Here is a 230,686-nt window from a genome sequence, read left to right as displayed (position 1 = left end):
ACATTCAATTTCAAGATAATTGGTTTTATAACGCCCATTGGAGGTTTGTTTTTGATCTTGTCTTGGTTTTCTTTACTTGTTAATTTCTTAAAAATCAAAGATTAAAATAAGAAAAATTTTAAAAAATTATATTATTTTTGAATAATACATAATTTAAGCTTCCAATATGACAAATGACAACCAGATTACGAATACGATTTCTTTGGAAAAATATGGAATAAAAAACGCAAAAGTTAACTATCAATTATCACCAGAACGACTTCATGATATTACCATTGAAAAGGGGCAAGGTGTTGAGGCATCTTCAGGAGCTTTAGCCGTTAATACAGGTGAATTTACTGGGCGTTCTCCAAAAGACCGATTTATTGTAGAGGATGCTATTACAAAAGATAAAGTATGGTGGGGAAACATCAACATACCATTTAACGCTGCTAAGTTTGATGCTTTATATGATAAAGTGGCCAATTATTTATCGAATAAGGAGATTTTTGTTAGAGATTGTTACGCTTGCGCAGATGCCGATTACAAGTTGAATATTAGGGTTGTGAATGAATACCCGTGGAGCAATCAATTTGCATACAACATGTTTTTACGCCCAACGGCCGATGAACTAAAGAATTTCGAACCGGAATGGACCGTCATTAATGCGCCTGGGTTTAAGGCAAATCCAGAAGTAGATGGTACGCGCCAGCACAACTTTGCTATTCTGAATTTCACTAAAAAAATAGCCCTTATTGGAGGCACAGGTTATACAGGTGAAATTAAAAAAGGCATATTTTCTGCATTGAATTTTATTCTTCCAGTATATAAAAACACCTTGCCCATGCATTGTAGTGCCAATGTAGGGAAAGAGGGCGATACGGCTATTTTCTTTGGTTTGTCTGGTACAGGGAAAACAACGCTTTCAACCGATCCGAGTAGAAGTTTAATAGGTGATGATGAGCATGGTTGGACCGCTGAAAATACGGTTTTTAACTTTGAAGGAGGGTGTTATGCTAAAGTAATTAATCTTTCAAGAGATAATGAACCTGAAATTTATGATGCGATTAAAAAAGGAGCGATTCTCGAGAATGTTGTTTTGGATGAAAAAGGCCATGTAAAATTTGAAGATACTTCTATTACACAAAATACGCGGGTTAGTTATCCAATTAATCATATTGAAAACATACAAATTCCTTCGATAGGAAAAAAACCTAAAAATATTTTCTTTTTAACGGCCGATGCTTTTGGTGTATTGCCACCCATATCTAAGTTAACGCCAAGTCAAGCGGCCTATCATTTCATATCTGGTTATACCGCTAAAGTTGCTGGAACCGAAGCGGGTGTTTTAGAGCCAACTCCTAATTTTTCGGCTTGTTTTGGCGCACCCTTTATGCCATTACATCCTACTAAATATGCCGAAATGTTGAGTAAAAAAATGAAGGATTCTGGGGTTAATGTGTGGTTGGTTAATACAGGTTGGACGGGTGGTCCTTACGGTGTGGGAACACGTATGAAATTAAAATACACACGAGCCATGATTAATGCCGTGTTAAATGGTGATTTAGGACTGTATAATTACGATGATTATCATATACATTCTGTGTTTGGTGTAGCACAACCTAGGGAATGCCCGGGCGTTCCAACCAGTGTTTTAAGTCCGAGATCGACATGGAACGATGATGAAGCCTATTACACTACAGCGTTTAAACTAACCAATGCTTTTCGCGAGAATTTTAAAAAATTTGAAAGTTATGCCAGTGAGGAAATTAGACGTGGCGGACCGCAACGTTACGCATTTTAATAAAAAATAAAAAGGGATGATTTTTAATAATCATCCCTTTTTCGTTAGGTTATAAAAATGTTATTTTTTATTTATTTTTTCAATATATTTCTCCAAAGCCATAGTCATTGAAGGTGTTTCGGGGGTTGGTGCAGCAATATCAACACGCAATCCTCTTTCTTCAGCAGCTTTAATTGTGGTATTGCCAAATACAGCTATACGGGTGTCATTTTGTTTGAAATCTGGAAAATTATGAAACAATGAGTCTATTCCAGAAGGGCTAAAGAATACTAAAATATCGTAAAAAACATCGGCCAAATCAGTCAAATCACTAATAACCGTTTTGTAAAAAGTAGCTTGTTTCCAATCTATGCCTAAGGCATTTAAAGTGTCTGGCACTTCATCTTTAACCTTGTCTGTATTTGGTAATAAAAATTTCTCGTCTTTGTATTTTTTAATTAGAGGCAATAATTCCGAAAAGCTACGTTTTCCAACATAAATTTTACGTTTTCTGTACACTACATATTTTTGAAGATAAAAAGCAACGGCTTCAGATTGACAAAAATATTTCATAGAATCTGGCACTTTAAAACGCATTTCTTCAGCAACTCTAAAATAATGGTCGATCGCATTTCTACTGGTTAAAATAAGAGCAGTATAATTGTTTAAATCAACTTTTTGTTGTCTAATTTCTTTTGCAGAAACGCCTTCAACGTGAATAAAAGGCCTAAAATCTATTTTTACTTTTTGTTTTTCTATTAAATCGAAATAAGGCGAGTTGTCTATTTTAGGTTCTGGTTGAGATACTAAAATGGTTTTCACTTTCATAGGTGCAGGTAGTTAATTCTTCTAATTTGAAATAATCACTTTGTATAAAATGATACAGGGTGCGATTTCAAGTGCGCAAAGATATAAAATAAAATAGAAGAAGTTATATTTTATTAAACTTTGATATGCTTTAAGTGAAGTAAATAACCCTGTTAAGATTATGATGAACAATAAAATAACAGTTACGTAAAAAAAGGTTAATGTAGGTTTAAAACTAAATAACAATAAAGCATTAATGGGTATAAGCAAAACTCCCAAATAGTTTTTGTAACTTATTTTTTGAAATAGATATTGGTCTATCATGGCATCCATTTCAAAAAGGCTGCCAATAAGGCGTTCAATAATGACCTTTATTAAAATAAACATGCAAATGCCAAATGAAATTTTAAACATGGTATCTGGCGAAAGTGTATTTGTTTTAGTGAAAAATTCAAAACAAATAAAACTGAATAGTGATAATGATATGATAAGGTTTGTGAAGAGCAAGGCATCAAATTTATCAAAAAATTTTTGATCTCGCGAATAGATTTTCAGATACTTCGAATTTCCTAAAACAGTGGTAAAATCATTAAATCGTTTGGGAGATACCATTTTTGCTATAGCAACAATGGCAAGCCCTAGCATGAGCAAAATGGTAAAAAAATCGTTTGATATAATATCCCTAAGCATAGTGCAAAATTATTGTAAATATTTTAGAAGAAGGTTTAATTATTAAGGAATATTTAAAATAAATAAACCGTTAATAATGTACATTTGCTAAAAATTAATTCATTTTCGTTAAAATAAAAGAATGACCGATACCATTGTTATCATTCCTACATACAATGAAATAGAAAATATAGAGGCTATAATTAGGGCTGTGTTTTCTCAATCTGAAGCTATACACGTTCTTGTTGTTGATGATAACTCTCCCGATTTAACGGGTTTAAAAGTAAAGGAACTCCAAAAAGAGTTTCCAGATAGGTTATTTTTAGAGGTTAGAAAGTTAAAATCTGGTTTAGGTACTGCTTATATTCATGGGTTTAAATGGTGTTTAAAAAAACAATACCAATATATTTTTGAAATGGATGCAGATTTTTCGCATAATCCAAATGATTTGGTTAAATTACACGAAGCATGCCATGTTCAGGGAGCCGATTTAACCATTGGTTCGCGTTATGTAAAAGGTGTAAACGTGGTTAACTGGCCCATGAGTCGGGTGCTTATGTCGTATTTTGCATCACGCTATGTACGTATTATTACAGGCATGAGAATTCACGATACCACCGCAGGGTTTGTATGTTACAAACGTAAGGTATTAGAAACCATAAATTTAGATAAAATTAAATTTATAGGTTATGCCTTTCAAATTGAAATGAAATTTAAGGCCTATTTAAAGGGGTTTGAAATAAAAGAAGTGCCTGTAATTTTTACAGATAGAACATTAGGAGAATCAAAATTAAGTTCAGGAATCATATCTGAAGCTATTTTTGGAGTTATTTCCATGAAAATAAAGAGTCTATTCAAAAAGTAGATAACACATGAAACCAAAAAAAATACTTATTAAAAACGCTCATATTGTAAATGAAGGCATTGTTTTTAATGGCGACATATTAATTGAAGGCGAGTATATTAAAGAAGTTGGCGACTCCATAAGCGCAAAATCTTCCGATGTACATGTTATAGATGCAGAAGGGAAGTATTTGTTGCCAGGAGCTATTGATGATCAAGTGCATTTTAGAGAGCCCGGTTTAACACAAAAGGCGACTATAGAAACCGAAAGTAAAGCGGCTATTGCAGGAGGTATAACATCGTTTATTGAAATGCCAAATACCAACCCGCAAACTACAACTATTGAAAAATTAGAAGAGAAATTTGAAATAGCTTCAAAAACATCATCGGCAAACTATTCGTTTATGTTTGGTGGTACTAATGATAATTTAGAGGAAATTTTAAAGGTAGATGCCAATAACGTTGCAGGGTTGAAACTGTTTTTAGGATCTTCAACAGGAAATATGTTGGTTGATGATGCTAAAGTGTTGGAGAAAATTTTCAAAAGCACCAAGTTACTTATTTCTGTGCATTGTGAAGATGAAGCGACCATACAAAAGAATTTTCAAGAACATTTGGATAAGTTTGGAGATGATATTCCTATAAAATACCATCCTATTATACGAAGTGAAGAGGCTTGTTATTTATCATCTTCAAAAGCTATTAAATTAGCCGAAAAAACAGGGGCGAGATTACATGTATTTCATCTTTCAACTGGAAAAGAAACCAGCTTATTCAGTAATAAAATTCCTTTAAAGGATAAAAAGATTACCGCCGAAGTTTGTATCCATCATTTATGGTTCTCTGATGCCGATTATGATAAAAAAGGAACACTAATAAAATGGAATCCAGCGGTTAAAACAGAAAAAGACAGAGAGAAATTGTGGGAGGCTTTGTTGGACGACCGAATTGATGTGATTGCAACAGACCATGCACCTCATACTTTAGAAGAGAAAAATAATATTTATACCAAAGCGCCATCGGGTGGTCCGTTGGTGCAACATGCATTGCCGGCTATGTTAGAAATGCACCATAAAGGTAAAATTTCAATAGAAAAAATAGTAGAAAAAATGTGCCATAACCCCGCTATTTTATTTCAAGTTGAAAAACGTGGGTATATAAAAGAAGGCTTTTTTGCCGATTTGGTTTTGGTAGATTTGAATAACCCATGGACTGTAAAAAAAGAAAATATTTTATATAAGTGTGGCTGGTCTCCGTTTGAAGGTACCACATTTAAATCAAGAATTACCCATACCTTTGTAAATGGAAGTTTGGTATATCAAAATTCTAAATTTAATGATGTGAAAGCGGCAAAACGATTAACTTTTAACAGATGATAAAAAGACTTCTGATATATTTGAGTATTGTTTTTCTTGTGATGGCATGTGGTTTTGGAGGTCCTAAAAAACCTAAAAATTTGATTTCCAAAAAAACGATGGTCAACATTTTGATTGATGCCAGAATAATAGGGTCTGCTACACTTATTAATAAACAAAAAATGCTTAAACATGGTGTTAAGTTAGAGGACTATGTTTTTGAAAAGTATGGTATAGATAGTTTGCAATTTGCTACAAGTAATGCTTATTATGCATACCATATAAATGATTACGAAGAAATTTATAATACCGTTACCGATAGTTTAGAAGGGTTGAAAAAAACCTTAAAGGAACTGAAATTAAAAGAAGAAAAAGAAGAGAAAAAAAGATTGCAAGATTCTATCGATGCTATAAAAGTTAAAGATTCATTGGATATAATCAAGAAAAAAGATTCTCTAATTCCTAAGACCTTGAAAAAGCATAATGAAAAAGACGAAGGAACCTTAATTAATCCTGTTTCAGATAATTAGCGCCAATCTCCAAAATAGTTTCTTCAATAGGTTTAAAATTATAATTTAAAGCCACCTTGAGTTTCTCGCTGCTATAATCTGTTTCAGACATTAATGAAGATGTAAGATGTTTTGTTAATTGTCTTCGTTTTCCCGTTAATTGGTGTCTTAACCAATCTAGCTTCCAAGCTATACTTAATAAAAAAGCACCTGCTAATTTCCTTGGAGGTGTTGCATTAACAGACTGGGCTAAAGTTTGCAAAAAACGCTTATAGGTCCAATTTTTGGCAACTAAAACAAAACGTTCGCTTGTAATAGTGCTTTTCATTAAATTGGTCATAATTGTTACCACATCGCTTACGGCAATAAGTGCAACAGTGCCAGCGGTATAATATTTAAAGCCTTCATGAGCTTTTTTAAATAAACTGCCCGAGCCGAAACGCCAAATACCAGCACCTAAAATAACTCCAGGATTTACAATTACGGCGTCTAAACCTTCCTGTGTACCGCGCCAAACTTCCATTTCTGCACCATACTTGGTAATGGCATACACGTTGTTATCGTCTTCAGGATTCCAGATAGTTTCTTCAGTAATGGACTCATTGTTAAGTGTTTTTCCCAATGTAGCGGTAGAACTTACATGGCACAGTTTTTTAATATTATTCGAAATGCAAAGGTTTACAACATTAGCAGTACCTTCAATATTCGTTTTTCTTAAAAGTTGGTATTTATCGGGTTCAAAAGAAACCAGAGCGGCACAGTGATATACATAAGTTACATTAATAAACGCTTCCGATAATGCAGGAATATCTAAAATATCGGCTTGTACCCATTCGATAGCTTCAAAAAGCGGAATAAAATCACTCGTGTATGTGGCAAAAACATTTTTAACTTGTTCTAGTTTGCCTTCGCTTCTGTAAATAGCACGTACTTTTTCGTTGTTACTTACAAGATTGTAAAGTAAATGCGAACCGACTAAACCTGTGCTTCCTGTTACTAATATCATGCGACTAAAATAATAAAAAAAAATTTTGAGACTCGGTTTTAGTGTCAGTTTTCAAGCTATGAGACATGTGTTTTACGTCTTCTGTCATTTTTTCAACTTTAAACCATAGAATTGTGCATTGATTTTTATCTTTGCCGTAGTTTTGTGAAAATTGAAAAAAATGATAAAGAATTTTGTAGAAGAATTAACATGGAGAGGTATGATACAAGATAGCATGCCTGGAACCGAAGAACACTTAATGGAGGCCATGCGTAAGGCGTACGTGGGTATTGATCCAACGGCCGATTCGTTACATATAGGGCATTTAGTTGGTGTTATGGGACTTAAACATTTTCAATTGGCAGGACACAAACCAGTGGCGCTTGTAGGAGGTGCTACAGGAATGATTGGTGATCCATCAGGAAAATCATCTGAGCGTAATTTACTTGATGAAAAGACATTAAGGCATAACCAAGATGCAATTAAGGAGCAATTGTCTCGTTTTTTAGATTTTGATAGTGATGCTGAAAATGCAGCCATTATTGTGAATAATTACGATTGGATGAAGAACTTTTCCTTCTTGGAATTTATTCGTGATGTAGGTAAGCACATTACCGTAAATTATATGATGGCTAAAGATTCTGTAAAAAAACGTTTATCATCAGAATCTGAAGTAGGAATGAGTTTTACCGAGTTCACCTATCAACTGGTGCAAGGTTACGATTTTTTGCATTTGTATAGAGACAAACAATGCACCTTGCAAATGGGAGGAAGCGACCAGTGGGGGAACATCACTACAGGAACCGAATTAATCCGTCGTGTTGATGCAGGAAAAGGATATGCTTTAACATGGCCATTAATTACAAAGGCAGATGGTACTAAATTTGGAAAAACAGAAGGTGGTAATATTTGGCTGGATACAGAAAGAACATCGCCTTATAAATTTTACCAATATTGGTTAAACACAAGTGATGTAGATGCTGAAAAATATATTAAAATTTTCACTTTTTTAACCCGTGAAGAAATAGAAAGTTTAATTAAAGAACATAATGAAGCAGCACATTTGCGTGTTTTACAAAAGCGTTTAGCTGAAGAAATAACTACGATGGTACATTCTAAAGAAGAATTAGAAAATGCCATAAAAGCAAGTGAGATTCTTTTTGGAAATTCTACAGGTGATGATTTAAAGAAACTTAAAGAACAAACGTTTTTAGATGTTTTTGATGGCGTGCCTTTAACTGAAATTGCCCGTGCAGATATAGAATCTGGACTGGATATTATCGCTGCTTTAGCAGAAAAAGGAGGTTTTTTAAAATCGAATGGCGAAGCGAGACGTGCTTTAAAGGAGAATTCTATTTCAGTAAATAAAGAAAAAGTGAAAGAGGATTACGCTATCACTTCAACCGATTTAATCAATAATAAATTTGTGTTGTTGCAACGTGGTAAAAAGAACTATTTTATTTTAAGAATCGTTTAATAAATAATAAAGCCTGAGCTTACGCTCAGGCTTTAAACTAACCAACCAACTAAAAAAATTAATTATTCTTTTTCATAGTTATAACTTTGGTCGTAGTTTAGTTTTAAAACTTACACCATATAGAGTTATTTTTTTATAATAAGTTGAAAGCTGTTTTGTAGTTTACAGTACCATTAAATTGCAACCACGAATATCCGAACTATCAAAGCGTCCAATAATTTCAAAAGTGCCATTTTCGTAAACTTTACCTAAATCTTGAGTCGCAATAAAGGAACACGAATTAATATTTGCCAAGTCAATTATATTAATACCACCCGCTTTTTCTTTTGGTAGAATACTTAAAGCATCTTCGGTATCTCGGGTTAAAATGCGTATCCAATTTGGCGTGTTAAAAATACCATGGCCTTTGGAGTAGGCTTGACTTAATAATTCGGTCATGCCATACTCACTATGAATGGTGTCAACACCAAAACCTTGTTTTAATTGTTGGTGAAGTTCTTCACGAATTAACTCTTTTCTACGTCCTTTCATGCCACCGGTTTCCATGATGATGGTATGTTTTAAGTTGAATTGGTAAGTTTCAATAAAGTCTAGCAATGCAAATGAAACACCAATAAGTAATACTTTTTTTCCTTGGGAATCTAAGTTAAGTAGAGTGTCTTTTAATTCCGAAAGGTTATTTAAATAGAAGCCGCTTTCAATGTGTTTTGATTGTTTTATAAAATCCTCAACCATATAAATTAATGAAGATCCTTCACGCTCCAAATAAGAAGGTAATAGTGCTAAAACTACATAATCTTCAACGTTACCATAAAATTGACGGAACCCTTTATTGAAGCTGTCTTTGTAAACTTCTAAATTGGTAACCATATGTTTACTGGTCATGCTTCCCGTAGTTCCAGAACTGGTGAAAGTGGTTTGAATGGATTCTTTAGAACTCAAAACATTATGCGTTTTGAAAAATTGAATGGGAAGAAATGGAATGTCTTGTATTGTTTTTATATCACTGGGGTGTTTGTATAACAAATCGCAAAACGATCGGTAAACACGGTTGTTCTCAAACTGAAATTTAAAAGTTTTTAAAGCCAATTCATTAAATTGGTCTTCGGTTTGTATGTTGAAAATAGCATGTGTGTTTACCATATTGCAAAAGTAGATAAAATAAAAAAGCGCTACCAAACGGTAACGCTTTAAAATTTATAATGGGGTGTAATTATTTTATTACTAATTTTCTGGTTTCGCTTATATTGTTCTCTGTAATTTTTAAAACATAAACGCCTTTGCTTAAGTTTGAAATGTTTAACTCTTTTCCTGTTAAAACAGAACTGAAAATTCGCTTTCCTAAAACATCATAAAATTCAATTTTCTTAGTTAAATTTAGTTTAGATGTAATGTAAATGAAGGTTTTTCCGTTGCTAACAGGGTTTGGATAAATAGATAAGTCTTCTATATTTTGTTGAATAGAAGAAGTGTTAGCGTTATTTTGACTAAACCCAGAAAAGGCTGTAAAAAATGCTAAAACAAAAAATAAAATTAAAAAGTAGTGTTTCTTCATAAGTTCTATTAAACGTTGTAAAGATACTATTTATCTACAAAATTGATGCCAAAAAACTGTTAAAGATATACGTGTTTAAACGAAAGTTTAACTTACTGTAACTTGTTTGTTACCTTAATGTTATTAATTCTATTATATCAATTAATTTCAATAAATTCTTGTTATAAGTTTTATCTTTACTTCATAAACGAGATCTATTGTTTAAAAAATGAAAAAAAAGGACATAAAAATACTACTAGTTGATGATGAACCAGACATTTTAGAAATTGTTGGTTATAATTTATCTGCCGAAGGCTATCAAGTAATTACTGCCGAAAATGGTAGTGAAGGCGTTAAAAAAGCTAAAAAAGAACAGCCCAATTTAATTATACTGGATGTAATGATGCCAGAAATGGACGGTATTGAAGCTTGTGAATTAATTAGAAAAAACCCAGATTTACAAAACACATTGATTGTTTTTCTAACGGCTAGGGGTGAAGATTATTCACAAGTTGCCGGGTTTGATGCTGGAGCCGATGATTACATTACTAAACCAATTAAACCTAAAGTATTGGTAAGTAAAGTAAAAGCATTATTACGTCGCTTTAAAGATGAAGAGGTTGTCGATTCCTTTAAAATTGGAAGTTTAGAAATTAACCGAGACGAATACAAAATAACTTCAAAAGGAAAAGAAATTATTTTACCAAGAAAAGAGTTTGAATTATTATCTTTATTGGCATCAAAGCCAGGGAAAGTCTTTAAGCGCGATGAAATACTAGACAGTGTTTGGGGTAACGAAGTTGTAGTTGGTGGTAGAACCATTGACGTGCACATTCGTAAACTACGTGAAAAAATTGGAGATGACAGTTTTAAAACCATTAAAGGCGTTGGTTATAAGTTTGTAGATTAATGCAATCAAAATTTAAAAAATCATATAAGTTTGCGGTAAAAACATCGCTCTATATAACTATGTATGTAACGCTCTTAATGAGTGTTTTTTTATACATTTTTTATTCTTTTAATGTTTTGTACATCTTATTGTTCGGACTGTCTACCTATATTTTCTCCTTTGTTGTTACTCAATATAGGGTAGAGCGGTTTATTTATAAACGTGTTAAAAAAATATATGACGATTTAACACTTTTAGAATCTACAAGTATAACAAACGGAACCATTACTACCGACATGAAAACCTTAACGGAAGAAATAGATAAGTTTGCACGTGATAAAAAAATAGAAATAGAATCACTTAAGGTTAGGGAGCAATACAGAAAAGAGTTTTTGGGCAACGTATCGCACGAGTTGAAAACGCCCTTATTTACCGTACAAGGTTATATTTTAACATTGCTTGATGGCGCTATGGAAGATAAAAACCTTAGGGAAAAATATCTGGAACGTGCAAGCAAAGGCGTAGAACGACTAGGTTATATTGTTAAAGATTTAGACATGATAACCAAATTGGAAGTTGGAGATTTAAGTTTAAATGCCGAAGTTTTTAATATCGTAGAACTGGCTGAAAATGTGTTTGATATGCTTGAAATGAAAGCAGCCAAAAAAAGAATCACACTCACTTTTGATACGGACTATTCTAAACCCATATTAGTAAAAGCCGATAAAGAACGTATACAGCAAGTTTTAGCAAACCTGATAGTAAATTCCATAAAGTATGGTAGGGAAAAAGGTACTACCGAAATAAGCATTGAAAACCTTATAAAAAATAAAGTTATTGTTAGGGTTACCGATAATGGTGAAGGCATTGCAAAAAAAGATTTATCCCGTATTTTTGAACGTTTTTATCGTGTAGATAAAAGTGGTTCTCGAAAAGAAGGTGGCTCTGGTTTAGGGCTTTCTATTGTGAAGCATATTATAGAAGCACACGATGAAAAAATATATGTAGAAAGCGAATTTGGCGTAGGAAGCGAGTTTTCTTTTACTTTAGAAAAGGTTAAATAATACATCAAAATTGGTTTTGTGTACAACCGATTTCAAACCAGTAAAATTATTCAATTCCTTTAGTTTTTCCAGAGAAAAAGCTTGTTGGCTACAACTCGGTGCTAAGTTTAATTCCATAAGTCGCGTTGCTAAATATTCTTGTTCAAATTGTCCAGGTGTTGGTATAAAAAATGCTTTTTTGCTAAGTTTTGCTAAATCCATAACAGTAGTGTATCCAGATCGAGATATAATGGTGGCACTTTCGTTAATAGTTTTTTCTAATAAACTAGAGGTCATAAAATTATAAAGAGTCATATTTCCAATAATTTGAATAGTTTGCTCTTTTTCTATAATACCTTTTACAAAAACTACTTTGCCCGAATAGTTTTTTAATTCACTTAAAAGTTTCTTTTCAAGTAAACTACGCTGAGGTTCTGGACCCGATAACAAAACCATTAAATCGTTAGTAATATTCGTATGTCGCTTTTCAAACCTGCTTAAAGGCCCAATGTAGGTTGTTGGTATCTCAAAAGTGTCTGGATGCCCTAATTTTCCGCTTAAATTAATATTATCTTCAACATCAGGAACCCAACAAACGTTAAATTTTTTCATGAATTTTTCATGAACTTTAGTGCTAAACCAAGTAGTGATGCCGCTTAAAACTTTCAATTGATGCGTGATAAACACTGAAGGCACTTTTTTGCTGAAAACACCTAGTCTGTTATCAGAAATAATTCCCGAAATCGTATTGTTTTCTATTAGGTTTTTGGTTGCTTTTTTTTCAGCTTTTATTGCTTTTAACAATTTGGGCGAATCGGTAAGTAATTTTAATTTTAGGAATTTACCATTTTTGGTATAAGTAATATTGTAAGAAGGTAATTCAACCGAGGAAAGTGTAGGAAACTCCTTTTGTAAAAGGATAAGTGCCTCACCATCGCTAGCAATAATAGGTTCAAAACCATGCGCAATCAATGCGTTTATAATAGGAATACATCTTGCAGCATGCCCCAAACCCCAATTTAATGGTGCTACTAATATGCGTTTTTTCAAAAGTTTATTTTTTTTGGCCTGCCCCGATTTTAATTCGGGGGCAGGCTTTATTCATTATTTTATAATATTGATTTCATGAATGTAAATATTCCGCAAGTCGCTTCCCGATTGAAAAAATCGGGAGAGTTCCAACATTTACTCAATCCCTCACGTAATTTTTTGCCAAATTCAAAGATAGGCATACAAATGCTTAGGTATATTTCCTTAATTTTACCAAATCTTTCAAGGGCCTTATTAAACGTTAATTTAAGGTTGTAAAAACAATATTTTCTATATAAATAGAATTGAAAACTAATAAAAAATAAAATAACAAATAAATAGTGGGAAGTAAAAATAAACTAAGAAGATTTAAAGAAAACGAAACCTTCGAAAATGTGTATCAGCCTACAAGAGATGCGTTGGTTAATAAAAATTTTATTTTAAAAGGAAATTGGAACCAATCTGTATTTAAAAATAACAATCCGTTGGTACTGGAATTGGGTTGCGGTAAAGGTGAATATTCGGTAGCGTTAGCAAAAAAATATCCCAATAAAAATTTTATAGGTATTGATATAAAAGGAGCCCGGTTTTGGCGAGGTGCTAAAACGGCGGTTGAAGAACATATTTCAAATGTTGCTTTTTTACGCACTCAAATTGAACTTATAGACCATGCTTTTGGTAAAAATGAAGTAGACGAGATCTGGATTACTTTCCCCGATCCGCAAATAAAGTATAAGCGAACCAAACACCGTATGACGAATGCCGAGTTTTTAGCACGCTATAAAACCGTTTTAAAAAATGATGGCGTAGTAAACTTAAAAACCGATAGCGAATTTATGCATGGCTACACACTTGGTTTGTTGCATGGCGCAGGACACGAGGTTTTATATGCCAACCATAATGTATATAAACAAGACGGTAGCCCAGAGGAAGTTACCAGCATCCAGACTTTCTATGAATCACAATATTTAGAACAAAACAAACCAATTACGTATATTCGGTTTAAAATTAAATAAGTTTGGACATAACCGTTATCTTTTTTTTAGGCTTAATTGTTGCTTTAATAGGCGTTATTCCTCCAGGGTTGTTGAATATGACGGCGGCTAAAATTAGCTTAAAAGAAGGTGATACTAGGGGTGTTGTGTTTTCAATTGGTGTGTGCGTTGTTGTTATAGCACAAACATATATTGCCGCTATTTTTGCGAGGAAATTAAGTAATCATTTAGAAATAGTTGATGTGCTTCAGCGGGTCGCCTTTGTTATTTTTGTTCTTATAACCATTTACTTTTTATTTGTAGCTAAAAAAAAACCAAAAGAAGTTTCAGAAACTGCTAGGTGGAGCAAAAAGGGTAGGTTTTTTCAAGGGGTGTTTTTATCGGCTATCAATATATTTCCTATTCCATATCAAGCGTATATGACTATTACTTTGGCGTCGTTCAATTGGTTGGATTTTAGTCAAATTAGCATCATATCTTACGTTGCAGGAGCTGCCATGGGTACGTTTGTGATGCTTTATGTGTACATGTTTTTTTTCGACCGAATAAAGGATAGGTCTTTTACATCCCAAAAAAGTATGAACTATCTTATAGGAGCAATAACGGGTATTATTTCAATTATTACTTTAATCAATATTATAAAGGAAATGTAGTGAATGAAACCAGAAACCCTCAATTTTTTTGATAAAGTTTATGAAATTGCAAAACAAATACCTTATGGTCGCGTAACAAGTTATGGCGCTATAGCAACCTATTTAGGTGCTGCAAGAAGCGCGCGTATGGTTGGGTATGCTATGAATGGTTCGGTAGGTAAAGATGTGCCAGCACACCGCGTTGTAAACCGAAAAGGTTTGCTTACAGGCAAGCACCATTTTGATGGAACCAATTTAATGCAACAACTTTTAGAAAGTGAAGGCATTGAGGTTAATGAAAACCAAATCCAAAATTTTGAAAACGTTTTTTGGAGCCCTTCAAAGGAATTGTGATTGTTTTTTTTATTTCTGAAAATCCACATAGTTCTATACAAAAAAATATCATAAAAACTTCTAACTTATGTCATCTGTCTTCCGTCTTTAATGATTATATTTGTATATTAGAATGATTCTTAATTAACATATAAAAATAATAGAATTTTTAAAGGTTTAGTCTTATTGAATGCTCTTTTAAATTTTATTACATCCATTACATATTACATAAAAAATGAAGCTTAATAAACAAGACATACTTAAAGCACTAGAAACTATTACAGTTGGAGGTGAAGGAAAAAATATGGTTGAAAGTGGTGCAGTAACCAACGTTATCACTTTTGGCGATGAGGTTATTGTAGATATTACTATTACAAACCCAAGCTTACAAGCTAAAAAGCGTACTGAAGTCGATATTTTAAAAACCATACACGAGCAGGTTTACGAAAAAGCTAAGATAACAGTTAACGTAAAAGTTGATGCACCTGCAACACCAAAAGCAAACGTTATTAAAGGAAGCCCAATTCCTGGGATTCAAAATATAGTAGCGGTAGCATCTGGAAAAGGTGGTGTAGGTAAATCTACAGTAACATCTAATTTAGCAGTAACTTTATCAAAAATGGGTTTTAAAGTAGGTGTATTAGACGCCGATATTTACGGGCCATCCATCCCAATTATGTTTGATGTAGAAGCTGAAAGACCTTTAGCCGTAAATATTGATGGGAAATCTAAAATGAAACCAGTTGAAAATTATGGAGTAAAAGTGTTGTCCATTGGGTTTTTTACACAACCAGACCAAGCCGTAGTTTGGCGAGGTCCTATGGCAGCAAAAGCTTTAAATCAAATGATTTTTGATGCCCATTGGGGAGAACTTGATTTTTTATTAATTGATTTACCTCCAGGAACTGGCGATATTCATTTAAGTATCATGCAATCATTGCCTATTACAGGAGCAGTTGTAGTTAGTACACCACAAAACGTGGCATTAGCCGATGCTAAAAAAGGTGTTGCTATGTTTCAACAAGAAAGCATTGATGTGCCCGTATTAGGGATTATTGAAAATATGGCATACTTTACTCCAGAAGAATTGCCTGAAAATAAATATTATATTTTTGGGAAAGAAGGTGCCAAAAACCTAGCCGAAGATTTAAATATACCATTTTTAGGAGAACTTCCTTTAGTGCAAAGTATTAGAGAAGCAGGCGATGTTGGTCGTCCAGCAGCGTTACAAACAGGAACTCCACTAGAAGAAGCTTTTGAAAAATTAGCTCAAAATGTAGTGGAAGAGGTTGTAAGACGTAACGACGATTTACCACCTACCGAAGCTATAAAAATTACAACTATGGCTGGATGTTCATCAGTTAAAAAGAAATAAATGACAACAAAAGAAGTTAGAGAGAATGTTGAAAAAGCACTAGATGAAATTCGCCCTTTCCTGCAAAGTGATGGAGGTGATATTAGGTTGTTGTCTATTGAAGAAAATGACACCTTGGTGAAAGTTCAATTGGAAGGTGCATGCGTAGGCTGTAGCGTAAACCAGATGACACTAAAATCGGGTGTTGAAATGACCATAAAAAAGTACGCGCCCCAAATAGAGCGCGTACTTAATATACAATAGAGTTTAAATGGTTATTTTTGAATAACCATTTTTTTTATCCCTTAAATTATTTTTTCTTCTCTTAGAAGGGTGTCTAAGCTATTTGCAACATCATAGCAATTACTAACTTTAGAAACTTCGTTGCAAAATTTGTCATTCATGTTATTGCCTGTACAATTAAATTCTGATAAGTTAACTTTTTCGAATTTTTTATTTATTTTTTTACATTGCTTGTAAAGACTATCAATAGTATTATATTTTGAGGTCTCTATTCCTTTTTTTATAAGATAACCTCTTAAATAATTTTCTATGGCAAATTGAGAATTTTTACATACTAAAAAAGTAACAATATCTTCTTCCGGTTTAAATAACTCCTTATCTGCTTGGTTCAATTTTTGGGCTGCATCCAGTAAATGCTTGTTGGCGTCATTTTCCATAATATTATTTTAGTGTTTATTCTAAAATTAAAAATTCTCCATGCTATAAATTAATAGCACGGAGAACCTTCAAGTTTAGTTTGTTATTACATATCTCTATAAAGTTCCAAACGTTCCCATTTAGAATGAACTTCATCTTGAGCTTGAGTTAATAATTCAGCTCCTAATGTTGCATTTTCTTTAACCACTCTAGTAAAACGTGATTCGTTATACATAAAGTCGCTTAAAGGGATGCTTGGCGCTTTAGAATCTAGACTAAACCTTTTTCCTTTTGGTTTAGAAGGATTAAATCTAAATAATGGCCAATATCCAGAATCTACAGCTTTTTCTTGTTGTTTAATAGCATGTTTCAATTCGTAACCATGCTCGCCACAATGTGAATAAGCGATAATTAATGATGGTCCAGGATACTCTGCTGCTTCTTGAATAGCTTTAAGAGACTGCATGTCTTTGGCTCCCATCGCTATTTGAGCAACATATACGTTTCCGTAAGAAATTGCTTGTAAAGCCATGCTCTTTTTGCTTGTTTTTTTACCGCCAATAGTAAATTTGGCACTAGCTCCAAGAGGTGTAGATTTAGATGCTTGTCCACCCGTGTTCGAATAAACTTCGGTATCCATTACCAAAATATTAATATCCTCTCCGGTTGATAAAACGTGATCAACACCACCGTAACCAATATCATAAGCCCAACCATCGCCACCAAATATCCAAACCGCTTTTTGGCGTAAATATTCAGTTAGTTGATTTAATTTAAGTGCTTCGTCTGTGTTAATAACTTCTAAAGCTTTCTTAAGTGTTGCAATATCGGCATGTTTTTTAGCTTTTTCAACTTCAGTTACTTCAGGATTATTTAAAATGGCTTCAACCAATTCACTACCAACTGAAGATTCTAACGATTTCAATAAATCAACCGCTATTTCTTGTTTTTTAGTAAGTGCGAGTTTCATACCTAAACCAAATTCAGCATTATCTTCAAATAAAGAGTTTGCCCAAGCTGGTCCTCTACCAAATTCATTCTTTTTGTAAGGAGTTGTTGGTAAGTTTCCACCATAAATTGAAGAACATCCTGTTGCGTTGGCTATCATAATACTATCGCCATACAACTGCGTAATCATTTTTATGTAAGGTGTTTCACCACATCCAGAACAAGCTCCAGAGAATTCAAATAATGGTTCTAAGAATTGTGATCCTTTTAAATTAGTAATCTGTAATGCCGTTCTATCATTATAAGGTAGGGTAACAAAGTGATCCCAATTTACATTTTCTACTTCATCAACTTCAATTTTCTTATGCATATTAATAGCTTTGAAGTTTTCGTCCTCTTTAGAAACTGCTGGACAAATTTCCACACAAAGATCACAACCTGTACAATCTTCTGGTGATACTTGTAAAATGTAAGAATCATTTTCTTTAGAGAATGGTCTACCTATTGCTGGCACACTTTTTAAAGAAGTTGGGAAACTAGCTAAATCTTCGTTAGAAACTACTTTAGAACGAATTGCTGCGTGAGGACAAATGGCGACACATTTATTACATTGTGTACACAAATCGGCATCATCCCAAATAGGAATAAAATCTGCAATTCCACTTTTTTCGTATTGGGTAGTTCCAGTAGGGAAGGTTCCATCTACGGTGAAGGCACTTACAGGAAGTTCGTCTCCAAATCCAGCTAATATTTTTTCTAAAACATCTGTAACAAATCCATCAGGCGCATTTCTCATGGCCGATGCTAATTGTTTTTCGCTTGTTAAAGTTTTTGGATAATCTACTTGGAATAAATTTTCTAATGCTTTATCAACCGCATTAAAGTTCATTTTAACCACTTTTTCTCCTTTATGAGAATATGATTTTACAATGGCGCCTTTAATTTTTTCGATAGCCTCTTCTCTTGGTAAAATTCCAGAAATGGCAAAGAAACACGTTTGTAAAACAGTATTTGCACGTTTACCAAGTTTTGCATCATGCGCCACTTGAGTAGCATCAATAACATAAAACTTAATTTCTTTTTCAATAATTCCTTTTTGAATTTGAATAGGTAATACATCCCAAATTTCATCTTTAGTATAAGGAGAATTCAATAAGAAAGTTCCGCCATGTTTTAATTCGGAAATCATATCGAATTTTTCAATAAAATTAAATTTATGGCTGGCGATGAAATCGGCTTTATCTACTAAATAGTTTGAATTAATTGGTTCTGGACCAAAGCGTAAATGCGAAATAGTTTGTGCGCCAGCTTTTTTAGAGTCGTATACAAAGTATCCTTGTACATAGTTATCTGTGGTTTCGCCAATAATTTTAATTGAGTTTTTGTTGGCTCCTACAGTTCCATCAGAACCTAAACCATAAAACATACAATTAATAGTTTTAGTTTTTGTGTCGAATGACGGATCGAAGTATAAACTTGTAAAAGTCACATCATCATTAATACCTATAGTGAAGTGATTTTTAGGTTTTTTATTTAATAATTCATCATAAATTCCTTTAACCATTGCTGGTGTAAATTCTTTTGATGATAATCCATAACGTCCTGCAACAACAATTGGCATGTCTCTGTCACTTTCATTAAGGGCGGTAACAATATCTAGGTAAAGTGGGTCGCCAACGCTTCCTGGTTCTTTAGTTCTATCTAAAACAGCTATTTTAGTAACTGTTTTTGGTAAAGCATCAACAAAAGCTGCTATAGAGAAAGGTTTAAACAAGCGTACAAAGATAACACCTACTTTTTCGCCATCGGCCAACATAACTTCTAAAGCTTCTTTTACAGGGCCTTCTGCAGAACCCATAATTATAATAACGCGTTCTGCTTCAGGGTGTCCTAAATAATCAAACAAATTGTATCTACGTCCTGTGTGTTCAAAGAACTCGTCCATCGTTTCTTGAACGATTCCAGGTACTTTGTCATAAAATAAATTACAAGCTTCTCTAGCTTGGAAAAATACATCAGGATTTTGAGTAGATCCTCTTAAAACGGGATTATCAGGATCTAAAGATCTCTTTCTATGAGCCATTACCTCAGGCTCTGGCATCATCGTTTTAATAACGCTGTCTGGAATACCATCAATTTTAGAAATTTCATGCGAGGTTCTAAAACCATCGAAAATATTTAAAAAAGGCACTCTTGATTTTAAAGTTGCTACTTGAGAAATCAATGCAAAATCATGTGCTTCTTGCACAGAACCACCAAATAACATAGCGAACCCTGTTTGACGGCAAGCCATAACATCGGAGTGGTCTCCAAAAATTGATAAAGCATGTGTTGCTATAGTTCTAGCTGCAACGTGTATAACGCAAGGCAATAATTCACCGGCGATTTTATACATATTAGGAATCATTAACAATAAACCTTGTGAGGCCGTAAAAGTAGTAGTTAACGCTCCTGCTTGTAATGACCCATGAACAGCTCCTGCTGCACCACCCTCACTTTGCATTTCCACAATTCGTGGTGTGTTTTCCCAAATATTTTTTTTCCCTTTCGAACTATAAAGTTCGGCATGTTCTCCCATAGGTGACGACGGTGTAATGGGGTAAATAGCACAAACCTCGTTTGTTTTATGCGCTATAATAGCCACCGCCTCGTTGCCATCACATATTAGTTTTTCGAATTTTTTTTCCATGATAAATATTAAGTTTAAATCGAATTTATATAGTATAAGAAAGGTGAAAATTAGTAACTATATGAATTAAATTATATGATTTATATCAGTTAATGGTTAATAATGAAGCTTTTGCATGTTAATTTAGAATAAATGTACAAGAAGCTTGAAGTTTGTTTTGTTGTATAAAAAGATAAAGGAGCTATTAATTTTTAAATAGCTCCTTGTAAAAATATCTCTTACTTAAATTACTCTTGATGTAACCAAGCTTTTTTCGCTAATAAAACATCTTCGCTTTCAACAACATTTACATCAGGAATACAACAGTCAACAGGACATACTGAAGCACATTGTGGTTCATCATGAAATCCTACACATTCTGTACATTTTCCTGGTACTATGAAATAGAAGTCGTCAGATAATGGTTCGTTCTTTTCGCTAGCATCCATTTCATCCCCATTAGGGAGTTTTATATTGCCGCTTAAAGCAGTTTCATCTGAATAAGCCCATTCTTGAGAAGGTTCGTAAATTGCGTTATTTGGACACTCAACAATACAAGCATCACAATTAATACATTCATCGGTTATAATAATTGCCATAATATAATTTATTTAGATGTGTAAAATTATGTTTCATTTTAGTTTATAAATATGATTTTTGTCACCTTTAAAAATAAAAATGAAAATTATATTTGGAGATTAGGTTCTAAGATTTAGATTTTTTTTCATTCAATTGAATTATCATGGCAGATATTAAAACTACAAAGAAAAAAAAGCTACAACACGAAATATTGGATGCTGTAGTTATAAGATTTGTTGGAGATTCTGGAGATGGTATGCAGTTTACGGGAACCCAATTTTCGGGCACCTCTGCTATGTTTGGTAATGATATTGCCACATTTCCCAATTACCCATCCGAAATTAGAGCACCCCAAGGCAGTCTTTATGGCGTATCTGGGTTTCAAGTGCATATTGGAAGCGTAGAAGTTAGTACCCCAGGTGATAACGTAGATTTATTGGTGGCCATGAATCCTGCGGGTTTGAAAACGAATTTGTTTGCAGTAAAAGCGGGTCATACTATTATTGTAGATACTGATGCTTTTACTAAGAAGAATTTAGATAAAGCAAAATATGAAACCAACCCTCTAGAGGATGGTAGTTTAAATAATTATAGGGTAATTGAAGTTGCGATGACTTCCTTAACCAAAGCCGCTTTAAAAGATGTTTCTGGAATAGATAATAAGATTATTACACGAAGCAAAAATATGTTTGCACTAGGCATGGTATATTGGATGTATCATCGCTCTGTTCAACATACCATCGATTTTTTTAATAAGAAATTCAGCAAAGAACCTACTTTAATTGAATCTAATGTAAAGGTTTTAAATGCTGGTTATTTTTATGCGGAAACTTTAGAACTGATACCAAATGTGTATAGTATTGCACCCGCAAAATTACCTGAAGGCACCTATAGAATTATTATGGGGAACACTGCAACCGCTTGGGGGTTTTTAGCAGCTGCCGAAAAATCGGGGTTGGAATTGTTCTTAGGGTCTTACCCAATTACTCCTGCTACCGATATTTTGCACGAATTGGTGAAACATAAACATTTTGGGGTAAAGGCCTTTCAAGCTGAAGATGAAATAGCGGGTATCGCATCTGCCATTGGTGCCTCATTCGCTGGCGATTTGGCTTTAACTACAACCTCGGGTCCTGGACTTGCTTTAAAAGGTGAAGCTTTAGGTTTGGCTATGATGGTGGAATTACCACTTGTGGTTGTAAATGTACAACGTGGTGGTCCTTCAACGGGATTGCCAACAAAAACCGAACAATCAGATCTATTACAAGCCATGTATGGAAGAAACGGTGAAAGCCCCGTAATTGTAATAGCGGCTAGCACACCTGCAAATTGTTTCGACTTTGCATACCAAGCCTGCAAATTAACTTTAGAACACATGACGCCTGTTATATTGCTAACAGATGGTTATATAGCCAATGGTTCGGCTCCTTGGAAAATCAAAAGTGTTGCCGATATGCCTGAAATAAAAAACAACCTCATAAAAGAAGTTAAGGAAAATTGGCATCCGTATGATAGAGATGAAAATACTTTAGCTAGAAATTGGGCTGTTCCAGGAACTTTTGGGTTAGAACATAGAATAGGCGGTTTAGAAAAAGATAAAGTGACAGGAAATGTGTCGTATGTTCCAGAAAATCATGAATACATGACCAAAATTAGAGCCGAAAAAATTAAGCGTGTCCAAAATTATATCCCAGATGTGAAAACAGAATTTGCTAATGAAGGCGATTTGTTGGTAATAGGTTGGGGTGGTACTTATGGCTCCCTACATTCGGCGGTAAAAGAAATTAATAAAGAAGGCTATAAGTCTATTGGTTTTGCGCATTTCAATTATTTGAATCCGCTTCCTAAAAACACAGAAACGGTATTAAAAGCGTTTAAGAAAATTATTGTTTGCGAATTAAACAGCGGACAATTTGCTAAAGTTTTAAGAATAAACTTTAATGGTTTTGAATTTTTGCAATACAATAAGGTACAGGGTTTGCCTTTTGGGAATGATGAATTAATTCAGAAATTTAAACAATTAGTAAAATAGTCATGGAAACAACAGCTATAGAAAAATATACGTTTAAAGATTTTGCTAGCGATCAGGAAGTGAGATGGTGTCCTGGTTGTGATGATTACGTCATTTTAAGAGCTATGCAAAAAGCCCTTCCGGAAATGGGCGTAAAAAAAGAAGATGTTGTATTTATTTCTGGTATTGGATGTTCTTCACGCTTTCCCTATTATATGGATTGTTACGGTATGCATGGCATCCATGGACGCGCTCCAGCAATTGCTTCTGGTGTTAAGTTGGCCAACCCTAATTTAAGTGTTTGGGTAATTACAGGCGACGGTGATTCTATGGCTATTGGCGGAAACCATTTTATTCATGTGCTAAGAAGAAATATCGATTTAAATATTGTTCTTTTTAACAACGAAATTTATGGTTTAACTAAAGGGCAGTTTTCCCCAACATCGTTGGTCGGTCAAAAAACAAAATCATCACCTTACGGAAATACCCAACCACCTTTTCAACCTGGCGAATTGGCTATTGGTGCCCAAGCACGTTATTTTGCTCGATTAGGAGGAAATACGCCTAAAGAGATGACAGAAGTATTTATTGATGCCGAAAAATTCAACGGAACTTCTTTAATTGAAATATTACAAAATTGCGTTATTTTTAATGATGGATGCTATTCAAAATACACCGACAAAGATGTTCGTGAGGATAAACAGTTGTATGTTGAAGATGGCAAACCAATGATTTTTGGAAAAAACAGAAATAAAGGTTTGGTGTTAAATGGCTTGAAATTAGAAGTTGCAACCATTGGTGAGAATGGCATCACAGAGAACCATATTTTAGTACATAGCGCCAATGAAAAAGACCCAACCTTGCACCAAATGTTGGTACGATTGGAATATCCTTTAGTAACAGGAATTATAAGACGTTTTGAAGATATTACTTTAGAAGAAAGAGAAGATGCTTTGACTAAAGAAGTGAAATCTAGATCAAAATTTAAGAAAACGGATGATCTTTTCTTTTCTGGTGAAACCTATAAAGTGCATCAAGCACCTTTAAAATAAGGTAAACTAAGCCTTACAAAAAAAGCAAATTATACATAATATTATTAAATATTGTGTCACCTTATAGCCAGTCGGAAAGGTTCTTGTAATCGATAAATTCTATGGGTTTCAGCTTGCTTTGTAAAACTAGCACATTTCAGAATATATTTTTAAAAAGTTTATGCTCAATTTGATATTAAGCATAAGTTTTTTGATTCTTAATTTCTGCCTAAATACTTTTAAGCTTCTTTAAACTAAAGCTGTAAAACCTAAAAAAGCTAAAGATAAAAGTCCCGCCACTAACAAATTTATGGGTACACCTTTCATTACTTTTGGAAGGTCGGCAAGTTCTAAATGTTCTCTAATACTAGCAAAAACAATTAATGCCAATGCAAATCCAAGCGAGTTTGATATAGCGTAAAAAACAGCTTTCAATAGGCTGCCGTTGTCCAAACCTAAAGCTAAAATAGCCACACCTAAAACCGCACAATTTGTTGTAATTAAAGGAAGAAAAACACCTAAAGCTTGGTAAAGTGCTGGACTTACTTTTTTAAGGATGATTTCAACCATTTGAACTAAAGCAGCAATAACTAAAATAAAGGATATGGTTCTTAAATAATCCAATCCTGCTGGTATTAAAACATATTGATGCAATAGGTAGGTAACGGTTGTGGCAATCGTCATAACAAATAATACAGCACCAGACATACCAACCGATGTTGAAACTTTATTGGAAACACCTAAAAACGGACAAATGCCTAAAAATTGTGATAATACTATATTGTTTACAAATACGGCAGCTATGAGTATAATTACATAATCCATATCTAAATTGTTTTATTTGTTAATTTATTAAAAAGAACAGTTAAATAAGCTAATGCTATAAATGCTCCAGGAGGTAAAATGAACAAGATGAAGGTGTTCGCGTTATCTGGAACAAATTTCAATCCGAATAAACTACCACTTCCTAAAATTTCCCGAACTGCTCCTAAAACAGTTAAGGCCATTATGAAGCCAATACCCATGCCTAAAGCATCGAGAATAGAGGCCATTATATTATTCTTTGATGCAAATGCTTCTGCGCGTCCTAAAATGATACAGTTTACTACAATTAACGGAATAAAAATCCCTAATTGTTCATATAGAAAAGGCACGAATGCTTCCAAAATCATTTCAACGACTGTAACGAAGGATGCAATAATAATGATGAATGCTGGAATACGAACTTTAGCTGGAATTACGTTTTTTACTAGCGATACTGCTACATTCGACATTAACAATACAAATGCCGTAGCAATGCCCATGCCCAATCCGTTATAAGCTGATGAGGTAACCCCCAATGTAGGACACATCCCCAATAACATAACGAAAATGGGGTTTTCTTTTATAATGCCCTTTAAGAAATTTTGCTTTTGATTTAGTATTTCGGCCATAACTTAATTTTTTAATTCAATTAATGAACCATTGTTTTTTATAAAGGCATCGTAAGCCATTTGGGTAGCATCACAGAATGCTCTGGATGAAATGGTAGCACCGGTTAATGCATCTACATCACCACCATCTTTTTTAACTTTCAGTTTAAAAGTTGAAATATTCACACCTTTAAATTGTTGTAGAAATTTATCTTCAGTCAATTTTGTTCCTAAACCTGGGGTTTCTTTTTGTTCTAAAACTACCACGTTCTCAATCTCGCCAGTAGGTTTAAAACCAATCATGATTTTAATTAAACCACTAAAACCTTTATCGGTAGTTCCAATAACGGCAGCACCAACAAATTCATTTTTTAAATAGGCAGGATATATTTCAACGCTATCGGCAACCGCTTCAGATTTTATAAGTTTCATATCTTCAACAGGGTTGTTATCAAAATCAGGTAATACCAATTTTAAGGCATTTACTTTTTTCTCTAATTTTGCCTTTGCTTTTGGTGCAATGGTTAAATCGTTTACAAACCCCAATGAAAATCCAGATATAACAGTAATTATCAAAAGTGATAATAGCATTCCTAAAAAAGAGGATTCTTTCTTACTCATAATTACACAATTTTAGCTTTTATTTTAGCACCAAACCTTTTTGGTTTAAAATAGGTATTGATTAATGGTACAAAGGCATTCATAATTAAAATAGCAAACGAGATACCTTCAGGATACGCGCCAAAAAGTCGAATAATAACGGTAATGGCTCCAATGCCAATTGCGAAAATTACCATCCCTTTTTTGGTCATTGGGCTAGTAACTAAATCTGTTGCCATATAAAATGCTCCAAGAATAGCGCCTCCAGATAAAATATGAATGACAGGGCTAGCATAGTGTTCAGGGTCTATAAACCAGAAAATGCCCGTCATAACCGCCATAGTTGCCAATACGGTAACAGGAATATGCCATGAAATAACTTTTTTATACAGTAGGTATAAGCCTCCTAATAATAACGCTAATGCCGATATTTCACCTATCGAACCGCCAGTAAAACCTAAAAGCATATTGGTAGTATTGGGTAATTGAGCACCTATTTCCGTCATCGTTTTACCAAAAAGTAAACCTTCCTTAATAACACCCAAAGATGTTGCTCCTGTAACGGCATCTACAATATTGGTGTTGTTTACAATGGCTGTTGGCCACATGGTCATTTGTACAGGAAAGGATACCAATAAGAATACTCGACCTACTAATGCAGGGTTAAAAATATTGAAACCCAAACCTCCAAAAGAAAGTTTTGCAATACCAATAGCTACTAAACTACCCACAATAACCATCCAAATTGGAAGGTTTGAAGGTAAATTGAAAGCCAATAATATTCCCGTTAGTAAAGCGGAGCCATCGGTTATGGTGACGGCCGTTTTAAAAAGATATTTCTGAATGCCGTATTCAAAAAGTAAACAGGAAATAATGGCAACAGACGTTACGATTAAGGCGCTAACACCGAATACATAGACAGAAACCAAAAAAGCAGGTATTAAGGCGATGATAACATCGTACATGAGTTTTTTTGAAGTTCTATCGGAATGGACGTGCGGAGAAGCAGATACAATAATAGGTTGCTCGCTCATAATTAATTTTTAGCGGTATTTAATTTTTTAACAATTTGTTTTCCGAAGCGTATATAATCTAATAAAGGACGATGTGAAGGGCACACATAACTACAAGAACCACATTCAATACAGGTCATTATATCTTCAGCGGAAGCTTTTTCATACATGCCTTTTTCTGAAAGATTCATTAATAAGTGTGGTTCTAATCCCATAGGGCATACAAAAACACATTCCCCACAACGGATACAGTTTTTTGGCTCGCCTCTGCTGGCTTCATCTTCATTAATTACTAAAATTCCTGATGTTCCTTTGGTTACAGGAACATCTGTGTTTTTTATAGCTTTTCCCATCATAGGGCCACCATTCACTATTTTACGAGTACCTTCTGGTAACCCTCCAACTTCATTTACTAAATCGGTAATTGGCGTACCTATTTTTACCCAATAGTTTGCTGGATTTTCTAATTTTTTACCAGTAACGGTAACAACACGTTCCGTAAGCGGTATGTTATGTTGAATGGCTTGATAAATGGCGAAAATAGTACCAACATTATGTACAATAACACCAACATCTAATGGTAATCCGTTTTTAGGAACTTCTCTATTTAAAATAGCTCTTACCAATTGTTTTTCGCCACCTTGCGGATATTTAACTTGTAAGGCGGCTACTTTAATTTTTTCGTTGTTTTGAGTCAATTTCTTAAAGATGTCTATCGCATCTTTTTTATTGTTTTCAATACCAATAACTGCTTTGTTTATATGTAGCGCATGCATTAAAATTTCTATGCCTACTATAATTTCTTCTGCTTTTTCCAGCATTAAACGATGGTCTGCGGTTAAATACGGTTCGCATTCTACACCATTTATTATAAGGTGGTCCAAAACGGTACCTTCCTTAACACTCAATTTTACATGCGAAGGAAATGTTGCGCCACCTAAACCTACAATACCATAATCATTTATTTTTTGAAGGATGGCTTTAGGTTCTAAGGTAATATCTTTAATTAAAGGATAATCAACCTCTTGAAAATTGGCTTCATTTTTTGGGTCGGTCCTAATAATGATACATTGTTTTTTGTAACCAGAAGTATCAATGATAAGGTCCAATTTGGTAACGGTTCCTGCAACGGGAGAATGTACATTTGAAGAAACAAAACCACCAGATTTAGCAATAACCTGACCGATTTCAACCGTGTCTTTTACATTAACAATTATTTCTGCAGGGATACCAATATGTTGTGATATGGGAACATATACAACCTTGGGCACCGTCATTCTTTTAATGCTTTTGGAAGATGTTATCTTGTTTTCTGGAGGATGAACACCACCTTTAGGAAATGTTTTAAGCATCGGTTTTTATTTTTTCAGGTTCAACAATGGCTTCAACCTTTTTTACTTTTTTTGGGGGAAAATTGGTTTCTATAATCGAATGCGTTGGACACACTTCTACACATTTTCTGCATAATGTACAAGTAATAGGATCTATATAAGCCAAATTATTCAGCATGGTTATGGCATCTTTAGGGCAAATATCTTCACATTTAGAGCACCCAATACACGCCACATCGCACGATTTTTTCGCAATTCCTGCTTTGTCTTCGTTCAAGCAACCCACAAATATTTTTAAATCTTTTTTGTGTTTTGGTCGCATTTCAATAATATCCCTTGGGCAAGCTTCTGCACAGGCACCGCATGAGGTACATTTATCGGTGATTACCACTGGTAGCCCTGTAGCTTCATCCATATACATGGCGTCAAACTTACAAACAGCAACACAATCGCCATCGCCTAAACATCCATATTGGCAATCGGTTTCACCACTATAAATCATAGCAGAAATGGCACAATTTCTGGGGCCTTGATATTCAGTGGTTTTGGGTCGTACATCGCAGGCACCTTGACAGCGAATCACGGCTAGCGTAGGCTCTTTTTCGGCCACTTGTTTGCCTAAAACTTCAGCAACCATTTTCATAACGGCATTACCGCCAACGGGGCAAAAAAGATCTGAGATATCTTCTGTTTTAACTAATTTTTCAGCAAATGCCTTACATCCCGGTGAGCCACAACCTCCGCAGTTGGCTGCCGGTAAAATGGCATCAACCTCACCTATTAAAGGATCTTCATAAACATAAAACTTTTTTGAAACCAAGTAGAGTACCACGGCTGCAATTATTCCTAAGGAAGCTAATAAGAAAATACTATATAAAACTGATTCCGACATATTCATTAAGTTTTTATAATAGAAATTTTAAATACACTTTTAAGCGCATTTTTCATTAGATAGAGTGTTAAGTAATAAGGTATTAAAATAATAAGGGATACTATGCCAGCGAGCCATTCTTTTAAAAAGTTGGATGCTAGTATTAAAGTGGCAAACATTAAAATAAATGGAAATACATATGCCCAAAATACAGCCTTTAAACCCAATGTTTTTTTTAGTTCAACGGTAACTGTTTCGTTAATTTTAAAAGTATCGGTAGTGTTAAGAATTTCAATTTCTTTGGTATTAGATTCTGAAATTCCACAACTTGCTTTTGCACGACATGATTCGCAGTGAACATTCTGTTCCAAAGACACCATAACAGAGTCCCCGGCTATTTTTGAAATAGTACCGGAATGGACAAAAGTATTTTCATTTGACAAATGCAAACTCATAACTGCATAACTTTTAAAAATAGTGTGTGAAATTAGTGCTTTCATGTATGTAATTATATGATTTATGTCATGTCCAAAATTGATTATTAATTGTAATTATATTCAGAAATAAAATACAAAAATGCTGTTAAGTACCGTGGTTACTGTGTTTTTGTTTAGTCTATCAATTTAGTAGGATTAATAGTTTTTTTGATTTTTTTTACTTATTTTTGCCAACTAATATTTATAAAATGGCAGATATTACAATTAAAATAACCGATAGAGCAGGTGTTGCACATACGTTGCAGGCTCCAACAGATATGGCGATGAACCTTATGGAGGTTGTTAGATCTTATGAGTTAGCCCCAGAAGGTACCATAGGTGTTTGTGGTGGTATGGCGATGTGTGCTTCTTGCCAATGTTATGTGTTAAGTAATACCGAATTACCTGAAATGACCGATGATGAAGAAGCGATGCTTTCTGAAGCGTTTGATGTTAAAGCAAATAGCCGATTGGGCTGCCAAATACAAATGACGAAGGATATGGAAGGTCTTGAGGTAGAACTAGCACCAGAATGCTAATGAAATTCCTTTAAGGCAGAAACTACTTTTTTTTAAATAACTGAAAATTTCATTTGAGTCTTTAGGGTGTTACTACTCCCAATAGCTATTGAGTGGCTAGACTTGTAGGTTGTAATCTATTGGGTTTGTTGTTTTTGCTTTCGCAAAAACAACAAACCCAATAGATTTATAATGCAAATGCTGAGTAATCACGATTTCAATTTAGAATATTTTGCAAAATGAATTCTTAACTCAATCATCGAACTTGGTTATTTAAAAAGAGCTTTTTACTTATTAATAAGGGCAATTTTCATGTTCACGGTGTCCATAAAGGGGTGTAAATATTCTGGCACATTGTTTTTCATTTGGTCTATTCTCCAGCTACTAACAACACCATTTTTTGAATATTCAATATAAAGACCACCACCATCGGCACAATCGGGACAACCAATTATCTCTTCTTTTTCATCTAATAACTTTGTTGGAAAAGCATCTACTAAATCTTTAACAGCTTCAAATTTAGCGTTATCTAATACTTCAAAATTAAACGGTTTGCTGGCATAATTGTCGTTTGAATCTTCGTATAAATTTTCATTTGTTAGCTTAAATATTTCAACACAGTTTTCACCAATGCAAAACCCGTAAAAATGCCCGAATATTAAATAATCACCATCGTATACCTGAATTTCATCTTTAGAACTGCAACCATAAATAAAAATGGATACTAATATTAGTAAAATTATTTTTTTCATTTGAGTCTATATTTCTTATTAGATATAAAAAATGTCATTTGGTTGCGTTAAACTTTAGGAATTTGTTTTATAATCAATCAATTTTCTTGGACCTTCAAGTACTACCCTTACTATTTGAAGCACGCCATCATCGTTCGTATCTATATACCATTTAATGAGTGATATTTGTCCATTTTCAATCTCAATACCCGTAATGCTTCTGGGATGAACACAGCTACCGTCGTTAAAATAAGCAATATCACCAGGTTCTGGAAAACGAGGGCGGTGGGTATGCCCAACAATAGTTACTAAATTGTTGTTTTCCATAATCCATTTTTTAGTTCTACGCTCAATTCTTATAAGTTCGCTGTAGTTTTTTGCTGGACTTGTGGGGTCGGCAATACCCATAACATTTAAAGGTTTCCAAAGTATTCTAACCATAAAACGACTCCATTTCCAAAACAGAAAATTCCACCAATCTGCTTGATGCCCGTGGGTTAAAAAAACATTTTGGTTCGTTGTTTTATGCCTTAAAATAATACCTTCGTGGTATTCAATTCCTGGGAATAAATCGACATCTATCCCCAATGTCTTATCAAAATAAGTATAAAGATGCTTTTTTACATAATTTGGGTTTCCATAAACCATATCGTGGTTTCCCCATATCATGTGTAGGTTGTTTTCCTTATGGAATTCCCTCATGAGCATATATACATTTTTGTGGGCTTCAAAAATAGGTTCGAAGGAAAGGTTTTCCCAAAGTTCATCACCATCACCAATTTCACAATATTGAAAACCTTCAGCATAATAATGCTTTAGCGCATGAAAATAGATATTTCTGTTGTTGGCAAAATCATCAGCGAAACTATTGTCGCCACGGTGACAATCGCTAAATAAAATAAATTTACTGGAGTCATCAAAGTTGATGATTTTGGCTTTTTTATAGGCATTGTCTAGTCTTGATTTTGATGACATTGATTTTTTTAACTAAAGTACTAAACTTAGTCTAACTTTTCAATAGCTAAAGGAAGTAAACGTTCTACAAATTTGGAATATGCTAGTTGCGAGGGATGTAATCCATCTGAAGCAACTAACTCGGGGTTAGATAGGCCATTTCGAGTAATGTCGGTTATATTAATGAACGTAACATTGTTTTCTTTTGAATACGTTTCAGCGAAATTATTATAAAGATCTAATTGTTGTGAAATGGTTCCAGAGTTTGATGATGATTGCCCAAAAGGTGTGTAGGCATAATCTGGAATGGAAATGACAATAACCTTGCTGGACTTTCCTTTTGCCAGAGCTATGGCTTTACTTAAAAGTTGTGGAAATTCTGCTTCATAAATGCTAAATGCCTTGTTTTGGTATTGATTATTGACACCTATTAGAAGAGTTACCAAATCAAAGTCATTTGAAGGATTATTGCTGTTAATGGCGGTTTGCAGGTTGGTAGTAGTCCAACCTGTTTGAGCGATAACATCCAAGGATATTTCACTATTTGCTATGTTGTTTTCTAATTTGCTTTTTAATTGTTCTGGAAATCTACAGGTTTCGCATACACTTTGCCCAATAGTGTAGCTATCTCCTAAAGCAAGTATTTTGTATTTTTTTTGAGGGTTAGGTGTGTTTTCTACCTCTTCTATGATTTCTTTTGGAGTTTCTGTATCGGTTATTTCTGTTTCTTCCAAAATTGGCTTGTCTGTATTACAGTTTAAATTTAGGATAAAACAACATATTAATAGATGAATTTTCATGGCAATAATGGCTTTTACCGAAATATACGAATTTTTTCATTTGTAGGTTGTATACAAAAAATGCTTCCCAATTTTGAGAAGCATTTTTTAATATCATTATTTTTAATTATTTTCTGAACAATGGGTCTGCACCTATGGTACCGACTAAACTATCTAAATAAGCTTCAGATTTTGCTTCAGTATATAATTTTTTAACAGATTTTAATCGGTCTTTAATTTTCATTTCAGAAACTAAATCAACATTATTAGGGTTGTTGATAAATGCTTCTAAATACGAAATTTGAGAATCGTAGAAACGTACATCTTTTTCTTGTTTTAATTTCAAACGGTCTTTATACCAATCACTGTTAATAATGTAATCGCGTTCAAAATACTGTCTCAATTCTGGGTTGCTAATTTCTTTGCCTTCATAGGTACCATATGCCATAATATGTAACAATATTTTTAAAGGCGGAATGGCAGATTCAATACTACCATCTTCAAAATAACGAAGGGCTACTTTTTGTTGCGCTTCCACTATGTTGGCAATACCATCCACATAATCTTCCATGCCTTGTAACTCTGGTTTTAACATGTGTTCATTAAAAACAGCTGTTGGTTCATCAAATAATTTGTTCAAACATCTCAATGAGAACCTGCTGGTTATTCTGTAACCTAAACGACTTGCCAACACTTTTTGGCCCTTATATTCAAAGTCTTCAATTTTTTCAAGTGAACCATCTTCGATAAGTAATTTAGGATCGCGGTTTTTTTCTTCTAAACGTGCCCAAATTTCAGGAATTAACAAACTGATGTCGTGGTCCACTTTATTTTCAGCCCCCACATACCCTGCAGCGGTACTAAAGGCGTTGGAGTCTGTTAAAATATGGGAAAGTAACGCATTATTTAAATCGGTTGTTGGGGTTAGCATGTTGAAAGGACCTTTGGTTAAAGCGCCTTCTGATCCTGCACCTGTTGTTGATGGCGATTTACCTGTAAGGCTACAAATAAAATCCATAAACAATTCTGGTGCTTCTTGGTAGTGAATTGGATTGTAAACCGCTAACGGACGGATGCCTGCTTTTTTATCAACAGGATTATTTCGTCGTCCTGGTAAAACAGCATTCACCACATGAATTACAGGGTCTTCAGATTTAATTTTTCTATACAAACGAACACCAATTTCACCTAAATAACTGGCCTCTGTTTCATCAATAAAAATATTTTTTTCTAAATATCTTGGGTTTTTGGTTGGTTCGCCATCTACAATTCGAGTGTGTGAAGGCAAACAGAAATAGTCTTCTTCTTTTGGACTATTAACAATACTGATAATGAGGTCTTTAACGGGTTGCGTGTATTTGTCAAAATTAATGGTGTCTTCATAAATTTCAATAGCATCCTTTTTGGTTAAAAGCTCGTAGTTGGTTAAAAAGGTGTTGTCTGTAACAATATCGCGTTCAGCACCTTCATCATAACCTCTTACAATGGCTTCATCTGGACGTTGAAACAAATAGCTTTCGCAGTTTGCCACAACCTTAAAACTTCCGTTTTTTAACTCTGGATTTAAGTTTTTAAATTGATTTCTAGGCAAGGTGATAGAAGCGGAAATATCATCCTCCATTTGTATTTTCTGACTTGCCGAAAAATCGGATCTTAATTTATTTAATAACCAACGGCCTTCTTGATTAAAGCCAATACGCACATAACTACCAACCACTGGGTTGTTAAAATAATTAAGTCCTGTTCCTTTTTGACCATTTATAATGTCTACAGACACGCATTCTTTCCAATTTAAAGTATCGTGATCTTGTCGGTATAATCGTTTTACAAATAATACTAAAGATCGAATATGAACTGGAATGTTTTTTACAAATTTGTTGTATTCATCGCTATATGCATCCAAAGGTTGTAATAATCGAACAGCAGAACCTAAAGTTCTTTTCGGACTTAAAAAAGCTTCAGAAGGAGGTAGAGTAGGGTCGTATTCTTTCCAACGTTTTGAATAATCGTATTCAATAATTTCATCAGCTTTCTTAAAATCTTCATCAATATTTAAAACATTAAATGTGCTATAAGTAATAGCGTTTAGCATTGATTTAGATATTTCAGATTTTCCGCCACCCGAAACCGTACAAGGTTTATGGCAAAATATACCTTCAGGCGATGTATTTACAATACGCCATAAAGAAATAGCTTTGTGTTTCTCTAATTTAAACTTATTCCCTGTAGGGTGTATGTAGGTTTTATTGGGTGATAAAATTAATTTTTGTTCTTTGTTGTTATACGTCCAAGTAATGCTGTTTGTATTGGTGTTGATGTAAGCATTTTCAGGAATGTAAATTAAATTCGGGTATTTTTTATCGATAGCATAGTTTCCTGGTTTAACATCTATTCGTTTGCCTAACAATGTTTTAACATCTTCAAAAGAAAATTTGTTTCCATATCTATGTGAAAACCCATTACCATCTACAATATCGCCCATAACACCTCTTGGATACGCAATGGCACCACCAGAATGTTCTTCTTCCACCAAACCAAATAAATTGGCAGAATAGCTAATTTGAGTTTTTATTTCTTTTTTAGAATAACCAAAATAATTGTCGGCAATAATAGTAACAACCACACCGCGATCATCTCTACAGGTTACCTTAAAGGCGCCACCATCATTGTAAATTTCATCTTCATTTTTCCAGCACATACCGTCATTTTTTTGACGCTCGGTAGCCTGGTCCCAATGTGGTAGGCCCACATCTTTTTTCTTAAGTGTTTTTAAATGTGGTGCTAAAATAATGCAGCCCGTATGGCCTGTCCAATGTTCTGTGTCTAGTGCAGCATCATTATGTACAAGGTTTGGGTCGCCGGCATTACCAAAAATAGATTCAACAAAATCCAAATTGCTCACTAAGCTTCCAGGAGCAAAAAAACGAACTTCCATACTTTTTTTAGGAAGCACACCTTTTACCTCAGGGCATACTGTAGGGCGCAATAATAAAGAGACTATTACTTTTGCCTGCTCTTTTTGGTTTGCAGTAAACGGTAACGTTTTTAAGGCATCCGATGGGTTAAACGCCGCATGTAAAAAGTGAGCAAACGCTATTTTTGGCACTTCTTTTTTATCCAATGGCACTGGCAGGCTGCTTTCAACAATATGGAACGTACCTTTTGTAGTTCTTTTATCGTTTATTGGGTTATTTAGAATACCTTGTTTTATTCTATAGGAAACAATATCGTCACTTTTAAACGAAGTGCCATTAGGAGGTAAACTAATTTCTCTGGCATGACCTTTTTGGTTTAAAATTAAGGTGTCGTTAGGAATATTATACGATTTATTAAATTCAACATCTTTTAAATAATCATTCAAGAAATTTTGAATTCTGGTATCTGCGGGAGACAAATATTTTGATAATAAACGTGATTTTTCTTTAAAACCTTTAGTAAAAGCACTCGTTAATTGTTGAAGCTTCGGATTACAAAATTTTTCATCATCATCGTCCTTATCTTGAAAAAGAGGTTGCCCCAATGAGGCTAATTGCAAATTTATATATTGAACAGTATCTTTTCGGGTTTGTATAATAGTATCGTTCGTCATTTTAATTTTGTTTTCCATCATAAAATCGATTATGTATTCAAATAAAAGGTTAAATAGTATTATTAGTTAGAAATAAACGTCTCAAAACTAATGTCTAAAAATTTTAATAAAGATGACATTTGTCATGCTAATATTTTTACGACATCTAAAATATGAATAAAGAAATTAAAGCATTTGATTTTTTTTGTAAAAATAGCCTTCTTCTTATTTTTTTAATTAAAAGCGCTTAAGCCCGTAATGTCCAGACCTGTAATGAGTAAGTGAATGTCGTGCGTTCCTTCATAAGTGATCACACTTTCAAGGTTCATGGAATGGCGCATGATGGAGTATTCACCGGTTATACCCATGCCGCCAAGTATTTGTCGTGCTTCGCGAGCAATAGTTATAGCCATATCCACATTATTACGTTTTGCCATCGATATTTGCGCCGATGTTGCTTTGTTTTCATTTCGTAAAACACCAAGTCGCCAAGTTAGAAGTTGAGCTTTGGTGATTTCAGTAATCATTTCAGCTAATTTTTTTTGTTGCAGCTGAAACTGTCCAATAGGTTTGCCAAATTGCAAGCGTTCTTTACTATACCTAAGGGCCGTATCGTAACAATCCATGGCAGCACCAATAGCGCCCCAAGCTATGCCATAGCGCGCTGAATCTAAACATCCAAGTGGTGCGCCCAATCCAGATTTATTAGGCAATAAATTTTCTTTAGGCACTTTTACATTATCAAAAATAAGTTCGCCTGTGGCCGATGCACGAAGCGACCATTTATTATGGGTTTCGGGTGTAGAAAACCCTTTCATACCACGTTCAACCAATAAGCCATGTATCCGCCCTGTTTCATCCTTTGCCCAAACAACAGCCACTTGCGCAAAAGGCGCATTGCTTATCCACATTTTAGCACCGTTTAAAAGGTAGTGGTCGCCCATATCTTTAAAGTTGGTTACCATGCCGCCTGGGTTGCTACCGTGGTCGGGTTCTGTTAATCCAAAGCATCCCATCCATTCGCCACTTGCTAATTTATGCAGGTATTTTTGGCGTTGTGCTTCGGTGCCATATTTCCAAATGGGGTACATAACTAAGCTAGATTGTACAGATGCTGTACTTCGAATGCCAGAATCGCCGCGTTCAATTTCCTGCATAATTAAACCATAACTAATTTGGTCTAAACCAGCACCACCATATGCAACAGGAATGTAAGAGCCAAAAGCACCAATTTCTGCCAAACCATGAATAATCTGCGTTGGGAATTCTGCTTTTTGGGCGCAGTCTTCAATAATAGGAGAGATTTCGCGTTTTACCCAAGCTCTAGTAGCATTCCGAACTAATTTATGCTCTTCGGAAAGTAATTCGTCAAGTTGGTAATAATCTGGTGCTTCAAATAAATCTGGCTTCATCAATTTTGAGTTTATGATGTTTATAGCAAGATAATTAAAAAAACCGTTGTTTCTTTATGAATTCATCACTGTTTAATCTCAAATTTAATTAACCCCAGTGGAATCGCTACATTTTTAAATAAAAATCTTTCGTTAGGTTTATGTAGTTTTCAGTATACTCATGGCGTCCCGTTTCAATAATAAGCATTTCCTTTTTTACATCGCTTTCGCGGAACGAAAATTCCATAAGGCTTCGTTTAATTTCAGAAGTTGGGTTTCCTTTCACATGTAAAATGCTGTTAGGAAATAGGTTGAAAACTGAAGCCATTTCAATAAATGTAGTTTCCTCTTTAGAAGGAATAATAACCGAGAAAGTACCATCTTCTGAAAGTAGTTTAGAAACACTTTCAATTAAATGATTAAAAGGTAAAGCATCGTTAAATCGTGCGACATCGCGTTTTTGGTTTTCAGACTTAAAATCTTCAGAATAAAATGGTGGATTTGAAACTATCAAATCGTAGGTGTCATCAATCTCATCAACAAATTCTTCCAAAGCCGCATGGTAACAAAACAATCGGTCGCCCCACGGCGATGCTTCAAAATTATCAACACATTGTTCATAGGCATCATCATCAATTTCAAGAGCATCTATTATTTCGGCGTTACAACGTTGTGCCAACATAAGCGAAATAATGCCGGTACCTGCACCAATATCCAGCACCGAAAAAGGGTTTTGCTTTATGGAAGCCCAAGCACCAAGAAGCACACCGTCTGTTCCAATTTTCATGGCGCATTGTTCTTGATTTACAGTGAATTGCTTAAATTTAAAAGGTTTGCTAGACATTTACTTATATGTTAATAATTTATGAAATGAAATGAAATTCAGTTGTTAAAATATCACAATGTATACTAAATAATGTTAAAAAATAAATTGATGTTTTTTTCGTTACTATATTGTAGTGTAGATGTGAAATCAATACGCATCGTTAAAAAATTTATTGAAAGTGCTAAACTAAAGATTATTTGTATGAAGTCTTCAGAAAAAATTTTAAGTAAGCTCAATAATTTGTTGATTATGAATTATGAGATTGAAAAAGTTTATTTAGAAGCTCTTGATTTGACTACTGATGATAATTTAAAATCTTTTTTTAGAAAAAGAGGGTTTGAGGGAAATGAATTCGGTAGACAGTTGAGAGGAGAAATTGAAAAATTAGATGGTAAACCTAAACAGTTAGAAAAATTAAGCGGGAATTTTGGTAGGATTTTGACAAATTTTAAAAATTATATGTCATTAAATCTACAAAGCGATTTATTGGAAGAAATTTATAGATTAAAACAAGCTAGTATTGAAAAATATAACGCTCTATTAAGAGAAATTAATTTGCCGCTTTCCACCTGTAAAACGTTGATAAAACAGCGAGACAGTATTTTTAGCCATATGAATGCAATGAAACGAAAAGAACAATTTGTTGTGTAATTAATATACAATTTCAAAAGTTTTTAAATAGTACTATGCGCTAATAAATTTGGAATTTACACCTATTTTATTGGCGCATTTTTTTTTGGTTAGTTTTAAGGATATTAAAAAAAAGAAATACTTACCACTCATCGAAATTTCTAATTATTATAGGTCGAGATAGCTTTTTTTTACTAATTTGGCTCAATAAGTAAGATAAAATAACATCTTTTATCGTGTTAATAAACCGTTAGACGTTAAAATTATTTTAATTGCCCCCAAATAAAACCTACTACAGTTATGAAAAAACCGGAACAAAGTATTAGCATTCTAAACGAATTACTGATTTTAAACAGCGAAACCGAAAAATTATTTTTTTACGTCCTTGATCAAGTTGATGATAAGATATTAAAGAATTTTTTTAGTTTAGCTGGCTACGAAAGAACTAAGTTTATAAAGTATTTAGATGCAAGTATTAGAGAAAGTGGTAATATTCCAACATTTCATGATGACTCTTTGCTGTATAATAAAATTAAAGATTCAAACTTGATGAAAGCCATTAAAATTAATGATGAGCAATCATTATTGACTGAAGCAGGAAAAGTCCAATTGTTGGATATTGAAAAATATCAAAAAGCTCTTAATAACTTCGAATTTTCTGAATCTGATGAAGAGTTACTAGAACATCATCAAGATATCCTTGTGAAATCATTATATGGTATTGAAGTTTATAAAGATTTCGTCGCAGAAAGAAATTTGTCTTATTAAAATTTTAAAGATATAAATCAATCAAACCATCTGGTGTATTTACTAAGATGGTTTTTGTTTTTCTATCAACCTTTATAATGAATTCATCGTTCATAGGGATTAATATTTCTTTACCATTATTTTCAACTTCAAACAGTGCTTGAGCAGTTGAATCGTTAATTGAAACGATAGTTCCTACTGTGCCAAAGTTTTTATCTTCCATGGTAAAACCTATAACTTCGTGGAAATAGAATTTGTTGCCTTCAAGTTTAGGTAAGAATTCCAAAGGTAAATACACATCGCTTTTTATCAAAGCATCGGCATCTGCTTCACTTGTTACATCTTCAAATTGCACCCGCAGTAAATCGGACTTATGTAGCTGGGAACTTTCAACGAAAAACGGAAGTAAGGTATTACGAACCTCAATAAACATGCTATCCAGATTTTCATATAACTCAGGTTGGTCGGTATCCAACTTAATTAAAAGCTCACCTTTAAAACTATATTTTGTTACAATTTTACCTAAGTAAAAACAATCTTCTTTTTTCATAGAAAAGCTCTTTTTGTCATTCCCGCCTTTAATCTTCGTTCAAGATAAAACTACGGCAGGAACCTATTTTAAATTCAACTAATAACTAATAAGATTCCCATCATTATGGGGGATTATTTAATCAAACTTATTAATAAGTTTGATTAAATAAAAAACTCCGATAAAATATCGGAGTTTAAAAGTATAAAAAAATATTTTTTTATTCTTCAGTTTTAGCTTCAGGAGCTTCTTCAGTTGTAGTTTCTGCTGTTTCATCAACAACAGCCTCAGCTGTTTCTACTTCTTCGGCAACTTCTTCTACAGCTGGAACAGCAGCAGCGATACGAGCTTCATTAGCGGCTTTTTCAGCTTCTAATGCTTTTGCTTTAGCATCAGCTTGTGCTTTTGCTAAACCATCAGTTTTTGCACCAACTTTACCTGCTTTTTCTTCTAACCAAGCAGTAAATTTAGCTTCAGCTTGTTCTTCTGTTAAAGCACCTTTTCTAACACCACCTGCAAGATGATTTTTTAGTAAAGCACCTTTGTAAGATAAAATAGCTTTAGCTGTGTCGGTTGGTTGTGCACCGTTTTGTAACCACTGTACAGCACCATCAATGTTTAATTCAATAGTTGCTGGATTTGTGTTTGGATTATAAATCCCTAATTTTTCAAGGTATTTACCATCTCTTTTTGATCGTACATCGGCTGCAACAATCCAGTAAAAAGGTTTCCCTTTTTTACCATGTCTTTGTAATCTGATTTTTACTGGCATAATAATTAATTATTTGAGGTTCTCGACCTCGGTTATTAATGAGGGCGCAAAGATAATTAATAATTAATAATTAACAATTAATAATTACACTTTTATTAAAACAGTAAACAAACGGGATTAGGGACTTTATAATCGCGTAAAAATGTAAGTTTTCCAGAGGAAGCATCGATGCTAAAAACAGAAATATTACTACTTCTTCTATTAGCAACTAATAAAAATTTTCCTGTAGGATCTAATGTGAAATTTCGTGGCCAATCACCATGAACGCTTATGTTTTGAATTTTATCTAATGTGCCTGTTTTTTTATTTCGTTTAAAAACAGCAATGGAATTTTCACCACGATTAGAAGCATATAAAAAGCGTTCATTTTTTGATAAATGAATGTCTGCACCTGAATTGTTACCCTTATAATTTTCATCTAAAGTAGAATCGAAATCAATTTGCTCGAATCCATTTTTTGTTTTTTTAACGGAAGTAATCGAATTGCCATATTCATTTATAATGTAAATATAGGTTCCGTTTTTACTGATTGAAAAATGTCGCGGTCCTGGGTTGTTTTCCATTTTTATAATGGCGGGCGATTCTAATGAGTAATTGTTGTTTTTTAATTGGTATTGGTAAACGGCGTTCCTTCCTAAATCGGCTACAAATAAATCTTTTTTGTAAAACTGAGCTGAGTGTGCGTGCGATTTTTCAGTCTCCGAATTATGATCAAAAATTTGCGAAGCTTCATTTAAACTGCCATCTTTATTTGTATCGTAAAGTGAAACGGTGCCACTTCCGTAATTTGAAATAACGACTTTTGTGCCTTTTTTGTTTATTGAAATGTGGCAGGGGCCTTTTCCGTTACTATCCACCATGTTAAGTTCAGAAAGCGAACCGTTATCTTCTACCTTAAAAGCGGTTACGTAATCTGGTTTTGTTTCATCGGTATCCCTGTTTACAGCATACATATATTCTCTGTTTGGCGAATAAGTAATAAAATTAGGGCTAGAGGATTTTGCTGATAATGTTTGGTTTGTTAATTCTCCAGTATCGGTGTTAAATTGATAGTGGTAAATGCCTTCACTATCTTCAGTGGTAAAAGTACCAACATAAAGCGGTGTGTTTTGGGCGTTTGTAAAAACAACTGCAAATAGCGTAATAATAGCGAGTTTTAATTTCATGATGAACGGTGTAATTAAATTCAAAAATAAAATAATTAAAATGAAGTTGCATATAAATGAACTTGCTTTTTTGAAATTTATAATTGTTCAAAACTCTTTATAACTTTAACTTTTAAAAGCGATGTAATTCTGTATTTTTATAAACTGCGTTTTAAATTTCTAAACGACTTAACAACAAACATCTAAATATAAAAATGTACTTAATTTTCGATACTGAAACTACCGGATTGCCTAAACGTTGGGACGCACCTATTACCGATGTTGATAATTGGCCACGATGTATTCAAATTGCATGGCAATTGCACGATGGGTTGGGAAACTGTATTGAGCATCAAGATTATTTGGTGCAGCCTGATGGATTTAATATTCCGTATGATGCTGAAAAAATTCATGGTATTTCTACCGAATTAGCCGAAGAACAGGGCATTCCATTAGCCGAAGTTTTAGAAAAATTTAATGAAGCATTAAGTAAAACCAAGTTTGTTGTTGGGCAAAATGTAAAATTCGATCTAAATATTATGGGAGCCGAATTTGTACGTGCTGATGTTGAAAACCCATTACAGGAACTCCCCGTTTTAGACACCTGTACCGAGCATACTGCAAGTTTATGCCAAATTCCTGGTGGGCGTTATGGGAAGTTTAAATTGCCAACATTAACAGAATTGCATGAATTTTTATTTAATCAACCTTTTGCTGAAGCGCATAATGCGACTGCCGATGTGGAAGCAACCACGCGTTGTTTTTTAGAACTGATTCGTTTAGAAGAATATACCAAAGAGCAATTAGATGTTCAACCTGATTATTTTCAAAATTTCAAGGAGGTTAATCCTGAAGAAATTCAACTAATTGGGTTAAGACACATCAACCTAAAAAAGGAAAGTGATAAAATTCGGGAGCGTCTAAAAAACGTCAAAACTGAATCGATTTCTACCGAAGAAATAAAGCAAAATATTTCAGAATTAAAGGAGGTCGATTTTGTTCATCTTCATAATCATTCGCAGTTTTCAGTATTACAATCAACCATCAGCGTAACCGATTTAGTTGCTGTTGCTGCAGAACACCACATGCCAGCAGTTGCTTTAACCGACCACGCTAATATGATGGGCGCATTTCACTTTGTGAAAGCAGTCAGCAATCATAATAGAGGGGTTAAAGCAAAAATTGAGGCTGCTATAGAGAAAGGCGAAACCCCAAAAGCCAAAGAAATTAAGCCTATTATTGGCTGTGAGTTTTTTGTGTGTGAAGATCATACCGATAAAACTAGAAAAGATAACGGTTACCAAATTGTATTGATAGCTAAAAATAAAAATGGCTATCATAATTTGGCTAAATTATCGTCGCACGCTTTTGTTAACGGGTTTTATTATCTACCTAGAATTGATAAAAAACTTATTGAAGCATATAAAGAAGATTTAATTGTTTTAACGGGAAACTTATACGGTGAAGTTCCTAGTAAAATTTTAAATATTGGCGAAAACCAAGCTGAAGAAGCCTTAATTTGGTGGAAAGAGCAGTTTGGAGATGATTTGTATGTGGAATTAATGCGCCACAATCAGGAAGATGAAAATCGTGTAAATCCTGTTTTAATTGATCTTGCTAAAAAGCATGATGTAAAATTAGTAGCGACAAACAATACGTATTATTGTAAAAAGAAAGACGCCAATGCACACGATATTTTGTTGTGTGTGAAAGACGGTGAAAAGCAGGCAACACCTATTGGTCGTGGTCGTGGATATCGATATGGTTTGCCAAATCAAGAATATTATTTTAAATCTGCTGAAGAAATGAAGCAACTTTTTAAAGATGTTCCTGAAGCCATAAGTAACATACAAGAAGTTGTAGATAAAGTAGAAGCTTACGAATTGGCACGTGAAGTTTTGCTTCCTGCATTTAACATTCCTGAAGAATTTAAGAACGAAGAAGATTTAGTTGATGGTGGTAAACGTGGTGAAAATGCCTATTTGAAGTACTTAACCTTTGAAGGCGCCAAAAAACGATATGGTGAAGAACTTTCAGATGAAGTTACGGAGCGTCTTAATTTCGAACTCGATGTTATTCAAAATACAGGATATCCAGGGTATTTCTTAATTGTTGAAGATTTTATTCGTGAAGCTAGAAAAATGGACGTATCCGTAGGTCCGGGTCGTGGTTCGGCAGCAGGTTCGGTGGTTGCATATTGTTTGTGGATTACCAATATCGATCCGCTTAAGTACGATTTGCTTTTTGAGCGTTTCTTAAATCCAGACCGTGTGAGTATGCCCGATATCGATATCGATTTTGATGATGAAGGTCGAAGTCGTGTGATGGATTATGTTATCAAAAAATACGGAAGCAATCAAGTAGCACAAATTATCACTTATGGTACGATGGCGGCGAAATCGTCTATTCGCGATACGGCTCGTGTGCTCGATTTACCATTATTTGATGCCGATAGAATAGCGAAATTAATTCCAACCATGTCTAAACTGAATAAAATTTTCGGTTTAAGTGAAAAGGAATTGGGCAGTAAATTCAGAGCGGAAGATTTAGAAAAAGTCAATCAGCTTTTAAATATTTCTGAAGGAAGCGATTTAGAAGCTGAAACTGTAAACTTAGCGAGAATCTTAGAAGGTTCGGTTAGAAATACGGGTATTCACGCTTGTGGAGTTATCATCACACCCGATGATATTACCAAATTCGTACCTGTGGCAACGGCAAAAGATTCCGATTTATACGTTACCCAATTTGATAACTCGGTAGTAGAAGAAGCTGGACTATTAAAAATGGACTTTTTAGGGTTGAAAACATTAACCTTAATTAAAGATACCGTTAAAATTGTAAAAGCGAAACACGATATTTTATTAGATCCAGATACCTTTCCATTAGATGACGAATTAACGTATGAATTATTCCAAAAGGGAGAAACTGTTGGTGTGTTCCAATACGAGTCTCCCGGAATGCAAAAACATCTTAAAGAATTAAAACCCACCGTTTTTGAAGATTTAATTGCCATGAATGCCTTGTACCGTCCAGGGCCTATGGAATACATTCCAAGTTTTACGCGCCGTAAACATGGTGACGAACCCATTGAGTATGATTTGGATGCTATGGAAGAATACCTGAAAGAAACCTATGGTATTACGGTGTATCAAGAGCAGGTGATGTTGCTGTCGCAAAAACTGGCAGGATTTACAAAAGGTGAAGCCGACGTTTTAAGAAAAGCGATGGGTAAAAAGCAAATTGCGGTACTCGATAAAATGAAGCCCAAATTTGTAGAACAGGCGAGTGCTAATGGGCACGATGCCAAAGTATTGGAAAAGGTTTGGAAAGATTGGGAAGCTTTCGCAAGTTATGCTTTCAACAAATCGCATTCCACCTGTTATGCATGGATTGCCTATCAAACGGCCTATTTAAAAGCGCATTATCCAGCGGAATATATGGCGGCGGTTCTATCTAACAATATGAACGACATCAAACAAGTTACTTTCTTTATGGAAGAATGTAAACGTATGAAGTTGGACGTTTTAGGACCTGATGTAAATGAATCCTTCTATAAATTTTCAGTAAACAAAGATAATGCGGTGCGTTTTGGAATGGGTGCCATAAAAGGGGTTGGGCATGGCGCAGTCATCACCATTGTTGATAACAGAAAAAAAGACGGTCCGTATAAGTCTATTTTCGATTTAGCAAAGCGTATCGATTTACGAGCGGCCAACAAAAAAGCCTTCGAAAATTTAGCGTTGGCAGGAGGGTTTGATGGTTTTGGCACAACACATCGCGCACAATATTTTCAAGATGAAGGCGATGGAATAACCTTTTTGGAAAAAGCGATTCGTTACGGAAATAAACATCAAGAAAATGAAAATTCGGCGCAAGTCAGTTTGTTTGGCGATGCTAGTGATGTGCAAATTGCAGAACCTCAAGTACCGCCATGCGAAGAGTGGGGCACTATGGAAAAATTAGCACGCGAAAAAGAAGTAGTGGGCATCTATATTTCTGGGCATCCACTAGATGATTTTAGAATAGAAATGAACACGTTTTGTAACGCCAATTTAGCCTTGTTTAGAGATTTAGAGACCTATGTGAATAGAGAACTGGTTTTCGGTGGTGTGGTAACTGATGTACAACACCGTGTAAGTAAACAAGGAAAAGGATGGGCGATGTTTACCGTTGAAGATTACACCGATAGTTTCGAGTTTCGCATTTTTGGTGAAGAGTACTTAAAATTCAGACACTTTTTAATGAATAACAATTTTGTTTTTGTTAAATCGTTTATTCGAGAGGGTTGGGTAAATAAAGATACAGGTAAAAAAAGCGACCCTAGGTTGCAGTTCAATAGTTTCCAGTTGCTGCATGATGTGATGGAAAACTATGCCAAAAAGTTATCTATTCAGCTTAATATTGACGATTTAAAGGAATCTAAAATTTCAAAACTTAAAGAATTATTACAAATGCATCCGGGTAGTCAAATGCTCAATTTTGTGGTTTATGATAATAAAGAACAAATCAAACTACAAATGCCCAGTAGAAAACAAAAGGTGCGCGTATCTCAAGAATTGTTGAATGAGCTGGAGAATGAACAGGTGATGTTTAAGTTAAACTAATTCCTGCGAAAGCAGGAATCTTCTAATTAAGAAAACAATAATATCATACTAACTTTAATTATTAGGGCAATTGCTAAAGCACCGCGCTTTCCACTGTATCTTTTTTGCTTTTAATGGCAAAAAAGGATGCCGTTTCAATCGCTATTGCGAGTGTAGAACAATTAAATTATAGAATTAGTTTTATTAGGACTTACTACTGTTTCTATTAAGCACAGCTTAGTGATAGCGGTGAGATTGTTGTGGTTTTTACATAAAATTATTGGTATTACGGTTGTCGCTTTAATTGCTTTAATCTTGTCCTACTAAGACCCACCAGTTCCTGCTTAGTGGCGACAAGATTGGTAGATAAGAATGGTTAAAAAATAATAAACACACACTAGAATATAGTTACGAATAGAATTTGTAAATTAGTAAATGAAATAAAATTTATATTTGTAATATAATAATTTTAGATTATGAACATAGAAACCACAAAATTAGAGTTAATGCATCTATTACTGCAAACGCAGAAAGAAAGTTTGTTAGCTAAACTTAAAAAAGTTTTTGAAGAAGAACAAGGGGATTGGTGGAGTGATATGTCTAAAGAAGAACAAGAAGAAATCAAAACAGGGATAAACGAAGCAGATAAAGGGGACTACATTACTGATGAAACTTTAATGAAACGTTTTGAGAAATGGCATTAAAAATTGTTTGGACACCACAAGCTGAAAGAGGTTTAAATAAGGTTATAGAATATTTAGAAGAAGAATGGACAGCCCTAGAGATTCTTAATTTAGAACAAAATTTAAGAGACCTTTTAGATCGCATAAGCAAATATCCAAAAATCTGTCCAGGAACAGGAAAATATATAAATGTACATAAAGGTTTAGTGGATAAAAATAACTACATCATTTATAGAATACAAGCAAAAAAAGAACTCATAGAAATTATTAATTTTAGAGGAAGCAAGCAAGAACCTATTTAAAAATCTTAATGCTACCTCCCGCTTAGTGGCGTTAACATATAAGCACCAAAGAATTCAATAATTTCATTTCCCCTCAAACTCCGGACAATCAATTCTAATTTCAGAATTCAATAATTCCTTTTCCAACAAATTGCAATAATCTGAATCCTGAATTTTTTGATGAAATTTACAAGCATAACAGGTACGTTGAACGGTTAAAATACCGTTTTTATTCAGCTGAAAAATAAGGTTACTAATTGTTTTAAAAAGTGAATTTAAATCGGATGCCTCTGTATTATTAAGTTGCGTTTTTATGGGAAGCGCAAAGTTTTCGGTTTCAGAAACCATTTGTTTGCCTTCATCGGTTAGTTGTATGGTGTAACTTCTACTATCTGAAGTCGGAAATATTTTTTCAATAAAACCCTTGTTAATCAACACCCGAACCGCATCGCTTATGGTTGGTTTTGTTACGTTGAATTCTTTAGCTAAATGGGTAACGGTGCAAAACGCCATTTTATGATAAGCAATAAAAATAAGTAATTGAATTTGTATGGGGCTCAATCCTAATGCCTTTGCTTTTTCCCAAAGTAGCACTTTAAAAGCTTCAGAAATACGTTCCAATCCCGCCACTATTTTGTTGCTTAAATCGGTTACTTGATTATTCGGGTTGAATAAAGGACTGTTCATAATAAAAACTGCCAAATTAAGTTTGTTCCACAAAGTTAGTAATCCTAACCTCTAGATGAAATTATTTTTACTTCCAATTTTATGCTTATTGTCACATTGAGCTTGTCGAAATGCATCTAATACGAAGTCTTCGACAATCCTGATATCTATTGGGACAGACTGACTATCGGGGTTAAAATTGAATTTGGAAATTAATTAAAATGTTAGTTCATGTATAGGTAAAACAGATTTTAATTAATTACCTCTATTAGATTATTTCTAAATAAATTAACCGCAATTTCGTATTTCTTTTATATAAAATCCTTTATTTTCAATTTGTTCTTTAATAAGACCGGTAGCCTGTTCTAAATGGCAAAAAACACATCCATTGGATGTTAAAGTTTCTGTTTTAAACGGTTTACTCTTTAAGTAAGTGTTTCCATATAGTAAAATGGTATCTCCGTTTTTTAAATCGCTAGGCACTAAAATATCAAACGACATAGCTTTGCCATCCTCTCTTTTTACATAGGTGTCCCATACAGATACTTCCATAGTTTTTTGTTTTTAAAGTTAGGATTCTAAATAAAATTAGGAATCCTAACTTTAGGAATTAAAAAATTAGCCTTTTACATCTTGTATAGAAGCACCAAAATTAATGTGTAAAACATGTCCTGTCGGGGTAACTAGTGCAGGAACCGATTTAATACCTTTTTTCTCTGCTTCTGCAATTCTAGATTTGTCTTTGCCAAAGTGTACAATTTCCACATTGTTGGCACCTATTAATTCAATAATGTCGTGTTCTGCACTTATGCAAACAGGGCATCCTGCGTGATAAAAAACTGATTTACTCATGGTTTCTAAGTTTAAATTATAGCATTACAAATATAGTTAGGAATCCTAATAAATAAAAATTTTCTGGATAAAATGTTGTATTTGTCTTTTTTTTAGTAAGAATTTTAAAAAAAAAGTTTTAACTTGTGTAGAGGATAAAAGAGGCATTCTTTTTTAAGGTAGGAAAAAAAAGAGATATAAAGAATAGGCGGTTTATGCGCAAAAAAAAGTAATAATAATACAAAACAATATTAGTATAAAGAAAACAAATTGTTACCTTGTAAACTTTAGAGAATTTTTTGACTAATTTTGTGTAATTAATAAAAAGTACGAATTAAAAAATATAAACATTATGGCACTAGAAATAACAGACGCAACGTTTGAGGAAACAGTATTAAAAAGTAGTAAACCAGTTTTGGTTGATTTTTGGGCTGCTTGGTGTGGACCATGTAGAATGGTTGGCCCAATTATTGAAGAAATAAGTAGTGAATACGATGGAAAAGCAGTTGTAGGAAAGGTTGATGTAGATGCAAACCAAGAATTTGCAGCAAAATATGGCGTGCGTAACATACCTACGGTTTTGGTTTTTCAAAATGGTGAAGTTGTTGGGCGTCAAGTGGGTGTAGCTCCCAAAAATGCTTATACTGAGGCGATTGATGCGCTTTTGTAATAGATAAAGAAAAAGAAAGTTAAAAAGGTTTGCCATAATGGTAAACCTTTTTTTATTTTAGATAAAAATTAAATAAAAATGAGTGATAAAATAAAAGTTCAAGATGCTATTGATAGTAAATTAATAGAGCAACGTAAAGTGTTTCTATGGGGGCAAGTTGATGATTCATCAGCTAAACATGTTATTGATAGGTTGCTGTATTTAGACGCTTTAGGTACGGGTGATATTCAATTATACATAAATAGCCCAGGAGGTTATGTAACCTCTGGTTTTGCTATTTACGATTGTATTAAATCTTTAAACAGTGAAGTTTCAACTATTTGTACAGGTTTTGCTGCCTCAATGGGGTCTATTATCCTTTCCGCTGGAGCAAAAGGAAAACGTTTTATACAGCCACATGCCCGTGTAATGATTCATCAACCAAGTGGTGGTGCTAGTGGTCAAGCGAGTGATATTGAAATTACGGCTAAAGAAATTATAATTACCAAAGAATTAAGCGCTCATATATTGGCAGATAATTGTGGGCAAACATTTGATAAAGTAATGAAAGATTTTAATCGCGACCATTGGATGGGCGCTCAGGAATCTGTAGAATACGGTATTGTTGATGGGGTAATTTAGTCCCCCTAACCCCCGAAGGGGAAACTCTTACTGTTATGGCAACGAATTCTAATAATTGCGAATTTTTAAATATTAAATAATAAACTTTTTTACCTCATGAGTGTTCCTCCCCTTTGGGGAGGTTAGGTGGGGCTTTAGGTTAGGAGGGGATGAATATACAAAACGAACTTAATAAAGCTGAAGGCTTTAAAAATATAGAATTACTTGCAAAACAGGTAGTCGAAGGTTTTATTGCAGGTATGCACAAAAGTCCGTTTCATGGGTTTTCGGCAGAATTTGCGGAGCACAAAATATATAATAAAGGAGAAAGCACCCGCCATATCGATTGGAAGCTATTTGCAAAAACAGAAAAACTTTACACCAAACGTTACGATGATGAAACCAATTTACGTTGCCATATCATTTTAGATAATAGTAGTTCGATGCATTACCCAGAAATGCGTTCATTTTCTATTGATAGCCTTAATAAAATTTCATTTTCGGTTTTAGCAGCAGCATCTTTAATGCAAATTTTAAAAAAACAGCGTGATGCTGTAGGTTTAAGTATCTATAGTGACGCTTACGATTATTATGCGCCAGAGAAGGGTAGTGAGCGCCACCACCAAATGTTGTTGAGTCATTTAAGTGAGGCAGTTGTTTCCAAACCAATGCATAAGAAAACAGAGACTTATAAGTATTTACATCTCATTGCAGAGAAAATACATAAGCGTTCTATGATTTTCTTATTTACTGATATGTTTCAAACTTCGGAAGATGAAGCTAAGTTATTTGAAGCGCTTCGGCATTTAAAATATAATAAGCACGAAGTGATATTATTTCATGTATTTGATAAAGAAAAGGAGTTAAATTTTAACTTCGATAATAAGCCAAAACGATTTATTGATGTTGAAACTGGCGATTATATTAATTTATATGCCGATAGTATTAAGGAAAATTATAGTCGTGCTGTAAATGAATATTTTGAAGCTTTAAAGCTAAAATGCTTACAATATCAAATAAAATATGTTGAGGCTGATGTAAATAAAGATTTCAATAACATACTGACAACCTATATGATAGAGCGTAAAAAGTTTATTTGATAAAAATCTTTTTAAAAAAACTTTAAAAAAGATTTGAGATATTAAAAAAGGCATGTATATTTGCAACCGCAATAAAGCAACGGTCTGGTAGTTCAGTTGGTTAGAATGTCGCCCTGTCACGGCGAAGGTCGCGGGTTCGAGTCCCGTCCAGACCGCGAAAATTGCTAAAAAGCTCTAAGAGATTAGGGCTTTTTTTGGCACTTATAAAGAAGTTGTGTTGTTCCCGAAGTAATTCGGGAAAGTAGTTTACCAGAGCAATTTGGTATTCCAATGAGAAGCTTTCCTTTTTTCTGTATAGAAAATCGGGATGCTTTTTTGTTTTAGGGCATTATTTCCTTTGAAAAAAGGTAACAAACTAAGTCTTCTTTAGTTCAAATTGTGTAGTATTGTTAATTAAAGCCCTAATTGGTATTTATAAATGTTATAAATAATAATGTCAATGCATCACTTTATATTAAAATCTTATTTATAAAAAACCATTTTCATTACATTTATTACTTAATTATAATTAAACTACTTTATGGAACATATGTATAGTAAATGGCACCACCCATACACGCCGGAAAATAAATACAGTAAAAAAGTCGCTTACTTTAGCATGGAATTTGGGATTGACCAATCTTTCAATATTTATTCGGGAGGATTGGGTTTTTTGGCAGGTTCCCACATGCGTTCTGGATTTGAATTAAAACAAAATATGATTGGTATTGGCATGCTTTGGAAATATGGCTATTATGATCAAGCTAGAAATGAAGACCAAACATTAAGAACGGATTTTAATGTAAAACATTTTGATTTTCTTGAAGATACAGGTATTGAAGTAGAAATTACGCTTCATGACAATCCTCATGTAAAAGTAAGAGCTTATGTTTTAAAGCCTGAAATTTTTGGAACAGTTCCTATGTATTTTTTAAGTACAGATGTTGAAAATAACGACCATTTATCAAGAACAATTACCAATCATTTATACGATAATAACCCAGTTACACGTGTTTCTCAAAGCATTGTGCTTGGTATAGGAGGCGCAAAGGTAGTGGAGGCATTAGGAGGTGCAGATACTTACCATTTAAATGAAGGTCATGCTTTACCGGCTTTTTACTATTTAAGAGATAGAGGTGTGTCAAAAAATCAAATGGTGTTCACGACCCATACGCCAGAAAAGGCGGGTAATGAAGAGCGAGAAGCACGACAACTCAATAGAAGTGGTTTTTTTGGCAGATTACTATCTGATGAAGAACTTCATAATGAAATGGTTAACGGCGGAATGATCAATTATACCGTTTCGGCATTACGAATGGCTAAAAAAGCAAATGGTGTTTCAAAACTTCATGCAAAAGTGGCTAACGATATGTGGAAAGACTATGATGGGGTTTGCGAAATTATTCCTATTACAAATGCACAAAATCAAAAATTTTGGCAGGATGAAAGCATTAAAAATGCTTGGACTGCTAGAGATGCAGATGCTTATAAGAAAAGAAAAAACGATTTGAAAAGTGAGTTATGTGATGAAGTTTTACACCAAACCGGAAAACAATTTGACCCCAATGTGTTAACTTTTGTTTGGGCACGACGGTTTGCTGGCTATAAAAGAGCCGATTTGCTATTGCATGATTTTGATCGTTTTAAGAGATTAATTTCCAACGAAAAATATCCGGTTCAGATTATTTGGGCAGGAAAACCATATCCGTTTGATTATGGTGCTATCGACCTCTTTAATCATTTAATATATCAATCTAAAAATGAACCAAATCTTGCAGTGTTGATTGGTTATGAAATTGAATTATCAAAAAAACTTAAATGTGGATCTGATATTTGGTTGAACACACCTCGTATTACAAGAGAAGCATCGGGAACCAGTGGTATGACGGCCGCTATGAATGGATCAGTAAACGTTTCGACTAATGATGGTTGGATTCCAGAATTTGAAAAAGATAACCAAAACTGCTTTGTTTTACCTGCGCTGGACTATCACCTACCAACCTGGGATCAGGATAAAATGGATACGAATAACTTATACGATATTTTAGAAAATAAAGTGATTCCAACCTACTATGAAAATCCTGATAAATGGCAGGACATTGTATTTAAGGGAATGGACGGTGTTATTCCTGATTTTACATCACAAAGAATGGCAGATGAATACTATGAGAAGTTATTTTAAAAATTCAAAATAAGTTTTTTTAAAGGATTATTTTTACCTTATTTCTATTCTGATGTTAGAAATTATATGGATGCAATTAAGCTCAATAAGTATATTTGTGCCTGTAAAAGTGGTTTTAAGCACGATTTTGTTGTAAAAAGCGGATAATATTTATTTTTTATTTGCACGCACTTAGAATAAAACTTACATTTATAAAAATTATTACTAATAAAATAAAATTCAATAAATCATGGAAGGATACTGTGTAAAGTGTAAAGAAAAAAAAGAGATAAAAGATGCTGCTGAAGTTACTATGAAAAATGGTAGAAAAGCAATGAAAGGTAAATGCCCAACTTGTGGAACTGGGATGTTTAGAATTTTAGGTAAATAAGTAGTCTCGCATATCTTAAAAAAAATAAAACCAGGTTTAGTTATATTTAATTAAACCTGGTTTTTTCTTTACAAGATTTTTTATGTAAGGTTTAAACTATTAGTTGGTATTGTTAATAAGCTCTTCAAGAATGGTTTCTACACCTTCTTCTGAGTTGCTTTTTGTTTGAAAACGTGCTATCTTTTTAACCTCGCTATGAGCATTTTCCATGGCATAACTAAAATAAGCGAGTTCTAACATTTCTAAATCGTTATTGTAATCGCCAAAAACCATAGTTTCATCTTTGGTAACTCCCAAGCTTTTTTGAAGCCTACTTAGTGCATACCCTTTATTGGCATCAGCATGAGAAATGTCTAACCAATTTTGACCAGAAACAATAATTTGCATGTTGTTTTTTAGAGCATTTAAATGCGGTAACACGTTTTTTTCTGAACTTTCAAAATGGTAAACAGCTATTTTTAGGAAATCGTCATCAATCACTTTATTTAAATCATCAACAATTTGATATTCAGAATAGTATCTTCTAAATCTTGAAATAAATTCTTGATCAGTAGTTTCTATATAAGCCGATTTTCTTCCGCATAAAACAATAAAAACACTATCTATTTTACGTAAAACATCAATAGAGTTTTTGATGTTCTCTAGGCTTAGTTTCAATAAAATATGTTCTTCATTGTTATGCTTCATCATACCGCCATTTTCAGCAATAATAGAAATATCATCTTTTATAACGTCTAATTTATCTAAAATACTTTGATATTGTCTGCCACTAGCAGCAACAAAATGTATATTCCTTTTTTTTAGTTCTTTAAACTGATTAAAAAAACGCGGACTCACTTCGCTTTTTGGATTAAGCAAAGTACCGTCCATATCTGTAACTACAAGTTTTACTTTTGAAAAATTCATAACATATATTATAAGAACAAAAATACCATTCTAAAACTTAATATATGTTAGATAATTGCTAATCTATTGCTCTTATCCATGAAATTTCCATCATTAAAATTGAGACACGGAATAAAAAATGATTATGAGAATGGTTTATTTAACAATAAATAGGCAGATGCAAATAGATGTGATAAATTTTAATATTTTAGATACATGTATTTTTGTAAATTGCAATAAATTTAATTTACACGTTAAAAAATTATGGTTACCTTAAAACAATTGGCAAAAGAGTTAAATGTTTCAATATCTACGGTTTCTAAAGCATTGAATAATAGTGAGGAAATTGGTGAAGAAACGGTAAAGCGTGTAAAAGAGCTTGCGGAATTATATAATTACAAACCCAATAAAGTCGCTTTAAGTTTAAAGCAAAATAAGACTAAAACTATAGGTGTTATTATTCCAGATATATTGAATCATTTTTTAGCAAAAGTTCTTTTTGGTGTTGAAAGAGAGGCCACAAAATATGGTTATAATATTATTACGTGTATTTCCAACGAGTCTTTAGAACAAGAAAAAGAAAGTCTTAGGTTATTGGCAAACGGCAGTGTTGATGGTTTTATTTTATGTCTGGCAGAAGAAACCCAAGTAAAAAATGAAATAGAGCATTTTAAAAAAACAATAAGTCAAGGCTTACCAATTGTTATGTTTGATAGGGTAGCACATGATGTGCTTTGTGATAAGGTTATAGTGGATGATTTTGATGCCACTTATAATGCTACCAAAAGTTTGCTATTGGAAAAGCGAAAAAACATTGTATTTATAAGTACATTGGATGGTATAAGTGTTGGTAAATTAAGAGAACGTGGTTATAGAAAAGCGATATTGGAAACTAATACCTTTGAACCTTTGGTTTTAAAAATTAAAAAGAAAGACGACCAACAAAAAAAAATAATGTCTTTTTTTAAGAAAAATACAACCATAGATGGCGTTATAGCGGCCGATAGCTCTTCAGGAATTATAGCCTTAAACACAGGGGTTAAATTAGGTTTAAAAGTGCCTAAAAACATGTCTGTAATTGCTTATGCAAGCAAGTCAGATTCTTTTCATACCATTCCAAAATTAACGACTATAAGGCAACATGCTAAAGAAATTGGAGCCAATGCTGCTCAATTATTAATTAATAGGTTGCAAAATAAATCAATTGAGATAGACGTTAAAACCAAAATTGTAAAGACGACTTTAATAAAAAGCAAATCCACTTTGTAGGTAACGACCTTAAAAAAATACCGATTAAAACATGTATTTAATCTATTAATCGATAAAATAACACATTTAATCGATTATATTTTTTATAAAGAATCAAATGGTCGTACGTTTGTAGTCTTTAAACGGCATATTAAATATTACTCCCTTAGTTGTTTAAAATAGTTAATCCATTTTTTGACTGAAAAGTCATATTTCCCTCAAAATAATATTAAAGAAATCTGTGTGCTTTTTTGCGCGTTTGATTTTAAGTTAATTATCCATTTTTCCCTCTAGAACTGATTTTGTTTTCAAAATCTAGTCAACTTTTGTTTTAGAATTTTAAAAATAATAATATAACCTTAAAATCAAATATTTATGAAAGCTTTAAAAATTACTTTAATTGTAGCAGTACTTTTCGCATCATTAACTTCTTGTACTAAACAAGATTTAAACGAGGATGATGTACTAAAGTCTCCTCAAACTCAAGAAACAGTTTATACTGGAGGTGATACTGATAACTAAATAAAAATATGATTACTTTTATAAAAGCTCTTTACCTAGGTAAAGAGCTTTTTTTATTAAAAAATTATAAATACTTTTGAAGGAATCCTTAATAATTCATCTTATTGAAATTTAAATTCTTTTTTATAGTTATTTTGTTTTTTTGTAATACATCCTTTTGTCAAAAAAGCTATGATTTAAAGAAAATTGATTCGTTAAAACAACTTTTTTCACAGTTCAATAAAGTCGATTCTACTTCAGTTGCCAATACACATTATAAAATAGCGGAATTTTATAGAAAATCAACACCTTTTACCGATAGTGCTTTTTTTCATTATCATAAAGCTGAAAAACTATTCAAATTATTAAATGCTAAATATGAATTGGCTTTAACGCTATATGGCATTTCAGTAATACAAAAAAACGAAAAAGATTTTATTGGTAGCGAGGTTACATCCATTGAATCGTTATCTCTATTTGATCAATTACAAGAAACACAGCCAGTTATTGTAGGTAAATCATTTGTTTATAATAATTTAGGAATTGTTTTTAAAGAACTTGAACAGTATGAGGAATCTATAGAATATTTTGAAAAGTCTATTGAGTTAAAAAAGAAATTGAAAGGTGATAATCAATATTTAATAGGTACTTCAATAAGCAATCTTGGAAATACATATAAAAAATCTTTGCAATTTAGTACAGCGATAAAGTGCTATATGCAAATTTTAAATAATAAAAAAATAATTAGAGAGCACCCTGATTATTATGCTGTAGTATTGAATAATTATGCACATACTTTATATTTATCACAGAAACATGATCAACTCCCAGGTTTATTTTTCAAAGCATTAAAAATTAGCGACAGTATTAGTTATAGGGGTTATAATTCCATAATTATAAATCAAAACTTAGCAGAATATTATAATGATAAAGGAGATAAAGCATTAGCTAAACATTATGCCTATACGGCAAAGGATATTGCAGAGAAATACCATAATGACGATTTGTTAAAATCACTCTTATTACTTTCAAAAATAGAAGAAGGTGAGATAGCAGCCAATCATTTAAAATCCTATGTAAGCTTAAATGATAGTTTGCAAAAAAATGAACGAAATATAAGAAATAAGTTTGCCAGAATTCGTTTTGAAACCAATCAAATTGAAGAAGAAAATATTCAAATTGCGAAAGAACGTACCTGGTTACTTGTTATTTCGGGAATTTTAGTGATAGCCTCTTTTTTGTTGTATATTGTTATAAATCAGAGAAATAAAAACAAAGAATTAAAATTTATACAGGAACAGCAAGAGACTAATGAAGAGATTTATAACCTCATGCTTTCTCAAAATGAAAAAATTGAAGAAGCAAGAACTTTAGAGAAAAAACGTATTTCAGAAGAGCTACATGATGGTGTTTTGGGACGCTTATTTGGTGCCCGATTGAGTTTGGATAGCCTTAACATGAGTAATTCAATGGAAGCCGTAAAAACCCGAGAACAATATATAGGCGAGCTAAAAACTATTGAAGAAGATATTAGAAAAGTATCGCACGAATTAAATACCGATTTTGTTTCGGGTTCCGGATTTATAGATATTATTAAAACATTAGTAGAAACCCAAACAAAAGTGTATAATCTGTCATGTAAATTAAAACAAGATGATATTATAAATTGGGATGAGGTTTCTAACAAGAAAAAGATTCATATTTATAGAATTATTCAAGAATCTTTACACAATATTTATAAGCATGCTAATGCCACTCAAGTTAATGTTAGTTTTGAATTAAAAAATAACGTAATTTGGCTCACCTTAATTGATGATGGAACTGGATTTGATGTTAATAAAACGAAGTCGGGTATTGGTTTAAAAAACATGAATTCTAGAATTAAGGAAATAAATGGTGTTATAGATATAACATCTCAAAAAAATACAGGTACAACCGTAACTATTAAAGTCCCTATAAGCTAACCAAATTTATGAATCAAAAAATTAGAATTTTAATGATTGATGACCATCCAATGATTATTGAAGGTTATCAAAACACCTTGCTTTTTACGAAAAAAGAAAGTCAGCAATTAGAAATAGATATTGCCAACAATTGTGATGAGGCTATTGCATTTATGGATAAATCGGTTGAAAAGCAAAATCTATATAACGTATTATTTGTTGATATTAGTTTGCCACCATCAAAAGATGGATTAATGACTTCTGGTGAAGACTTAGCTGCTTACGCTCGAAAAGTTTTGCCTCATGCGAAAATTATAATTTTAACCATGTTTAATGAATCGTTTAGAATTCATAATATAATTAAAACCATCGATCCGGAGGGGTTCTTGATTAAAAGTGATTTAACATCTAGCGAACTAGCAAGTGCTTTTCAAGCGGTACTTCACAACCCACCATTTTATAGCGGTACGGTAAATAGTTATATAAGAAAAGCGCTTACAAGTAATATTGTAGTTGATGAAAAAAACCGAAAAATACTTCACTTATTATCGCAAGGTGTCAAAACTAAGAATTTAGCGCCTCATTTAGATCTTTCTTTAAGCGCCGTTGAAAAGCGTAAAAAACAATTAAGGGAGATTTTTGAAGTACATGATGGACAGGATGAAACCCTTGTAAATGCAGCAAAAAAGAAGGGTTTTATATAAATTTTAAAAAAATAACAGTTTTTTTTTACCTCTATTCGCTTGCTATACTTGAAATCTATGTTTAACCCATAACATTGTTACGGGTTTCCCGTAATCCAAAAACATATCTTATTCGTATCTTTGTATAGTCAACACTTCTAAAAATTTGTAATCCCTCAATTTTTTTGTTGATAATAGCAATTTACATAAACCCTATGGATGTGAGAGACCCATAGGGTTTCTTCTTTTAAAGTATTTTCGGTATGAGTTCGATAATAAAAACCAAAAAAATCGTACTTTTCGGCTTTAGTTTTTCAATATGAAGCAAATTTGTATTTTTATAGTCGCCTTCACGCTTACGTCTTGCGAGTATTTCAATGCGAAAAAAACAACGCCTGAAGCTATTTTAAAAGAAGAGTTGCAAACTTTTAATTGGAACGATGTAGATGTGTATCCTAGCTTTTCGGTTTGTGATTCTATAGATTCTAAAAGTGAAAAAACAGCCTGTTTTACAGAGATTTTAACAAATCATATTTTAGACTATCTTCAAAATAAATCTATTGTTGTTACGCATGATGTTTCTGATACTATAAACTTAAAATTTCAGGTGTCTGAAACTGGAGTTTTATCTCTTTTAAACATTGAAACTGATAGTTTAATATTGAAAGAAATACCAAATATTGGGGATTTAATTTATTCAAGTTTAGATTCCTTACCAAAAGTATTTCCAGCTATAAAACGTGGGCAACAAGTAAAAACCGAATTTGAACTACCTGTTGTTATTCAGGCAAATTAGGATTACTTTTTAAACGTACGTCCCTTCCACTTATAGCTTGAAAAAAGCGAAATAAAAGCCACATAACTACAGAAAAAAGGATAATATATAAAACTTACAATAAAGCTTTTTAAAACCCCTTTTTGATTAAAAAATAATGCCGATTTGTAAATTAAAAAGAAATCGATATTAAATTTTATAATCACTAAGTATATAAAAATTTTCAGATTAAAAGTACCGATTATTGTAAGCATGAGTAGTGCAATAACAAGGGCATTCATAAATAAAACCACCAATCCCGTAAACTTGCCAAACCAATTGTTGTAAGCGCTGGTTTTAGCAGCCCAACGCACACGTTGTGATAGTAACGCGTTCCAAGTTGGTTGAGTTTTAGTAAACACTGTGGCAAATTCGCATTTTAAATAATGGAGTTGATTTGGGTGTGTTTTTGCCGCTTTTTCTAGCATAAAAATATCGTCGCCACTGGCTGTTTCGGTATTGCCATCAAAACCATTTAATTCGTTGAACAAAGCTTTGGTATAAGCAAAATTAGCACCATTGCATAAAAAAGGTTTGTTAATACCAAAACCACCTATAGTAGCGCCTTGTAAACTAAGCAGGTCGAGTAACTGAAACCTGTCTAAAAAAGCATTTTTTATAATATAGGTTACGGGTGCAGCAATGCAGTTAGCATCGTTTTTTTGAATGTATTCATCAAAACTATCGAGCCAGTATTTAGGCACTAAACAATCGGCATCGGTGGTAATAATCCATTCGTGGTTTGCTTGTTTTATAGCTGTTGAAATAGCATCTTTTTTTGGTGAATTCGTTTTACGTTCATTTAAAATAACTTGAATGTTTCCTTGAGAGTAGTCGAAGGATCTTTCTTTTATGGAATTTTCAATAATTTCTACAGAATCATCTTCAGACTCATCATCAACAAAAATAACTTCAAATAATTCCTTTGAATAATTTAAAGCATACATAGTTTTCAATAAAGCCGGTAAATTTTCAGCTTCGTTTCTAAAGGGAATAACAACTGAAAATTTTGTTTTAGCGGGGACATCTTCAAGCTTAAAAAGTGTCACTTTATCAAAACCAAAAGCAAAACTTCCTATTAAAAATAAATATAAAACACTTATGATAATGCTAATTAAAACCATGATTATTCTTTAGGAAAATTAAAATTTAAAACAAAATAACTTCCAATAATACTAGGAAGCACAAAATTAAAAAACCACATAATAGTAACGGTGCTTAAAATGGTTAATGTGTTTATTCCAAGAAAGCTAAATAAATACACGGCAACGCTTCCCTTTATAATCACATCAAAAATAAATATAGAAGGAATTATGGAGGTTAATAAATACATAGTCGAAATTACCATCATCGCCTGTAAATAGGAAATGTGTATTCCAAAAAGGGTTAACAAGTAGTAAAATTGAAATGAAAAAAACGCATAGCGGAATAAGGATAACCAAAACCCGTAAACAATCTGTTTTTTTGGGTAATTTAAGATGAATGTTTTTATTTTTTCAAATGAAAAACCTTTGAAACTGAATTTTGTTTTGCTTAATATGAAAAAGGCAATAATTATTAAAAGAATTGTAAGTACAGATAAAAGTAATATTTTATAATAATTAATGGAAACAGCATATTTTGAAATAAAAAAGCTAAAACCCACAAAACCTAAAATGCAAGTAATGCCCATTTGCAAAACATTACTTAATAGATTGATTAGCATGATGCGCTTTCTATATTCTTTTGTGTAAAAAATGGCTTTAGCTCCATATTCACCAATTCGGTTGGGTGTAAATAAAGAGGCGGTTAAAGAGCCTAAACTTTGTTCAAATGCGTTTTTTAAGCTTATTTTTTTTATAGAAGATATTAATTTTTGCCATTTCAAAATTTCAGAAAACCAGTTTAAACCAGTTAAAATCAACAAAAAAAGAATGGTTTTTAATGAAAATAGGTTGTTTCTATTTAAAAAATCAATAAAAACTGAATATTCAAAATCTGTGTTTTTGGTCAGTTTCACATATATAAAATAAAAAGAAGCAACTACAATGCTTATTTTAATAAGCACAAAAAAGAATTGTTTAGTTTTGTAGGATAAAGCATTTAGCATAGTGGCAAATTAAACGATTATTATCTTATGGCTTATTATTTTAAAAGACAAAAAATAAAATTCCTAATGGCTTTAGTAATTTTGTCAACCACATTAAGTTACGCTCAAACTAATTCTGAATTATGGAAATTTCAATTAGCCGTGGGTATAAATAATCCTATAGAATCAGTTGAAAATGTTGGCTACTATTCAAAATATTTAAATTTTCCAACAGTTGCTATTGGAGTACAACATATGTTTTCTAATAGTTTGGGAGCAAAACTGGATGTTGGTTTTAATCGTTCTTCCAATGCAGATACCTCATTAGAATTTAAACTCAATTATACGCGAGTAAATGCTCAAATTGTTTATAACCTAAAACCTGTGCTACGCTTTTTGCCAGATAGAATTGCTTTAGTTGCCCATGCGGGACCAGGAATAAGTTTTACACAACCTTTAGGTGGTTTTAGTGAAAATAAAAACACATTTGGTAATGCTTTGGGAGGTATGGAACTACATTACGGACTCTCAAATTCTTTATCCATTTATTCTGATTTAGGGTATGCATATTCTTTAACAAGTAAAAATAAATACGACGGTAATATAGATGGCTTTTCGTTTAACGGTGATTTAATGTATCTTACCTTCGGGATTTCGGTGTCACTTAATGGATGTCGATACTGTAATTAATGAGTAAAGAAAGAATTATATTAGGCATCGATCCAGGAACTACTATTATGGGGTTCGGACTTATTAAAGTGGTGGGTAAAACCATGACTTTTTTGCAAATGAATGAACTCGATTTAAAAAAATACGACGACCATTACCTAAAATTGAAGCTCATTTTTGAGCGCACCATCGAACTTATAGACACTCATAACCCCGATGAAATAGCTATAGAAGCACCTTTTTTTGGTAAAAACGTACAGAGTATGTTGAAACTTGGGCGTGCACAAGGTGTTGCGATGGCTGCTGGTTTAAGTAGAGAAATTCCAATAACAGAATACCTTCCTAAAAAGATTAAAATGGCTATTACGGGAAATGGAAATGCCAGTAAAGAGCAAGTCGCGAAAATGCTGCAAAGTTTGTTAGGGTTAAAAACATTGCCAAAAAACCTCGATGCTACCGATGGGTTAGCGGCAGCGGTGTGTCATTTTTATAATTCAGGAAAAATTGAAGTTGGTAAAAGTTATTCCAGTTGGGATGCTTTTGTGAAGCAGAATAGCCCCCTAACCCCCAAAGGGGGGATAAAAAACAATCCGATTGTAGATCTTCGGAAGAAAAAAAGCTGATTGTACCTTGTTAAATAAAAATTTAATTATTCCGAGTAAGAGTTCCTCCCTTTTGGGGAGGCTAGGTGGGGCTGGCATTTACATACATATTCCGTTTTGCAAGCAAGCCTGTCATTATTGCGATTTTCATTTTTCTACTTCACTTAAAAAGAAAGATGAATTGGTTAACGCTTTGGTAAAAGAATTAGAATTACGTAAAGATGAGTTAAAAAATCAAAATGTTGAAACCATTTATTTTGGAGGAGGCACACCAAGTTTATTGACGATTGATGAATTACAATTTTTAATTTCAGAAGTTTACAAAAATTACCAAGTTGTAGAACATCCAGAAATTACTTTAGAAGCGAATCCAGATGATTTATCTGAAAATATAATAATTCAACTGTCTAAAAGTCCAATTAACAGACTTTCCATAGGCATCCAATCTTTTTTTGAAGCCGATTTAAAACTCATGAATCGTGCACATAACGCCGAAGAAGCTAAAAAATGCTTGTCTCTAGCAACTCGCTACTTTGAAAATATTTCAGTCGATTTAATCTACGGCATTTCAGGTTTAACTAACGAAAATTGGATTAAAAATATCGATACCGTTTTAGGTTTTAATATCCCGCACATATCAAGTTATGCGCTAACCGTTGAGCCTAAAACAGCTTTAGATTCTTTTATAAAGAAAGGTGTGATTGATAATGTTGATGATGATTTGGCTCAAGAGCAATTTCATATTTTAATAGAAAAACTAGAAGCTTCAGGCTTTGTGCATTATGAATTATCCAACTTTGGAAAACCTGATTATTTCAGTAAAAACAATTCAGCCTATTGGCAAGGGAAACCTTATTTGGGTATTGGCCCGTCGGCACATTCCTTTAACGGAAATGAGCGGGGTTGGAATGTGCGAAACAATTCAAAATATATAAAATCGTTAGAAGTTAATATACTTCCTATTGAAACGGAAGTGCTTTCATTAACCGATAAGTATAATGAATATATCATGACGGGTTTGCGAACGGTTTGGGGTGTTTCATTAGAAAAAGTGGAGCGAAATTTTGGACTTCAGTATAAAAGATATCTTTTGGAACAATCTGAAAAATATATTAACGAACATTTGTTGTATATTGATGGGGATAAATTGTTAGTCACCAAAAAAGGTAAATTTTTAAGTGATGGAATTGCTTCAGACTTGTTTAAAATTAATTTAACATGATTGCAAACATTCAATATAAGTCTAAAAAATATCAGATAGATTTATCTAAACCGTTAGATATTTCTATGACCTTAAGTGCTTCGGAAAATAATGTAAACACTTGGTATTTAGATGATCCGAAAATAGAACCCGTTAAAAAGGAAGACTGGATTGGGAGTGTAAAGGCGGGGGCATCGATTAATTTTAACAACATTCAATTCAATCCGCATGCACATGGAACACATACCGAATGTATGGGGCATATTACAAAGGAATTTCATTCAATAAATAAAAATTTAAAACAGTTTTTCTTTACGGCTGAATTAATTTCGGTTGCCGCAGAAAAATACATGAAAGACACTGTTATTTCAAAAAAACAAATCGAATTACTTTTGAAAGATAGTACGCCAGAAGCGTTGGTAATTAGAACGATGCCAAATACTAAAGACAAGAAAAAAAGGCATTATTCAAATACCAATTGGACTTATTTAACCGAAGAAGCGATGGTGTTTATTCGTGAAAAAGGCATTAAACATTTGCTTATTGATTTACCTAGCGTAGATAGAGAAAAGGATGGTGGCAAACTGTTGGCACACAAAGCGTTTTGGGATTTTGATGGCAACCAAAGGTTAGATTGCACCATTACAGAGCTTATTTATGTTGCCAATAAAATTGAAGATGGAAGCTATATGTTAAACCTTCAAATTGCCCCTTTTAAAAATGATGCGTCGCCAAGCAAACCGATACTTTATAAAATACTATGAAAACAACTTTAAAACTCGAGGAACTGCTTATGTTCGTTTTAGGCATTTTGGCTTTTAATCAATTAAATTTTGCTTGGTGGTGGTTTTTGGTTCTTATTTTAACACCAGACATAGGTATGTTAGGGTATTTGGTAAATTCTAAAGTTGGGGCATTTTTCTATAACATTTTTCATCATAAAGCATTGGCTATTATTATTTACTTAATAGGGATGTTTTATGAAAATGAAAAGATTCAGTTAATTGGAATTATACTTTTTTCCCATGCTTCATTTGATAGAATATTTGGTTATGGTTTAAAATACAACTCATCGTTTCAAGATACACATTTGGGAAAAATTGGAAATAAATGATTGATATTTCAACAGATAAAAGCAAGCTTCAAATTGATATGATTCATCAATTTTTAACCAATTCGTATTGGGGAAAAGGTAGAACTGTTGATGAAGTAAAAAAAACCATTGAAAATTGTTTGTGTTTTGGAGTTTATTTAGATGAAAAGCAAATTGGTTTTGCGCGAATAGTGACCGATTACACCGTTTTTGCGTATTTAATGGATGTGTTTATTTTACCAGAACATAGAGGGAAAGGCTATTCTAAACAACTAATGAAAGCCATTAATGAAGAACCAAAATTACAACCCTGTAAAGTTTGGATGTTAAAAACAGCTGATGCCCATGGCTTATATAAACAGTTTGGGTATTCTGAATTAAAACATCCAGAAAAAGTGATGGAACGCATTTTAACTTAGTTTGGTATTTGCTAGAAGAGTTTTTTGTATGGATGCAAAAATTTCTGTTTAAAATGTTAACATTCCATAAAGTGAAAGGACTAAAGGTAAATTAATCACACATAAAAATAAAAAAAATGACTTTATTCACACTGTTTTTAAGCTCTATTTTAATGCTATCGTGTAGCAACCAAGAGCCATTATCGCAAGAAGAACTAGCATCTGTCCAAACATCAGTTAGTATCGAAACATCTGCCAATACTGCTAAAACATCTGCAGAAGAAGAAAGCGGCTATCTTTATGGCATTGAAGTGTATTATTCAAGTGCAGAGATTGAAGTTGAAAGATTGGGAACACTAAAAACAAAACTCGTAGCCGAATTAGAAAGCGGCAATAAAGGGGTTATGGAACAAATAGAAAATATTCAAAAAGAGATTGAAAAATTAAATAGGTTTAAAGAATCCTTAATCGCCATAAAAAAACCTAAGGGACCTGTTGGTCCAATGCCACCACAACCTTGCTTTGTCGATAACAAAACAAAAAATTGTATCCCTAAACTAACAATTACAGCTAAAACAGCGATTGTTTTAGGATCTGATTTAGTTGTTTCTGATGTCGCAATTAGCGACCAAAAGAATCAAAAAGTTAAAATGGAATTTCTTCCAATTAAAGATTCTTTTGGGCAAGTATCTTTTCAAATAAAATCGGACTTTAAAGGCGAAGGCACTATGTACACTACTTTTAAAACCAAGGTGGTTGGAACAATAACAATACCAACACCTATTATTAGACAGTAAATTACTTAAAATAAGTATATTTAAGCTCTCCACAAAAAGGAGGGCTTTTTTTATGAAGTATCTTGTTATGCTCCTTATTTGCATCGTTTCATGTTTTCCATGTGTAAATGCGCAATCTGCTGAAGTGGAACAAATGTATGGTAAGGCTATTCATTATCATTATACTAATAAAGATAGCGCCTATTATTACTATAAAAATACTATAAGTTTAGCCGATAAAAAGAATGAATTAGAATATGTGCTTAGTGCATATCTATATTTGATGAATGCCAATGGATACTATTATGATTTAAAAAACTATCAGAAAAATTTAAAAAAAGAAGATAGTCTTTTACGGCATGATGCGCGTTTTAAAAGTTTAACAAACATTAATTACTATAAAGATTATTTACTTTTCGATAAAGGTAATTATCATTATAAAATTAAAGATTATACCACTTCTAAAACCCACTTTCAAGAGCTTTTTACCAAGCTAAATAAGATTCCTGAAAACAAACGAACCAGAAATGATTTGTCTACTTTATCTAGCTTATACAGTTTTTTAGGTGTTATTTATAAGCATACGGGTAAATATGAATTGGCAGAATATAATTTAAAAAAGGAAATGGAATTTGTAACCATATCTAAAGATAGTATTGAGGAATGGGAATCTTCCATTATGAATTCCAAAAAATTACTTTCTCAGGTTTATGAGGATAAAAAGGATTTTAAAGCTGCAAACTTATTGTTAACCGAAGCTTTATCGTTTTATAAATCCAAAATTAAAGATCCCAGTTATAAAAACAGAATACTATCAACCTATTTGTTGTTGGCTAAAAACTATATACAGCAAAATGAATTTCAATTGGCTATTGAAACCTTAAACGAAAGTGCTCGTTTTTATTCAGAAGATAATCCGTTCTCAAGAGAAGTAGATTTAATTTATGGCGATGCATATTTAGGGCTTAAAAACTACTCCAAAGCTGTTGATTATTATCGGGATGGACTTTCAAAAATAAAAAAGTATCGTGAGTATCAAAAGCATCAAGATATTGCTATAGGCTATGCAAAATTAGGCAATGTGTTTATAAAACAACAAAAAATATCGGAAGGCTTGGAACACTACCAAATGGCATTAATTCAATTGGAAAAAAAGTTTGATGATTTAAATTATAACTCAAACCCCAATCCTGAAAAAGCACTTTCTAAAAAGGTTTTGGTTACTATTTTAAGAGAAAAACAGAATGCTTTATTTGAAGCTTATACCATAACCAAAAATATTGAATATTTAAAAAAGGCTAATAAAACTTCTAAAGCTATCATAAAAACATTGGATGTTTTACGACCAGAATTTGAAAGCAAATTAGATAAAGAATTTTTGGTGAATGAAACCTATCCTAGCATTCAAACTATGGTTCGTATTTCATATGAATTATATAAAAAAAGTAATGACAGTAGGTATATTGATGATGCTTTTTACTTTATGGAAAAAAGTAAAAGTATCGCTTTATTAGAAGCACATAGAAATGCAGAAGCTACTAAATATGGAAATATACCCAACCAAATAATTAGTGAAGAGCAAATTTACAGAGCCAAAATTGCGCATTTAGATGAAGAGATTTTCAACTCAAATCTAAAAGAGAAATCAGTATTCGTCGATTCACTGTTTGCAACTAAAAAAAAATATTATGAGTATATCGCTAAAATAGAACAAGATTTCCCAAAATATTATGGTTTAAAATATAAATCGAGTGTTATTTCGGCTGCAGAATTAAAAGGAGAATTGAAGGCTAATCAATCTGTTTTTAGTTATTTAGTTACAGAAGATGCCATATATTTAACAGTTTTAGCTAAAAATAAAGATGCTTTTTATAAGTTCAAATTTAATGAAACCCTTAAAAACACCATCTCCGATTTTTACAGGCAACTTTCAAAACCCAATATAGACGATAGAACGGCTTATAGTAAAAACAGCCATCTTATTTATAATGCTATTTTAAAACCTGCTTTACAGAATAGCAAGACTACAGATATTGTAATTCTTGCCGATGATGTATTGAATTATATTCCTTTTGATGTACTACAAACCGATGTTAATAATCAGCAATCGTATTTACTATCAAAATATAGTATTAGTTACGCCAGTTCTGCGACCTTATTGCAAGAACAAAATAAAACAAAGGTAAAAGGACGTAATAAGTTGATGGTTTTTGCACCACATTTTAACGAAACGATTTCAGAAAAAAAAGGAAATGCAGAACGGTTTGATATGAGTCCATTAGTTTATAATGGAGAAGAAGCTAAAAACATTTCGGCATATTTCAAAGGCAGTATTTATGATGGAAAACGGGCGAGTATCGCAAATTTTAAAAACGATTTAAGTGGTTTTAATTTGATTCATTTTGCAACTCATGCATCGGCGAATGATGAATTTCCTGATTATTCCTATTTAGCTTTTGAAGATATTGATGAGTCTTCCAATTTATTGTATGTAAAAGATCTGTATAATTATCAAATAGATGCCGATATGGTGACTTTAAGCGCTTGTCAAACAGGTTTTGGAAAATTGCAAAAAGGAGAAGGTATGTTAAGTTTAGCACGTGGGTTTAATTATGCGGGTGTGCCATCGATAGTGACTACTTTGTGGAAAATAAACGACCGAAGTACTTCTGAAATAATGAAATCTTTTTATAAAAATTTAAGTGATGGATTAAGTAAAAAAGAAGCATTAAGGCAGGCAAAATTAAGTTACCTAAATGCCAATGACGATGCGCTTTTAAGACACCCTTATTACTGGTCTGGTATTGTAATTACTGGTAATACGATGCCTTTAAATAATACTAGTTATGTTTTATGGGTAATTTTAGCGCTTGGTGGATTACTATTTTTATGGTTGGTTTACAAAAAATTATTTAAACTCATTAAGTAGTTTTTTCGCTTCGGAAGACTTATAGGTTCCATCTGTAATTACTTTTTTTAATGCGATTTTTGCGTTAGGTTTATCGTCTATTTTTATGTAAGCTAATGCTAAATACCAAGTTGTTTTTTCGGTTAAGGTGTCTTTAGTTTTAAGGTGCTCTAATAACAAAGGAACGGCTTCATTGGCTTTGTCTATTTTCATTAATGCATTGGCTTTATAGAACAAATAGTAAGGCTCTTTGGTATCGCTAAACAAATCTGTAAATAGTTGTATTGCTTTTTCATACTCACCTTTCTCGTAAGCTAGAAAAGCAAGTGTTTTTTTGTCTTGTTGGTCACTTCCTCTTTCCAGTGGTTGCACCACATTGCGGTAGGGTTCAAAATAGCTGGCAAAAAGCTCATTATTAGAAGCTTTTTGGTTCATAGTAAAAAAGTAGCTTAAACCTAAAAGCACTACAATACTGGCAGCTGCTAGCCATTTAGTGTACGAACGTTTAGGTTGAGGTTTTTCAATTTTGGCTTTCGATTCTAATTCTGAAATTAAATTTCTAAAATTAGCATCATCCTCTTTTTTAATAGCCTTTTTTAAATTGGATTGTAAAGTGAGTTCTTTTTCAAAATCTTTGTCGTTTTGTAAAAGTTCATCCACCATTAGCACTTCTTCGGGAGAAAGTCTGTTTTGTAAATATTTTTCAATTAAATCTTCTTGCTTATTCATAGGTTACGCTTTAATCATGTCTTTCAGGCTTTTTAAGCATCTCGATTTTTGGCTTCTCACAACGCTGCCATCGGTATAATCTGTATGCTCAACAATTTCATCTATACTTAGTCCCCTAGAATAGAATAAGGTTAACATGTCTTGGCATTTTTTTCCTAATTTTTTAAAATAGGTTTGTAATAATATTTGTTCATGGCTAAGTTCTTCTTCGGTTTCAGTAGAAACTAATTCAATGGTATCATGAATGCCAAGTTTAGAAGGGTTGTATTCTGTAGTTTTCTTTTTTTCTTTCAGCAAATCATAAATCATAAACTTTCCAATCCCGAAAAGATAGGTTTTTAAAGAGCTGTTTACGTTACCAAGTTTACCATTTAAGGCATGTTTTCGCAATGCTATAAAAGCCTCTTGGTAAATATCACAAAGGTCATCATAGCTCAGTCCGTATTTCTTTCCAAAATTTAAAAAGGCATCTCTATTAGCATTATAGAGTTTACTCACCTCTTTTTGGTCGCTATTTATTAGATGATTTATATCGTTTTTTTCCATCGGCCTTTAGTAAGCTCAATCTATAGGTGTATTTATTAGAAAGTTTTTTTTTAATAGAAATGTTAACATTCATATTTAAAATTCCACTAAAGATAAATGAAAAATATAAGTACTCATGAAAAAATTAATTATCCACGTCATTTTTCTGTTTGCGATAATAGGAAATGTACATCAAGTAGAGGCCCAATTTCTTAAAAAATTAGGTAAGCGAGCGGAAGATGCCGCTAAGGAAGCTGTTCTTAGAAAATCTGAACAGAAAGTTAATCGCGAAACCGAAAGAGCCATGGATACCATTTTAGATGGTAATAAGGGTAAAAGGAATAAGAAAACTAAATCGTCTAAACAAAACGAAGAAACCAATGAAAATGATGAAATTTCACAGGAAGAAAACTCGGAAAACGATTTTGGAGTCTATAGCAATTTTACGTTTATTCCAGGAAACAAACTTTTGTTTTACGATGATTTTGCAGCAGACGCCTTAGGTGATTTTCCCGCCAACTGGGAAACAGGTGGCTCTGGAGAGGTGGTAAACCTAAAAAACTCTGATAGTAAATGGCTTTCCATTGTGAGGAGGTCCGGGTATTTACCAACCATGAAAAATGCACTTCCAGAAAATTATACCATAGAATTTGATTTGACCAACAATGGCTACTATGAAGGTAAATCGAGCAGTAAACTCATGTTTGTATTCATGACTAAAAAGGCCTATGCTGGTGGTAGTGGCGGCACTTTAGCTGAAGTAGAATTGCAGCTTTCTCACAATGGTTTCAAAGTAAGTAGCGTATCCAATTTTGGTGGTGAACTTGACATAAGAGTTGCAAGTTCTCTAGATCGAAACATGCCCGAGTTTATAAACAATACGGTTCACATTTCTATTGCAGTGAACAAAAAAAGATTAAGAATGTGGGTAAACGAGGAAAAAATGGTGGATTCCCCTAACTTAATTCAGGCGAATATTGGCAGGTATTTTATTATTCAAGCGATGGATGTTTTACCTGAACAAGGACACTTTGTCGGCATCAGTAACTTTAAAATTGCTGAATCTACCGAAGATTTACGCTCACTACTTCTTAAAAACGGAAAATTCAGTACTACGGGAATCTATTTTGATACGGCAGCAGCAACTGTAAAAAAGGAATCATATGGTATATTATTAGACATCGCCAATATGCTTCGCGATAATGATGATATCAACTTACAAATTATTGGGCATACCGATAATAAAGGAGCAGAAGATTATAACCAAACACTTTCTGAAAAAAGAGCGGCCGCTGTTAAGGAAATTCTTGTTGAAGAATTTGGTATTAGGGAAGACCGATTACAGTTCAAGGGTAAAGGAGAAACTGAGGCTGTAGACGACAATGCCACCGAAAAAGGCAGAGCCAATAACAGAAGAGTAGAATTTATTAAGATTTAAAACTAAGAAAAAATGGAAACGACAGAAAATAAAACCGTAGTAGTTAACGAAGGTAAAAACATAGCCATTATAGCCTATATCACCTTTATAGGATTAATCATCGCCTTTGTGATGAACAATGAAAAAAAAGAGCCTTTTGCATCCTGTCACATTAAACAATCTCTGGGTTTAGCGCTTACAGGTTTAGCGTTAGGGGCCATTGGTATGATTCCCATTTTAGGATGGATTATTAATCTAGTTGGCATTTTTGTGCTCTTATATATGTGGATTATGGGTTTGATGAATGCTATTAATGGAAAAGAAAGTACAGTGCCTTTTTTAGGAGAGAAATATAAAGAATGGTTTAAAAGTATTTAAAAATAGACACAAATGAAAACACAAATAAAATTACTCGCACTGTTACTAATCTGCTTCAGTTATTCATGCAGTAAAGATGATGATGCCTCTGATAAAGAAGAATCGGTAACCGATGTATATGCAGTTGGGTATGAATCTGACGGCACAAAAAATATAGCTAAAACATGGAAAAATGGAGTGGCAACCTCTTTAACTAATGGTGCCAACGATGCCAATGCAGCATCAGTTCATGTTGTTGGCGAAGATGTTTATGTAGCTGGTAATGAAAATAATGTGGCTGTAATATGGAAAAATGGAATTAAAACACCACTCACAGATGGCTCCAGACCAGTATTTGTTTTTTCAGTATTCGTATCAGGAAGCGATGTTTATGCTGCTGGTATGGAGGTTTTTCCTCTTAGCAATGGCGAAAGATATACGGCAAGATTATGGAAAAATGGCGTTGGGATAACTTTAAATGAAAATAAAGAACATGCTTGGGCGACTTCGGTTTATGTGCACGGTAATGATGTTTACGTTGCGGGCTACGAAGCAGACCCAACAACTAAAAAATTTGTTGCTAAAATATGGAAAAATGGCATGGCAACAGCCTTGACCAATAATCTTTCAGGTTCAACGGCTAGTGCTGTTTTTGTTTCTGGAACCGATGTGTATGTGGCTGGCTCAGATTTTATAAAAGGTAAAAGCGTAGCCTTTATCTGGAAGAACGGCGTTGCAACACAACTATCAAACGGAACCACCGACGCTACAGCTACTTCGGTGTTTGTATCTAATAACAATGTGTATGTAGCAGGTTCCGTCAATGATCCCAATCAAAACAGAATCCCTACACTATGGAAAAATAATTTTCCAACAAAGTCTTTCACTAAGGGAATCGACCCGAATGCAAATTCGGTTTTTGTAATGGACAACGATGTTTATATAGGTGGTAGTGAAACGAAAGTGGCAACTATCTGGAAAAACGAACAAGCCATTAAATTAACGGATGGTACCTATAAGGCACAAGTTAATAGTGTTTTTGTAACCAAAAAATAAAATAAATTCTTATGAAAAATTCAATTAAAATTTTAGCGGCAATAGGCATTGTTTTCCTACTATCATTTTCAGCACAAGCACAAACAGATGATTGGACTGGAGAATGGAACACTAAGTTTGGAAAAGTAACCATAACAAAAAATGGAGGTGAATATTCCGGTTTCCTTCCAAAGGGAAAATTAACACAAATTAGGGTGCAGGATGGCTCGCTTATAGGTTTTTACTCGCGTTTGGCTCCAAAATTTGACAAAAGCAGTCTTGGAAAAAAAGGAACATTCAAGTTTACACTTTCTGCCGATAAGAAAAAATTTGATGGGTATCATAAATCGGATACTGATGAAAGATGGAGTTCGGTAAATTGGAATGGGGTAAAAGTTTGGGGAATGGTTATGCCTGTCATTGTATCTAACAACTTGCCTACAATAGTTACACCCTCTTGGACAGGAACTTGGAAATCTACAAATGGGGATATCTTTAAAATATTGGATACCGGTAATGCGAAAAATAATATGACATACGTATATGCAAAAATTTCTGTCAAAGTAGATGGTGTTATAAAAAGCTATGATGTAAAAGGATTGTTCGAAAACGATACACCCGAGGTGTTCGAAGGCACAATATATCGTGATAATGGCTGGGATGTGGGTTATATGACAATTGAATATGGTGCCTTCAAAATTGATGATTGTACAGGGTATATGTGGTTTGGAGGAGATACAAAACATCCAATCTCTGCACATAGGACTTCCTCGGCAAAACCAACTGTAAAAATCTTCTAAACTAAAATAAGATGCGTAACCTATTCCTCTTTGTAGTTTCACTCTTTTTGTTTTCGTGCAACGAAAGCAAAAAAGAAAAAGATGGCTTTATTGATGGTATTTTAGAAGATTTCTCAAAAATGCCAGATTCAGTAATCCAAAAAGGCTTTGCTATTTTAGATACCATACAACTAAAACCAGTTGAAGATTTGGTAAAAGAATTGCAGCAAATTCCAGACCTTCAAGAAATTGGCGTAGGAGACGAATTGTTAAGTTTTAGGCTTAAAAATGGGCCAACCATGTTAATAAAACTTAAAGAATTTTCATCTATTACAAAAGGTGGCACAGGTAGTTCTGCAATACCTCCAATGATGATATTAAATAATACAGTTGCAGCTCAAAACAATGCCAATGTGGTTGGCGCACAACGCGGAGAAAATAGGCAAAACAAAAAAGCATTGGTATTAGCGCCTTACGAATGGCAATTTGGAGCATCTAGCGATGCATTAGTACCATTGGAAAAATTAAAATCAAATAAAAATTATAGGGGCGGAATTACTTCAAAATCCAATCCGAGTAAAACGAATCAACTAATTACTATTGAAGATTATTTGTCTTTTAATGATTATGACCTAGTTCATTTAGGGACTCATGGGTCCCAAACATGCAATGTAGAGGGAGAAATAATCACAATGACCAGTAACTGTCATACTTATATAGCGAGCGGAATAACCTTTAAAACAAAAGAAAGAAGCAGGGAACTACGAGAGCAATTTAAGAATGTTTCTGGCTTAGCATTCACACCAACTGAAATTTTTTTAACACCAGCATTTTTCGCTGCAGCTTATCCTAATGTAAATAATAAGCTCTTTGTTTACAGTGCTTGCCAGTTAGGTCAGCGTGGCGATATAGAAAATGTTTTTGAAAGCATATTGCAAAACGGACAACTTTTTTATTGGCAAAACAATGTAATAGCTGCAGATGCCAAAAAAGCATTTGGAAGTTTGTACGATAGAATGCTGCAATATGGAGAAACTGCTCCCACGGCATTTGAAAATGTTCCTGATGTGTTAAAAAAGAATTTACGCACATTCGAGAGCGAAGAAAAGAGAGGTGATTCTATTGAGGTTTACACCTATTTAAAAATGGCAACCAAAGGCAATGCTATGCATATTATAGAACCTATTAGTTTTATAGATGAAAAAACAAAAAAAGAATTACAAGAAGGTACAGTATATCCTTTTGAAGGTGTTTTTGAAGACGACCGACCTGAAGAAGCCAGTTTTACTCTAGAATTTTTGGGCTACACTGCACAAGAAATGGAAGAAAAAAACATGAGCTTTTCCTTAAAGGTAGATGGCACAACAGTGCTAGATCGTGTTCCTTTTTTACCTGATAACGACCCGTATGATGCCATAGATGTTACAACGGGTAAAAACGAAAAAACAACCCTTGTTACTTTTAAAAGAACGAAGTTAAAAAAAGATCTGAAAAAAAATAGTTCTGTAAAACTAGAAGGCTTTTTTCATTTTAGCGAAGAAAATTATGGCTATCAAAGCATAAATGTGAGCACGGGAAGTTCCGATATGCGTATTGTTATGAAGTCATCAGACGCATCCATAACTATGTTTTTTGATGCAGATAACTATGCACTTAAAACAACCTATCCAGAACAAAACCAAACTTTATATTCAGACGAAGAAGGCTACATCTATATGAACGCTCCAGGAAAAGGTTGGATGAAAACCAAGCTAATTCAAATGTTTGGTGCCGTAGCGCAACTTGCACCCATAAATATGGACTTTGCGAGCCTGAAGATGAATAAAGGATCGGTAATGCATAAAATTCCCGCCTTTGCAGCTGAGGTTACTATTTCTATGCTGGAAAAAGAACCGAAGGCGAAAAAGATTAGTGGCGGTATTGGTTCCAAAAAAACAGTTTTTATTTATGAAGGAAGGCTTACCATCACTTTTGATAGTCAAAAAAGACTAGAATCGCTAGTTGAAACTGGAACAGGAATATATTATTACTACGAAGAACAGCAGATTACTTTGCCTAAAGCTCAAGTTTTCTCTATTCCCTCATTTAGTAACTAAAAAAACATAAAAATGAAACACCAACTATATGTACTGAGCCTTACGTTGCTTATAATTTCCTGTAAAGAAAATATCAGCGATAAACTCAAACCGCTTGAAAATAACACCATGTCTTCTACCATAGAAAATGAAGATGAGGAGATTGTTAGCAATCCATATCAAGACAGCGATAGCCAAAAGGCTCTTTACAAAGCTTTAAAAAAGAAAACGCCTTTAACTGGTGATCAATTATTAGCCATACTTCCCGAGCATATTAATGGTAATAAGAAATATGGGGAACATGGATTTCAAGTTGGTAATCAGTTTGCAAATGGTATGTATGGATCTGCTAATAGTCCTTATAATTTTTGGATCGAAGATGGTTCAGGTTCAAGGGCTATTGTCCGAAACTTTTTGATGCATTAAAGTTTAAAAATAGAGGTTCAGTAGAAACAGAATATGTTTATGCAGAGCACGATGGCTATAAAACCATTGCTTTTTTACAACCTAATATTAAAAGAAACAACATTCGTTTTATTTATAATAATAGATTCAGAATTTCTATAGAAGGCCCTGATAGTGCTGATGTATTATGGTCCTATATCGATTTTGAAAACCTTAAAAAACTTGATCAATTCAATTAAAATAATTCATTATAAAAGCTTTAAAAAATTGTATCCTAACAACGGCTTTGTTTTTTTTAATCAGTCTGAGTTTTTATGCACAAAACGCTATTTCAGAAAGCATTGCAAATTGCACAAATGGCGAAGTTCCATTACTATTCTCCGATTATATTTCGCATGAAAAAAATTATAATGGGAATTATAGCATCAACGGACATATTACAATTCCGCTTGACGATAATTTTTTTCCAACTTCAAAATAGTAGCCGAAAAAGCGAAGGAAAACGCACCTAAGGCTGGAAAATGAAATTCAATACTGTAGAGTCAACCTTTAGATTCTGCACAAAAAAAAGATGAGTCCTATTCAGATACGATAGCTAAAAAGGGACTTCTATTGGTGTTTTTATAGTTCCTTAATATTAAAATGGTTATCGGTTTTTAAAGCATTAACATAATGGCGTTGATTGAAATTTTAATAATTTTTTTATACAGATGTTAACATTATGTTTTTTTCTGAGACTAAAGATAAATCATTATAAATCAAATCCATATGAAAAATCAATTGAAAATCACTCTTACAGCGTTCTTCTTTATCTGTTTTTTAATACCTCTATTAGGGTTAGTTAGTTGTAGTAAGTCTGATGACAAAGACGAAATTACAAATTGCACCAATTGGTCAGAACAATGGTTAGCTCAAGCTACTGCATATTCTGAAGCATCTGCTACTTATACCAACAATCCCACAACAGCTAATTGCGGAAAGCTTAAAGCAGCAGGCTTAAAATATATTGATGCCAGAAAGCGTTATCGATTGCGTCCCTACAGCGAGCGTACAAGATTATACGGCGAGTTTAAATGAATACAGAGCAGAGGTTAACAGTATGGATTGTAATTAAGACCAGAATATCTTGATGTTTTTATAAGTCTATTCTAAAAACAAGAAGATAAGGCATCGAGATTTTTATTAACTAACTATTAAAACTTTAATCATGAAAACAAAATTATTTTTATTAATTGCTATATTAAGTTTTAGTATAGCCTCGGCCCAAACATTTAATGTAAATGGGATTAATTATAATATTATTCCAAATACAACCAACGTAGAAGTAGGTCGTAATCAATATGCAACAGGAGCGGTAACCATACCATCAACTGTGGCATATAGTACGGTTACTTATGCGGTTACTTCTATTGGAGTTTCTTCTTTTTATAACAATAAAAGTTTAACTTCAATAACAATCCCTAATTCGGTTACTTCTATTGAAAAGAATGCTTTTAATGAATGTTCTAATTTAGTTTCTGTAACCATTGGTAATTCGGTTACTTCGTTTGGAGAGAGCGCTTTTTATAATTGTAAAGGTTTAACTTCCATAACCATTCCAAATTCTGTTACCTCAATTGGAAAAAGTGTTTTTTATGGTTGTGCTAATTTAACTTCAATAATAATTCCTAATTCAGTAACTTTTATTGGAACTTATGCTTTTTCCAAATGTATAGGTATCACTACTATAACGATTCCTGATTCGGTAACTTCTTCTATTGCAAATCAAACTTTTTCTGGTTGTACTGGATTAACTTCTGTAACCATTGGTAATTCCGTTACTTCAATTGAAGAATATGCTTTTGCTTCTTGCTCTAGTTTGACTTCTGTAATAATTGGTAGCTCAGTTAATTCTATTGGATATACAGCTTTTTATGATTGTAGTGCATTAACTTCATTAATTATTCCTAATTCAGTTACTTTAATTGGAGAGAGCGCTTTTTATAATTGTACTAGTTTAACTTCTTTAGTAATTCCTGATTCTGTTATTTCCATTGAAGGTGGTGCTTTTAATAATTGTACAGGACTAATTTCTTTGGCTATTGGTAATTCAGTTACTTCAATTGGAGGTGCTGCTTTTTATAATTGTACTGGACTAACTTCTGTAATAATCCCTAATTCAGTTACTTCAATTGGAGATTCTGCTTTTAAAAATTGTACTGGATTAACTTCTGTAACCATTCCTAGTTCAGTTACTTCAATTGGACGTAGTGCTTTTTATGATTGTACTAGTTTGGCTACTGTAAATTGTGCTATTGTTACTCCAATACCTATTTATACTAATAATTATGTTTTTGGGAATGTAAACCAATCCATGTGTGCTTTAAATGTTCCTGCTGCTAGTGTAAACGCATATAAAGCAGCATTTATTTGGAAAGATTTTAATCCAATCAACGGGGCATTAAGCAATGAAAGTTTTGAAAACAAGAATACAATTAAGCTTTATCCAAATCCTGTTACTAATAATCTAACGATTGAAAACCCTTTTTTTGGCAATCTTCAACTGCAAGTAATTAATCAATTAGGACAACTAGTTTTAAAACAAACTAAAAACGCTTCATCAATTTCAATAGATGTTTCAACCTTATCAAAAGGGCTTTATTTTTTAAATATTCATTCTGAAACTGGTGAATCACAAACCATCAAATTCATTAAAAACTAAATGTTGTTAATTTCTAAATAATAAAATCATGAAAAAATCACTACTATTTATTTTGTTTTTAAACATTACGGTTACTGTGTTTTCACAAACTACATATACTGTGAATAGTACAGACGATTTACCAGATATCAATATTAATGATGCTGTTTGTGTAGATGCAAAAGGTAACTGTACATTGCGCGCAGCCATTCAAAATGCAAATAAAACAAGCAATAAAGACACTATAAAATTTAATATTTCTGGTAACACACCATTCGTTATTACGGTTACAGATGTTATGCAACCTATTCAACAACCTGTTATTATAGATGGTAGAACACAATTAAATTACATAAACTCACCAATAATAGAAATAGATGGCAGTAATTTACCTGAAGGTAAAAATGGCATTCAACTAATTGGTAATTCTACTGGAAGCGATATTTATGGCTTAAGTATAGGAGGCTTTAAACGATTGGAGGTTTCACCATTTAGTTTTGGTTATGGGGTTTACTCAACTACTGGAAACCATATTTTTCAATCCAATTTTATAGGTATAAAACCAGATGGGGCCACCATAAATTCTAATACGGGTGGTGGTTTGTATTTTAATAACACTGGCGGAAACCAAATAGGCGGTTCACTGCCTAATCAAGGCAATGTAATTTCAGGAAATGGAGTAGGTGGACTTACTTTTCAAGGAACCACAGCAAATTCATCCGCTACAAATAATAACATCCAAGGGAATTTAATAGGTACTGATGTTACAGGAAAATTAAGCAAAGGAAATCGATTTAATGTTCAATTTATAAATGCGCCCAACAATATTTTAGGAGGAAATTCTGCTTCTGCTAGAAATATTATTTCTGGAGCCAATGCGCCTGACGATAATACAGTAGGAACAGGAGTGGCCATTTCAGGCTCAGAGTCTTATGGTAATAAAATTATTGGAAATTATATTGGAACTGATATTACAGGAAGCCAGTCTATCTCTAATGTGAGAGGAGGAGTTTTAATCCTTACTGGAGCAAATAATAATGCTATAGGAACTGAGAACCCTGGAGAAGGAAACCTCATTTCAGGCAATGGGGCTTACGGAATTTATATTGAAGGCGGTGTAGGGACAGATCCTGTTTCTTTTAATAGTTTTAAAGGTAATTATATAGGTTTAGATGCTACGGGAAATGCTGCATTACCAAATTATAGAGGTATAATGATGCTTGCTGGAGTAAACAACAATAATATAATTGGTGGTACGACAACGAACTCAAAAAATGTGATTTCAGGAAATACAAGTGCTGGCATTGCAATCTTCAGTGGTGAGAACAATCAAATTCTAGGAAATTACATTGGCACGAATGCTTCAGGTACAGCTACAATTGGTAATAATACTGGAATTGATTTAAGAAGTGCTAACAATAGTGTTGGAGGATCAGCAAATGGCTCGAGAAATATTGTTTCTGGAAATTATATAGGAATAGAGATTTCAGGAATTACTTCTAGCGGATGTTCCATAAAAGGCAATTACATTGGGTTGAATGCCGCAGGGAATTCAGCCTTGGCAAATACAACAGGAATATCTTTAATAGCTTCGGTAAACAATACTGTTATTGGTGGACCTAATCTTTCAGATAGGAATATTATTTCGGGTAATGCTATTAGAGGATTATGGATATCAGGTACTTCACACACCATCCAAAACAATTATATAGGTATAAATCCAGCTGGGAATGGAATTATTAAAAATGGAAACGAAGGCATCAGGTTCAATGGTACTTCAACAGGTACTCAAGTTTCGGAAAACACCATTTCGGGTAATGGAACGGTTTCAACAACAGCCTTAAATGTCTATTTTAATGCCGCAAATAATGTGCATTTTTTTAGTAATAAAGTAGGAACCTTGCCAGATGGTATTACGGGAGTCGTAAATATTGGAAACGGAATGTTTTTCAATAGTTCTAGTAATAATATTATAGGAGGCGCATCAGAAATTGAGGGTAATATCATAGGGAATCATAATTTAAATGGTGTAGCTATGTCTGGTTTAAGTAGTAATAATACAGTTATTTACAACAAAATAGGTGTTGGTTTAGATGGGGTTTCAGTAATTGGAAATGCCATTATAGGGATAGCGATTTCTGGAACCAATACAGGTAATACAATCAGTCAAAATACGATAGCAAACAATGATAGAGGGGTTGTGTTACAAGCTAGTGGCGGTACTCCTAGTGAAGTGACCATTTCAGAAAACAGTATATATAATAATTCAGTTTTAGGAATTGATTTAGTAGGTACATCAGCAAATGATGTGGACGATGCAGATGCTGGAGTTAATAATCTTCAAAACACACCAGAAATAAGTGCCATTAATTATTTAGGAGGAGGCGCTATCGAAATTACGTATGCGGTTCCAAGTGCTATAACGAATTCTACATATCCTTTATTAATTGATTTTTTTGGCGCCGTAAGTGGACAAGGCAAATTTTTTATAAGTTCAGACTCGTACACAACCCCGGGAAGTAAAACCATTACTTTAAATCTTCCAAGTGGTTATAACGCTAATGATTACAACAACATCGTCGCAACCGCTACTGATGCTAACGGAAATACTTCAGAATTTGGAATCAATGTTAATTACACATTATCTGTGGCACAGGTTAAAAACCAAAGTATAAAGTTGTATCCAAACCCAGTGTCTGAAAGGTTGTTTGTCCAATTTCCATCTTCAGACACCTATAATTTAAAAGTGGTTAATGTATTAGGGAAAACTGTTTTAACTGAAAATAATGCTACATCTTCAACATCATTAGATGTTTCAACCATATCAAAAGGGCTTTATTTTTTAAATATTTATTCTGAAATTGGCGAAACACAAACCATCAAATTCATTAAAAACTAAAACCATGAAAAACCTTCTATTCTTAGCAATTTGTATAGTGCTATTTTCTTGTAAGGGCAATGGACAGCCAACCGACCCTGCACCAAAAAATGACGACCCCAGTCCTGAAGCCTTGGTTCCAAATCCAAAAACCGATTTTGTGTTTAGCGGAGATTACGAGGATTTATTAACATTGGAGTTAGCATCAAGAATAACAGGTTTTGAACCTTCAAAAGCAAATAAAATGAATCCTTTAAAAGGAATGACAGGAGAAATACTGCGCTATTATTGGGAAAACGGCAGGGAAAGAGAAAAGGAAAGTACTACCCCAAACAGAAAGAACACCAAAATTGGATGTATGGATCTTGTTCAGATTAAATGGGTAGATGGTGAAGCAGATATGGATTCTTTTTTAGATTTTATTGACCTTGAAAAATATCCAGATTTAACTAAAGTAGAAAACGTTGGAGAAAGTGCCTATTGGAATCCGAACAAAAATCATTTAGAAGTGTATTATAACGGGGTTTCTTTTACGCTTCAAGTAGATATTTCAAATAATGATATACTCGATAAGGAAAAAACCATTGCTCTAGCAAAATTAATTATAGAAGAACGAATAAAGTAAAAATCTTAAAATCTAATAAAATGAAAAATCTATTCAAATTAGTACTAGTTATATTGCTATTAGTTTCCTGTAAAGATGCACAAAAATCATCCGATTCTAAAGAGTCCCAAATTACAGAAGGCTTATTAAACGAAGTAATGGGTAACAATGTCGATATTGACAAAAAATATGCGTTGTTAATGGAAGAATTGAAAACGAAAACGCTACTAACCGATCAGGAATTACTAGAAGCTTATCCAAAAAAATTAGGCAACTTAAAATTAGACTCAAATGAAGCTAGAATTACTGGTGATAAAACAGTTGTGGGAAGTTTTGGTGATAATACGGTACGAATGGAAATTCTAGACGCTGGCGGTGAAAATGTTATGGGAGCAATTATACCCCTAAAAATGTTGGAACTAAACAAGATTACCTCAGAGTATAACAACACCATTAGGTATTCAAAAAAAGAGCGTAATGGAATACTAACCTTTGGTACGGATCGAGATGAAGATACGAAGGCCGATTATCAATCTGAAATTAGGTTTCTCTACGATAATCGCTTTTATGTAACACTAGAAGGTAAAAACATGGATTCCAATAAACTTTGGGGTGTTTTGGGAGTTGAAAACTTGCAACGGTTTAAGGATTTTAATTAATAAAACATAAAAAAATGGAGTATTTTTCATCAATAAGCGAATATGATATAGTTAGTATTATAGCACAATTAATATCGCTGTCTTCGCTTATTCTATCACTAAAGTATTGGAGATATGCAAATCAATCACATTTTTGGCCTACGGTTAAGGGCGTTGTGTCTAGGGGCATGGAATTTGGAATGTCGAGCGACACATTTTTATATGAATATGAAGTAAAAGGGAAGGAGTATCAAAGAAAAAAACCTTTCTTTTCTACCTCAAGCAAATTCATAGTTAGTAATAAGGATAGAATAGAAAAATATTCTCAAGGGAACGTAGTTGTAGTTTATTATAATCCCATAAACCCTAAGATATCCACCTTGGTTCCAGGTAAAAAACAAGGTATTGTAAATGTTTTTATTCTAATGCTTTTAATTTTTCTTGTAACGTTTTTGTCTTTTTTCTTTCCTGATTTTTTTAATGACACCGTATCAATATTTTTTTCATTTTTAAACTAACACATAAAACAATAATATCATGAAAAAGTCACTCTTATTTTTGATGCTCTTATCTCTTCATTTGGGCATAGCTCAAAACAACCCTAAAGTAGATAACTATCCATTAAAAGCTATGGATTTGGTTGTATTTACTTTTGGTATGGATTATCCGTTAACAATTGGAACAGTTTCCAATTCTGGTGAACTTAATTTTAAGCTGCCAACTAATATAAGTTCGATACCCGAAGAAGTAAAAACAAATTTCATATCAGATGCAGCTTTTGTGTTATTTTCTAAATGTGATAACAGTTATGACATTCTTTCGGAAGATGAAAATATTAGAGCCGCAGGTGGAGGATATATTTCATTAAGCTCAAAAGAGAATCCATATGCTGGATTATTCTTTATGACTACCGACGAAAATTTGGTGCCTTGGTTAGAAGAATCGTACTCTAATAATGCGGTTATAGCATCTTATTTTGAATTAGTTTATGTGGAAAATGATTTTAATTATCAAGGCGAATGCACCTCCACAGTCAGTAATACAGAAAATGATACCATTGAAACCATTTACAACTATAATTTGCAATTAAATGCAGGATTTAATTTTATTGAATATAAAATTGAAAGTGTTGATGAACATGAGATACCAAGTATGTACGAAGAAAATGTATTTGTTAAAATAGCGAAACCTAGTAAAATAACCGTCACCTCATCACAATCTACACCGCCAAATACTAAATTTATTGGTAAATATTTTTAAAAACGGACTACCATGAAAATGCTACATAAAATTATTTTTAGTATTCTGTTTGTTGTCTCAGGCTTGGGTTTTTCTCAAACTCCAGAGCAGCAAAAAATGATAGATAAAGCAATAAAAATGCGTGATAGCATTATGCAATGTATAGGCCTTGAAGAAATGTTGCAGCAAGCCAATGCTCAGGAAAAGAAGCTTGAATCAGATAAAAAATCGAATAAAAGAGAGCCAAGTCGAATTCCAAAAACTACAAAAAATGAAGATAAATATTGGAAAAATACGTTAGCTAGCGATAACGATAGTAAATTAAAAAACTGGAATTATGGTGAGGCCGATCTTGTTTTTAACTATCACTACGATGCAAGAGAAGATAAACTAGCATATGTTAAAGTTGGCGTAATTAAAGCAGATGGTACTATCGAATTGAATCCTATAAACAAAGTGCCAATGCTAAAGCCATTAAAGGACTTTAAGGATAGCAACAATTTTTATGATATTCATAATCCAGCGTCTTATCAATATACTAACGAAGATGCGGGATTTAAACTCAACGCTTATTTATTAGTGTATCAAAATGATGAACAAATAGGAATCTTAACCATTGGAAACTCTGTAAAAGTAACCCTAAACCTATTAACACCAGGAGATTTATATTTTGGTGATGAAGGGTATATGTTGTCATGGGTTTTTGCAGATCAAGCATGTGCAATAATGGCCAATGAAAATTGGAAGGGCGATTTAAGCAATACTGGCACACCATTACTAGTTGAAACGAATGTGACATACAATTTAAGTTTTAAACCGGGATGGAACTTAGTGAAAACCGATGTTATTGGTAGATATGACTTCCCAAATGCTCCTGAAGAAGACAGGTCACGTTATAAAAAACACGCACACACTTCTATAACTTCTATTCCAGAAGATGCTACCTATTACTTTAGAAAATCGCCACAATATTAAAATTTCAAAAAACTATAAAATGAAAACCATGAAAAATCATTTAATAATAATCTTATTTTCCATGCTTGTATTAGCGTGTAACAACAAAGCAAGCAAAGCAAATACAAATCAAAATAAGATTGCTGAAGAAAACACAATGCTCGAAAAATCATCTACCATTACCTCTCCTTGCGAACTTATTTCAATGGAAGAAGTGAAAAGTATGTTTAGAATAGATCTTCACATGGAAAACAAAGATGTTGTATATACGTATCCTACTTGTATTTATAGATGGGAAGACCGTAAATTCACGAAATCGGTAACTTTTGGTGGTCAAGAAATTAAATCTACTATGCCTAGCGAAGTTTTAATTGTCATGGTAAAAAATGCAACCGAGGCTATGTTTAACCAGTCCACAACTGTTTATAAACAGCCGCAAGAAATTTCACACTTAGGTTCTAGGGCTGTATGGGATTCAAGGATTTCTCAACTAACGTTTCTTTCAAATAAGTATATGTTTCATGTACATGTTAAAGTATCCAATAATGACACGGAGAATAAAGAAAAAGCTGTTGAGGTTTCTAAACTTATAATAGGGAAGCTTTAAGAATAACAATTTCGTTAAACTAAGAAATTAATCAATTAGTAAGTATTACTAAAATAACAATATAAATTTTACTAATTTTAAACACCTTCAATTCAAAATTTGAATGTGTTTTTTTATGAACATTGAACAGCTTCATCAATATTGTTTAAACAAAAAAGGTGTCACTGAAGATTTCCCTTTTGATGAAGATACTTTGGTGTTTAAAGTATTGGGCAAAATGTTTGCCTTAATCGGGCTGAAAAAATGGGAATCGGGTGAAAAAGCCATCAATTTAAAATGCGATCCCGATTATGCCGAAGAACTTCGAGCAGCATATAGCAGTATCCAACCAGGTTACCACATGAGCAAAAAACATTGGAATACCATTTCTATTCAAGAAAATGAATTAGAACCTAAATTTATTTTAGAACTTATAGACCATTCTTATGAAATGGTAGTAAAAGGAATGCCAAAAAAGATGCGGGATACGCTGAAATAAAGTAGTATGTTTGCAACGCAGAAACCTAACTTCTGCAATCGTAAATCAAAAATAGTCAATCGTAACTAAAATGAGCGTATTACAAACATTACAAGAAAGAAGCAACACTACATGCGAATTATGTACAGCAACTAAAGACTTAAAACAATACACTATTCCGCCTTCATTAAACGAAAGTGTAGATAATAGTTTGTTGGTTTGTAATACTTGTTTAAGTCAAATTGAAGGAACTACAGAAATGGACGCAAACCATTGGCGTTGTTTAAATGATAGTATGTGGAGTGAGTTTGTGGCAGTACAAATTATGGCTTGGAGAATGCTTCAAAGGCTGCGTAATGAAGGTTGGCCAAAGGATTTGTTAGACATGATGTATCTTGACGATGAAGCTTTAGCCCTAGCAAGAGCAACAGGCGAACACGAAGATGAAGCCAACAAAATAATTCATCGTGATGTAAATGGCGTTATTTTAGAAGCTGGAGATTCGGTGGTTTTGGTAAAAGATTTAAAAGTAAAAGGCTCTAGTATGGTTGCAAAACAAGGAACCGCTGTTAGAAATATTCGTTTAGACCATGAAAATGCCGAATATATTGAAGGTAAAGTAGATAATCAGCAAATAGTAATTATCACCAAATACGTTAAAAAGCTTTAATATTAGGTCTTACCACAAGGGAGGTCTTTACGTTGCTACAAGTTTTAACTATTGATTGTCAGTTGGTTTTCAATTACAAATGTGAAACATCATGATTACAATTTTTCAAACGCAAATGTACAGGTAATCTCTAAGCAATTCCCAGAAAGAAACATGCTTATAGAATAATTTTTGATTAACTTTATAATAAAATTTAAAGTTATGAGAGTTATTACATCTATAGTCCTGCTTCTTTTTGTGGTATCATGCGCCCCAATTCGTGTAAATTACGATTTTGAAAAAAACACGAACTTCAACCAGTACAAAACTTATAATTATTATAGTGATATGAATACGGGTTTAAGTGAGTTAGATACCAAACGCCTATTAGATGCCTTGGACAAAAAAATGACAGCAAAAGGCTTTTCTCTAGCCGAAACCCCCGATTTTTTTATCGATATTAAAAGTAGCGAATACAAAGAAGTGCAACGCAACAATGTAGGCGTTGGTTTAGGTGGCGGCGGCGGTAATATGGGTGGCGGTATTTCCATAGGACTTCCCATTGGTCAATCGAATGTAAACCGACAAATAACCATCGATTTTGTAGATGAAAACAAAAAACAACTCTTTTGGCAAGCTGTAAGCGAATCAAATTTTAAACCAAACTCCACACCCGAAAAGCGTGAAGAACTTTTAAATGCCATTGTGGAAAAAGTCCTTTTGCAATATCCACCCAAACAATAAGGCTAACTGTTTTTATGTAAGCAAATCTTTGTACTTGTCTTTGTATGCGTAAAGCATTACTATGTTTAGAACAAGTAAAATGAGTGCGCCCATAATATCTGAAGGTCCTAAAAAAGCATGAAATAATACGGCGTTAATTGAAACGCTCATTAAAATAATAGCCATTAAAGCGCCATATTTATTGAAAATAAACGATAAGCCAGCTACAACTTCTACAATGCCAACAAGTTCCAGCGTTTTTGTACTCATAAGTGCCGTCATGTAACTCATAACAGCTTCAGGCATCGTTTCTGGTGCGGGCATAAAGTTAAAAAATTTATTTGCTCCAAAAATGGTTATCAATACTCCAAAAATAATTCGAATAATAGATAATGGTTTGCTCATAATTAATTAGGTATTAGTTAGTGAAATGAAAGATAATAAATATTTCATTATCGGCACAGGAACCAATTTACTTAACTAACAAACGCACCCCTTCACTATGGCTACTAAATTCTGGCGCATACATACTTTGTATGGTGGTAATGCCATTACTCATGTTTCCTGCATTATTCACACGTAAATCGTATTCAAAAACATAAACACCTTTTGGTAAATAGTCAAAAAAGAAGTTGGTAGAAGCATCTTTGGTGCTTTCATAATACCCCAAACCATCTTGCCATTTGTATTGAGATATTACGTTTATAGGTTCTAATCCAGCAGCGCGCATATCTTTCATATGAATAAATTCCATAGCTCTATCACTTCGTAATTCAATACGAACTCGAACCAAATCACCAACCTTTAAATTAGTTTCTTTTGTTATTTCTGAAATTTGTTCACCAGTATCTGTATTCGTTTTAAGGAATAGTTTTTTGCTCAATTTAAGAGGTGTTTCAGCAGATGTAATTTTATCTAAATCTTCAAAATATTGCCAATATAAACCACCCCAAGCAATGCCATCACCTTTTTTGGTAAGGGTTACAGTTCCCATATCTGGTTTTATGTCTGAAGTGTTCCAAGCCGTTTTATAGTAACCCGTTCCAGCTTCTATTTTTATGTTTTCAAGTTTTGAAGGTTCTATTTTTTTACCGCCTATTAATACTTCAACAGCATCTGTTACACTTAACCAATCACTGCCTTGAAGCAATAATGCATACACAGCTTCAGTAGTTGCTTTGGTGGTTTTCCATTGATTGATTTGCTTGTTTTTAAGCAACCAGATTTTTAAATTATCAATGGTTTTGGTGTTATTTTCAATTATAGAAAAAGCTTCAATTAACAACGCTTGAGTTTCAATAGGTGCTTGATACCAATACCAAGAACTGGTGTTTTCTTTCCAATACATACCTAATTCATCTGAAGTTATACTTGTTTCTTTTAATGAATTTAAAATTTTTGTTGAAGTAGGTTTATCGTTCATTCTATCAACCACCAGCGCCATTAAACCTTTAGAATACAGCGAACGTGATAACCAATATTTTTGAATTTGTGTTTGATAATATTTAGTAATGTCTTCAACTTCTTTAGATTTTTTAATCTCTGGATAAAAGCTTCGCATGTATAAATAATGCAATTGATTGTAGCTTAAATGGTCTTTCGTTAAATCTACTTTTGCATCATATTTTCTAATGTCCTTGTATTCTTGAATGAATTCAGCATCTAAATAATTGATGGCTTTTTCAATCATTTTAGATTCTTCTTTCGTTTCAACTTTCAGTTGTTTTAAATGTCCGAAACCGGTAATGATATGTTGCGTAATATATCTGTTTTCACGTCCACCATTGAACCAAGCCCAAGCACCATTTGATAACTGATTGTTTTGAAGCTTACGTTTTGCCGATTGTAATTCGCTATTCATTTTATTCAAATCGAATAACAAAGCAATACGTTTTTTCTGTTCGGTTTCGCTTTGTGCATCGCGTAACCAAGGAGTTTCCTGGATTAAAATAGACTTTAATTCATCATTTTTTTCTAAGTTAGAAACAAGGGCATCAGAGTTTTTCCACTGATTAAAAACTTCCTGAATTCTGGGGTTTGAATTGGCAATATGGCTTGCTAACGCATTAGCGTAAAATTTGGAAAATGTTTGCTCGTTACATTCATACGGATATTCCATTAAGTAGGGTAGTGCCTGTACAGCGTACCACGCAGGATTGGAAGTCATTTCCAAAGTTAACTTATGATTTTTTAAAGTTGATGAGGTATTGTTTTTCAACTTATCCAAAGTGAACATTTTAGTTTCGTTGCTACGAATCCACATAGGAAGTGTTTCTGTAACTAACATTCTATTTGATAAAACAGGTAAAGCGTTTTGTTCGCCATCACTAAAATCGCCCGATTTTGCTATTATTTTATATTGAATTGCATCTACACTATCTGGGATTGATAAACTCCAAGACACTTGAGTATTGCCTTTAGCATCAACAGTAAACGATTTGTTATTTGCTGTATTTCCAAGTTTTGAGTTAATCTCTTTTCCAGAAACAGCATCGGTAAGTACTAAGATTGCTTTTCCAGATAGTTGTTTATCCGTTAGGTTTGCAATTTTTGTACTGATGGTTATTTCATCACCTTGACGTAAAAAACGTGGTGCATTTGGTATCACCATTAACTCTTTTTGGGTTACAGCGGTTAAGGTTTTTGTAGCACTTTCCAAAGTTTTGGTATGTGCCAACAATTGTAATTTCCATTGGGTAAGTGCTTCTGGTGTTGTAAAGCTAAAACTCACATTGCCATCGGTATCGGTTTGTAACTGTGGAAAGAAAAACGCTGTTTCTTGCAGGTTTTTACGAATTTGAACGGTGTCGAAGTTTGGTTTTTCTATGGGGCTTTTTTCAATGGAATCTTTATCTTTTTTCGTTTCAGCATATCCAATAGTAACTACTTCGTTTAGGGAAGAACCATAACTATCTGCCACCATTTCAGCTTCCATTATACCATCCATAATAGGAGCACTTGCAACCATCTTTTGACGTGATTTAGAAAGACTTAATCCACCCCTAATTCTCATATTATAATTATTATTCCCAAAATATAACCCAAACCAATTGAGATCGTCATACCGTTGTTCTGAATATTGAACGGTATTTTGCTTCATGTAAACCCTAAAATTTTGTGTTCCAAAACTTTGGTTGGCATTCACTCGGTTGTAGGAGTAGTAAATAGGATTTTGTATTGGATTGAAGCTCCAATTATGAGGTTTAAACTGGTCTAAAGAGGCATCATACATACTTGCTAATAATTCGGAAGACACTTTATCTCTTTGTGGCCCTTTAATTTTAAAACTCCAAGTTTCATCAATTCCGGGTTGTAATTTATCTCTAAACGTGGTGGTTTCAATATCTAAATCGGTTTTTGGATAGGGCACAGTTATGGTTTCAGATCCCGATTTAAAACTATTGTAAATCGCAAAACTATAATTTACTGCAAAACCACCAATATCATCCGTATTTACAGGGATTGATACTGTTTTGTTGTTGTTATTTAATTCGATAATCTCGGTTTTTATAACCTTACGGTTCTTTTCAATAGAAACGGTTACATGTAAATTTTTAGCAGCCGAAGCCAAAGTTATAACAGCGGTTTCACCAGTTTTATAACTAGATTTGTTAGTTGTGATGCTGAATAATTGATTATCGGCTAAGGTTTTATCATCATTACTATACAGAGTGGTCTTCACTTCATCTTTCACCAGTTGACCAAATTTATCTTTACTTTCTAAAGTGATGATATATTGTCCAGATTCCCATTTTTTAATGTTTCCTAAGTCGATTTCTTTTGAGGTTTCCGTATCAAATTGTTTTTCAAAAACCATGGAGCCTCTTTCCCAATTATTGGCAATGTGTTCATCTTTATAAGCGTCATGTGGAAATAGATTTTTGAATGCTTCTTCAGAAAAATCTTGATAATCTGGAGCTGCCCAAGGTCTGGTTCTTAATACCGAATTTGGCGCTTGAAGTTTGTAAATTTTCACGGTGCCTTTAGCAGAAACAAATTCACCATTAAGATTTCTAGTATCGATATGGATGCTGTTGTCTTTTTTAGATGTATCAAGTTTTTCAGAAATATTCATATTGGCAACCAAAGCGTGATAGCCCACATTTACTATGGTTGTAGCACTTCGAGTTTCGCCATTTAGGTCGGTTACATCTGCCGTTATTTCATAATTAAAAATGGGTAAACTGCTTTTATCAACACTTTGGTCTGGCATGGCTTTAAAGGTAATTTCAAATTCACCTTTTTCATTAGTTGTACTTTCTCCATGTGTAATTTCTTGTGGTTCGCTGTTAAACCAAGGTCGGTACCAAAAATACCAACGTGGGTATTCTACTTTTCTGTGTACACGATATACTACTTTGGCATCGGTTATGTTGCTGCCAGCGTATGCTAAAGCTGTTCCTTTAACGGTAACCGAATCATTTACTTTATAAGTTTCAGTAACAGATTTAAACTTAGTTTCAAATTTTGGACGCTTGTATTCTTCAACTGAAAAATAGTGATCTACATAAAAATTTTCATTATCGCTATCAAATTCAATGTGATAATTACCGTTTAAACCACTATTTGGTAAAATAAATTCACCAGAAGCCGAACCGAATTCATTGGTTTTAAATTCTAATGTTTTTAGCTCTTGATTATTTACATCGTACAGCTTAACATGCATCAGTGTGTTTGCTAAAACTTCCGATTTTCCATTAACAGTTTTCATAGCAATCGCTTTAAAGTAAACGGTTTGTCCGGGTCTGTAAATACTTCTATCGGTGAATAAAAACCCTCTATATTCAGTGCCCTCTTTTTCTTGTTTGTAATATTGGTTTATGTAGAAACCGTCGAAATATGCGGTATCGTTTTCATGACTAATTTTCGCTGCTATGTTTCTGTAACGGTTGCTCTCTTTTTCAATGCTTACTTCACCTAAATTATTTGTTGTGAAGTTTTTAATGATTGGTTTACGATCGTTATTTTCATAATAAGTTAGTTCTACCTTGGCGTTTTCAATAGGTTTTCCATTGTTTCTGTCAATAATTTGAAAAGTATTGTGGGTTTCACTTTCACGTTCCACCAAAGTTAAATTAGTAACTTGTATGGTGCTAAACGCAAAAGTGTCATCGTTATCCTTAACCGAAGTAAAAACCACATAAGTACCATTGTTTAATTTAGGTATCAAAACTTCGGTGCTATGGGTTTGGTAATCGTTTTCGTTACGCAATTTACTTTCCCATTGTTCACCAATATTTAATTTTTTAATGAAAGTTAATTGTTCCTCTTTTCTATATAATTTGTTTAATTTTTCTAACTGATTTCGAGAAATAGGATAGATTTTAAATTGAAGCGCATCCAAGTTTTTATAACGAACCAAAAGACGTGCGTTTTGTTGAATAGGTAATATGTTTTCGGTCGTAATTTGAATGGTTTGCTGAAGAATTTGCGACTTTAAAGCTTCACATTTTTCTGCAGCTTTACTTTTTGGGAATTTTGCAATAACAGTATCGCATATATCTATGGCTTCTTTGGCTTTCCAACGGTTTTCTTCGTTAGTTTTAGGCTGATATTGATTGCTTTGTTGGTTGAAAATGGAAGCGATTTCAAAATCATACAAACCAGAGATTTCGTGTGGTTTTAAGTTGTTACTTTCCGTTTTTAAAGTTTCTAACAATAAAGCTTCTTTGTTACTAAAAGTGGCATTTTTATTTATGAATTTTAAACGTTCTATGTTAACATCGGCTAAAGCAAAAAGGTCTTTGTCTTTTAAATGAAACTGGATTAAATCTTGATATATTTTTAAAGCATTTAGTTGTAATGATGTTGAATCCTTTGATGTGATGTTTAACTTAGAAAACGTTGAAGCATCCTTTAAATAATCAAGATCATCAATTTCAAATTTATAAGCAGGTTTGGTGATATTAGTTTCGTCGGTTTTATAAAAATCTAAGGCTTCATGACTAAGGAAATCAAATAATGTGGGTCGGTAAATTTTAGAATCTTTTTGTAGATTTAAAATAGCATCATACTTACTTAACGGTTCTAATTGCAATTTCAAGGCATCTTGTAACGAATGTTGGTAATGCAAATGAATTTCATCAAATAGCGTTTGTAAATCCCAAGTTCTAAAATCCAGAGCGTCAACTTTTTCCGAAGTTTTTGTACGGTTATAAAACTGCCATCTATTTTGGTTAAAGTATTGCCAGTATAAATTGGCTAGAACACTTTCCAGTACGTTTTTTGTTGGAAACGTACTAAGTTTAATATCATTTTTAAAATCGTTAATAATGCTTAATTGCGCATCTTCTTCTAAAACCAAGGCGAATTTGCTTTTAAAAAGCATGGTTTTTATAAGTTGTGCATCATTTTTATCTTTTTTAGCAAGCACTGAAATTTGGTCTACAACTTTTAAAGCCGATTTAGGCAAGCCTTCTATTTCATGTTTTTGTACCGCTTTCCAAAGTGTTTCGTAGTTAGACTCCTGACTATTGCTTAAGCTCGAAAGCAAAATAATTGTTAAAAAAATCACCGATTGTTTCATTTGCTTATATTTATTGTTTTTTAATGGTCAAATGTTGTTCGCTATTAATTATTCTCGAAAATGATAAAGTTTTTAACTAGCTCGTTTCATTTGTTTTAATTTTCAACCAATTTACGTTCAAAAGCTATTCCAAAAAAATAATAAATGAGTGAATAGCTCTTTTGACTGAGTTAAATTAGTTATATTTAGTTAAATAGGCATATTGATATTTGTTAAGAAATTACATGTTATGAGAAAATTTATTTACATTCTACTTTTTCCGCTAGTATCATTTGGTCAAACGCAGTTAGATAATTGTGAAGATTTAATTAAGCGCAAACAGTTTGATAAAGCCGAACTTCAATTAACAATTTATTTAGAAAAGCATCCCGAAAATTTAAAGGCTATGGAACTTTTAGGTGATGCATATGGGCATCAAAAAAAATGGGATGAAGCCATCGATATTTATAAAAGCTTGGTGGACACCAATCAAAAAAATGCCGAATACCATTACAAATATGGGGGTGCTATGGGTATGAAGGCACTTTCTGTTAGTAAATTAACCGCTTTAGGAATGATTGGAGATATTGAAGATTCGTTTCTGACAGCTGCAAAATTAGACCCCAAACATGTGAATGTGCGTTGGGCTTTGGTAGAATATTACATGAAATTACCAGCTGTTTTAGGAGGCAGTAAAAACAAGGCTTTAAAATACGCGTATCAGCTAGAGCAACTCTCAAAAGTGGATGGTTATTTAGCAAAAGGCTATATTTTTGAAACAGATGAAGAGCCAGAGCTTGCTGAAAAATATTATAAATTAGCCATAAATGTAGGTGGTACCATGTGGTGTTACGATAAGTTAACAACCTTTTACCAAAAACAGAAACAGCCAGAAAAAGCTTTGGCCAATTTAGAAGTTGCTAAAGAAAAGCACAAACGCAATGCTTTGGATTATGAAATGGGCAAAATAGCTGCCGAATATAACATCGAGCTGCAAAAAGGCGTACAATGTTTGCAAACCTATTTGAAAAATTATTCAGATGAAGATGGCGTACCAAAAGCGTGGGCACACTACAGGTTGTCACAAATTTATGCTCTTAAAAAGAATAAAAAGGCGGCTTTAAAATATATTGACTTAGCACTTGCAGAATCTCCAAAAACAAAGCATTTTAAAGACGAAAAGCAACGGATTATGAAGTTGTAGGCAGTCTCGTTTTTTAGTTTCAGTAAAAGTTTTGGTTTCACAATAACTACTTTATAAATTAGAGCCTTTTTAACTTTGAAACTTTGTAACTTTGTAACCTAATAAGGAATAAATGAACGTACATTTTATAGCTATTGGTGGCTCTGCCATGCATAATTTAGCCATAGCATTACACAATAAAGGTTATCAAGTAACAGGAAGCGACGATGAGATTTTCGAACCTTCAAAATCCAGATTAAACGCTAAAGGCATTTTGCCAGATACTTATGGCTGGTTTCCCGAGAAAATAAATCCGAATTTAGACGCCATTGTTTTAGGGATGCATGCCAAAGCCGATAACCCAGAACTTTTAAAAGCTCAAGAATTAGGACTTAAAATTTACAGCTATCCCGAGTTTTTGTACGAACAATCAAAACACAAAACACGCGTAGTTATTGGTGGTAGCCATGGGAAAACCACTATTACTTCTATGATTTTACACGTGATGCATTATCATAACATAGATGTCGATTATATGGTGGGCGCTCAACTAGAAGGTTTTGATGTGATGGTAAAACTCACCGAAACCAACGATTTTATAGTGCTTGAGGGCGATGAATATTTAAGTTCACCCATTGATAGACGTCCAAAATTCCATTTATACAAACCAAATATCGCCTTGTTAAGTGGTATTGCTTGGGACCATATTAATGTGTTTCCAACTTATGAAAATTATGTGCAGCAGTTCCAAATTTTTGTGGATAGTATTGTAGATGGAGGAAGCATCACCTATAATGAAGAAGACCCCGAAGTAAAGCGAGTGGTTGAAGCGTCGCCCAATGCCATTCGTAAATTGCCTTACCATACACCAGACTATACTGTTGATAATGGGCAAACCCTTTTAGAAACTCCAGAAGGACCATTGCCAATCGAGGTTTTTGGTAAACACAATTTAAACAATTTGGCAGGTGCAAAATGGATTTGCCAACACATGAACATTCATGAAGACGATTTTTACGAGGCCATCGCTACTTTTAAAGGCGCCAGCAAACGTTTGGAAAAAATAGCTGAAAGTAAAACCAGTGTAGCCTATAAAGATTTTGCACACTCGCCCAGTAAAGTAGAAGCAACTACCAATGCCGTAAAAGAGCAGTATCCTAATAGAACAGTTGTGGCTTGTTTAGAACTACATAGCTACAGTAGTTTGAATGCTGAATTTTTAAAAGAATACAAAGGTGCGCTAGATGCTGCCAATGTAGCAGTGGTGTTTTACTCGCCACATGCCGTAGAAATTAAAAAACTTAAAGAAGTAACCCACGAACAAATAGCGAATGCTTTTGAACGTGATGACCTCATTATTTATACCAACCCAGACGATTTTAAAAACTTCCTATTCTCACAAAACTTTGATAATAAAGCATTGCTTTTAATGAGTTCTGGTAATTATGGTGGATTGGATTTTAATGAGGTGAAAGGGTTGATTGGGTAGCTTATTCCTGCGAAGGCAGGAATCTATATGGTGTATATATTAATTATAACTTGGTATGCAATAAGTAGGTCAAAGCCATACTGAAGTTTTTTTAACTATTCTCCAATTAATTCATTTCTGTACTTATTAATAAATAAATTGTCAGTTGCTTCTTCACTATCAACGAAGATATATCTTTTGTAATAACCTTCAATAACTTCTTTATCTTCTTGTTCTATCCAGCGTGCTAAAAATGTTTTCAAGGTAACCAACCAACAGATTACTTCGGTCGTGCCTCCCTCGTAATGACGAGGAAGCAACATGCAGATTACTTCAGTCGTTCCTCCTTCGTAATGACATAACATTTCTGCCTTTGGTTAGGGATTGCAGTGGAAAGCCCACAGCCCGACGTAGGAGGTGCGAGGACTTGTAACGTAAAGCCCGACCCTTGTGGTAACGCCCAAATATTTCATAAAAAAAATCTCAAAACCACTATTTAAAGTTCGTTTTGAGATTTATTAATTTTTATGATGTTGAATGTTAATCTAAACCTTAGAAGTTATCGATTTAACAAATACAAAACCAAACCCTAAGAATAACATTAAGTGGAAAGGAAACAATCCGAAATCGCCACCTTGGTCGCCAACTATAAAGGCACTGTACATGCCAAATGCGAAATATAACATTAGTAAGCCTTCGAAAATAACGTGTATAGAAATTGATTTTTTAATGTATTTATTCTTTTTCCAGCCTTCTTTTAAAGAGCTAATGTTGAATTTTGGTGTACGTACAAATTCACTTTTCTTACCCCAATGGCCTTCTAAAACCGCAATGGAATTGTGCAATGAAAAGCCCATGGCGATTGAGAAAAATATAAAAAACATGCCTATATAACGGATGAAGTTTTTAAACCCGCCGCCATAAATGTTTTTGTACATAAACCAATAGCACACAAAAAATATGATGGAACTTACCACAAAGAAACTCATTACATAAAAGTATGGTTTTAAGTGTGTGTACTCGTTTTTTATGTAAAGCATTGGTATGCTAAGCACCCCTACTAAAAGTACATTTAAAAACATGGTACTGTTTAGTAAATGTAGTAAACCATGCATTTTTGTTTTAGCTGAAATATTCTCGCTTTTTAAAACGCGCCCAAGCATTTTTCTAAAGTTTTCGGCGCCTCCTTTATTCCATCTAAATTGTTGTGAACGTGCAGCACTAATTACGATTGGTAATTCGGCAGGCGTTTCAACATCTTCTAAATATTTGAATTTCCAGTTTTTAAGTTGGGCACGGTAGCTTAAATCTAAATCTTCGGTTAGGGTATCACCTTCCCAGTTTCCAGCATCATAAATACAGGTTTTTCGCCAAAGGCCTGCGGTACCATTAAAGTTAATGAAGTGTCCTTTGCTATTTCTGCCTACTTGTTCCAGAGTAAAATGTGCATCTAAAGCAAATGCTTGTATTTTTGTAAGTATAGAATAGTTGCGGTTTAAATGCCCCCAACGTGTTTGAACTACGCCAATTTTTTCATCTTTAAAATAAGGAACGGTACGGTATAGCCAATCTGTTTGAGGAAGGAAATCTGAATCGAAAATGGCAATGAATTCGCCCTTTGCAACCACCAAACCTTCTTTAAGTGCGCCTGCTTTAAAACCGGTTCTATCTATTCTAGTAATATGTTTAATATCTAAACCTGTCGCAGCTAATTTTTCAACATGGGCACGGGTAGTTTCCACGGTTTCATCGGTAGAATCGTCCAGCACTTGAATTTCCAGTTTTTCACGTGGGTAATCAATTTGTGCAATGTTATCCAATAGACGCTCCATAACGTACATTTCGTTATAAACAGGAAGTTGGATGGTAACAAAAGGAATTTCTTCTGGGTTTGAAAAATCGAATTTAGGAGAGTTATCTACCTTTTTTTTAGCTGACAGATAATTCAATAATAAATTTAATTGAGCCAATGCATACATGAAAATAAGCAAAAGCGAAATAGTGTAGATAATGATAATGGTGGTTTCTATAATCATTTTTTAATACTGTATTTAAAAATCCAACTTAAGATTTTAACGCCGGCAAATATAGCACCTTTTATGGTTCCTGATACTTTTGAGATACCAATTCTATTTCTGTAATTTACGGGCACTTCTATATATGTTAATTTTTGTTTTAAAACTTTTAGTTGCATCTCTACAGTCCAACCATAGGTTTTGTCAATCATATTTAGCATCAACAATTTATCGTATTTTATGGCTCTAAAAGGGCCTAAATCGGTAAATGTTGCACTAAAAAAAAGTTTCATTAAAGTGGTTGCTAACCAATTTCCGAAAATTTGAGGCATTGTCATAGAACCAGCTTCTCTTAAACTTTTTACACGAGCTCCAATAACAAAATCGATATCCTTTTCGATAATTGGTGCTACAATTTTTGTTAATTCTTCTGGATAATCGCTATAATCGCCGTCCAAAAATACAATAATATTTGGTTCTTCGGGTTGATTGGCAATGTATTCTAACCCCTTTAGGCAGGCGTTTCCGTAGCCTCTTTTTTTTTCGGTTAAAACAGTTGCTCCTGCTTTTATGGCGTTTTCTTCAGTTTTGTCGGTGGAATTGTTGTTAACAACAATAATTTCACTTACAACTTTAGGTATATCATTTATCACATGGGTAATAGAATCTGCTTCGTTATAAGCAGGAATAATTACTTTTATTTTGTGCATAAATAATTAACTTTCAGTGAGCAAAAGTACAATACTTTTGTTTAGTTGATAAAAAAAATGTTATAATTTAGTTAAATTAATTTTTGTTGATTAAGTCCATTAAATCAACATCATTTCCTAGAAGAATTTCATTAGCATTGGTGCGTCCTTTCATAGAATCGTTCTCTAATTTTAAAACACCTCGCGGGCAAACAGCAGAACAGATGCCGCAACCAACACAGCTGGAACGTACTATATTTTCTCCTTTTTGAGCATAAGCACGCACATCAATGCCCATTTCACAATAGGTGGAACAGTTGCCACAAGAAATACACTGACCTCCATTGGTAGTGATTCTAAATTTAGAAAACATACGTTGTTGAAACCCTAAAATAGCAGCCATAGGGCAACCAAAACGGCACCAAACACGGTTGCCCAAAATAGGGTAGAAGCCCGTTCCAATAACTCCAGAAAAAATGGAGCCAATATATAAACCGTATGCAGAGCGTAAATGGCTCGCTTTAATAAGGAAGATTTTATCTGATGTTCCCGTATAATGCATGATAAAAAGTACAGCAATAACCACAAAATAACCGATGGCACCATAACGCGCATCTTTACCAAGTTCATGTCTTTTAAAAATCATGGTCATTGAAAAAACAAGGGTTAGTAAAATGCCAACGCCTAATAAAAAGGCACTGCGTGTTAACCAAAATTTATTAGGGTCGCTTCCTAAAAAAGTGTAAATAACGGCCGTCGTCATTAATACCGAAAACACCAAAACCGTATGTATTAACCAGCGTTCTAATTTCCATGCAGATAGTTTTTTGCTACTAAGGTGTCGGAAAGAATCACCAGCAGTTTCGGCTAAAGCACCGCAACCACAAACCCATGAGCAGTACCAACGTTTTCCGTATTTGTAAGTCAAAAAAGGAGATATAACAAATATGGAAATGATGCCAAACATCAGCATTAAAAAACCAAGGACGCCAGATGATAGCAACCCATTTACAGACCAACTATCAAATAAATAATAGTTTAATGGCCACATGCTTTTTAAATCGTAATAAGGTAAATTATAATCGGGACTCGCATTAAGTCGCGACATAAACTCGGGAATAAGAAACGCAAAACCCAATTGGAAAAACATAACCGAAGCGGTTCGTAATTGTTCATAGCGGTTGTGTCTATACTTCAACATGAATTTATAACCAAATACCAAAATGGCTACCGTGTATAAGGTGCCATAAACAAACCATTGGCTTGCTGGATTTCCGTTTAATAATTTACTTAGTGGGTCGAATAATGAAATTAATCCTGTGTTAGGTTCTCCGCTTGGTGTTTGCCCTAAATACTGTGGAAAAAAATAAAGAATAATGTAAAAGCCAGTAAGCAAAATGCCAGTTGCCCAAGCTAAAACACCTCGTGATGATATGGATTTAAACCAAACACCATCGTTTTTAATGCCTTCCATTTTTGTTAGGTAAGCATCGTTAGCAAACAAGATAGTTCCTAAAGAAATAGCGCCAATGGAAAGTGATAAGAATAGTGTTTTATTAGGAAAATTGGTATTGAAAATAGCCAATGCAAATATAAGGAGACCTATAAGCCCAATGGTTACTGCTATTTTTTGTTTTAAAGATAGATTATTAGCTTCTGGCTTCGCTAAAGACATGCTTTCGTTTAATTTATTACTCATGCTTTTGCTGATTTGAATTGATTTGTATAAGTTGCTAATATATCTTGTTCGTGTTTTTTGTAAAATTCAGGGTCAAAATTAGCTTCAGCTAAATGATTTATAATATAATCAATATCTCGTTTTTCGGTGAGCCATCTATCAAAGGTTTCATGTTTCATACGGATTCCGAAGGTGTTAATGCCTAAAAATGTGTTGGTATTTTTATCAAAAGCAACTGTGATGCATTTGGTGTCGTCGTCATGTTTCCAATGAAAATGCTGTTCGTAATCTGGTTTGTTTTTTGTGCTATGAACCCGTCCATAAGTTTGATATTCAATGTCTAAAAATTTGGCAGAATTAAACCAATGTCCAGGTTTATAAGCCATACGATTTCCACAAATAGTTTGCGCTATCGTTTCGCCCATCATTCTGCCTGTGTACCAAACGGCTTCAATAGCTCTTCTTTTTCCAATCGCTTCGTGTTGTTCGGCACAATCACCAATGGCATAAATATCTGGTATGTTGGTTTCTAAAAATCGATTCACTTTAACGCCTCTATCAGTTTCAATTCCAGAATCTTTAAGAAAATCAATATTAGGGGTGACGCCAGCGGTTAAACCAACAACATCGCATAGAATTTCTTCACCCGTTTCTTCAATTATAACCGACTTTACGTTACCGTTTTCATCAGAAATAATTTCTTTTAAATTGGTTGATAAGCGTAAATCGATATGATGGTTTTTAATATGTCTGTTAATCATTTCACTTTCACCATCTGGTAATACACCGTTCCAAAAACTGGATTCTCGTACTAAAAAAGTAACAGGAATGTTTCTAGAATTTAACATTTCAGCAAATTCAATACCTATCAAGCCACCACCAACAATTACGGCACGTTTACATAATTTATTATTGGGCGCATGAAGTTCTAAATTTTCTAAATCTTGTTTGTGGTACATGCCCATAACACCCTTTAAATCTTGACCGGGCCAACCAAATTTATTAGGTTTGCTCCCTGTGGCAATAATGAGTTTACCGTAAGTCAATGTATCACCATCCACAAAATGAAGTGTTTTTGAATGTGTGTCTATTGTTCTTACATAGCCTTTTTTGAGGTCGATGTTATTTTTCTCCCAAAACCAATTTTCATACGGTTGCGTGTGTTCAAATTTCATATGGCCCATATAGACATACATCAAAGCGGTGCGCGAGAAAAAATAATCGGTTTCGGCAGAAATAATGGTGATTTTTTTAGCCTGTGCTGAACTAGTTTCAGTATCTGAAAGTTTTCTAATATGTCTTGCAGCTGTAACACCAGAAATGCCGTTGCCAATAATAACTATATGCTCCATAAATGGTGGTCTCGTTTTTTTATTAGGTCGAAGCTTCTGCTGAAACCTTAAAAAGATTTGTTTAAATTTAAAGATTAAATATGAGCTATGAGATTTATTTTTAAAATGTGTTTGTTTTTTCTAGTAAGTTCTTGTGCTATAAAATCAACAAAATCGGAAAAAATAAACGGGGTGAGTTTTGTGGCCTCTAGAGACACCATAAACGATACACATATAAAACCACTTCTTAATATTCATGCTAATTACGCTGCTATTATGCCTTTCGGGTTTATTAGGGAATTAATGCATCCCAACATTAGGTTTAACACAGAAAGGCAATGGTTTGGTGAGAGAAAAGAGGGTGTTAAGCAATATGTAGAAAACTTAAAACAACACCAAATTAAAGTGATGATAAAGCCTCAAATTTGGGTGAGTAGAGGCGTGTTTACGGGAGGTATAAAAATGACTTCGGAAGCAGATTGGTTGATTTTAGAAGAATCGTATTCCAATTTTATATTAATGTATGCTGAATTGGCCGAAACACTTGATGCCGAAATTTTTTGCATTGGTACCGAATTAGAAAGTTTTATTGATAACCGTCCAGAGTATTGGAAACAACTTATTGTTGAAATTAGAAAGGTTTATAATGGTAAATTAACATACGCCGCCAATTGGAATGAATACAACAGGTCTCCTTTTTGGGAGCAATTAGATTATATAGGGATTGATGCATATTTTCCTATTAGTAATGAAAAAACACCAACGGTTGAAGCTTGTAGAAGCGGTTGGTTAAATCACAAACCTAAGATAAAAACATTTTCAGAAAAGTATAATAAGCCTATTTTGTTTACGGAGTTTGGTTATAGAAGTGTCGATTATGCAGGCAAAGAACCTTGGCGAAGCGACCGGGATATGAATACAGTTAATATGGAAGCACAAACAAACACGATGCAGGTGATTTTTGAAGAGTTTTGGGATGAAGACTGGTTTGCTGGTGGTTTTTTATGGAAATGGTTTCACAACCATAATGAAGCTGGTGGAGAAAACGACAGTAGGTTTACACCACAAAACAAACCGGTTGAAGCTTTGGTTAAAGCGCAATATTCGCGTTAAATAAGTTTTAATATAAAGTTAAACTTCATCGTTTCTATTTTTAATAATAATCTTTTAGTTTTGTATTAAACTATTTAATTTATGAGCGTATATGTTGTTGGTGATATTCATGGAGGTTTAAAAGCCTTGATACAGGTGTTAAATAAAGTGGAAGTTAAAGAGGGTGATACGCTTGTTTTTGTGGGCGATTATGTGGATGGATGGAGTGAAGCTGCACAAGTAGTCGCTTTTTTAATGCAACTTTCAGATAAAATTAATTGTGTTTTTATAAAAGGAAATCACGACGTTTGGTGTGAAAATTGGTTAGAATCTGGGCATGTAGATCTTACTTGGTACATGCACGGAGGCAAGGAAACCATGGAAAGTTATGCAGGTTTTTCTGAAGAAGAAAAAAAAGAGCATTTAGAGTTTTTTAAAAATATGCCTTTATACCATATTGATAATGAAAACCGATTGTTTGTTCATGCAGGTTTTACCTCGATGCATGGTGTAGAAAAAGAAATATTTAATCAATCTTTTTATTTTGATAGAACCCTTTGGGAAATGGCTTTAACCATGGATAAAAGCATAGAAGAAGGCTCCCAGTTTTTCCCAAAACGTTTAACGCATTATAAAGAAATTTATATTGGGCATACACCCACCACCAACTTTAATTGTGGCGTGCCTATGCAAGCTTTTAATGTTTGGAACGTTGATACCGGTGCCGCTTTTAAAGGAAAAATATCAATTATGGATGTTGATACCAAAGTATTTCATCAAAGTGATGTTTTGCCTAGTTTATATCCAAATGAAAAAGGCCGAAATAAAGATTAAACAAAATTTTATATAACAAAGGCGTTTCATAATAAAAATAGTGGATTATTCCCAATGGTTTTAAAAGTGTTATTCCAAACTTTTAAATGCTTTTATAGCTTCATTGGGTTCTATAATAGTTTCTCCTTTCCAAAAATCTGCATCGTATTTTGATAATGATACTGGTGTAATATTAGGTTTTTCTTCAAAATTTAAAAACGTACTTTCAGAAATTGTTTCATTTTCAAAAACAATCATTTCTTTCTTTTCACTATTGTATAGAATAAAATGGAGGTCGGCAGTTAATTCGTTTTGTTTCCTTCTTCCTTTGGTGTGTTTGTTCTTCTCAATAATTTTTAAAGGTCTTTTAAATCCAAATTTATTTGCAGTTTCTTCTTCAACATATTTAAGCGAATATTTATTTTTTGAATTTTTGTTATATATCAAAGTTCCTTTTTTTAGAAAGGCTTTATACGAAACACCTAGAAGGTTGAAGTTTTTTAAGTCTTTTGTATTTTGGTAGTCAACTCTTAATATCGCAAAATCGGCTGTGTTAATGTATATAATACCTTTATAATCCTCACTTCTTTTAGGGTTAAAGCTTATTTTGTAAACAAAATCATCGTTTAAGTAACTGTAGTCTTCCAGTTTAAAATTATATCTGTTTGATTTTTCTAAAAAGTTTAAGTCGCTATCTTCAAAAGTGAAACTGTTGCGTTGTAGATTTGAAATATCGCTTTTTTTGTATTTTGAAAAGTTGTTTTTTCTATCTTGTTCTTCCTTCTTTTTTTCTTCAATAAAAGCATCAGTTTCGTTCGGTTTTTCTGTTTTTTCTGAATCGAAGAATGCAGCGTCAATATCTTGTTTGGTTCCAAATATCCCAGATTTAATTTTAAAATAAGAGTCGCGTTTTACGTGTTTTTTTAAAATAGATTGAATTTTCTTTTCATAAGCATCAAAGTTCAATTCTGTGTTTTTGTCAAATAAGTAAGCCGCTTTTATAATATCTAGTTTTGCTTCGTTTTTGCTGGTTTCATTATATAAATTTGCTAAAATTTCGCTATGTTCTTCATTGTATTTTGGTACTGCTTTTAGAACGGAATCTGCAAAGGTTTGATTTAATTCAGGAATACTTGTTTCTTTTATAGTTACATCGTTTTTAAGAATTTTTGTTGCGTTTGAAACTCTATAAAACAGTTTGCTTTTAGTAATGTTGTACTCGTAATTTTTAGCAAGATTTTCTTTTGCTTTTTCAATTATTTCTTCGGTTGAATAGTTTTTGTTCGTAACCAAAATTTCATCTAATTCTATAGATTTTGGATGTAAAAAAACAATACTATCTTGAAATTTTTTAACTAAATACCGTTTGCTTTCATAACCTAAACATCTAATAATTAAAGAGTCTTTTTCTGAAGCTTTTTTATTTAAATACATTAAAAAATTACCAGTATCATTACTAATAACTCCAGAACTTTTGTTTATAGAAATAGTAGCAAAAGCAACGGGTTTGTTTGATATAGAATCGAGTATTTTGGCATTAATGGATTCTTGAGAAAAACTGTAGAATGAAATAGAAATAAATGCTAGGTAAACTAAGTAGAAGTGTTTCATGTAGCTGTTTTTTTATGTAAAAGTATACGATTAAACCAGCTAGCGATAACATTTAAAATTTCCTTAAGACAGTTTTATTAGTTTTTAACATTTACATGCTTATTATAATAAGCATTTAAATTTTCGGGTGAAGCTCCAAGCCATTTTTTAAGATATATCATAAAATAATGGTACTGAAGTTTAAAAACACCATTGGTGTTATAGCATCTGGCAGAGGTAGTTAGCCATTTTTGAATTACTACAAATTGTTTTCGGGCGTATAGTTTACGAATAAAATCGTTGTCTTCATAAATAACAAAAGTTTCATCAAAACCACCTATATTTTTGAAAAGTGATTTTGAAACAAACAAACTTTGGTCGCCACCTCTACAAGATTTCCATGGTAGTTTTGTTAAAAAGCCAGCGAGTTTAAGCCACCAATGGTTGCTATTGAACTTCATAATAAAACAACCCGCTTCAAGACCTTTTTCTATTTCTTTTAGTATGTATTTATCAAAATTTTCAGGGGGAAAGGAATCGGCATGCAAAAAGTAGAGGATGTTTCCAGAGGCATGTTTTGCTCCCAGGTTCATTTGTTTGGCGCGTCCTTTTTCGGAATTTAATACGGTTATTTTATTAGATTTTGACTTATAAATACTCGATACGAACTCGTTAACAATGTTTAAAGATTCATCGATACTCCCACCATCAACAACAATAATTTCTGAAATATTTTCTTTTGAAGTGTTTTTAAGAATATGGATTAGCAGATTTTCAATGTTTTCTGCTTCATTAAGAATGGGGATAATGATTGAAATTTTATTCATTTAAATTCCAATTATAATCTTTGTAATTAAGTTTCGCTTTCGCTGAAATTTGAAAGTTTGTGTATAGGTTTAGAAAATCGATTAAATCGCCGTTTTGTTTGAAATCTTTACTAAACCATTGAAATATTTTAGATAGTTCTAATGTGTCTTTCGAAATGAAATTTCTGCTAGAATCACTTAAAAAATCTTTTGTTGCTTTTGTAAGTTGATGGTTTAGATTTTTTGATGAATAAGCTTCGTTTGATAATTTCGGACAAGAAACCGAAGCACAAACAATGGCAAAATGAATGCGGGGTTCGTCCATTTTACGTAGAATTTCATGTTCAATATCGCTTAAATTATACCATGTATCTCCTAATTGCCAAAGTTTTTGACCCCAAGGATTTTTAATATCTTTAATGCTTTTAATAGGGTAATTGCGTAGAATTAAATCGATGGTTAATGCGTTATAGGCGTTTATCCAATAGGCAAGATTTTCTTCTTTTGTCCAATAATCTTGTGGCGTATGTGCACCTAAAGATTTTATATAATTGCCTAAAGCTTTGTTGTCGCTTTTAAATGTTTTATAATTTACATGCCCATCAGTTGAAACATGTTTTTGAAGTAACGTGTTCCAAGGGGAGTGATTGAAATTTTGCGAATTAATTGTAAAGCTAAAAAGTAATGCAATTATAATGTAGTGGTGTTTTTTCATGATTTATCATTAAGAGGGTATATCTCCTGACTTATAAAATCTTTCGGAAACGTTTCATCGCCATTAAAACCAAGTTCTATGTCTTTTCCGTTATGCGGAATATAGTCGGTTTTAAAGATATAATCCCAAATGCTTAGGGTGAGTCCGTAATTAACGCCATATCTAGCATGTTTTGGCAGTTCTTTAGCGTGGTGCCATATATGCATTTTTGGGTTATTGAATATGTATTTTAAAAAACCATAATCCCACCCCAAATTAGCATGGTTTAGATGGCCTATAACAATACTGAAGAAGTAAACAATGGCCACGTCTTGTGCATCAAAACCTCCGATAATTGCTATTGGAATGTATAAAAACGATTTGTAAACTACAGGTTCCATCCAGTGGTAACGCAAATGTGCAGCAAAACCCATTTCTTTAACGGAATGATGTACTTTATGGAAATTCCAAAGAAAAGGAACACGATGTAATAAGCGGTGCGTGTTCCATTGTACGAAGTCTGAAACCAAAAAGAAAATAAATAAACCCAACCATTTAGGTAAATCATCTACATCAAAAAGTTGAAGCTTAGAAACAGAAAGCCCAATATTTTTTAATCCATCATTTAATAACTCGGCAGCAGTGTTTGATAATGCAATAAGTACAATTAAATTTAAAAGAAAGAAATTGAAGAACATGTAAAACGTGTCCAACCAAAAATCTTTCCTGAAAATGGATTGGTTTTTTCGCCAAGGAAAAATAATTTCAAGAAACCAAACCACTAAAGAAATAACAATTAAACCATAAAAAAAGTTATCCCAGTGGTTAATGGAAATTAACTCGTGTTTCAAGTAATTCCAATAACCTGAATAGGATTTTTTTATGATGTTTATGTATTTTTCCATGATTTGGTACAGTGACAAACCTTCAGGTTTTAAAAACCTGAAGAGTCTTATAATTTAACAACACCCACCACCATCATAGTGATAGGTAGATTCGCTAATAAAAATATCGTCTCTATTTAATGAAGCTAAAGCACCCGCCGTTTTATCGCAAATAGCTAATGGTTGGTTTTTTAGCAATACGTGTCCTTGTTTATCATCAAAATAATCTTGCGTGCCATAATAAATAGCGGCTTTTCCTGTAAATATACAAGGGCCATCACTTGGCATAGGGTCTTTAATTGCGGCGACTTCAATAGATTCGATGTAGATGAGCTCATCTGTCAGATAATGTTTTGAATCTAGAATTCTATATGGTTTTCTGGCTCTAATTTCAATAGTGCCAAAACTAGCATCGGTTAATGCTTTTATATAGTCTGCAATTGGTAAACTTCCGCTTAGGCAAAGTGCACGTAAGCGTTCGTCGTTTCTAAGTTCGTCGTTCATTTCCTGTTCACAGGTTGGGTCGCTCATTACCAGTTTGCCATGAGGTTTTAGTACTCGGTACATTTCGGCGATGGCTTGTTTTAAATCGTCTGCTTTAAAAATATTGAATAGACAATTTTGTGCAGCCACATCAATACTGTTATCTTCAACAGGAAGGTTCATGGCATCTCCTTTTTTAAGGTCTACAAAGTTGCTTTTAAACCATGGGTTTTGTGCTTCAGCTTCTATAAAATTTTTGCGAGATGCTTCCAGCATTTCATCAACCACATCAATACCAACAACGCCTCCTTTTTGTCGATTGAAATATGAAAATTGTAACAATTCCATACCGCCACCAACACCAACATATAACATTTTTGGATTGTTGGTTAAATCGCGTGCATGCACTGTGGAACCACAGCCATAATTCATTTCCTGCATTATTTTAGGAATTTTTAAACCTGGTAATTCCCAAATAGGGTTTGTGGTACAGCATAATCCAACATCTGGGGTTAAGGCTGCTTCTTTATATACATTATGTGTGGTTTCTAGGTAACTCATTATTTTTAGTATTCAGTCTCAGTCACAGTTTGCAGCATCAGTTAGACTGAAAACTAAGACTGCGACTGTAAACTATTTATAGTGTTTTTATCAATTCTTTAAATAACGTAATCATGTTTGGTTCTGCTTTTTCTGCCATGGCAATAATTTCTGAAATATCTACAGGCTTTAAGTTATTTGGGTCGCATTCATCGGTCAAAACTGACACTGCAGCTACTTTTAATTTTAAATGGTTTGCGACAATAATTTCAGGAACGGTACTCATGCCTACGGCATCGGCGCCCAAAATTTTTAGCATACGGTATTCGGCGCGGGTTTCTAATTGCGGACCAACAACGCTGGCATACACACCTTCGTGCAAAGTGATGTTGTTGTTTTTTGCTATAGCTTTAAATTTTGTATTGATTTCGGCATCGTAAGGAGCGCTCATATCGGCAAAACGTTCCCCTAATTGTTCAACACCTTTAAATGCTAAAGGAGAACTTCCCTGAAGGTTCATGTGGTCTTCAATAAGCATTAATTCACCTTTTTTGAAATTTAAATTGATAGCGCCTGCGGCATTGGAAATTAATAGGGTTTTGATGCCTAATTTTTCCATGATGCGAACCGGGTAAGTAACATCTTGTAGCGAGTAGCCTTCGTAAATATGGAAACGCCCTTGCATAATCACCACTTTTTTGCCTTCGAAAATGCCGTAAATTAATTTCCCTTTATGGAACTCTACGGTGGCAGTTGGGAAGTTAGGAATGTGGTTATAGCTAACTTCTTTTAAAATTTCAATTTCATCTATAAGTTGCCCTAAACCAGTGCCTAAAATAATGCCAATTTCAGGGTTTTCAAATCCTTTGTCTTGTAAATACGTAACGGTTTCTTCTATATATTTAATCATTTTTTATAGTATTTTTCGAGTTCTTGATAGTGTTTCATATCTTCAAAAGTATCAATATCATTTAATTCTTCTATGAGATGAAAGCTAGAATTTTTTAAATTATTTAAGGTTTCTTTTAATACGGTAGAAGTGCCCCAGGCTTTATCTTCAAAAATGTTGTTTTGCAGCGCAGTCATTCCTAAAAGGTAATAACCACCGTCTTTTGCGGGCCCGATAACAAAGTCGTTTTCATTTAAAGCTTCAAAAGCTAAATTGATATGTGAAGGTTTTAAATCGAGCAAATCGCTTCCTATGATGATGACTTTTTGGTAGCCTAATGAAAAAAGATCGGAAAACGCATTATGCATTTTTGTGCCTAAATCTATTCCTTTTTGCAATTTTTTTCTAAAAACGGCAGAATCCCAAATGTCATTTTTTTGAATGGTTTCAGAATAAAATAAATACTTATCTGCAGGGATGCTTTTGGCAACTTCTGCAGTATGTTTTAAAAGGTATTTGTAAATGTCTAAAGCTGAGGCATCCCCAATAGTTTTTGCTAATCGGGTTTTGCATTTACCCAATTCTGGGTTTCTTGTAAAAATAATTAAGGCCTTTTTTGAGCTCGGAAAATGAAAATCGAACGCTATTTCATTATCTCCAGTGGAGTCGTTGGTACTAAATAATCCCATTTAATAAACAGATTTACCTTTGGTTAGCCATTTACGCCATTCTTTAGAAAACGTGTGAACTTCTTCGGTTTGTTTTTCTTCAGAATTATAAACAGGATACCCATGATTCTTCCACTCAAAGATACCACCATAAAGGTTATAAATATTTGTATAACCTTCTTTTTTTAATTTATTTGCGATGGTTTCAGAACGAATTCCTATGGAACAATATACTACTATTTGGCTGGTTTTATTCGGAAATAAATCTTTGATAGTTTTAATGTTAAAATCATTGTATCCCACATAAATGGCATTTTTTAAATGACTTGTATTGAATTCATTAACTTCCCTTGCATCTAAAATTAGAGCCTTGGTTTTTGGCATTGCGAGTTCTTGAACAGACATGTAAGCAATGTTTTTTGTGTTGTGTTTGCTTAGTAAATCTGATAATGAATTTTGACAAAAACTAAGAGGTGTAATAAAAAAAAGTAATATAAAAATGAGTTGTTTCATTCTGAAAATAAAATTTTTAAATAACACTTCCTTGGCAACTGCTTCCTGCACCTGCGGTACAACCGTAGCAATGTTGAGAAATTACGATGTCTCTACCTTCTAATAAATCTTCATTATAATCTGAAATATGTTTCGCTTTACTGTTTACAGGCAGTTCCAGCATTTGGTTGAAATCACAATCAAATAAAAAACCATCCCAACTTATGGATAGGGTGTTGGTACACATAACATTTTTTACTGCCGAAGGATTGTAAGCTTCAACTAAAGAATACATATAATCTTCATAATTTTCAGATGCAATTAAATAATCTAAAAAACGGCTAATGGGTAAATTAGTGATGGCAAATAAATTATGAAATTGGATATTAAATTCCTCAAGAAGCGATTTTTTAAAATCTTTTTCTAACGATTTTTGATTACCTGGTAAAAAAGCACCCGAAGGATTGTAAACCAAATCCAATCGCAAATTGCTGTCAGGCATGCCATAACCCACAGCGTTAAGCATTTTTAAAGCTTCAATGGAGGCATTGAAAACGCCATCACCACGTTGTTTATCTGTTTTGCCTTTAGTCCAATGCGGCATCGAGCTTACAACGTGTACATTATGCTTTTTGAAAAACTCAGGCAAATCGTGGTACTTTTTATTAGCTGTAATAATGGTTAAATTGGAGCGAACAATAAAATCTTTAATTCCAGCTTTTGAAGCTTCTTCAACAAACCATCGAAAATTGGGGTTCATTTCTGGGGCACCACCCGTTAAATCTAACGTATGGGCGCCTGTTTTTTTTATAACATCCAAACACTGGTTCATGGTTTCGCGCGTCATAATTTCTTTTCGGTCCGGACCAGCGTCTACATGGCAATGTGTACATACTTGGTTGCACATATAGCCTACGTTAATTTGTAAAATTTCAAGCTTTTTCGCTTTCAGAGGAAATTGACCTGTTTCAGAAATTTTGTGTTTAAAAGTTGGTAATTCTCCACTTTGAAAAATACTGTTCGATAAAATTTCTAATTGTCTATTACTATTTGCTAGTTCACTTTTGCGTTTATGCAGGGATTTAATCATATTTAGATTTTAGAATTACGGTTTACGAATTACGATTTCAAAATGTGAATAAATTCAAAAATTGTAAATCTAACTTCGTAAATCATATTTACATGTCCAATTTATTCACTTTGTTCATCATTTGTACGCCGTGTACTAAGGATGCACCACCACGAATGGCCGCAGCAACGTGTAAGGCTTCCATCATTTCTTCTTTGGTGATGCCACGTTGTAAGCCGTCGCCCGTGTAGGCATCAATACAATAAGGGCATTGTATGGTATGAGCAACAGCCAATGCGATTAACGATTTTTCTCTTTCGGTTAAAGCGCCTTCTTCAAAAACTTTTCCGTAGTATTCAAAAAATTTAGCACCTAATTCTTCATTCCATTCAGAGATTTTTCCAAACTTTTTTAAATCGGCTGGGTCGTAATATGTTTTTTGCATAATATATTTTTCCTTAAAGATAAAAATCTATTGGTTTTAAGTCGGATGGTTTTGAAATACTTAACAAAAAAAGTTCATTATTTAGTTTTGTAAATAATGAACTTGAATGTTATGTTTATGCTAAAAAATTGAATGAATTCTATTGTTTGATTAAACTTCTAGAAATCACAATTTTTTGAATTTCGGAAGTGCCCTCATAAATCTGTGTAATTTTTGCATCGCGCATTAACCGTTCTACATGGTAATCTTTTACAAAGCCATTGCCACCATGAATTTGAACCGCTTCAACGGTATGTTCCATAGCTACTTTTGAAGCATATAATTTAGCCACAGCACTCGATACATCGTAATTATTGCCTTGGTCTTTATCCCAAGCCGCTTTCATCACCAAATGGCGAGCTGCTTCAATGTCGGTATACATATCTGCTAATTTGAAAGCAATGGCTTGATGGTTGCAAATTTCTGTTCCAAAAGCTTTTCGTTCTTTGGAATATTTTAAAGCCAACTCATAAGCTCCAGCAGCTATTCCTAAAGCTTGAGATGCAATGCCAATTCTGCCACCAGACAAGGTTTTCATGGCAAATCTAAATCCAGATCCATCTTCACCAATTCTATTTTCTTTAGGAATTTTTACATCGTTAAATTGTAGGGTATGTGTATCGCTTCCGCGAATGCCCAATTTATTTTCTTTGGGGCCAACATGAAACCCTTCGGTACCTTTTTCAACAATAAAAGCATTGATACCGTGTGAACCTTTATCTCTATCGGTTTGTGCAATTACTAAATATACATCGGCACGTCCGCCATTCGTAATCCAGTTTTTTGTGCCGTTTAATATGTAATGGTCGCCTTTGTCGATGGCTGAGGTTTTTTGGGAAGTCGCATCGCTACCAGCTTCAGGTTCACTTAAACAGAATGCTCCAATAAATTCTCCAGTGGCTAATTTTGTTAAAAATTTTTGTTTTTGAACTTCGCTTCCAAATGCTTCCAAACCATAGCAAACTAATGAATTGTTAACGGAAACTATAACAGAAGCCGAAGCATCAATTTTTGATAATTCTTCCATTATTAACACGTAGGATATGGCATCCATCCCACTGCCGCCATATTTAGGATCTACCATAATTCCTAAAAAACCCAAATCGCCCATTTTTTTCACTAACTCTTTAGGGAAATGTTGATTATCATCACGTTCAATAACATCAGGAAGTAATTCGGTTTGGGCAAAATCGCGAGCAGCGTCACGAATCATAATATGTTCTTCGGAAAGATTGAAATTCATAATTCTCAATTAAAACAGTTATTCATTAAAAAATATTTACAAATATAGCTTTTTGGTGCTAATTATTTAAAGAGGATTGTTATTTTTGTTCAGTATGATAAACAATGAATATAAAGTTATAGGGGTAATGTCGGGTACATCATTAGATGGTATAGACCTTGTTTATGTGAAATTTCATTTTGATGGAGTTTGGAATTTTGAAATCATATATTCTGAAACGGTTAGCTACGATTCGCAATGGGTTGAAACCTTAAAAGGCTTGGTTTCTTGTTCTTTAGAAGCGTTGAAAGAAATTGATTTTCTATACACCAACTACCTATCTTTAAAAATTAAATATTTTATTAATATCCATAAAATACAGGATATTGATGCCATTTGTTCTCATGGACATACAGCGTTACATCAGCCACAAAAAGGGTTAACTTATCAAATTGGCAATATGCCTCATTTAGCACAACTTTTGGAAGAAACGGTGGTTTGCGATTTTAGAGTGCAAGATGTAGCCTTGGGCGGTCAAGGTGCGCCGTTAGTACCCATAGGTGATAAATTGTTGTTTTCTGAATACGATTTTTGTTTGAATTTAGGTGGATTTGCAAACATTTCCACTGAAATTGGTTTTGAAAGAATTGCCTATGATATTTGCCCCGTTAACATCGTGTTGAACCATTATGTGAAACAACTGGGGTTTGATTATGATGATGAAGGCAACATCGCTTCTACAGGAACTGTTAATAATGAATTGCTTAAAAAGTTAAACAACTTAGAGTTTTATAAAGCTGCTTACCCAAAATCATTAGGGTTGGAATGGGTCGATAAAAATATATTTCCACTTATAAATTCTTTTCAATTAGATGTTAAAGATATACTAGCAACATTTGTAGAGCATATCGCTTTGCAACTTGCCTTGGAAATAAATAAGAAAAACGATGTTTCGGTGCTAGTAACTGGTGGAGGTGTCTATAATAAGTATTTAGTAAAGAGGCTTCAACTGTATACTAAAAATAATATTGTGATGCCTTCAAAATCTATTGTAGAATTTAAAGAAGCCTTAATTTTTGGTTTTTTAGGTGTTTTAAGACTAGGAAATCAAGTAAATTGCCTAAAAAGTGTTACTGGAGCCACTAAAAACCATTGTTCTGGAAAAATATTTAATTTTAAAAAATGACAAAAACCATAAACTAGGCTTTTTGTTTTTTTTATATTTGTTAACTTAATGATTAAATAACTTTCAAAATGATTTAGTTGTAGTTTTGCTTTTATATTTTTAAAATCAAAATAAAACTAGTTTGTTAAATTAGTTAATATAGGCTTAGGAGTTATTTCCAATGGTTAAAAAGTTTGTTAGTAGATCAGGATTTTCTTTTAAGACTTTTGTAAACCATAGTTATAACAAGAATATTTTTTTTGTCAAATTTTATAATAAACAAAGGTGGACGCGTGAGTTTGCCTATTTTTATGGAGCATAGTTAACAAATTATAGATGTCCATGATTTATAATATTAAATATATCAAACAAAAGTTAGTAGAGCAATAGTGCATATTTATAACAAAAAACCAATTAAAAACAGGCGTTAATGCAACCGCTTTTAAAATTGCATTAAACCAACTTATATAATTTAAATTTTTTTATGGAAGCAGCAATTATTTTAGTATTTGTAATAGGTTATCTGGCTATCACGCTAGAGCATAATCTAAAAATAGATAAACTTATCCCCGCGTTGGTTATGATGGCTATTTGTTGGGCATTAATAGCATTAGGGTTAGAGAGTTTTCCTAATTGGTTCGATTCAGCAAAACATAGTTTGGTAGAAGGGTTTGCAGGATTCGCTCCAGAAGAAAAAATGCATTTAATGGAAGAAACCTTATTGCATCATTTGGGAAAAACTGCTGAAATATTGGTTTTCCTTTTAGGTGCGATGACCATTGTTGAAATCATTGATTATTTCGATGGATTTTCAACCATAAAAAACTTTGTAAAAACTAAGAAAAAAACGAAAATATTATGGCTATTTGGCTTTTTAGCATTCATTTTATCGGCAATCATAGATAATCTTACTGCTACCATAGTGCTTATTTCTATTCTTCAAAAAATTGTAAAAGATAGAGATATTCGTATTTGGTATGCAGGTTTAATCATTATTGCCGCCAATGCAGGTGGTGCTTGGTCTCCTATTGGAGATGTTACAACAACCATGTTATGGATAGGTAAAAAAGTATCAACGGGTCATTTAATGGGGTATTTATTGTTGCCATCCTTTGTGTGTATGGCAGTTCCAACATTAATTGCTTCCTTTTTACCGGTTTTTAAAGGTGATTTGGAAATTGAAGAAGTCGTGGAGAAAAGGAAATCTAAATATAGTGCTATCATGCTGTATCTAGGTTTAGGCGCTATTGTATTTGTGCCTATATTCAAAACAGTAACACATTTACCTCCTTATGTTGGTATGATGTTGTCTTTGGGTGTAGTAGCCGTTTTTGCTGAGGTTTATAGTAATTCTAAATTTAGTATATCTAGTGCAGATTCGCAAGCAAGTGATGCTCATGCACATCACAGTCCAGTGCACCATTCATTGTCAAAAATCGAATTACCAAGTATATTATTCTTTTTGGGTATCCTAATGGCAGTTGCTGCTTTGGAATCTTTAGGAATATTGTTCGGTTTTGCTGAGTCTTTAAAAGAAGGTATGCCTATGTTGGGTACTGAATTACATCATACAGGTGTTTCCGATTTGGTAATGATATTATTAGGAGTAGGTTCTGCTGTTATAGATAACGTGCCGTTAGTTGCGGCTAGTTTGGGTATGTTCTCTGAACCAATTGATAATGAACTTTGGCATTTTGTGGCTTTTTCTGCTGGTACTGGAGGTAGTATGTTAATTATTGGTTCAGCAGCTGGAGTTGTTGCTATGGGAATGGAAAAAATAGATTTCTTCTGGTATCTTAAAAAAATCTCTTGGTTAGCTTTAGTAGGTTTCCTTTTAGGATGCGCTACCTTTATGGTGACTAGAACGTGGTTTTAGGAATTTTAAAGTAATATAAATTTTTAACCCTTTCAGCGTTTTTTATCGCTGAAAGGGTTAATTTTTACTAAAATATACACTAAAATACCTCTACCTTATTTTTTTAATATAATTTTGCCCAAAAATCAGCGTTTTAAAAACCAAGAAACACAAATTATATGTTAAACATATTATTACAAACAACACAAGAAGGTGTAGAGATGCTTCCCGATACAGAGCAACCCGTTGAAAAAACACTTTCTATTATAGAATTAATTAGTAGTGGTGGCGTAGCAGGACAAGTTATCATTGCATTACTGTTTTTAATGTTGGTAGGTGCTATTTATATTTATTTTGAACGTTTGTTCGCTATTAAAGCAGCCTCAAAAATTGATGCTAATTTCATGAATCAAATAAAGGACCATGTATCCCATGGTAAAATAGATTCTGCACAAATATTATGTGCACAAGTGAATTCACCCGTGTCAAGATTAATAGGCAAGGGAATTTCAAGAATTGGAAAACCTTTAGCCGATATTAATACCGCTATTGAAAATGCAGGTAGGCTAGAAGTTTACGGTTTAGAAAAAAATGTGAGTATTCTAGCAACTATTTCTGGAGCAGCCCCTATGATTGGATTCTTAGGAACGGTTATAGGTATGATTTTATCCATTTTTGAAATTGCAAACTCAGGAGGTCAAATAGATATTAAACTACTTGCCGATGGGTTATATACAGCTATGACAACAACCGTTGCCGGTTTAATTGTTGGTATTGTTGGATATATGGCGTACAATCATCTAGTTGTAAAAACCGATAAAGTTGTCTATCAAATGGAAGCTAATTCGCTAGAGTTTTTAGATCATTTAAATGAACCTACATAACAAATGAATTTAAAAGGTAGAAATAAAATAACGCCAGAGTTTAGTATGGCATCTATGACAGATATTGTGTTTCTGTTATTGATTTTCTTCATGCTCGCCTCTACGTTGGTAACCACAAACGCTATTGATATTTTATTACCAAAAGCCAGTGGAAAAACCGAAAACAAAAAATCTATTGCAGTAAGCATTAAGGAAGATTTAACCTATTATATAGACCAACGTCGCGTAGGTGAAAGTGTTTTAGAGTCCGAATTATTAGCTGCATTAGCTTCAGAAGAAAAACCAACCATTGTGTTGAGAGCCGAAAAATCGGTACCTATTGAAAATGTGGTTAAGGTCATGGACATTGCCAACAGAAATAAGTTAAAAGTCATTTTAGCTGTAAAGCCTGAATAATACGCTTTATGCGTAAAACGGCACGATTTTAGTTTGAACTAATTGAAGAAATTAACAAGCCTACATGAAGTATTTACAAACCAAACATGAAAGAGACTCAGCAAAATTAACAGCATTAATTTCTGTTATTATTTTGCTGTTATTGTTTGTTGTTGGCACCAAATATATGGATCCGCCAGAAGAATATGGTATGGAAGTAAATTTTGGAACTACCGAATTTGGTTCGGGCACTGTTCAACCTTTAAAACCTATAAAATCGGAACCGTTGGATATTAATCGTCCCGCTGAACCAGAAGTTACAAAAACACAACCTACAAAAGCGGCTGAAACAAGAGAAGAAGTTTTAACGGCAGATAATGCAGAAGAAATAGCTATAAAAAAGCAAAAAGCAGTTGAAGCAAAAGCAAAAGCTGATGCTGATGCTAAAGCGAAAGCGGAAGCCGAAAGGGTAGCTAAAGAAAAGCAGAGACAGGAAGAGATTAAAAGAAAAAACGATGCTTTAGTAGGTGGGATTGTTAATTCCAAAGGAACAGCAACTGGCGGTGAAGGCAATGATAATAAAGCGGGAGATAAAGGGAGGACGGACGGCGATCCATATGCAAATGGGAACACCGGCAACGGGAGTAGTGGTGGAAATGGTGATTACCAATTAGGGAAAAGAAAACCTTTAAATAGTCCAAAACCAGAATATGATTGTAATGAAGAAGGTTTAGTTTTTGTTAGTGTTGAAGTCGATGTAAATGGTAAAGTGATTAAAGCTACACCAGGAGTAAGAGGTTCTACAAATATAGCTTCCTGTTTATTGACAAAAGCGAAAGAAGCTGCACTAAAAACTAGATGGGAACCGGATTTAAATGGACAATCAAAACAAGTTGGAAGAATAATATATAGATTCTCATTATCTCAATAATTCATGACGTATCAAGATACATTAAATTGGATGTTTTCACAACTGCCAATGTATCAAAGGCAAGGTCAATCTGCATTCAGAAAAGATTTATCCAATACCATAAAACTAGCAGAAGAACTAAAACACCCAGAGAAAGGTTTTAGATCCATTCATGTCGCTGGAACTAATGGAAAAGGTTCTACAAGCCACATGTTAGCATCTATTTTGCAAGAAGCGGGTTATAAAGTGGGTTTATATACTTCACCACATTTAAAAGACTTTAGAGAACGTATAAAGATTAATGGTAAAGTTGTAAGCAAACAATTTGTAACAAGGTTTATAAAGAAGCATAAGTTGTTTTTTGAAACCAATTCGCTGTCTTTTTTTGAAATGACCGTAGGTATGGCATTTGAATTTTTTTCAAAAGAAAAAGTAGATATCGCCGTTATTGAAGTTGGTATGGGTGGCAGGTTAGATTCCACAAATATTATTGTTCCCGAAGTATCCGTTATAACTAATATAGGTTTTGATCATACACAATATCTTGGTAATACACTCGAAGCTATTGCTTTTGAAAAAGGCGGTATCATAAAGCCCAATATTCCCGTAATTATAGGTGAAACACAAACGGAAACCACATCTGTATTTAGTGAATTGGCAAAAAAAAATAATGCAAATATTGTATTTGCTGATAAAGAAAAAACAGAAAGTTTTACTTCAGATTTAACGGGTATTTATCAATCTAAAAATATAGTTACTGTAGTACAAACGGTTAAAGAACTTCAAAAGAAAGGTTTTAATATTTCATATGAAAACATAAAACAAGGATTGCTCAAAGTTGTAAAAAACACGGGTTTAATGGGGCGTTGGCAAACATTGCAAACGAATCCTAAAGTAGTTTGTGATACGGGACACAATAGAGATGGTTTAAGTTATGTGATGAAACAATTATCAAATGAAGAGTTTGATGCTCTGCATATTGTTTTTGGCGTTGTAAATGATAAAGATTTAAGCTCTATAATAGATTTATTGCCTAAAAAAGCGACTTACTATTTTTGTAAACCTGATATTCCGCGTGGTTTAGATGCAAATCAACTAAAAATAACATTGAATGGTTGTGGGCTGAAGGGTGAAGCTTATGAATCTGTTAATGAGGCGTATAAACATGCTTTAGATAAAGCTTCTTCAGAAGATTTTATATTTATTGGCGGTAGCACTTTTGTAGTAGCAGAAATAATTTAATTTTTTTTGAAAAAAGTTTTTGCAGATTCAAAATCTAGCTTATATTTGCACACCGATAACAAGGGCAATTAGCTCAGTTGGTTCAGAGCATCTCGTTTACACCGAGAGGGTCGGGGGTTCGAATCCCTCATTGCCCACCAAAAAAATCCTAAAGCGAAAGCTTTAGGATTTTTTGTTTTCAAGAGTTTTTGTTTCTTAGTTTGCTCGTTTTTTTATAAAATAGTATCTTCACATCAATCTCATAGTCATAGATTAATTTTTATATATGCAAATTAGTGATATAAAGGGTATTTATAAAGAAGTTTTCAAGTCGTACGACCATCCTTCTTTGGAAGAGCACGTTCAAAAAATTATAGAATTGGATGCTTACTTGCCCTATAGTTCCACATTTTTCTGTATCACTAACACAAGGGATTTAACGTTTGAATACATTAGTAAGAATATGTCTTCATGCTTGGGTTTAAGTAAGGACTTATTTGTAACACAAGGTATGCGGTATTTTTGGGGTAGAATGCATCCTGAAGATATTGAGTCTTGGTTGCAAGCTTTAAACGAATTAATGAATTTCACGTTAAATGAAATAGCCTTAGAAGATAGAAGTAGAATGAGTTACACATGGAATTATCGTATTAAAAATGCTGATGATGAGTATGTAAATATCATTCAAAACACAACACCTATAGAATTTGATAGAAATGATAAGCCGATAATTGGTTTAGCACATTACACGGTACTTGATTCTAGAATAAAAATGGAAATTTGTGCATCTGCAAAACTATTAAATGACAATAATGAGTATGAAACTAAGTACTTTAATAATTTTTCTCAAAAGCTATTAACAGATATTGTTAGCAATAGGGAACGCGATATTATACGGTTACTTGTTTTAAACCATTCCAGTAAGGCGATTGCCAAAAAATTAAATATTAGTTCGAATACGGTAGATACACATAGACGTAATATTCTTAAAAAATTAAACATTTCTTCAACAGGAGAACTAATTGCAGTATTAAAAATGAATTCAAGTATCATTTAACTTTCAATAACTGTAAGATACAGCTACAAATAAAGAATGTTAAAGAATATGATTGTATTTTAACGAAAATCTTATCTCAATACTCAAATTGAGTATTGCAAGCCTGTTCTTAATAGTGCATATTTGTTATGCTATTAATTAGTTCTTAGGGAGAATTAAAAAGAGAAAGCACCTAGTTGTATTATTTTTATAATATGATATAGGTGCTTTTTTGTGATATAAAATTTTTTAAATAAGCTAGAGCATTTCCAATATACGTTCCATAGCCATACCACGAGAGCCTTTAATTAGCAGGGTATGGTTTGTTAGTTTTGAAGTATCAAACTCATTCTTAAAAGCATCAAAATTTTTAAAAATTGACACTTTATTTGAATTGATTGTTGTTTTATTGAAATTTTCACCAATTAATACAGCTTGAAAGTTCAGATTCTCAATTAAGTTTATAATATTTTGATGTTCCACCTCAGCATCTTGTCCTAATTCAAACATATCACCCAAAAAAGCAATTTTGTTAGTATCGTTTAATTTTTCAAAATTTAATAAAGCTGCTTGCATGCTAGTAGGGTTTGCGTTGTAAGCATCTAAAATTATTTTATTAGAACCCTTAGTTAAAACTTGCGAGCGGTTGTTGTTAGGTATATAGGCTTCAATAGCTGTTTTTATGGATGAATCTTCAACTTTAAAATAATGACCAATACAAACGGCAGCAGCAATATTGTTGAAATTGTATTCGCCTATTAAATGGCTTTCAATAATAAGATTATTGTAACGAACCTTTACATTAGGTTGTGCTTCAATAAATTCAATTTTAATATTAAAATTTGCATTGTTTCCAAACGAGAATGTGTTAGCATGCTTGCTTTTTTCCATTTGAATGACATCGTTGCCATTTACAAATATGGTTTTGTTATTTTCTATTAAGAAATTATATAATTCGGTTTTTCCTTTAATAACACCTTCAACACTTCCAAAACCTTCTAAATGTGCTTTGCCAAAATTGGTGATATAGCCATAGTCTGGTTTTGCAATACTACATAAAAATTCAATTTCTTTTTGGTGGTTTGCTCCCATTTCAACAATGCCAATTTCTGTGTTTTTAGTCATTGAAAGAAGAGTTAAAGGAACGCCTATATGATTGTTTAGATTGCCAACAGTTGCAGTGGTGATGTATTTTTGCGAAAGAACAGCGTTTATAAGTTCTTTGGTGGTAGTTTTTCCATTGCTACCTGTTAGTGCAATAATAGGGATATTTAAAAATATTCGATGAAATGTTGCCAATGCTTGAAGTGTTTCAAGTACATCATTCACTAAAATAGTTTGGGTTGATGTGTTAAACTCAGTCTCATCAACAATACAATATTTGGCACCATTTTGTATGGCTTGTTCTGCATAAGTGTTTCCATTAAAATTGTCGCCTTTAAGGGCAAAAAACATATCGTCAATTTTAATTTTTCTAGTATCGGTACATGCGCTTTGGCACTCTAAGAAAAGTTGATGGAGTTGTTCTATTTTCATCGGGTAATGCTTATTTGTTTTACTATTTGCCATTAAACAGTTTACTCTTGTTTTTAAAGTTATTCTGGCTCATTTCAAAAGATGAAATGGTGTTAAGTTTCAAAATTAAATGTATAAAAAAAGTCCTAACATTTGCTAGGACTTTTTTAATTATTTATATGAAGTTCTTAATTCTTCTTTTTGCTATTGTCTTTAGATTTTGAACCTACGCGAGACATAGCACATCTAAATCCTATGTAATCGGTAGCCATATCTTGAGGGAAATAGCGTCTTTGTGCTGGGTCTAACCAATACTCTCTATCTTTCCAAGAGCCACCTTTGTAAACTCTTACTTCATCGTTTATTAAAGAAGATCTGTTATTAGATTTGTCATATTCTCTAATTATATTTCCTGCTGAATCTCTAGTAATAACATTATTAGGTGAGTTATACATTTTGCTGGTTTGAGAAATTTCACCATTTTCATCTTCTTCATTGAAACTTTCAAAACGACGAGATGATCGTTTATCTCCGTCTCTAAAGTTTATTTCGTCACTCTTATCAAAATTGGTACGTAAATAAGTTTCATTTTCATCAACAGGTACTTGTAATATTTCACCTGGTAAATTTCTTGCTACTATTTTACCGTTTGATAAAGTATCGTAAACAATATCATCAACAGTTACTACTTTTACAGAACCATCTTCACTAATAGCATTTTTAGTATAAACGTTTCCACGGTAGTAATTAAAATCATTGAATTCATCATCAATTATAGGTCTGTAAACATCGGCAACCCATTCTGCAACGTTACCAGCCATGTCATATAAACCAAAATCGTTTGGAGCATAAGATTTAACAGCATTTGTGATATCTGCACCATCGTCAGACCATCCCGCGATTCCGCCGTAATCTCCTTTTCCTTGTTTAAAGTTTGCTAATTGGTCACCTCTTTTCTTGCGAGAGCCGTCACGTGTATATTGTCCATCCCATGGGTATTTTTTACGACCACGGTATAAATTGTAACTTCTTATTTCACTCAATCCTAAAGCGGCATATTCCCATTCTGTTTCGGTTGGGAGTCTGTATTTAGGTGTAATGATACCTGTTTCTTTGGTTGCATAAATGTTAGATTCGTTACCATCGGCATCTGTTCTAACATATCTTTTATTACCTTTATCAGGGTTAATAACTTCTTCATTGCCACCGTATGTTAATGTAGGTGCGTTGATATAGGTATCGGTGCTAAAAGTAGATTCAGGACCAACGTCAACTATTTTAGCATCACGTTTTAAGTAACCTGCTTGCTCTAAATTATATTCGTTAACACGATCTGATCTCCAATTGGCAAATTCAACAGCTTGAATCCAGCTTACACCAACAACAGGGTATTCGCCATAACCTGGGTGACGTAAATAATTTTCTGTCATTACTTCATTGTAACCTAATCGGTTTCTCCACACCAGTGTATCAGGTAGGGCACCATGATAAATGGCTCTAAAATTCTCGTCTGATGGTGGGTAAACACGTTTAATCCAATCTAAATACTCCATGTACATAGCATTGGTAACCTCTGTTTCGTCCATGTAAAAAGATTGAACGTGCTGTTGGTTGGGTGTGTTGTTCCAATCGTGCATCACGTCATCTTGTACACGACCTTTTGTGAAAGTTCCTCCTTCAACAAATACCAGTCCTGGAGAGGTTTCTTGTTCTTTAAAATCAGTGTTGTACTGAAAACCACCTTCTCTGGAGTTAATATCCCATCCGGTAGCTCTAGAACTATTCTTTGAACTCGAAGATTTTTTACAACCAGTTGCAGCTATAGTTAACGCTAAAACTAATAAAACCTTGAATGCTACTACTTTTTTCATATCCATACGTTTAAGTAAGCTAATAATATTTTTGGTGGTGCAATATAAGAATTAAACCGAACACCACAAGCTATTTTTTTCATTTTATCTAAAAAAAAGTGTATTTCACCCTATTTTTCAGTCATTATAACGATGTTTTGGCCGTTTTCCACCGTTCATTTGAGTTATATTAACGCACTATTTACTAATTTATTATTGTATTTTTGCTACAGTTTTTAATTTTGTTATTTATTTAATAATAACACGACATTAATGACGTTATTTTAGCACATGAAAGAGAAAATTTTACTTTTACTATATATTAGTTGCTCTGTTGTGTTTGCACAACAACAAAATTTTACTGTTAATTGGGAGTCGTCTAAGCAGATTTCTGGTGGGTCTTATTCTTTAGAAATCCCGTCGTTCAATGAAGAGAATTTTAGTTTTGGTTTTGATGAAGGTTTGCAGTTTGTTGCACAATTTGCTATTTCAAATACGGTAAACGAAGCTTCAATTACGGTTAGTAATGTTTCCTATGCATCTATTTCCAAAAACGACTTAAAGGATTTGGATATTAATACCATTCCAAACCAATTAACTTTCAGTTTAAAAAATTCGGTAGCAAGAGATAAGCAATTTGCGGTTTTTCAATTAGTGCCCATTATAAAGGAAACGAACGGAACTTATAAAAAAGTGACCTCTTTTCAAATCAATTATACTTCTGGCGGAAACTCAAACAGGATTTCTTCATTAAATAAAATAAGTAGTACGAACGCCGTTACAAATTCGGTGTTAAGTACGGGCGAGTGGTTTCGTTTTTATGTAGATACTACAGGTGTTTTTAAGTTGTCGAAAAGTTTTTTACAGCGTTTGGGTGTGAAAGTGAATGATGTAGATCCAAGAACTATTAAATTATATGGTAATGGTGGAGGGATGATTCCGTATTCAAATGCGGTTGCTTATCCTTTTGATGTTGAAGAAAATGCGATTAAGTTTGTTGGTGAAGCAGATGGTGTTTTTAATAATGAAGATTATATTTTATTTTATGCTGAAGGGCCAAGAGGTTATAACTCGGAAAGTATTACCAATATTAATTGTTATACAGATAAAACCTATTATTATATAAATGTAAGTTCTGGTACAGGTAAGCGTATTCAGCCATTTGTGCAACCTAGTGGTAATGTCGATTTAGTAATTAACTCGTTTGAAGATTATAAGTTTCATGAAGTAGATGAATATAACATCGCTTTATTAGGAAGACGTTGGTTTGGAGACCGATTTGATGTAGATACCAACAAAACATTTAATTTCGATTTTCCGGATTTAGTAACAACAACACCTATTCGTTTAAAGGTTTATGTAGCAGCAGTGTCGTCTACCCAAACCTCAATGAAATTAACAGTAAATGGTGCTGCTGTATCTACAATGTCCATTTCAGGTGCATCAAGCCCAAGTTTGGCAAACGAATCTATTTACAATAACATCGTTAATGTAAGTACGCCAAAAATAACGGTAGGTTTAAATTACGATAAGCAAGGAAACCCCAGTGCTTTGGGGTATTTAGATTTTATTTCTATTGAGGCTACTCGTGCTTTAAACTTTAGTGATAAGCAATTTCAATTTAAAAATAGTGCGGTGTCTTTGGCAACAGGTATTGGACAATATACCATAGCAAATGCATCGCAACTTTCAGAAGTTTGGGATGTGACGGATATTTATAATGTATCCAATACATTAAATACAGATGCTGCTCCAAATTTTACGTTTACCGCCGCCATGGGTGTTTTAAAAACCTATGTTGCTGTAACTTCAAAAGATTATTTTGAGCCTAAATTCGACTCTAAAACAACCATAAGCAATCAGAATATAAAAGGTACGGTGTTTTTAAATAATCAAGGTGAATTTCAAGATGTTGATTATATTATAGTGGCACCAGATAACATGCTTACCCAAGCAGAACGATTGGCGCAAATAAACAGAAACCAATACAATTTAAATGTAAAGGTTTATGGTTTAGATGAAATTTATAATGAATTTAGTACAGGCAATCAAGATATTGGTGCTATTCGTAATTTGGTGAAATATGTATACGATAATGCAAGTGCTCCTGAGAAAAGAATAAAATATCTGTGCTTATTTGGCGATGGTTCTTTCGACTATAAAGATAGAGTGTCAAATAACACAAATATAGTGCCTACATGGCATTCTTACGGTAGTTTTAACTTAACAAGTTCGTTTGTTTCTGACGATTTTTATGGTATGATGGATACTAATGAAGGCACATTGGGAACCAGTGATAGACTTGATATTGCTGTTGGTAGAGTGTTGGCAGATACTCCGCAACGTGCCAAAGGGTTGGTGGATAAAGTGGTATCCTATTATGATAAAGAATCGTTTGGTAGCTGGCGAAATAATTTTGTAGTTGTTTCTGATGATGTTGATAAAGATTGGGAAGGTATTTTGGAAGAAACCACCGATAATATAGGTAATTTGGTTAGTACGAATAAACCTTTTATGAATGTGGTGAAAATTCATTCGGATGCTTATAAACAAGAAACTTCAGCTGGAGGGAATAGATACCCGCAAGTAACTACCGAGTTTGTAAATGCTATTGATAATGGTGCATTGGTTATAAATTATTTTGGACATGGTGGTGAAGATGGGTTGGCCCAAGAACGTATTCTATTAAAGACGGATATTGAAGACTTTCGTAATTTTAATAAATATAATTGCTTTGTAACCGTAACTTGCGAATTTACAAAGTTCGATAACCCATACAAAGAAACTGCGGGCGAATTTACTTATTGGAATAAACAAGCAGGAGCCATTGGTTTAATTACTACAACCAGACAAATATTTGTGAGTTTTGCTATTTCGTTTAATAATTTATTAGGACAATATCTGTTTTCGTACAGTGATGATGATGCCTATGCAGATTATGAATACCCATCTATGGCTGAGGCTTTAAGATTGGCAAAAAACAACCCTTCATTAGCGGGTCAAAGTCAAAACCGTCTCATCTTTTTCATAGGAGATCCCGCTATGAAATTGGCATTTCCGAAGCCAAATATTCAACTTACAAAAATTAATGATTTGCCTATTGCACAATCAACCGATACTTTAAAAGCTTTAAGTTATGTGAAATTAGCCGGGGAAGTAACCGATATTTCAGGAAATTTACTTACGGATTATAGTGGAACATTATCTGTGACTATTTATGATAAAGATATTGATAGACAGACGTTAGCAAATGATGGAACGACGTTAAATGGTAGTTTAGTAAAACTGGATTTTAAAACACTTGGTGAAATTATTTTTAGAGGACAAGCATCCGTTAAAAATGGACAATTTGAATTTGATTTTGTCGTGCCAAAAGATATTAGCATCCCTGTTGGATTCGGAAAAGTGAGTTTTTATTCAAAAAATGAAGCCTTATTGGATGATCAAGCAGGTGCAAGCGTTAACACCGTTAAAATTGGCGGATTGAACAGCGATGCCGAAGAAGATAATATTGGCCCCGTTATTACACTTTACATGAACGATGAAAACTTTGTGTCTGGTGGCATTACCAACGAATCGCCTACATTATTGGCAAAATTAGAAGATGCAAACGGCATAAATACGGCCAGTGGTGTAGGGCACGACATTGTAGCTATTTTAGATGGTGATGAAACAAACCCTTATGTTTTGAACGATTACTACCAAACCGAAGTTGATGATTACCAAAAAGGCGTGGTGAGTTTCCCATTTCGAGATTTAGAGCCTGGGTTGCATACTTTAACAATTAAAGCTTGGGATGTGTATAATAATTCCTCAATATCTGAAATTCAATTCATTGTGTATGACGAGGACGAGGTTTTACAAATAAACAACGTATTAAATTATCCAAATCCGTTTGTAAATTATACCGAATTTTGGTTCAATCACAATAGTTCTACATCTTTAAACGTTTCTATACAGATATTCACCGTATCTGGGAAACTGGTTAGAACTTTAAACGGACAAACATCGGGTGGTAACATTATAAACAGTTCCTTATCAAGAGATATTGTTTGGGATGGTAGAGACGATTTTGGAGATAGAATAGGAAAAGGTGTGTATATTTACAAACTAACGGTACAATCCGACTTATTAAATAAAAAAGTAGAAAAAATAGAGAAACTTGTTATACTCTAATAAAGATTTATATTTGTCAAACTAAATTTAATTCATGAAGAATCAAGTATTACTAATTATCGCATTTGTTTTTGTTTTAAAAGTAAACGCACAAGAAACTATTACTTTTCCAAATCAAGATAGAAGAGTTATAACCACAGGCATGCCATTTACATTGATTGCACCAGATGCTAGAGCAGCTGGTATGGGCGATATGGGGGTTGCAACTTCTGTTGATGCTTTTTCGCAACAATGGAATTCTTCAAAATATGTGTTTTCAGAAACAAAATCGGGTATTTCTTTGAGTTATACACCGTACTTAAAAAAACTAGTTAATGATATTGGAGTAGGTTATGTAACTTATTTCAATCGTTTAGATGAGCGTAGTGCGTTTGCAGCAAGTTTTAAATATTTTGGTTTAGGTAATATTGAACTTACCGATATTTCGGGCAATCCTATAGAAACAGTAAAACCAAATGAGTTGGCGTTAGATGTTTCATATGCCTTAAAATTAAGCGACCAATTCGCTATGTCTGTTGCTATGAGGTATTTGCGTTCTGACTTGAGACTTAATTACGACGAAAATATAGATGCTAAATCAGCGAATTCTTTTGGGGTTGATATTTCAGGATACTATCAAAGTGAAGAAGAGGCTTATGCTGATTTTAATGGACGATGGAGAATGGGTTTTGCACTTCAAAATATAGGCCCTAAATTCACATACGATGAAGGAGGGTCAGAAAACTTTCAACCAACTAATTTACGTTTAGGAGCAGGATTCGATTTTATATTCGATCAATACAATAAAATAGCAGTTACTGCCGAAGTTACTAAATTATTGGTGCCAACACCTCCAATTTATGGATTTGTTGATTCTAACGATAATGGTGAGTATGATAGCGCTTCTGAAGATGTTGTTATAGTTAAAGGTAAAGATCCTGATGTAGGTTTTTTACAAGGTATGTTTCAATCGTTTGGAGATGCGCCAGATGGTTTTAGTGAAGAATTAAAAGAGTTTACTTATTCATTAGGTGCAGAGTATGTATATCAAGATTCTTTTGCTTTTAGAGGAGGTTATTTCAATGAAGCTGAGGAAAAAGGTGCAAGAAAATTTTTTACATTAGGAGCGGGTTTTAAAGCGAATGTTGTAAACATAGATTTAGCATATTTATTTTCGGCATCAAAAGTACAGAGTCCTTTAGATAGTACATTGCGTTTTTCAATAACGCTTAATATTGGAGCGGGAGAATATCGTGAGTATTAACGAAAGCTTTTCAATTCACACAAAGTGAAAATCAAAACATCTAAAAAGACTATTGCAAATCGCAATAGTTTTTTTGTTTAAAATAAAGTGAGTTTTACATTAGATGTTATATTTAATTGCGAATTTGCCAATAATATCAACGCTTGTCACCTTAAGTACAGTCGAAAGGTGTTTTGAATTTCCGAATTTAAATAGGTTTTTGCTGCTATCATTCATGCATTTTTTTTTAATTTGTTAATATTCAGTGTTATAAAAATAAAGTTAAATCGCACACACATTCAAATAGTTTTATAACTTTATAAAAAAGAAAATATATGAAGGAAGTGAAAATTGAATCTACATTTTACGTTTTTGAAACTTTTGATGAACTTCCTAATGAGGCAGCAGTTTTAATGCAAAAAGCTTTTGAAGCTAGAGATAAAGCCTATGCGCCTTATTCAAATTTCAATGTAGGTGCAGCCATACTTTTGGATAACGGTGAGATTATTATAGGAAGCAATCAAGAAAATGCCTCCTATCCATCTGGTTTATGTGCCGAACGCACTGCAATTTATTATGCAGGATCTCAATATCCAAATGCTAAAGTGCTAAGAATGGCAATTTCAGCAACTTCAAAAAACAAACCAACACAAAGCCCCATTCCGCCATGTGGAGCTTGTAGGCAAGCTATAGCCGAATATGAAGTGAAGCAAGAAACACCTATCGAAATTTATTTTATGGGTGAAACAGGTAAAATCGCAAAATCAATGTCATTAGCTAACTTATTACCGTTTATTTTTGATAAATCTGTATTATAATTATTTATGTATTTGATGGTTTTTCAGATAATTTAAACGTTTGAAATTTTCAATACATCAATTTTTGTTATCAAAAATTAGTAATTAAGCAATTTAGAATATAAAGTGCTATTTTTTTTTATATTTTTTAGACTTTAAGCGGATTGCATTTTTGCAATAACCTACAATGTATTACTTTTGTAATTCATGTGTTAAAAAATATTTTTTTTCAATGAATAAATTGGTGCGTTCAAATAATCATTTTGTTGAGCAACAAAATTTAGTTTTGGATGTTTCACGTAATTAAAATTTAAAAGGAGTCAATGCAAAAAATCACAAAAGAGGTTTACCTCAAATGGTACGAAGACATGTTATTCTGGAGAAAGTTTGAAGACAAACTTGCAGCCGTTTACATTCAACAAAAAGTAAGAGGATTTCTTCATTTATACAATGGTCAAGAAGCCGTATTAGCAGGTGCTTTACACGCTATGGATTTGACTAAAGATAAAATGATTACTGCTTATAGAAATCACGTACAACCAATTGGTATGGGTGTAGACCCAAGACGTGTTATGGCAGAATTATATGGAAAAGTTACAGGAACATCTAAAGGTATGGGTGGTTCTATGCATATTTTCTCAAAAGAACACCGTTTTTATGGTGGCCATGGTATTGTAGGAGGTCAAATTCCTTTAGGTGCAGGTATAGCTTTTGGTGATAAATACCACGATGTTGATGGTGTAACATTATGTTGTTTTGGTGATGGTGCTGCAAGACAAGGTTCGCTTCATGAAACATTTAACTTGGCAATGCTTTGGAACCTTCCAGTTGTATTTGTTTGTGAAAACAACGGATATGCGATGGGAACATCGGTAGAACGTACTGCAAATCATACCGAAATCTGGAAATTAGGTTTAGGATATAATATGCCATGTGGCCCTGTTGATGGGATGAACCCTATTAAAGTGGCTGAAGCATTTGATGAAGCTATTCAACGTGCACGTCGTGGTGACGGACCAACATTCTTAGAATTAAAAACATATCGTTATAGAGGTCATTCAATGAGTGATGCTCAACATTATAGAACGAAAGATGAGGTTGAAGAATATAAAAAAATCGACCCAATCACCCAAATTAAAGAGGTTATTCTTGATAAAAAATACGCAACCGAAGACGATCTAAAAGTTATTGATAAACGTGTAAAAGATTTAGTGACAGAATGTGAAAAATTCGCAGACGAATCACCATATCCAGAACCACAACAACTTTATGATATGGTTTACGAACAAGAAGATTATCCATTTATTAAACACAAAATATAAGTTATGGCAGAAATTATTAATATGCCGCGTTTAAGCGATACGATGGAAGAAGGAACAGTCGCTACTTGGTTAAAAAAAGTTGGAGATAAAATTACTGAAGGCGATATTTTAGCTGAAATTGAAACTGATAAAGCAACCATGGAATTCGAATCATTTCATGAAGGCACATTACTTTATATTGGTATTCAAGAAGGCGAAACTACTAAGGTTGATGAACTTTTAGCTATTATTGGTGAAGAAGGTGAAGATATTTCCGGCTTGTTAAATGGTGGAGGCAATACTTCTAAAGAAGCTGCTGCTCCTGAAGCTAAAGAAGAAACACCCGCTAAAACAGAAAAAGCTGAAGAGTCTCCTGCAAAAGAAGAAGCTCCAGCTAAAGCAGAATTGCCAGAAGGTGTTATAGTAGTTACTATGCCACGTTTAAGTGATACCATGGAAGAAGGTACAGTTGCTACATGGCTTAAAAAAGTAGGTGATAATGTATCTGAAGGTGATATTCTAGCAGAAATTGAAACAGATAAAGCGACGATGGAATTTGAATCATTCCAATCTGGTACTTTACTATATATAGGATTACAAGAAGGAGAATCTGCTAAAGTTGATTCTTTATTAGCTATTATTGGGCCTGCAGGAACAGATGTTTCTGGAGTTGCCGCTAATTTTTCAACAGCAGCACCAGCCGCTAAGAAAGAAGAAGCTCCAAAACAGCAAGAAGCTCCTAAAGCTGAAGTTAAAGCCGAGGCTCCTAAAGCAGAAGCAAAACCAACAAAACCAGTTGCCACAGCATCTTCTAACGGACGTTTATTTATATCGCCATTAGCTAAAAAAATAGCTGAGGAAAAAGGTATTAATTTATCACAAGTGCAAGGTTCTGGTGAAAATGGACGTATTGTAAAAACTGATGTAGAGAATTTTGTTCCTGCTGCAACAGCCGCTGGAGCATCAGTTGGTAAGTTCTTACCAACGGGTCAAGAAGATTTTGAAGATGTTCCTAACTCTCAAATGCGTAAAGCCATTGCAAAAGCATTAACAAATTCCAAGTTTTCTGCACCCCATTATTATTTAAGTGTGGAATTTGATATGGAAAACGCGATTGCATTCCGTACACAATTCAACACCATTCCAGATACTAAAATATCTTATAACGATATTGTGGTAAAAGCATGTGCTTTAGCATTAAAACAACACCCACAAGTAAACTCACAGTGGTTTGCAGATAAAATGCGCTTGAACAACCATGTGCATATTGGAGTAGCAGTAGCAGTTCCAGACGGATTGGTTGTGCCAGTGGTTAAATTTGCAAATGAGCAATCATTGCCTCAAATAGGAGCAGCTGTTAGAGACCTTGCTGGAAAAGCTAAAAACAAAAAATTAACGCCTGCCGAAATGGAAGGTAGTACGTTTACTGTTTCTAATTTAGGTATGTTTGGTATAGATACATTTACGTCTATTATTAATCAACCAAATTCAGCGATTCTTTCTGTTGGAAATATTGTTGAAAAACCAGTGGTTAAAAACGGACAAATAGTAGTTGGAAACACTATGAAATTGTCTTTAGCATGCGATCACAGAACCGTTGATGGTGCTACAGGAGCGATGTTCCTTCAAACGTTGAAAGGATACATTGAAAATCCTGTAACTATGTTAGTGTAATTATTTCCTGCGCAGGCAGAAATCTCATTATATTAAACCTGTTTCATAATAATTGAAACAGGTTTTTTTTCATATTTAAACTCGAATAAAGCATGGGTAAAAACATAATAATAACAGGTACAAGCAGAGGTATTGGCTATGAGTTGGTACAAATTTTTGCCAAAGCTGGCCATCAAGTTTTAGCGCTTTCGCGGAATGAAAAACCGATTCAAAGTTTAAAACTAGCTAATGTGACATCATTTTCGTTTGATTTGAATGATGCTCAAGCCTATAAAAAAGTTGAAGATTTTATTGATAGCGATTGGGAGCACGTAGATGTTTTAATTAACAATGCGGGTGCATTAGTCAATAAACCGTTTTCGGAAATTTCTATGGAAGATTTTGAAAACGTTTATAAAACCAACGTATTTGGAGTTGCCGAATTAACACGAATCGTTTTACCATTCATGAAAAAAGAAAGTCATGTAGTAACCATCAGTTCTATGGGTGGTGTACAAGGGAGTATGAAGTTTCCTGGTTTGGCGGCTTACAGTTCTAGTAAAGCTGCAGTAATTACCTTAACCGAATTATTAGCCGAAGAATATAAAGCCTTTGGAATTTCGTTTAATGTGTTGGCATTAGGAGCTGTTCAAACCGAAATGCTCGAAGAAGCTTTTCCAGGTTATATCGCATCAACTACCGCTATAGAAATGGCGCAATATATTTTCGATTTTTCCCTTAACGGACATAAATATTATAATGGTAAGTTGTTGCAGGTATCTAATTCAACGCCTTAATTTACAGTTGTTATCTGTTTATTGGAAAAGATAATCCTATCGCTGCAGCTCCACTAAATTGGTTTATAGTAGGATGATAATAATAAGTAAAGGCAACTTCAACACCATTATCTTTTCCCAATGCTAGTCCAAGAGTAACAGGAATATGCATTAATACTCCGTTTTCTTTTATATTATCAGTGGGTGTATACGTTTCAAAAGAACCTGCTGAAAGTCCAATACCCAATTCAAAATAGGGAGCTACCCAAGGTATGGGTGCGCATATACGTGCTTTTCCACCTAATAAAAAAGCTTTAGAGGTTACTCTGTATTCGGATAAGTTGGTGTCGGTACCACTTTCGCTAGGGGTTGTTGATATAAATCCGGCATAAGGCCTTACCCCAAGCCATTTTTTAAATGCATATACGTATTCAGCCTGTGCATAAAAACCAGTACCCATTATATTATATTCTTCATAAGGAGCACTCATTCCCAAACCTATTGAACCTTGAATAAACTCACCTTTTTTTGGTTGTGCATTTGTAATATTTGAAAATAATAATAAAATTGTAGTTGCTATAAAAAAATACCCATAAATTTTAGAAGACATATCGCTCATTTTAAATGACGTAATATTATTGATTTTTTTGGAAACATTACTATATATTTTTTATTTTGAAATATTTTCTTTTGAAGATGCTTATATCTAAATACTTCAATATTTTTGATTCACAAAAAACTAATTTATGAGTAAATATAAATGCATAATTTTCGACTGCGATGGTGTTTTGGTAGACAGCGAGCCCATAAGCATTCAAATATTGGTGGATATGGCAAATACTTATGGCGCTAATATTGATTTGGCTTACGGTATGAAACATTTTAAAGGTAGTTTTATGAATGCATGTATTGAAAAAATTTCAAAACTTACCAAAAAACCGTTGCAAGATACTTTTGAAGACGATTACAGAAAACAAAGTTTTGAAGCTTTTAAAAAAAGCATGAAACCAGTTGATGGTATTAAAAATGTATTAATTAATTTAAACATACCTTTTTGTGTAGCTTCTAGCGGACCTGAAGATAAAATAAAACTTAATCTACAGCTAAGTGGCTTGTTGCCCTATTTTGAAAACAAGATTTTTAGTTGTTATGCCATCCAAAAATGGAAACCAGACCCAGCTGTATTTTTATGGGCAGCAGAAACAATGGGTTTTAAGCCTGAAGAATGCTTAGTTATAGAAGATAGCTTGTCGGGTGTAAAAGCGGCTAATGCTGGAGGTTTTGATGTGTTCGGGTTTACAGCGCACGACTATAATAATGAGTTAGAAGGAGAAGCAACAAGAATTTTTAATAATATGGATGCGCTTTTAAAGTTATTATAGTTGGTAAACGTTATTTCTTGTTTTCTTCATACCTCCGCATAGGCATGGAATCAATGATTGAAAACAAGTTTTTACAGGGTAAAATTTCTGTTTGTCTCAATTTAACGCTACCATCAAGACCAACTAAAACAATTTCAAAAGGTTCATCTGTTTTTTTATAAAATTTATATACCGTTTTTTCTTGCTGCCAGTTGGTATTGTTCAAACCTTTTTTAAAAGCATCTGGTTTAATATGATAGATAACCACTTTTCGTTCAATTAAACCTTTAATGTGCTTTTTAAATTCGGTAAGCTGGGGATTGTAGTTTTCATTGGCCTCCTGATCGATTAAAATTAAAATCAACCTGTCATTCCATTTGTGGGTATCCATAGTTTGAGCATAAGTCACATTTGCTTTAAAAAGGGAGAGAATAACCATTAATAATTTTATGTATTTCATTTTATGGAAAAACTATTGGGTTTTAGCTAAGTTCATCATTTTTTTTGAGAAAATCAATCCTTTCTACTTTAAAGAATTCCTGTATTTTTGTAGCGATGCAAAACAAACTTCAAGATTACATTTCGCCAAAAGCGATGCCACAAGTTTTAAAACTTTTAGAACACGAGCATTTGGCAGTAAAAATTAAAAACGAACGTAAAACACGTCATGGTGATTATATGCGTTTGCCTAATGGTAAACATCAAATTACTATTAATTCCAATTTAAACGAATATAGATTTCTAATCACTTTAATTCATGAAATCGCTCATTTTGAAGCATATAACACTTATGGACGTTTTATAAAGCCTCATGGGGTTGAATGGAAAAAAACATTTCAACATTTAATGTTGCCGTTTTTAAACCCAGAAATTTTCCCCATACAATTGCTGCCACTTTTAGCAAAACATTTTAAAAATCCTAAAGCATCTAGCGATAGCGATGTTATATTAGCGTTAGCATTGAAGCAATTTGACGAACCTAATAATAAAATCTTTATTTTTGAAGTACCTTTAGGGCAAACATTTAAAATATACAATGGCAAAATATTTAAAAAAGGAGCACAGCGAACCAAACGGTTTGAGTGTGTTGAGGTAAAAACAGGACGTACCTATCTTTTTAACCCAAATGCCGAGGTGGATTTGATATAAGTTTTCCGTTTCAGTCACAGCAAATTGATATAAATATGAATTTTGTGATGTCACTTTTAATAAAGAATGTAGGTAAATAATATTCGTGCATTAGTGGCAGAACATCAAAAAAACAAAAAAATGAATAAAAATTATTACGCCATATTAATGGCAGGAGGAGTGGGCTCAAGGTTTTGGCCAGTAAGTACCGAAGCATTTCCAAAACAGTTTCACGATATGTTAGGAACGGGTGATACACTAATTCAAAAAACCTTTCAAAGGTTGTCTAGATTAATTCCTAAAGAAAACATATTCATATTAACCAACGAGCGTTATAATGATTTGGTATTGGAACAGTTACCAGAAGTAAAACAACGCCAAGTGGTTTTAGAACCTGCAATGCGAAATACAGCACCATGTATTTTATATGCTTCATTAAAAATTCAAAAGGAAAATCCAGATGCGGTTATGATTGTGGCACCAAGCGACCATTGGATTGAAGATGAAACTACCTTCTCTAAAAACGTGCAACAGGCTTTCGATTTTTGTGGAGAAAACAATGCGTTAATGACGCTCGGTATTCAACCAACCTTCCCAAATACAGGATATGGTTATATAGAATTTGATAAAGCAACTTCTAATGTTATAAAACCCGTAAATCAATTTAGAGAAAAGCCAGATTACGAAACTGCTAAGCAATTTATAGCACAAGGTAATTTTTTATGGAATGCCGGAATTTTTATGTGGAACGTTAAAACGGTTATTGAAGCTTTTAAAACCAATCAACCATCATTATACGCCTTATTTGAAACAGGTGTTTCAACATATAACACGGATTCGGAAAGTGATTTTATAAAAGAAAACTATCCAAAAGCAGAAAATGTTTCGGTAGATTATGCTATTATGGAAACCTCTAAAAATGTATTCGTCATTGCTGCAGAATTTGACTGGAACGATTTAGGAACTTGGGGTAGTTTATACGACAAATTAGATAAAGATGAGGTGGGCAATGCCGTAGTTCATGCTAAAACCTTGGCAGAAGATGCTTCGGGTAACATGATTAGAACTAAAAAAGATAAAATTGTAGTGGTTGATGGCTTGCAAGATTATATTATAGTTGATAAAGAAGAAGTATTGTTAATTTACCCAAAGACAAAAGAACAAGATATTAAAAAAGTGCTTCAAAAGGTAAAGGATAAATTTGGGAATCACCTTGGGTAGTTCAATGTGTAGTTTGTAACGTTAATTAACAAACATTGAATTTGAATATATTCGAAGCTAATTGTAAATAATAATGGAAGAAAACAAGTCTAATTTATCTGCAGAAGAAAGCAAACCTAATAATGATAAGGCTGTTGATGAGAGTAAAAAAGCGGTACATCAAGATATTATTGGATTGTTGGCGAGTATCAAACGTTTTTTTAAAGATTTATTAGATTTTCGTGAAGACACAGACCGTGATGCTACAATACAAGCAATAAAAGGTGATATTCCGTTTAAAGGCGCAACAGCTTGGATTTTAGTTTGTTCTATTTTTGTAGCATCCATTGGTTTAAATGCCAACTCAACAGCGGTGGTTATTGGTGCCATGTTAATTTCTCCGTTAATGGGGCCTATTTTAGGTATAGGGTTATCGGTATCCATTAATGATATTGATACTTTAAGAAAATCATTAGTCAATTTTGGCGTTATGATTTTTTTAAGTGTATTAACCGCATTTCTGTTTTTTTGGCTGTTCCCCTTAAGTGAAGAATCTTCCGAATTATTAGCCAGAACTCAACCAGATATTCGCGATGTATTGATTGCTTTTTTTGGTGGTTTAGCCTTAATAATTGCCCGTACAAAAAGAGGTACTATTGCCTCAGTTATTTTTGGTGTTGCAATTGCTACAGCATTAATGCCACCATTATGTACTGTGGGTTACGGACTTTCAGTTGCTATAGATTATGATTTTGCTAAAGGTATGAGGTTTGCTTTGGGCGCCATGTATTTGTTTACCATTAATACTATTTTCATTGCATTAGCTACGTTTATAGTAGTTAGGCTTTTAAAATTTCCCATGCTAAAGTATGCTAATTCGGAAAAAAGAAGACGAATAAGTAGAATAGCTATGTTTTTAGCAATCATTGTTATGATACCTGCTATGTGGACATTTGTTAATGTTTTGGCCGAAAGTAAGTTTGAAAAAGATGCTACAAATTTTATTAAAAGAGAGTTGAGTGGATTGCCACATGCTGATTATATTATTAAAAATTCATCTTTTAAATATTCTGCTGATGATGAAGTATTGTCCTCAATAGAACTTAATACATTTGGGTTGGATGAAATTCCTGAAAGTACAGCAGCATTACTTAAACATAGGTTAAAAAACTATGATGCATTAAAGAATGTTAACTTGATATTGCACCAAAACCGAAGTAAGAATCTAGATAATTTGAAATATATGGAGCAAATTAGATATCGAGATTCTATAGATATACTTTCTCAATCACAAAAAATTGTATTTCTTGAAGGAAAATTGAAAAATTTAGAGAAGTTGGAAGCGCAACAAATTCCTTTTGACGAGTTAACGAAGGAAGTAAAAATTAATTATGAAGATGTCTCTAGATTATCATATTCTACAGTAATAACGTCAAACTTTTCTAAAACAGATACACTTTCGGTTTTTACTGTAAAATGGAAGGACGGTTCTGTTAAGGAAGCTGATATTTTAAAACAACAAGATAAATTAGGACGTTGGTTAAAACAGCGCTTTAGTTTGGATAGTTTATTAGTTAAGCGAGAAAAGTAATTACTGCCTTTCTTCAATATACATTTGCCGTACTTTTTTCATCAATTCAGATGAATAAACAAAGTCTGTTACAGCGGTATTATCAGTTTTAAAAATGGTTTTATTGGAGCCTTCCCATTCTTTTAATCCATTTTTTAAGAACACAATTTTTTCACCAATTTGCATCACCGAATTCATGTCGTGCGAGTTTATTACCGTAGTAATATCGTATTCTTCGGTTATTTCTTTAATTAGGTTATCAATAACGATGGATGTTTTTGGGTCTAGTCCAGAGTTTGGTTCATCGCAAAACAAATATTTTGGTTTGTTTACAATAGCCCTGGCAATAGCAACACGTTTTTGCATGCCTCCAGATGCTTCACTTGGTTTCTTGTTATGAGCGTCAGATAGGTTTACTCGGTTCAAAACAAAGTCTACACGGTCTTGCATTTCACTTTTACTTTGTTTTGTAAACATACGTAGTGGGAACATAACGTTTTCGGCAATCGTCATCGAATCAAACAAAGCACTTCCTTGAAAAACCATGCCTATATCACCTCGTAAATCTCGTTTTTCATCTTCTGATAATTCAGAAAATATTTTACCATCATAGGCAATACAGCCTTGTTCAAAATTAAAAAGCCCTAACAAGCATTTTAAAAATACGGTTTTCCCAGAGCCACTTTGCCCAATAATTAAATTGGTTTTTCCTTTTTCGAAGGTGGTGCTAATGCCTTTTAAAACTTCAACATCGCCAAATGACTTATGTAAATCTTTAACCTCTATCATTAACTTAAAAGCATTTGGGTTAGGAAATAATTTAAAAGAATTACAACAACACTGGTCCAAACAAACGCTGTGGTACTGGCTTTACCAACTTCTAAGGCGCCACCTTTCATATAGTAACCATGATATGCAGGTATGGTTGCTAATACAAAAGCAAAAACAAAGGTTTTTATGAAGGCGTAAATAACATGAAATGGGATAAAATCTGTTTGAATGCCAAAGATATAATCTTCAAGTGAACTAAAACCACCATAAACGCAAGCTGCCATACCACCAAGGATACCTAAAAACATGCCAATTGCAATAGCAAATGGATATAACATTAATGCAACTGCTTTAGGGAAAACTAAATAGTTTAAGGAGTTAATTCCCATAACTTCCAATGCGTCAATTTGTTCGGTAACACGCATGGTGCCAATACTTGAGGTGATAAACGAACCTACTTTTCCTGCCATGATAACGGAAGTAAACGTTGGGGCAAATTCTAAAATAACCGATTGCCTAGTGGCAAAACCAACTAAATATTTTGGGATAAGTGGATTGGTTATGTTTAAAGCGGTTTGAATTGTGATAACACCTCCAACAAAAAATGATATAAAAGCGATGATGCCTAAAGAGCCAATTACTAGATCATCAATATCTTTAAATATCAAATTTTTCATCACAGACCATTTAGTTGGCTTGCGAAACATTTCAGCAATCATTAAAAAATAAGCACCAATATTATGTAGATAGGTCATAATCAATTTTAATAATGCTAAAGTAAAAAAAGTTACTGGGATTTAACTTTAATTTTAAATTAAAGATATTTTAAAAGCTGTATTTTTGAATTATTAAATTAATAGTTATCATGAAAAATTTTGTTTACATATTAGTTGCACTTGCATTCGCATTTTCTTGTAAAGCCCAAAACAAAGGGGCTTTAAAGCAAAATAATAGCAATCCTAAGTTGGTAGTAGGCATAGTGGTCGATCAAATGCGTTATGATTATTTAACGCGTTTTTATAATAAATATGGTGAAGGCGGTTTTAAACGGATGATGAATGAGGGTTTTAATTGTAAAAATAATCATTTTAACTATGTCCCTACATATACGGGGCCAGGTCATGCGTCGGTTTACACGGGAACAACACCTAAATATCATGGTATTATCGCAAATGATTGGTATGATAAAGAAATTAAAAAAATGGTTTACTGTGCAGGTGATGATAGTATGCAATCGGTTGGTGCAGAGACAGAGGATGGTCAAATGTCTCCTCATAGAATGAAAACTACAACTTTTGCAGATGAAAACAGGTTGTTTACACAAATGCGCGGAAAAACCATAGGGATTTCAGTAAAAGACAGAGGTGCTATTTTACCTGCGGGCCATACAGCGAATGCGGCGTATTGGTTTTACGGTAAAGATAAAGGTTATTTTATAACCAGTACATTTTACATGCATAGTTTGCCTAAATGGGTGAACGATTTTAATGCATCTGGTGTTGCAGAATCTTATTTAAAACCTTGGAATACTTTATATCCTATAGAAACCTATACAGAAAGCGGCAGTGATTTAAACAATTTTGAAGGTGGATTTACAGGAAAAGAAACGGCTACATTTCCGTATGATTTAAATGCATTGAAAACCCAAACAGGTGGCTTTGATATTTTAAAAGCAACAGCCTATGGCAATAGTATTGTAGCAGATTTTGCTATTGCAGCCCTAACTGGAGAGCAATTAGGACAAGATAATATGACTGATGTCTTAGCAGTAAGTTTTTCTAGCACCGATTACGTGGGGCATAACTTCGGGGTGAATTCAAAAGAAATTGAAGATACATACATCCGTCTGGATAAAGATTTAGAACGTTTCTTTAAAGCTTTAGATGCTAAAGTTGGTAAAGGAAATTATACCGTATTTTTAACTGCAGACCATGCGGCTGTAGATGTGCCATCCTATTTGCAAACGGTTAAAATCCCAGCAGGTTACATCGATTCTAACGCACAAAAAGCCATGTTTACAGAGTTTGTGACGACTACATTTGGAACGGCTGATATTATTGAAAACGTAAGTAATAATCAAGTTTTTTTAAATAGAGCTAAAGTAAAAGAACTGAATTTAGATTTAGACGATGTACAAGAAGCGATAGTAAACGAAATAATAAATTACCCTAACATTGATAAAGCTTATACGGCTAAAACTTTGAGTACTACGGAATTTACCGAAGGAATTGAGACTTTATTACAAAAAGGCTATAACCAAAAACGTTCTGGCGATGTTATTTTTGTTTACGATCCTGCTTATATTTCTTATAGTAAAACAGGTTCCACACACGGTTCAGGTTTAAATTACGATACCCATGTACCTCTTTTACTATTTGGTAAAGGTATTAAACACGGGCAAACGTTTCAAAAAACAAGTATAACGGATATTGCTCCAACCATGTCTGCACTTTTAGGTACTAGTTTTCCAAACGGCGCTATTGGTCAACCTTTAGAATTTGTTTTGGAATAGTTTGAGCCATAAAACAAAATACACATTAGTAGCTATAATACTTGTTTTAGGCGTTTATGGTTATGAACACTTTTTAAAGACTGAGGAAAAGGCTGAAATTGTTGATGCAGGTAAAGAAGTAAAGACTTATACCAATGAATATTTTTTGCCAACAAGTACCACAGGGCAAATTGTGCACCATGAAGGATATTCGTTATCGTATAGCGAACCTCATGAGCAAGCGGAATGGGTTGCTTATGAATTAAAGAAATCGCACTTAACAAACACTAATTTTAAGCGCCCTTATTTTGAAATTGATAATGCTGTAAAAACGGGTGCTGCAAGTTGGAGGAATTATAAAAACTCGGGTTACGACCGTGGACATTTATGTCCTGCGGGCGATAGAAGTTACAGTCAATTTGCCTACGATGAAACCTTTTTAACCAGTAATATTTCTCCGCAAGAACATGCGTTCAATTCTGGAATTTGGAACACATTAGAACAGAAAGTGCGTTATTGGGCAAGTAAATACGATGGCGTTTTTGTAGTTACAGGTGGTGTTTTGAGCGGTAATATGAAAACTATTGGAACAGAAAAAGTAGCAGTGCCAAATCAGTTTTATAAAGTGCTGATTGATACAAATTCTGGCCACGTTAAAATGATTGCATTTTTAATGCCACATGAAAATTCTAATAAACCACTGTATGATTTTGTGGTTTCGGTAGATTCTATTGAAGCTTTAACAGGAATCGATTTCTTTCCAGAATTAGAAGATGCCTTAGAAAATAAACTAGAAGCTTCAAGTAGTTATAAAGATTGGAGTTTTAAATAGTTTTGGTAATTGTTTGTCATGCTGAGCGCAGTCGAAGCATCGTTATTTAAACTTACCCAACATCCCATTCCAGCGTAAATTTCTAATAAATTTTCCTTCTTCTTCAGAAACTAAAAAATCAATTTTATTGTTTTTAGCCTTAAAATATCCTATTAAATAATCTTTAAACAACTTAATGCTTCTTTTTTTGTAAGCCAATTTCAATGCGGAAATACATGTAATCACAAAACCATAACGCATTTTGTACATGGCTTCGCCTTGTAAATATTTTGAAGCTTTGTTGTAGCTAATGCCCGTAGGTTTTAAATGTTTTACATGCAAAGATTCATCGGTTAAAATATCCCAACCGTAAAATTTAGCAAGCAATTCATCAACGGTGTCCCAACCCATTGAAGGTTTAAGTTTTCCTATTTGTAAAAAGCAGTTTTTTCTATAAGCTTTTAAAGCACCACGAATGTGGTCTTTACGGGTTAAGTTCTCTAAAATCCAATCACCATTTTTTTCAATATAACAGAATCCAGAAGCCATTCCTAGTTTTTCATTTTTATTAAAATGAAGAGCTAATTGTTCCAAATAATTGGATGGAAAAATTAAATCGGCATCAAATTTACAGAGCAGATCATAGTCTTCATTTAAAGTTTCATAACCTTTATAAAATGCATTAATAATTTTTGAACCGGGTAAATGTTCGTTGGAAGATTTTGAGTTTATAAGAGAAATGAAAGGATGTATTTTAGTGTAAGCTTCAACAATATGTTGTGTATCATCAGTTGAATTATCATTAACAACCACAACACGTTTTGGTTGAAGCGTTTGATTAACTAATGAATCTAAAGTTAAACCAATCGAACTAGATTCGTTATGCGCAGGAATGATGATGTAAAAGTTCATTCTGTAAATTTCAATATTTAAATGTCAAATCCCAATTATATTTGAAATCTTTTTTAGGTTGAAATTTATATGTTTTTATTTAACTATTCTTTCAGCAAAAACAATGTAGTATCGTGGGGTAAACCAACGTAGAATTGGGCGAATACCTAATTTTTTGGTTGGGTTTGTCCATTTTTGGCGGTTTATGATTTTCCAGCCTGCTTTTTCCAATAACCAATCGAATTGCCAATCTTCAAATTCATGGTAATGTCTGTCTAGCATATCGGTTTTACTTCTATAGGCTGAAGAAAACCATAATTTTAATGGTACACTGGCTACTAATTTGTCTGCTTTTATAGATTGAAGAACGGTGAAAGGCGATAACAAATGTTCGAAAATTTCAAAAGCTGTAACTACTGATGCCTTAGATTTTTCAATGTTTGATGTATCAATGTCTAAATCTTCACCTGATGTATTTTCAACTTGGTACCCATGTTTTTTCATAATTTCAGAAAACGGATTTACAACGCCCAAATCTAAAATAGTTTCATTATTGGGAACATGTTTTTCTAAAAATTGGATAGTATGTTTAAAACGTTTATTCGGAAAAGTGTTTTCGTACATAGGTTGGTTTTAAGTTGTTTGTTATTGAGTTATTTGGTAAGAATGCCTTAGTAACTCAATAACAAAACACCTATTTTCAATATTTATAAGCAATGGCATTAATGTGCATACCAGCACCAACACTCGCAAATATAATAATGTCTCCTTTGTTAAGGCTATGGTTTTCTATTTTGTTGTTTCTTACCAAATCAAAAAGAGTAGGTACGGTTGCAACCGAACTATTGCCAAGTTCTCTAATACTCATAGGCATTATGTTTTCTGGAATATCGGTTTTGTAAAGTCTATACAAGCGTTTTAAAATAGCTTCGTCCATCTTTTCGTTGGCTTGATGTATAAAAATCTTTTTAACATCCTTAATGCCATAACCACTATTATCTAAACATGTTTTTATAGCTTGTGGTACATGAATTAAGCCAAACTCATATATTTTACGACCTTCCATTTTGATGTAGCGTAAGTCTTTACTAATTTCTGGATTGTTTGAGTTTCCAAAATGTAAATAATAGGCCTCATCATAAGTAAAGCTAGCTGTTTCCTCTGATAAAATACCACCTTCTTCTTCGGTTGCTTCAATTACAGTAGCACCTGCACCATCTGAAAAAATCATGGCATCTCTATCGTGTTTATCAACTATTCTAGAAAGAGTTTCAGTACCAATTACTAAACAACGTTTTGCCATGCCTGCTTGTATAAAAGCTTTCGCTTGAATAACGGCTTGTATCCAACCAGGACAACCAAAAAGAATATCGAAAGCGACACATTTAGGGTTTTTAATACGTAAATTATGTTTTATTCTAGCCGCTAACCCAGGAAGCATATCACTTTGGACGGTGTTATGTCTAATATCTCCAAAATTATGAGCTACAATAATATAATCAAGAGTTTCTGGATCTATTTTAGCATCAGCTATGGCTTTTTCTGCTGCGAAAAAACCTAAATCGGAAGAATTTAAGTGGTTTTCTGCATAACGTCTTTCTGCAATGCCTGTAATGGCTTGAAATTTTTCAATAATAACATCGTTAGGTGAGTTAATTACTGAACCATCGTTATTTAAAAATGTATGTTCTAGGAAAGCGTCGTTTTTTTCAATAGTATCAGGAATATAACTCCCTGTACCTGTAATTTTAATATTCATAAAAAGAAAAATTTGCCTTTTTTAATTGCGCGTAAAAGTACGGGTTTATATTAAAAGGCAAATTCTTTTTTTTAATTAATTTACGATGTTCAACGCTCTATTTAAGCCTCTGCATAGGCTTCAATAGGTGCACAAGAACAGATTAAGTTTCGGTCTCCGTAAGCATCATCTACACGTCTTACACTTGGCCAGAATTTATTATCTCGCACATAGTCAAGTGGAAATGCAGCGTCTTCGCGAGTGTATGGAAAATACCATTCATTGGCTGTTATCATCTCTAAAGTATGTGGTGCATTTTTTAAAACATTATTGTCATCGTCTTTTGAAGCGCTATCAATTTCTTTTTTAATTGATATCATAGCATCACAAAAACGGTCAATTTCAGCTTTACTTTCGCTTTCGGTTGGTTCAATCATCAAAGTTCCAGCTACTGGGAAAGATACTGTTGGTGCATGAAAACCATAATCCATTAAACGTTTTGCAATGTCTGTAACTTCAATGCCATTGGCTTTAAAAGGTCTGCAATCTACAATCATTTCATGGGCGGCTCTACCACGTTCACCAGAATATAAAGTATCAAAACTTCCTTGTAAGCGGTGCTTAATATAATTGGCATTCAGAATAGCCATTTTAGTGGATTCTGTAAGTCCTTCTGCACCAAGCATTTTAATATATCCATACGAAATTAAGCAAGCTAATGCAGATCCATAAGGTGCTGCAGAAATAGCGGTAATAGCTTTTTTTCCACCAACCTTTACAATAGGATTTCCAGGTAAAAATGGTACGAGTTGTTTTGCAACACAAATAGGCCCAACACCAGGACCACCACCACCATGAGGAATAGCAAATGTTTTGTGTAAGTTTAAATGGCACACATCGGCACCAATATTCCCCGGATTTGTTAAACCAACTTGGGCATTCATGTTGGCACCGTCCATGTAAACTTGTCCACCATTATCATGAATAATTTTAGTAATTTCTTTAATAGCCGATTCATAAACACCGTGCGTTGATGGGTAAGTAACCATTAAACATGATAAATTATCTTTGTGTAAAATGGCTTTTTCGCGTAAATCGTCTACATCAATATTGCCTTCTGCGGTAGATTTTGTCACAATTACTTTCATACCTGCCATAACAGCACTTGCAGGATTGGTTCCGTGCGCCGATGAGGGAATTAAGCAAATATTTCGATGTCCTTCATTACGAGATTCATGGTATGCTTTTATTACCATTAAACCGGCATATTCGCCTTGTGCTCCAGAATTTGGTTGTAAAGATGTTGCTGCAAAACCTGTGATTTCGGTTAATTGATCTTCTAATTCTTTTAGAATGGTTAAGTAGCCCTGAGCTTGTTTTTTAGGAACAAACGGATGGATATTTGCCCATTTAAAAATACTTAATGGTAACATTTCGGAAGCGGCATTCAATTTCATGGTGCACGATCCTAAAGAAATCATGGATTGGTTTAAAGATAAATCTTTACGTTCCAACGATTTAATGTAGCGCATCAATTCAGTTTCAGAATGGTAGGTATTAAATACATCCAACGTTAAAAAATCAGATTGTCTTTTTAAGTTTTCTGAAATATTGTTGCCTTCAGAAATAGCATTGATTATGATGGTTTCTTTTTCTGCAGCTTCAGAAAAAACAGAAATTAAATAGTTTAAATCTCTAACGGAAGTAGTTTCATTTATAGAAATAGTCACCGTTTCTTTGTCTGGATAAAATAAATTTACCTTTTTTGCTTTCGCAATTTGTTTTATTTTTTTCGAATCGGTTTTAATTTGAAGTGTATCAAAAAATTCAGTATTCGTTTGATTGTACCCTAAAGATTTTAAAACAGTTGCCAACGTTGAAGCCGTATTGTGTACTTTGTTAGCTATAAATTTTAAGCCTTTCGGACCATGATAAACGGCATACATACTAGCCATAACCGCCAATAAAACCTGAGCAGTACAGATGTTTGAAGTGGCTTTATCACGTTTTATATGCTGCTCACGCGTTTGCAATGCCATACGCAAAGCTCTTTTTCCATCTTTGTCCTTGGTAACGCCAATAATGCGTCCCGGAATATCACGCTTGTAAGCTTCTTTAGTTGCAAAATATGCGGCATGTGGACCTCCATAACCCATCGGGATTCCAAAGCGTTGGGTCGTTCCTATTACTACATCGGCACCAAATTTACCCGGAGCTTCTAATTTAATTAAACTTAAAATATCGGCAGCTACGGCCACTTTTATTTGAGCGTTATTCGCTTTGTTGATAAATGATTTAATGTCGGTTACTTGCCCATCTTTTCCTGGATATTGTAAAATAGCTCCAAAAAAATCAGAAGAAAATGAGAAATTTTCTTCCTTACCAACAACCAATTCAATACCAATTGGTGTCGATCTGGTTTGAAGTAATGATAAGGTTTGAGGCAATATATTTTCAGAAACAAAAAACTTATTAACGTTATTTTTCTTTTGGTCGCGCTCTCTTATCGAAAACAATAAACTCATCGCTTCGGCAGCCGCTGTACTTTCATCAAGAAGTGATGCGTTTGCAATTTCCATGCCTGTTAAATCCATCACCATGGTTTGGTAATTAAGAAGTGCTTCCAAACGGCCTTGAGCAATTTCTGCCTGGTATGGTGTGTAAGCGGTGTACCAACCTGGGTTTTCGAGAATATTTCGCTGAATAACAGCAGGCAAAACGGTAGGGTGATACCCTAAACCTATATAGGTTTTATACGCTTTGTTAAGTTTAGATACTTCATGGATATGAAGTAAATACTCATATTCCGTCATGGGTTCATCTAAATTTAAACCTTTTTTTAAACGGATATCATCTGGAATGGTTTCGTAAATTAACTGGTCTAAAGAATCGACACCAATAGTATTTAACATAAGTTTTTGGTCGTCTTCTCTAGGTCCTATATGACGCAATGCAAAAGCGTTTGTATTCATTAAGTGGAAATTGTTTAATAATTCGCAAAAATAAACAATAAATTGCGTGTTTAATTGCATAAAATGGAAAGTTTTTAACCATTTGGAGGCGTTATTAACACTGTGCGAAAGGTATTGTCTATTTTTGTAAGATGCAGATACTGAAACAACTTTTAAATTTTTACATAAACAGTAGTATTCATGTGGCTTTATCGGTGGTTTCATTAACATGGATTACGCTTTTGGAATATGATGTTTTGTTTGATAGGGATTTGTTGTTTTTTATATTTTTCGCCTCTATTTCTGGTTATAATTTTGTGAAGTATTTTGGTATAGTAAAATTTCATCATCGGCGCTTAGCAAGTTGGCTAAAAACCATTCAAGTGTTTTCTTTTTTTTGTTTTTTATTGATGTTTTATTATGTGTTTAAGCTACAAGTAGAGACCTTATATTTTATAGTGGGGTTTGGGGTAGTTACCTTTTTTTACGCCATACCTTTTTTGCCTAAGTATTTGTATTTAGATGGTAAGCAGAATTTAAGGAATGTTGGAGGCATAAAAGTGTACCTTATAGCTTTGGTATGGGCGGGAGTTACGGTATTTTTGCCTATTATAAATAGCGATTATCCAATAAATGTAGATATTATTATAACTGGAATACAACGATTTATTTTTGTCATCGTTTTAATGTTGCCTTTTGAAATTAGAGATTTAATATATGATAGTTTGAAATTGGCTACCATTCCGCAGAAAATAGGAGTGAAACAGACTAAAATTATGGGAGTAATTTTATTGTTCTTGTTTTTTGTTTCAGAATTTTTTAAGGATGAAGTTGCTTATAGAAATATAGTTGTTACTGCGCTCATTTGTTTTGTAACAAGTCTCTTTGTTATATTTTCAAAAAAAGAACAAGGGAAATATTATAGTTCTTTTTGGGTAGAAAGTTTGCCTGTTGTGTGGTTATTATTTTGGCTTTTAATCAATTAATGGAGGTTTCTTTAATGGCTTTGTTCAATTCCTTTTTCATGTTCTCTTTGCATTTATGGTCCAAACACTTAATATTAGATTTTTTTATAGTTGAAGTAAGTTTTACATTGTCTTTAGTGTACTTTCTGCAAGCATTACAATAAATTAAATGAATATGGAGTGTTATTTTTTCCCATAACGAAGCATTTTTATATTGTGCTTTATCGCACACATGGTTTGCTTCGTCACATTTAAAGATAAGTTTAATTCTATTGCTCATAATTAAAACCAATTTTCTTTTAAGCAATCTGCCATAGCATGGCGTGCTCTATGAATAATTACCCAAAGGTTAGACGCTGTAATATTTAGTTCATTACAAATAACTTCAGTTTCAAGTCCTTCAATAGTTTTCATTCTAAAAACATCTGCTTGTTTTTCAGGTAGTTTGGCTAAACAATTAAAAATGGCTTCACCAAGTTCTTCATTTTCCATAGTATCTTCGGCTGTTTTATCAAACGGGTCTGCAACGCGTTCTTCCAACCAATCTCCTTCAGATTCAGAATCGTCATTATAGGTAATTCTTATTTCGGCCTTTCCTTTTTTAGAGTTTATTTTACGGTAGTGGTCAATAACTTTTCGTTTTAAAATAGAAATGAGCCAGGTGCGTTCGCTGGCTTCACCTTTAAAATTTTTCATCGATTTTAAAGCTGCCAAAAAAGTATCTTGTACCAAGTCTTGCGCCATTTCTCGATCACTTACACGCGAAATGGTGTAGTTGAATAGGTAATCGGAATATAAATCGATCCACTTATTTGGATTAATTTGGTGGTTAGACATGGTTAAGCAATTTTCTTTTTTTCAAAAATAGGGTAAAAAAATGATTTTTTTAGTATTTCTCTATCAAGCCCGCACGTCTCAACAAAGCCTCTGGTTGTGGTTCTTTTCCGCGAAAGCGTTTATAAAGTGTCATGGGGTCTTCGGTTCCACCTTGAGAAAGCACGTTGGCCTTAAATTTAGTAGCGGTTTCTTTATTGAAAATCCCAGTTTCTTTAAAGTATTCAAAGGCATCGGCATCTAAAACTTCAGCCCATTTATAACTGTAATACCCAGATGAATACCCACCTTGAAAAATATGAGAAAATGAGGTGCTCATACAATTTTCGGTAACTTCAGGATATAGTGTTGTGTTTTTAAACGCTTCAACTTCATGTGTTTTTACGTTTTTAATAGACTCTGGCGATTCGTTAGCATGCCAACTCATATCCAACAAACCAAAACTAATTTGGCGTAAGGTTTGCATACCTTGGTGAAATGTGGCAGATTCTTTAATTTTTTCAACCAAATCCATTGGTATTACTTCTCCCGTTTCATAATGTTTAGCGAATAATTCCAATGATTCTTTTTCATAACACCAGTTTTCCATCACCTGACTTGGTAATTCTACAAAGTCCCAAAATACCGAAGTGCCAGATAAACTTGGGTAGGTGGTGTTGGCTAACATACCATGTAAAGCATGCCCAAACTCGTGAAATAGCGTAGTAACTTCGTTAAAAGTTAATAATGAAGGTTTGCTTTTTGTTGGTTTGGTAAAGTTGCAAACTATGGATATATGAGGTCTGTCATTTATGCCATTTTTTATTGATTGTGGTTTGTATGATGTCATCCACGCTCCATTTCGTTTCCCTGACCTTGGGAAGAAATCCGCATAGAAAATAGAAACTAAATCACCACTATTGTTGGTTACTTTATAGGTTAAAACATCTTGGTGGTAGGTGTCGATGTCTTTAATTTCCTCAAAATTTAAGTCAAATAATTTATTAGCAATAGTAAAAGCGCCATTGATGACATTTTCTAGTTTGAAATATGGTTTTAATAGTTCATCATCCAAACTGAATAGTTTTTGTTTTAATTTTTCAGAATAATAGGAGCCATCCCATTTTTCAAGTTGCTCGATACCATCTAATTCTTTAGCAAAACTTTGAAGATTTTGAAATTCTTTATCGGCAGCAGGCTTTGCTTTTTCTAATAATTCATTTGAAAACGCTAAAACTTTTTCAGGTGTTTTTGCCATACGTTCTTCTAAAACAAAATGTGCATGGGTTTTGTAGCCTAATAAATTAGCACGTTCATGTCTTAATGTTGCAATTTTCAGAACAATATCTTGATTATCTAAAGCATCGTTATTAAAGCCTTTACTTCCTGCGGCTAAAGTTATTTTTTTTCGCAGTTCTCTGTTATCTGCATAGGTAACAAATGGAATATAACTTGGGTAATCTAAAGTGAATAACCAACCTTCCTTTTCTTTGCTTTCGGCTAATTGTTTTGCGGCTTCCATAGTGCCTTCGGGTAGTCCAGAAAGTTCTTTTTCATCGGTAATTAGCATTTCGAATTTGTTGGTTTCGGCTAATACGTTTTCGCCAAATTTTAATTTCAATTTGCTTAATTCTTTATCTATTTCACGAAGTTTGGCTTTTTTATCATCTGTTAAATTTGCACCATTTCTTGAAAAACTCTTGTATTTTTTATCTAGAAGTGTTTGCTCTTCGGTAGTAAGGTTTAGAGTGTTTTTAGCATCATAAACCGATTTTATACGTTTAAAAAGTGTTTCATTTAAAGTAATATCGTTGCTGAATTCTGATAATAAAGGAGATACTTCTTGAGCAATTTTTTGAATGGCGTCGTTAGTTTCGGCAGAATTCAAATTAAAAAAGATGCTCGAAACTCTATCTAATTGTTCGCCAGAAAAATCTAATGCTACAATGGTATTGTTAAAGGTTGGAGCTTCTTTATTGTTTGCAATAGCGTCAATTTCTGCTTTAGCATCTTCAATACATTGTTTAAATGCAGGAAGAAAATCATCATTTTTGATTTTAGAAAAAGGAGCAGTATTATAAGGGGTTTCAAAGGATTTTAATAGGATGTTTGGTGTCATTTTTAAATAAGTAAGTTAAAATAAATTATTTATTATGCATACATAATAAAAATTTTTATATTTTTGCTGCAACAATTTGAAGAGTGACTAACTCATAAAATTATTCTTAATAGCTTGAAAACCTCGGGATATTCCCCTCGAGGTTTTTTATTTTAAATCTTTAGCCGATTCGTAAACCTTTTGTTTTAAAGATTCTTTATAGTCAATTATTTTTTCTAAAACTGATGGATTGTTAGAGCCTATAATTTGAGCTGCTAGAATTCCAGCATTTTTTGCACCATTTAGCGCTACAGTAGCTACGGGTACGCCTCCTGGCATTTGTAGAATGGATAAAACAGAATCCCAACCATCAATAGAATTACTGCTTTTTACAGGGACACCAATTACTGGAAGTGGCGATAAAGAAGCAATCATACCTGGTAAATGTGCTGCACCACCAGCACCAGCAATAATAACAGTAAAACCTTTTGTGTGGGCGTTTTTGCCGTAATCGAATAGTTTTTCTGGTGTACGGTGTGCCGAAACAATATCAACTTCAACTTCAATATTAAAATCTTTTAAAATATCAATAGCGTCTTGCATTACTGGCAAATCGCTTTTACTACCCATGATGATTCCTACTTTATTCATAAAATTCCAAATTTTAAATTCCAAATTCCAAATCTCTAATTAATCAGAAATAATTGGAATTTGAAATTTGTTTTTTGTGATTTACTCACTTATAACTTTAATAGTTTTTTTAACTTCTTCGGCAATGCGTCGTGCTTCGTTTAAATCTTCGTTCACAATAGTTACATGTCCCATTTTTCTAAATGGCCTTGTTTGTTTTTTGCCATAAATATGCGGCGTTACACCATCAAGTTTCATTATAGCTTCAATGTTTTCATAAATCACATTTCCAGAAAAACCTTCAGCACCCACTAAATTTACCATCACACCACTAACTTTACTGTCCGTTCTGCCTAAAGGTAAATTTAAAATAGCACGTAAATGTTGTTCGAATTGCGATGTATAGCTTGCTTCAATAGTTTGATGTCCAGAATTGTGTGGTCTTGGTGCTACTTCGTTTATTAAAATTTCGTCGTTTTGTGTTTGAAACATTTCAACAGCTAACAAGCCAACATGGTTGAATGCTTTTGATGTTTTTAAAGCAATTTCAACAGCTTTTTTGGCAACAGCCTCCGGAATTCTTGCAGGGCAAATAACATACTCCACTTGGTTAGCTTCTGGGTGAAACTCCATTTCAACAACTGGAAACGTTTTGGTTTCGCCTAAAGCATTTCTAGCTACAATAACCGCTAATTCGTTTTTAAATGGCACTAAGTTTTCAGCAATACATTCGCCTGTTGGTAAACCCTCTAAATCTGAAAATTGTCTCACTACTTTTACGCCATTACCATCATAACCAAATTGCGCCGCTTTCCAAACAAATGGGAATTTTAAACCGCCATTATTTATAGTATCCTCAATTTCAGAAAGATAGGCGAAACGCGAAAAAGGAGCGGTTGGTAAATTATTATCAATATAAAATAATTTTTGTGCTGCTTTATTTTGAATGGTTCTTAATGTTTTTGATGATGGATACACTTTTTTACCTTCTTTTTCAAGGGCTTCTAAAGCATCAACATTTACGTTTTCAATTTCAATTGTAAGTACATCTACTTGATTTCCGAAGTTATAAACCGCATCAAAATCCATTAAATCACCCAAATGAAATTCATTACTGGCAATTTTACAAGGTGCTTCGTTACTTGCGTCTAAAACACAGGTATAAATATCAAATTTTCGGGTGTCGTTAAGTAACATTTTACCTAATTGACCGCCACCAAGAATACCAAGTTTAAAATTTGAAGAAAAGTAGTTCATGTGTTTGTTATTCAGAAAATTGTTAAATGCTACGCAAAAATACACTTAAATCTTAAAATAGTCTCGAATTCGTAAACCAAAAATCGTATTTAGGCAATCTATTGATTATCTTTGCACCTTCAAAAAATAACGAACGGTGATAAAGCTACACGATAAATATTTTAAACCATTTATTTCTGCTCAAGAAATAGATGCAGCGATGGAACGTTTGGCAACAGAAATTGCTAACGACATTGGAGACGAAATTCCTATTTTTATTGGTATTTTAAATGGCTCATTTATGGTAGTGAGCGATTTTGTGAAAAAATACCCGAAACCATGCGAGGTCACTTTTATTAAGTTGGCATCGTATGAGGGTGTGAAATCTACTGAAGATATTCAACGTTTAATTGGCCTAACCCAAGATTTAACAGGTAGAACGGTTGTTATTTTAGAAGACATTATTGATACCGGAAATACGTTGGCAGAGGTGCATCGCATTTTTAAGAATGAAAAAGTTAAATCGTTAAAAATTGCGACCTTATTTTACAAGCCCGAAGCTTATAAAAAAGATTTTAAACTACATTATATAGGTATAGAAATTCCTAATAAATTTATAGTTGGCTATGGCTTAGACTACGATGGTTTGGGAAGAAATATACCAGAAGTCTATCAAATTAAAGAAACAAAATTCATGACAAATTTAGTATTATTTGGCCCTCCGGGAGCAGGAAAAGGCACACAAGCCGAGTTTTTAAAAACGAAATATAATTTAGTGCATATCTCTACAGGTGATGTATTTAGATTTAATATTAAAAACGAAACCGCGCTAGGTATGTTGGCTAAATCTTATATGGATAAGGGCGAACTTGTTCCAGACCAAGTAACTATTGATATGTTAAATGCTGAAGTTGAAAAAAATGCCACAGCAAAAGGCTTTATTTTTGATGGTTTCCCGCGTACAAATGCGCAAGCAGAAGCTTTAGATGCTTTATTGGAAAGTAAAGACTCTTCAATTAGCGCCATGGTTGCTTTAGAAGTTGATGATGAAATTTTAGTAAAAAGATTAATTGGTAGAGGAAAAACTAGTGGTCGTGCAGATGATGCTGATGAATCGATTATTAGAAACCGTATTAAGGAATATTACGACAAAACAGCTATTTTAAAAGACTATTATTCAGCACAAAATAAATATTATGGTGTTGATGGGGTAGGTAGTGTTGAAGATATTACGGTACGTTTAAGTAGTGTGATTGATAAATTATAGTTGATGCGTTTAATAGTTTAACTGTTTAATCGGTATTTTCTAGATAATGATTTTACGACTAAACAACTTAACCACAAACAAATAAACATTTAAGATGACAGAAGGCAACTTCGTTGATTACGTAAAAATGTATGTTAGCTCTGGAAACGGAGGTAAAGGATCGTCGCATTTACACCGCGAAAAATTTATAGAAAAAGGAGGTCCCGATGGTGGTGATGGTGGTCGTGGTGGGCACGTAATACTTCGTGGCAACTCCAATCTTTGGACGCTTCTACATTTAAAATTTAAAAAACACATTCGTGCAACTCATGGTGAGAGTGGAAGTAAAAGCAGAAGTTTTGGAGCCGATGGTGTTGATGAGTATGTAGATGTACCTTTAGGAACTGTGGTTCGTGATACTGAAACCAACGAGATTATTTTTGAAATAACTGAAGATGGTGAAGAACGTATTATTGCAGAAGGAGGAAAGGGTGGTTTAGGAAACTGGCATTTTAGAACGGCCACAAACCAAACGCCTCGTTATTCCCAACCCGGAATGCCGCTAGAAGAAAAGCACATTACATTAGAGTTAAAAGTACTTGCAGATGTTGGTTTGGTAGGTTTTCCAAATGCTGGAAAATCGACATTACTTTCGGTAGTAACTTCGGCAAAACCAAAAATTGCCGATTACGAATTTACAACTCTAAAACCAAATTTGGGGATTGTACAGTATCGCGATTTTCAAACTTTTGTAATGGCAGACATCCCTGGAATTATTGAAGGAGCTGCTGAAGGACGTGGTTTAGGACATTATTTTTTACGTCATATTGAACGTAATTCCATCTTACTGTTTTTAATTCCTGCCGATGCGCCCGATATTAGAAAACAATACGATATTTTGTTAGACGAACTTCGTCGCTATAATCCAGAAATGCTTGATAAAGAACGCATCATTGCCATTTCAAAATGCGATATGTTGGATGATGAACTAAAAGCAGAATTAAAAGAGCTGTTGGATAACGAGTTGCCAATTCCGTATTTATTCATTTCATCTGTGGCGCAACAAGGTATTACGCAGTTAAAGGATTTACTTTGGAAAATGCTTAACGATTAATTCTTTTTGCATTACCACAAGACTTGGGTTTTACATGTTAATCTTTTTATTGGTGTGTCAAAAAAAAGTATTAAAATTTTGAACCCTAACTTTTCGGAAATAAGATGAAGTTTTAAATTAACAGGAAGTATCGGCTATAATTTTCCATTGGCCATTAATACGTTTAAAAACAAGCATAAAAATACCATCAGCATTTCCAACTTCACGTTTAATGTGGTATTCGCCTAAAACATAATAAGCATCATCACTTATTTTGGTAATGACGTTTATTTTGTAACTTAATTTCCCTGTGTGGTCTTCTGTAGGATAGGCTTTTTCATAACGTATTAAAGTGTTTTCCCATCCCGAAGTTAAACCATGAGGCCCATAAAATTTTAATGAGTCGCTTTTCCAGTAGCCTTCCATATATTCCTCAATATTGTTTTTAGACCATGCAATGCGTTGTGCTTTTAAAACAGCCATTATCGCATCTTTATCGTCTTTTTCAGTGGTTTGTGAAAAAGTATTAAACGTGCATAAAACAAAAAGCAAAAGGAATAATTTAGTCATGAGAAAAGGGTGTTATTTAAAATAATGCTTTTAAAAAGGAGTAAAAATAATCAAAACTTAGTTTTAATAGGTGTTACTCATCGATTAATTTGACATCTGATTTTTGTTTATCTAAAGTTAAAATCGATTTATCGAAAAAATAATGATTATAGACTTTATAAATCTATATTTACTTCATAATAAACTAATTAATAGCCCAAATTTATTATTTAATTTAATTAAAACTTACTCATTATGGATTTAAAGATTTCAAATTGTAACAATTTTTTTAAAATTAAGGGTGTCCTAAACAAAAAAAATTTAGGAGTATTTCAAACTGAATTTCAAAATATTTTTGATAAAGTACAAACATTAACTATTAGCATTGAAGATGTTGAAACTATTGATAGTGCTGGTGTAAAAGCCCTAGCAGAACTTCATAGAGAAGCTATTGCTAAAAATAAAAATTTATCTATTATTGGTTCGGGTTGTAAAGATTTGTACAACCATTTTAAAACCGAAATAGCTGCTTAATTAAATTTCGAGCCCTCGCTTTAATATTTCCATTGAAAAAGTCATACCTAAAAACGGTAGGCTAAAGTATATTTTTTTGTTGTTTATAAAAGGCATCTGCCTGAAGCTGCATAAGCTCCCTCGCTTTTGTACGCTTGTATTTGTAAAGTTCGTCTTCGTTTTCTAAATCGGCATAAATACGGTCGTTAATAGCAAAATTTGCTTTTAACATGGCTTCTCTTTGATTTTTATTTTGAAGCACATTGGATTTTACAGCGGTTTCTTCGTCCTCTAACTTATAATCGTAAGTACCTTTTGGCGATAATAACTTTGCTATAATAGGTGAGGTTTCAATAGCTAAAAACAACAAGAAAATAAAGAATGAAGGTAACCAAGGAAGTTTGTTTAGCGCATTCACACGGGCCATAAGTCCATCAAAATTATTAATAATGGGTTGTGTATTTGCAACTTCAGTTTCATAATTGCCTTTTAGTGACGCTATTTGATTTTCGGTAGCTGCAATTTTTGCTTGGTTTTCTTTTTTAAGGAGTTGTAATTCGGCTAATAGGGCATCGTGCTTGTCTCGTTTTTCTTTGTAAACAGGGCCTTTTCCCAATAGTTTTGTACCGGCAGTTCCTTCGGCTTCGGCAATGTATGTGTTGTAAAGAGCGTTAACTTCAGCTTCTTTAGTTGCTATATCTTGTTGTAAAACAGTAATATCTTTATTTAAAAGGTTGATAGTTGGGTTGAATTGTTCTGCAATTTGATTTTTGTTAGCTACCGTTAAATCGTTTTTTTGTTCTAACAACACTTGATTAATTTCTTTCTCAAAAATTTTCAATTCTAAAGGTTTTGAAATAACGATGGCTATAATAACTGCTAATATAATTCTTGGGGATGCTTGTAAAAATTCATCTAGAAAGTTACCCGTTTTTTTGATGGTTGAAACAATGTAACGATCCAAATTAAAAATGAGTAAACCCCAAATGAATCCAAAAAACATGGAGGTATATATATTGTCGAAAACAGTGTAAAGGGCAAAACTAGCCGCAATAAAAGCCATAACAGCAGTAAAAAATACGGTTGCGCCAATACCTGCATATTTATTTTGTTCGCCTTTGGAGCAAGTGTTTAAAATATCGGTATCCGAGCCCGAGCAAATAATAAAAAATTGCTTTAACATAATGATTGGTTTTGATTGATGATTGACTATTAGAACGTTAAAGTTGCTATTTTGTTACAAAATTGTATAAAAAAAGACCTCACAGGTTTTTTAAAACCTGTGAGGTCTGATATTCTAAATAAGACTTTTTTATTGTTAATGTATTTTAGCTCTCTACTTCTATTGGTGTTGCTTTTATTTGTAAGTCGTTTTTTAATTCCTCAAAATTTATTTACTTAACGTCAACGCTTATTGACCATGGAGAGCCTTTTTCCAATTTAAATGGCTTACTCTTTATACTGGGGTCTGTACTCGTAATTATATCCCCTTTTTCATTTTTTATAATAAAACCACCTTTGGTTTCTTCCAAGGTGCTGTTAGGTTTGTTTACACCCAGCCATTCTTTATATTGGTTCAGTTTTTCTTTGTAAATAGGTTCGTCTTCCTTGGTTAAGCCATCAAAAGGCATAAAGGGGAGGTTCGGAATGTCAGTCTTCAAATTATTTTTAATTATCACTTCTATGTTTTCGTTACTATTACTATATATATTAGCTCTCAACAATACATTTTGAATGCTCTCAATTAATTCTTTTGGGGTGTTGGTTTGATGTTTAATATTAGCCCATAAAAATTTTCTTTTTTGTTCGTCTGTTAAATTAGGGTTCAACATATTTATATCTTCCAATAAACGGTTTATAAATGTTGGTTTATTATTCAATATTATCTCATTTTCTTTATTAATTAAAATATAAATGTCCCTGATTAATGAGTCTTTTTGTAATACATTATTAGAACTAAAATTTATTTTTGTGGGCTTTCTTTCTTCTGAAGTAGTTTTTACTTGAGTAATAACTTTCTTATCACTAAAACCATAAATTAAAATAGCTAATAGGGGCATAAGAATTAAACTTCTTACCCAAAGGGTTGTTTTTGATGTTTGTGTTTTCATAATTGTAAATCGTTTTTTGATTGATGAATAATTAATGGCATTTGCCAATTGAGGTTCTGATGCATTTGATGAGAATGCCAATAAAATTTGTTGATATGTTGAAGGTGTAACACCATGCTTAATAACAGCACGATCTGCTAAAAACTCATGGTTTAATTTGATGCTATGTTTTATAAAATAGATCATGGGGTTAAACCAAAAAATGATTTGAAGTATTTCTATAAACAACACATCTAAACTATGTTTTTGTTTGGCATGGGTTTGCTCATGCAATAAAACTTCTTTTGGAATTTGATTGGTTTCAAATTTGGCTTTATTCAGAAAAATATAATTGAAAAATGTATGTGGTATAACGGTGTCTTTTAGTAAAACATGAATGATTTTTTTGAATTTTTGTTTCGGGTTTCGTTTAATTTTATTGTTGATTTCAAAAATATTCTTAATGAATTTTATACTAAAAATAAAAACACCCAAAGCATAAATGCTCCATAAAAAAATAGATAGATAGTTGTTTTTTGTTGTTGCAATTATTTCGTTGGTTTCATTTGAAAATTGAGGAGTAAACTCTGGAACTATTTGAGCGGAGATTTCAATATATTGCGTAAATGTTATTAATGGAATACAAAACGATACTATTAAGGACGTTAATAAATAATAACGTTTAAAAGTATGAATACTTTCTTTTTCCAATAAAAATTTATAAAAACCATAAAATACAGCTAAGCAAAACCCGGATTTTAAAAGATAGATTAACATAATTATTTGTTTTTAAGTTCTTTATCTATAAGTTTTTTTAAATCTTCCAATTCTTCTTTTGTTAAATTGGTTTCTTTGGTAAAAAACGATGCAAATTGTGATGCACTATCGTTAAAAAAGTTTTTTATCAGTCCGTTTACATGTTTTGAGAAATAATCTTTCTTCTTAACTAAAGGATAGTATTCTCTTGAATTCCCAAATAAATTATAGGCTATAAAACCTTTGTCTGTCATACGTTTTAAAAGTGTAGCGACCGTAGTTGTTGCTGGTTTTGGTTCTGGATAAATTTCAAGTAAATCTTTCATGAAGGCTTTTTCAAGCTTCCATAGGTAATTCATTAATTCTTCTTCGGATTTTGATAATTGCATTTTCTACAAAATTAGAATGTGTTCTACAAACATAGAGTAAATATTTTGATTCTACAAGTGTAGAGTGTAAATTCTGTAATTAAGATGTATTATTTATTTATCTCTAGACCGCACACTCTCAATAACAACCGTAGCAAGAATTAACGAACCGCCTAAAAAAGTGTTTAAGGTTGGCATTTCATTTAAGAAAATAAAAGCGATGATGATTCCGAAAATGGGTTGGGTACTACCAATTATACTGGCACTGCTAACCGAAAAATGTTTTAAACTGCCAATAAATAAGGAGTGCCCAATAGCTGTTGTTACCAATCCAAGTAGAAGAATATATGGGAATTGTGAGGGTACGTTAGTCGTGTCATTTAAAAATATGGCAGGGAGTAAAATAATGGTTAAAAAAGCAGCTTGATACATCATAAGGGAAGTGCCATTATAAATAGCCACAGGTTTTTTTAGCATTAAAATTCTAATGGCATATAAAAATGCTGAGCACAATCCAAAAAGAATGCCCTTTGTGTACGAGTTTTCGAAATCGAAATCGGGTGAAAGTATATAAATACCTAACAACACAAGCAGACATAAAACAATATGAATAAAACTTAATTTTGTTTTTGTGAAAAGCGGCTCTAAAAAGGTTACCATAATTGGAAACGTAAACATGGACAACATACCCAAAGCTACATTTGATAGTTTTAAGGCATAAAAATACATAACCCAATGCCCACCTAAAAATAAACTACTTAGCAAAATGGTGTAAAAATCTTTTCTAGAATGAATTTTAAGATCGATTTTTTTATATCTACAATAAATGAATAAAAACAAAGCTCCTAAAAAACTGCGCCACCAAATAATTAGAGGGGTTGGTAAATCTATAAATCGGCCTAATGAACCAGAAGTGCTAATTAGTAAAGTGGCTAATGTAAGTAGTAATAAGTGGTTGCTGTGTTGGTTTTTCATAATGGAATGCTAAGCTTGTTTGCGTTAGCGATTGCAGTGGAAAGCCCGCAGCGCATCCCGATTTTTATCGGGATGTACGAGGACTTGTAACGGAAAGCGCGACCCCCGATTTTTCTTCGGGGGTAACGCCATTATTATTTAGAAAGTTCGGTGAAATATTTGTAAAACAACGGAATGGTTTCGATACCTTTTAAATAGTTGAAAATACCGAAATGTTCGTTTGGTGAATGAATGGCATCACTATCCAACCCAAAGCCCATTAATATGGTTTTGCTTTTTAGCTCTTGTTCGAAAAGTGATACAATAGGGATGCTGCCACCACTGCGTTGAGGTATTGGGGTTTTGCCAAAGGTGTCTTGATAGGCTTTACTTGCCGCTTGGTAACCAATACTATCTATTGGGGTAACGTACCCTTGCCCACCGTGGTGTGGTTTTACGTTTACGGTAACGCCTTTTGGTGCGATATTTTCGAAATGAGTTTTGAATAGTTGCGTGATTTCTTCCCAATCTTGATTTGGCACTAAACGCATCGATATTTTTGCATAAGCTTTACTGGCTATAACGGTTTTGGCACCTTCGCCCGTGTAGCCACCCCAAATGCCATTAACATCTAAAGTGGGGCGGATGGAATTGCGTTCATTGGTGGAGTAGCCTGTTTCACCATAAACAGCTTCAATGTTTAAAGCTTTTTTATATGCGTCTAAATTGAAAGGTGCTTTTGCCATTTCAGCACGTTCTTCTTTTGAAAGTTCTTCAACCTTATCATAAAAACCAGGGATGGTGATGTGATTGTTTTCATCATGAAGCGACGCTATCATTTTAGCTAAAATATTAATAGGGTTTGCTACAGCACCACCGTATAAACCAGAATGTAGATCTCGGTTGGGCCCTGTAACTTCTACTTCAACGTAACTCAATCCGCGTAATCCAGTGGTGATTGAAGGTACGTCGTTGGCAATCATGCCGGTATCTGAAATTAAAATAACATCGTTTTTTAGTTTATCGTGATTGGCTTTTACATAGGTTGCCAAATTAACACTGCCAATTTCTTCTTCACCTTCTATCATGAATTTTACGTTGCATGGTAGTTGGTTTGTAGTTGTCATAAACTCCATGGCCTTTACATGCATGTACATTTGTCCTTTATCATCGCAAGCACCACGAGCAAAAATAGCGCCTTCGGGGTGTAGGTCTGTTTTTTTAATTACGGGTTCAAAAGGAGGAGAATCCCATAAGTTGATAGGGTCAGGTGGTTGCACATCGTAATGCCCGTAAACCAAAATAGTTGGTAGGTTTTTGTCAATAACTTTTTCGCCATATACAATGGGATGCCCTTGTGTTGGGCAAATTTCAACATGATTACAACCTGCGTTTTCTAAACTGGTTTTAACGGCTTCGGCGGTTTTTAACACATCGTTTTTGTATGCTGAATCGGCACTCACCGAAGGAATTTTTAGTAACTCTATAAGTTCGTTTATAAATCGAGTTTTGTGTTCTTTAATATAAGATTGTATGTTATTCATGAAGTATTTTTATAGTTACTTCAAAAGTACAAAAAAGAATAGTTTTGTTTAGGCTTGAGGCTTATTCTTGGTTGATAAAATTTACTATGGTAGGAATAAGGGTCTCTATTAATGGTAATTTAGGATTGCTATACGTCTGAATATTTTTTGTTCGATCCGCATCGGCTTCCTTAAGAATATGATTCATGTTTTTGATGATGATTTTTTCAGCATTTTTATTGGAGTTGGAAAGCATTTCAGCATCTTCATTACTCACTTGAATATCGGTAGTTCCTTGAATAATTAGAATGGGAATTTTTAATTTTGAGATTTCTACTTGCGGGTTGTACTTAAACAACGAAATTAAGTAAGGTTGAACACTTGGGCGGAATAAAGCATCCAGCATTTGTGGAGGGTTACTTACCGTTTCACCTTTTTCTAACTTTTCAATTATTGGAAGCGAAAGTGGTAACACTAGCCCTGGTTGTTCTTTAAGTTGTTTGCGTAAAATATCACCCAGAGGGAATCCTGGGCCAGCTAAAGAAATAAATTTATCTGCGCTTCCTTCTTGGGCAGCAATTAGGCCTATTAAAGAACCTTCGCTATGTCCTAAAATTATTAAACTGTTGAATCTATTGTCTTTTTTAATTAAATGGCACCAATCAATGACATCTTCTATATAGTTTTCAAAACTTAAATCTGCTTCTTTTCCTGCGGCTTGTTTGCTTTCGGCAATGCCTCGTTTATCAAAACGTATGGATGAAATCTTGTTTTGAGCTAACCCTTCTGCCAACATTTTTAAAGAATTATTAGCCATCATCGGGTTGTTGCCATTTCTATCGGTAGGTCCTGAACCCGCAATAATTAAAACAATAGGGGTGACTTGAGTAGAATCTGCAATTAATAAGCTTCCTTGTATGTTGCCCGAATTAGTATTTAAAGTAATTGGTTCTTTTTTTGATTGTGAAAAAACAGCATAACTAACAATGAAAATTAGCGCAAATAGGATTGTTTTTATTCTCATATTAGAAATATTTACAAAAGTTGGTATTTGAAAAGGGAATAATTATTTAAAAATATAAAAAAAGAATGTTTTTGTGCCCAAGAAGTTTGCAATTTAAAAATCTTGTTTATATTTGCAGACCTTTAGCGGGCGTGGTGGAATTGGTAGACACGCCAGACTTAGGATCTGGTGCCGCGAGGTGTGGGAGTTCGAGTCTCCCCGCCCGCACTAATAAAGTAAAAGCTGAATCGAAAGATTCGGCTTTTTTTGTTTTTAATAGGCATCTTTTAAGTAATAAAGTATGTAGTGATTTCATATTATATTGTCATTTAATTTTCTTCATTAATTTACAACTAGGTTATTTTCTTCAAAAAACGGGAGTTATAGACCTTATTCAAATACATCAACTATGCACCTCTTTGTTTTGCTTGTTGAATTTGTGTGGTTTTAACCATCTGTATTAAAAATGGTTTTAATAAGTAATATTCATATCGAGCTTACTGAAAATATCAAAAACAATATTACTTTTACAGTAAATCAAAAAGAGTTGTAACTGTTTATGCGTTGCGCTTTTGGTTTATGAATAATTTTATGATAAAATTCAAGTTCAATTGATTGCTATGAAAAGTATTTATAATAGAATCATTTGAATTTCAATAATAAAAAAAATGAAAGAGTTGTTGAAACGTTTTGCCTTATTAAGTGTAGTATTTTGTCTATTTGTTGCTTGTAGTTTTGAGGAAAAAGATATTAGAATTGTTGAAGATTTTAATTTCGATTGGAGTTTTAAATTGGGAGAAAATCCAGGTGCTAGTAAATTAGAGTTCCAAGATTCTGATTGGCAAAAAATCAATTTGCCTCACGATTGGAGTATTGAAGGCACATTTAGCGAAACGAATCTAACTACAGTTCAAGGTGGTGCATTACCAGCCGGAATTGGTTGGTATCGTAAAACGTTTACAATTTCTGAAGATTGGGTAGATAAATCAGTTTCTATTGAATTTGGAGGTGTTTATAGAAATAGTGAAGTTTGGATTAACGGACATTATTTAGGAAAACGCCCTAATGGTTTCATATCTTTTGCTTACGATTTGACCGACCACCTAAACTACGGCGAACAAGAAAATGTGATTGCGGTAAAGGTTGATAATTCCGAGCAGCCAAATTCCAGATGGTACACAGGTTCGGGTATTTATAGAAATGTGCGCTTGGTCGCTTCCGAAAAACTGCACGTTGCCCATTGGGGTACTTGCGTTACAACGCCAAACGTTACTAAAGAAAAAGCATCGGTAAATTACGAAGTAACTATTCAAAATAATTCAAGACTTATCAAAAAGTTTAAATTAGAAACGAAGGTTTATGATGCCGATGACAGAGAAGTAGGTAAAGTAACAACCCTAGAAAAACTTTTCCCTAAAGAAATATTGGCTAAAGCATCAACTATAGAAGTTTTAAATCCCAAATTATGGAGTTTAAACACCCCTTACATGTACCGCGTTGTAACTAGAATTTATGAAGACTCCGAATTGGTAGACAATTACAGCACATTATTTGGTATTCGCTATGTTAATTTTGATGCCGAAAAAGGCTTCTCGCTTAATGGTGAGCCAACAAAAATTTTAGGTGTTTGTTTACACCAGGATAATGGTGCTTTAGGTGCGGTTGCAAATAAATATGCTATTGAAAGAAAGCTGAATATTTTAAAAGATATGGGGGTTAATGCCATTCGTACAGCGCACAATCCGCCTTCTTCAGAGCTGTTGGAATTATGCGATCAAATGGGTTTTATTGTTCTAGACGAAGCTTTCGATGTTTGGAAAAGAAAAAAAGTAACATACGATTACAGTGTTAATTGGGATAAATGGCATAAAAAAGATCTGGAAGACTTTATAAAACGCGACAGAAACCACCCATCGGTAATCATGTGGAGTATTGGGAACGAAATTCCTGAACAATATGATAAATCTGGAATTGCAATCACTAAAGAATTGGTTGACATCGTAAAAAGTTTAGACACCACCAGACCTGTTACCTGTGCTTTAAACGAAAATAATCCAAATAAAAATTTCATTTATAAATCGGGTGCACTCGATGTATTAGGCTTTAATTATAAACATGAAGCCTATGAAGATTTTCCTGAGAGGTTTAAAGGAGAAAAAATTATTGCTTCTGAAAGTGTGTCGGCTTTAGCTACCAGAGGTCATTATAGTATGCCGTCCGATAGTATTCAAAGATGGCCGGAAGCACATAAAGTACCTTTTGAAGGTAATGAAGATTTTACAGTTTCAGCCTTCGATCAAGTGTCTACTTACTGGGGTTCTACCCACGAAGAAACGTGGAAAACCATTAAAAAATTAGATTTTGTTTCAGGTTTGTTTGTCTGGACAGGATTCGATTATTTAGGTGAACCTACGCCATATACATATCCTGCACGAAGCTCCTATTTTGGTATTGTAGATTTAGCTGGTTTTCCAAAAGATGTGTATTTTATGTACCAAAGTGAATGGACTACCAAACCTGTTTTACATATAGTGCCACATTGGAATTGGGAAGAAGGTCAAGAAGTTGATGTTTGGGTATATTATAATAATGCCGATGAAGTTGAATTGTTTTTAAATGGGGAATCTTTAGGTTCTAAGTCAAAACAAGATGATGATTTACACGTATGTTGGCAACTTAACTTTCAACCGGGAACTCTTAAAGCGGTTTCACGAAAAAACGGAAAAGTGGTATTAGAAAAAGAAATTCATACAGCTGGTGAAGTTTCTAAAATAGAACTAGTTACTAATAAAGAACAAATTATTAACGACCATTACGATCTGGTTTATGTAACAGTAAACTTGTTAGATTCTGATGGGAATTTTGTACCTAAAGCAGATAGTTTAATCCATTTTGAAATTGAAGGTGGAGGAGAGATTGTTGGGGTTGATAACGGTTACCAAGCAAATTTATCTTCATTTAAAGCTAAAGAAATAAAAGCGTTTAACGGAAAATGTTTGGTAATTATTCAATCTAACGGAAAAGATGATGACATTAAGCTAAGCGTTTCTGCAGATGAAGGAGCTATAAAAACATTTATAGAAATTGAAACGGTTCAAAATTAATAATTGCTTAGAGTAAAAATAAACTAGCAGTTAATACGGATATATCCCATATTTAATAATAGGGTTTAGATAAAAATTTTTAATTTTGCGCATCTATTTAAAATACATATTGGTAGCTCAAAGAAAGTTACAGGTGAATAAAAACAACAACAATTAAAATGAACAAAAAATTAGATCAACAAGCGGCAGATAATATTAGAGCATTAGCTGTAGCAATGGTAGAGAAAGCGAATTCAGGACACCCGGGAGGCCCAATGGGCGGTGCAGATTTTATGCACATTTTATACTCTGAGTTCTTCAATTTCGATCCCACAGACATGGAATGGCCATTTAGGGACCGTTTTTTCATGGATGCAGGTCACTTATCTACCTTAATGTACGCTCAGTATTATCTTTTAGGAAATTATGAGAAGGATGATGTTGCTAATTTTAGACAATGGGGATCTATTACTCCGGGTCACCCAGAAGTGGATGTAAAAAGAGGTATAGAAAATACATCAGGTCCATTAGGGCAAGGGCACACTATGGGAGTTGGAGCTGCTATTGGTGCTAAATTTTTACAAGCCAGATTTGGAGATTGGATGAACCATAAAATATATGGTTTTATTTCTGATGGAGGTGTTCAAGAAGAAATTTCACAAGGAGCAGGTAGAATTGCAGGCCATTTAGGGTTGAGTAATTTTATTATGTTTTTCGATTCTAATGATATTCAATTATCGACATCTACCGATGAAGTAACTACCGAAGATACTGCCATGAAATACGAAGCATGGGGTTGGAACGTGGTCACTATCGATGGACACAACCACGATGAAATAAGAAAGGCACTAAAAGATGCAAATAACGAAACCGAAAAACCAACCTTAATAATTGGTAAAACCATTATGGGTAAAGGTGCCGTTGCTGCAGATGGTAGTATGTTTGAAGGTCACTGTGAATTACACGGTCAGCCTATTGGACATACTGGTGCAGATTACGCTAAAACCTTAATAAATTTAGGGGCTAATACTGAAAATCCATTTGATATTTATCCAGAGGTTGAAGCATTCTATAAAGATATTTTAAAAGAAAAAACAGCCAAAGCAGCTAAAAAGAAAGCAGAAATTGCATCTTGGAGTGCTTCAAATAAAGAGCTTTCAGATAAATTAGATTTCTTCTTATCAGGTGAATTGCCAGAATTAGATTTTGAATCTATCGAACATAAAGCAGGTTTAGCTTCTAGAGCAGCATCATCTGGAGTATTAGGATATTTAGCAGGCAAAGTAGAAAACATGCTTGTGTCTTCTGCCGATTTATCAAACTCTGATAAAACCGATGGGTTCTTAAAGAAAACACATGCGCTTAAAAAAGGTGATTTTTCAGGATCATTTTTACAAGCAGGTGTTGCCGAATTAACCATGGCATGTATCGCAAATGGATTGGCATTACACGGTGGAATTATTCCCGTAGTAGCCACATTCTTCGTGTTTTCAGATTATATGAAACCAGCGATTCGTTTAAGTGGTATTCAAGAGTTAGGTGTGAAATTTGTTTGGACACACGATGCCTTTAGAGTAGGTGAAGATGGACCAACACATCAACCTGTAGAGCAAGAAGCTCAAATTCGTCTATTGGAAAAATTGAAAAACCATAGTGGCAACCCAAGTTTCTTAGCATTACGTCCTGCGGATTCAGCTGAAACAAGTGTTGCTTGGAAAATGGCTTTAGAGAATAAAAACACCCCAACAGGTTTAATACTTTCAAGACAAAATATTAAAGATTTGCCAGCAAAAGGCGCTTCCAGATATAGTGATGCTTTAGCTGCTGAAAAAGGGGGGTATTTAGTAAAAGAAGTTGAAAATCCAGATGTGGTTTTAATTGCAAATGGATCGGAAGTTGCAACCTTAGTAGCTGCCGCTGAAATTTTAGAAGCAGAAAACGGATTAAAGGTAAATATCGCTTCAGTAATTTCAGAAGGATTATTTAGATTGCAATCTAAAGACTATCAAACTTCAGTAATTCCAAAAAACAAACCATTATTTGGTTTAACTGCAGGGTTACCGGTAAACTTAGAAGGTCTCGTTGGCGATAACGGAAAAGTTTTCGGACTAGATCATTTTGGGTATTCGGCACCAGCGAATGTCTTGGATGAGAAATTCGGATTCACTGGCGAAAAAGTAGCCAAAGAAGTATTAGCATATTTAAAAAACGTATAAAACATAAACAAATGAAATTTTTTATTGATACAGCAAACCTAAAAGACATAGCCGAAGCACAGGCTTTGGGTGTGTTAGATGGTGTTACAACCAACCCATCGTTAATGGCAAAAGAAGGCATTACTGGTGCTGATAATATTATAGCACATTACAAAAAAATATGTGAATTAGTAGAAGGCGATGTAAGTGCTGAGGTTATCTCAACCGATTTTGAAGGTATGGTAAGAGAAGGTGAGGCTTTAGCGGCTTTACACCCTCAAATCGTGGTGAAATTACCATTAATTGCAGATGGTATCAAAGCATGTAAATATTTCTCAGATAAAGGTATTAGAACGAACGTTACTTTGGTGTTTTCAGCTGGTCAAGCGTTATTGGCAGCAAAAGCAGGAGCAACCTATGTGTCGCCATTTATTGGGCGTTTAGATGATATCTCTACAGATGGTTTAAACCTAATCTCAGAAATCAGAATGATTTATGATAACTACGGTTTTCAAACTCAAATTTTAGCGGCATCTGTGCGTCACACGATGCATATTATTGATTGTGCAAAATTAGGAAGCGATGTCATGACAGGACCTTTATCAGCTATCAAAGGTTTATTGAAACACCCGTTAACTGATAGTGGTTTAGCACAATTTTTATTAGATTACCAAAAAGGAAATAAATAAATTAAGAATTAGGAGTAACTATAATTTTTTATAAAAGTTGTTAGTTTATCCTTTTTATTTTCCTGAACAAACATATGAAGATATGATCTCTTGAAAAAATGAGGTCATATCTTTTTTTTTGCAAGAAATCAGTGGTTTAAATTTGTATTTAAGCTATTTAATAATCTCATTCTTTTCGGAATTTTCAAACTAAATTCTTCATTTGCATAAATAAGCAATATCTTAGTAATTCCTTTTATTGTTAGGGTAATAGTATGTTTAAAAATGAATTATATTAAAAATTATGTCAAAAATCACGTGTTTTGGAGAGGTGCTTTGGGATGTGTTTCCAGCACATAAAAAAATTGGAGGTGCTCCATTAAATGTAGCACTGCGTTTACAATCTTTACAGCATGATGTTGCCATGATTAGTAGTGTTGGTACTGATGAGCTTGGTAAAACATTGGTGGCTTACATAGCTGAAAATGGCGTGAACACAAATTATATTCAGGTTAATAATGAATTTAAAACAGGTGTAGTAAATGTGATGCTGAATGCAAAAGGATCGGCATCGTATGATATCAATTTTCCATGTGCTTGGGATTATATTTCAACAGATGAAAAAACGATAGATTTGGTTAAACAAACTGATGCCTTAGTTTTTGGCAGTTTAGCTTGTAGAAATGAAGTGTCAAAAAAAACCTTGTACAAGCTTTTAGACCATGCCCGTTATAAAATTTTCGATTTAAATCTTCGTCCGCCACATTATTCAAAAGATACTTTGATCTATTTAATGAATAATGCCGATTTTATAAAATTCAATGATGATGAGCTATATGAAGTAAGTAAATATTTGGGATCAAAATATAACTCCTTAGAACAAAACCTTCAATATATAGCAGAAAAAACAAATACAAAGCATTTATGTGTAACCAAAGGCTCGCATGGTGCTGTTTTGTTGTATAATGGCAAATTATATTACAACAGCGGCTATTTAATAGAAGTTTTGGATACTGTAGGTGCTGGTGATTCTTTTTTAGCATCTCTGATTAGCCAACTCCTGAACAATATCAATCCTCAACAAGCTATAGATTTTGCATGTGCTGTTGGGGCTTTAGTGGCGCAAAGCGAAGGTGCGAACCCCAAAATATCCATCTCTGAAATTGATGCTTTTATAAACCCTTATTAAAAATTAGCTCTTATTCGTTAAAAATCATATAATACTCCTTTATGGTGAGTTTAAATTTCCTATTTTTGGCATCAAATTAAATAAAATACGAAAAATGAAAATAATTAAATTTTTAGGAGTTGTTTTATCAGCTTCAGTTTTATCATCTTGTGGTGGACAAGGCGTTTCAAAAAGAGAATTAAAAACTGAATTAGATTCAGTAAGTTATGCTATTGGTATGGATGTGGCTAGAAATGTGAAAACTAGTGTTTCTGAAATAGATAGCGAATTATTCATTCAAGGGTATATGAATGTGCTTGATTCTACCAATATTTTAATTAAGCCAGAAGATGGTCAACAAATTTTATCAGCATATTTTCAAAAGAAACAAGCTGAAAACATGAAAAAACAGCAAGAAGAAGCTGAAAAAGAAAAAGGTGTTGGTGAAAAATTCTTAGAAGAAAACAAATCGAAAGATGGTATTAAAGTAACCGAAAGTGGTTTACAATACAAAGTTTTAAAAGAAGGAACGGGTCCTAAACCAACGGCGGAATCTAAAGTAAAAGTACATTACCACGGAACTTTAATTGATGGAACTGTGTTTGATAGTTCTGTTGATAGAGGCGAGCCAACTGAGTTTGGTGTTGGTCAAGTTATTAGAGGTTGGACAGAAGGTTTACAGTTAATGCCTGTAGGTTCAAAATATAAATTCTTCATTCCTCAAGATTTAGGCTACGGTGCTAGACAAGCAGGAGAAAAAATTAAACCTTATTCTACGTTAATTTTTGAAGTTGAATTATTAGAAATAGTTGAATAAGTAAAAAAACTTACTCAATACAATAAAAAAAACAGAAAGGAAACTTTCTGTTTTTTTTATTTATTTAATTCGCAATTCATAATTCATAATTAGTAATTGAATTTATGGTTGTAAATTTGCAACATCTTAAAAACAACAATTATGAACCACAAAGCAGGTTTTGTAAATATAATAGGAAACCCTAATGTGGGTAAATCTACTTTAATGAATGCCTTTGTAGGTGAAAAATTATCTATCATCACTTCAAAAGCGCAAACAACGCGTCACCGTATTTTAGGGATAGTAAATGGTGATGATTTTCAAGTCGTTTTATCTGACACTCCAGGAATTATAAAGCCGGCTTATGAATTGCAAGAAAGCATGATGGGGTTTGTGAAGTCTGCTTTTGAAGATGCTGATGTTTTGATATACATGGTTGAAATTGGTGAGCAAGAATTGAAGGATGAAGCTTTTTTTAATAAAATTACTAGCTCTAAAATTCCTGTATTATTGCTTTTGAATAAGATTGATAAATCAAATCAAGAGCAGTTAGAAACCCAGGTTCAAGTTTGGGCAGAAAAAGTACCAAATGCCGAAATCTTCCCAATCTCTGCATTGGAAGGTTTTAACGTAAAAGAAGTGTTTGGTAGAATTATCGATTTGTTACCCGAATCGCCAGCGTTTTATCCAAAAGACCAATTAACCGATAAACCAGAACGCTTTTTTATAAACGAAACCATTCGCGAAAAAATTCTTCTTCATTATAAAAAAGAAATTCCTTATGCCGTTGAAATTGAAACGGAAGAGTTTTTTGAAGAAGAGGAAATTATTAGAATTCGCGCCGTTATTATGGTAGAACGCGAAACACAAAAAGGTATCATAATAGGACATAAAGGAAGTGCTTTAAAGCGCGTAGGTGTTGAGGCTCGAAAAGATTTAGAAGCTTTTTTCGGCAAACAAATTCACTTAGAAACTTATGTAAAAGTGAATAAAAACTGGAGAAGCAACCAACAACAATTACGCCGATTTGGTTATAATAATTAACAAAAGCTCATGATAACTTATTGATTATCTAACAATTAGTTAAACTTGGTTTTTAATATTTGCATATAGCATCTGCTAAGTTTAGTTTGCGTTAGTTTAGTTTAAAAGTCTTAATTGTACCTTCAATTAAGGCTTTCTTTTTCTAGTACTTCATTCATGAAATTGTGCAGTTGTTGCATCTCATTTTTACTGGATGCTTTTCCAATGCTTCCCGCCAAATAAAGTGCGAACCAAATAACGACCATAAATAACATAAGGCTTAATTGAATAGCGTAATCAGATTTTAATCTCCAATTGGTATAAGCCCAAATGCCAAAAGCAATAAACAAACCTGCTACCAAAAAGTGTAAAAACATAAAAAAAGTCCAAACGGTTGGGTTAGGGCCAAAAAGTCCATGTAAAACACAAGAATTTTCATCTGTATTATTGATTTCAAGATGTAATTGCGGTGACCAAAAATGTTGTTTGTCTTTGGGAAATTTTATAAAAACATGGTCGTCAATACGGCTCACAATAAACTCAGATTGTGTTTTTTTAGAGTCTTGGAATAATTGCAACAGCGTTTCATTTGGTCTGGGTATTTCAATCTTGAATCTGGGACGTAAAATAATGTCGTTGGTAGTTGGCATTTTATTGGTGTTTTAAAACCTTAAAGTACTATTTTTTTAGTTTAAAAAGCTAAAAATTTAATAGTTAGCAAAAAAAAGCTGTTCGTAGCGTATATTTCTTATTTTTGCAAAATATTTCAATAAACATAAAACAAATCAGTTAAAGGCTGTTTTCAAAATAAATCATGAGTAATATCGTAGCAATAGTAGGTCGTCCAAATGTAGGGAAATCAACATTTTTTAATCGTTTAATTCAGCGTAGAGAAGCTATTGTTGACGCAGTAAGTGGGGTAACAAGAGATCGTCATTATGGTAAAAGTGATTGGAACGGAAAAGAGTTTTCACTTATAGATACCGGAGGTTATGTATTAGGCAGTGATGATGTTTTTGAAGCTGAAATAGATAAACAAGTGGAGTTGGCTATTGATGAAGCCGATGTTATTATTTTTATGGTAGATGTTGAAAGTGGTGTAACAGGCATGGATGAGGATGTTGCAAAACTACTTCGTAAAGTTTCTAAACCCGTATTTCTTGTTGTAAATAAAGTGGATAATGCGAAACGTGCCGAAGATGCTGTAGAGTTTTATTCTTTAGGTTTGGGTGAATATTACACCGTTGCGAGTATTAATGGAAGTGGAACAGGCGATTTATTGGATGCTTTAGTGAAAGTATTACCAGAAAAGGAAACGGTGGTAAATGAAGAATTACCTCGTTTTGCTGTTGTTGGTCGTCCAAACGCAGGAAAATCATCATTTATAAATGCTTTAATTGGTCAAGATAGATATATTGTAACCGATGTTGCTGGTACAACTAGAGATTCGATCGATACTAAATACAATCAGTTTGGTTTTGAGTTTAACATTGTTGATACTGCAGGTATTAGAAGAAAATCGAAGGTTAAAGAAGATTTGGAATTTTACTCTGTAATGCGTAGTGTAAGAGCTATTGAGCATTGCGATGTATGTTTATTGGTTTTAGACGCTACTCGTGGCTTTGATGGTCAAGATCAAAACATATTTTGGTTAGCAGAACGTAACCGTAAAGGTGTTGTTATTTTGGTAAACAAATGGGATTTAGTTGAAAAAGATCATAAAACAACCCTGGAATACGAAAAAGCCATTAGAAAAGAGATGGAACCATTTACCGATGTGCCCATTGTGTTTATCTCTACCATATCAAAACAACGTATTTACAAAGCTATTGAAACGGCTGTTGAGGTTTATAATAACCGCACCAAAAAGATTAAAACAAGTGTGCTTAACGAAGTTATGTTGCCTCTTATAGAAAACTATCCGCCACCAGCAAATAAGGCGAAATTTGTAAAAATAAAATACGTGATGCAATTGCCAACGCCGCAACCGCAATTTGCATTTTTCTGTAATTTACCGCAATACGTTAAAGAACCTTACAAACGCTTTTTAGAAAACAAACTACGTGAAAAATTCGATTTTACGGGAGTTCCTGTTAGTGTTTATATGCGTAAGAAGTAGGGAGTTTTGAAAGGTTAGAATTTTTCACATACACACTTCATTTTAATTCATTATAAATATTCTGTTTTTGCTAAAGTTTTCTATTTGAAAACTTTAGTAATCTTAGTGCATTCCTATTACTTAAAACATTCACACTTTTGTATTCATAATTATTGTAGTATTCTTTTTTAAATACATATAATTTGTATGATATTTATTTCAAAACAATAAAAAAAAGCTTATTTTTAAAACTTAAAGAATATTTGAAATGTTTCTTAAGTGAACTTCGTTAAAATAAATTGTTTTTAAACTCAATTTATTTCACTTGTGGGTTAACAATATTCAATCAACTAAACCATAAGTTTTATGAAAAAAATCACCTCTATTTTCTTGCTTTTATTTTTCTTTAATAATGTGTTCGCCCAAAAAGTGATTGAAAATCCAGCTTATGGATTTAGTACTTTACATGGGGACATAACCAAAATAGAATTGTTAGATTCTACAACAGTTATATATTTTCATATTAAATTCAAACCAGGAAGTTGGATTTCTATCCCAAAGGAAACTTTTATTCAGGTTGTTGGAAGTGATGATAAACTATTTATTACGAAAGCAGAAGGTATTCCAATGGCTAAGCGTTTTACCATGCCGGATTCCGGAGAAGTAAATTACAAATTATTCTTCCCTAAAATAAATGATTCTATTTCTAGAATAGATTTTGGAGAAGCAAATGATGGAGGTAGCTGGTTTGTTTATGATATTATTGTAAATGAAGATAACTTAGATTTTAAAATACCTAAAGCACTTGTTGGTAATTGGCTTAAAACTGATGGTAGTAACCAATGGGATTACAGTTTCAATTCAAAAAATGCTATTGTAGATCGTGCTATTTGGAATTATAAATCAGTTAAAATTAAGAAGAATACATATACTATTACTTTAAAAAAAGGTGAACAGATAAAAACCATTTATGCAAAAATTGATAAAAATAGACAGGTTGCCATTGGTGAAAACAAAAAAGATTTAAAAACCTATAGTACCACACGCACCAGCAATCCTAATTACAAATTAAAAAACGATGAGCTTTATACATTGCCCATTTTTAAAAATGATAATACCACTTACTCTGGTGTGGTTAATGGTTATACTCCAAGAATAGGGGAGTCTACAACCATGCTATACGTAAATAATGCGTTTACAGGCAACCAAGAATCGCATTTAATTAAAATAGCGGACGACGGAAGTTTTTCAATAAGTTTTCCAATAGCATATCCGCAATTTGTTTTGGTACGAGGCGTGGGTGTTAGTATGAATGTTTTTATAGAACCGGGTAAAGAAACTTTTCATTTTATCGATTCTGGAGAGCATTTGTTTATGGGCGATTGTGCTCAAGTTAACACCGATTTAGTTGCCATGCAATCAATCAATTATTTTGACTTTAGAAAAGATTACAAAGATATATTAACTATAGATCCCCAAGATTTTAAAAAGCGATTTGTTGCAATTCAAAACCGTGAAATGGACTCCTTAAATAGTTTAGTAAAAACTCAGTTTATTAGCCAAAAAGCCGTTCAGCTTAAAAAAATAGATATTAAAATTTCAGCACTTACAAACATCCTGAGTTATGAAATATACAAAAGTTCAGCTTTAAGAAGGCAGGAAAAAGAAAAAAAGGAAAATATGCCACTAGTAAATGAAACCGAGTTGGATGCCTCTTATTACAATTTGCTTACAAAAGCTGTACTTGATGATAAACTGGCAGTTATGGCCCGTGATTATAGTACTCTTATTAATAGGTTTATGTTTGCCGATATATTTAGAGATAACAGTAGAGTAAGCATTAGACAGAATACAACAGAGCATTTGGCAGAACAGCTCCAAAAGCAAGGTGTTAAGTTGACCGATGATGAATTGAAAATGGTTGATGCCAGTAAGGAGGTGCAAACCGAAGACTTTAGTAAACGCCAAAGTGCATTTAATGAAAAATACGCAGCAATGTTTTCTGAATTTTTGAAACAGCATTACAAAATTTTTGATGAAATTGGAAAAGATAAAGAAAAGTCGTTGGACTTAGTAGCCAGTTTAAAGGCAGAAGGCGTAGAACTTAGCAATGAAACCGAGAATATGCTACAAGTTTTTAATGCCATAAGTACACCAGAGGAAAAGGAAAAACAATTTCTTTTTAATGAAACTTATGGAGATGCTATAAAAGACTTTTATAAGAATCATAGCAAGTTTATTGCAGATATATACAGTCAAGATCGTAATAACAAGCTTTTAGATAAAATGAGTGAAGTTTTAAATATTAAAGAAGCTTTTGTTTTTGATGTGGTAAAACTTCAACAAAATCTGAGTGATTTAGATAGGAATATGGAACCTTATACAGAGAATAAGGTAGAATATTTGCAGCAATTGATACAAACCCCTTTTCTAGCCCATTATATCAGTGTTGAAAACAATAAATTGAAAGCAAAAATTGAAGCTAATAAAACAAAGGAAGGCTATGCTGTAAATTATGTAGAAAAAACGGAAGGTGATGAACTTTTTAAATCCATGATACACAAGTTTAAGGGCAAAGTAGTGTATGTCGATTTTTGGGCAACTTGGTGTGGCCCTTGTAAAACGGGTATTAACAGAATTAAGCCACTAAAAGAAGAAATGAAAGGTGAAGATGTTGTGTTTTTGTATATAACAGGTCCTAGTTCTCCTGAAAAAACCTGGGAAAACTCCATTCCAGATATTAAAGGAGAGCATTATAGAGTATCTAAAGATGAATGGAATTATTTAACTGATAAATTTAAAATTACAGGAATTCCGCATTATGCTTTAGTAAATAAAGAGGGCGAAGTTGTAAATGATAAGTTGGGGCATAAAAATAATGAAGAAATAAAAACACTTCTAAATAAAGAGATGGGTAAATAGCAAAACATCTATCACTAAAATAAATAAAAAAAGCTACTTGAAAAGTGTATTATATCTACTTTGTCAGGTTGAACTTTTCAAAAACAATATTGATTATCAATAAGTTAAGGTGTTTAGACAAGCTCAATATGACACTGAAATACACTTTTCAGACAGCTTTTTTTTTATATGTATAATTAAATTACCAACCCCCAGAAGCACCGCCGCCGCCAAAGCCGCCGCCACCAAAACCGCCACCAAAACCACCGCCACCGCTGAAACCTCCACCAGAGCTTCCGCTACCAAAACCACCATCTGAGGAACGCCCCATGTTGCTTAAAATAATAGCATCTAGTATACTGAAACCACCTGAATTATTACCTCTATTTCCACCCTTACCACCACGATTATTTTTTGAAATGGAAAGAATAATAAATATAATAACTAGTATAATAACAAATCCAAAAGGGAAGTTGCTATCCTTTGATTCTTTACGGGTACCTTGATATTCGCCCGTTAAAACTTCGAAAATAGCATCGGAACCTCGGTTTAAACCACCGTAATAATCATCTTGTTTAAAATAGGGAATGATGTCTTGTTCAATAATTCGCTTAGACATCGCATCGGTAAGTAAATGCTCAACACCATAGCCTGTTTTGATGGATATTTTACGGTCGCCTTTCGCTAATAAAATAAAAACGCCGTTATCTTCTTTAGCTTGACCAATACCCCAGGCATGAGCCCATTTAGTACCTAAATAGTCAATGTTTTCACCTTCGCTGGAATTAATAGTGGCAATAACAATTTGAGTAGAAGTCGTATCAGAATATTTAATAAGTTTTTCTTCTAAACTGCTTTTTTCAGCAGGTGAAAACAGGTTGATATAATCGTAAACGCTTGTTTGAAAGTCTGGTTTTTCAGGAATCTCAAATTGAGCATAAGAAAAACTAAAAGATAAAATAGTAATTAATAAAAAAAGAATTAATCTACTATTTAACTTAAACTGCGATTGCGACTGAAAACTAATTACTAAACTCTTCACCCTTTAGAAATTTCGTTTGAGAGTTCGTTGGTGTCTGAATCCATATAGGGAAAAAACTTTTTAAGTTGCTCGCCAGATTTTAAAACACCTTCAACCAAACCTTGTTTGAAATTACCCGTTTTAAAATGCGATTGCATCACATCCTTGGTGCTATCCCAGAAGGTTTTTGAAACCACATCGTTTATTCCCTTGTCGCCATAGATGACAAAGGTTTTTTCAGTAACAGCAACATAGATTAATACAGCGTTTTGAAGTTTGGTATTATCCATTTTCAGCATATAAAAAACCTCCAACGCACGATTTGTTGCATCGCCATTAGAGGTTTTTTCTATATGAACTCGTATTTCGCCAGAGGTGTTTAATTCAGCTATTCTTATCGCTTCAATAACGTCTTGTTCTTCACTTGCGGTTAAAAAATCTTCAACACTGTTTTTAGGCATAATAATATGTTTTTTGTAGTTTTTTATTTAAAATTAAAATCTACATCTGGCGCATTTTCGCTTCCAGCGTCCGCTTTGTAATAATTCATGGGGTCGAAATTAAAAAGACCTGCCAATAATGAATTTGGGAATATTTTTATGTGTTTATTATATGGTTCTACAGCTTCATTAAAACGGTCCCTCGCTACGTTAATTCGGTTTTCGGTACCTTCTAATTGCGATTGTAATTCTAAAAAGTTCTGATTTGCCTTTAAATCAGGGTATCTTTCAACTACCAATAGTAATTTTGATAAAGCACCTGTTAAACCTTGTTGCGCTTGTTGAAATTGCGCCATGTTTTCTTGTGTTAGGTTGCCGGCATCAATAGTGGTTTTAGTAGCTTCACTTCTAGCTTTTATAACCGCTTCCAAAGTGCTTTTTTCAAAATCGGCAGCACCTTGTACAGTTTTCACTAAATTTCCAATAAGGTCATTTCTACGTTGGTAGCTACTTTCTACATCGCCCCATGTTTTAGTTGCAGTTTCCTTTAAGTTTACTGCGGTATTATTAAAGTTTTTACCCCATGAATAAAGTCCGAAAACAAGAACAGCAATAATAATAACGGGAATAAGCCATTTTTTCATTATAATAATTTTTTGGTTTGTTAATTTGTTTTTTTTAGTAAGTAGTCAATTCTTAAAAAATGTTACAAATGTTGCTTAATTTTTATAAGCTGATTTTTTACATCTTCCAATTTACTTATAATTTCAAAATTAGTAAGCGTTTCCTGTTTGTCTTCTTTTAAATGTGTTTTGGCACCATCGAGCGTGAAACCGCGTTCTTTTACTAAGTGATAAATAAATTTAAGATTTTTAATGTCTTCAGGCGTAAATTTTCTATTGCCTTTAGCATTTTTTTTTGGCTTCAAAGCATCAAATTCCTTTTCCCAAAAGCGAATTAAAGAGGTGTTTACGCCAAAAGCCTTGGCTACTTCGCCAATATTATAGTATCGTTTTTCGGGTAATTCTATATGCATTAATCTAAAGATTGATTTTCTAAGGATGCGTGTTGTAACATTTCATTAAATTCTTCGGCAGTTAAACTTCCGTAGTAAAAGTTTATAGGGTTTATACGTTCACCGTCTTTAAACACTTCGTAGTGCAAGTGAGGGCCTTCAGAACGTCCAGTGCTACCAACAAAACCTATAAGTTCGCCACGTTTTACTTTTTGGTTTTTTCTAACGTTGTATTTGTATAAATGGGCATATAAACTTTCATATCCATAGCCATGGTTAATCCGTATGTGGTTTCCATAGCCGGTTGCTGTGTTATCTGCACGTTCTACAACACCATCACCACTTGCATAAATAGGGGTGCCTCTGGGTGCAGAAAAATCCATGCCGTAATGCATTTTTCTAACTTTAGTAAATGGATCTGAACGCATCCCGTATCCAGAGGCCATTCTTTTAAGATCTTCATTTCTAACGGGTTGAATGGCTGGAATCGCAGCCAATAGTTTTTCTTTTTCTTCAGCTAATTTAGCTATTTCATCTAACGATTTACTTTGTACAACTATTTGTTTTTGAAGGACATCCAATCGTTTGTTGCTTTCAATAATTAATTTGGAATTATCAAAACCTTCTAAGTCTTTGTAGCGGTTTACACCACCAAAACCGGCTTTACGTTGCTCGTCTGGTATGGGGTTGGCTTCAAAATAAACACGGTAAATGTTGTTGTCTCTGTCTGCTACATCAGCCAAAACAATTTCGGCCTCTTTCATTTTTTTATTTAGTAATTCAAACTGTAGTTGAGCGTTTTGAAGTTCGCGTTTAAGAGCGCGTTCTTTAGGTGATTCAACAAATTGATTGGCTATAAAAACAAATAAAAAACCAAAAAGTGCAGACCCTAAAATAAACACCGAGGCATACTTAATGGTATTTCTTTTTTTGCGTTGTATCTTCTTGTAAGACAACGATTCTGCATCGTAATAATATTTTACCTTACTCATTTCCTAATTTATGCTATTTTTGCACTTTATTAAATGCCTTTTATATTAAATTTTAATAACTAACGACCAAATTTGTTAAATAGTATTGATAATAAGATTAAAGTCGTTTTTATTAAAGTTTAAAATGTTTAGAAAAGAGTAAATATAAAAATTGTTTTGCAATTAATACCAATTTAATAACAGAGTAACCATTTTATAAAATGAAATCACAAGATATTCGTTCTAAATTTTTAAGTTTTTTTGAAGAGAAAAAACACAGTATTGTACCGTCTGCACCTATGGTTCTTAAAGATGACCCTACATTAATGTTCGTAAATTCTGGGATGGCACCTTTTAAAGAATATTTTTTAGGAAATGCTGTACCTAAAAATAGTAGAATTACAGATACTCAAAAATGCTTGCGAGTTTCAGGAAAACATAACGATTTAGAAGAAGTTGGCTATGATACTTACCATCATACGCTTTTTGAAATGTTGGGAAATTGGAGTTTTGGCGATTATTTTAAGAAAGAAGCCATCGCTTGGGCATGGGAGTTGTTGGTTGATGTTTATGGCATTGATAAGGATATTTTGTACGTTACCGTTTTTGAAGGAAGTGAAGAAGATAAACTTCCAATGGATACCGAAGCTTATGATTTGTGGAAACAATTCATTTCTGAAGACCGTATTTTAAAAGGAAATAAAAAAGATAATTTCTGGGAAATGGGCGACCAAGGTCCTTGTGGACCATGTAGTGAAATACACGTTGATATTCGTTCGGCAGAAGAAAAAGCTAAAATTTCTGGTAAAGATTTAGTGAATCAAGACCATCCACAGGTGGTGGAAATCTGGAATTTAGTATTTATGCAATACAACCGAAAAGCCAATGGTAGCTTAGAAAGTTTACCAGATAAGCATATTGATACGGGTATGGGCTTTGAGCGTTTATGCATGGTGTTACAAGGCGTCCAGTCTAATTACGATACGGATGTTTTTACCCCAATTATTAGAGAAATTGAGGCTATTACACATAAAGAATATGGTAGCGATACCAAGGTAGATGTTGCAATTCGCGTTATTGCAGACCACGTTCGTGCAGTAGCATTCTCCATTGCCGATGGGCAGTTGCCAAGTAACACGGGAGCTGGTTATGTAATTCGTAGAATTTTGCGACGTGCTGTGCGTTACGGCTTTACATTTTTAGATAAAAAAGAGCCTTTTATTTATAGGTTGGTGGATGTGTTGAGTGAAAAAATGGGAACAGCTTTCCCAGAAATGAAAGCGCAAAAACAACTGGTTGAAAATGTGATTAAGGAAGAAGAACAATCGTTTTTAAGAACTTTAGATCAAGGTTTGGTATTATTAAATCGTATTGTTGAAGAAACAAAAGGTGATACTGTTTCAGGTGAAAAAGCTTTTGAATTATATGATACTTATGGGTTTCCGATTGATTTAACGGCGTTGATTCTTTCTGAAAAAGCATTAAAACTTGATGAAAAAGGGTTTAATGAGCAACTTCAGAAACAAAAAAATCGATCGCGTGCTGCCAGTGAAATGAGTACAGACGATTGGACCATTTTAGTTGATGATGCTGAGGAAGAATTTGTTGGTTACGATACTTTAGAAGCCAATGTTAAATTAACCAGATACAGAAAAGTGGTTTCTAAAAAAGACGGCGAAATGTTTCAATTGGTGTTCAATTTAACGCCGTTTTATCCAGAAGGAGGTGGGCAAGTAGGCGACAAAGGCTATTTGGAAGCAACACATGGCGATGTGGTTTATATTTTAGATACTAAAAAGGAAAACAATGTTATTATTCACTTTGCAAAAAATTTACCTAATAACTTAAACGAAACATTTAAGGCAGTGGTTGATGCGAAACAACGTCATAGAACCGAGTGTAACCATACTGCTACCCATTTATTACATCAAGCTTTACGGGAAATTTTAGGAACACATGTAGAACAAAAAGGAAGTGCAGTGCATTCTAAAAATTTACGTTTCGACTTTTCTCATTTCTCAAAACTTACTAGTGAAGAATTGAAAGATGTTGAAAATTTTGTAAATGCACGAATTTCTGGTAAGTTGCCATTAGTAGAGAAAAGAAATATACCAAAAGACGAAGCCATTGCAGATGGCGCCATGAGTTTGTTTGGTGAAAAATATGGGGATACAGTTCGTGCGATTCGTTTTGGGAAATCTATCGAGCTTTGTGGTGGTACGCATGTTAAAAACACGGGAGATATCTGGTATTTTAAAATAGTATCAGAAGGTGCTGTGGCAGCAGGCATACGTCGTATTGAAGCCATAACTAACGATGCTGTTAAAGACTTTTATGCCGAAAACAATAAAGTGTATTTCGAAATGAAAGAATTGCTTAATAATGCACAAGAACCCTTAAAGGCATTGAAGCATATACAAGATGAAAATGCTAATTTGAAAAAGCAAATAGAAACTTTGTTAAGGGAGAAAGCTAAAAATATAAAAGGCGATCTTAAAAGTGAATTACAAGATATAAATGGCATTCAGTTTTTAGCAAAAAAATTAGATTTAGATGCTTCGGGAATTAAAGATGTGTCGTTTGAATTAGGCCAGCAATTTGATAACTTGTTTTTATTATTCGCTACAGAAAGTGAAGGTAAAGCATTATTGTCATGCTATATTTCTAAAGAATTAGTAGAAAACAAAGGCTTAAATGCAGGACAAGTAGTGCGTGAGCTTGGTAAATACATCCAAGGTGGTGGCGGTGGACAGCCATTTTTTGCAACGGCTGGTGGTAAGAATCCAGCAGGAATTACTGAGGCTTTAGAGGCTGCGAAAAAGTATTTAAAATAGGATTATAACACAGAGACACACAGGTTTTTCACGGAGGAGCACGGAGTTTTTATTCAGATTTCTCTGAGTATCTTTGAGTAAACTCTGTGAGTCTTTGTGAAAATAGCATTTAATATTTTAAATGAAATTACTAACTGAAATACCATTATCTAAACAGTCTAAAAATTTAATAGACTACAATTCTAATATGCTATTGTTAGGATCCTGTTTTGTTGAAAATATAGGTGAAAAGTTATCGTATTTTAAGTTTCAAAATTTTCAGAACCCGTTCGGGATTTTATTTCAGCCAAAGGCTATAGAATCATTAATTTCAAACGCCATAAATCAAAAAGTATATTCAGAAAAAGACACCTTTTTTTATAATGAACAATGGCACTGTTTTGATGCACATTCAAAGTTAAGTGCTTCAACAACTGTGGATTTGTTAAATGAATTGAATAAGCAAATTGAATTAACAAATAAACAAATAAACGAATCAACCCACATCATCATTACATTAGGAACCGCTTGGGTATATCGGTTTATAGAATCGAATCAACTTGTAGCGAATTGCCATAAAGTGCCACAAAAGCAATTTAAAAAGGAATTGTTGTCGGTTAATGACATTGTAGAATCTTTACAATCTATAGTTAGTTTAATAAAAAGTGTAAATTCTGAAGCTTCAATTATTTTTACGGTGTCACCAGTGCGCCATATTAAAGATGGTTTTATTGAAAACACCCAAAGTAAAGCGCATTTAATCACAGCAATCCATCAATTCTTAAGTGAGAAATCGTCAATCGAAAATTGTCAATCTTCATATTTTCCTTCCTATGAAATCATGATGGATGAACTGCGCGATTATCGTTTTTATGCTGAAGATATGTTGCATCCCAACAAAATGGCCATACAATATATTTGGGAGAAGTTTCAAGAAGTGTGGATATCCAATGAAACATTAAAAACAATGAACGATGTTGGTGCTGTTCAAAAGGGGATTCAACACAAGCCATTCAATCCAAATTCTGAGGCCTATAAAAAATTTCTAATAGGAATTAAAGAAAAGCAACTTCAACTTCAAAAAACATACCCACATATAATCTTTTAAAGTTTTATGGTTTTTAAATAATCTTGCGGACAATAACCAGTCACTTTTTTAAAGGCACTAAAAAACGGATTATAAGATGCAAACCCTGTTTTGTATGCTAAAGACTCTAGAGTATTGGTTTTTAAATAGCCATGTTCTATCAAATCAATACTGTCTGTAATTCTAGAATGCATGCGGTATTCAGAAAAAGAGATATTCGAATGGTATTTAAATAAATAGACAATATGGCTTGTAGGCACTCCTAATTTACTCGCAATATGGCTAGGAGATGCTTTTGGGTCTCTAAAAATACATTCCTCTAGACTTAGTTTATCAATTTCTTGTATGTAACTGACAATGTTATATATAATTTTTTCTTGTAGTTTTAAATCTTGCTCATTTTTTTGAGAACTTATTTCCAAAACCCAATTGTCATTTTCTAATAAATGGGTTTGTTCGTATTCTTCTATATGTAAATCGAATTTTAATATTTTTTTATTCAGAATAGGAAGTCCATATAAAATTTCGGGTGCAGTTAAGATTTTAAAATAAATAAATAGCCAATATATAAGTAGTAGAACAGCCATCGATTTTCCTGAAAGACTCGACTTTGAATAAACCTCAGTAAAAATAGAAACTAATAAAGTTATAACAGCTAATAGATTTTGTATAAATAAAAAAACAGTCCAGTTTTTTACTAAAACTAATTGTTTATTATTTATAAGAATATCTTTTTTTAGCCAAATATTTTTTCTTAATAGCTTAAAAATCAATATCAAATAGAAAAGAATGAAGACGCTTACTAAAACAAAATTTATGACATTGTAAAATTGAGATATGTAACTTTCTTTAATAAAGGGGTTGATGTTAATGAAATATAAAAAACCTATAAAAATTAAGTGTTTTAAATCTCTAATATCATAAGAGCTTTTTTCGAAAACCAAATTTTTATAATATAAATAAAAAAAAGGTACCACAGTAAGATAAAATATGGAGTATATGCTTTGATCTGGAGAAAAATAATTTTGTAAGCCCAGTTCAAAGGTACCATGAATTAAAAAGCGAATAGAAATTATAATTATTATTAAAAATAAAAAAAGATTATAAAATGGGTTAGATCGGTATGAAGTAAACATGATGGCTATGGTTACTAAACCAACTAAGCCAGTAAATAAAAATAGAAATGATTCTATCACTTAGAAGAGGGGTTTAATTGCAAAAATAAGAAATTTCTTTGTGTTTTTTTATTAAAAAATAATATAATGAAGGCTTTTTAAGTTTAGGTTTTTAGTCATTATATTCTATGTATTTGCTTAAAAATAAAGTATTTAGTTTGGTTTTTAATTTGTTTTTTGTAATTTAATGGTAGAATTTAAATTATTGAGGGTCATTAATTTTAATGAAGAAATTCTACAATGTTATTGAAAGGTTGTTCTATTTTAGAGCAGCCTTTTTTTTTAACAGATTGAAAAAAAAAATACGGTTTATTAACCGCTCTTTGAGTCTCAATTTATTTTTTCAAAATGAAGGTTTGAAGTGTTTTTTAACCATTTTGGATTTACTGATTTGCTTAAATTCTTATCGATTCATTTAAACCCTTTTTTTAAAAATTAGGCAGTCCATATTCTATGGGTTTTTATCTGTATGTTTACTATGCTTTATTTAAAAGCTTCTATTAAGCTTACTCTATTTTAATAGGCGTTTTGTTTATGTATTTTGTATTAGAATTAAATTATTGAGGGCAATAGTTTTTAAAAGAAGTGATTCTAATACGTTTGGTAAAGGTTGTCTTAATTAATGGTTGTCTTAATTAGGAGCAGCCTTTTCTTTTTAAATTTCTATTTTTAAAATATACGCTATTTGTCGTATTGATTTCATTTTGTTAAAGTTGCAAATTTGTGATTATAATTAATCATAAACAAAACCAACAATGAGAAGATTAAACCAAATTTTTTTACCAATAGTAGGGATTCTGCTGGTAAATGTAATGACTGCTCAAAAAGCAGAAACACCTCAAAACACATACGATTTAGGGGCAAATATTAACGAAATGACCCTAACAGTTGGGGGTATATTGATTGCAGCAACCAACAATGGTTTGGTGGGTATAGATTCCAAACTAAATAAGCCTGTATTTACCTTTAGTAATTTTGGTAAACTAAAACCAGAAGAAACCGAATTTATACCACTATCACCATACATAGTAGTGTCTCAAGGGGCAGATTCCAAATTTGCAGGAATAGCAAAAACTAAAAGGGCGGTTATTAATTATATTACAGGTAATGTTATTTTTAATTCTGAAACCGATAATTGGAATCAAATATACACTTGTAATGTTGTATTACCACAAAACAAACTTATAGTAAGTGGTATTCAAAAAGAAGGAGACAAATTTGAAAAAATGACTCCGAAGGTGGCAGTGTACGATTTAGGCACTCAGAAACTAGATTATAGTTTCTTTTTAGATAAACCAGGTAGAGTAGGTGTTGCAAAAGATTTTAGTGTAACCGGTGTACCATTATTATTAAAGAGTATGCTCATTATACCAACTGCTCAAGGGTTGATTGCAAAATCTCATAAGGGTGATGATTTATGGGAATGTAAAATTAAAGGCATTAATTGGATGGTGTCAGATTTAACTGAAAAAGAAATTTACGGTTTTGAAACAACTACTAATGGAAAAAATACCCGTATTCATAAAATAGGAAGTAACGGTGCAGAACTTTGGAAAGATGACAGAAAAGTACAAGGTAATGTGTCTAACTTTCAAATTTTACCACAAGGTTTAGCAGTGGTGAGTGATAAAAGTTCTGGAGGAAGTACTAGTGTATTTGCAACAAGTGATGAATCTGAAATTGCTTTTTTAAGTGCCTCATCAGGTGAAGATTTATGGGAAAAAGCACCAAAAACAAAAGGCTGGGTGCAGCATTTTTATGTGCAAAATGATGGTATTTTATTTGGAATTCAACAAGGTGGAATCAATAAAATATCTTTTGATGGTAAAACATTGTTTAAAAAACCTTTAAAAACAGGCGAGAATATTATGGTTATGGCAGAATCGCCTCAAGGGTTGCTTTATATTACAAGTGAAGATGCTAATATAGTTGACTTAAAAACAGGCGATCAAGTTTGGAGCAAACCATTAAAATACAAGAATTCTGCAGCTGTAGCTTCCACTTTTGATCGTTCTAAAAATAGATACCTTATAGCTGCCGATGGCGACATGTATGCTATTGACGCTCAATCTGGTGAAGCTTCAGATTTCTCAAAAGTTAAATTTGATGAAAAAGAAGTAGTCAATACCATGGAAATGAGAAATGGTAATGTGTTTTTAAGTTCATCTCAAAATGTAGCGCTTTTGAGTAATGATGGTAAACAAATGTATCACGAATATTATAAATCACCTGGTCAAAGTGGTTTTGTAAAAGTATTATCGGGTGTAGTTGCCGTAGCATCAACAGGTTTGGCTATGGCACATGCTGCTAAAGCAGGTATGAATAAAACAAATAGCTATGGAAGTGCTAACGATTTAAGTAACTATAACGACTATGGTAAAGAAAACCAACGTGCAGCCGATATGTTTGCTTCTATTGGTGATGCCGCTTTTGATACGATGTCTAAACGATTTAAAGCTACAGCGGCTACTGAAAACGCACAATTCATTTTAACAAAACTAGATGATGGTGTTGGTTTAGTTAAAGTAAATAAAGATACTGGTAAAGTAGATAAAGAAATTGTGCTTAAAGATAAAAAACCAGAATACCAAGTAGATGAAATGGCAGGTGTATTGTATTATAAGGCAAATGATAAAACTATTTACGCTTATAATCTTCAAAAATAAATCTTGTTGTTGAGATTTGTTTGATTAGGCGTGATATATAACTTTATTGCGCTTAATCTTTTTTTATAACGTTTTGTCGAATAATTAGCAAAGCTTTGCTCAATTAGGTTATATTTAATATGCTATTAATCAGTTCATATCAAAAACATCAACGCATAAAATCATTAAAAGGGATTTGCGAGTTGGTGTTTTTTTTATGGGCATATTTAAGCTTATTCATATTGATTTTAATCATTTTAATTTTTGGTTTTGATGTTTAGCAATCCATATACTTTAGCGATATATTTACTGGTTTTAGTATTTGTATTTTTGATTATTAAAGTCATAATTCGAACCGTGTATTTAAAAAGAATCGTTAATAAATCATACATGGCGCTACAAAAAAATATAGATAGAGAGCAATATAGGCTCCAACGTAATAGTGGAAAAATCCAATTATTGGAAGATTTACATAAAACATTATTCAATCGCCTGTTTAAAATAACAAGAGATATTATTTTATTACAAAAGCTTATATTTGAAACACATATCAAGTAGTTTATGAAGAAATTAATACTCTCAATATTTCTTATAATTTATAGTTTTGGTTGCTTCTCTCAAAGTTCTGCTACCGAATTGGATAGTTTGAAAACCATTTTAAAAAAACAAAAAAAAGACCAAAAGTTTAGCACACTCATAGATATTTCAAATATTTATGCCCGTATTGATTTGGATAGTTCAAAATTGTATGCAAATAAAGCTTATAAGCTTTCAGAAAAAATCGGCAATGATTCTTTGAAAATTAAAGCTTTAATGTTCTTAGGGCATACCAGTTGGGAACGAGGAAATTATGCCGAAGCTATTACTAATTTTAAAAAATCTTTAGCAATTAGTACTGTAATTAAGGACACAACAACCATTGCTGATGCTTACAATGGTTTAGGTATTGTTTATAGTAAATTAGGTAATTTAAACACTTCAATTTCATATTATTTTAAAACTTTAAAAATGTATGAAAAGCTAAATGATAGTTTAGGTGTAGGAGCAACATATTTAAATATTGCTTGGGACTATAGAAAGCTTAAAGAATATACAAAGTCTATAAACTACAATAATAAATCTTTAGAGATTTATACCAACTTAAAAGACTCATTGCACATGGCAATGGTTAATAATAATATTGCTGGAAGTTTGAACGAATTGGGTGATTATGAAAAATCTTTAAAATTCTCAAACATATCTAAATTGTATTTTAAAAAGCTTCAATACGAGCGTTATACTGCCTATCCAATAACGAATATTGCTATTTCATACGATAGTTTACATAATTATAATGAAGCTAAAAAGAATTACCTTAAAGCAATTCAATTACATACTCTAAATAAAGAACCTTACGAATTAGCATTTCTAAACAATGCTTTAGCAAATTTGAATTATAATCTTAAAGACTATAAAAAAGCAGCTTTAATAGGTGAAGAAGCATTTCGCTTTGCAGAAGAAGTAAGTGCTATAGAATTTATGGTTTCATCTTCTAAAACATTGGCAAGAACCTATGAAAAACTAAATGATTTTAATCAATCAAATAAATATTTAAAATTATATATTAAATTTAATGATAGCATTATAAGTACTGAAAAACTTAAAGCAATTGCAGAAATAGAAACCAAATACCAAACCGAAAAAAAGGAAAAAGAAATCCTTTCACAACGTGCTAATATTGCCGAAAAAGAACTTCATATAAATCAAAAGAATACTCAAATTTTAGGTTTGGTTATTTTAGCAATAGTGGTGGCCATATTAGGTTATTTATTGTTTAATCAACAAAAACTTAAAAATAAACAACTTCAAAAGGAAAATGAACTTAAGGAAGCGTTGATCAAAATTGAAAACCAGAATAAACTGCAAGAACAACGACTTACTATATCCAGAGATTTGCACGATAATATAGGTGCGCAACTAACCTTCATTATTTCATCCATCGATAATTTACAGTACGGTTTTAAAATAACCAATGAAAAGTTAACAAACAAGTTGTCCAGCATCAGTGAGTTTACCAAAGAAACCATTTATGAGTTGCGAGATACTATTTGGGCCATGAATAAAAGTGAAATTTCTATGGAAGATTTACAAGTGCGTATTTCCAATTTTATTGATAAAGGTAAAATAGCAGCTACGGGAATTGATTTTAATTTTAATGTAGATAAGTCAATTTCTGAAGAACTTAAATTTACTTCGGTAAGCGGTATGAATATTTATAGAATTGTGCAAGAGGCTATTAACAATGCTGTTAAATACGCCGATGCCAAAACTATAACGGTAAACTTTATTAAACGTGCAGGCACTTTAAAAATCAATATTATTGATGACGGTAAAGGCTTTGATATAAACATCACTGTTTTTGGCAACGGACTTAATAACATGAAAAAGCGAGCTCTTGAAATTGGTTCGAATTTGCATATTGAAACCCAAATACATGAAGGGACAACCATTACTTTTGAAGTTTAAAAATTAAAAGGAAACAGATGATTATTAAAATAGCCATTGCAGACGATAACACGTTTTTAATAAATGCAGTAAAAGAAAAGTTGTCTTTTTTTGATGATTTAAAAGTGAAGTTTGTAGCGGTTAACGGAACTAATTTGTTAGAGCAATTAGAAGCCAATCGTAACATCGATATTATATTAATGGATATTGAAATGCCAGTTTTAAATGGTATTGAAACCACCGAAATTGTTAAACAAAAGTACCCACATATAAAAATAATTATGCTCACGGTTTTTGATAATGATGAAAACATTTTCAATGCCATAAAAGCAGGTGCCGATGGCTATTTGCTAAAGGAAATTAATGCGAAAGATTTGTATGTAGGTATTATAGATACCCTAAATGGTGGTGCTGCCATGAACCCATCTATAGCTTTAAAAACCTTAAAATTGTTGAGAAACCCCGTCGATTTTAGTTTTAGAGAAAATGAAGATGATATAAAATTAACCGACCGAGAAATTCAAGTGTTGGAACAATTAAGTAAGGGTTTAAGTTATAATGTTATTGCAGAAAACCTTATTTTATCATCGGGTACCATTAGAAAACACATAGAAAATATTTACAAAAAATTGCAAGTACACAACAAATTAGAAGCGGTAGAAAAAGCTAAAAAAAATAATTTAATATAACCTATTGGTAACTTTGTGTTAATGCAAATTTTAGGTTTCTGAGTTAATTTTGAACCTGTTTAGAATTAGTTAAAAATAACATTAGTTAGGGCTTCATTGTCGAAGCAAACTAATGTTTTTTTATTTACATTAGCACCATGCGAAAAATTATTATAGGTGTTATTGCAGCAATGGTATTGTTGTTTACGTTTAAGTATTGTGATTCTAAAAAAGAAGACAAAATTGTACTTCAGGAAAGTTCCGATCTTATTCAAGAACAAATAAAAAATGTTGGTAAACTAGTTGTTACCGAAGGGCATTTTAGTGAGGTTTTCAATTATAAAAATTCCAAAGAAATTCTAGGTAGTTTTTTTACTTCCGATAAAAAAGCGTTAGTGGTGGTAAATGCCGATGTTACTGTGGCTTACGATTTAAGTAAAATTGAATATAAAATAGATCAAGAAACAAAAACGCTCACCATTGTTAGTATCCCAAAAGAAGAAATAAAAATAAGTCCAGATTTAAAGTATTATGATATTCAATCAGATTATTTTAATCCGTTTGAAGCCGATGATTATAATAATATAAAAGAAACCATCAAAAAATCATTAATAAAAAAACTTGAAAAGTCCGATATTAAAGCCAATGCCAAAAACCGACTTATAAGCGAACTTTCTAAGTTTTATATTTTAACTAATTCCCTTGGTTGGACGCTTAAATACAACGAAAATACTATTAAAAGTTCCAATCAGCTGGAAACTATTAAATTATAATTTATTTTTTAAACTCAACCAGCCACCGCCATTAATAGCTTCAATACCGCTACTTTTTAAAATACTAGCGGCACTTCCAGAGCGCATGCCACTGGCGCAACAGGTAATAACCGGTTTATTTAGTTTTTTAATCTCATTAATTTTTGAAGAAATAGATTGTAAAGGGATGTTTTTAGAGCCCTTAATCGCACCTTGTTGGTATTCACCTGTGGTTCTCACATCTATAATAACGGCGCCTCTTGTTTGAAACTCCTTAATTTTGTCCTGTTTATTTCCAAATAAAAAATCCAATAATCCCATAGTTTTAATTTTTCACAAATTACTTTAAATTATTTTATTAGAACGGTAACATAAGTTACTTAATTAATCGCCAAAAATTTATGTATATTCAACCTTTAAAAAAATTACTTCAAATTACCATAAAATGAATGAATCTTATGTTACTTTAAGCATCAAAAACAGTGTTGGTTATATCGAATTTTTCCATCCAAACAGAAATTCTATGCCAAGTGACATTTTAATCAAACTTAAGGAAACCATAGAAGAAGCAGGTAACAATAAATCTATTAATGTTATTGTGATGCAAAGTGGTGGCGATAGAACATTTTGTGCAGGCGCCAGTTTTAATGAAGTTATGGCTGTTAAAAACACTGAAGAAGGAAAAGCTTTTTTTTCTGGGTTTGCTAATGTTATTAATGCGATGCGAACGTGCCCAAAAATTATTATTGGACGTGTACAAGGAAAAACCGTTGGTGGCGGTGTGGGTTTAGCTGCTGCAACCGATTATTGTTTGGCAAACAACTTTGCATCTATAAGGCTAAGTGAATTAAGCATTGGTATTGGTCCTTTTGTAATTGAACCGGCCGTAACAAGAAAAATAGGATTATCTGCCATGTCGCAAATGACGATAGATGCTGAAACATTTTTTTCTGCAGAATGGGCAAAAACAAAAGGTTTATATTCTGAATTATTTGCTACTACGGAAGAGCTAGATGAAGCTGTAAAAACCTTGGCTGAAAAATTAAGCACTTACAATCCGGAAGCTTTAACTCGAATGAAGTCTGTTTTTTGGGAAGGTACAGAACATTGGGATACGCTATTAACCCAACGTGCCGAAATTACTGGAGCATTGGTTTTGAGTGACTTCACTAAAAATACTTTGAAACGATTTAGGTAGTTTATATGCTGCTAATTGGTTACTAATCGGTAGAGCCAATATCCTCTTCGATTTGATATGGGAATATAATCAATATAAAAAGAAAAATCACCAACCATTTTTGAACACATTACCTAAATAAAAGAGGCTGTCTAAAAAGTGTTTTTGAATTTGCTTTGTCAGGTTGAGCTTGTCGAAACCAATACTGATTATCAGTAAGTTGAAAATATTTCGACAAGCTCAATATGACACAGAATTACACTTTTTAGAAAGCCTTTTAAAAAACCATTTTATTGTTCCATTCCAGGAGGATATTTCTCCATTATTTTAGTAACAAACTCCCGTATACGTTCTTCTTTTTTCTCCATTTTCTGTGTAAGATAGCCGGTACCCATACCTTGCCAAACCAATTCCTTTTTATTGGCATCAATTAAATCGATGTATAAAGTACCTTCTGTACTAGTGCTTACGTTAGGTTGGTTCCAACCCCAGCCCCAACCAGGACCAAAGCCTCCATAACCACCCCAGCCCCAGCCGCCGTAACCCCAAGAGTTGTTGTAAACATCAACACGTTGGTTCGACTTGGTAAATAGACTAACAAGTAAATCTGGGTTGTCTGATTTTGTAAATCCTTTTGCTAGCAATTCAGCTTCAATAGCGCGAAGAATTCGACGTTTATCCAAATCGCTAATTTCAGCTTTATCTATGCCCGTTTTAAAAAAAGCAAAAGTTTTATATGTTGAAAAACTAGCATTTTTATCATAATCGGATGCAACTCTTACAGTAGTGCACGATGATACCACCAATAGCAGAGCTAAAAACGGCAAGGTTTTAAGTAATTTTTTCATAGCTGTATAAAATTTATTAGTTCGAAAATAAATGTTTTTGTAATAAATAGCATCAACAATCGTACCAAGGGAACGTTAAAATAGGGTTTTGTTATTTGGTGTATTTTATTCTATTGGTTTTATTGTTAAATCCATAGGGGCAATGCCTACAACCACTTTCGCAACAATACCCTCTTTTTAATAAATATTGTTCGGTAAAACAGCGGTACCCTTCTGGGGTTAGGTAATAGTCGCCTTCTTCAACGGGGATTATTTTTTTCATGTGTATATTTTGTTTTTCTTTAATGGACACATGTTGTTCGTCTTAATATTTTTTAGGTTATAAAATTTTTTAACATACACGTTTCATGTATAACAAAGATAACGTATTTTGGATTGATTTTTGAAAGCCACAAACTATGATTCTTATTTCGAAATATTTAGTACCTAAAGGTTATTTAGGTTTAACGTGCTATCCTTTTGTGTTTTTAAAAACGGAGGATTTAAAACTTGATTCTGTGTTGATTAATCACGAGAAAATCCATTTAAGGCAACAAATTGAAATGTTGGTGTTTCCTTTCTATATAATTTATGGTATTGAGTTTGTAATTCGCTTTATGCAATATAAAAATTGGCATACTGCCTACAAAAACATCTCGTTTGAACGGGAAGCTTATATTAACGAAGGTCATTTAGATTATTTAAAACAACGAAAGTTTTGGGATTTTTTAAAGTATCTTCGCAGCAATGACATTTAATTTTGAAAATAGCATCAATGAAAAAATTTCAATCCCTGAAAATCAAGGGGTTGAAGTGTATTTGAAAAGAGAAGATAAAATTCATGCTTTTGTTTCGGGAAATAAATACCGAAAGTTAAAGTATAACCTTTTGGAGGCTGATAAAAATGGTTTTAAGACATTACTGACTTTTGGTGGGGCTTATTCCAATCATATCGCCGCAGCTGCTTCGGCAGGAAATATTCTTGGATTTAAAACCATTGGAGTAATACGAGGAAATGAGTTAGGCAATTCAATAGATAATAACCCTACGCTTCGTTTTGCACAACAAAATGGTATGCAATTCAAATTTGTTTCTAGAGAAGCTTATAGAGAAAAAGCATCGGAGGTTTTTATTGAAAATTTAAAAGCCGAATTTGGCAATTTTTATTTAATACCCGAAGGAGGAACAAATAACTTAGCTATTAAGGGCTGCGAAGAAATTTTAAATGAAGACGACAAGGGTTTTGATTACATATGTTGTGCTGTTGGAACGGGTGGTACTATTTCTGGTTTAATAAATTGTTCAAAACCTAGTCAACAAGTTTTAGGATTTCCTGCCTTAAAAGGCGATTTTTTACAACAAGATATTAGTAAATTTGTATCGAAAACCAATTGGGAGTTAAAAACCGATTATCATTTTGGTGGTTATGCGAAAATAAACACCCAATTAATTGCGTTTATCAATCAGTTTAAAAAAGAGAATAACATTCCTTTAGATCCCGTTTATACAGGGAAAATGATGTTTGGAATTTTCGATTTAATTGAAAAAGGCTATTTCGCTAAGGGAACAAAAATACTAGCAATTCATACAGGTGGTTTGCAAGGTATTGATGGAATGAACATGGTTTTAAAAAAGAAAAATTTACCATTAATTTTATAGTTTAATGAAAAAAATAGTAGTTTTTTGTTTATTGGCAAGTTTTATGCTTAGTTGTGGTTCAAAAAAAGCTGTGACAAAAAAGAAGTCTACAAGCAGAACAAAAACAGAGCAAGTTGTTACTAAAAATGATCCTAGAAATAATTCAGGTGAAGAAGTTGTTAATGGTGTTGAGGTTAGAATTACATCAACCGATGAATATATAGCACTTTTTCGATCCATAGCACAAGAAGAAATGCGCTTATACGGTATTCCTGCCAGTATTACTTTGGCACAAGGAATTTTAGAATCGAATTCAGGAAAAGGTAGGCTTGCCATTGAAGCTAACAATCATTTTGGAATTAAGTGTCATGATTGGACAGGGGATAAAATTTATCATGATGATGATGCGTCTCAGGAATGTTTCAGAAAATATAACGATTCCAAATATTCGTATCGAGACCATTCGTTGTTTTTAACGCAACGTTCGCGCTATGCGGCTCTTTTCAAACTTAAAAAAGAAGATTATAAAGGGTGGGCAAGAGAACTTAGAAATGCAGGATATGCGACCGATAGAAAATACCCTGAGAAATTAATAAGTTTAATTGATAGATACCGTTTACACCAATATGACAAAGAAGTTTTGGGTGATGTTTATGTGAAATATGAAGATGAAATAGGAGATTTCTCCATGTATTATGTGGAAAGAGGCGATACTATGTATTCTATTTCTAAAAAATTCAATATTTCTGTAGACGAGCTTAAAGCAGTGAATAAATTATCATCCACATCGCTTAGTGTGGGTCAGAAATTAAGAATTGATAAAAATTCAAAAGAAAAAGCAGCAGTCGCATCAAACCAACAAACGTCAATAAAAACAGTAAAAGAAAATCGTTTTCATATTGTTGAAAAAGGAGAGACCTTATATTCCATTTCTAAGCAATATGATATGACGGTTTCAGAACTTCAAAAAATAAATGGTTTAAAAGATAATGCCTTAAATGTTGGGCAAGAACTTCAAGTGAAACCAGCAAATTAAAATACAAATGAATTATACAAGAAGTAGTGCTTTATTTGCACAAGCCGAAAAGGTAATTCCTGGAGGCGTAAACTCACCTGTTAGAGCCTTTAAAGGCGTTGGTGGAACTCCCATTTTTGTAAAAGAAGCCAAAGGAGCTTATTTATATGATGAGGATGGAAACCGTTTAATTGACTATATAAATTCTTGGGGTCCCATGATTCTGGGTCATGCATACAAACCTGTTGTTGATGCCGTTGTTGAAAAAGCAAAAAAAGGGACCTCTTTTGGAATGCCGACTGAAATTGAAACTCAAATTGCTGAGTTAGCGGTTTCAATGGTGCCAAATATTGATAAAATACGTTTTGTAAACTCAGGAACTGAAGCGTGCATGAGTGCCGTTCGTTTGGCAAGAGGTTTTACAAAAAAAGATAAAATTATAAAATTTGCAGGCTGTTACCATGGGCATAGCGATTCGTTTTTAATTCAAGCGGGTAGTGGTGCGAGTACGTTTGGAACACCAAATAGTCCTGGTGTAACACAAGGCACAGCAAAAGACACGTTGTTGGCTGTGTATAATGACATTGAAAATGTGAATCAATTAATTGATGCCAATAAAAATGAAATTGCTTGTGTCATTATCGAGCCTGTTGCAGGTAACATGGGTTGTGTGCCACCTCAAAACGATTTTTTAGCTAAGTTAAGATTACTGTGTACAGAACATAATATCTTACTAATTTTTGATGAGGTTATGACGGGTTTCCGATTAGCAAAGGGTGGAGCGCAAGAACTTTATAATATCAATGCAGATATTGTTTGCTTCGGAAAAGTAATTGGTGGTGGTTTGCCTGTAGGTGCTTTTGCAGCTAGAAATGAAATTATGAATGAATTAGCGCCTTTAGGTCCTGTATATCAAGCAGGGACTTTAAGCGGAAATCCGTTAGCGATGGCTGCCGGTTTAGCTATGATAACGGAGTTGAATAATGACGCAGAAGTTTTTAATCGTTTAGCTGAAAAAACAGAATATCTACATAAAGGCATTACCAATGTTTTAAACGAAAATAAAGTAGTGCACACTATAAATAGAGTAGGTTCTATGATTTCTGTGCATTTTGATGCAGCACCTGTTGTAGATTTTAAAACGGCTGCCAAAGGAAATAACGAGACTTTTAAAAAATTCTTCCATGGTTTGCTTAACCAGGGTGTTTATATTGCGCCAAGCGCTTTTGAAACCTGGTTTATTACGGATGCTTTAAGTTTTGACGATTTAGATTTTACTATTGATGCTGTTAGAAAAGTATCAAAAACATTATAAAAAATGAAAACGCATGTCCAAATTCAAGACATGCGTTTTACAAATTAAATAACCAACTAAACTAAATTTTTATTTCTTTTGTGGGCCATCGCCTCTTTTTTTACCATCTTCTTTTTTCATACCAACAGCTCTTTCTTTCATTTTTCCTTGTGCTTGGTTCCATTTCTCATATTGCTCTTTGTCTAAAATCGTTTTCATTTTAGCTTTCGTTGCAATTTGGTGGTCTAACTTAGCATTTTCCATGGCTAAGCGTTGTTCTTTTGAAGGTCTTTCGTTTTTACCATCTTCTTTTTTTGCTTTAAAAGCAGCCATCATTTCTTTACGCTTAGTGGCATTTTCTAGGTTCATAGCATAAATTTCTTTTTGCTGTTTATCATTTAAATCTAAATGAAGCACCATTTTTTTAGTTTGAAGATTTGCAGCTTCTTCTGGAGTTAGGTCGCTCATTCGTTGCGATTTGTTTTCGCGGTTTGGACGTTCTTTTCTGTCTTGCTGTGCAAAACCTTGAACAGATATTAAGGCTAGTGCAATTATTATAAGTCTTTTCATTGTAATAAATTTTTAATGTTATTTGCTATTAAGACTTTAGCAATTTAAAAAGGTTTAAAGAGCTTGCTTTTTTTAACAAGAAGTTAACGTTGGATGGGTTGCCTTAGGGATAGCAGTGGAAAGCCCGCAGCGAACCGCGCATAAGCGCGGGAGCGAGGACTTGGAACGCATAGCCCGACCCCGATTTTTTTCGGGGAAACGCCAAAATAATTATAAAAAGAAGTTCCAAACTAGACCGAATCGTATGGTAAAATCGCGATATGGGTAGTTTGGTGCTGAATAATAATTGTAGCCTGTGAACGATGAATTGAAATGTTCGGCTTTAAAGTATAACCTGGTTTGACGAATTTTGGCGTTTAAAAAGAAATCTAACCTTGGGAAATTACCAAATTCACGATCGGTTTGCACATAGAATTCTGCCAATAATGGATTATAACCATTCATATAATAGTTGGTGAAGTAATTTAATGTTACTCCCGTTTGCAAATACATGGCTTTTTTGAATAGGTTGCTGGAAAAATACAATGTATTACGAGTTGTTAATTCTGGTACATTTAATACACTATTGTTGTCTTGCACGTTTTGATACAAGACGGTGTTATTTAAAGCAAACTTACCGAATTTGATTTCGTTTTCGAACTTAGCCCGCAAATAGGTTATGGTTTCACTGGTTTGAAATGGTTTTACTTGTAGTGATGTTTCGTCCTTTTTGAAGTATACATAATCGGTTATGGTATTTAGGTCGACCGTAATATTTGCTAGATTTTTATATTTAAGGTTGAATGCCAGTTGTTGTGTTTCGATATTATTAAAACTGTTTTGCCAATTATATTCTTTATAATCACTTTGATATAATAAGGTATTGTAGTTTGGTGCTTTTGAACTGTGATTTAAGGATGCTGATGCTGCAATATCATCATTTAACTTAAAGGTAGCAGTGCCTTTTAAAAAGTTACCATCAAAATCTCCTGACACATTAACACCAAATTCTCCCTTTAATTCGAAACCTTTATATTGTTTATGATATTTACCGCCTGCTGAGAAGATATTACCTTTTAGCCTGTTTGTAATTCTATTGCCCTCTAACTCCACCAACTTATCATAACCATAATTATAATTGTTGTTACTTATATTGAATTGTAAGTCTCCTATTATATTGTTACTGTAATTTACATGAAGCTGATTGTAGAAGTTTTCGAGAGTTGCTCTGTCTTTTATAACATCTTTAAATGACGTTCCAAAATATGTATTTGATGCTGTTTGATCGTATTGATAATATTTATCTTCAAAAGATATAATGTGCCCAATGTTTAGTTTGTTTTTTGACAAGGAATCTTTTGTTTTTATTATGTGATACGTATGATCTAAATGAAAACGTTTGGCATTTAACAAACTTTCGGCATTTTCGAAATTTACGGAAAAGATTGAACGGTCTAAAAATTCGGGATCGCCAGTTTCGAAATATTCAACATCGTCATCTTGTAACCCACCATTTTCTTCATTTAGCAAATCTTGGGTTACCATATGCCCTTTAGCTCGATACCTACCGTTTTTAGAAACATAATTTGAAGTAAATCTAAAATTACCACTACTAGTTAATATGTTTTGATACTTCCCTAACGACCTTAAGCCTTTATATGCTATTGAAAAATTGAATTGTGGTGACGTGTTTACCGTAAAAAACGCATCGGTTTGTTGTCCTTGCTCAAAAGCTGTTTTAAAAAACAGTTCGGTTAAGGGGGTTGGCACCCGGTAATAGTTAATGTCTTCAATTTCCATATAAAAAAAATGCTTTGCTTGGGCTCCAAAACTTGGCATTAAACTGGTATTTTGAAAGTTGTAGGTAAGACTGTTATAGGTTTGGCCCATGTTTGAAAATGGCATCAACCCAAAATTATCTTTTCGGAGGTAATTGAATTTATATTCTTTTTTAATTGATAATGTTGTATCTAAATAAGTTGTATCGTTTACGTGAGAAATAATCAAATAATCTGTGATTTTTGCTCGTTTTTTTTTGTTTAGAGAATCATTTGGGTCTGTTATACCTAACTCGCGACCTAATCGGTTTGATTTTTGGGGTTTATCTTGGGCAAAAAGTTGGTTGAATTGTAACATTATAAAAATTGCAAAAAACAGTTTTATTAAATGTTTACGGTTGTATACCATTTCTTTATGAGATATTTTTGTCATATATAAGGTTTGAGATAACTATCTTTTGTTATACTCATAATAAAATTAAATTTTGTTGAAGCAAAAGTAATTATTTGAACGCTAAATGAGCGTAATTATTTTAAATAAAGAAAGCCAACATAAAATGCTGGCTTTCTTTATCTAGTGGTTAGTTGTTATTATTGGTAAAACAATCCATAGGTTCTTAAAGAAGGATCATCTACACTTGTAAATGTGCCTGCTCCATTTGTATAATTAAACAGATTTGAACTAAAAGATCCTTCATCTGTATAAACCAAACCTTTAGTGCTTAAGAAAAAGTTTAATAGTGGTGACGTGCTATCTATCCACGATATGCCATTGCCTGAGGCGAACCCTGTAAAAGTTACAAAAACCAAATTGTCTTTATTCTCTACATTTACATAATAACTTCCTGATGTGGCCAGTCCATCGCTTAATCGCTGTACTAACACAACTATTCTTGAATTAGCATTTGTATTTGAAGTTGAATTGTAATCAGTACGCAATTGAACACCAGTATAGGTAAAACCTTGAGTTCTTAAACTGGCATCAACTTGCTGAATCATTTCATCCCAAGCACAACTAGTTAAAGAATTAAAGCCAAACCTAAACTCATTAGCAAAAATAGCCAATCTATTTGGTGCGTTTAAATCTTCTAAATCGTTGGTTAATCTTAATGGTGTATCATCATTGATTAATCTTAAATTATCCGCAGCGTTTATGTACTCTTCAGAGGTTTCATCAAAAGTGAAACTTGATATTGTTACATTATTTATAGTAACAGGGTTTAATAAACTAAAACCTGTGGGAGTAACCACTGCAGGAACATTCAAATTTAATTTCACATCATTTTCGAAATAATTAAGAGTAATTAATCTTGTATCTGCATTGAATGAAAATGATGCAATGGCTTCATTATTAAACAAAATATTTCTGAATACCGAGTCTGTACACTCACCAGCAATTTTGTTTGCTGATGCATATACGGGTGTAAAATCGAAATCTGCAGGTGTTGCTTTACGTAAAGTAAAGATTGTTATATCGTCACCAAAATCAAGTTTACTTTCTAAAACTACTTCATCGGCAGTTGCAGACAAGATATTAAAAACAAATTCTCCTCCATTATTATTATTATTTAATGAGAAAATACTGGAGAACACAGAAAAGGATTCTAATACCAACTCTATTTTGAGTGTTTTATCAATTCTATATGTTATTATATTATCTTGATTGCCAAACTCATAATCAGATTTTATGTCTACGTCTCCATTATCATCAAATTTCATTAACATAGTATAAGCACCAAAAGTTTCGTTAGGAGAATAGTAACCTATCCAGCCATCTGTAGGGGCTTTTAAAATATCTAGATATTCTTTTTTTAAAGCTTCAGTTCTTTCGTTTATTGATTGCTCAAAAAGCGGCTCTACATCATTATCTGTACAACTAGCTGCCAAAACCAGCACAGCAATTACAAAGATGCTTTTTATTAATTTATATATTTTTTCCATTTTATATTTTTTTTATTAGCTTTAAATACAATTAATCTGGTATAATTCCAGTTGTAACTAAATTATTCAACCTTGCTTGCAATGTATCTCTTACTACTTCCAGATCTATGTTAAAGTTGTTTTTGTAAAATTCAAGAACTAAATCTACTTTCTGTTTAATTAGCTTTCTTCCTTCATTCAGTTCTCTACAATTTACAATCTCATCTGCATCGGTAAGTGTTGAACAATCTTCTTGGTTTATAAAATCGGCTTCAAAAGTAGCTTGATCTACAACTAAAAAATGAGATATTATTTCGCAAAAATCTTCAAATTCATTTAGGGTCCCATAGTTTCTAACCATTCCTAACTTAATGGCATCATCTCTAGTTACGCCATTACTCCAGTTATTTCCAAGATATGTATCAGAAATTGTATTGAAACCAACCGGTATACCGTAATTTTGATGTACAATATGCGAAAACTCGTGATGAACCGTGGCTAGAACACCTCCGCCTGGGTTAGCTAACCAATCTCTGTTTTGAAAATCTAAACTGTTCAAATTTAACAAGGTAACTCTGGCACCTCCTTCAGCATATCCTAAAAGTCTGGTTCCATCATCATTGAAGATATAAGATCCTATATAAACCAATTCGGCCGGAAATAGTTCTTTTATAAAATTTTCTGCAGTATTGCTTGAAGTCGTATAAGGGCCTATCCATAAATAATCTACAAGTTTACTAATTGGTATAACGAAATCTGACTCTATGGGTGTAGCTCTTTGAGTTGGATCTATAAAATTATCGTTCCATCTCCATCTTGTTGCTGTACTATACCTTTCAAACAAACTTTTACCGCCATTCTGATATAAATAAATATCGTTAGGGTTTGTTATAACTGGATCGGAAGGTGGAACGTATAGTCCATTACTATCATTACTAGTACATTGTGTAAATTGTACCAAAATGATTGCTAAAATTATATATTTAATTATTTTTTTCATCTCTTTAATTATTGACTTGTTAAAGTAAATTTATATGATTCCTCATTTAATAACCTGGGTTTTCTTCAATTCCATTAGCTCTTGCTTTAGAAGGAATTTGCTCTGCCTTTCTAGCATCATTAGCCTCAAGGGTTACATCTTTGGATACGTTTCCATTTGAATCGGTTAAAATAACATGGTAAACTTCTAAGCCTAATCGCTTAATATCAAACCATCTTAAACCTTCTCTTAAAAACTCTTTTCTTCTTTCTCCTATTACAAACTCAAGCATAGCTTCCTGATCTGTACCTCCGTAGTATGTAGCAATAGTAGATAATTGAAGTTGACCGCCATTATCATATCTTTGTGGAGCCATTACATTATAATCATTAAGCGCATCGTCTAGCCTATTTAACCTTACATAAGATTCCATTCTATTTAAAATCACTTCTTCACTTCGTAGCTCTGGCATGATAAAATATGGGAATCCAGTAGTTGATGTAGTGTATTCAAATAGTTCGGTATATTTAGGTTGTGCCCTTGCAGATGATGAACTAAAACCATAACGTAAATCGCGCTGATCGACAGTAGATCCTTGTGGTCTGTTTTGAACATAAATATCGACAAAAATATCGGTATTTGCTTGATAACCTCTTGTGTATCTGTTTACCATAACACTTTGCTTTCTTACAACCATTAAATTTGATGGGTCTGTTACATCGGTAAATTGATTGGCTATTGCTACTGATCCTGATCCTGTAAATACGGCATCCATATCTCTTATATAGGTAGTGCTAACAACACCGTTTCCAAGAATTTTATTGGAATATTCAATACACTTTTCATAATCTCCTTTGAACAAAAAATATCGGGATGCAAAGGCATAAGCAGCATTTTTGTTAAAATGATATTTGCCTGTACCTACATAATACTTATCTGAAATTAACGGTAATCCATCTAATAAATCTTTTTCAATAAGCTCGTAAGTTTGTTCAATTGTACCGCGATCATAAGATACTTGTAATTTTGTTTCAGGCTTAGTGATGTAAGGAATACCTAATTCACCTTTATTAGCTTCGCTATAATGCTGACAAAATACATTTGCTAACATAAAATGGTTATATGCCCTTGTTATTAAAGCTTCTCCAATTAATGCATTTCTAAAATCTTCATCACCGCCTTCAATTTCTTCAAGTGCTGCTAATGCTTGATTTGCGTGTGCAATGGCTTGATAATTATTATCCCATAAATAAGTTGGCGTATCTTGATCTTCTTCAGAAACTACTGGCCTGTAACTATAAAGTTCTGTAGACCAATCGAATTGTGTGTTTTCTTTTATATAAGTAGCGTTGTCTGATTTCCATTCTACAAAACTATAAATAGCTTCAGAGTAGGCCGATACTAATATTTCAGAAACATCATCTAATGTTTTTATAGTTTGCCTGTTATCTGGAACTTCATCTAAATAGGAATCACATGATATAAATGATCCGATTATTATTAATGTAAGTATAAATCTTTTTTTCATAGCATTAAAAATTAAAATTAAGGGTAAAAGTATACGTACTTGTTAAGGGTAACGAAACCCCACCGGATTGAAAAAACTCAGGATCTACACCATTTAATTTATCATCTGAATATATTAACCATAAATTATGAGCCGAAAAACTGATAGATCCAGACTTCATTTTTGTTTTATCAATGATACTTCTAGGTAAATTATAGCTTAATCTGATATTTTTCAGCCTAACAAAATCGCCATCGGCTACCCTAATATCACTTTTATTATATAAGTCATATGGATTTAATCCTTGACTTCTTAAAGCTTGTGTGGCCGTTTCTGTAAGTATGGAAGGAATGTTTGTAATGTTTTCATCTCCAGGCAACGACCATCTGTTTATCAAATCGCCGGATAATGAACTGAAATCGTCATACAATCTTGCAGAGCCGTCACTTAAACGCACATCATATACATCATCTAAACGGATTTTGTTTCCGCCTCTATATGCAAAACCAAAGTTCAAACTTAAGTTTTTATAGCTAACTGTGTTATTAAACCCTCCGAAGAATACTGGTTCTGTTGGTCCCTCATATTTTACATGTTTCAATACATCTTCTCTTTCTTGTAAATTAAGTGTTTGAATGATTTCACCATCTTCACCATAAAAAGTAGGAATTCCGTTAGAATCTAAACCTGCAAAAGGAATTGAGAATAATGCACCTGCTGCATATCCTACAAAATTCCCCCCGTTTCTACTTATAGCATCTCCAATACGGTCTCTTGCATCCCATTCTGTTATTTCACTTTTCGAATGGCTAAAATTAAAATTAGAAGTCCAATTGAAATTACTGGTTTCAATGTTGGTTGTTCTTAGGCTTACCTCGAAACCATCACGATCTAACTTTCCAATATTACCTAATTTAATTCCTTCTCCACCAACACCATTGGTTTCAACAAACCCGATAAGGTCTTCAGATTTTCTTTGGTAATACTCTAGTTCAATTCCTAAACGATTATTGAAAAACGCTGTTTCTAAACCTATATTCCATTCGTATAGTTTTTCAAAAGTTAATTCGGAATTTTCCAATTGATCTATCAACAATGCAATTTCTCTTTCGGTAGCTTCGGGTCTTAACGGTTCAACACCATAAACAATTAACCCTGCGCTTGCATCGTATGGATTAGAACCAGATAGTCCGTAAGTAGATTTCAATTTTAATAAATTCACCCACCTTGCATTATCCATAAATGATTCTTGATGAATGTTCCAAGCGCCACTTAAATTCCATGTAGGCAAATAACGAGCAGCTTTAGAGTTGCCTGTTCTATTATCGCCAAAATAGGTATAGGTTCCGTTTATTATGTATCTGCTATCATAAGAATAAGCAGCAGTAGTAAAAGCTCCCCAAGCTCTATTTCTAGTTTCTTCAACCCTGAAATAATCTTCCCCCCTGCTGTCCAAAAATCTAATAAAATTAGGATCGCTAATTATTAAACCTCCTTTATCAAATAAATACCCCCATCCATCAGTGAACTCTTCCGTTCTATTACTAGATCGAATTTCTTGCCCTAATAATAAATCTACTTGATGTAAATCATTAAATGTACGTGAGTAATTAAGAGAATTTCTCATGAACAAATTATCTAATGAATTGTTTGTTGTTTTTCTGAAACCTCCATTTGGTAATACAGAATAAGGTTCTAGCTCTGGAGCATCTGGGTCATCAAATAAAAATATGTTACTATTTCTAAGCAATGGGTTATCTGCTCTGTATGCTGCTGCATTATTGGAATTTTCATGAATTGTTTGCACTGCCGAACTTCTGTATCTACGTGCCTGCAATACGGTATTGAATGTTAAATCTTTATTTATTTTCCAGTCTAAATTGGTTTGAAGAGACAAATCAATTAAGTCTAAATCAACAAAATTGTTTTGTACTTCATGTAAAATATTAAATGGCGCCCAGTTTCTTCTATAGTACTGAAGGTCTCCATTTTCATCATAAGGCGTCATGCTTCTACTAGAATAAAGAGCAAAATTAAATGGGTTGATATCGAAGTTTCTTTCGTAAACACCAGAAAGTGCATCAAACTCTCTATCTTGGGATGCAGCAATTCTTTGGTCTCTCACATTCCCCGTTAATTTGAAACCTAATACAAAATTATCTGATAAATTAAAATCAGCATTTAAATTGGTTGTATAGTTTTCTACATTATCGGCTATAGATTGTCCTTCATCTTTTAATGAGCTTACCGATGCCCTGTACCTAGCTTTATCTGTACCCGAACTGATACTAAAAGTATTAGTATAAACAAAGGAGTCTTTGAACAAAACATCAAACCAATCTGTATTTGCGTTAGAATAGCGTTGTAAATAATTGTAGTTTGGTGTTCCACCAGGGCCCCATGCTAATTCGTTATTTGTTATTTTATAAAACATGTCAGAAAAAACACCATGGTTTCTTGCTGTGTTTGAGTTTGCGATATCTATCCAGCCTTTTTCGTACAATTCTTGGTAAATACTCATTTCATCTCCTGAACTTAGGATATTGAATTGATTGTAGCTAGGTTTATTTCTAGTGGTTAAACTTGTTGTGAAATTAATAGAAGGCTTACCTGTTTTTCCTCTTTTGGTTGTAATAACAATTACACCATTTAAAGCTCTAGCTCCATATTGTGCTGTTGCCGATGCATCTTTTAAAACCGTAAAGGTTTCTACATCATCAGGACCAATACCAGCAGTGGAAGAGCTAAGTATTGTTTCAAGGTTACCTGTAGTAATGTCTTGATTTGATAATTCAACAGCATCTTCTAAAACAACACCATCAATTACCCATAATGGCTTATTTGCACCATTAATAGAAGCATTACCTCTAATTCTGATTACTGGCGCTGTACCAAAAGTACCCGATGCGTTTTCAATTTCAACACCAGCTACTTGACCTTGTAGGCCTCTACTAATATCGGCAACACCTTCCAGTCTAATATCGCTTGCGTTAAGTGTAGATGCAGAACCTGTAAATAATTTTCTGTCAATTTTCTGGTAACCAGTTACCACTACAGTATCTAAACCTTCTAAATCCTCTGCTAAAACAACATTAACGGTTGTTTTAGAACCTACGGGAACTAATTGGGTTTTCATACCAATAAAACTAATTTTCAATACGCTATTTTCAGCAGCTGTAATTGAATAGTTTCCATCAAAATCGGACACCACGCCCCTATTAGTGCCCTCTACAATAACAGTGGCACTGCTTAGTGGTATGCCATCAGCATCCGTAATTTTTCCAGTAATTTTTTTGTCTTGGGCATAAGAGAGTTGTATTGATAATGCCATAAAAAGCATTAACAAACCCGTCAACTTTTTTTTCATACAATAAATATTTGAGTTAGTCAATTACAAACATGCTAATATTATCTTAAAAAAACAAAAAATAACTCTTAAAAAATTTAACAAAATCTATAAAACATTTTAATTTATTGAAATAACCTTAAAAATAAGAGGTGTTTTACATATAATTATTAGTGATTTCTTCTTAAAAATAAATTTTTAATAATTATGTTTTGTGTAGTTCACATAAGAGCATGCTAAAATTATTCTCATTAATAAAAATGATAAAATAAAATTATAGATTTGACAATATTATTAGCCTTATGTTATTAAAAAACCATTCAAAATTAGCTTTGGAATGCGGCACAGACGAGGCAGGACGTGGGTGTTTGGCGGGTCCGGTTACTGCTGCTGCGGTTATATTACCCCTAACTTTTGAAAATTCACTCTTAAACGATTCAAAACAATTAAGCGAGCACAAAAGAGATTTACTTAAACCCATTATAGAACTTGAAGCCTTAAATTTTGGTGTTTCGCATGTATTTCAAGAAGAAATTGACCAAATAAATATTTTAAATGCTTCCATTTTGGCCATGCACCAATCTATTTCCCAATTAATCACGCAACCCGAATTTATAATTGTTGATGGCAACAGGTTTAAACCTTATGGTACTATTCCTTTTGAAACCATTATAAAAGGTGACGGCAAATATTTAAGTATTGCTGCTGCATCCGTTTTAGCAAAGACATATAGAGATGCTTATATGAACACCATTCATGAAGAATTCCCTATGTACAATTGGAAACAAAACAAGGGTTACCCAACTAAAGAGCATCGAGAAGCCATTCGTAAATACGGCGTAACTAAATACCATCGAAAATCGTTTCGGTTATTGCCCGAACAATTGAAATTAGATATTTAACTCATTACATTGCTATATTTTTACACGCTATAAATTGAAAAATATGTAGGTTTGTATAAATTAATTCATTTTATGAGACTCCTTGGTTTTACCCTCTTATTATTTGTTGTTTTTAGTTGTTCCAACGTTGAAAAAAACAGGACCAATCTTATTGATTTTGTTCCAAATAATGCATCTATCATTATAAAAACATCGAATCTTGAAGATTTAAAGAGCAGTATCAAAAACAGTGATTTTCTGAATAAATTCTCAAAAACATCTGCTTTTAAAAATTTAGAGACCAAGCTTGAAAACTTAAAACTTTTGAAACCAAATGGTGAATTGCTTATTTGTTTTTCAAATGATGGTAACGATAGTTTACAATATTCCATCATCACCAAATTTACGCCTCAACTATTTAAAAGAGATTCTATTAAAAATTATATTGAAGAATCATTAACATACGAAAACCAAACGTTAACAAAATCTACATTCAACAATAATACATTCTACAGTACTATAATAGATAGTACTTTTTTTGCAGCTTCATCAAAAGACGTTATCAATACTGTTTTAGCCAATTCCAGTATGAACGATGAATTGACGAAAATTTACAATTCTACAAGTAACGATAAAACATTTTCTATTATTATAAATGCTAATTCACCTTTTATAAAATCGTTTTTTATTGAAGAATCTTTAAAACTAAGCACTTTCACCAATTATATAGCTATTGATGTAGATTTGAAACAAGATTACATTTATATAAATGGTATTACAAAAGCGACCGATTCCACCAAAATTTTAAATAATGTTTTTAGAAATACCATTCCGCAGGAAAATCAAATTCAAAATATAACACCTTTTGATAGTGATGGTTTTATGAGTTTCACTTTTAAAAATTTCAAAACTATTGAAGGCAATTTAAAAGCGCTTAACAAGATAGACTCTACTTCTGTTAGCGTGCCTATTTTTGATAATATTATTGAAGTTGGTGTTATATATCAAAATGAAAATCGTGCTATTGTATTAAATTCCATCGATTTTATTTCAACAGAAGATGCCCTTATTGGCGAACAAACTATTGTTGATAATTATAGAGGCATAGACATATACAGTTTGAGTAAACCAGAATTGTTTGTTAATACGTTTTCACCTTTAATCAAGAACATAAACACAGATAAATACTGTATTCTAGACAACTTTTTCGTGTTTTCTAATCATACAGATTTGTTACAAAGCATCATTGCCAACTACCAAAACAAAACCACATTTGGTGAATTGGATACTTTTAAGAAAGCGAAAGAACAGCTAAGTAACGCTTCGTCTTTACTACTAATTGCTAACAGTAAATCTTTAAAGTCTGTTTTAATTGAAAATTTTAAAGACGATCTAGATGACACTTTTGGCAACTATAGCACTTCTGCATTACAGTTTATTTACGATTCTAACTTTGCCCATTTAAACGCCATCATACAAAAAAGTAAAACGATAGCAATTCAAAACTCGGTTTCTGAAGAATTAAACATCAAACTGGCTTCAGACATTCTAACAAAACCTCAATTTGTAACCAATCATTTAACGAAAGAAAAAGAAATTGTTGTTCAAGATGTTAAAAATAACCTTTATTTAATTTCCAATAAAGGCAAAATTCTTTGGAAAAAACAATTGGAAGGCGCTGTTTTAGGCACTATTGAACAGATTGATATTTATAAAAACGGCCGCTTACAATTAGCTTTTGCAACTCCAAACCGTGTGTATGTTATAGATAGGGATGGTAAAGATGTAGCTCCTTTTCCAGGTAAATTTAATGATGAAATTACACAACCTTTATCGGTTTTCGACTATGACAAAAATAAAGATTACCGCCTATTGGTTACACAAGGAAAAAACATTTTGATGTACAATAAAAACCTTCAAACGGTTGGTGGTTTCAATTTTAAATCGGCTAAAGATGCTATTTTAAGTCAGCCAAAACATTTTAGAATAAGCCGTAAAGACTACATAGTTTTTAAAACCCAAAACACCATTCATATAATTGATAGAGTTGGGAACAAAAGAGTTTCACCAAAAATATCGGGTAACCTCTCTAATCAACCCATTTTTTTGTACAATGACAAATTTACTACCACAACCTCCAACGGACAATTAATTTCTGTAGATACCAGAGGTGGTATTTCTTTAGAAAATTTAAACCTTTCTGAAAAACATAATTTAGAAGCTTCAAGTAAAACATTGGTAACGCTTAGCGAAAACAAACTAAACATAAAAAGTAATGAGGTAGAATTGGATTTTGGTACATATACTAGACCCGAACTATTTTACATAAAAGATAAAATTTACGTTGCTATTACCGATTTGCAAACCCAAAAAGTGTATCTGTATGATAGTCTAGGAAACCTATTGCCATATTTCCCTTTATATGGAAATTCGGAAATAACGCTAGACAATATTAATAAGGATAACAGCTTAGAATTTGTAACCAAAGGCGAAAACAATTCAATATTGCTTTACCGCATTAATTAAACCTTAATATATTCCATTTATAATATCATATTCTAAAGAATTTTTATATAACCTTTTCTATATGAAAAAGTAATTTTATCTTTAGGGCTGCTATTATTCAATAATTATCCATGAAGATCAATACATCATTCCATCCGTTATTTTGCTTTTTGGTTTTTTTAATCAGTTTTAGTGTTACCAGCCAAAATGCTTGTAGCACTTATTATCCATTTAAAGAAGGTACTAAATTTCAAATTACAAACTTTGATAAAAAAGGCAAAAAAGAAAGTGTTGCAGATCACCAAATTTTAAGTATAACAAACAACGTTGCAACAATAAGCACAAAAGTTTCTGATGAAAAAAACAAAGAAATAGCCACTAGCACTTTTGAAGTAACTTGTAGTGGAGAAGGCATTTCAATAGATTTTAAATCTTTAATGAATCCGGAATTGCTTAAACAATACAAAGACATGGAAATAGACATGACTGGCACTAATATTATATTTCCAAACAAACTAAATGTTGGTGAAAGATTGCCCGATGCTAGTTTAAACATGTCCATTAATATGGGGGGCTTGAAAATGAACATGAATATTGACATGATAAATAGAAGCGTTAATGCACAAGGAAGTATTACCACCTCTGCAGGAACTTTTAATTGTTTCGCTTTAAGTTATGATACAGAAATGAAAATGGGCATTAAACAAACCTTTACAATAAAAGAATGGATTGCAGAAGGCGTTGGTACTGTAAAAACCGAAACCTATAACAAAGGAGGAAAACTTATGGCTTACTCTGAACTTACCAGTATTACAAAATAATTAAAATATAACGATAACCAAATCGAAAGTCCTCGAATCTGAGAACGTCAAAGTGTTATGCTTTGGCGTTCTTTTTTTATGGGTTTTTCTTTTGAAATTAGTACTATTGTACTATTAAAAAACAAACCATGATTTCAAGAAAAAACGCTTCCATTTCAAAGTTCATTATTCATAAAGTTGGTAATAAATTTAATGATACCAAAAATGCTTTTTCAGAAAAGTTAGTAGATTTTGATGAAGCCAGTTACGATCTCATGCTGCCTTTTTTATTAAGACCTTTCGGAAGCGTGGTTCAAAGCTACAGGTTTAACCATCATGCTAATATTTCACTAAACGAAATTAATAGCTATAGTGCACAAATTTTTAGTGACGAAGAAACTTTTATAGACGTATCAAAACACATTGTTACGCATTTATTTGAACAATCAACTTCTGCACAAATAAAAACGGGTGATGTATTAGTCGTTATGTTTGAAGGCATCGAATTTAATGAAATTACCACCAACGCACTCGGCATTTTTAAAATTGAAAGTAAAGTCAATTTCTTTCAAACCTATTTAGAAAACAATAGTTATGATGTATTGGTTCAAAAAGGAATTTCATCTAAAAAAGTAGATAAAGGCTGCATCATTTTAAACCAAACAGATACCGAAGGCAATATTATTTTAAGCGTAGATAATAATAGTTATGATGCTCAATATTGGCTAAACCAATTTTTAAACATTAAGTATGCCGATGATGCCAATAACCACACACAACAATATATAGAGTTATGTAAAGATTTCTCGACCGAAATTTTAAAAACAACCTACGGTGCCCAAGAACAGAATACGTTTTTAGCAAAAACAATCGATTTTTTTAAGGAAAATGAAGTAGTAAATGTAGAACGTTTTAAAGACGAACTTTTTGAAGAAGACAAACACCGAAACTTATTTGACGATTATAAAAGAACATTTGAAGACGAAAAAAACCTAGTACTTAGAAATCAATTTGACGTTGCCGAAAGTGTTGTAAATAAAGAAAAGAAAAAGTTTAAAACCGATATAAAACTAGATACCAACATACAAATAAAACTAGATATTGATGCACCAGACGCTTCTGCCGAATATCTAGAACGTGGGTATGATGATGAAAAGAAAATGCATTTTTATAAGGTATTTTTTAATGTGGAGAATTAATAATTATATGTTTTCATTTTGTAAGAAAAAAGAGAAACTAACCTTTTAAGCAGTCTCGGATACAATGTTCTAATTGGATGGCAATTCTGATTTAGAAATTACAAATGAACGTTTTTAATGTTTTGTTTCTAAAATCAAAGCTTCTCCCTAAACTTGATAAAACCAAAAACTTCAATAATATTTTCAGTTTCTTTTATTCTATAAACTATAGTATAGCCTTTAAAAGTTAAATCTCTTATAGTTGAATCTTCAAAATAAATGGACTTTTTATTACCATAAGGCAAATCGGCAATATTGGAAATAGCTTTTATTATATCTACTTTAAATTTTCTAGCAGCTTCAGGTTTATCTTTGGCAATATATTCAACTTGATCTGCAAGTATTAAAGAAAAACTCTTTAAAATTTTAATTTTCATACTTTAAAATACGTTCTTCCATAACAGCATCTAATTCTTCAAGTGATAAAAATTCGGCATCTCCAGAATCTATAGATTTCAATTCGTTATTGAGGTATTCAATAACAGAAGACTCCGAATCATCAATAATCTTTAAATCTTCAGATTTAAATTGACTAAGCAACCACAGTAGTTTGGTGTATATCTTTCTGCTTACTTGCAATTTTATCGTTTCCATAACATAGTATGTTTATTCAAATTTACAAAAATACAATGAATGCTTTTTAAACCAGAACCAAAATTTAATTATCATAAACACTTTACAATATATTGTTGGATTAGCCCAAGTATTTAGAATGTGATTATGAAAAGAAAATACATTTTTACAAAGTATTTTTTAATGTGGAGAATTAGTTAGATTTAATCTAAATTTATTTCCACCCTATTTTTAAGTTTTTATAAAGAATACAACCTAAATGTTTTATTCTTAACTTTGGGTATGGGAGATAAAAATAACGACAACAAATTCAATTACGAAGCTGAACTATCCAAACTTCACACAGACCTCGTTCATCTTCAAGAATGGGTAAAAAAAGAAGGCTTAAAAGTGGTGATTGTTTTTGAAGGACGCGATGCATCTGGTAAAGGTGGTACCATTAAACGATTTACCGAACCCCTAAACCCACGTGTTTGCAAAGTTGTTGCACTTGGTGTACCCACCGAAAAAGAAAAAACACAATGGTACTTTCAACGCTATGTTTACCACCTGCCAGCCGCTGGTGAAATTATTCTTTTCGATAGAAGTTGGTATAATAGAGCCGGTGTAGAAAAAGTAATGGGTTTTTGTACCGACCAGGAATATAGAGAGTTTTTACGTTCCTGCCCAGAGTTTGAACGTATGCTCGTACGGTCTGGAATTATATTATTAAAATATTGGTTTTCGGTGAGTGATGAAGAACAGGAAAAACGTTTCAAGAACAGAATTTCCAATCCATTAAAGCGATGGAAATTTAGCCCTATGGATATAAAATCGCGCTCCAAATGGTTAGAATACTCTAAAGCCAAAGATGATATGTTTGCCTTTACCGACACCAAACAAGTGCCGTGGTACGTTGTAAAATCGGATGATAAAAAAAGGGCCAGATTAAATTGTATTAGTCATGTTTTAAGCCAAATTCCGCACGAAAAAATGGATATTAAGCCCATAAAACTTCCAGAATTACCAGATTATAAAGACTATGTACGCCCACCTATGGATTACCAAACCTTTGTTCCTGAAAAGTATTAAATAATTTTAGGTATTTTAAAAAAAGCTGGATTTTACAAGCAATAAATATAATTTCGATTTATACCAAAAAAAAATCACTAGAACAGAACTTTATATTTGTATTGAGCAAATCAACATGAAACTTAGTGTGAATAAACTCGCTTTGAGGCCTTAGTAACTTTCACTTAACTTCGTTTTCTATATTTTTTCCCTGAAATATTTCTACATATAATCACGCAACCTTTAATGACTTTTTGCATCTTTGGATGAATACAACCCATAAATAATTTATTTTTCAAACGAAAAACAATAAAGACTACATTTAAATAAAAAAAACATATGAAAACATATTATTCACCTTTAGTTAAAGTATTCTTCTTTATAATATTAGTAAGTTGTAATAATAAGAACACAAAAACAACAGTAAATCATCCGGAAATAGCTCAAAACAGTGTTGTTAGTAGTAAAATATCAAGTGAAAGTACTATTACTGTTAATGGGCAAATCTACAATTTGGAAACAGATCCATGTGTTCTTCAAGATAATAATGACCACAAATTACTCACATTTAAAGGAAAAAACGATGATATGGACTATAACCTATCCATTACCTTAGGGACAACAACTCCAACTTTTGAAAATGGAAATTATATACTCTCTTATGATGAAAACCAAGTAAATTTTCTTGTTTTAGTATTTTATACGGAAGATGGTGCTTACGCAAATACGACCAGCACTCCAGTTGTTTATACAAAAAACGGGAATAGCAGTACTGTATCATGTAACAATATAAGTTTAGAACATAATTTACAAGAATCACCAAACATGACCATTAGCTTCAAATTAACCTGTAACATGGAATAAATTACATTCTTAAGCAAGTATTAAGTTAGGGCACGTTAAATTTTCAATTGCTTTCTTTTAAATAAAAACAATCAATTTAAACACATGAAAAAAATCACCTTGTTATTAACTTTAGTCTTTATTATTTTTTCTTGTTGTAAAAAAGATAATGATGTTACAAACACCTGTAACGTTTCTAATCCTGTTGAAGATTTAACTTGGTTAAAAGAACAGATTCAAGAACTAGAAAATACATCTTCATACGAATCTAAAGAAACTTACATTTTGCAAACTAAACATGATGGCAATAGTCTTTTTATTTTAGGCAACTGCTGTGCCGCATGTAACAGTGTTTCAACAGTTTATAATTGTGAAGGTGAAATGATTGGATATATTGGCGATGATACTTTTAATTTCAATTTGATTGAAAATAGCACCATAATTTGGAAAGCAGAAAATTCTATTTGTTTTTAAAAAACTCAGCTTCAAAAAGTGCACTAAAGTGTTTCAGTAACTTTTCCTTAACCTCATTTTCATCCACTGTTTTTTGAGCCAGTTCAACATTTAAAGATGTTACGGCTTTCCCACGAATGCCGCAAGGTATCATCAAATCGAAATAACCCAAATTGGCATTTACGTTCAATGCAAAACCATGCATGGTTACCCATCTGCTTGCACGCACGCCCATAGCGCAAATTTTTCTAGCAAATGGTGTCCCAACATCTAGCCAAACGCCTGTTTCCCCTGGACTTCTTTCAGCTTTTAAGCCATATTCATCAAGGGTTAGAATAATCATTTCTTCTAAAAAACGAAGGTATTTATGGATGTCTGTAAAAAAATTATCTAAATCTAAAATGGGATAACCCACAATTTGACCAGGGCCATGATACGTGATATCGCCACCTCGATTAACTTTATAAAACGATGCGTTTTTAGCTTTTAGTTGCGCTTCATCAACCAATAAGTTCGAAATATCGCCACTTTTTCCCAACGTATAAACATGCGGATGCTCTACAAACAGAAAGTAGTTTTTTGTTTCAAAATTACTATTGTCTTTTCTATTTTTAATTTTAGCGTCAACAATAGTTTTAAAAAGTTGTTCTTGGTAATCCCAAGTTTCTTTGTAATCTTTTAAACCTAAATCTTGTATTTCAATCGTTTTATTCAAAATATTAATCTTCTAAAATAACTTCCAAATTTAAAGCTTCAGGGTTCGATACGTAATCCATAAAGCCATATTCTACGGTAACCGTTTTTCTATCATCACTAAATAGAGCGGTTTCATTTGATACTGACTTAATACGCTTTGGAAAATGATAATTTAGTTTATAAGTTGAAGAACCAAACATCATGGCCATTTGCCCTAAACTATCGGTTACTTGTTTGTAGGCCTCTTTGTCTGTTATTTTGGCAGTACGTTTAAATGTTTTTCCATTGTATTCATAGTTTAGTTCCGTACTTTCATCACCACCAAATGAAGAAAATGGGCTGTTTGCAGTGTTTGCTTTTTCTTTTCCTTTTAAATCACCAAAGCTTTTCATGGCTTTAAACATATCTTGAAGTTCACTTACTTCTTTAAAATCTGTAAACATATCAAATTTCATCTGTGAAGTTTTAGGATCCATGAGCATATGCATGCTAAAAGGCTCTAAACTTTTTAATTTTTGCTGCTCTTCGGCTGGTAAATCAGCAATACTATCTCGCATGGTGTGAAATAATTCTTTAAAGCTAAAAGTAGAATCGATGGCTTTTTCTTGTTTATCACTTAATTTATCACCTGCCATTTGCATAAGCTGTGTACCATCAAACGAAAACTCCATTTTGCCTGAACCATCGTCATTGATATAAATATTTTCAGAAAATTGACAACTATTCAACACCACTGAAATAGCCAAAACAACAAAGGCATAAAACCTATTCATATTTTTATTTTTACAAATTACCGCACAAATATAGGGTTAATTTTTGGGATTATTCAAGATTACCAAGGCTGCAATAACACCCGGCACCCAGCCACAAACCCACAATAGGAAGACAATAAAAATAGAGCCACAGCCTTTATCGATAACGGCTAATGGCGGACAAATAATAGACAGTATAACTCTCCAGAAACTCATGATTTGATTTATTTAATTGATGATTACTAACATGACGTTTTTTATCAGCTTTTGTTACACTTACTTTTAAAATAATAGTGCTAAATTTAAAATAAAATATAGTAGTTTAGTGGCATGAGAACCAACTTGTTTTTATTGTTTTTGGTATTGACGGCCTTTTCTGCAAAAGCACAATACCGTTTTACTGGCCATGTGGATAATACCCAATGGCATAACAATGTTTACCTCTCAATTATTGAAGATTACCGAAAAATATCGGGTGTTTATACAGAACAAATTATTGCCAAAACCAATACCGGTAGCTTAGGGTACTTTAAATTTACAGGCAATCAACTTGAAAATGAAAATAGAATTTACAGAATTCATGTGGATAATTGTTTTGATGATTCATTAAACAGAAATCACTTTGATGGGCATTGTGACGATAGTAAAGAAGTTATTTTTATAGCTAAAAACACCGATTCTATTGAGTTTCCGTTTACGTTTGATAAACAAATGTTTTGCGACATCAATTCCAGTAATGAAAAATCGACCGTTTTTGTTAAAGTTGATTCGATAAGAGAAGAAATGAAATTTGCCTTTAGTGAATACCGAAGTGAAGCCAACCGTAAACTAAACAACAAAAAATGGTTTAAGACATTACAGGATTTTGGTGAAAAATTGGACGAACCTATTGCAGAACTTTATATTTATTCATTTTTGTCTGATAGAACAAATGACCTGCATGAGCATTATTTGGAAGACCTAAAAAGTAATTCCTATTATGATAATTTACTTCTCAGATTAACCAAACAATACCCAAATTCTCCTTACACCAAACAATATAAAGCAGAATTGACTTCAGATGAATTCATAATCAACCAAAATACAAGCTCCAGTTTTAATTGGAATTATGTAGTTTATCCGCTTTTAGTTTTGTCTTTAATTGGCAATTTTTGGTTTTGGCTTTCGCGAAAAAAACATCAAACCAAAACAATTAAAGAAGCCAAGGAACAACTTACCAAACAGGAACAAAATATTTTGAATCTTTTATTGGAGGAAAAGTCGAATAAAGAAATAGCCGACGCGCTTTTTGTTAGTTTAAGTACTGTAAAAACACATGTAAACAACATTTACAAAAAAATGAACGTGCAATCTAGAGACGATATTAAATCACTGTTTAATAGCTAATTATAAAAATTCAACCTAGGTACTAGTACCAATTTCAACCCTCATTTTTATAAAGTTATGAATCGATTTTATGATGTTTGCGGCATTATTAATTTAAAAACCCAAACATTATGAATTTTTCAATGAACACAATTCAAACAACTAAATCTAAATTATTATTAATTTTTTGCCTATTTGTCTACGCTACAAATTTCTCTCAGGAAGTTGCAACGAATGCAAATGCAGGCGTTTTATCCTTTAAAACCGATGAAATAGATTATGGAAGCATTCAACAAAATGCCGATGGCGAACGTACCTTTACATTTACCAATACGGGTAAATCACCTATTGTCATCTCTAATGTAACCACATCTTGTGGCTGTACCGTACCATCATATTCAAGAGAGGCTATTCTACCTGGAAAATCTAGCGACATTAAAGTAAAATATGCGACTAACAGAATTGGTGCTTTCAAAAAAACAATCACCGTAATTTCTAATGCTTCAGAAACCAATAAAGTATTACGCATCAAAGGCGTGGTTTTAACTCCAGAAGTAACTGTTAAATAACTTCTAGGTTGGCTTTTTTCCTAATAAAAAAATCTATCAAAAAGTTGTATGCTAATTTTTTGAAAATAATGTAATTTTGCAGGCGTTGTCGCAAAAGACAGCATTCAAAATAAATTAGCATGCAGCTTTCAGAACAAGAATTAGTTAGAAGAGAAAAATTAGCAAAATTACGCGAATTAGGTGTTAACCCCTATCCCGCAGATTTATACCCTGTAACACACACTTCCAAACACATTAAAGACCAATTTGAAGTTGGAAAAAAAGTGGTAATTGCCGGAAGGTTAATGATGATAAAGGTACAAGGAAAAGCCAGTTTTGCCGATTTACAAGATGCTGACGGAAAAATACAAGTATATTTTAACCGTGATGAAATTTGCCCCGGAGACGATAAAGTAAAATACAACGAAGTTTTCAAAAAACTGTTGGATTTTGGCGATTTTGTGGGCGTTGAAGGCGAATTGTTCACCACTCAAGTGGGCGAAAAAAGTGTTCGTGTTAAAGATTTCACCTTGTTAAGTAAAGCTTTAAAACCATTACCGCTTCCAAAAGAAAAAGACGGTGTGGTATTTGACGCTTTTACCGATCCCGAACAACGTTATAGACAGCGTTATGCCGATTTAGTAGTAAATCCGCAAGTGAAAAACGTATTTGTTAAGCGTACAAAACTATTCAATGCCATGCGTCAGTTTTTTAATGACGCTGGATATTTCGAGGTTGAAACTCCCGTTTTACAACCTATTCCAGGTGGTGCTGCGGCGCGTCCATTCACAACGCATCATAATGCTCTAGATATTCCTTTATACATGCGAATTGCCAACGAGCTGTATTTAAAACGCTTAATTGTTGGTGGTTTTGATGGTGTTTATGAGTTTTCTAAAAATTTTAGAAATGAAGGGATGGACCGTACCCACAATCCAGAGTTTACCGCTATGGAAATTTATGTAGCTTACAAAGACTATAACTGGATGATGGATTTCTGCGAACGTTTGCTAGAATATTGTGCTATAGCTGTAAATGGCACCACTAAAGCAACCTTTGGGAAACACGAAATAGACTTTAAAGCACCCTATGCCAGGGTTACTATGGCAGATTCCATAAAACAATTTACAGGTTTTGATATTTCTGGAAAAACCGAAGACGAAATTAGAACTGCAGCAAAAAGCATGGGCGTTGAAGTAGATGACACCATGGGCAAAGGCAAATTGATTGATGAAATTTTTGGCGAAAAATGTGAAGGCAATTATATACAGCCAACTTACATTACAGACTACCCAAAAGAGATGAGCCCATTGTGTAAAGAACACAGAGAAAACCCTGAATTAACGGAGCGTTTCGAGTTAATGGTTTGTGGTAAGGAAATCGCTAATGCTTATTCCGAATTAAATGACCCAATTGATCAACGTGAGCGTTTTGAACACCAAATGGAACTTGCCAAAAAAGGCGATGATGAAGCTACGGGTACTATAGATTACGATTTTTTACGTGCTTTAGAATACGGTATGCCTCCAACATCGGGTATGGGAATAGGTATGGATAGACTAATTATGTTTTTAACTAATAATCAAAGTATTCAAGAAGTTTTGTTCTTTCCGCAAATGCGTCCAGAGAAAAAAACGGTTGAATTAAGCGATTCTGAAAAAGCTATATTCGAAATATTAAAAATTCAAAAAAGCATGTCTTTAAACGACTTAAAATCGCAATCTGGTTTAAGCAACAAAGCTTGGGATAAAGGCATTAAAGGTTTAACAAAACACAAGTTAGCAAACGTTACCAAAACGGATGATGATTTAGTTGTTGAACTGGTTTAGCATATAGCTTTCCATAAAACCATACATTTAAAAAAAGAATCACTATCATGTGGTTCTTTTCTCATTTAAAAAACAACGTACTAAAAAGTTCCAAAAGCATTAAACCAATAGAAATTAAACAAGTCTAAAGCAAAATAAAAGATTAAAAAACTTTAGCTTAACCTAATTTTTTTACAAGTTTTTGTAATTATCTTTAGAGTTTTTAAAATATTATAATTAGTAATCAATGTTCAAAAAAATAATTGTTTATTGTTTTGTACTCACACTTTTTTCTTTTAGTGTTCTTAATAATTTTAGGGAGTTAGTTATAAAAAAACTAAATGAATACACCGAAAATTATCCAGAAAAAATATATGTACAAACCGACAAACCTTATTATACCATGGGTGATGCTATTTGGTTTTCAGCCTATTTGGTAAATGGTACTGACCACAAAAAGTCCGACAAAAGCAATATCATTTATGTAGAACTTATAAATGATAAAGATTCAATTGTATCACAAAAAAAACTTTACACAAACAATATAAGTGCTGCTGGAGATTTTGAAATAAAAAAGGAGTGGAAACCTGGCAACTATTTATTAAGAGCTTATACAAACTACATGAGGAACGGCAGTTCTGATTATTTTTTCAAAAAGGAAATTACTATTTGGAGTTTTAAAACCGATGAAGTTTTAAAAAACACAAACTCAGAATCATCTAGTAACATCGAAATTTCCGAAGTAACAGAACGTCCTGAAATTGATTTTTATCCAGAAAGCGGCTATTTAATAAACGGCATACCTTCTAAAGTTGCCATTAAAGTTAAAGACAAACTAAACAGAAACATTTCTATTGAAGGCGAAATCAAAGATTCTGATGATGTTATAATTACCACTTTCAAAACCTATGAATTTGGGTTAAGCCTTTTAAATATAGTGCCCAAATTAAACAAAACCTATTATGCCAGTGTATTTATAAACAATAAGGAAATTAAATATCCACTACCCAAAGCTTTACCCCAAGGCTATAGTTTAAACATGAAAAATAATGGTAGCGAAATTATTTTAAAAGCCTTAGGTAATAGCCCCATCGGTTTAAAAAATTCATTTTTAGTGGCACATCAAAGAGGCAAAATAGTTTATGAGAAATTGGAAACCGAAGCTGTTAATGAGTATGCAGTTAAATTAAACACGTCCCAATTACTTGATGGCGTTACCAGCTTTACTTTATTCGACAATAGTGGAAAACCTGTTTGTGAACGGTTGGTGTTTATTGAGAATTCCAATAATAAAATAGATGTAAACATTACTAAAGATAAAAACTCATATAAAATAAGGGAAAAAGTTACTTTACAAATTGACCTTAAAGATATAATTGGTAATCCTATTTCTGGAAATTTATCCATGTCCATTACCGATTTAGATATTGTAGAGAAAAATTCAAGGAATGAGAACATAAAAACCTACTTGCTACTTAATTCAGATTTAAGAGGCTATATTGAAAACCCTGGATATTTCTTTGAAAAAGAAAACGACCCCAAGCGTCGTTACTTATTGGATTTAATAATGCTTACAAACGGTTGGAACCGATTTATTTGGAATGATATTTTATATAATTCACACCAAAAGAATGACCAGTTTAAAATAGAAAAAGGACTTTATATTGCTGGACAAACCCAAGCTTTAAAAGAAAAAGGCCAAGGCATTACAGCCACAACAAGACTTACATTTCTTGATGCTACACCAAGTCAGGAAATAAAACAATCCAGCATAAATGGAATTTTCAATTTTGGCCCTTATGTTTTTTATGATTCTATTCCAACACTTATAGAAGCGCGTGTTAAAGATTTTAAAAGCGATGCCCCAAAAAATAGAGATATAAATATTTTATTACGAAACAACAATTATCTTAGTCCGCTAAGATCCCATAACAATGTTTTAAAACAAAACAAGTTTGATAAAACTGTTCTCACAAACTTCATTAAACAATCGCAAAGAGTTTTTGAAATGGATGCTGAATATTTAAAAGGTGCTCAAAAATTAGATGAGATATTGATAACCGCTAAGTTAAAAACAAAAGAAGAAAAACGCGAGGAAGAGCTTGATGACAGAACATCTTATGGAGGTTTTCAAACACATAGATTAGATATAAACGACATTACCGGAGCAGAATCTTTAAGTGTTTTTGATTTACTAAGGCGACTACCAGGATTATCCATTATTAACGACTCCATATCTATTAGAAATGGTGGTACACCACGCATCATTTTAGATGGATTTCCCGTAGAAATGGATGATATTTCTTTTTTAAGAGGATCCGACATTGAATTTATTGATATTTTAGCTGGAGTTTCCGCTTCTGCTTTTAGTAGGGGCGGAAATGGCGTGGTTGCCATATACACAAAACTAGGAAATGGCAACATTAAAAATATAAAACGCCAACCAGGAATTATAGACTTTTATTATCCAGGGTTTTATACTGCTAAAGAATTTTATTCGCCCGATTATGCTGATAGTTTTAACGATAATTCAAAACAAGATATTAGAACAACGCTCTATTGGAATCCAAAAATAACGCTTAGCAACGCTAATCATAAAGCAGAAATTTCTTTTTTCACAAGCGATACCAGAAGTAAATACGCTATAGAAATTGAAGGTTTAACTGAAGACGGAGTTCCAATACATCACTTAACTACTCTACAGGTTGATTAAGCATCTATTTTTTCAATAAACAAAAACAAAAAGCCCAGTAACCAAAATTACTGGGCTTTTACAAACTAACCAACTAAACTTAATTTATTACTAAACTAATAACTACTATGTAATTATTATATGTTTCCAATAAATAACTATACAAATTGAAGCATTTTGTTCCATGTAATAAAACTATTTAGAAATGTTTAACACATTAAATTAATATTTTAAATTTTATTTAAGATAAAACGTGTTAATTGTTAATTTTTTAAGAAATAAATAGCCATTCTATAACATAAAAAAGCAATTAAAAACGCCCTAAAAAGCTTAACTTCGTAAGTCTTAAAAATTTCTATATTTTTACAAAATGCTAAAAAATATTGCGGTTCTAATTACTTGCTGCTTCGGTTTTATTTTAACGGCCCAAGAGCAAGACAGTTTATCTTTTAAAAATGGCATTGAAAAACCTAGCATTTTAAGCACCCATCATTTTGGTATTTTTAGCTCTCGCATTAATAGCAACTTTAAATTAGCCCCTAATAAAAACCCTTCTTTAACATTTACATCAGTAAGTGGCAACAACTTTCACCCTTTTGTTGAAACTTATATACCAAAAGACCCCGAAGTAAGAAAAGAACAAAGTAAATTACTATGGTATCATAGAAATTTTCATTTTGAAAATCAAGAAACCACTCCTGCAGATTACATGAACATCGTTATAGATGCTATAATTAAAGAATTTAGATTTGGCATCAATATACCTTTAAATAAAAAAAACGAACTCGATATAACCTTACGTTCTTATTTAATCACCAAAGGAAAATATCCTTTTTCTCTTTTTACTGGCGACGAAAGTATTGAATGGTTTCACAGTAATATTATGGGTGGTGAAGACCCTTATGGAAGACGTTACTACGGATTAAATCAAGTGAATTTTAAATATCAAGATAGAAACGGAAATACACTCGAATTAAACAATAATGATTTCTTTTTGGGAGGCATCGAACTTAACCACCATTACTACCCATCTTTTTCAATAAATAAAACTAAAAATATATACATCAATTTTGGAAGTCATTTAGGAATTAATACTTCTAAATTTAATTCATCTATAGATTTTGGTCTTTCAGCAAATGCTATTAAGAAAATAGAAATAAAAAACAATTATGAATTTAATGCTGGGCTAGGGTTGAATGTACTTCGAAAAAATATCATTAATTTTAAAGAAGTCATTGATTTAGGAAACAATCGGTATTTAGGTACTTTAGATGCAGATTTTGAAATAGCCAAATTCACGAAACGAAAAAATTACAATGCCTTTAGTGTTAACTATCAAATTCAATCTAGTTACAACCAACGAGAAGAATCCGATTATTACAGAATGATTGGTAAATGGGAAGAAATAAATGGCGGTTGGCAACATGGTTTTGAAACCTTATACAAAAATTTATCATTCTGGACATTTATGTACACCTACGGACGCCCAAACTTAACCTTGTCTGTATATTTTATAGAAGATTTTCGGGTAAACAATGCGCCCGATTTTCAAACAGGCATTAGTTTAAAACTGCCTATCTTTAAATAACACTTCTTGTTGGGCGTTATCACAAGGGTCGGGCTTTTCGCTATATCTTTTTACGTCATTGCGAAGAAAATTTCTAATTTTCTGTGGCAATCTCTTAACTCGTAATGATGCCTATTTGCAATGGTAAAAAGGATGCCACTTCAAATGCGGAGCATTCACGATTTCAATTTTTAAAATAGAGATGTATGAGTAATCCCTAACCGCAAGTCAACAAAGTGCACTATATAAGTAGAGAGGGCACCCCATTTTTACAAGGCCCATTACATACGGTATAGACAAGAATACAGCCCACAAACTATTTTTGTTGCCCCAAAGCAAACGATCCGCCTCCATTTTCCGCGCCCAACCCACCCAAGTTGCATCACCAAAACCCCGTCACCATCACCCAAAACCCAAGACCCTCCACCCAAGACCCAAAAACTTTAGTACGTAACTTGTTGAAAACCATCCCATAAAACAAAAAGAAAAAAAAAGGCAAAAAAAAGTGCAGAAAAGCCATTGCGGAACGGGAAAAGGGTGCTATGTTTGCAGCCGCTTAAAACGGCAATAGTTGTTGATGGCGAAGGTTCATAGACAAGTTGGGGTATTGGTTTAAAAGGCTTAAAAAGAGCCTCAAAAAATAAATCAAAAAAAATATCAAAAAACTGTTGCGGGATAAAAAAAAGCATCGTAGGTTTGCAGCCGCTAAAAAGGGCAGTGCCCTGGGGAGCGGAGTTCACAGACAGGTTTGGGATATCAGGATTTAGGGTTTGAAAAAAAAAACTTTTAAAAAAAATATCAAAACTATTGTGGGTTAAAAAAAAGGGTTTTATATTTGCACCCGCTTAGCAAGGAAACGAGCTGGGACAAGAAAGAAACAAGTTCATAAACATATTGAATTGACAGCGTAA

At 33.1% G+C, this 230,686-nt stretch carries 211 protein-coding genes and 3 tRNA genes (1 of these 214 cut by a window edge); 119 read left to right on the top strand and 95 right to left on the bottom strand.

Going from position 1 to position 230,686, the window contains the following annotated elements:
- Nucleotides 1-105, top strand: partial view of a DUF423 domain-containing protein gene (locus tag EV196_RS01060; RefSeq protein WP_132214011.1) — the 3' portion only. It extends 282 nt beyond the left edge of the window; the window shows 105 of its 387 coding nt (coding positions 283-387); its start codon lies beyond the left edge, outside the window; it ends in the stop codon at nt 103-105.
- 61 nt (nt 106-166) lie between these two features.
- The gene (pckA, locus tag EV196_RS01055; protein ID WP_132214008.1) at nt 167-1,783 is read left to right on the top strand and encodes a phosphoenolpyruvate carboxykinase (ATP); all 1,617 of its coding nucleotides are present in this window, start codon (nt 167-169) and stop codon (nt 1,781-1,783) included.
- A 60-nt stretch (nt 1,784-1,843) separates the two neighbouring features.
- On the opposite strand, the gene EV196_RS01050 is transcribed toward pckA, so the two are convergent.
- Nucleotides 1,844-2,590 carry a uroporphyrinogen-III synthase gene (locus EV196_RS01050; protein WP_132214006.1) on the bottom strand — a complete coding sequence of 249 codons (747 nt, stop codon included), beginning with the start codon at nt 2,588-2,590 and terminating at the stop codon, nt 1,844-1,846.
- A 21-nt stretch (nt 2,591-2,611) separates the two neighbouring features.
- Nucleotides 2,612-3,259 (bottom strand): DUF4271 domain-containing protein, encoded by a 648-nt coding sequence (locus EV196_RS01045; RefSeq protein ID WP_132214004.1) that lies wholly within the window; start codon nt 3,257-3,259, stop codon nt 2,612-2,614.
- Nucleotides 3,260-3,380: 121 nt separating this feature from the next.
- Here EV196_RS01045 and EV196_RS01040 point away from each other — a divergent pair, with 121 nt between their 5' ends.
- Genes EV196_RS01040 through EV196_RS01030 form a run of 3 tightly spaced genes read left to right on the top strand, consistent with a single transcriptional unit; the run spans nt 3,381 to nt 5,966 of the window.
- Entirely contained in the window at nt 3,381-4,103 is a 723-nt protein-coding gene (locus EV196_RS01040; protein ID WP_132214002.1) for a polyprenol monophosphomannose synthase, read from the top strand.
- A 7-nt stretch (nt 4,104-4,110) separates the two neighbouring features.
- Nucleotides 4,111-5,457: a dihydroorotase gene (locus tag EV196_RS01035; RefSeq protein WP_132214000.1), complete on the top strand. Its 1,347-nt coding sequence runs from the start codon at nt 4,111-4,113 to the stop codon at nt 5,455-5,457.
- On the top strand, nt 5,454-5,966 hold the full coding sequence (locus tag EV196_RS01030) for a DUF4296 domain-containing protein (RefSeq protein ID WP_132213998.1): 513 nt from the start codon (nt 5,454-5,456) through the stop codon (nt 5,964-5,966). Before EV196_RS01035 ends, EV196_RS01030 begins: the two co-directional genes overlap by 4 nt.
- On the opposite strand, the gene EV196_RS01025 is transcribed toward EV196_RS01030, so the two are convergent.
- Nucleotides 5,944-6,951 carry an NAD-dependent epimerase/dehydratase family protein gene (locus EV196_RS01025; protein WP_132213996.1) on the bottom strand — a complete coding sequence of 336 codons (1,008 nt, stop codon included), beginning with the start codon at nt 6,949-6,951 and terminating at the stop codon, nt 5,944-5,946. The genes EV196_RS01030 and EV196_RS01025 overlap by 23 nt on opposite strands.
- 160 nt (nt 6,952-7,111) lie before the next feature.
- On the opposite strand from EV196_RS01025, the gene tyrS reads away from it, so the two are divergent.
- Nucleotides 7,112-8,407: a tyrosine--tRNA ligase gene (gene tyrS, locus EV196_RS01020; protein WP_132213994.1), complete on the top strand. Its 1,296-nt coding sequence runs from the start codon at nt 7,112-7,114 to the stop codon at nt 8,405-8,407.
- 162 nt (nt 8,408-8,569) lie between these two features.
- Here tyrS and EV196_RS01015 read toward each other — a convergent pair whose 3' ends face one another.
- Together EV196_RS01015 and EV196_RS01010 are read right to left on the bottom strand one after the other, a co-directional pair.
- The gene (locus tag EV196_RS01015; RefSeq protein ID WP_132213992.1) at nt 8,570-9,550 is read right to left on the bottom strand and encodes a LuxE/PaaK family acyltransferase; all 981 of its coding nucleotides are present in this window, start codon (nt 9,548-9,550) and stop codon (nt 8,570-8,572) included.
- A gap of 70 nt (nt 9,551-9,620) precedes the next feature.
- Nucleotides 9,621-9,962 (bottom strand): T9SS type A sorting domain-containing protein, encoded by a 342-nt coding sequence (locus EV196_RS01010; protein ID WP_132213990.1) that lies wholly within the window; start codon nt 9,960-9,962, stop codon nt 9,621-9,623.
- 208 nt (nt 9,963-10,170) lie between these two features.
- Between EV196_RS01010 and EV196_RS01005 the strand changes: the two genes are divergently transcribed.
- Nucleotides 10,171-10,851, top strand: a complete 681-nt coding sequence (locus EV196_RS01005; protein ID WP_132213988.1) for a response regulator transcription factor — start codon at nt 10,171-10,173, stop codon at nt 10,849-10,851.
- On the top strand, nt 10,851-11,894 hold the full coding sequence (locus tag EV196_RS01000) for a sensor histidine kinase (RefSeq protein ID WP_132213986.1): 1,044 nt from the start codon (nt 10,851-10,853) through the stop codon (nt 11,892-11,894). Before EV196_RS01005 ends, EV196_RS01000 begins: the two co-directional genes overlap by 1 nt.
- Here EV196_RS01000 and EV196_RS00995 read toward each other — a convergent pair.
- On the bottom strand, nt 11,877-12,923 hold the full coding sequence (locus EV196_RS00995; RefSeq protein WP_132213984.1) for a glycosyltransferase: 1,047 nt from the start codon (nt 12,921-12,923) through the stop codon (nt 11,877-11,879). The genes EV196_RS01000 and EV196_RS00995 overlap by 18 nt on opposite strands.
- A 320-nt stretch (nt 12,924-13,243) precedes the next feature.
- Between EV196_RS00995 and trmB the strand changes: the two genes are divergently transcribed.
- The 5 genes from trmB to EV196_RS00970 all read left to right on the top strand — a co-directional run bounded on the left by trmB (nt 13,244) and on the right by EV196_RS00970 (nt 16,480).
- Nucleotides 13,244-13,918, top strand: coding sequence for a tRNA (guanosine(46)-N7)-methyltransferase TrmB (trmB, locus tag EV196_RS00990; protein WP_132213982.1), 675 nt, complete (start codon nt 13,244-13,246; stop codon nt 13,916-13,918).
- A gap of 2 nt (nt 13,919-13,920) precedes the next feature.
- Nucleotides 13,921-14,550, top strand: coding sequence for a LysE family transporter (locus EV196_RS00985; RefSeq protein ID WP_132213980.1), 630 nt, complete (start codon nt 13,921-13,923; stop codon nt 14,548-14,550).
- A gap of 3 nt (nt 14,551-14,553) precedes the next feature.
- Nucleotides 14,554-14,883 carry an MGMT family protein gene (locus EV196_RS00980; protein ID WP_132213978.1) on the top strand — a complete coding sequence of 110 codons (330 nt, stop codon included), beginning with the start codon at nt 14,554-14,556 and terminating at the stop codon, nt 14,881-14,883.
- A gap of 214 nt (nt 14,884-15,097) precedes the next feature.
- Entirely contained in the window at nt 15,098-16,237 is a 1,140-nt protein-coding gene (locus EV196_RS00975; protein WP_132213976.1) for an Mrp/NBP35 family ATP-binding protein, read from the top strand.
- Nucleotides 16,238-16,480 carry a NifU family protein gene (locus EV196_RS00970; protein WP_132213974.1) on the top strand — a complete coding sequence of 81 codons (243 nt, stop codon included), beginning with the start codon at nt 16,238-16,240 and terminating at the stop codon, nt 16,478-16,480. It abuts the gene before it with no gap.
- 41 nt (nt 16,481-16,521) lie between these two features.
- Here EV196_RS00970 and EV196_RS00965 read toward each other — a convergent pair whose 3' ends face one another.
- From EV196_RS00965 to EV196_RS00955, 3 genes are all read right to left on the bottom strand, one after another.
- Nucleotides 16,522-16,896, bottom strand: a complete 375-nt coding sequence (locus EV196_RS00965; RefSeq protein WP_132213972.1) for a HEPN domain-containing protein — start codon at nt 16,894-16,896, stop codon at nt 16,522-16,524.
- Nucleotides 16,897-16,982: 86 nt separating this feature from the next.
- Nucleotides 16,983-20,513: a pyruvate:ferredoxin (flavodoxin) oxidoreductase gene (nifJ, locus tag EV196_RS00960; RefSeq protein WP_132213970.1), complete on the bottom strand. Its 3,531-nt coding sequence runs from the start codon at nt 20,511-20,513 to the stop codon at nt 16,983-16,985.
- 227 nt (nt 20,514-20,740) lie between these two features.
- On the bottom strand, nt 20,741-21,091 hold the full coding sequence (locus tag EV196_RS00955) for a 4Fe-4S binding protein (RefSeq protein ID WP_132213968.1): 351 nt from the start codon (nt 21,089-21,091) through the stop codon (nt 20,741-20,743).
- Between the two features lie 143 nt (nt 21,092-21,234).
- Here EV196_RS00955 and EV196_RS00950 point away from each other — a divergent pair, with 143 nt between their 5' ends.
- Nucleotides 21,235-23,103: a 2-oxoacid:acceptor oxidoreductase subunit alpha gene (locus EV196_RS00950; RefSeq protein WP_132213966.1), complete on the top strand. Its 1,869-nt coding sequence runs from the start codon at nt 21,235-21,237 to the stop codon at nt 23,101-23,103.
- A gap of 2 nt (nt 23,104-23,105) precedes the next feature.
- Complete coding sequence (locus EV196_RS00945) at nt 23,106-24,134, top strand: 2-oxoacid:ferredoxin oxidoreductase subunit beta (protein ID WP_132213964.1); 1,029 nt, start codon at nt 23,106-23,108, stop codon at nt 24,132-24,134.
- A gap of 228 nt (nt 24,135-24,362) precedes the next feature.
- Here EV196_RS00945 and EV196_RS00940 read toward each other — a convergent pair whose 3' ends face one another.
- Genes EV196_RS00940 through EV196_RS00910 form a run of 7 tightly spaced genes read right to left on the bottom strand, consistent with a single transcriptional unit; the run spans nt 24,363 to nt 29,840 of the window.
- Nucleotides 24,363-24,938: an electron transport complex protein RnfA gene (locus EV196_RS00940; RefSeq protein ID WP_132213962.1), complete on the bottom strand. Its 576-nt coding sequence runs from the start codon at nt 24,936-24,938 to the stop codon at nt 24,363-24,365.
- Nucleotides 24,939-24,940: 2 nt separating this feature from the next.
- Nucleotides 24,941-25,546, bottom strand: coding sequence for an RnfABCDGE type electron transport complex subunit E (locus tag EV196_RS00935; protein WP_132213960.1), 606 nt, complete (start codon nt 25,544-25,546; stop codon nt 24,941-24,943).
- A 3-nt stretch (nt 25,547-25,549) separates the two neighbouring features.
- On the bottom strand, nt 25,550-26,146 hold the full coding sequence (locus tag EV196_RS00930; RefSeq protein WP_132213958.1) for an RnfABCDGE type electron transport complex subunit G: 597 nt from the start codon (nt 26,144-26,146) through the stop codon (nt 25,550-25,552).
- Nucleotides 26,147-26,148: 2 nt separating this feature from the next.
- Complete coding sequence (locus EV196_RS00925; protein WP_132213956.1) at nt 26,149-27,159, bottom strand: RnfABCDGE type electron transport complex subunit D; 1,011 nt, start codon at nt 27,157-27,159, stop codon at nt 26,149-26,151.
- Between the two features lie 2 nt (nt 27,160-27,161).
- Nucleotides 27,162-28,490, bottom strand: coding sequence for an electron transport complex subunit RsxC (gene rsxC / locus EV196_RS00920; protein WP_132213954.1), 1,329 nt, complete (start codon nt 28,488-28,490; stop codon nt 27,162-27,164).
- Nucleotides 28,483-29,361: a Fe-S cluster domain-containing protein gene (locus EV196_RS00915; protein ID WP_243652148.1), complete on the bottom strand. Its 879-nt coding sequence runs from the start codon at nt 29,359-29,361 to the stop codon at nt 28,483-28,485. The genes rsxC and EV196_RS00915 overlap by 8 nt, the downstream gene beginning before the upstream one ends.
- Nucleotides 29,362-29,366: 5 nt before the next feature.
- Nucleotides 29,367-29,840 carry a SoxR reducing system RseC family protein gene (locus EV196_RS00910; RefSeq protein WP_132213950.1) on the bottom strand — a complete coding sequence of 158 codons (474 nt, stop codon included), beginning with the start codon at nt 29,838-29,840 and terminating at the stop codon, nt 29,367-29,369.
- A 185-nt stretch (nt 29,841-30,025) separates the two neighbouring features.
- Here EV196_RS00910 and EV196_RS00905 point away from each other — a divergent pair, with 185 nt between their 5' ends.
- Nucleotides 30,026-30,355: a 2Fe-2S iron-sulfur cluster-binding family protein gene (locus EV196_RS00905; protein ID WP_132213948.1), complete on the top strand. Its 330-nt coding sequence runs from the start codon at nt 30,026-30,028 to the stop codon at nt 30,353-30,355.
- 266 nt (nt 30,356-30,621) lie between these two features.
- Here the strand turns inward: EV196_RS00905 and EV196_RS00900 are convergent, their stop codons facing one another.
- The 6 genes from EV196_RS00900 to EV196_RS00875 form a co-directional block, all read right to left on the bottom strand.
- A complete protein-coding gene (locus tag EV196_RS00900) occupies nt 30,622-31,086 on the bottom strand; it encodes a hypothetical protein (RefSeq protein ID WP_132213946.1) in 465 nt (154 codons plus the stop codon).
- Nucleotides 31,087-31,140: 54 nt separating this feature from the next.
- Nucleotides 31,141-32,040: a metallophosphoesterase family protein gene (locus tag EV196_RS00895; protein WP_132213944.1), complete on the bottom strand. Its 900-nt coding sequence runs from the start codon at nt 32,038-32,040 to the stop codon at nt 31,141-31,143.
- 26 nt (nt 32,041-32,066) lie between these two features.
- Complete coding sequence (locus tag EV196_RS00890; RefSeq protein ID WP_243652147.1) at nt 32,067-32,753, bottom strand: SGNH/GDSL hydrolase family protein; 687 nt, start codon at nt 32,751-32,753, stop codon at nt 32,067-32,069.
- 172 nt (nt 32,754-32,925) lie between these two features.
- A complete protein-coding gene (locus tag EV196_RS00885; RefSeq protein ID WP_243652146.1) occupies nt 32,926-36,387 on the bottom strand; it encodes a hypothetical protein in 3,462 nt (1,153 codons plus the stop codon).
- A gap of 212 nt (nt 36,388-36,599) precedes the next feature.
- Nucleotides 36,600-37,778 carry an acyl-CoA dehydrogenase family protein gene (locus tag EV196_RS00880; protein ID WP_132213940.1) on the bottom strand — a complete coding sequence of 393 codons (1,179 nt, stop codon included), beginning with the start codon at nt 37,776-37,778 and terminating at the stop codon, nt 36,600-36,602.
- A 106-nt stretch (nt 37,779-37,884) separates the two neighbouring features.
- On the bottom strand, nt 37,885-38,601 hold the full coding sequence (locus tag EV196_RS00875; RefSeq protein ID WP_132213938.1) for a tRNA1(Val) (adenine(37)-N6)-methyltransferase: 717 nt from the start codon (nt 38,599-38,601) through the stop codon (nt 37,885-37,887).
- Nucleotides 38,602-38,784: 183 nt separating this feature from the next.
- Here EV196_RS00875 and EV196_RS00870 point away from each other — a divergent pair, with 183 nt between their 5' ends.
- Complete coding sequence (locus tag EV196_RS00870; RefSeq protein ID WP_165876076.1) at nt 38,785-39,234, top strand: DUF2383 domain-containing protein; 450 nt, start codon at nt 38,785-38,787, stop codon at nt 39,232-39,234.
- Between the two features lie 279 nt (nt 39,235-39,513).
- The gene (locus EV196_RS00865) at nt 39,514-39,981 is read left to right on the top strand and encodes a hypothetical protein (RefSeq protein ID WP_132213933.1); all 468 of its coding nucleotides are present in this window, start codon (nt 39,514-39,516) and stop codon (nt 39,979-39,981) included.
- A gap of 4 nt (nt 39,982-39,985) precedes the next feature.
- On the opposite strand, the gene rimM is transcribed toward EV196_RS00865, so the two are convergent.
- The 3 genes from rimM to EV196_RS00850 all read right to left on the bottom strand — a co-directional run bounded on the left by rimM (nt 39,986) and on the right by EV196_RS00850 (nt 42,427).
- Nucleotides 39,986-40,510: a ribosome maturation factor RimM gene (gene rimM / locus EV196_RS00860; RefSeq protein ID WP_132213931.1), complete on the bottom strand. Its 525-nt coding sequence runs from the start codon at nt 40,508-40,510 to the stop codon at nt 39,986-39,988.
- A gap of 199 nt (nt 40,511-40,709) precedes the next feature.
- Nucleotides 40,710-41,261: a 30S ribosomal protein S16 gene (locus EV196_RS00855; RefSeq protein WP_132213929.1), complete on the bottom strand. Its 552-nt coding sequence runs from the start codon at nt 41,259-41,261 to the stop codon at nt 40,710-40,712.
- A gap of 95 nt (nt 41,262-41,356) precedes the next feature.
- Nucleotides 41,357-42,427 (bottom strand): lactonase family protein, encoded by a 1,071-nt coding sequence (locus tag EV196_RS00850; RefSeq protein WP_132213927.1) that lies wholly within the window; start codon nt 42,425-42,427, stop codon nt 41,357-41,359.
- Between the two features lie 194 nt (nt 42,428-42,621).
- Between EV196_RS00850 and dnaE the strand changes: the two genes are divergently transcribed.
- The 3 genes from dnaE to EV196_RS00835 all read left to right on the top strand — a co-directional run bounded on the left by dnaE (nt 42,622) and on the right by EV196_RS00835 (nt 47,974).
- On the top strand, nt 42,622-47,010 hold the full coding sequence (dnaE, locus tag EV196_RS00845) for a DNA polymerase III subunit alpha (protein ID WP_132213925.1): 4,389 nt from the start codon (nt 42,622-42,624) through the stop codon (nt 47,008-47,010).
- Between the two features lie 455 nt (nt 47,011-47,465).
- The gene (locus EV196_RS00840; RefSeq protein WP_132213923.1) at nt 47,466-47,693 is read left to right on the top strand and encodes a hypothetical protein; all 228 of its coding nucleotides are present in this window, start codon (nt 47,466-47,468) and stop codon (nt 47,691-47,693) included.
- A complete protein-coding gene (locus EV196_RS00835; RefSeq protein WP_132213921.1) occupies nt 47,684-47,974 on the top strand; it encodes a type II toxin-antitoxin system RelE/ParE family toxin in 291 nt (96 codons plus the stop codon). The genes EV196_RS00840 and EV196_RS00835 overlap by 10 nt, the downstream gene beginning before the upstream one ends.
- A gap of 63 nt (nt 47,975-48,037) precedes the next feature.
- Here the strand turns inward: EV196_RS00835 and EV196_RS00830 are convergent, their stop codons facing one another.
- The 3 genes from EV196_RS00830 to EV196_RS00820 form a co-directional block, all read right to left on the bottom strand.
- Complete coding sequence (locus EV196_RS00830; RefSeq protein ID WP_132213919.1) at nt 48,038-48,640, bottom strand: MarR family winged helix-turn-helix transcriptional regulator; 603 nt, start codon at nt 48,638-48,640, stop codon at nt 48,038-48,040.
- Between the two features lie 267 nt (nt 48,641-48,907).
- The gene (locus EV196_RS00825) at nt 48,908-49,171 is read right to left on the bottom strand and encodes a DUF2024 family protein (protein ID WP_132213917.1); all 264 of its coding nucleotides are present in this window, start codon (nt 49,169-49,171) and stop codon (nt 48,908-48,910) included.
- A gap of 66 nt (nt 49,172-49,237) precedes the next feature.
- Entirely contained in the window at nt 49,238-49,471 is a 234-nt protein-coding gene (locus EV196_RS00820; RefSeq protein ID WP_132213915.1) for a thioredoxin family protein, read from the bottom strand.
- A 331-nt stretch (nt 49,472-49,802) separates the two neighbouring features.
- Between EV196_RS00820 and trxA the strand changes: the two genes are divergently transcribed.
- The 6 genes from trxA to EV196_RS19805 all read left to right on the top strand — a co-directional run bounded on the left by trxA (nt 49,803) and on the right by EV196_RS19805 (nt 54,351).
- Nucleotides 49,803-50,120, top strand: coding sequence for a thioredoxin (gene trxA / locus EV196_RS00815; protein WP_132213913.1), 318 nt, complete (start codon nt 49,803-49,805; stop codon nt 50,118-50,120).
- Between the two features lie 78 nt (nt 50,121-50,198).
- Entirely contained in the window at nt 50,199-50,741 is a 543-nt protein-coding gene (locus EV196_RS00810; protein ID WP_132213911.1) for a ClpP family protease, read from the top strand.
- Between the two features lie 149 nt (nt 50,742-50,890).
- Nucleotides 50,891-51,820 (top strand): DUF58 domain-containing protein, encoded by a 930-nt coding sequence (locus tag EV196_RS00805; protein ID WP_132213909.1) that lies wholly within the window; start codon nt 50,891-50,893, stop codon nt 51,818-51,820.
- Nucleotides 51,821-51,901: 81 nt separating this feature from the next.
- Nucleotides 51,902-51,975 (top strand) — tRNA-Asp (locus EV196_RS00800).
- 365 nt (nt 51,976-52,340) lie between these two features.
- Nucleotides 52,341-53,981: an alpha-glucan family phosphorylase gene (gene glgP, locus EV196_RS00795; protein ID WP_132213907.1), complete on the top strand. Its 1,641-nt coding sequence runs from the start codon at nt 52,341-52,343 to the stop codon at nt 53,979-53,981.
- 229 nt (nt 53,982-54,210) lie between these two features.
- Complete coding sequence (locus EV196_RS19805; RefSeq protein WP_165876075.1) at nt 54,211-54,351, top strand: DUF5679 domain-containing protein; 141 nt, start codon at nt 54,211-54,213, stop codon at nt 54,349-54,351.
- A 99-nt stretch (nt 54,352-54,450) separates the two neighbouring features.
- Here EV196_RS19805 and EV196_RS00790 read toward each other — a convergent pair whose 3' ends face one another.
- The gene (locus EV196_RS00790; protein ID WP_132213905.1) at nt 54,451-55,257 is read right to left on the bottom strand and encodes an HAD family hydrolase; all 807 of its coding nucleotides are present in this window, start codon (nt 55,255-55,257) and stop codon (nt 54,451-54,453) included.
- A 243-nt stretch (nt 55,258-55,500) separates the two neighbouring features.
- On the opposite strand from EV196_RS00790, the gene EV196_RS00785 reads away from it, so the two are divergent.
- The 5 genes from EV196_RS00785 to EV196_RS00770 all read left to right on the top strand — a co-directional run bounded on the left by EV196_RS00785 (nt 55,501) and on the right by EV196_RS00770 (nt 60,407).
- A complete protein-coding gene (locus EV196_RS00785; RefSeq protein ID WP_132213903.1) occupies nt 55,501-56,505 on the top strand; it encodes a LacI family DNA-binding transcriptional regulator in 1,005 nt (334 codons plus the stop codon).
- Between the two features lie 354 nt (nt 56,506-56,859).
- Complete coding sequence (locus EV196_RS19800) at nt 56,860-57,006, top strand: hypothetical protein (protein WP_165876074.1); 147 nt, start codon at nt 56,860-56,862, stop codon at nt 57,004-57,006.
- A 104-nt stretch (nt 57,007-57,110) separates the two neighbouring features.
- Complete coding sequence (locus EV196_RS00780) at nt 57,111-58,949, top strand: tetratricopeptide repeat-containing sensor histidine kinase (protein ID WP_132213901.1); 1,839 nt, start codon at nt 57,111-57,113, stop codon at nt 58,947-58,949.
- A gap of 8 nt (nt 58,950-58,957) precedes the next feature.
- A complete protein-coding gene (locus tag EV196_RS00775; RefSeq protein WP_132213899.1) occupies nt 58,958-59,632 on the top strand; it encodes a response regulator in 675 nt (224 codons plus the stop codon).
- A 298-nt stretch (nt 59,633-59,930) separates the two neighbouring features.
- Complete coding sequence (locus EV196_RS00770) at nt 59,931-60,407, top strand: hypothetical protein (RefSeq protein WP_132213897.1); 477 nt, start codon at nt 59,931-59,933, stop codon at nt 60,405-60,407.
- 2 nt (nt 60,408-60,409) lie between these two features.
- Here the strand turns inward: EV196_RS00770 and EV196_RS00765 are convergent, their stop codons facing one another.
- Both EV196_RS00765 and EV196_RS00760 read right to left on the bottom strand, forming a co-directional pair.
- Nucleotides 60,410-61,549, bottom strand: coding sequence for a glycosyltransferase family 2 protein (locus EV196_RS00765; protein ID WP_132213895.1), 1,140 nt, complete (start codon nt 61,547-61,549; stop codon nt 60,410-60,412).
- A 2-nt stretch (nt 61,550-61,551) separates the two neighbouring features.
- Nucleotides 61,552-62,514, bottom strand: coding sequence for a lysylphosphatidylglycerol synthase domain-containing protein (locus EV196_RS00760; RefSeq protein WP_132213893.1), 963 nt, complete (start codon nt 62,512-62,514; stop codon nt 61,552-61,554).
- 66 nt (nt 62,515-62,580) lie between these two features.
- Between EV196_RS00760 and EV196_RS00755 the strand changes: the two genes are divergently transcribed.
- The 8 genes from EV196_RS00755 (at nt 62,581) to EV196_RS00720 (ending at nt 70,161) form a co-directional block, all read left to right on the top strand.
- Nucleotides 62,581-63,183 carry an outer membrane beta-barrel protein gene (locus EV196_RS00755; RefSeq protein WP_132213891.1) on the top strand — a complete coding sequence of 201 codons (603 nt, stop codon included), beginning with the start codon at nt 62,581-62,583 and terminating at the stop codon, nt 63,181-63,183.
- Entirely contained in the window at nt 63,183-63,785 is a 603-nt protein-coding gene (gene ruvC / locus EV196_RS00750) for a crossover junction endodeoxyribonuclease RuvC (protein ID WP_132213889.1), read from the top strand. The genes EV196_RS00755 and ruvC overlap by 1 nt, the downstream gene beginning before the upstream one ends.
- A gap of 52 nt (nt 63,786-63,837) precedes the next feature.
- Nucleotides 63,838-64,986: a radical SAM family heme chaperone HemW gene (gene hemW, locus EV196_RS00745; RefSeq protein ID WP_132214972.1), complete on the top strand. Its 1,149-nt coding sequence runs from the start codon at nt 63,838-63,840 to the stop codon at nt 64,984-64,986.
- Nucleotides 64,983-65,729 carry a cyclase family protein gene (locus tag EV196_RS00740; protein ID WP_132213887.1) on the top strand — a complete coding sequence of 249 codons (747 nt, stop codon included), beginning with the start codon at nt 64,983-64,985 and terminating at the stop codon, nt 65,727-65,729. Before hemW ends, EV196_RS00740 begins: the two co-directional genes overlap by 4 nt.
- Complete coding sequence (locus EV196_RS00735) at nt 65,726-66,079, top strand: DUF4260 domain-containing protein (RefSeq protein WP_132213885.1); 354 nt, start codon at nt 65,726-65,728, stop codon at nt 66,077-66,079. Before EV196_RS00740 ends, EV196_RS00735 begins: the two co-directional genes overlap by 4 nt.
- Nucleotides 66,076-66,477, top strand: coding sequence for a GNAT family N-acetyltransferase (locus EV196_RS00730; protein WP_132213883.1), 402 nt, complete (start codon nt 66,076-66,078; stop codon nt 66,475-66,477). The genes EV196_RS00735 and EV196_RS00730 overlap by 4 nt, the downstream gene beginning before the upstream one ends.
- 116 nt (nt 66,478-66,593) lie before the next feature.
- Nucleotides 66,594-67,253, top strand: coding sequence for a hypothetical protein (locus tag EV196_RS00725; protein WP_132213881.1), 660 nt, complete (start codon nt 66,594-66,596; stop codon nt 67,251-67,253).
- Between the two features lie 52 nt (nt 67,254-67,305).
- The gene (locus EV196_RS00720; protein ID WP_132213879.1) at nt 67,306-70,161 is read left to right on the top strand and encodes a CHAT domain-containing protein; all 2,856 of its coding nucleotides are present in this window, start codon (nt 67,306-67,308) and stop codon (nt 70,159-70,161) included.
- On the opposite strand, the gene EV196_RS00715 is transcribed toward EV196_RS00720, so the two are convergent.
- Together EV196_RS00715 and EV196_RS00710 are read right to left on the bottom strand one after the other, a co-directional pair.
- Entirely contained in the window at nt 70,141-70,869 is a 729-nt protein-coding gene (locus EV196_RS00715; protein WP_132213877.1) for a tetratricopeptide repeat protein, read from the bottom strand. The genes EV196_RS00720 and EV196_RS00715 overlap by 21 nt on opposite strands.
- A 3-nt stretch (nt 70,870-70,872) precedes the next feature.
- A complete protein-coding gene (locus tag EV196_RS00710) occupies nt 70,873-71,415 on the bottom strand; it encodes an RNA polymerase sigma factor (RefSeq protein WP_132213875.1) in 543 nt (180 codons plus the stop codon).
- Between the two features lie 115 nt (nt 71,416-71,530).
- On the opposite strand from EV196_RS00710, the gene EV196_RS00705 reads away from it, so the two are divergent.
- The 19 genes from EV196_RS00705 (at nt 71,531) to EV196_RS00610 (ending at nt 88,912) form a co-directional block, all read left to right on the top strand.
- The gene (locus EV196_RS00705; protein WP_132213873.1) at nt 71,531-72,832 is read left to right on the top strand and encodes an OmpA family protein; all 1,302 of its coding nucleotides are present in this window, start codon (nt 71,531-71,533) and stop codon (nt 72,830-72,832) included.
- 12 nt (nt 72,833-72,844) lie between these two features.
- A complete protein-coding gene (locus tag EV196_RS00700; RefSeq protein ID WP_132213871.1) occupies nt 72,845-73,189 on the top strand; it encodes a DUF4870 domain-containing protein in 345 nt (114 codons plus the stop codon).
- 12 nt (nt 73,190-73,201) lie between these two features.
- Nucleotides 73,202-74,224: an LVIVD repeat-containing protein gene (locus tag EV196_RS00695; protein WP_132213869.1), complete on the top strand. Its 1,023-nt coding sequence runs from the start codon at nt 73,202-73,204 to the stop codon at nt 74,222-74,224.
- A gap of 11 nt (nt 74,225-74,235) precedes the next feature.
- Nucleotides 74,236-75,003 carry a hypothetical protein gene (locus tag EV196_RS00690; protein WP_132213867.1) on the top strand — a complete coding sequence of 256 codons (768 nt, stop codon included), beginning with the start codon at nt 74,236-74,238 and terminating at the stop codon, nt 75,001-75,003.
- Between the two features lie 11 nt (nt 75,004-75,014).
- The gene (locus EV196_RS00685) at nt 75,015-77,078 is read left to right on the top strand and encodes a hypothetical protein (protein WP_132213865.1); all 2,064 of its coding nucleotides are present in this window, start codon (nt 75,015-75,017) and stop codon (nt 77,076-77,078) included.
- A gap of 12 nt (nt 77,079-77,090) precedes the next feature.
- Complete coding sequence (locus tag EV196_RS00680; RefSeq protein ID WP_132213863.1) at nt 77,091-77,483, top strand: hypothetical protein; 393 nt, start codon at nt 77,091-77,093, stop codon at nt 77,481-77,483.
- A gap of 265 nt (nt 77,484-77,748) precedes the next feature.
- On the top strand, nt 77,749-77,943 hold the full coding sequence (locus EV196_RS00670) for a hypothetical protein (RefSeq protein ID WP_132213859.1): 195 nt from the start codon (nt 77,749-77,751) through the stop codon (nt 77,941-77,943).
- Nucleotides 77,944-78,230: 287 nt separating this feature from the next.
- Nucleotides 78,231-78,539 carry a hypothetical protein gene (locus tag EV196_RS00665; protein WP_132213857.1) on the top strand — a complete coding sequence of 103 codons (309 nt, stop codon included), beginning with the start codon at nt 78,231-78,233 and terminating at the stop codon, nt 78,537-78,539.
- A 130-nt stretch (nt 78,540-78,669) separates the two neighbouring features.
- On the top strand, nt 78,670-80,163 hold the full coding sequence (locus tag EV196_RS00660; RefSeq protein WP_132213855.1) for a leucine-rich repeat domain-containing protein: 1,494 nt from the start codon (nt 78,670-78,672) through the stop codon (nt 80,161-80,163).
- Nucleotides 80,164-80,191: 28 nt separating this feature from the next.
- On the top strand, nt 80,192-83,041 hold the full coding sequence (locus EV196_RS00655) for a T9SS type A sorting domain-containing protein (protein ID WP_132213853.1): 2,850 nt from the start codon (nt 80,192-80,194) through the stop codon (nt 83,039-83,041).
- A gap of 4 nt (nt 83,042-83,045) precedes the next feature.
- The gene (locus tag EV196_RS00650) at nt 83,046-83,645 is read left to right on the top strand and encodes a hypothetical protein (protein WP_132213851.1); all 600 of its coding nucleotides are present in this window, start codon (nt 83,046-83,048) and stop codon (nt 83,643-83,645) included.
- A gap of 20 nt (nt 83,646-83,665) precedes the next feature.
- Nucleotides 83,666-84,283, top strand: a complete 618-nt coding sequence (locus EV196_RS00645; RefSeq protein WP_132213849.1) for a hypothetical protein — start codon at nt 83,666-83,668, stop codon at nt 84,281-84,283.
- 14 nt (nt 84,284-84,297) lie between these two features.
- Complete coding sequence (locus tag EV196_RS00640; RefSeq protein ID WP_132213847.1) at nt 84,298-84,780, top strand: DUF3592 domain-containing protein; 483 nt, start codon at nt 84,298-84,300, stop codon at nt 84,778-84,780.
- A gap of 19 nt (nt 84,781-84,799) precedes the next feature.
- Nucleotides 84,800-85,522: a hypothetical protein gene (locus EV196_RS00635; RefSeq protein ID WP_132213845.1), complete on the top strand. Its 723-nt coding sequence runs from the start codon at nt 84,800-84,802 to the stop codon at nt 85,520-85,522.
- A gap of 18 nt (nt 85,523-85,540) precedes the next feature.
- Nucleotides 85,541-86,476, top strand: a complete 936-nt coding sequence (locus EV196_RS00630) for a hypothetical protein (protein ID WP_165876073.1) — start codon at nt 85,541-85,543, stop codon at nt 86,474-86,476.
- Nucleotides 86,477-86,495: 19 nt separating this feature from the next.
- Entirely contained in the window at nt 86,496-87,062 is a 567-nt protein-coding gene (locus EV196_RS00625; RefSeq protein WP_132213841.1) for a hypothetical protein, read from the top strand.
- A 115-nt stretch (nt 87,063-87,177) separates the two neighbouring features.
- Nucleotides 87,178-87,540, top strand: coding sequence for an MmcQ/YjbR family DNA-binding protein (locus EV196_RS00620; RefSeq protein WP_132213839.1), 363 nt, complete (start codon nt 87,178-87,180; stop codon nt 87,538-87,540).
- Between the two features lie 70 nt (nt 87,541-87,610).
- Nucleotides 87,611-88,189, top strand: coding sequence for a PhnA domain-containing protein (locus EV196_RS00615; protein ID WP_132213837.1), 579 nt, complete (start codon nt 87,611-87,613; stop codon nt 88,187-88,189).
- Between the two features lie 201 nt (nt 88,190-88,390).
- Nucleotides 88,391-88,912 (top strand): DUF4136 domain-containing protein, encoded by a 522-nt coding sequence (locus EV196_RS00610; protein WP_132213835.1) that lies wholly within the window; start codon nt 88,391-88,393, stop codon nt 88,910-88,912.
- A 12-nt stretch (nt 88,913-88,924) separates the two neighbouring features.
- Here EV196_RS00610 and EV196_RS00605 read toward each other — a convergent pair whose 3' ends face one another.
- Nucleotides 88,925-89,296, bottom strand: coding sequence for a DoxX family membrane protein (locus EV196_RS00605; protein ID WP_132213833.1), 372 nt, complete (start codon nt 89,294-89,296; stop codon nt 88,925-88,927).
- Nucleotides 89,297-89,363: 67 nt separating this feature from the next.
- Nucleotides 89,364-95,417, bottom strand: a complete 6,054-nt coding sequence (locus EV196_RS00600) for an alpha-2-macroglobulin family protein (RefSeq protein ID WP_132213831.1) — start codon at nt 95,415-95,417, stop codon at nt 89,364-89,366.
- Nucleotides 95,418-95,646: 229 nt separating this feature from the next.
- Here EV196_RS00600 and EV196_RS00595 point away from each other — a divergent pair, with 229 nt between their 5' ends.
- Nucleotides 95,647-96,600 carry a tetratricopeptide repeat protein gene (locus tag EV196_RS00595; protein WP_132213829.1) on the top strand — a complete coding sequence of 318 codons (954 nt, stop codon included), beginning with the start codon at nt 95,647-95,649 and terminating at the stop codon, nt 96,598-96,600.
- Nucleotides 96,601-96,712: 112 nt separating this feature from the next.
- Nucleotides 96,713-98,068 (top strand): UDP-N-acetylmuramate--L-alanine ligase, encoded by a 1,356-nt coding sequence (locus EV196_RS00590; protein ID WP_132213827.1) that lies wholly within the window; start codon nt 96,713-96,715, stop codon nt 98,066-98,068.
- A gap of 95 nt (nt 98,069-98,163) precedes the next feature.
- Here the strand turns inward: EV196_RS00590 and EV196_RS00585 are convergent, their stop codons facing one another.
- From EV196_RS00585 to EV196_RS00565, 5 genes are all read right to left on the bottom strand, one after another.
- Complete coding sequence (locus EV196_RS00585; protein ID WP_132213825.1) at nt 98,164-98,412, bottom strand: hypothetical protein; 249 nt, start codon at nt 98,410-98,412, stop codon at nt 98,164-98,166.
- A gap of 180 nt (nt 98,413-98,592) precedes the next feature.
- Nucleotides 98,593-100,083, bottom strand: coding sequence for a cellulose synthase family protein (locus tag EV196_RS00580; RefSeq protein WP_132213823.1), 1,491 nt, complete (start codon nt 100,081-100,083; stop codon nt 98,593-98,595).
- On the bottom strand, nt 100,080-100,772 hold the full coding sequence (locus tag EV196_RS00575; RefSeq protein WP_132213821.1) for a glycosyltransferase family 2 protein: 693 nt from the start codon (nt 100,770-100,772) through the stop codon (nt 100,080-100,082). Before EV196_RS00575 ends, EV196_RS00580 begins: the two co-directional genes overlap by 4 nt.
- Nucleotides 100,773-100,848: 76 nt before the next feature.
- Nucleotides 100,849-102,450, bottom strand: coding sequence for a 4Fe-4S binding protein (locus EV196_RS00570; protein WP_132213818.1), 1,602 nt, complete (start codon nt 102,448-102,450; stop codon nt 100,849-100,851).
- Nucleotides 102,447-103,781 (bottom strand): NAD(P)/FAD-dependent oxidoreductase, encoded by a 1,335-nt coding sequence (locus tag EV196_RS00565; protein WP_132213816.1) that lies wholly within the window; start codon nt 103,779-103,781, stop codon nt 102,447-102,449. The genes EV196_RS00570 and EV196_RS00565 overlap by 4 nt, the downstream gene beginning before the upstream one ends.
- 87 nt (nt 103,782-103,868) lie before the next feature.
- Here EV196_RS00565 and EV196_RS00560 point away from each other — a divergent pair, with 87 nt between their 5' ends.
- Together EV196_RS00560 and EV196_RS00555 are read left to right on the top strand one after the other, a co-directional pair.
- The gene (locus EV196_RS00560) at nt 103,869-104,873 is read left to right on the top strand and encodes a glycoside hydrolase family 113 (protein ID WP_243652144.1); all 1,005 of its coding nucleotides are present in this window, start codon (nt 103,869-103,871) and stop codon (nt 104,871-104,873) included.
- Nucleotides 104,874-104,954: 81 nt separating this feature from the next.
- Nucleotides 104,955-105,686 carry a metallophosphoesterase family protein gene (locus EV196_RS00555; RefSeq protein ID WP_132213814.1) on the top strand — a complete coding sequence of 244 codons (732 nt, stop codon included), beginning with the start codon at nt 104,955-104,957 and terminating at the stop codon, nt 105,684-105,686.
- Between the two features lie 69 nt (nt 105,687-105,755).
- Here the strand turns inward: EV196_RS00555 and EV196_RS00550 are convergent, their stop codons facing one another.
- The 11 genes from EV196_RS00550 to EV196_RS00500 form a co-directional block, all read right to left on the bottom strand.
- Entirely contained in the window at nt 105,756-107,276 is a 1,521-nt protein-coding gene (locus EV196_RS00550) for a carboxypeptidase-like regulatory domain-containing protein (protein WP_132213812.1), read from the bottom strand.
- A gap of 77 nt (nt 107,277-107,353) precedes the next feature.
- Nucleotides 107,354-108,082 (bottom strand): TIGR04283 family arsenosugar biosynthesis glycosyltransferase, encoded by a 729-nt coding sequence (locus EV196_RS00545; RefSeq protein ID WP_132213810.1) that lies wholly within the window; start codon nt 108,080-108,082, stop codon nt 107,354-107,356.
- Entirely contained in the window at nt 108,075-108,776 is a 702-nt protein-coding gene (locus tag EV196_RS00540) for a DUF547 domain-containing protein (RefSeq protein WP_132213808.1), read from the bottom strand. The genes EV196_RS00545 and EV196_RS00540 overlap by 8 nt, the downstream gene beginning before the upstream one ends.
- Nucleotides 108,773-109,660, bottom strand: coding sequence for a sterol desaturase family protein (locus EV196_RS00535; protein WP_132213806.1), 888 nt, complete (start codon nt 109,658-109,660; stop codon nt 108,773-108,775). Before EV196_RS00535 ends, EV196_RS00540 begins: the two co-directional genes overlap by 4 nt.
- Nucleotides 109,661-109,714: 54 nt before the next feature.
- Complete coding sequence (gene arsM / locus EV196_RS00530) at nt 109,715-110,683, bottom strand: arsenosugar biosynthesis arsenite methyltransferase ArsM (RefSeq protein ID WP_132213804.1); 969 nt, start codon at nt 110,681-110,683, stop codon at nt 109,715-109,717.
- Between the two features lie 76 nt (nt 110,684-110,759).
- Entirely contained in the window at nt 110,760-111,572 is an 813-nt protein-coding gene (locus EV196_RS00525; protein WP_132213802.1) for a purine-nucleoside phosphorylase, read from the bottom strand.
- Nucleotides 111,569-112,240, bottom strand: a complete 672-nt coding sequence (locus EV196_RS00520) for a TIGR04282 family arsenosugar biosynthesis glycosyltransferase (protein WP_132213800.1) — start codon at nt 112,238-112,240, stop codon at nt 111,569-111,571. Before EV196_RS00520 ends, EV196_RS00525 begins: the two co-directional genes overlap by 4 nt.
- Complete coding sequence (locus EV196_RS00515) at nt 112,241-112,732, bottom strand: rhodanese-like domain-containing protein (protein ID WP_132213798.1); 492 nt, start codon at nt 112,730-112,732, stop codon at nt 112,241-112,243.
- A gap of 16 nt (nt 112,733-112,748) precedes the next feature.
- On the bottom strand, nt 112,749-113,801 hold the full coding sequence (arsS, locus tag EV196_RS00510) for an arsenosugar biosynthesis radical SAM (seleno)protein ArsS (protein ID WP_132213796.1): 1,053 nt from the start codon (nt 113,799-113,801) through the stop codon (nt 112,749-112,751).
- An 88-nt stretch (nt 113,802-113,889) separates the two neighbouring features.
- Entirely contained in the window at nt 113,890-114,225 is a 336-nt protein-coding gene (locus EV196_RS00505) for an arsenosugar biosynthesis-associated peroxidase-like protein (RefSeq protein ID WP_132213794.1), read from the bottom strand.
- A 139-nt stretch (nt 114,226-114,364) separates the two neighbouring features.
- A complete protein-coding gene (locus EV196_RS00500) occupies nt 114,365-115,507 on the bottom strand; it encodes an acyl-CoA dehydrogenase (protein WP_132213792.1) in 1,143 nt (380 codons plus the stop codon).
- A 94-nt stretch (nt 115,508-115,601) separates the two neighbouring features.
- Between EV196_RS00500 and EV196_RS00495 the strand changes: the two genes are divergently transcribed.
- The 8 genes from EV196_RS00495 to EV196_RS00460 all read left to right on the top strand — a co-directional run bounded on the left by EV196_RS00495 (nt 115,602) and on the right by EV196_RS00460 (nt 122,953).
- Nucleotides 115,602-116,672 carry an anhydro-N-acetylmuramic acid kinase gene (locus EV196_RS00495; protein ID WP_132213790.1) on the top strand — a complete coding sequence of 357 codons (1,071 nt, stop codon included), beginning with the start codon at nt 115,602-115,604 and terminating at the stop codon, nt 116,670-116,672.
- Nucleotides 116,673-117,135: 463 nt separating this feature from the next.
- Nucleotides 117,136-118,527, top strand: a complete 1,392-nt coding sequence (gene nhaD / locus EV196_RS00490; RefSeq protein ID WP_132213788.1) for a sodium:proton antiporter NhaD — start codon at nt 117,136-117,138, stop codon at nt 118,525-118,527.
- Between the two features lie 158 nt (nt 118,528-118,685).
- The gene (locus tag EV196_RS00485; protein WP_132213786.1) at nt 118,686-119,390 is read left to right on the top strand and encodes a MotA/TolQ/ExbB proton channel family protein; all 705 of its coding nucleotides are present in this window, start codon (nt 118,686-118,688) and stop codon (nt 119,388-119,390) included.
- 3 nt (nt 119,391-119,393) lie between these two features.
- A complete protein-coding gene (locus tag EV196_RS00480) occupies nt 119,394-119,786 on the top strand; it encodes an ExbD/TolR family protein (protein WP_132213784.1) in 393 nt (130 codons plus the stop codon).
- 64 nt (nt 119,787-119,850) lie between these two features.
- Nucleotides 119,851-120,696, top strand: a complete 846-nt coding sequence (locus tag EV196_RS00475) for an energy transducer TonB (protein ID WP_132213782.1) — start codon at nt 119,851-119,853, stop codon at nt 120,694-120,696.
- 3 nt (nt 120,697-120,699) lie between these two features.
- On the top strand, nt 120,700-121,917 hold the full coding sequence (locus EV196_RS00470) for a bifunctional folylpolyglutamate synthase/dihydrofolate synthase (protein ID WP_132213780.1): 1,218 nt from the start codon (nt 120,700-120,702) through the stop codon (nt 121,915-121,917).
- A 62-nt stretch (nt 121,918-121,979) separates the two neighbouring features.
- Nucleotides 121,980-122,057: transfer RNA gene (locus EV196_RS00465), tRNA-Val, on the top strand.
- Nucleotides 122,058-122,182: 125 nt separating this feature from the next.
- Nucleotides 122,183-122,953, top strand: coding sequence for a LuxR C-terminal-related transcriptional regulator (locus EV196_RS00460; protein ID WP_132213778.1), 771 nt, complete (start codon nt 122,183-122,185; stop codon nt 122,951-122,953).
- A 237-nt stretch (nt 122,954-123,190) separates the two neighbouring features.
- Here EV196_RS00460 and EV196_RS00455 read toward each other — a convergent pair whose 3' ends face one another.
- Nucleotides 123,191-124,468, bottom strand: coding sequence for a UDP-N-acetylmuramoyl-tripeptide--D-alanyl-D-alanine ligase (locus EV196_RS00455; protein ID WP_132214968.1), 1,278 nt, complete (start codon nt 124,466-124,468; stop codon nt 123,191-123,193).
- 167 nt (nt 124,469-124,635) lie between these two features.
- Entirely contained in the window at nt 124,636-126,324 is a 1,689-nt protein-coding gene (gene gldJ / locus EV196_RS00450; RefSeq protein ID WP_207902797.1) for a gliding motility lipoprotein GldJ, read from the bottom strand.
- A 264-nt stretch (nt 126,325-126,588) separates the two neighbouring features.
- Here gldJ and porU point away from each other — a divergent pair, with 264 nt between their 5' ends.
- The 6 genes from porU (at nt 126,589) to EV196_RS00420 (ending at nt 136,243) form a co-directional block, all read left to right on the top strand.
- A complete protein-coding gene (gene porU / locus EV196_RS00445; protein ID WP_132213774.1) occupies nt 126,589-130,473 on the top strand; it encodes a type IX secretion system sortase PorU in 3,885 nt (1,294 codons plus the stop codon).
- Nucleotides 130,474-130,507: 34 nt separating this feature from the next.
- Nucleotides 130,508-131,716: a type IX secretion system outer membrane channel protein PorV gene (gene porV / locus EV196_RS00440; RefSeq protein WP_132213772.1), complete on the top strand. Its 1,209-nt coding sequence runs from the start codon at nt 130,508-130,510 to the stop codon at nt 131,714-131,716.
- A gap of 314 nt (nt 131,717-132,030) precedes the next feature.
- A complete protein-coding gene (gene cdd / locus EV196_RS00435) occupies nt 132,031-132,513 on the top strand; it encodes a cytidine deaminase (protein WP_132213770.1) in 483 nt (160 codons plus the stop codon).
- 302 nt (nt 132,514-132,815) lie between these two features.
- Nucleotides 132,816-133,814, top strand: a complete 999-nt coding sequence (gene pdhA, locus EV196_RS00430; RefSeq protein ID WP_132213768.1) for a pyruvate dehydrogenase (acetyl-transferring) E1 component subunit alpha — start codon at nt 132,816-132,818, stop codon at nt 133,812-133,814.
- Nucleotides 133,815-133,817: 3 nt separating this feature from the next.
- Nucleotides 133,818-135,467 carry a pyruvate dehydrogenase complex dihydrolipoamide acetyltransferase gene (locus EV196_RS00425; RefSeq protein ID WP_132213766.1) on the top strand — a complete coding sequence of 550 codons (1,650 nt, stop codon included), beginning with the start codon at nt 133,818-133,820 and terminating at the stop codon, nt 135,465-135,467.
- A gap of 92 nt (nt 135,468-135,559) precedes the next feature.
- Nucleotides 135,560-136,243 (top strand): SDR family NAD(P)-dependent oxidoreductase, encoded by a 684-nt coding sequence (locus EV196_RS00420; protein WP_132213764.1) that lies wholly within the window; start codon nt 135,560-135,562, stop codon nt 136,241-136,243.
- 10 nt (nt 136,244-136,253) lie between these two features.
- On the opposite strand, the gene EV196_RS00415 is transcribed toward EV196_RS00420, so the two are convergent.
- Nucleotides 136,254-136,832 (bottom strand): hypothetical protein, encoded by a 579-nt coding sequence (locus tag EV196_RS00415; RefSeq protein WP_132213762.1) that lies wholly within the window; start codon nt 136,830-136,832, stop codon nt 136,254-136,256.
- A gap of 136 nt (nt 136,833-136,968) precedes the next feature.
- Between EV196_RS00415 and EV196_RS00410 the strand changes: the two genes are divergently transcribed.
- The gene (locus EV196_RS00410) at nt 136,969-137,604 is read left to right on the top strand and encodes an HAD family hydrolase (protein WP_132213760.1); all 636 of its coding nucleotides are present in this window, start codon (nt 136,969-136,971) and stop codon (nt 137,602-137,604) included.
- Nucleotides 137,605-137,614: 10 nt separating this feature from the next.
- On the opposite strand, the gene EV196_RS00405 is transcribed toward EV196_RS00410, so the two are convergent.
- Nucleotides 137,615-138,043 (bottom strand): DUF4174 domain-containing protein, encoded by a 429-nt coding sequence (locus EV196_RS00405; RefSeq protein ID WP_165876071.1) that lies wholly within the window; start codon nt 138,041-138,043, stop codon nt 137,615-137,617.
- 95 nt (nt 138,044-138,138) lie between these two features.
- On the opposite strand from EV196_RS00405, the gene EV196_RS00400 reads away from it, so the two are divergent.
- From EV196_RS00400 to EV196_RS00390, 3 genes are all read left to right on the top strand, one after another.
- Entirely contained in the window at nt 138,139-138,732 is a 594-nt protein-coding gene (locus EV196_RS00400) for a SprT-like domain-containing protein (RefSeq protein WP_132214964.1), read from the top strand.
- A gap of 120 nt (nt 138,733-138,852) precedes the next feature.
- Nucleotides 138,853-139,932: a mannose-1-phosphate guanylyltransferase gene (locus tag EV196_RS00395; protein ID WP_132213758.1), complete on the top strand. Its 1,080-nt coding sequence runs from the start codon at nt 138,853-138,855 to the stop codon at nt 139,930-139,932.
- A 73-nt stretch (nt 139,933-140,005) separates the two neighbouring features.
- A complete protein-coding gene (locus EV196_RS00390) occupies nt 140,006-141,502 on the top strand; it encodes a DUF389 domain-containing protein (RefSeq protein WP_132213756.1) in 1,497 nt (498 codons plus the stop codon).
- Here EV196_RS00390 and EV196_RS00385 read toward each other — a convergent pair whose 3' ends face one another.
- Entirely contained in the window at nt 141,503-142,270 is a 768-nt protein-coding gene (locus tag EV196_RS00385) for an ABC transporter ATP-binding protein (RefSeq protein WP_132213754.1), read from the bottom strand.
- Entirely contained in the window at nt 142,270-143,007 is a 738-nt protein-coding gene (locus tag EV196_RS00380; RefSeq protein WP_132213752.1) for an MlaE family ABC transporter permease, read from the bottom strand. Before EV196_RS00380 ends, EV196_RS00385 begins: the two co-directional genes overlap by 1 nt.
- A 110-nt stretch (nt 143,008-143,117) precedes the next feature.
- Between EV196_RS00380 and pafA the strand changes: the two genes are divergently transcribed.
- Nucleotides 143,118-144,764 (top strand): alkaline phosphatase PafA, encoded by a 1,647-nt coding sequence (gene pafA, locus EV196_RS00375; protein WP_132213750.1) that lies wholly within the window; start codon nt 143,118-143,120, stop codon nt 144,762-144,764.
- Nucleotides 144,751-145,575 (top strand): DNA/RNA non-specific endonuclease, encoded by an 825-nt coding sequence (locus EV196_RS00370; protein WP_243652143.1) that lies wholly within the window; start codon nt 144,751-144,753, stop codon nt 145,573-145,575. Before pafA ends, EV196_RS00370 begins: the two co-directional genes overlap by 14 nt.
- 42 nt (nt 145,576-145,617) lie before the next feature.
- Here the strand turns inward: EV196_RS00370 and EV196_RS00365 are convergent, their stop codons facing one another.
- The 4 genes from EV196_RS00365 to gcvP form a co-directional block, all read right to left on the bottom strand.
- A complete protein-coding gene (locus EV196_RS00365; RefSeq protein ID WP_132213746.1) occupies nt 145,618-146,466 on the bottom strand; it encodes a glycosyltransferase in 849 nt (282 codons plus the stop codon).
- A 75-nt stretch (nt 146,467-146,541) separates the two neighbouring features.
- Nucleotides 146,542-147,069, bottom strand: coding sequence for a methyltransferase domain-containing protein (locus tag EV196_RS00360; RefSeq protein ID WP_132213744.1), 528 nt, complete (start codon nt 147,067-147,069; stop codon nt 146,542-146,544).
- Nucleotides 147,070-147,145: 76 nt separating this feature from the next.
- A complete protein-coding gene (locus EV196_RS00355; RefSeq protein WP_132213742.1) occupies nt 147,146-148,204 on the bottom strand; it encodes a 3-oxoacyl-ACP synthase III family protein in 1,059 nt (352 codons plus the stop codon).
- A gap of 101 nt (nt 148,205-148,305) precedes the next feature.
- Nucleotides 148,306-151,155 carry an aminomethyl-transferring glycine dehydrogenase gene (gene gcvP, locus EV196_RS00350; protein WP_132213740.1) on the bottom strand — a complete coding sequence of 950 codons (2,850 nt, stop codon included), beginning with the start codon at nt 151,153-151,155 and terminating at the stop codon, nt 148,306-148,308.
- A gap of 131 nt (nt 151,156-151,286) precedes the next feature.
- Here gcvP and EV196_RS00345 point away from each other — a divergent pair, with 131 nt between their 5' ends.
- On the top strand, nt 151,287-152,120 hold the full coding sequence (locus EV196_RS00345) for a UbiA prenyltransferase family protein (protein ID WP_132213739.1): 834 nt from the start codon (nt 151,287-151,289) through the stop codon (nt 152,118-152,120).
- Here the strand turns inward: EV196_RS00345 and EV196_RS00340 are convergent.
- The 5 genes from EV196_RS00340 to EV196_RS00320 form a co-directional block, all read right to left on the bottom strand.
- Entirely contained in the window at nt 152,113-152,379 is a 267-nt protein-coding gene (locus tag EV196_RS00340; protein WP_165876070.1) for a hypothetical protein, read from the bottom strand. The two genes, EV196_RS00345 and EV196_RS00340, sit on opposite strands and share 8 nt — an antisense overlap.
- Nucleotides 152,380-152,381: 2 nt before the next feature.
- On the bottom strand, nt 152,382-152,936 hold the full coding sequence (locus tag EV196_RS00335; RefSeq protein ID WP_132213737.1) for a sigma-70 family RNA polymerase sigma factor: 555 nt from the start codon (nt 152,934-152,936) through the stop codon (nt 152,382-152,384).
- Nucleotides 152,937-152,985: 49 nt separating this feature from the next.
- A complete protein-coding gene (locus tag EV196_RS00330; protein WP_132213736.1) occupies nt 152,986-155,031 on the bottom strand; it encodes a M3 family metallopeptidase in 2,046 nt (681 codons plus the stop codon).
- 147 nt (nt 155,032-155,178) lie between these two features.
- Nucleotides 155,179-155,661 (bottom strand): 5-(carboxyamino)imidazole ribonucleotide mutase, encoded by a 483-nt coding sequence (gene purE / locus EV196_RS00325; protein ID WP_132213735.1) that lies wholly within the window; start codon nt 155,659-155,661, stop codon nt 155,179-155,181.
- Between the two features lie 81 nt (nt 155,662-155,742).
- Complete coding sequence (locus EV196_RS00320) at nt 155,743-156,897, bottom strand: 5-(carboxyamino)imidazole ribonucleotide synthase (RefSeq protein WP_132213734.1); 1,155 nt, start codon at nt 156,895-156,897, stop codon at nt 155,743-155,745.
- Nucleotides 156,898-157,033: 136 nt separating this feature from the next.
- Between EV196_RS00320 and EV196_RS00315 the strand changes: the two genes are divergently transcribed.
- Complete coding sequence (locus tag EV196_RS00315) at nt 157,034-158,143, top strand: adenylate kinase (protein WP_132213733.1); 1,110 nt, start codon at nt 157,034-157,036, stop codon at nt 158,141-158,143.
- 94 nt (nt 158,144-158,237) lie between these two features.
- A complete protein-coding gene (obgE, locus tag EV196_RS00310; protein WP_132213732.1) occupies nt 158,238-159,236 on the top strand; it encodes a GTPase ObgE in 999 nt (332 codons plus the stop codon).
- A 117-nt stretch (nt 159,237-159,353) separates the two neighbouring features.
- Here obgE and EV196_RS00305 read toward each other — a convergent pair whose 3' ends face one another.
- Nucleotides 159,354-159,785, bottom strand: coding sequence for a YybH family protein (locus EV196_RS00305; protein WP_132213731.1), 432 nt, complete (start codon nt 159,783-159,785; stop codon nt 159,354-159,356).
- A 234-nt stretch (nt 159,786-160,019) separates the two neighbouring features.
- On the opposite strand from EV196_RS00305, the gene EV196_RS00300 reads away from it, so the two are divergent.
- The gene (locus EV196_RS00300; RefSeq protein WP_132213730.1) at nt 160,020-160,298 is read left to right on the top strand and encodes an STAS domain-containing protein; all 279 of its coding nucleotides are present in this window, start codon (nt 160,020-160,022) and stop codon (nt 160,296-160,298) included.
- Nucleotides 160,299-160,359: 61 nt separating this feature from the next.
- Here the strand turns inward: EV196_RS00300 and EV196_RS00295 are convergent, their stop codons facing one another.
- The 6 genes from EV196_RS00295 to EV196_RS00270 form a co-directional block, all read right to left on the bottom strand.
- Nucleotides 160,360-161,460: a DUF4407 domain-containing protein gene (locus EV196_RS00295; protein ID WP_132213729.1), complete on the bottom strand. Its 1,101-nt coding sequence runs from the start codon at nt 161,458-161,460 to the stop codon at nt 160,360-160,362.
- A 211-nt stretch (nt 161,461-161,671) separates the two neighbouring features.
- Nucleotides 161,672-163,144, bottom strand: coding sequence for a M56 family metallopeptidase (locus tag EV196_RS00290; protein ID WP_132213728.1), 1,473 nt, complete (start codon nt 163,142-163,144; stop codon nt 161,672-161,674).
- A 2-nt stretch (nt 163,145-163,146) separates the two neighbouring features.
- A complete protein-coding gene (locus EV196_RS00285; RefSeq protein ID WP_132213727.1) occupies nt 163,147-163,512 on the bottom strand; it encodes a BlaI/MecI/CopY family transcriptional regulator in 366 nt (121 codons plus the stop codon).
- Nucleotides 163,513-163,605: 93 nt separating this feature from the next.
- On the bottom strand, nt 163,606-164,466 hold the full coding sequence (locus tag EV196_RS00280; protein ID WP_132213726.1) for a DMT family transporter: 861 nt from the start codon (nt 164,464-164,466) through the stop codon (nt 163,606-163,608).
- Between the two features lie 134 nt (nt 164,467-164,600).
- Nucleotides 164,601-165,989 carry a dipeptidase gene (locus EV196_RS00275; RefSeq protein WP_132213725.1) on the bottom strand — a complete coding sequence of 463 codons (1,389 nt, stop codon included), beginning with the start codon at nt 165,987-165,989 and terminating at the stop codon, nt 164,601-164,603.
- Between the two features lie 61 nt (nt 165,990-166,050).
- The gene (locus EV196_RS00270) at nt 166,051-166,992 is read right to left on the bottom strand and encodes an alpha/beta hydrolase (protein ID WP_132213724.1); all 942 of its coding nucleotides are present in this window, start codon (nt 166,990-166,992) and stop codon (nt 166,051-166,053) included.
- Nucleotides 166,993-167,117: 125 nt separating this feature from the next.
- On the opposite strand from EV196_RS00270, the gene EV196_RS00265 reads away from it, so the two are divergent.
- From EV196_RS00265 to era, 7 genes are all read left to right on the top strand, one after another.
- A tRNA-Leu gene (locus EV196_RS00265) sits at nt 167,118-167,199 on the top strand.
- 440 nt (nt 167,200-167,639) lie between these two features.
- Nucleotides 167,640-170,075 carry a sugar-binding domain-containing protein gene (locus tag EV196_RS00260; RefSeq protein ID WP_132213723.1) on the top strand — a complete coding sequence of 812 codons (2,436 nt, stop codon included), beginning with the start codon at nt 167,640-167,642 and terminating at the stop codon, nt 170,073-170,075.
- Between the two features lie 158 nt (nt 170,076-170,233).
- On the top strand, nt 170,234-172,270 hold the full coding sequence (locus EV196_RS00255) for a transketolase family protein (RefSeq protein WP_132213722.1): 2,037 nt from the start codon (nt 170,234-170,236) through the stop codon (nt 172,268-172,270).
- 11 nt (nt 172,271-172,281) lie between these two features.
- Nucleotides 172,282-172,938: a fructose-6-phosphate aldolase gene (fsa, locus tag EV196_RS00250; protein WP_132213721.1), complete on the top strand. Its 657-nt coding sequence runs from the start codon at nt 172,282-172,284 to the stop codon at nt 172,936-172,938.
- Nucleotides 172,939-173,221: 283 nt separating this feature from the next.
- Nucleotides 173,222-174,106: a carbohydrate kinase family protein gene (locus EV196_RS00245; RefSeq protein ID WP_132213720.1), complete on the top strand. Its 885-nt coding sequence runs from the start codon at nt 173,222-173,224 to the stop codon at nt 174,104-174,106.
- A 94-nt stretch (nt 174,107-174,200) separates the two neighbouring features.
- Nucleotides 174,201-174,902: an FKBP-type peptidyl-prolyl cis-trans isomerase gene (locus EV196_RS00240; RefSeq protein ID WP_132213719.1), complete on the top strand. Its 702-nt coding sequence runs from the start codon at nt 174,201-174,203 to the stop codon at nt 174,900-174,902.
- A 141-nt stretch (nt 174,903-175,043) separates the two neighbouring features.
- Entirely contained in the window at nt 175,044-175,925 is an 882-nt protein-coding gene (gene era / locus EV196_RS00235) for a GTPase Era (RefSeq protein ID WP_132213717.1), read from the top strand.
- A gap of 122 nt (nt 175,926-176,047) precedes the next feature.
- Here era and EV196_RS00230 read toward each other — a convergent pair whose 3' ends face one another.
- Entirely contained in the window at nt 176,048-176,554 is a 507-nt protein-coding gene (locus EV196_RS00230) for a GTP-binding protein (RefSeq protein ID WP_132213715.1), read from the bottom strand.
- A gap of 164 nt (nt 176,555-176,718) precedes the next feature.
- Between EV196_RS00230 and der the strand changes: the two genes are divergently transcribed.
- Together der and EV196_RS00220 are read left to right on the top strand one after the other, a co-directional pair.
- The gene (gene der, locus EV196_RS00225) at nt 176,719-178,023 is read left to right on the top strand and encodes a ribosome biogenesis GTPase Der (RefSeq protein ID WP_132213713.1); all 1,305 of its coding nucleotides are present in this window, start codon (nt 176,719-176,721) and stop codon (nt 178,021-178,023) included.
- Between the two features lie 345 nt (nt 178,024-178,368).
- Nucleotides 178,369-180,924 carry a thioredoxin-like domain-containing protein gene (locus EV196_RS00220; RefSeq protein WP_132213711.1) on the top strand — a complete coding sequence of 852 codons (2,556 nt, stop codon included), beginning with the start codon at nt 178,369-178,371 and terminating at the stop codon, nt 180,922-180,924.
- Between the two features lie 181 nt (nt 180,925-181,105).
- On the opposite strand, the gene EV196_RS00215 is transcribed toward EV196_RS00220, so the two are convergent.
- The 5 genes from EV196_RS00215 to EV196_RS00195 all read right to left on the bottom strand — a co-directional run bounded on the left by EV196_RS00215 (nt 181,106) and on the right by EV196_RS00195 (nt 184,371).
- Nucleotides 181,106-181,885 (bottom strand): TPM domain-containing protein, encoded by a 780-nt coding sequence (locus EV196_RS00215; protein WP_243652163.1) that lies wholly within the window; start codon nt 181,883-181,885, stop codon nt 181,106-181,108.
- A gap of 56 nt (nt 181,886-181,941) precedes the next feature.
- Nucleotides 181,942-182,385 (bottom strand): TPM domain-containing protein, encoded by a 444-nt coding sequence (locus EV196_RS00210; RefSeq protein ID WP_132213707.1) that lies wholly within the window; start codon nt 182,383-182,385, stop codon nt 181,942-181,944.
- A gap of 23 nt (nt 182,386-182,408) precedes the next feature.
- The gene (locus EV196_RS00205) at nt 182,409-183,008 is read right to left on the bottom strand and encodes a LemA family protein (RefSeq protein WP_132213705.1); all 600 of its coding nucleotides are present in this window, start codon (nt 183,006-183,008) and stop codon (nt 182,409-182,411) included.
- A gap of 62 nt (nt 183,009-183,070) precedes the next feature.
- Entirely contained in the window at nt 183,071-183,400 is a 330-nt protein-coding gene (locus EV196_RS00200; RefSeq protein WP_132213703.1) for a MerR family transcriptional regulator, read from the bottom strand.
- Entirely contained in the window at nt 183,400-184,371 is a 972-nt protein-coding gene (locus EV196_RS00195; protein WP_132213701.1) for a M23 family metallopeptidase, read from the bottom strand. The genes EV196_RS00200 and EV196_RS00195 overlap by 1 nt, the downstream gene beginning before the upstream one ends.
- A 200-nt stretch (nt 184,372-184,571) precedes the next feature.
- Between EV196_RS00195 and alaS the strand changes: the two genes are divergently transcribed.
- Together alaS and EV196_RS00185 are read left to right on the top strand one after the other, a co-directional pair.
- Nucleotides 184,572-187,184: an alanine--tRNA ligase gene (gene alaS / locus EV196_RS00190; protein ID WP_132213699.1), complete on the top strand. Its 2,613-nt coding sequence runs from the start codon at nt 184,572-184,574 to the stop codon at nt 187,182-187,184.
- A gap of 121 nt (nt 187,185-187,305) precedes the next feature.
- A complete protein-coding gene (locus tag EV196_RS00185; protein WP_132213697.1) occupies nt 187,306-188,271 on the top strand; it encodes a GSCFA domain-containing protein in 966 nt (321 codons plus the stop codon).
- On the opposite strand, the gene EV196_RS20075 is transcribed toward EV196_RS00185, so the two are convergent.
- Nucleotides 188,268-188,837 (bottom strand): helix-turn-helix domain-containing protein, encoded by a 570-nt coding sequence (locus EV196_RS20075; RefSeq protein WP_243652142.1) that lies wholly within the window; start codon nt 188,835-188,837, stop codon nt 188,268-188,270. The two genes, EV196_RS00185 and EV196_RS20075, sit on opposite strands and share 4 nt — an antisense overlap.
- A 1,343-nt stretch (nt 188,838-190,180) precedes the next feature.
- Here EV196_RS20075 and EV196_RS00175 point away from each other — a divergent pair.
- From EV196_RS00175 to EV196_RS00160, 4 genes are all read left to right on the top strand, one after another.
- Nucleotides 190,181-192,091, top strand: coding sequence for an outer membrane protein assembly factor BamB family protein (locus EV196_RS00175; protein WP_132213693.1), 1,911 nt, complete (start codon nt 190,181-190,183; stop codon nt 192,089-192,091).
- Nucleotides 192,092-192,631: 540 nt separating this feature from the next.
- Nucleotides 192,632-194,575 (top strand): tetratricopeptide repeat-containing sensor histidine kinase, encoded by a 1,944-nt coding sequence (locus tag EV196_RS00170; protein WP_132213691.1) that lies wholly within the window; start codon nt 192,632-192,634, stop codon nt 194,573-194,575.
- A 17-nt stretch (nt 194,576-194,592) separates the two neighbouring features.
- Nucleotides 194,593-195,243, top strand: coding sequence for a response regulator (locus EV196_RS00165; protein ID WP_132213689.1), 651 nt, complete (start codon nt 194,593-194,595; stop codon nt 195,241-195,243).
- 137 nt (nt 195,244-195,380) lie between these two features.
- The gene (locus EV196_RS00160) at nt 195,381-195,995 is read left to right on the top strand and encodes a DUF4230 domain-containing protein (RefSeq protein WP_132213687.1); all 615 of its coding nucleotides are present in this window, start codon (nt 195,381-195,383) and stop codon (nt 195,993-195,995) included.
- Here EV196_RS00160 and EV196_RS00155 read toward each other — a convergent pair.
- A complete protein-coding gene (locus EV196_RS00155; RefSeq protein ID WP_132213685.1) occupies nt 195,990-196,295 on the bottom strand; it encodes a rhodanese-like domain-containing protein in 306 nt (101 codons plus the stop codon). The genes EV196_RS00160 and EV196_RS00155 overlap by 6 nt on opposite strands.
- A 124-nt stretch (nt 196,296-196,419) precedes the next feature.
- On the opposite strand from EV196_RS00155, the gene EV196_RS00150 reads away from it, so the two are divergent.
- Nucleotides 196,420-197,172, top strand: a complete 753-nt coding sequence (locus tag EV196_RS00150) for an enoyl-CoA hydratase/isomerase family protein (protein WP_132213683.1) — start codon at nt 196,420-196,422, stop codon at nt 197,170-197,172.
- 269 nt (nt 197,173-197,441) lie between these two features.
- Here EV196_RS00150 and EV196_RS00145 read toward each other — a convergent pair whose 3' ends face one another.
- A complete protein-coding gene (locus EV196_RS00145; RefSeq protein ID WP_132213681.1) occupies nt 197,442-197,999 on the bottom strand; it encodes a DUF4136 domain-containing protein in 558 nt (185 codons plus the stop codon).
- Between the two features lie 91 nt (nt 198,000-198,090).
- Complete coding sequence (locus EV196_RS19795; protein ID WP_165876069.1) at nt 198,091-198,261, bottom strand: DUF5522 domain-containing protein; 171 nt, start codon at nt 198,259-198,261, stop codon at nt 198,091-198,093.
- Between the two features lie 136 nt (nt 198,262-198,397).
- On the opposite strand from EV196_RS19795, the gene EV196_RS00140 reads away from it, so the two are divergent.
- From EV196_RS00140 to hemL, 4 genes are read left to right on the top strand one after another with little or no spacing between them, the layout of a single operon-like run.
- The gene (locus EV196_RS00140; RefSeq protein ID WP_132213679.1) at nt 198,398-198,736 is read left to right on the top strand and encodes a hypothetical protein; all 339 of its coding nucleotides are present in this window, start codon (nt 198,398-198,400) and stop codon (nt 198,734-198,736) included.
- Nucleotides 198,726-199,637 (top strand): 1-aminocyclopropane-1-carboxylate deaminase/D-cysteine desulfhydrase, encoded by a 912-nt coding sequence (locus EV196_RS00135; protein WP_132213677.1) that lies wholly within the window; start codon nt 198,726-198,728, stop codon nt 199,635-199,637. Before EV196_RS00140 ends, EV196_RS00135 begins: the two co-directional genes overlap by 11 nt.
- A gap of 4 nt (nt 199,638-199,641) precedes the next feature.
- Nucleotides 199,642-200,652 (top strand): glucosaminidase domain-containing protein, encoded by a 1,011-nt coding sequence (locus EV196_RS00130; RefSeq protein WP_394343236.1) that lies wholly within the window; start codon nt 199,642-199,644, stop codon nt 200,650-200,652.
- A gap of 7 nt (nt 200,653-200,659) precedes the next feature.
- On the top strand, nt 200,660-201,946 hold the full coding sequence (gene hemL / locus EV196_RS00125; RefSeq protein WP_132213675.1) for a glutamate-1-semialdehyde 2,1-aminomutase: 1,287 nt from the start codon (nt 200,660-200,662) through the stop codon (nt 201,944-201,946).
- A 69-nt stretch (nt 201,947-202,015) separates the two neighbouring features.
- Here the strand turns inward: hemL and EV196_RS00120 are convergent, their stop codons facing one another.
- From EV196_RS00120 to EV196_RS00095, 6 genes are all read right to left on the bottom strand, one after another.
- On the bottom strand, nt 202,016-202,495 hold the full coding sequence (locus tag EV196_RS00120; RefSeq protein ID WP_132213673.1) for a hypothetical protein: 480 nt from the start codon (nt 202,493-202,495) through the stop codon (nt 202,016-202,018).
- Between the two features lie 210 nt (nt 202,496-202,705).
- A complete protein-coding gene (locus EV196_RS00115) occupies nt 202,706-204,685 on the bottom strand; it encodes a putative porin (RefSeq protein ID WP_243652141.1) in 1,980 nt (659 codons plus the stop codon).
- 158 nt (nt 204,686-204,843) lie between these two features.
- The gene (locus EV196_RS00110; RefSeq protein WP_132213671.1) at nt 204,844-206,193 is read right to left on the bottom strand and encodes a DUF4302 domain-containing protein; all 1,350 of its coding nucleotides are present in this window, start codon (nt 206,191-206,193) and stop codon (nt 204,844-204,846) included.
- 31 nt (nt 206,194-206,224) lie between these two features.
- Nucleotides 206,225-207,172 carry a substrate import-associated zinc metallohydrolase lipoprotein gene (locus tag EV196_RS00105; RefSeq protein ID WP_132213669.1) on the bottom strand — a complete coding sequence of 316 codons (948 nt, stop codon included), beginning with the start codon at nt 207,170-207,172 and terminating at the stop codon, nt 206,225-206,227.
- Between the two features lie 46 nt (nt 207,173-207,218).
- Nucleotides 207,219-208,679 carry a RagB/SusD family nutrient uptake outer membrane protein gene (locus EV196_RS00100; RefSeq protein WP_132213667.1) on the bottom strand — a complete coding sequence of 487 codons (1,461 nt, stop codon included), beginning with the start codon at nt 208,677-208,679 and terminating at the stop codon, nt 207,219-207,221.
- 4 nt (nt 208,680-208,683) lie between these two features.
- Nucleotides 208,684-212,025 carry a SusC/RagA family TonB-linked outer membrane protein gene (locus EV196_RS00095; RefSeq protein WP_132213665.1) on the bottom strand — a complete coding sequence of 1,114 codons (3,342 nt, stop codon included), beginning with the start codon at nt 212,023-212,025 and terminating at the stop codon, nt 208,684-208,686.
- Between the two features lie 281 nt (nt 212,026-212,306).
- Between EV196_RS00095 and EV196_RS00090 the strand changes: the two genes are divergently transcribed.
- The 4 genes from EV196_RS00090 (at nt 212,307) to EV196_RS00075 (ending at nt 217,389) form a co-directional block, all read left to right on the top strand.
- On the top strand, nt 212,307-212,906 hold the full coding sequence (locus tag EV196_RS00090; protein ID WP_132213663.1) for a ribonuclease HII: 600 nt from the start codon (nt 212,307-212,309) through the stop codon (nt 212,904-212,906).
- A 72-nt stretch (nt 212,907-212,978) separates the two neighbouring features.
- Nucleotides 212,979-215,411 carry a ribonuclease HII gene (locus EV196_RS00085; RefSeq protein WP_132213661.1) on the top strand — a complete coding sequence of 811 codons (2,433 nt, stop codon included), beginning with the start codon at nt 212,979-212,981 and terminating at the stop codon, nt 215,409-215,411.
- Between the two features lie 110 nt (nt 215,412-215,521).
- The gene (locus EV196_RS00080) at nt 215,522-216,211 is read left to right on the top strand and encodes a TapB family protein (RefSeq protein WP_132213659.1); all 690 of its coding nucleotides are present in this window, start codon (nt 215,522-215,524) and stop codon (nt 216,209-216,211) included.
- 128 nt (nt 216,212-216,339) lie between these two features.
- Nucleotides 216,340-217,389, top strand: a complete 1,050-nt coding sequence (locus EV196_RS00075) for a nucleoid-associated protein (protein ID WP_132213657.1) — start codon at nt 216,340-216,342, stop codon at nt 217,387-217,389.
- Between the two features lie 134 nt (nt 217,390-217,523).
- On the opposite strand, the gene EV196_RS00070 is transcribed toward EV196_RS00075, so the two are convergent.
- Nucleotides 217,524-217,805: a type II toxin-antitoxin system RelE/ParE family toxin gene (locus tag EV196_RS00070; protein ID WP_132213655.1), complete on the bottom strand. Its 282-nt coding sequence runs from the start codon at nt 217,803-217,805 to the stop codon at nt 217,524-217,526.
- Nucleotides 217,795-218,022 carry a tRNA pseudouridine synthase A gene (locus EV196_RS00065; protein ID WP_132213653.1) on the bottom strand — a complete coding sequence of 76 codons (228 nt, stop codon included), beginning with the start codon at nt 218,020-218,022 and terminating at the stop codon, nt 217,795-217,797. Before EV196_RS00065 ends, EV196_RS00070 begins: the two co-directional genes overlap by 11 nt.
- 261 nt (nt 218,023-218,283) lie before the next feature.
- Between EV196_RS00065 and ppk2 the strand changes: the two genes are divergently transcribed.
- The 3 genes from ppk2 (at nt 218,284) to EV196_RS00050 (ending at nt 220,368) form a co-directional block, all read left to right on the top strand.
- Nucleotides 218,284-219,072 carry a polyphosphate kinase 2 gene (gene ppk2, locus EV196_RS00060; RefSeq protein ID WP_132213651.1) on the top strand — a complete coding sequence of 263 codons (789 nt, stop codon included), beginning with the start codon at nt 218,284-218,286 and terminating at the stop codon, nt 219,070-219,072.
- Between the two features lie 318 nt (nt 219,073-219,390).
- The gene (locus EV196_RS00055) at nt 219,391-219,915 is read left to right on the top strand and encodes a hypothetical protein (protein ID WP_132213649.1); all 525 of its coding nucleotides are present in this window, start codon (nt 219,391-219,393) and stop codon (nt 219,913-219,915) included.
- An 84-nt stretch (nt 219,916-219,999) separates the two neighbouring features.
- Nucleotides 220,000-220,368 (top strand): hypothetical protein, encoded by a 369-nt coding sequence (locus EV196_RS00050; protein ID WP_132213647.1) that lies wholly within the window; start codon nt 220,000-220,002, stop codon nt 220,366-220,368.
- Here the strand turns inward: EV196_RS00050 and lipB are convergent.
- From lipB to EV196_RS00035, 3 genes are read right to left on the bottom strand one after another with little or no spacing between them, the layout of a single operon-like run.
- The gene (lipB, locus tag EV196_RS00045) at nt 220,355-221,062 is read right to left on the bottom strand and encodes a lipoyl(octanoyl) transferase LipB (protein WP_132213645.1); all 708 of its coding nucleotides are present in this window, start codon (nt 221,060-221,062) and stop codon (nt 220,355-220,357) included. The genes EV196_RS00050 and lipB overlap by 14 nt on opposite strands.
- A 4-nt stretch (nt 221,063-221,066) precedes the next feature.
- Nucleotides 221,067-221,816, bottom strand: coding sequence for a ubiquitin family protein (locus EV196_RS00040; RefSeq protein ID WP_132213643.1), 750 nt, complete (start codon nt 221,814-221,816; stop codon nt 221,067-221,069).
- A gap of 36 nt (nt 221,817-221,852) precedes the next feature.
- The gene (locus EV196_RS00035) at nt 221,853-222,011 is read right to left on the bottom strand and encodes a YqaE/Pmp3 family membrane protein (RefSeq protein ID WP_132213641.1); all 159 of its coding nucleotides are present in this window, start codon (nt 222,009-222,011) and stop codon (nt 221,853-221,855) included.
- A 114-nt stretch (nt 222,012-222,125) separates the two neighbouring features.
- Here EV196_RS00035 and EV196_RS00030 point away from each other — a divergent pair, with 114 nt between their 5' ends.
- The 5 genes from EV196_RS00030 to EV196_RS00010 all read left to right on the top strand — a co-directional run bounded on the left by EV196_RS00030 (nt 222,126) and on the right by EV196_RS00010 (nt 229,796).
- Nucleotides 222,126-223,181, top strand: a complete 1,056-nt coding sequence (locus EV196_RS00030) for a helix-turn-helix domain-containing protein (protein WP_132213639.1) — start codon at nt 222,126-222,128, stop codon at nt 223,179-223,181.
- Nucleotides 223,182-223,303: 122 nt separating this feature from the next.
- Nucleotides 223,304-223,729 carry a DUF1573 domain-containing protein gene (locus EV196_RS00025; protein WP_132213637.1) on the top strand — a complete coding sequence of 142 codons (426 nt, stop codon included), beginning with the start codon at nt 223,304-223,306 and terminating at the stop codon, nt 223,727-223,729.
- Nucleotides 223,730-223,848: 119 nt separating this feature from the next.
- The gene (lysS, locus tag EV196_RS00020) at nt 223,849-225,537 is read left to right on the top strand and encodes a lysine--tRNA ligase (RefSeq protein ID WP_132213635.1); all 1,689 of its coding nucleotides are present in this window, start codon (nt 223,849-223,851) and stop codon (nt 225,535-225,537) included.
- 226 nt (nt 225,538-225,763) lie between these two features.
- Nucleotides 225,764-228,229 (top strand): hypothetical protein, encoded by a 2,466-nt coding sequence (locus EV196_RS00015; RefSeq protein ID WP_132213633.1) that lies wholly within the window; start codon nt 225,764-225,766, stop codon nt 228,227-228,229.
- Between the two features lie 349 nt (nt 228,230-228,578).
- Nucleotides 228,579-229,796: a porin family protein gene (locus EV196_RS00010; protein WP_132213631.1), complete on the top strand. Its 1,218-nt coding sequence runs from the start codon at nt 228,579-228,581 to the stop codon at nt 229,794-229,796.
- A 422-nt stretch (nt 229,797-230,218) separates the two neighbouring features.
- Here EV196_RS00010 and EV196_RS20020 read toward each other — a convergent pair whose 3' ends face one another.
- Complete coding sequence (locus EV196_RS20020) at nt 230,219-230,515, bottom strand: hypothetical protein (protein WP_132213629.1); 297 nt, start codon at nt 230,513-230,515, stop codon at nt 230,219-230,221.
- Nucleotides 230,516-230,686: the final 171 nt, after the last annotated feature.

The sequence above is a fragment of the Mariniflexile fucanivorans genome (assembly GCF_004341235.1).
GTDB classification, from domain to species: Bacteria; Bacteroidota; Bacteroidia; order Flavobacteriales; family Flavobacteriaceae; genus Mariniflexile; species Mariniflexile fucanivorans.
Note: the sequence above shows the minus strand (reverse complement) of the source record. Positions and strands in the feature narration are given on the sequence as shown.

What these genes read in the sequence shown, in the direction of transcription:
- EV196_RS00055 (WP_132213649.1), top strand. Translation starts at nt 219,391, where the DNA reads ATGAAAACATATTATTCACCTTTAGTTAAAGTATTCTTCTTTATAATA.
- EV196_RS00895 (WP_132213944.1), bottom strand. Translation starts at nt 32,040, where the DNA reads ATGTCATCAAAATCAAGACTAGACAATGCCTATAAAAAAGCCAAAATC.
- EV196_RS00840 (WP_132213923.1), top strand. Translation starts at nt 47,466, where the DNA reads ATGAACATAGAAACCACAAAATTAGAGTTAATGCATCTATTACTGCAA.
- EV196_RS00755 (WP_132213891.1), top strand. Translation starts at nt 62,581, where the DNA reads ATGGCTTTAGTAATTTTGTCAACCACATTAAGTTACGCTCAAACTAAT.
- lysS (WP_132213635.1), top strand. Translation starts at nt 223,849, where the DNA reads ATGCAGCTTTCAGAACAAGAATTAGTTAGAAGAGAAAAATTAGCAAAA.
- EV196_RS00245 (WP_132213720.1), top strand. Translation starts at nt 173,222, where the DNA reads ATGTCAAAAATCACGTGTTTTGGAGAGGTGCTTTGGGATGTGTTTCCA.
- EV196_RS00360 (WP_132213744.1), bottom strand. Translation starts at nt 147,069, where the DNA reads ATGTACGAAAACACTTTTCCGAATAAACGTTTTAAACATACTATCCAA.
- cdd (WP_132213770.1), top strand. Translation starts at nt 132,031, where the DNA reads ATGAAGGAAGTGAAAATTGAATCTACATTTTACGTTTTTGAAACTTTT.
- EV196_RS00765 (WP_132213895.1), bottom strand. Translation starts at nt 61,549, where the DNA reads ATGGTTTTAATTAGCATTATCATAAGTGTTTTATATTTATTTTTAATA.
- ruvC (WP_132213889.1), top strand. Translation starts at nt 63,183, where the DNA reads ATGAGTAAAGAAAGAATTATATTAGGCATCGATCCAGGAACTACTATT.
- EV196_RS00700 (WP_132213871.1), top strand. Translation starts at nt 72,845, where the DNA reads ATGGAAACGACAGAAAATAAAACCGTAGTAGTTAACGAAGGTAAAAAC.
- EV196_RS00870 (WP_165876076.1), top strand. Translation starts at nt 38,785, where the DNA reads ATGAAGTCTTCAGAAAAAATTTTAAGTAAGCTCAATAATTTGTTGATT.
- EV196_RS00570 (WP_132213818.1), bottom strand. Translation starts at nt 102,450, where the DNA reads ATGAGTAATAAATTAAACGAAAGCATGTCTTTAGCGAAGCCAGAAGCT.
- EV196_RS00790 (WP_132213905.1), bottom strand. Translation starts at nt 55,257, where the DNA reads ATGAATTTTTCAAAAGTAAAACTTGTAGTTACAGATATGGACGGTACT.
- EV196_RS00805 (WP_132213909.1), top strand. Translation starts at nt 50,891, where the DNA reads ATGAATATACAAAACGAACTTAATAAAGCTGAAGGCTTTAAAAATATA.
- EV196_RS00200 (WP_132213703.1), bottom strand. Translation starts at nt 183,400, where the DNA reads ATGCATATAGAATTACCCGAAAAACGATACTATAATATTGGCGAAGTA.
- EV196_RS00085 (WP_132213661.1), top strand. Translation starts at nt 212,979, where the DNA reads ATGAGACTCCTTGGTTTTACCCTCTTATTATTTGTTGTTTTTAGTTGT.
- gldJ (WP_207902797.1), bottom strand. Translation starts at nt 126,324, where the DNA reads ATGGATATGAAAAAAGTAGTAGCATTCAAGGTTTTATTAGTTTTAGCG.
- EV196_RS00880 (WP_132213940.1), bottom strand. Translation starts at nt 37,778, where the DNA reads ATGAAGCCAGATTTATTTGAAGCACCAGATTATTACCAACTTGACGAA.
- EV196_RS00065 (WP_132213653.1), bottom strand. Translation starts at nt 218,022, where the DNA reads ATGGAAACGATAAAATTGCAAGTAAGCAGAAAGATATACACCAAACTA.
- EV196_RS00540 (WP_132213808.1), bottom strand. Translation starts at nt 108,776, where the DNA reads ATGAAAAAACACCACTACATTATAATTGCATTACTTTTTAGCTTTACA.
- EV196_RS00590 (WP_132213827.1), top strand. Translation starts at nt 96,713, where the DNA reads ATGAACGTACATTTTATAGCTATTGGTGGCTCTGCCATGCATAATTTA.
- EV196_RS00740 (WP_132213887.1), top strand. Translation starts at nt 64,983, where the DNA reads ATGATTGCAAACATTCAATATAAGTCTAAAAAATATCAGATAGATTTA.
- EV196_RS00955 (WP_132213968.1), bottom strand. Translation starts at nt 21,091, where the DNA reads ATGGCAATTATTATAACCGATGAATGTATTAATTGTGATGCTTGTATT.
- EV196_RS01045 (WP_132214004.1), bottom strand. Translation starts at nt 3,259, where the DNA reads ATGCTTAGGGATATTATATCAAACGATTTTTTTACCATTTTGCTCATG.
- EV196_RS00910 (WP_132213950.1), bottom strand. Translation starts at nt 29,840, where the DNA reads ATGAAAGCACTAATTTCACACACTATTTTTAAAAGTTATGCAGTTATG.
- EV196_RS00150 (WP_132213683.1), top strand. Translation starts at nt 196,420, where the DNA reads ATGAATGAATCTTATGTTACTTTAAGCATCAAAAACAGTGTTGGTTAT.
- EV196_RS00160 (WP_132213687.1), top strand. Translation starts at nt 195,381, where the DNA reads ATGCGAAAAATTATTATAGGTGTTATTGCAGCAATGGTATTGTTGTTT.
- EV196_RS00665 (WP_132213857.1), top strand. Translation starts at nt 78,231, where the DNA reads ATGAAAAATCAATTGAAAATCACTCTTACAGCGTTCTTCTTTATCTGT.
- EV196_RS00495 (WP_132213790.1), top strand. Translation starts at nt 115,602, where the DNA reads ATGATAAACAATGAATATAAAGTTATAGGGGTAATGTCGGGTACATCA.
- EV196_RS00330 (WP_132213736.1), bottom strand. Translation starts at nt 155,031, where the DNA reads ATGACACCAAACATCCTATTAAAATCCTTTGAAACCCCTTATAATACT.
- pdhA (WP_132213768.1), top strand. Translation starts at nt 132,816, where the DNA reads ATGCAAAAAATCACAAAAGAGGTTTACCTCAAATGGTACGAAGACATG.
- EV196_RS00485 (WP_132213786.1), top strand. Translation starts at nt 118,686, where the DNA reads ATGTTAAACATATTATTACAAACAACACAAGAAGGTGTAGAGATGCTT.
- EV196_RS19805 (WP_165876075.1), top strand. Translation starts at nt 54,211, where the DNA reads ATGGAAGGATACTGTGTAAAGTGTAAAGAAAAAAAAGAGATAAAAGAT.
- EV196_RS00345 (WP_132213739.1), top strand. Translation starts at nt 151,287, where the DNA reads ATGCAGATACTGAAACAACTTTTAAATTTTTACATAAACAGTAGTATT.
- EV196_RS01010 (WP_132213990.1), bottom strand. Translation starts at nt 9,962, where the DNA reads ATGAAGAAACACTACTTTTTAATTTTATTTTTTGTTTTAGCATTTTTT.
- tyrS (WP_132213994.1), top strand. Translation starts at nt 7,112, where the DNA reads ATGATAAAGAATTTTGTAGAAGAATTAACATGGAGAGGTATGATACAA.
- EV196_RS00785 (WP_132213903.1), top strand. Translation starts at nt 55,501, where the DNA reads ATGGTTACCTTAAAACAATTGGCAAAAGAGTTAAATGTTTCAATATCT.
- EV196_RS00525 (WP_132213802.1), bottom strand. Translation starts at nt 111,572, where the DNA reads ATGATTAAATATATAGAAGAAACCGTTACGTATTTACAAGACAAAGGA.
- trxA (WP_132213913.1), top strand. Translation starts at nt 49,803, where the DNA reads ATGGCACTAGAAATAACAGACGCAACGTTTGAGGAAACAGTATTAAAA.
- EV196_RS00810 (WP_132213911.1), top strand. Translation starts at nt 50,199, where the DNA reads ATGAGTGATAAAATAAAAGTTCAAGATGCTATTGATAGTAAATTAATA.
- EV196_RS00300 (WP_132213730.1), top strand. Translation starts at nt 160,020, where the DNA reads ATGGATTTAAAGATTTCAAATTGTAACAATTTTTTTAAAATTAAGGGT.
- obgE (WP_132213732.1), top strand. Translation starts at nt 158,238, where the DNA reads ATGACAGAAGGCAACTTCGTTGATTACGTAAAAATGTATGTTAGCTCT.
- EV196_RS00865 (WP_132213933.1), top strand. Translation starts at nt 39,514, where the DNA reads ATGAAAAAACCGGAACAAAGTATTAGCATTCTAAACGAATTACTGATT.
- EV196_RS00340 (WP_165876070.1), bottom strand. Translation starts at nt 152,379, where the DNA reads ATGAGCAATAGAATTAAACTTATCTTTAAATGTGACGAAGCAAACCAT.
- glgP (WP_132213907.1), top strand. Translation starts at nt 52,341, where the DNA reads ATGGAACATATGTATAGTAAATGGCACCACCCATACACGCCGGAAAAT.
- EV196_RS00270 (WP_132213724.1), bottom strand. Translation starts at nt 166,992, where the DNA reads ATGAGAATAAAAACAATCCTATTTGCGCTAATTTTCATTGTTAGTTAT.
- EV196_RS00775 (WP_132213899.1), top strand. Translation starts at nt 58,958, where the DNA reads ATGAATCAAAAAATTAGAATTTTAATGATTGATGACCATCCAATGATT.
- purE (WP_132213735.1), bottom strand. Translation starts at nt 155,661, where the DNA reads ATGAATAAAGTAGGAATCATCATGGGTAGTAAAAGCGATTTGCCAGTA.
- EV196_RS00820 (WP_132213915.1), bottom strand. Translation starts at nt 49,471, where the DNA reads ATGAGTAAATCAGTTTTTTATCACGCAGGATGCCCTGTTTGCATAAGT.
- EV196_RS00600 (WP_132213831.1), bottom strand. Translation starts at nt 95,417, where the DNA reads ATGAAACAATCGGTGATTTTTTTAACAATTATTTTGCTTTCGAGCTTA.
- EV196_RS00715 (WP_132213877.1), bottom strand. Translation starts at nt 70,869, where the DNA reads ATGAATAAGCAAGAAGATTTAATTGAAAAATATTTACAAAACAGACTT.
- EV196_RS00455 (WP_132214968.1), bottom strand. Translation starts at nt 124,468, where the DNA reads ATGAAAATAGAACAACTCCATCAACTTTTCTTAGAGTGCCAAAGCGCA.
- EV196_RS19800 (WP_165876074.1), top strand. Translation starts at nt 56,860, where the DNA reads ATGAAAGCTTTAAAAATTACTTTAATTGTAGCAGTACTTTTCGCATCA.
- EV196_RS00025 (WP_132213637.1), top strand. Translation starts at nt 223,304, where the DNA reads ATGAACACAATTCAAACAACTAAATCTAAATTATTATTAATTTTTTGC.
- EV196_RS00950 (WP_132213966.1), top strand. Translation starts at nt 21,235, where the DNA reads ATGGCAGATATTAAAACTACAAAGAAAAAAAAGCTACAACACGAAATA.
- EV196_RS00690 (WP_132213867.1), top strand. Translation starts at nt 74,236, where the DNA reads ATGAAAAATTCAATTAAAATTTTAGCGGCAATAGGCATTGTTTTCCTA.
- EV196_RS00535 (WP_132213806.1), bottom strand. Translation starts at nt 109,660, where the DNA reads ATGGAAAAATACATAAACATCATAAAAAAATCCTATTCAGGTTATTGG.
- EV196_RS00655 (WP_132213853.1), top strand. Translation starts at nt 80,192, where the DNA reads ATGAAAAAATCACTACTATTTATTTTGTTTTTAAACATTACGGTTACT.
- EV196_RS00410 (WP_132213760.1), top strand. Translation starts at nt 136,969, where the DNA reads ATGAGTAAATATAAATGCATAATTTTCGACTGCGATGGTGTTTTGGTA.
- EV196_RS01000 (WP_132213986.1), top strand. Translation starts at nt 10,851, where the DNA reads ATGCAATCAAAATTTAAAAAATCATATAAGTTTGCGGTAAAAACATCG.
- EV196_RS00770 (WP_132213897.1), top strand. Translation starts at nt 59,931, where the DNA reads ATGAAGCAAATTTGTATTTTTATAGTCGCCTTCACGCTTACGTCTTGC.
- EV196_RS00595 (WP_132213829.1), top strand. Translation starts at nt 95,647, where the DNA reads ATGAGAAAATTTATTTACATTCTACTTTTTCCGCTAGTATCATTTGGT.
- EV196_RS00930 (WP_132213958.1), bottom strand. Translation starts at nt 26,146, where the DNA reads ATGAGTAAGAAAGAATCCTCTTTTTTAGGAATGCTATTATCACTTTTG.
- EV196_RS20075 (WP_243652142.1), bottom strand. Translation starts at nt 188,837, where the DNA reads ATGGCTGTTCTACTACTTATATATTGGCTATTTATTTATTTTAAAATC.
- EV196_RS00175 (WP_132213693.1), top strand. Translation starts at nt 190,181, where the DNA reads ATGAGAAGATTAAACCAAATTTTTTTACCAATAGTAGGGATTCTGCTG.
- EV196_RS00420 (WP_132213764.1), top strand. Translation starts at nt 135,560, where the DNA reads ATGGGTAAAAACATAATAATAACAGGTACAAGCAGAGGTATTGGCTAT.
- EV196_RS00130 (WP_394343236.1), top strand. Translation starts at nt 199,642, where the DNA reads ATGAAAAAAATAGTAGTTTTTTGTTTATTGGCAAGTTTTATGCTTAGT.
- EV196_RS00010 (WP_132213631.1), top strand. Translation starts at nt 228,579, where the DNA reads ATGCTAAAAAATATTGCGGTTCTAATTACTTGCTGCTTCGGTTTTATT.
- EV196_RS00580 (WP_132213823.1), bottom strand. Translation starts at nt 100,083, where the DNA reads ATGATTATAGAAACCACCATTATCATTATCTACACTATTTCGCTTTTG.
- EV196_RS00975 (WP_132213976.1), top strand. Translation starts at nt 15,098, where the DNA reads ATGAAGCTTAATAAACAAGACATACTTAAAGCACTAGAAACTATTACA.
- pckA (WP_132214008.1), top strand. Translation starts at nt 167, where the DNA reads ATGACAAATGACAACCAGATTACGAATACGATTTCTTTGGAAAAATAT.
- EV196_RS00285 (WP_132213727.1), bottom strand. Translation starts at nt 163,512, where the DNA reads ATGCAATTATCAAAATCCGAAGAAGAATTAATGAATTACCTATGGAAG.
- EV196_RS00500 (WP_132213792.1), bottom strand. Translation starts at nt 115,507, where the DNA reads ATGAATTTCAATCTTTCCGAAGAACATATTATGATTCGTGACGCTGCT.
- EV196_RS00195 (WP_132213701.1), bottom strand. Translation starts at nt 184,371, where the DNA reads ATGAGTAAGGTAAAATATTATTACGATGCAGAATCGTTGTCTTACAAG.
- EV196_RS00275 (WP_132213725.1), bottom strand. Translation starts at nt 165,989, where the DNA reads ATGAATAACATACAATCTTATATTAAAGAACACAAAACTCGATTTATA.
- EV196_RS00520 (WP_132213800.1), bottom strand. Translation starts at nt 112,240, where the DNA reads ATGGGATTATTTAGTACCAACGACTCCACTGGAGATAATGAAATAGCG.
- EV196_RS00400 (WP_132214964.1), top strand. Translation starts at nt 138,139, where the DNA reads ATGCAAAACAAACTTCAAGATTACATTTCGCCAAAAGCGATGCCACAA.
- EV196_RS00050 (WP_132213647.1), top strand. Translation starts at nt 220,000, where the DNA reads ATGAAAAAAATCACCTTGTTATTAACTTTAGTCTTTATTATTTTTTCT.
- nhaD (WP_132213788.1), top strand. Translation starts at nt 117,136, where the DNA reads ATGGAAGCAGCAATTATTTTAGTATTTGTAATAGGTTATCTGGCTATC.
- EV196_RS01030 (WP_132213998.1), top strand. Translation starts at nt 5,454, where the DNA reads ATGATAAAAAGACTTCTGATATATTTGAGTATTGTTTTTCTTGTGATG.
- EV196_RS00555 (WP_132213814.1), top strand. Translation starts at nt 104,955, where the DNA reads ATGAGCGTATATGTTGTTGGTGATATTCATGGAGGTTTAAAAGCCTTG.
- EV196_RS00155 (WP_132213685.1), bottom strand. Translation starts at nt 196,295, where the DNA reads ATGGGATTATTGGATTTTTTATTTGGAAATAAACAGGACAAAATTAAG.
- EV196_RS00650 (WP_132213851.1), top strand. Translation starts at nt 83,046, where the DNA reads ATGAAAAACCTTCTATTCTTAGCAATTTGTATAGTGCTATTTTCTTGT.
- EV196_RS01035 (WP_132214000.1), top strand. Translation starts at nt 4,111, where the DNA reads ATGAAACCAAAAAAAATACTTATTAAAAACGCTCATATTGTAAATGAA.
- EV196_RS00390 (WP_132213756.1), top strand. Translation starts at nt 140,006, where the DNA reads ATGGAAGAAAACAAGTCTAATTTATCTGCAGAAGAAAGCAAACCTAAT.
- EV196_RS00165 (WP_132213689.1), top strand. Translation starts at nt 194,593, where the DNA reads ATGATTATTAAAATAGCCATTGCAGACGATAACACGTTTTTAATAAAT.
- EV196_RS00145 (WP_132213681.1), bottom strand. Translation starts at nt 197,999, where the DNA reads ATGAAAAAATTACTTAAAACCTTGCCGTTTTTAGCTCTGCTATTGGTG.
- EV196_RS00335 (WP_132213737.1), bottom strand. Translation starts at nt 152,936, where the DNA reads ATGTCTAACCACCAAATTAATCCAAATAAGTGGATCGATTTATATTCC.
- EV196_RS00575 (WP_132213821.1), bottom strand. Translation starts at nt 100,772, where the DNA reads ATGCACAAAATAAAAGTAATTATTCCTGCTTATAACGAAGCAGATTCT.
- EV196_RS00835 (WP_132213921.1), top strand. Translation starts at nt 47,684, where the DNA reads ATGGCATTAAAAATTGTTTGGACACCACAAGCTGAAAGAGGTTTAAAT.
- gcvP (WP_132213740.1), bottom strand. Translation starts at nt 151,155, where the DNA reads ATGAATACAAACGCTTTTGCATTGCGTCATATAGGACCTAGAGAAGAC.
- EV196_RS00090 (WP_132213663.1), top strand. Translation starts at nt 212,307, where the DNA reads ATGTTATTAAAAAACCATTCAAAATTAGCTTTGGAATGCGGCACAGAC.
- hemL (WP_132213675.1), top strand. Translation starts at nt 200,660, where the DNA reads ATGAATTATACAAGAAGTAGTGCTTTATTTGCACAAGCCGAAAAGGTA.
- EV196_RS00980 (WP_132213978.1), top strand. Translation starts at nt 14,554, where the DNA reads ATGAAACCAGAAACCCTCAATTTTTTTGATAAAGTTTATGAAATTGCA.
- EV196_RS00695 (WP_132213869.1), top strand. Translation starts at nt 73,202, where the DNA reads ATGAAAACACAAATAAAATTACTCGCACTGTTACTAATCTGCTTCAGT.
- nifJ (WP_132213970.1), bottom strand. Translation starts at nt 20,513, where the DNA reads ATGGAAAAAAAATTCGAAAAACTAATATGTGATGGCAACGAGGCGGTG.
- EV196_RS19795 (WP_165876069.1), bottom strand. Translation starts at nt 198,261, where the DNA reads ATGAAAAAAATAATCCCCGTTGAAGAAGGCGACTATTACCTAACCCCA.
- EV196_RS00945 (WP_132213964.1), top strand. Translation starts at nt 23,106, where the DNA reads ATGGAAACAACAGCTATAGAAAAATATACGTTTAAAGATTTTGCTAGC.
- EV196_RS00415 (WP_132213762.1), bottom strand. Translation starts at nt 136,832, where the DNA reads ATGTCTTCTAAAATTTATGGGTATTTTTTTATAGCAACTACAATTTTA.
- EV196_RS00095 (WP_132213665.1), bottom strand. Translation starts at nt 212,025, where the DNA reads ATGAAAAAAAAGTTGACGGGTTTGTTAATGCTTTTTATGGCATTATCA.
- arsS (WP_132213796.1), bottom strand. Translation starts at nt 113,801, where the DNA reads ATGATTAAATCCCTGCATAAACGCAAAAGTGAACTAGCAAATAGTAAT.
- EV196_RS00830 (WP_132213919.1), bottom strand. Translation starts at nt 48,640, where the DNA reads ATGAACAGTCCTTTATTCAACCCGAATAATCAAGTAACCGATTTAAGC.
- EV196_RS00630 (WP_165876073.1), top strand. Translation starts at nt 85,541, where the DNA reads ATGCTACATAAAATTATTTTTAGTATTCTGTTTGTTGTCTCAGGCTTG.
- arsM (WP_132213804.1), bottom strand. Translation starts at nt 110,683, where the DNA reads ATGAGTTACCTAGAAACCACACATAATGTATATAAAGAAGCAGCCTTA.
- era (WP_132213717.1), top strand. Translation starts at nt 175,044, where the DNA reads ATGAACCACAAAGCAGGTTTTGTAAATATAATAGGAAACCCTAATGTG.
- EV196_RS00640 (WP_132213847.1), top strand. Translation starts at nt 84,298, where the DNA reads ATGGAGTATTTTTCATCAATAAGCGAATATGATATAGTTAGTATTATA.
- porU (WP_132213774.1), top strand. Translation starts at nt 126,589, where the DNA reads ATGAAAGAGAAAATTTTACTTTTACTATATATTAGTTGCTCTGTTGTG.
- dnaE (WP_132213925.1), top strand. Translation starts at nt 42,622, where the DNA reads ATGTACTTAATTTTCGATACTGAAACTACCGGATTGCCTAAACGTTGG.
- EV196_RS00305 (WP_132213731.1), bottom strand. Translation starts at nt 159,785, where the DNA reads ATGACTAAATTATTCCTTTTGCTTTTTGTTTTATGCACGTTTAATACT.
- EV196_RS00260 (WP_132213723.1), top strand. Translation starts at nt 167,640, where the DNA reads ATGAAAGAGTTGTTGAAACGTTTTGCCTTATTAAGTGTAGTATTTTGT.
- EV196_RS00115 (WP_243652141.1), bottom strand. Translation starts at nt 204,685, where the DNA reads ATGACAAAAATATCTCATAAAGAAATGGTATACAACCGTAAACATTTA.
- EV196_RS00610 (WP_132213835.1), top strand. Translation starts at nt 88,391, where the DNA reads ATGAGAGTTATTACATCTATAGTCCTGCTTCTTTTTGTGGTATCATGC.
- EV196_RS00645 (WP_132213849.1), top strand. Translation starts at nt 83,666, where the DNA reads ATGAAAAATCTATTCAAATTAGTACTAGTTATATTGCTATTAGTTTCC.
- EV196_RS00735 (WP_132213885.1), top strand. Translation starts at nt 65,726, where the DNA reads ATGAAAACAACTTTAAAACTCGAGGAACTGCTTATGTTCGTTTTAGGC.
- EV196_RS00070 (WP_132213655.1), bottom strand. Translation starts at nt 217,805, where the DNA reads ATGAAAATTAAAATTTTAAAGAGTTTTTCTTTAATACTTGCAGATCAA.
- EV196_RS00140 (WP_132213679.1), top strand. Translation starts at nt 198,398, where the DNA reads ATGATTCTTATTTCGAAATATTTAGTACCTAAAGGTTATTTAGGTTTA.
- EV196_RS00205 (WP_132213705.1), bottom strand. Translation starts at nt 183,008, where the DNA reads ATGAAAAAATGGCTTATTCCCGTTATTATTATTGCTGTTCTTGTTTTC.
- EV196_RS01025 (WP_132213996.1), bottom strand. Translation starts at nt 6,951, where the DNA reads ATGATATTAGTAACAGGAAGCACAGGTTTAGTCGGTTCGCATTTACTT.
- EV196_RS00965 (WP_132213972.1), bottom strand. Translation starts at nt 16,896, where the DNA reads ATGGAAAATGACGCCAACAAGCATTTACTGGATGCAGCCCAAAAATTG.
- EV196_RS00505 (WP_132213794.1), bottom strand. Translation starts at nt 114,225, where the DNA reads ATGCAAAAAACATATTACGACCCAGCCGATTTAAAAAAGTTTGGAAAA.
- ppk2 (WP_132213651.1), top strand. Translation starts at nt 218,284, where the DNA reads ATGGGAGATAAAAATAACGACAACAAATTCAATTACGAAGCTGAACTA.
- EV196_RS00900 (WP_132213946.1), bottom strand. Translation starts at nt 31,086, where the DNA reads ATGAAAAAAATAATTTTACTAATATTAGTATCCATTTTTATTTATGGT.
- EV196_RS00185 (WP_132213697.1), top strand. Translation starts at nt 187,306, where the DNA reads ATGAAATTACTAACTGAAATACCATTATCTAAACAGTCTAAAAATTTA.
- EV196_RS00135 (WP_132213677.1), top strand. Translation starts at nt 198,726, where the DNA reads ATGACATTTAATTTTGAAAATAGCATCAATGAAAAAATTTCAATCCCT.
- EV196_RS00940 (WP_132213962.1), bottom strand. Translation starts at nt 24,938, where the DNA reads ATGGATTATGTAATTATACTCATAGCTGCCGTATTTGTAAACAATATA.
- EV196_RS00100 (WP_132213667.1), bottom strand. Translation starts at nt 208,679, where the DNA reads ATGAAAAAAAGATTTATACTTACATTAATAATAATCGGATCATTTATA.
- rimM (WP_132213931.1), bottom strand. Translation starts at nt 40,510, where the DNA reads ATGAAAAAAGAAGATTGTTTTTACTTAGGTAAAATTGTAACAAAATAT.
- EV196_RS00470 (WP_132213780.1), top strand. Translation starts at nt 120,700, where the DNA reads ATGACGTATCAAGATACATTAAATTGGATGTTTTCACAACTGCCAATG.
- EV196_RS00255 (WP_132213722.1), top strand. Translation starts at nt 170,234, where the DNA reads ATGAACAAAAAATTAGATCAACAAGCGGCAGATAATATTAGAGCATTA.
- EV196_RS00080 (WP_132213659.1), top strand. Translation starts at nt 215,522, where the DNA reads ATGAAGATCAATACATCATTCCATCCGTTATTTTGCTTTTTGGTTTTT.
- EV196_RS00110 (WP_132213671.1), bottom strand. Translation starts at nt 206,193, where the DNA reads ATGGAAAAAATATATAAATTAATAAAAAGCATCTTTGTAATTGCTGTG.
- EV196_RS00705 (WP_132213873.1), top strand. Translation starts at nt 71,531, where the DNA reads ATGAAAAAATTAATTATCCACGTCATTTTTCTGTTTGCGATAATAGGA.
- EV196_RS01005 (WP_132213988.1), top strand. Translation starts at nt 10,171, where the DNA reads ATGAAAAAAAAGGACATAAAAATACTACTAGTTGATGATGAACCAGAC.
- EV196_RS00560 (WP_243652144.1), top strand. Translation starts at nt 103,869, where the DNA reads ATGAGATTTATTTTTAAAATGTGTTTGTTTTTTCTAGTAAGTTCTTGT.
- EV196_RS00280 (WP_132213726.1), bottom strand. Translation starts at nt 164,466, where the DNA reads ATGAAAAACCAACACAGCAACCACTTATTACTACTTACATTAGCCACT.
- EV196_RS00680 (WP_132213863.1), top strand. Translation starts at nt 77,091, where the DNA reads ATGAAACACCAACTATATGTACTGAGCCTTACGTTGCTTATAATTTCC.
- EV196_RS00395 (WP_132213758.1), top strand. Translation starts at nt 138,853, where the DNA reads ATGAATAAAAATTATTACGCCATATTAATGGCAGGAGGAGTGGGCTCA.
- EV196_RS00515 (WP_132213798.1), bottom strand. Translation starts at nt 112,732, where the DNA reads ATGAAACAACTCATTTTTATATTACTTTTTTTTATTACACCTCTTAGT.
- EV196_RS00405 (WP_165876071.1), bottom strand. Translation starts at nt 138,043, where the DNA reads ATGAAATACATAAAATTATTAATGGTTATTCTCTCCCTTTTTAAAGCA.
- EV196_RS00885 (WP_243652146.1), bottom strand. Translation starts at nt 36,387, where the DNA reads ATGACGAACGATACTATTATACAAACCCGAAAAGATACTGTTCAATAT.
- EV196_RS00565 (WP_132213816.1), bottom strand. Translation starts at nt 103,781, where the DNA reads ATGGAGCATATAGTTATTATTGGCAACGGCATTTCTGGTGTTACAGCT.
- alaS (WP_132213699.1), top strand. Translation starts at nt 184,572, where the DNA reads ATGAAATCACAAGATATTCGTTCTAAATTTTTAAGTTTTTTTGAAGAG.
- EV196_RS00660 (WP_132213855.1), top strand. Translation starts at nt 78,670, where the DNA reads ATGAAAACAAAATTATTTTTATTAATTGCTATATTAAGTTTTAGTATA.
- der (WP_132213713.1), top strand. Translation starts at nt 176,719, where the DNA reads ATGAGTAATATCGTAGCAATAGTAGGTCGTCCAAATGTAGGGAAATCA.
- EV196_RS00585 (WP_132213825.1), bottom strand. Translation starts at nt 98,412, where the DNA reads ATGTTATGTCATTACGAAGGAGGAACGACTGAAGTAATCTGCATGTTG.
- EV196_RS00385 (WP_132213754.1), bottom strand. Translation starts at nt 142,270, where the DNA reads ATGATAGAGGTTAAAGATTTACATAAGTCATTTGGCGATGTTGAAGTT.
- EV196_RS00075 (WP_132213657.1), top strand. Translation starts at nt 216,340, where the DNA reads ATGATTTCAAGAAAAAACGCTTCCATTTCAAAGTTCATTATTCATAAA.
- EV196_RS00035 (WP_132213641.1), bottom strand. Translation starts at nt 222,011, where the DNA reads ATGAGTTTCTGGAGAGTTATACTGTCTATTATTTGTCCGCCATTAGCC.
- EV196_RS00460 (WP_132213778.1), top strand. Translation starts at nt 122,183, where the DNA reads ATGCAAATTAGTGATATAAAGGGTATTTATAAAGAAGTTTTCAAGTCG.
- EV196_RS00905 (WP_132213948.1), top strand. Translation starts at nt 30,026, where the DNA reads ATGGCAGATATTACAATTAAAATAACCGATAGAGCAGGTGTTGCACAT.
- EV196_RS00365 (WP_132213746.1), bottom strand. Translation starts at nt 146,466, where the DNA reads ATGAACTTTTACATCATCATTCCTGCGCATAACGAATCTAGTTCGATT.
- porV (WP_132213772.1), top strand. Translation starts at nt 130,508, where the DNA reads ATGAAGAATCAAGTATTACTAATTATCGCATTTGTTTTTGTTTTAAAA.
- EV196_RS01040 (WP_132214002.1), top strand. Translation starts at nt 3,381, where the DNA reads ATGACCGATACCATTGTTATCATTCCTACATACAATGAAATAGAAAAT.
- EV196_RS00240 (WP_132213719.1), top strand. Translation starts at nt 174,201, where the DNA reads ATGAAAATAATTAAATTTTTAGGAGTTGTTTTATCAGCTTCAGTTTTA.
- EV196_RS00480 (WP_132213784.1), top strand. Translation starts at nt 119,394, where the DNA reads ATGAATTTAAAAGGTAGAAATAAAATAACGCCAGAGTTTAGTATGGCA.
- rsxC (WP_132213954.1), bottom strand. Translation starts at nt 28,490, where the DNA reads ATGCTTAAAACATTTCCTAAAGGTGGTGTTCATCCTCCAGAAAACAAG.
- EV196_RS00550 (WP_132213812.1), bottom strand. Translation starts at nt 107,276, where the DNA reads ATGAAACACTTCTACTTAGTTTACCTAGCATTTATTTCTATTTCATTC.
- EV196_RS00290 (WP_132213728.1), bottom strand. Translation starts at nt 163,144, where the DNA reads ATGTTAATCTATCTTTTAAAATCCGGGTTTTGCTTAGCTGTATTTTAT.
- EV196_RS00725 (WP_132213881.1), top strand. Translation starts at nt 66,594, where the DNA reads ATGACTTTATTCACACTGTTTTTAAGCTCTATTTTAATGCTATCGTGT.
- EV196_RS00970 (WP_132213974.1), top strand. Translation starts at nt 16,238, where the DNA reads ATGACAACAAAAGAAGTTAGAGAGAATGTTGAAAAAGCACTAGATGAA.
- EV196_RS00545 (WP_132213810.1), bottom strand. Translation starts at nt 108,082, where the DNA reads ATGAATAAAATTTCAATCATTATCCCCATTCTTAATGAAGCAGAAAAC.
- EV196_RS01050 (WP_132214006.1), bottom strand. Translation starts at nt 2,590, where the DNA reads ATGAAAGTGAAAACCATTTTAGTATCTCAACCAGAACCTAAAATAGAC.
- EV196_RS00105 (WP_132213669.1), bottom strand. Translation starts at nt 207,172, where the DNA reads ATGAAAAAAATAATTAAATATATAATTTTAGCAATCATTTTGGTACAA.
- EV196_RS00710 (WP_132213875.1), bottom strand. Translation starts at nt 71,415, where the DNA reads ATGGAAAAAAACGATATAAATCATCTAATAAATAGCGACCAAAAAGAG.
- EV196_RS00355 (WP_132213742.1), bottom strand. Translation starts at nt 148,204, where the DNA reads ATGAATATTAAAATTACAGGTACAGGGAGTTATATTCCTGATACTATT.
- EV196_RS00320 (WP_132213734.1), bottom strand. Translation starts at nt 156,897, where the DNA reads ATGAACTACTTTTCTTCAAATTTTAAACTTGGTATTCTTGGTGGCGGT.
- EV196_RS00850 (WP_132213927.1), bottom strand. Translation starts at nt 42,427, where the DNA reads ATGAAATTAAAACTCGCTATTATTACGCTATTTGCAGTTGTTTTTACA.
- EV196_RS00605 (WP_132213833.1), bottom strand. Translation starts at nt 89,296, where the DNA reads ATGAGCAAACCATTATCTATTATTCGAATTATTTTTGGAGTATTGATA.
- EV196_RS00120 (WP_132213673.1), bottom strand. Translation starts at nt 202,495, where the DNA reads ATGAAAAGACTTATAATAATTGCACTAGCCTTAATATCTGTTCAAGGT.
- EV196_RS00040 (WP_132213643.1), bottom strand. Translation starts at nt 221,816, where the DNA reads ATGAATAGGTTTTATGCCTTTGTTGTTTTGGCTATTTCAGTGGTGTTG.
- EV196_RS00380 (WP_132213752.1), bottom strand. Translation starts at nt 143,007, where the DNA reads ATGACCTATCTACATAATATTGGTGCTTATTTTTTAATGATTGCTGAA.
- EV196_RS00925 (WP_132213956.1), bottom strand. Translation starts at nt 27,159, where the DNA reads ATGAGCGAGCAACCTATTATTGTATCTGCTTCTCCGCACGTCCATTCC.
- EV196_RS00720 (WP_132213879.1), top strand. Translation starts at nt 67,306, where the DNA reads ATGAAGTATCTTGTTATGCTCCTTATTTGCATCGTTTCATGTTTTCCA.
- EV196_RS00295 (WP_132213729.1), bottom strand. Translation starts at nt 161,460, where the DNA reads ATGTTAAAGCAATTTTTTATTATTTGCTCGGGCTCGGATACCGATATT.
- EV196_RS00015 (WP_132213633.1), top strand. Translation starts at nt 225,764, where the DNA reads ATGTTCAAAAAAATAATTGTTTATTGTTTTGTACTCACACTTTTTTCT.
- EV196_RS00620 (WP_132213839.1), top strand. Translation starts at nt 87,178, where the DNA reads ATGAACATTGAACAGCTTCATCAATATTGTTTAAACAAAAAAGGTGTC.
- EV196_RS00935 (WP_132213960.1), bottom strand. Translation starts at nt 25,546, where the DNA reads ATGGCCGAAATACTAAATCAAAAGCAAAATTTCTTAAAGGGCATTATA.
- EV196_RS00685 (WP_132213865.1), top strand. Translation starts at nt 75,015, where the DNA reads ATGCGTAACCTATTCCTCTTTGTAGTTTCACTCTTTTTGTTTTCGTGC.
- EV196_RS00915 (WP_243652148.1), bottom strand. Translation starts at nt 29,361, where the DNA reads ATGTCGGAATCAGTTTTATATAGTATTTTCTTATTAGCTTCCTTAGGA.
- EV196_RS00230 (WP_132213715.1), bottom strand. Translation starts at nt 176,554, where the DNA reads ATGCCAACTACCAACGACATTATTTTACGTCCCAGATTCAAGATTGAA.
- EV196_RS00625 (WP_132213841.1), top strand. Translation starts at nt 86,496, where the DNA reads ATGAAAACCATGAAAAATCATTTAATAATAATCTTATTTTCCATGCTT.
- EV196_RS00825 (WP_132213917.1), bottom strand. Translation starts at nt 49,171, where the DNA reads ATGGAAGTATCTGTATGGGACACCTATGTAAAAAGAGAGGATGGCAAA.
- EV196_RS00425 (WP_132213766.1), top strand. Translation starts at nt 133,818, where the DNA reads ATGGCAGAAATTATTAATATGCCGCGTTTAAGCGATACGATGGAAGAA.
- EV196_RS00170 (WP_132213691.1), top strand. Translation starts at nt 192,632, where the DNA reads ATGAAGAAATTAATACTCTCAATATTTCTTATAATTTATAGTTTTGGT.
- EV196_RS00615 (WP_132213837.1), top strand. Translation starts at nt 87,611, where the DNA reads ATGAGCGTATTACAAACATTACAAGAAAGAAGCAACACTACATGCGAA.
- EV196_RS00855 (WP_132213929.1), bottom strand. Translation starts at nt 41,261, where the DNA reads ATGCCAGTAAAAATCAGATTACAAAGACATGGTAAAAAAGGGAAACCT.
- pafA (WP_132213750.1), top strand. Translation starts at nt 143,118, where the DNA reads ATGAAAAATTTTGTTTACATATTAGTTGCACTTGCATTCGCATTTTCT.
- fsa (WP_132213721.1), top strand. Translation starts at nt 172,282, where the DNA reads ATGAAATTTTTTATTGATACAGCAAACCTAAAAGACATAGCCGAAGCA.
- EV196_RS00210 (WP_132213707.1), bottom strand. Translation starts at nt 182,385, where the DNA reads ATGCCTAAAAACAGTGTTGAAGATTTTTTAACCGCAAGTGAAGAACAA.
- EV196_RS00875 (WP_132213938.1), bottom strand. Translation starts at nt 38,601, where the DNA reads ATGTCTAGCAAACCTTTTAAATTTAAGCAATTCACTGTAAATCAAGAA.
- EV196_RS00475 (WP_132213782.1), top strand. Translation starts at nt 119,851, where the DNA reads ATGAAGTATTTACAAACCAAACATGAAAGAGACTCAGCAAAATTAACA.
- EV196_RS00760 (WP_132213893.1), bottom strand. Translation starts at nt 62,514, where the DNA reads ATGCTAAATGCTTTATCCTACAAAACTAAACAATTCTTTTTTGTGCTT.
- EV196_RS00730 (WP_132213883.1), top strand. Translation starts at nt 66,076, where the DNA reads ATGATTGATATTTCAACAGATAAAAGCAAGCTTCAAATTGATATGATT.
- EV196_RS00030 (WP_132213639.1), top strand. Translation starts at nt 222,126, where the DNA reads ATGAGAACCAACTTGTTTTTATTGTTTTTGGTATTGACGGCCTTTTCT.
- EV196_RS00220 (WP_132213711.1), top strand. Translation starts at nt 178,369, where the DNA reads ATGAAAAAAATCACCTCTATTTTCTTGCTTTTATTTTTCTTTAATAAT.
- EV196_RS00635 (WP_132213845.1), top strand. Translation starts at nt 84,800, where the DNA reads ATGAAAAAGTCACTCTTATTTTTGATGCTCTTATCTCTTCATTTGGGC.
- EV196_RS01015 (WP_132213992.1), bottom strand. Translation starts at nt 9,550, where the DNA reads ATGGTAAACACACATGCTATTTTCAACATACAAACCGAAGACCAATTT.